This is a genomic window from Paenibacillus sp. J31R30, from assembly GCF_059692115.1.
The window spans coordinates 230,686-461,371 of the sequence record NZ_JCAUAV010000001.1 but is presented as its reverse complement, the minus strand read 5'-3'; the positions used below and the strand labels follow the sequence as shown (position 1 = coordinate 461,371).

Annotated in this window: 143 protein-coding genes and 1 pseudogene (2 of these 144 running past the window's edge); 23 read left to right on the top strand and 121 right to left on the bottom strand. The window is 45.3% G+C overall.

All coding sequences use genetic code 11. From position 1 onward, the window contains the following. From AC58QO_RS01510 to AC58QO_RS01360, 31 genes are all read right to left on the bottom strand, one after another. Positions 1 to 580, bottom strand: the 5' portion of a protein-coding gene (locus tag AC58QO_RS01510) for an ABC transporter permease (RefSeq protein WP_497263401.1). It extends 314 nt beyond the left edge of the window; 580 of the gene's 894 nt are visible here — the first part of the coding sequence; it begins with the start codon at positions 578 to 580; its stop codon lies beyond the left edge, outside the window. Positions 581 to 688: 108 nt separating this feature from the next. Then, positions 689 to 2,350, bottom strand: coding sequence for an extracellular solute-binding protein (locus AC58QO_RS01505; protein ID WP_497263399.1), 1,662 nt, complete (start codon positions 2,348 to 2,350; stop codon positions 689 to 691). Positions 2,351 to 2,457: 107 nt separating this feature from the next. Further along, positions 2,458 to 4,125 (bottom strand): response regulator transcription factor, encoded by a 1,668-nt coding sequence (locus AC58QO_RS01500; protein ID WP_497263397.1) that lies wholly within the window; start codon positions 4,123 to 4,125, stop codon positions 2,458 to 2,460. After that, positions 4,126 to 5,862, bottom strand: a complete 1,737-nt coding sequence (locus tag AC58QO_RS01495) for a sensor histidine kinase (protein ID WP_497263395.1) — start codon at positions 5,860 to 5,862, stop codon at positions 4,126 to 4,128. Positions 5,863 to 6,121: 259 nt separating this feature from the next. Continuing rightward, positions 6,122 to 7,528 carry an MATE family efflux transporter gene (locus AC58QO_RS01490; RefSeq protein WP_497263393.1) on the bottom strand — a complete coding sequence of 469 codons (1,407 nt, stop codon included), beginning with the start codon at positions 7,526 to 7,528 and terminating at the stop codon, positions 6,122 to 6,124. Between the two features lie 186 nt (positions 7,529 to 7,714). Next, entirely contained in the window at positions 7,715 to 9,001 is a 1,287-nt protein-coding gene (gene hisD / locus AC58QO_RS01485) for a histidinol dehydrogenase (protein WP_497263391.1), read from the bottom strand. A gap of 42 nt (positions 9,002 to 9,043) precedes the next feature. Continuing rightward, positions 9,044 to 9,961 carry an aldo/keto reductase gene (locus tag AC58QO_RS01480; RefSeq protein ID WP_497264358.1) on the bottom strand — a complete coding sequence of 306 codons (918 nt, stop codon included), beginning with the start codon at positions 9,959 to 9,961 and terminating at the stop codon, positions 9,044 to 9,046. Between the two features lie 67 nt (positions 9,962 to 10,028). Beyond that, the gene (locus AC58QO_RS01475) at positions 10,029 to 10,823 is read right to left on the bottom strand and encodes a phytanoyl-CoA dioxygenase family protein (protein ID WP_497263389.1); all 795 of its coding nucleotides are present in this window, start codon (positions 10,821 to 10,823) and stop codon (positions 10,029 to 10,031) included. Positions 10,824 to 10,880: 57 nt separating this feature from the next. Next, positions 10,881 to 11,900 (bottom strand): Gfo/Idh/MocA family protein, encoded by a 1,020-nt coding sequence (locus tag AC58QO_RS01470; RefSeq protein WP_497263387.1) that lies wholly within the window; start codon positions 11,898 to 11,900, stop codon positions 10,881 to 10,883. 16 nt (positions 11,901 to 11,916) lie between these two features. Beyond that, positions 11,917 to 12,921, bottom strand: coding sequence for a D-2-hydroxyacid dehydrogenase (locus AC58QO_RS01465; protein WP_497263385.1), 1,005 nt, complete (start codon positions 12,919 to 12,921; stop codon positions 11,917 to 11,919). Positions 12,922 to 12,928: 7 nt separating this feature from the next. Then, positions 12,929 to 14,146: a mandelate racemase/muconate lactonizing enzyme family protein gene (locus tag AC58QO_RS01460; RefSeq protein WP_497263383.1), complete on the bottom strand. Its 1,218-nt coding sequence runs from the start codon at positions 14,144 to 14,146 to the stop codon at positions 12,929 to 12,931. Positions 14,147 to 14,162: 16 nt separating this feature from the next. Beyond that, the gene (locus tag AC58QO_RS01455; protein WP_497263381.1) at positions 14,163 to 15,398 is read right to left on the bottom strand and encodes an iron-containing alcohol dehydrogenase; all 1,236 of its coding nucleotides are present in this window, start codon (positions 15,396 to 15,398) and stop codon (positions 14,163 to 14,165) included. Position 15,399: 1 nt separating this feature from the next. Then, positions 15,400 to 16,230, bottom strand: a complete 831-nt coding sequence (locus AC58QO_RS01450) for a carbohydrate ABC transporter permease (protein ID WP_497263379.1) — start codon at positions 16,228 to 16,230, stop codon at positions 15,400 to 15,402. Positions 16,231 to 16,247: 17 nt separating this feature from the next. Beyond that, positions 16,248 to 17,135, bottom strand: coding sequence for a carbohydrate ABC transporter permease (locus AC58QO_RS01445; RefSeq protein WP_497263377.1), 888 nt, complete (start codon positions 17,133 to 17,135; stop codon positions 16,248 to 16,250). Positions 17,136 to 17,214: 79 nt separating this feature from the next. Next, complete coding sequence (locus tag AC58QO_RS01440) at positions 17,215 to 18,648, bottom strand: extracellular solute-binding protein (protein ID WP_497263375.1); 1,434 nt, start codon at positions 18,646 to 18,648, stop codon at positions 17,215 to 17,217. Positions 18,649 to 18,826: 178 nt separating this feature from the next. Beyond that, on the bottom strand, positions 18,827 to 19,672 hold the full coding sequence (locus AC58QO_RS01435; protein ID WP_497263373.1) for a PIG-L deacetylase family protein: 846 nt from the start codon (positions 19,670 to 19,672) through the stop codon (positions 18,827 to 18,829). 229 nt (positions 19,673 to 19,901) lie between these two features. Then, positions 19,902 to 22,145, bottom strand: a complete 2,244-nt coding sequence (locus tag AC58QO_RS01430; protein ID WP_497263371.1) for a helix-turn-helix domain-containing protein — start codon at positions 22,143 to 22,145, stop codon at positions 19,902 to 19,904. Positions 22,146 to 22,317: 172 nt separating this feature from the next. Next, the gene (locus tag AC58QO_RS01425; RefSeq protein ID WP_497263369.1) at positions 22,318 to 23,106 is read right to left on the bottom strand and encodes an SDR family NAD(P)-dependent oxidoreductase; all 789 of its coding nucleotides are present in this window, start codon (positions 23,104 to 23,106) and stop codon (positions 22,318 to 22,320) included. A 37-nt stretch (positions 23,107 to 23,143) separates the two neighbouring features. Then, positions 23,144 to 23,935 carry an SDR family oxidoreductase gene (locus AC58QO_RS01420; RefSeq protein WP_497263367.1) on the bottom strand — a complete coding sequence of 264 codons (792 nt, stop codon included), beginning with the start codon at positions 23,933 to 23,935 and terminating at the stop codon, positions 23,144 to 23,146. A gap of 13 nt (positions 23,936 to 23,948) precedes the next feature. Further along, complete coding sequence (locus AC58QO_RS01415; RefSeq protein ID WP_497263365.1) at positions 23,949 to 24,776, bottom strand: HpcH/HpaI aldolase family protein; 828 nt, start codon at positions 24,774 to 24,776, stop codon at positions 23,949 to 23,951. Positions 24,777 to 24,871: 95 nt separating this feature from the next. Then, positions 24,872 to 25,813 (bottom strand): Gfo/Idh/MocA family oxidoreductase, encoded by a 942-nt coding sequence (locus AC58QO_RS01410; RefSeq protein ID WP_497263363.1) that lies wholly within the window; start codon positions 25,811 to 25,813, stop codon positions 24,872 to 24,874. A 13-nt stretch (positions 25,814 to 25,826) separates the two neighbouring features. Beyond that, positions 25,827 to 26,618, bottom strand: a complete 792-nt coding sequence (locus AC58QO_RS01405) for an IclR family transcriptional regulator (RefSeq protein WP_497263361.1) — start codon at positions 26,616 to 26,618, stop codon at positions 25,827 to 25,829. Between the two features lie 22 nt (positions 26,619 to 26,640). Next, positions 26,641 to 27,399, bottom strand: a complete 759-nt coding sequence (locus tag AC58QO_RS01400) for an SDR family NAD(P)-dependent oxidoreductase (RefSeq protein WP_497263359.1) — start codon at positions 27,397 to 27,399, stop codon at positions 26,641 to 26,643. A 12-nt stretch (positions 27,400 to 27,411) separates the two neighbouring features. Then, positions 27,412 to 28,731, bottom strand: a complete 1,320-nt coding sequence (locus AC58QO_RS01395; RefSeq protein ID WP_497263357.1) for an aspartate aminotransferase family protein — start codon at positions 28,729 to 28,731, stop codon at positions 27,412 to 27,414. Positions 28,732 to 28,785: 54 nt separating this feature from the next. Next, entirely contained in the window at positions 28,786 to 30,309 is a 1,524-nt protein-coding gene (locus tag AC58QO_RS01390; protein ID WP_497263355.1) for a M81 family metallopeptidase, read from the bottom strand. Next, positions 30,293 to 30,688 carry a RidA family protein gene (locus AC58QO_RS01385; protein ID WP_497263353.1) on the bottom strand — a complete coding sequence of 132 codons (396 nt, stop codon included), beginning with the start codon at positions 30,686 to 30,688 and terminating at the stop codon, positions 30,293 to 30,295. Before AC58QO_RS01385 ends, AC58QO_RS01390 begins: the two co-directional genes overlap by 17 nt. 40 nt (positions 30,689 to 30,728) lie before the next feature. Next, positions 30,729 to 31,838 carry an alanine racemase gene (locus AC58QO_RS01380; protein ID WP_497263351.1) on the bottom strand — a complete coding sequence of 370 codons (1,110 nt, stop codon included), beginning with the start codon at positions 31,836 to 31,838 and terminating at the stop codon, positions 30,729 to 30,731. 128 nt (positions 31,839 to 31,966) lie between these two features. Then, positions 31,967 to 33,121, bottom strand: coding sequence for an N-acetylglucosamine-6-phosphate deacetylase (locus AC58QO_RS01375; RefSeq protein ID WP_497263349.1), 1,155 nt, complete (start codon positions 33,119 to 33,121; stop codon positions 31,967 to 31,969). A gap of 324 nt (positions 33,122 to 33,445) precedes the next feature. Continuing rightward, entirely contained in the window at positions 33,446 to 35,275 is a 1,830-nt protein-coding gene (locus AC58QO_RS01370) for a cache domain-containing sensor histidine kinase (protein WP_497263347.1), read from the bottom strand. A gap of 60 nt (positions 35,276 to 35,335) precedes the next feature. Further along, complete coding sequence (locus AC58QO_RS01365; protein ID WP_497263345.1) at positions 35,336 to 36,841, bottom strand: extracellular solute-binding protein; 1,506 nt, start codon at positions 36,839 to 36,841, stop codon at positions 35,336 to 35,338. A 37-nt stretch (positions 36,842 to 36,878) separates the two neighbouring features. Further along, the gene (locus AC58QO_RS01360; protein WP_497263343.1) at positions 36,879 to 37,985 is read right to left on the bottom strand and encodes an SGNH/GDSL hydrolase family protein; all 1,107 of its coding nucleotides are present in this window, start codon (positions 37,983 to 37,985) and stop codon (positions 36,879 to 36,881) included. Positions 37,986 to 38,183: 198 nt separating this feature from the next. Between AC58QO_RS01360 and AC58QO_RS01355 the strand changes: the two genes are divergently transcribed. The 3 genes from AC58QO_RS01355 to AC58QO_RS01345 are packed head-to-tail and all read left to right on the top strand — an operon-like array spanning position 38,184 to position 44,045. Next, a complete protein-coding gene (locus tag AC58QO_RS01355) occupies positions 38,184 to 39,779 on the top strand; it encodes an FAD-dependent oxidoreductase (RefSeq protein ID WP_497263341.1) in 1,596 nt (531 codons plus the stop codon). Between the two features lie 32 nt (positions 39,780 to 39,811). After that, the gene (locus AC58QO_RS01350; protein ID WP_497263339.1) at positions 39,812 to 40,870 is read left to right on the top strand and encodes a Gfo/Idh/MocA family protein; all 1,059 of its coding nucleotides are present in this window, start codon (positions 39,812 to 39,814) and stop codon (positions 40,868 to 40,870) included. 19 nt (positions 40,871 to 40,889) lie between these two features. Then, positions 40,890 to 44,045: an Ig-like domain-containing protein gene (locus AC58QO_RS01345; protein ID WP_497263337.1), complete on the top strand. Its 3,156-nt coding sequence runs from the start codon at positions 40,890 to 40,892 to the stop codon at positions 44,043 to 44,045. A gap of 450 nt (positions 44,046 to 44,495) precedes the next feature. On the opposite strand, the gene AC58QO_RS01340 is transcribed toward AC58QO_RS01345, so the two are convergent. The 6 genes from AC58QO_RS01340 to AC58QO_RS01315 all read right to left on the bottom strand — a co-directional run bounded on the left by AC58QO_RS01340 (position 44,496) and on the right by AC58QO_RS01315 (position 52,408). Beyond that, positions 44,496 to 45,332 carry a Gfo/Idh/MocA family oxidoreductase gene (locus AC58QO_RS01340; RefSeq protein ID WP_497263335.1) on the bottom strand — a complete coding sequence of 279 codons (837 nt, stop codon included), beginning with the start codon at positions 45,330 to 45,332 and terminating at the stop codon, positions 44,496 to 44,498. Positions 45,333 to 45,394: 62 nt separating this feature from the next. Then, a complete protein-coding gene (locus tag AC58QO_RS01335) occupies positions 45,395 to 46,927 on the bottom strand; it encodes a type 2 periplasmic-binding domain-containing protein (RefSeq protein ID WP_497263333.1) in 1,533 nt (510 codons plus the stop codon). Positions 46,928 to 47,039: 112 nt separating this feature from the next. Further along, the gene (locus AC58QO_RS01330) at positions 47,040 to 47,960 is read right to left on the bottom strand and encodes a carbohydrate ABC transporter permease (protein WP_497263331.1); all 921 of its coding nucleotides are present in this window, start codon (positions 47,958 to 47,960) and stop codon (positions 47,040 to 47,042) included. A gap of 54 nt (positions 47,961 to 48,014) precedes the next feature. Then, positions 48,015 to 48,920: an ABC transporter permease gene (locus AC58QO_RS01325; RefSeq protein WP_497264357.1), complete on the bottom strand. Its 906-nt coding sequence runs from the start codon at positions 48,918 to 48,920 to the stop codon at positions 48,015 to 48,017. 234 nt (positions 48,921 to 49,154) lie between these two features. After that, complete coding sequence (locus AC58QO_RS01320; protein WP_497263329.1) at positions 49,155 to 50,753, bottom strand: response regulator; 1,599 nt, start codon at positions 50,751 to 50,753, stop codon at positions 49,155 to 49,157. A 26-nt stretch (positions 50,754 to 50,779) separates the two neighbouring features. After that, the gene (locus tag AC58QO_RS01315) at positions 50,780 to 52,408 is read right to left on the bottom strand and encodes a glycoside hydrolase family 10-like protein (protein WP_497263327.1); all 1,629 of its coding nucleotides are present in this window, start codon (positions 52,406 to 52,408) and stop codon (positions 50,780 to 50,782) included. A 227-nt stretch (positions 52,409 to 52,635) separates the two neighbouring features. Between AC58QO_RS01315 and AC58QO_RS01310 the strand changes: the two genes are divergently transcribed. Beyond that, positions 52,636 to 53,628 (top strand): aldo/keto reductase, encoded by a 993-nt coding sequence (locus tag AC58QO_RS01310; RefSeq protein WP_497263325.1) that lies wholly within the window; start codon positions 52,636 to 52,638, stop codon positions 53,626 to 53,628. Here AC58QO_RS01310 and AC58QO_RS01305 read toward each other — a convergent pair. Continuing rightward, positions 53,623 to 54,459, bottom strand: a complete 837-nt coding sequence (locus AC58QO_RS01305) for an AraC family transcriptional regulator (RefSeq protein WP_497263323.1) — start codon at positions 54,457 to 54,459, stop codon at positions 53,623 to 53,625. The genes AC58QO_RS01310 and AC58QO_RS01305 overlap by 6 nt on opposite strands. 51 nt (positions 54,460 to 54,510) lie before the next feature. After that, a pseudogene (locus AC58QO_RS01300) lies at positions 54,511 to 55,007 on the bottom strand (pentapeptide repeat-containing protein). Positions 55,008 to 55,215: 208 nt separating this feature from the next. On the opposite strand from AC58QO_RS01300, the gene AC58QO_RS01295 reads away from it, so the two are divergent. Continuing rightward, positions 55,216 to 55,683: a DUF2975 domain-containing protein gene (locus tag AC58QO_RS01295; RefSeq protein WP_497263321.1), complete on the top strand. Its 468-nt coding sequence runs from the start codon at positions 55,216 to 55,218 to the stop codon at positions 55,681 to 55,683. Positions 55,684 to 55,984: 301 nt separating this feature from the next. Here AC58QO_RS01295 and AC58QO_RS01290 read toward each other — a convergent pair whose 3' ends face one another. From AC58QO_RS01290 to AC58QO_RS01265, 6 genes are all read right to left on the bottom strand, one after another. Further along, positions 55,985 to 56,266, bottom strand: coding sequence for a discoidin domain-containing protein (locus tag AC58QO_RS01290; RefSeq protein ID WP_497264356.1), 282 nt, complete (start codon positions 56,264 to 56,266; stop codon positions 55,985 to 55,987). A 10-nt stretch (positions 56,267 to 56,276) separates the two neighbouring features. Beyond that, a complete protein-coding gene (locus tag AC58QO_RS01285) occupies positions 56,277 to 59,390 on the bottom strand; it encodes a glycosyl hydrolase family 95 catalytic domain-containing protein (RefSeq protein ID WP_497263319.1) in 3,114 nt (1,037 codons plus the stop codon). Between the two features lie 40 nt (positions 59,391 to 59,430). After that, positions 59,431 to 60,303 carry a carbohydrate ABC transporter permease gene (locus AC58QO_RS01280; RefSeq protein WP_497263318.1) on the bottom strand — a complete coding sequence of 291 codons (873 nt, stop codon included), beginning with the start codon at positions 60,301 to 60,303 and terminating at the stop codon, positions 59,431 to 59,433. Between the two features lie 12 nt (positions 60,304 to 60,315). Beyond that, entirely contained in the window at positions 60,316 to 61,293 is a 978-nt protein-coding gene (locus AC58QO_RS01275; RefSeq protein WP_497263316.1) for an ABC transporter permease, read from the bottom strand. Positions 61,294 to 61,375: 82 nt separating this feature from the next. Continuing rightward, complete coding sequence (locus tag AC58QO_RS01270; RefSeq protein WP_497263314.1) at positions 61,376 to 63,016, bottom strand: type 2 periplasmic-binding domain-containing protein; 1,641 nt, start codon at positions 63,014 to 63,016, stop codon at positions 61,376 to 61,378. Positions 63,017 to 63,250: 234 nt separating this feature from the next. Beyond that, positions 63,251 to 65,608, bottom strand: a complete 2,358-nt coding sequence (locus AC58QO_RS01265) for a helix-turn-helix domain-containing protein (protein ID WP_497264355.1) — start codon at positions 65,606 to 65,608, stop codon at positions 63,251 to 63,253. A 180-nt stretch (positions 65,609 to 65,788) separates the two neighbouring features. Between AC58QO_RS01265 and AC58QO_RS01260 the strand changes: the two genes are divergently transcribed. Further along, the gene (locus tag AC58QO_RS01260; RefSeq protein WP_497263312.1) at positions 65,789 to 67,369 is read left to right on the top strand and encodes a glycoside hydrolase family 26 protein; all 1,581 of its coding nucleotides are present in this window, start codon (positions 65,789 to 65,791) and stop codon (positions 67,367 to 67,369) included. Positions 67,370 to 67,660: 291 nt separating this feature from the next. Here the strand turns inward: AC58QO_RS01260 and AC58QO_RS01255 are convergent, their stop codons facing one another. The 6 genes from AC58QO_RS01255 to AC58QO_RS01230 all read right to left on the bottom strand — a co-directional run bounded on the left by AC58QO_RS01255 (position 67,661) and on the right by AC58QO_RS01230 (position 81,093). Further along, entirely contained in the window at positions 67,661 to 73,750 is a 6,090-nt protein-coding gene (locus tag AC58QO_RS01255) for a sugar-binding protein (RefSeq protein WP_497263310.1), read from the bottom strand. Positions 73,751 to 73,895: 145 nt separating this feature from the next. Next, positions 73,896 to 75,911 carry an MGH1-like glycoside hydrolase domain-containing protein gene (locus AC58QO_RS01250; protein ID WP_497263308.1) on the bottom strand — a complete coding sequence of 672 codons (2,016 nt, stop codon included), beginning with the start codon at positions 75,909 to 75,911 and terminating at the stop codon, positions 73,896 to 73,898. A 40-nt stretch (positions 75,912 to 75,951) separates the two neighbouring features. Beyond that, positions 75,952 to 76,917 (bottom strand): carbohydrate ABC transporter permease, encoded by a 966-nt coding sequence (locus tag AC58QO_RS01245; protein ID WP_497263306.1) that lies wholly within the window; start codon positions 76,915 to 76,917, stop codon positions 75,952 to 75,954. A gap of 12 nt (positions 76,918 to 76,929) precedes the next feature. After that, positions 76,930 to 77,853 carry an ABC transporter permease gene (locus tag AC58QO_RS01240; RefSeq protein WP_497263304.1) on the bottom strand — a complete coding sequence of 308 codons (924 nt, stop codon included), beginning with the start codon at positions 77,851 to 77,853 and terminating at the stop codon, positions 76,930 to 76,932. 168 nt (positions 77,854 to 78,021) lie between these two features. Next, positions 78,022 to 79,551: an ABC transporter substrate-binding protein gene (locus AC58QO_RS01235; protein WP_497263302.1), complete on the bottom strand. Its 1,530-nt coding sequence runs from the start codon at positions 79,549 to 79,551 to the stop codon at positions 78,022 to 78,024. A gap of 108 nt (positions 79,552 to 79,659) precedes the next feature. Beyond that, positions 79,660 to 81,093: an ABC transporter substrate-binding protein gene (locus AC58QO_RS01230; protein ID WP_497263300.1), complete on the bottom strand. Its 1,434-nt coding sequence runs from the start codon at positions 81,091 to 81,093 to the stop codon at positions 79,660 to 79,662. Positions 81,094 to 81,157: 64 nt separating this feature from the next. Here AC58QO_RS01230 and AC58QO_RS01225 point away from each other — a divergent pair, with 64 nt between their 5' ends. The 3 genes from AC58QO_RS01225 to AC58QO_RS01215 all read left to right on the top strand — a co-directional run bounded on the left by AC58QO_RS01225 (position 81,158) and on the right by AC58QO_RS01215 (position 87,163). Continuing rightward, positions 81,158 to 82,996 carry a cache domain-containing sensor histidine kinase gene (locus AC58QO_RS01225; protein ID WP_497263299.1) on the top strand — a complete coding sequence of 613 codons (1,839 nt, stop codon included), beginning with the start codon at positions 81,158 to 81,160 and terminating at the stop codon, positions 82,994 to 82,996. After that, positions 82,965 to 84,590 carry a response regulator gene (locus tag AC58QO_RS01220; RefSeq protein ID WP_497263297.1) on the top strand — a complete coding sequence of 542 codons (1,626 nt, stop codon included), beginning with the start codon at positions 82,965 to 82,967 and terminating at the stop codon, positions 84,588 to 84,590. The genes AC58QO_RS01225 and AC58QO_RS01220 overlap by 32 nt, the downstream gene beginning before the upstream one ends. Before the next feature lie 236 nt (positions 84,591 to 84,826). Next, positions 84,827 to 87,163, top strand: coding sequence for a SpoIID/LytB domain-containing protein (locus tag AC58QO_RS01215; protein ID WP_497263295.1), 2,337 nt, complete (start codon positions 84,827 to 84,829; stop codon positions 87,161 to 87,163). Positions 87,164 to 87,245: 82 nt separating this feature from the next. On the opposite strand, the gene AC58QO_RS01210 is transcribed toward AC58QO_RS01215, so the two are convergent. Beyond that, positions 87,246 to 88,157: a YVTN family beta-propeller repeat protein gene (locus AC58QO_RS01210; protein ID WP_497263293.1), complete on the bottom strand. Its 912-nt coding sequence runs from the start codon at positions 88,155 to 88,157 to the stop codon at positions 87,246 to 87,248. 194 nt (positions 88,158 to 88,351) lie between these two features. Between AC58QO_RS01210 and AC58QO_RS01205 the strand changes: the two genes are divergently transcribed. Next, positions 88,352 to 88,921, top strand: a complete 570-nt coding sequence (locus AC58QO_RS01205; protein WP_497263291.1) for a dihydrofolate reductase family protein — start codon at positions 88,352 to 88,354, stop codon at positions 88,919 to 88,921. A 61-nt stretch (positions 88,922 to 88,982) separates the two neighbouring features. Here AC58QO_RS01205 and AC58QO_RS01200 read toward each other — a convergent pair whose 3' ends face one another. The 3 genes from AC58QO_RS01200 to AC58QO_RS01190 are packed head-to-tail and all read right to left on the bottom strand — an operon-like array spanning position 88,983 to position 94,308. Then, a complete protein-coding gene (locus tag AC58QO_RS01200) occupies positions 88,983 to 90,776 on the bottom strand; it encodes a PAS domain S-box protein (RefSeq protein ID WP_497263289.1) in 1,794 nt (597 codons plus the stop codon). After that, positions 90,748 to 91,590 carry a CheR family methyltransferase gene (locus AC58QO_RS01195; protein WP_497263287.1) on the bottom strand — a complete coding sequence of 281 codons (843 nt, stop codon included), beginning with the start codon at positions 91,588 to 91,590 and terminating at the stop codon, positions 90,748 to 90,750. Before AC58QO_RS01195 ends, AC58QO_RS01200 begins: the two co-directional genes overlap by 29 nt. Before the next feature lie 12 nt (positions 91,591 to 91,602). Continuing rightward, entirely contained in the window at positions 91,603 to 94,308 is a 2,706-nt protein-coding gene (locus AC58QO_RS01190) for a response regulator (RefSeq protein WP_497263285.1), read from the bottom strand. Positions 94,309 to 94,587: 279 nt separating this feature from the next. Here AC58QO_RS01190 and AC58QO_RS01185 point away from each other — a divergent pair, with 279 nt between their 5' ends. After that, a complete protein-coding gene (locus AC58QO_RS01185) occupies positions 94,588 to 96,060 on the top strand; it encodes a circularly permuted type 2 ATP-grasp protein (protein ID WP_497263283.1) in 1,473 nt (490 codons plus the stop codon). Between the two features lie 195 nt (positions 96,061 to 96,255). Here the strand turns inward: AC58QO_RS01185 and AC58QO_RS01180 are convergent, their stop codons facing one another. The 6 genes from AC58QO_RS01180 to AC58QO_RS01155 form a co-directional block, all read right to left on the bottom strand. Next, a complete protein-coding gene (locus AC58QO_RS01180) occupies positions 96,256 to 97,668 on the bottom strand; it encodes a PAS domain S-box protein (protein WP_497263281.1) in 1,413 nt (470 codons plus the stop codon). Positions 97,669 to 97,832: 164 nt separating this feature from the next. Further along, positions 97,833 to 99,221, bottom strand: coding sequence for a sialate O-acetylesterase (locus tag AC58QO_RS01175; RefSeq protein ID WP_497263279.1), 1,389 nt, complete (start codon positions 99,219 to 99,221; stop codon positions 97,833 to 97,835). A gap of 68 nt (positions 99,222 to 99,289) precedes the next feature. After that, positions 99,290 to 100,849 (bottom strand): extracellular solute-binding protein, encoded by a 1,560-nt coding sequence (locus tag AC58QO_RS01170; RefSeq protein WP_497263277.1) that lies wholly within the window; start codon positions 100,847 to 100,849, stop codon positions 99,290 to 99,292. A gap of 59 nt (positions 100,850 to 100,908) precedes the next feature. Next, complete coding sequence (locus AC58QO_RS01165) at positions 100,909 to 101,781, bottom strand: carbohydrate ABC transporter permease (protein ID WP_497263275.1); 873 nt, start codon at positions 101,779 to 101,781, stop codon at positions 100,909 to 100,911. Between the two features lie 10 nt (positions 101,782 to 101,791). Beyond that, positions 101,792 to 102,751 carry an ABC transporter permease gene (locus AC58QO_RS01160; protein WP_497263273.1) on the bottom strand — a complete coding sequence of 320 codons (960 nt, stop codon included), beginning with the start codon at positions 102,749 to 102,751 and terminating at the stop codon, positions 101,792 to 101,794. Positions 102,752 to 102,948: 197 nt separating this feature from the next. Continuing rightward, complete coding sequence (locus AC58QO_RS01155; RefSeq protein WP_497263271.1) at positions 102,949 to 104,472, bottom strand: extracellular solute-binding protein; 1,524 nt, start codon at positions 104,470 to 104,472, stop codon at positions 102,949 to 102,951. A 263-nt stretch (positions 104,473 to 104,735) separates the two neighbouring features. On the opposite strand from AC58QO_RS01155, the gene AC58QO_RS01150 reads away from it, so the two are divergent. Both AC58QO_RS01150 and AC58QO_RS01145 read left to right on the top strand, forming a co-directional pair. Then, a complete protein-coding gene (locus AC58QO_RS01150) occupies positions 104,736 to 106,499 on the top strand; it encodes a sensor histidine kinase (RefSeq protein ID WP_497263269.1) in 1,764 nt (587 codons plus the stop codon). Next, positions 106,474 to 108,081, top strand: a complete 1,608-nt coding sequence (locus AC58QO_RS01145) for a response regulator (RefSeq protein ID WP_497263267.1) — start codon at positions 106,474 to 106,476, stop codon at positions 108,079 to 108,081. The genes AC58QO_RS01150 and AC58QO_RS01145 overlap by 26 nt, the downstream gene beginning before the upstream one ends. Positions 108,082 to 108,128: 47 nt before the next feature. Here the strand turns inward: AC58QO_RS01145 and AC58QO_RS01140 are convergent, their stop codons facing one another. The 8 genes from AC58QO_RS01140 to pbfA all read right to left on the bottom strand — a co-directional run bounded on the left by AC58QO_RS01140 (position 108,129) and on the right by pbfA (position 118,242). Beyond that, positions 108,129 to 109,751: a right-handed parallel beta-helix repeat-containing protein gene (locus tag AC58QO_RS01140; RefSeq protein WP_497263265.1), complete on the bottom strand. Its 1,623-nt coding sequence runs from the start codon at positions 109,749 to 109,751 to the stop codon at positions 108,129 to 108,131. Positions 109,752 to 109,965: 214 nt separating this feature from the next. Beyond that, positions 109,966 to 110,751 carry a DeoR/GlpR family DNA-binding transcription regulator gene (locus AC58QO_RS01135; RefSeq protein WP_497263263.1) on the bottom strand — a complete coding sequence of 262 codons (786 nt, stop codon included), beginning with the start codon at positions 110,749 to 110,751 and terminating at the stop codon, positions 109,966 to 109,968. Between the two features lie 50 nt (positions 110,752 to 110,801). Continuing rightward, positions 110,802 to 112,523, bottom strand: coding sequence for a putative 2-aminoethylphosphonate ABC transporter permease subunit (locus tag AC58QO_RS01130; RefSeq protein WP_497263261.1), 1,722 nt, complete (start codon positions 112,521 to 112,523; stop codon positions 110,802 to 110,804). Continuing rightward, the gene (locus AC58QO_RS01125; protein WP_497263260.1) at positions 112,523 to 113,545 is read right to left on the bottom strand and encodes an ABC transporter ATP-binding protein; all 1,023 of its coding nucleotides are present in this window, start codon (positions 113,543 to 113,545) and stop codon (positions 112,523 to 112,525) included. The genes AC58QO_RS01130 and AC58QO_RS01125 overlap by 1 nt, the downstream gene beginning before the upstream one ends. 121 nt (positions 113,546 to 113,666) lie before the next feature. After that, on the bottom strand, positions 113,667 to 114,779 hold the full coding sequence (locus AC58QO_RS01120) for a putative 2-aminoethylphosphonate ABC transporter substrate-binding protein (protein ID WP_497263258.1): 1,113 nt from the start codon (positions 114,777 to 114,779) through the stop codon (positions 113,667 to 113,669). 134 nt (positions 114,780 to 114,913) lie between these two features. Then, positions 114,914 to 116,053, bottom strand: a complete 1,140-nt coding sequence (gene phnW / locus AC58QO_RS01115; RefSeq protein ID WP_497263256.1) for a 2-aminoethylphosphonate--pyruvate transaminase — start codon at positions 116,051 to 116,053, stop codon at positions 114,914 to 114,916. Continuing rightward, the gene (phnX, locus tag AC58QO_RS01110) at positions 116,050 to 116,847 is read right to left on the bottom strand and encodes a phosphonoacetaldehyde hydrolase (RefSeq protein WP_497263254.1); all 798 of its coding nucleotides are present in this window, start codon (positions 116,845 to 116,847) and stop codon (positions 116,050 to 116,052) included. Before phnX ends, phnW begins: the two co-directional genes overlap by 4 nt. Before the next feature lie 15 nt (positions 116,848 to 116,862). Next, the gene (pbfA, locus tag AC58QO_RS01105) at positions 116,863 to 118,242 is read right to left on the bottom strand and encodes a (R)-1-hydroxy-2-aminoethylphosphonate ammonia-lyase (protein WP_497263252.1); all 1,380 of its coding nucleotides are present in this window, start codon (positions 118,240 to 118,242) and stop codon (positions 116,863 to 116,865) included. 428 nt (positions 118,243 to 118,670) lie between these two features. On the opposite strand from pbfA, the gene AC58QO_RS01100 reads away from it, so the two are divergent. Then, positions 118,671 to 119,489 carry an HAD family hydrolase gene (locus tag AC58QO_RS01100; RefSeq protein WP_497263250.1) on the top strand — a complete coding sequence of 273 codons (819 nt, stop codon included), beginning with the start codon at positions 118,671 to 118,673 and terminating at the stop codon, positions 119,487 to 119,489. Positions 119,490 to 119,601: 112 nt separating this feature from the next. On the opposite strand, the gene AC58QO_RS01095 is transcribed toward AC58QO_RS01100, so the two are convergent. After that, entirely contained in the window at positions 119,602 to 123,864 is a 4,263-nt protein-coding gene (locus AC58QO_RS01095) for a PKD domain-containing protein (protein WP_497263248.1), read from the bottom strand. A 625-nt stretch (positions 123,865 to 124,489) separates the two neighbouring features. Here AC58QO_RS01095 and katG point away from each other — a divergent pair. Next, positions 124,490 to 126,676: a catalase/peroxidase HPI gene (gene katG / locus AC58QO_RS01090; RefSeq protein WP_497263246.1), complete on the top strand. Its 2,187-nt coding sequence runs from the start codon at positions 124,490 to 124,492 to the stop codon at positions 126,674 to 126,676. Between the two features lie 135 nt (positions 126,677 to 126,811). On the opposite strand, the gene AC58QO_RS01085 is transcribed toward katG, so the two are convergent. The 15 genes from AC58QO_RS01085 to AC58QO_RS01015 form a co-directional block, all read right to left on the bottom strand. Beyond that, the gene (locus tag AC58QO_RS01085) at positions 126,812 to 128,608 is read right to left on the bottom strand and encodes a M56 family metallopeptidase (RefSeq protein ID WP_497264354.1); all 1,797 of its coding nucleotides are present in this window, start codon (positions 128,606 to 128,608) and stop codon (positions 126,812 to 126,814) included. A gap of 53 nt (positions 128,609 to 128,661) precedes the next feature. Continuing rightward, the gene (locus AC58QO_RS01080; protein ID WP_497263244.1) at positions 128,662 to 129,039 is read right to left on the bottom strand and encodes a BlaI/MecI/CopY family transcriptional regulator; all 378 of its coding nucleotides are present in this window, start codon (positions 129,037 to 129,039) and stop codon (positions 128,662 to 128,664) included. 316 nt (positions 129,040 to 129,355) lie between these two features. Next, a complete protein-coding gene (locus AC58QO_RS01075) occupies positions 129,356 to 130,150 on the bottom strand; it encodes a TatD family hydrolase (RefSeq protein WP_497263242.1) in 795 nt (264 codons plus the stop codon). A gap of 25 nt (positions 130,151 to 130,175) precedes the next feature. After that, positions 130,176 to 131,486, bottom strand: a complete 1,311-nt coding sequence (locus AC58QO_RS01070; RefSeq protein WP_497263240.1) for an AAA family ATPase — start codon at positions 131,484 to 131,486, stop codon at positions 130,176 to 130,178. Then, the gene (locus AC58QO_RS01065; protein WP_497263238.1) at positions 131,483 to 132,904 is read right to left on the bottom strand and encodes an RtcB family protein; all 1,422 of its coding nucleotides are present in this window, start codon (positions 132,902 to 132,904) and stop codon (positions 131,483 to 131,485) included. The genes AC58QO_RS01070 and AC58QO_RS01065 overlap by 4 nt, the downstream gene beginning before the upstream one ends. Before the next feature lie 379 nt (positions 132,905 to 133,283). Further along, entirely contained in the window at positions 133,284 to 134,393 is a 1,110-nt protein-coding gene (locus AC58QO_RS01060; RefSeq protein WP_497263236.1) for a slipin family protein, read from the bottom strand. Between the two features lie 451 nt (positions 134,394 to 134,844). Beyond that, positions 134,845 to 136,257 (bottom strand): RtcB family protein, encoded by a 1,413-nt coding sequence (locus AC58QO_RS01055; RefSeq protein WP_497264353.1) that lies wholly within the window; start codon positions 136,255 to 136,257, stop codon positions 134,845 to 134,847. Positions 136,258 to 136,410: 153 nt separating this feature from the next. After that, the gene (locus tag AC58QO_RS01050) at positions 136,411 to 137,784 is read right to left on the bottom strand and encodes an ABC transporter substrate-binding protein (protein WP_497263234.1); all 1,374 of its coding nucleotides are present in this window, start codon (positions 137,782 to 137,784) and stop codon (positions 136,411 to 136,413) included. 83 nt (positions 137,785 to 137,867) lie between these two features. Further along, positions 137,868 to 138,734, bottom strand: a complete 867-nt coding sequence (locus tag AC58QO_RS01045) for a carbohydrate ABC transporter permease (protein ID WP_497263232.1) — start codon at positions 138,732 to 138,734, stop codon at positions 137,868 to 137,870. Positions 138,735 to 138,736: 2 nt separating this feature from the next. Next, positions 138,737 to 139,672 carry a carbohydrate ABC transporter permease gene (locus AC58QO_RS01040; RefSeq protein ID WP_497263230.1) on the bottom strand — a complete coding sequence of 312 codons (936 nt, stop codon included), beginning with the start codon at positions 139,670 to 139,672 and terminating at the stop codon, positions 138,737 to 138,739. A 210-nt stretch (positions 139,673 to 139,882) separates the two neighbouring features. Continuing rightward, complete coding sequence (locus AC58QO_RS01035) at positions 139,883 to 144,481, bottom strand: S-layer homology domain-containing protein (RefSeq protein WP_497263228.1); 4,599 nt, start codon at positions 144,479 to 144,481, stop codon at positions 139,883 to 139,885. A 266-nt stretch (positions 144,482 to 144,747) separates the two neighbouring features. Then, a complete protein-coding gene (locus tag AC58QO_RS01030; RefSeq protein ID WP_497263226.1) occupies positions 144,748 to 149,427 on the bottom strand; it encodes an S-layer homology domain-containing protein in 4,680 nt (1,559 codons plus the stop codon). Positions 149,428 to 149,541: 114 nt separating this feature from the next. Further along, complete coding sequence (locus AC58QO_RS01025; RefSeq protein WP_497263225.1) at positions 149,542 to 151,143, bottom strand: response regulator; 1,602 nt, start codon at positions 151,141 to 151,143, stop codon at positions 149,542 to 149,544. Positions 151,144 to 151,146: 3 nt separating this feature from the next. Continuing rightward, a complete protein-coding gene (locus AC58QO_RS01020; RefSeq protein WP_497263223.1) occupies positions 151,147 to 152,928 on the bottom strand; it encodes a sensor histidine kinase in 1,782 nt (593 codons plus the stop codon). A gap of 74 nt (positions 152,929 to 153,002) precedes the next feature. After that, positions 153,003 to 154,370, bottom strand: coding sequence for an ABC transporter substrate-binding protein (locus AC58QO_RS01015; RefSeq protein ID WP_497263221.1), 1,368 nt, complete (start codon positions 154,368 to 154,370; stop codon positions 153,003 to 153,005). Between the two features lie 563 nt (positions 154,371 to 154,933). On the opposite strand from AC58QO_RS01015, the gene AC58QO_RS01010 reads away from it, so the two are divergent. Beyond that, the gene (locus AC58QO_RS01010) at positions 154,934 to 155,821 is read left to right on the top strand and encodes a LysR family transcriptional regulator (protein ID WP_497264352.1); all 888 of its coding nucleotides are present in this window, start codon (positions 154,934 to 154,936) and stop codon (positions 155,819 to 155,821) included. 348 nt (positions 155,822 to 156,169) lie between these two features. Here AC58QO_RS01010 and AC58QO_RS01005 read toward each other — a convergent pair whose 3' ends face one another. Next, a complete protein-coding gene (locus AC58QO_RS01005; protein WP_497264351.1) occupies positions 156,170 to 157,030 on the bottom strand; it encodes an AraC family transcriptional regulator in 861 nt (286 codons plus the stop codon). A 187-nt stretch (positions 157,031 to 157,217) separates the two neighbouring features. Between AC58QO_RS01005 and AC58QO_RS01000 the strand changes: the two genes are divergently transcribed. Continuing rightward, entirely contained in the window at positions 157,218 to 159,911 is a 2,694-nt protein-coding gene (locus tag AC58QO_RS01000; RefSeq protein WP_497263219.1) for an MGH1-like glycoside hydrolase domain-containing protein, read from the top strand. A gap of 129 nt (positions 159,912 to 160,040) precedes the next feature. Here AC58QO_RS01000 and AC58QO_RS00995 read toward each other — a convergent pair whose 3' ends face one another. Next, positions 160,041 to 160,895 carry a helix-turn-helix domain-containing protein gene (locus AC58QO_RS00995; protein WP_497263217.1) on the bottom strand — a complete coding sequence of 285 codons (855 nt, stop codon included), beginning with the start codon at positions 160,893 to 160,895 and terminating at the stop codon, positions 160,041 to 160,043. A gap of 126 nt (positions 160,896 to 161,021) precedes the next feature. On the opposite strand from AC58QO_RS00995, the gene AC58QO_RS00990 reads away from it, so the two are divergent. Continuing rightward, complete coding sequence (locus tag AC58QO_RS00990) at positions 161,022 to 162,395, top strand: DUF455 family protein (RefSeq protein ID WP_497263215.1); 1,374 nt, start codon at positions 161,022 to 161,024, stop codon at positions 162,393 to 162,395. Positions 162,396 to 162,420: 25 nt separating this feature from the next. Next, the gene (locus tag AC58QO_RS00985) at positions 162,421 to 162,636 is read left to right on the top strand and encodes a hypothetical protein (protein ID WP_497263213.1); all 216 of its coding nucleotides are present in this window, start codon (positions 162,421 to 162,423) and stop codon (positions 162,634 to 162,636) included. An 84-nt stretch (positions 162,637 to 162,720) separates the two neighbouring features. Here AC58QO_RS00985 and AC58QO_RS00980 read toward each other — a convergent pair whose 3' ends face one another. The 13 genes from AC58QO_RS00980 to AC58QO_RS00920 all read right to left on the bottom strand — a co-directional run bounded on the left by AC58QO_RS00980 (position 162,721) and on the right by AC58QO_RS00920 (position 186,148). Beyond that, positions 162,721 to 165,186 carry a hypothetical protein gene (locus tag AC58QO_RS00980; RefSeq protein WP_497263211.1) on the bottom strand — a complete coding sequence of 822 codons (2,466 nt, stop codon included), beginning with the start codon at positions 165,184 to 165,186 and terminating at the stop codon, positions 162,721 to 162,723. A gap of 13 nt (positions 165,187 to 165,199) precedes the next feature. Beyond that, positions 165,200 to 166,642, bottom strand: a complete 1,443-nt coding sequence (locus AC58QO_RS00975) for an L-arabinose isomerase family protein (RefSeq protein ID WP_497263209.1) — start codon at positions 166,640 to 166,642, stop codon at positions 165,200 to 165,202. Positions 166,643 to 166,666: 24 nt separating this feature from the next. Continuing rightward, on the bottom strand, positions 166,667 to 167,650 hold the full coding sequence (locus AC58QO_RS00970; protein ID WP_497263207.1) for an acetylxylan esterase: 984 nt from the start codon (positions 167,648 to 167,650) through the stop codon (positions 166,667 to 166,669). A gap of 19 nt (positions 167,651 to 167,669) precedes the next feature. Continuing rightward, the gene (locus AC58QO_RS00965) at positions 167,670 to 168,755 is read right to left on the bottom strand and encodes a Gfo/Idh/MocA family protein (RefSeq protein ID WP_497263205.1); all 1,086 of its coding nucleotides are present in this window, start codon (positions 168,753 to 168,755) and stop codon (positions 167,670 to 167,672) included. A gap of 161 nt (positions 168,756 to 168,916) precedes the next feature. Then, the gene (locus AC58QO_RS00960) at positions 168,917 to 169,918 is read right to left on the bottom strand and encodes an SGNH/GDSL hydrolase family protein (protein WP_497263203.1); all 1,002 of its coding nucleotides are present in this window, start codon (positions 169,916 to 169,918) and stop codon (positions 168,917 to 168,919) included. Between the two features lie 68 nt (positions 169,919 to 169,986). Then, on the bottom strand, positions 169,987 to 173,661 hold the full coding sequence (locus AC58QO_RS00955; protein WP_497263201.1) for a carbohydrate binding domain-containing protein: 3,675 nt from the start codon (positions 173,659 to 173,661) through the stop codon (positions 169,987 to 169,989). A gap of 94 nt (positions 173,662 to 173,755) precedes the next feature. After that, positions 173,756 to 174,856, bottom strand: a complete 1,101-nt coding sequence (locus AC58QO_RS00950) for a glycoside hydrolase family 172 protein (RefSeq protein ID WP_497263199.1) — start codon at positions 174,854 to 174,856, stop codon at positions 173,756 to 173,758. A gap of 26 nt (positions 174,857 to 174,882) precedes the next feature. Continuing rightward, a complete protein-coding gene (locus AC58QO_RS00945; protein ID WP_497263197.1) occupies positions 174,883 to 175,962 on the bottom strand; it encodes a Gfo/Idh/MocA family protein in 1,080 nt (359 codons plus the stop codon). A 22-nt stretch (positions 175,963 to 175,984) separates the two neighbouring features. Next, the gene (locus tag AC58QO_RS00940) at positions 175,985 to 179,209 is read right to left on the bottom strand and encodes a glycoside hydrolase family 99-like domain-containing protein (RefSeq protein WP_497263195.1); all 3,225 of its coding nucleotides are present in this window, start codon (positions 179,207 to 179,209) and stop codon (positions 175,985 to 175,987) included. Between the two features lie 96 nt (positions 179,210 to 179,305). Then, a complete protein-coding gene (locus AC58QO_RS00935; RefSeq protein ID WP_497264350.1) occupies positions 179,306 to 182,572 on the bottom strand; it encodes a glycoside hydrolase family 99-like domain-containing protein in 3,267 nt (1,088 codons plus the stop codon). A gap of 97 nt (positions 182,573 to 182,669) precedes the next feature. Continuing rightward, positions 182,670 to 184,235: a DUF3502 domain-containing protein gene (locus AC58QO_RS00930; RefSeq protein WP_497263193.1), complete on the bottom strand. Its 1,566-nt coding sequence runs from the start codon at positions 184,233 to 184,235 to the stop codon at positions 182,670 to 182,672. Positions 184,236 to 184,321: 86 nt separating this feature from the next. Beyond that, the gene (locus AC58QO_RS00925; protein ID WP_497263191.1) at positions 184,322 to 185,224 is read right to left on the bottom strand and encodes a carbohydrate ABC transporter permease; all 903 of its coding nucleotides are present in this window, start codon (positions 185,222 to 185,224) and stop codon (positions 184,322 to 184,324) included. Between the two features lie 12 nt (positions 185,225 to 185,236). Then, positions 185,237 to 186,148, bottom strand: a complete 912-nt coding sequence (locus AC58QO_RS00920; protein WP_497263189.1) for an ABC transporter permease — start codon at positions 186,146 to 186,148, stop codon at positions 185,237 to 185,239. A gap of 422 nt (positions 186,149 to 186,570) precedes the next feature. On the opposite strand from AC58QO_RS00920, the gene AC58QO_RS00915 reads away from it, so the two are divergent. Next, positions 186,571 to 186,852, top strand: a complete 282-nt coding sequence (locus tag AC58QO_RS00915) for a hypothetical protein (RefSeq protein WP_497263187.1) — start codon at positions 186,571 to 186,573, stop codon at positions 186,850 to 186,852. Beyond that, a complete protein-coding gene (locus AC58QO_RS00910) occupies positions 186,777 to 187,262 on the top strand; it encodes a putative endonuclease domain-containing protein (RefSeq protein WP_497264349.1) in 486 nt (161 codons plus the stop codon). Before AC58QO_RS00915 ends, AC58QO_RS00910 begins: the two co-directional genes overlap by 76 nt. A gap of 1,414 nt (positions 187,263 to 188,676) precedes the next feature. Here the strand turns inward: AC58QO_RS00910 and AC58QO_RS00905 are convergent. From AC58QO_RS00905 to AC58QO_RS00850, 12 genes are all read right to left on the bottom strand, one after another. Continuing rightward, entirely contained in the window at positions 188,677 to 191,040 is a 2,364-nt protein-coding gene (locus AC58QO_RS00905) for an AraC family transcriptional regulator (RefSeq protein WP_497264348.1), read from the bottom strand. A gap of 59 nt (positions 191,041 to 191,099) precedes the next feature. Continuing rightward, a complete protein-coding gene (locus tag AC58QO_RS00900) occupies positions 191,100 to 191,867 on the bottom strand; it encodes a sugar phosphate isomerase/epimerase family protein (RefSeq protein ID WP_497264347.1) in 768 nt (255 codons plus the stop codon). Between the two features lie 40 nt (positions 191,868 to 191,907). Further along, positions 191,908 to 194,964: a hypothetical protein gene (locus tag AC58QO_RS00895; protein ID WP_497263185.1), complete on the bottom strand. Its 3,057-nt coding sequence runs from the start codon at positions 194,962 to 194,964 to the stop codon at positions 191,908 to 191,910. 258 nt (positions 194,965 to 195,222) lie between these two features. After that, the gene (locus AC58QO_RS00890; protein ID WP_497263183.1) at positions 195,223 to 198,267 is read right to left on the bottom strand and encodes a glycoside hydrolase family 2 TIM barrel-domain containing protein; all 3,045 of its coding nucleotides are present in this window, start codon (positions 198,265 to 198,267) and stop codon (positions 195,223 to 195,225) included. Positions 198,268 to 198,360: 93 nt separating this feature from the next. Further along, the gene (locus AC58QO_RS00885; RefSeq protein ID WP_497263181.1) at positions 198,361 to 199,269 is read right to left on the bottom strand and encodes a phytanoyl-CoA dioxygenase family protein; all 909 of its coding nucleotides are present in this window, start codon (positions 199,267 to 199,269) and stop codon (positions 198,361 to 198,363) included. A gap of 36 nt (positions 199,270 to 199,305) precedes the next feature. After that, positions 199,306 to 200,856, bottom strand: a complete 1,551-nt coding sequence (locus AC58QO_RS00880) for an ABC transporter substrate-binding protein (RefSeq protein WP_497263179.1) — start codon at positions 200,854 to 200,856, stop codon at positions 199,306 to 199,308. Positions 200,857 to 200,909: 53 nt separating this feature from the next. Continuing rightward, entirely contained in the window at positions 200,910 to 201,872 is a 963-nt protein-coding gene (locus AC58QO_RS00875; protein WP_497263177.1) for a carbohydrate ABC transporter permease, read from the bottom strand. Between the two features lie 24 nt (positions 201,873 to 201,896). After that, complete coding sequence (locus tag AC58QO_RS00870) at positions 201,897 to 202,832, bottom strand: ABC transporter permease (protein ID WP_497263175.1); 936 nt, start codon at positions 202,830 to 202,832, stop codon at positions 201,897 to 201,899. A 191-nt stretch (positions 202,833 to 203,023) separates the two neighbouring features. After that, a complete protein-coding gene (locus AC58QO_RS00865; protein WP_497263173.1) occupies positions 203,024 to 204,640 on the bottom strand; it encodes a response regulator transcription factor in 1,617 nt (538 codons plus the stop codon). Further along, entirely contained in the window at positions 204,633 to 206,420 is a 1,788-nt protein-coding gene (locus tag AC58QO_RS00860) for a sensor histidine kinase (protein ID WP_497263171.1), read from the bottom strand. Before AC58QO_RS00860 ends, AC58QO_RS00865 begins: the two co-directional genes overlap by 8 nt. 226 nt (positions 206,421 to 206,646) lie before the next feature. Next, positions 206,647 to 207,969, bottom strand: coding sequence for a CBM96 family carbohydrate-binding protein (locus AC58QO_RS00855; protein WP_497263169.1), 1,323 nt, complete (start codon positions 207,967 to 207,969; stop codon positions 206,647 to 206,649). A 307-nt stretch (positions 207,970 to 208,276) separates the two neighbouring features. Further along, positions 208,277 to 210,859, bottom strand: coding sequence for a GH116 family glycosyl-hydrolase (locus tag AC58QO_RS00850; protein ID WP_497263166.1), 2,583 nt, complete (start codon positions 210,857 to 210,859; stop codon positions 208,277 to 208,279). Between the two features lie 147 nt (positions 210,860 to 211,006). On the opposite strand from AC58QO_RS00850, the gene AC58QO_RS00845 reads away from it, so the two are divergent. Next, complete coding sequence (locus AC58QO_RS00845) at positions 211,007 to 211,861, top strand: helix-turn-helix domain-containing protein (RefSeq protein WP_497263164.1); 855 nt, start codon at positions 211,007 to 211,009, stop codon at positions 211,859 to 211,861. Between the two features lie 48 nt (positions 211,862 to 211,909). Here the strand turns inward: AC58QO_RS00845 and AC58QO_RS00840 are convergent, their stop codons facing one another. Continuing rightward, positions 211,910 to 212,707, bottom strand: coding sequence for a sugar phosphate isomerase/epimerase family protein (locus AC58QO_RS00840; protein WP_497263162.1), 798 nt, complete (start codon positions 212,705 to 212,707; stop codon positions 211,910 to 211,912). Positions 212,708 to 212,720: 13 nt separating this feature from the next. Continuing rightward, positions 212,721 to 213,551, bottom strand: coding sequence for a phytanoyl-CoA dioxygenase family protein (locus tag AC58QO_RS00835; protein ID WP_497263160.1), 831 nt, complete (start codon positions 213,549 to 213,551; stop codon positions 212,721 to 212,723). A 134-nt stretch (positions 213,552 to 213,685) separates the two neighbouring features. Between AC58QO_RS00835 and AC58QO_RS00830 the strand changes: the two genes are divergently transcribed. Continuing rightward, positions 213,686 to 214,510 carry an AraC family transcriptional regulator gene (locus tag AC58QO_RS00830; RefSeq protein WP_497263158.1) on the top strand — a complete coding sequence of 275 codons (825 nt, stop codon included), beginning with the start codon at positions 213,686 to 213,688 and terminating at the stop codon, positions 214,508 to 214,510. Here the strand turns inward: AC58QO_RS00830 and AC58QO_RS00825 are convergent. The 7 genes from AC58QO_RS00825 to AC58QO_RS00795 all read right to left on the bottom strand — a co-directional run. Then, positions 214,507 to 220,743, bottom strand: a complete 6,237-nt coding sequence (locus AC58QO_RS00825; RefSeq protein ID WP_497263156.1) for an endo-alpha-N-acetylgalactosaminidase family protein — start codon at positions 220,741 to 220,743, stop codon at positions 214,507 to 214,509. The two genes, AC58QO_RS00830 and AC58QO_RS00825, sit on opposite strands and share 4 nt — an antisense overlap. A gap of 88 nt (positions 220,744 to 220,831) precedes the next feature. After that, positions 220,832 to 225,373 carry a glycosyl hydrolase family 95 catalytic domain-containing protein gene (locus AC58QO_RS00820; RefSeq protein ID WP_497263154.1) on the bottom strand — a complete coding sequence of 1,514 codons (4,542 nt, stop codon included), beginning with the start codon at positions 225,371 to 225,373 and terminating at the stop codon, positions 220,832 to 220,834. 137 nt (positions 225,374 to 225,510) lie between these two features. Next, positions 225,511 to 227,181, bottom strand: a complete 1,671-nt coding sequence (locus AC58QO_RS00815; protein WP_497263152.1) for a helix-turn-helix domain-containing protein — start codon at positions 227,179 to 227,181, stop codon at positions 225,511 to 225,513. A 39-nt stretch (positions 227,182 to 227,220) separates the two neighbouring features. Further along, positions 227,221 to 228,117 (bottom strand): carbohydrate ABC transporter permease, encoded by an 897-nt coding sequence (locus AC58QO_RS00810; RefSeq protein ID WP_497263150.1) that lies wholly within the window; start codon positions 228,115 to 228,117, stop codon positions 227,221 to 227,223. Between the two features lies 1 nt (position 228,118). After that, on the bottom strand, positions 228,119 to 229,000 hold the full coding sequence (locus AC58QO_RS00805) for a carbohydrate ABC transporter permease (protein WP_497249411.1): 882 nt from the start codon (positions 228,998 to 229,000) through the stop codon (positions 228,119 to 228,121). Positions 229,001 to 229,068: 68 nt separating this feature from the next. Beyond that, positions 229,069 to 230,385, bottom strand: a complete 1,317-nt coding sequence (locus tag AC58QO_RS00800) for an ABC transporter substrate-binding protein (protein WP_497263148.1) — start codon at positions 230,383 to 230,385, stop codon at positions 229,069 to 229,071. Positions 230,386 to 230,512: 127 nt separating this feature from the next. After that, positions 230,513 to 230,686, bottom strand: the 3' portion of a protein-coding gene (locus AC58QO_RS00795; protein ID WP_497263146.1) for a sensor histidine kinase. It continues 1,620 nt past the right edge of the window; only the last 174 of its 1,794 coding nucleotides appear in the window; its start codon lies off the right edge, out of view; it ends in the stop codon at positions 230,513 to 230,515.

Below are 230,686 nucleotides of genomic sequence, written 5' to 3'. Positions count from 1 at the left end.
CAACCGCAGCTTCATACAAAGACTGATCTATTGCCGTTAGGGCGGCTAAATAAACGATCGTGCTATATCCGAATTCCTTCCAAGTGTCAGATGCGACAAGTGTAAAAGGAAACCAGTTTTCGTTGCCAAGAAAAAAAATAGGTTTGATGCCAAGTAGACCAAGCATCTGATTCACAATCCCGCCTGAAGGCGAGAGAATATCAATTAGAATACCTCCCAGGATTACCCAGGACAGAAAATAAGGAAAATAGATAATGGTTTGTACGGTCCGTTTGAAGGCTGTGCTTATGACCTCATTTAAAAGCAGGGCAAAAATGACTGGCACTATTAAGTGTACGATGATCTTCATAACTGCAATGAAAACAGTATTCCATACAACACTACTAAAATTGGGCATCTCCAGCATATAGCGGAAATTATCGAGCCCGATCCATTTGGAATGAAAGATACCTTTGGAGGGAACAAATTTTTGAAAAGCAATGACGATCCCTGCGATAGGGACATAGCTGAAGATAATCGTAAGAATGACACCAGGTAACAGCATGAGATGCAAAGGAATTTCCTGCAGTTTTTTATTCATCTCCGTTTTTACTCCTCTCCGTTTGCATATAAGAACCAATAAGGAAGGGGAAAGCAGTTTACGACCGCTTCCCCCTAAGCTCTAATCTCGTTTTAAGCCGTCAACTTCTTATTTACTTTTTGCGTACCAATCGTTGACTTCTTTCGTGATTTGTTCGCCACCAAGCTTCTTCCAGTCTTCAACGAATTTGTCAAACGTATCGATGGATTGGCCCATAATAATTTTCGTAAATACTTCCTCTTCCAACTTCTGAAGAGATGCATTTTTCTCAACCATAGTAGGTGTCGCTGCACCGTAGAAAGCATCTAGCAAATAGTTATCTTCTTTCACATACTGACTGATTACATCGAAGCTGCTTGGCGTACCGAATACGCGCTCTGTTCCCCAATTCGCTTTGTTTCCTTTACGGAAGTCCACGATTTTGTCGAAGTAACCCTTCTCTTCCGTTGTCAGCTTGGAAGGATCGTTAGCAGCAATCGCACTCAACGCATTATTATGTGCGTTCAAGTTTTTATTCGCAGGCTCTGGGTTCATTACGCTATAGAGATAGACTGGGACATTCGTAGGGCTGAAGCTCATCTCTGGTTTCGGCTTCTTGCTCTCGTCATAACCATCCATTGCAAAGTTGAGCAATTTGATAATCGCTTCTGGATTCTTGCTCTTCTTACTAACAGCATAATAACGTTGAATTGGCATGTTGCCGATTGGCGTAGCCTTCTTCTCGTCTACAGACACCAGCGGGATCGCTTTCCAATCTGCCTTCGGATCGTTGTCGATGTTCTTCTGGATAATCGACAGCGGTGCGGACATACTGCCGTAGAAGATACCCACCTTGCCGCCGACAACAGATTCTGTTACCTTCGCCCGGTCTTTTACGCCGAACTCCTTATCCAGCAAGCCTTGCGCGTACATATCCTGCATCTGTTTCAAAGCTGTCTTCACTTCTGGTTGGATACTTCCATACACAAGCTTACCAGATGTGTCCTTCACCCATTTGCGTGCATAGGCATGGAATCCTGAGAAGAAGCCCGTTGTTCCGAAGTGGGTATCCGCTAGGAACGATTTGGTAAACGCCATCCCGAAGGTATCATCTTTGCCGTTTCCGTCCGGATCCTTCTTCGTGAACGCCTCAGCAACTGCCAGAACCTCTTTCATGGACTTCGGTTCGGAGAGCCCAAGCTTAGCCAGCCAATCCGCCCGAACATACAAGAGCGGCAGACCATCGATCGCCGATGAAGTCTGAGGAATCGCCATTAGCTTGCCGCCGATCTTAGCTGTATTGAAAGCCTTCTGATCCTGCTGCAGGATGCTCTTCGCCATCGGTGACGCATACTTCTCATACAACTCTGTCAAGTCATAGAGCATATCGTTATCAGCCAAATCAGTGAGCTGTTTGTTCTTCAGCCACATGATATCTGGCAAATCTCCGGCAGCAATAGCCACATTCAGCTTTTGATCGAATTGCTCAACGGGTACTGTCCATTGATATTTCAAGTTGATGCCTAGGTCATTTTGATAAGCTTTCGTGTAAATATTGTTCTCAATCGTGTCGCCATTCTCGTACTTGTATGTCGCTTCCGTGTAGCGCCAAGCTGTGATATCGATCGGTTTCTCATATTTCGCCATCAAGTTCGCTGCTGGCGCAGAAGTACCCGCAGGTGTCGCCGTTGAATTACTATCCTTCGATCCCTCTGAACTACAAGCTGAGAGTACCAATAATCCTGCTGCCGAGAGGATAACTGCTGATTTTGCTTTATCTCTTTTTCTCATGTGAACCTCCCCGAAAGATCTGAATGTATTAGAGTTTTGCTATCTCTAATGGTACTGCTCAGCCATTCGGCATTCAATATTCATGTCTTTACATTTGAATCACTTGTTTACTTGTTATTGAATATCGATGTCCGATACTCCAGTGGAGTCATGTGGGCTACCTTGCGAAAATATCGCGTAAAGTTCGTTGCTGTGCCATAACCGACAAGCTCGGCGACCTCTTGTATTTTAATATTCGGATTTTCCAGGAGACTCTTCGCTTTCGTCATGCGAGTCGAGGAAATGTAATCGGATAAATTCGTTCCAGTCACCTGTTTAAATAATCGCGACAAATAGGACGGATTGAAATAAACCAATTCCGCTAATTTCACCAACGAAACCTCGTCCGGATTATCCAGATGATCCTTAATATGCTTCTGAATCAATGAAATGATGGCATTTGCCCTTCTCTCTTCCTCTTGGTTCTGAAGGTTGAATAGTATTTCTTCAACACGCGCGAGATACTCAAAAGCCATAGGCCAAGATTCATGCTCCCCTGGCTGCATAAGCTTATGCAGGCCGATTTTGGTCGCAACCGTCTCGACCAAATTCCAGCGGTTCATATAGGATAAGAAGACCAATCCGATGGAATAATAAAGCTCTTGCGCAGGTACATCATGCATACTGTCGATATCTTTCAGCGATTCGGCACAGGCATGCAGCGTATTATTGAATTCCACGCGCTGCCCATGCTCCAATTGATCAGCAAGCTGGTCTAGCTTGGCTTGCCGAATCTGTGACTTCTCACGGTGGCTCCCGTCCGACTGCTGGAGCTCCTGCTCCACCATTTGTTTATCGAGAAGCAGCATGCCGCTGCCTTGACCGATCCGATAATTCATCAGCATCGTTAATGTCGCGAACCGTTCTGCAGCATCCGACCATGCCACCGTACTGTCATCTAGTACGAAGGACAACAACTCACCAACAGACTCGCGACAGGCAGCCTGCACCAACTCCAAATTCCCTTTCACGAACGTCAGTGTTCTATCCCAACCCTCAGTTTCGAGGTTCCCTTGAAGCGGCTGAATCAGCCAAATAAGGTCCATATGCTCATTAATCGCAGCAACGAAAGAAACGTGCGAGGACATATACTGTTCTGCGATGTGCTTGATCCTGTACAACTGCCGAGACTTCTCCGAATACGTTGTCTTGTTCGACAAGCTGTTAATTCTTCCAAGCATGATCAGCACTGGGCGATCCGCTTTCAATGGTATAGCCAGCTCGTCGAATTGCTCTTGATTAATCTCTCGTACATCGAGCTGCTCATTCAATATCCGCTTCACATAATCGTTCTGCAGCATCCCTCTCATGTCATCCAGCTGTTCCTGAGCTATCTTCAGCAAAGACTGCGCCTTTAACTCCGATTCAATCTCATTCACTGTATGCTCCACCATCTGAATGACCTTCTCGTATCCTTCGGTCTTCAGTAAATAGCTGACCCTTTCATACTGGATAGCCGAGTAAATATAGGAGAATTCATTGTATCCCGTCAGGAAAATGACTCTGCATTGGGGCCATCTCTCCCGAATCTTCTCTAGCAGCTGCAAGCCGTCGAGACCTGGCATTCGAATATCTGTAAGCACGATATCGAACCGAGTGCGATCGAATTGCTTGACCGCCTCAATACCGGAATAGGCTTTATACACATCCAACTCCAGCTGAGGTATGTTCTGAAGCACCTCATATAACCCGTCTGCAATAATCATCTCATCGTCTACGACCAGAACCCTGTACATTTATACGCCTCCATTCGATAAATCAATATGAATGGTTGCCTTCAAGCCGCCCCATTCACTTCGCTCCACGTCTAACCCGCTGGTCTGTCCAAACTTCAACCGAATTCGTTGGTGGATATTCAAAATGCCGGTCGTCTCCAACCCTTCTTGATCAGATAACGCGTTTTGGAGCATCTCGATGCGCTCGCCATCCAGCTCCTCACCGTTATCTTCAACGATCATCTGAATCTCATTCGCAATCTTGCGAAGCCGAACACGCAGGATGCCTTTTGCAGGCTTTCGCTCCAGACCATGCTCGAAAGCATTCTCGATGATCGGTTGTAATATCAACCTCGGCACCATGATGTGCCCGACATTGTCCGGCAGCTCATCGAATTCGACCTTCAGACGATTCGAAAAGCGCATGGCTTGAATCTCAGCATACACTTTGGCATGATTCACTTCTTTCCATAGCGGCACCTCATCCGAGCTGTTTCGCGTGACGAACTGGAAATATTCTCCCAATTGATTCGTAAATTGCTCGAGATTCTCGTAATCGCCAAGGCGAGCCATCGTGCTAAGAATAAAGAGATTATTGTATAGAAAATGCGGATTAATCTGGGATTGAAGCTGCTTCAATTCCGCCTTCTGCGTTAAAATTTGTTGTTTATACACCTGGTCAATCAAGGATTTTAAATTTCCTAGCATTACATTGAACCGCTTATAAATATACTGAAATTCATCGTTTACCGTATGTTCGATCTGAACCTCGAAATCGCCATATTCGATTTTGCGGAAAGCTTTAACCAGCTTATCCAGCGGTTTGTGAATGTATTTATAGACATATAAAGAGTAAATAACAATAATGATGAGGGCTACGGCTGCTAGCAAGACGAACCAACTTCTGTACTTTTGCAGCGGTTGAAAAACAGCGTTTTCTGGCACATATTTGCTTAGCACTGCTCCAAAGAATTTCGAAGACGTATAAACGGCAAGATAGTGTTTGTCGTTGATGACAAGTTTCTGAGCGTTTCCAATATTTGCATGATTAGCCATATGGGTCGAGATCTCTTGATCGAAAGCAGCATCGCGACCTGTCGTGATTACAAACTGCGAGCTATTAAAAATCAATCCCTCATCCGAGGAATTAACCATCAATTTCAAATGTTCCTCTAGCTTTTCCTTAGATAGTTCGATCGCCACAATAAATAAAGGGCCTCTTTTGCTGCTTGGCGTAGAGAAGGGGTACACCGCGCTTAAATACATTCTGCCGTCCACATTCATGACTTGCGAATCCAGTGTCAACGGAATGTTCCTCAGTTTTTCAAATTCTTGCTGATTAAAAGAGGATATCGTTAAAGCCGACACATTTTTCTGGATCGCAGGTATGTAAGCATACACATCCTTAATATATGTGGAGCTGTTTCGTATAGCATTAAGTCGCTGCTGGAGTCTTAGGATGCTTTGCATTTTCTCGATATCATTCAATGAATCCGGTATGGCTCCTAATGCATTTAAATTGTCATCGCTTAAGACATCGTACTGCAAGGTTTGAATTCGTCTGAACTCCTCTTCCAACCCGGTCAAATACCCAGATACTTGCGAGATCATGGATTTGGATATTTCGTCTTGTAAGGTTCGAATCCCCCAATTGTAAATAATCATGCTGAGAATATAGAGCGGTAGAAGAATGCAAATAAACGAGAGAATCAATCTTCTTAGCGCATTTTTTTTCCACGGATGTCTCGTTAGATTCATAGTAGTCTCCCTCCTGTGGAAATTTTATCCACTTCAATGATTCTTCGGATCATTCAACAAGAAATCCCTAAAGTTAGTTTAGTAACAATACTAACATGAACAGAACGAACATAGAAGTGAACTTAGCCATTTCCCCGAAAATTCGGGTACTTTAGCATCTATAACCATTATTTACAAAAAAATAGAGCTAAGCGCAAACTCGCCACTTAGCTCCATTTCCATTTCAATATTAACTTTTCCAGAGGGACCACTCTCTTCGTTAAGTAGTCTTCGCAGCTGGCTCGATCAATCGATGACGATACCATCTGTCCCCCTTGAAGCGCATTAGGAAGATAATTCCACGAACGCCCCATTCAATATTCATCGCTAACCATACACCAATAATGCCCATGTGAAACAAGATGCCAAGCACATAGCCCAGAACGACCCGGAACAACCACATGGACAGCATCGATGTCACGGATGTGAATTTGGAATCGCCCGCAGCTCGAAGCGCTGCTGGCAAGAGGAAGCTGATTGGCCAGAGGGGGACTTGTGCAATCGCATTGATCAACACGATGATGAAAAGCTCCCTAATGATATCATCCGGCGGGTGAAATAAGCTGATCAGCGGCTTGAACAACGGAAGGAGAATCAATGCCATCAGGAAGAGAGTAAATGAGGCAAGCCAGAGAAACGATTTGGCAAATTTACGGGCGTCTTTCACATTTTGCCCCCCCATGCATTGTCCAATCACAGTTACCGTTGTTAGAGATAACGCGGCAGCCGGAATCTGTAACACACCTGCCAGGGTGCCGCCAATCGCATTCGTCGCCATGGCATGCGTGCCAAGACTAACGATAAATACTTGCGTTACAATTTTCCCGCCATTAAAGAACATCTGCTCCGCCGCAAAGGGAAGCCCGATAAATAAAATTTTCTTCATCATCGCCATATTTACATGTAGTAAATCGTACAATCGCATTTTAAAATTCGTATCTAATTTCACTACATACAATACGGCTACGAATGCCGCCAGAAATCTAGATACATTCACAGCGATGATCAACCCCTGTACCCCCATATGTAAGAAATGGATACATATCACATTTAAAAGTACATACGATAGATTCATGATTAAAGAGAGTTTCAAGGAAGTTCGGGACTTTCCGATCCCTCTCAGTGCACCGCAAACAGCCTCTACAATGGCAATCCCCACATAAGATACACTGCTCCCTATCAGATAGGTCTTGGCATAAGCGAACACCTCTGGAGAGGCCGTCCCAAATAGCAGCGATAAGACGGGACCATGAAACACAATCATTAACAAGCTAATGCCAAGCGCAAATGCCGAAACCAAGGAAACGGAGCTAGCTGCAGCTTTGGCTACCATCCCGTCATTTCCACTTCCTTTATACTGGGCGACCACAACTGTTCCACCTGTCGAGACGGCTACGAATACGCTTATCAGAAATATATGGAGCGAATCAATCATACTTACTGCGCTAACTGCGGCAACACCAGACGAACTAATCATGGCAATGTTCACCAAGTTAAGTCCGACAAGGAAAGTCTGATCAATCAGAATCGGTATATACAAGCCAATAATTTGTTGATAATCCATCACCTTACCGGAGAAATACTTATGCATAAAAGCTTTTCGTCTCAAGCTAAATGCAGTTCCCATCACATCATCTTCTTTTTCGTTATATTTATTTGATAGGTAATCAATCTTCGACCTCGCTTGTACAATTCCTTTTTTTTACTGATGACTTCCTTTGATCAGTTTGATCATTTGATGTAGGTGAACAGGGAAAAAGCAAGTCCCAACCATCATGAATGGAAGAGCTTGCTTTTCTTGCGGAGCATTTTATCAATCGGATGCCTTGCTTCCATACCTACGCACTCGCAGATCGGCTTGTTCCTTATGACCCATGAAATTCTCAATTTCACATAGTCGTGAAACATACTCGCCAACCAATGTACTAGCTTCCTTTGTACATCGCTGGTAGGTGCATGTTTTCAAAAATTTCCCTGCCCAGAGTCCGCCCGTGTATCTTGCAGCACCTTTGGTCGGAAGGGTGTGATTCGTGCCAATTGCTTTATCCCCGTACGCTACATTCGTTTCAGGACCGAGAAATAATGCACCGTAGTTCGACATGTTCACCAGGAAGTAATTCGGATCCTGCGTCAATACTTCCACATGCTCGTAGGCGAGTCTATCTGCTTCCACGACCGCTTCCTCCAAGCTATCCACCACCATTACGGCGCCATAATCACGCCAAGCGACACCAGCTATGTCAGCAGTCGGAAGAACCTTCAGTTGTTTCTCAATTTCAACGAGTGTCTCCCTTGCCAATGCTTCAGAGGTTGTAATCAATACTGCAGGAGACGTAGGGCCATGCTCGGCCTGACCTAACAAGTCAACGGCCACCATTTCGGCATCTGCCGTATGATCGGCGATTACCAGAACTTCCGTCGGGCCTGCAATCAGGTCGATACCCACCTTTCCGAAAAGCTGCCGCTTGGCTTCCGCCACATAGGCGTTACCTGGCCCTACTAGCATATCGACGGATTCGATCGTCTCTGTCCCAATCGCCATGGCTGCCATGGCCTGAATACCGCCTAACACATAAATCTCGTCAGCGCCAGCAAACACCATTGCACAAATCGTCGCTGCCGGGATTTCCCCTTTGATTGGCGGTGTGCAAGCAATGACTCTTTTAACCCCAGCCACTTTGGCCGTCAAGATACTCATGTGTGCCGAAGCTACCATGGGATATCGTCCACCAGGAATATAACAGCCAACACTACTCACAGGAATATGTTTATGTCCCAGAAATACACCAGGCAGCGTTTCAACCTCGAGGTCACGGACTGTTTCCAATTGTTTCTCCGCAAAATTCCGAACTTGTCGCTGTGCGAATCGAATGTCTTCCTTCACACGCTCTGGCACCCGAGCTACAATTTCTTGAATGTGAGATTCACTCAATCGGAAGCTTTCAGGCGACCAGTTATCGAATTTGTGGGAAAGCTGACGAACGGCTTCATCTCCACGGATTTCAACTTCTTGAATGACTTCCTTAACGGTTTGATAGATGGCCTCTTCACTTGCAGAAGATGATGATCGCGCATTGCCTTTTTTAAGATTTGTGACCATGATGATCTCCTCATTTATCCATGTATTTGGCCTGCTTTGTACTCATTTGCCTTCCCACATTGAAGGTGTAATTACTTGCTCAGGCACTTCTGCGAAAGCTGCCGCCAATTCATGCAATGTCTTATCACTTATCGCAGGCGTTCCTAAAAGCGCAATATTTCCTTTCACTTGCTCCGCCGTTTCAGCACCGAAAACAATGCTTGCGATACCAGGCATATGGTGAATATAAGAAAAAGCTAATTCAGGTACAGACATTCCTTCTTTCTCCGCATAGGTGTGCAGCATTTTAAGCCAAGACTCCGCCTCCTTTAGTTTCCCCTTTAATTCGGTTAGCTGAAGGAAGAACAATCCTTGCAGATAGATGCTTCTTGCGAACAGCTTCTTATTTGCGTTCCTGAGCATATCGAAGGTCCCGTTCGCAAACATCCGACGATCCAGGATATTGATGGGCAACTGTACGATTTCGTAAAAGTCATCCTGGAGCTCCTTCCAATTATCTGCAAATTCTACCGCTTCGTAAGAAAGGAGTGAAGCCCCCATCGTTCCGATATTCCCCCGCTTCACTTGCTTGCGCAGCAATTCGGTCACTTTCTCACCAAATCTCCCTAACACATTCGGTCGATGCAGCAATACGGCGGGAATACAAGAGGTCTGCAATCGTTCCATTGATCTACTAATACTTGCTTCAATCTGTTCTTCCAAATTGGCAAGTGTTGTTTCTTGATCTATGTTCAGGTGGAGTTTGGTTATGATGTGGGCTGATCGTCTTTGTTGCCCAAAATATGTACCTAGAACCTGCTCGGAGCTACCGTAAGCACTTGCCGTATCGAGACAGGTAATACCACCCTCTAAGGCAGCATCGAGAATATGCCTCGCCACTTTTTCATCAGGTTGACCTAGTTGATTCGCAATCCCATAAGGCATCCCCAGCTGCACAGTGCCGAGTGTTAACGATGAGATCGTCGATGTCCACTGCTTGTCGTAGCTTAAAATAAAGATTCATCTCACTTTCTTTGGCAAGATGCCATTATTCCCTTTTACGAATACGCTTCGTATAAGGAGGACGACCAAAAGGCTCTACGGGCACATCCCCCTGGGGATGATAACCAAAATCATCTTGCCCTCTCATCATGTAGAGTTGGAAATTGGGGTAAGCTTGCGGATCCCATCTCACCATCGTCTTGGAATAGCGGATAACAAATCCGTTGCGCCAGCGGTCTGAGGTATTGGGACCCGAGCCGTGAATGAGAGAATCTACGTGCATGGAAATGCCGCCTGCAGGGATGATCATGGAAACCGCATCCTTCTCGCTGAATGTTCCATGCTCCAGTTCGAAGGACAGAATGGCATCATCGCCAGCAATTTTATGCTGAATAATACCGGCTTTATGTGTGCCTGGAATAACCTTCATGGCACCATTGGCTTCGTCCACATCCGTGATCGCTAGCCACACCGTAACAGTGTTGTTGAGCGCAGTAGACCAATAATAAGAGTCCTGATGCCAAGGCACAGTTTTATCTGAATGAGGCGATTTGGTAATAAACTCGCTTGCTGCTAAGTAAAAATCCTTGCCCAGTACGCCTTCGACGTAATTCAAAATTTGTGGATGGGCGCAAATATCATACAGCCACCGACTTGTTTTATGCCATCCCATGATGTCAGAGGGATTCTCGTCATCTTGTAATAATGAGATGATTTGCTCATACCCCGCCTGTAACTGCTTTACCCCATCTCCAGTAAAAATGGCAGAAAGCCCCAATATATAGCCCTGATCTTCATAAAATTGCTGCTGCTCAGGGGTTAGTTTTCTCAGCTCCATCATGAAAACTCCTTTATTCATACGCATGAATAAATGCGTATGACGATTTGGGATTACAACTTAATGATCGCGCACCCTCTCGGAAGTCCCGCCATTGGCATACGACTGGTTCAATGCTTCCGCAACATAGATTGGGGAAATGCCCTCTTCCAACGTGCACATCGGCTCAACTCCAAATTGAAGAATATCCACAAGGTGACTCATGGCATTCTCCATGTTACTCGATTTACCGAGAACACCTTTCTCTGTATGTTCGAGCACGAGACTCTTCATGCCGGCTTGCAAAGGATGCGACTCGGTAAGATAAGACCGGATCTCATCCCCGCCATTCACCATTTCAATCGCACCACCATCAAAGTACAATACGATTTCAAAAAGGTTATAATGACGGTCATCAAACGCTTCCGCATAACCCGAAATGCTGCTGTTCGCAGCTGTGAACAAGAAGGAGTAAGTCCAATCCTCCAAGCTATCTAGATTAGTGGGGACTCGTTCCACCACTCTCACTTGCTCGATGGGCCCAGCCATATAACGAACCATATCGAACAAATGGGAGCCCGTGTTATAAATGCCACGGCTGTAACGCAAGTGAATTTTCTTCAGCTTGCCATACGTCTCATTCCTGACTGCCGTTCGGATCTGTCTAGCACCTTCGCTCCATCTTCTAGATAAATTGACGATGACAGTTCGTTCGGGATACTGCTTAAGCAAAGAGTGAATTTGCTCCGCTTCCTCGATACTGTTCGCGACGGGCTTTTCCAGAAAGATGAGCCTTGCGCTAGAGTTTTCCAACACGGTTTGGAGCAGTTCATATCGTACAGTTGGCGGCGTGCAAATGCTAATGATATCAAGCTCATGATTCCTCAGCATAGATGACAAGGCCCCCTCCGGATAGTACATCGTCTCCGGTGCGATCTTCGCCAGAAGATCCGCCTGCTCCTGACGTCTACCGACCGCTGCAACCACTTCCACCTCCGGGTGCTGATGATACGCCATGACATGACTGCTAGCTCTCCCTTTAAAGGGGATATCGAAGGTCAAGCCAATCTTGCCGAGACCGATTACAGCAGCATGATACATCGAAGTCCCTCTTTCCTTAATCGAGTTCAAATGCGGGTATCTCATTGAGCAAGGGCATTCCCGTGCTCCAACGCTCCACATTGCTGACGAACAAATCCCATACTCTGGGAAGAAAATAGGGATTGCCGGTGGATCCAGAAATATGCGGTGTCATGATGACATTAGAAAATGACCATAGCGGGTGATCGGACGGCATCGGATAGATATAGTGGGTGTCCAAAGCTGCTCCGGCAATCCAGCCTTCACGCAAGGCACGCAGCAGTGCAGCTTCGTCGATAAGCGGCCCACGCGCAGGATTGAGCAGATAGGCATGAGACCGCAGCATTCGAAGCTCATCTTCTCCTACAATTCCCCGAGTCTGATCCGTCAGTGGGATCGCCATAATAAGAAAGTCGAGGCCGCCAAGAAACGCAGCTTCCTGTCCTTTTACAAAAACCTGGTCTGGCCATATGCCTTCGGGATCGCCGACGTTTGGAAGTACATAATTGAGGCTTCTCCGTTTTAATCCCTCTCTAACCATTACATGCACCGTTACGCCAAGTGCCTTCAGCAACCGAGTTGTTTCTCTGCCAATCCCGCCGTAACCCCAAATACCAACTACAGAACCGCGCAGCTCCCGTTGGAATCTTGGCGACCGATCCCAGTTTCCTACCTCTTGATGGCGAATCATACCTCGCAGATCGCGCAGCAAGTTGATCATCATCGCCACATTCCATTCTGCGATCGCGGTATCAAATACGCCGCTCGCATTGCATACGCGTATGCCTTTCGCAGCGAGACCTAAACCAATGGCTTGCGAATAGCCAGAGGAAGCAAGCTGAATCCACTCGAGCTTAGGCATATCCCCTATATTGCGAGGCGGAAGGTGGCAGAATAACACTTGCTTATTACCTAGCAGTTCAATCGCCTGCGAATGAGGGGCGGTGTTCTCCGGTATCACTTCCACCGATAGCCCTGCCATGCTTTTAAGCTTCTCTAATCTCGACGGCTCTACCTCAACATCAATTAATATTGGATTCATCGTTCACCTAACCCATCAGGATTTTACCAGGTACGCTGTTAAATTCACCGCTGCCTGGTACGAACGGATATTTATTTCGGATCGCTTCCGTCAACGTAATGCCAAAACCAGGCGTTTCCGGAGGCAGCACGTAGCCGTCCTTCATGACGAAAGATTCTCCTAGTAAATCACTGTGCAATCCCGCATATGCTGGCGGAATTTCTAGGATTTCCGTATTGGCGCAAGCGAATCCGCAATGCACATTTTGCATCAGACTGCCTGCCGATCCCCACGCATGTGTGGCGATCTTACGACCTCTAGCCTCCAGCATGGAAGCCACCTCCATAAAGGTGCTGATCCCTCCGCTAAAAGAGGCATCAGGCTGCCCGATATCAAAGGCGTCTCGCTCAATGAACGTCCTCCATTCGAACGCTCCAGTCAAGCATTCCCCGCCAGCAATCGGAATGGTTGTACTTTGACAAAGCTCTTGGTAGCCCCAGGGGTCTGTATAATGCAGCGGCTCTTCGAAAAAGAACAAATCATAGGGCTCAAGCGCTTTCATAACAAGCTTAGCAGTTCGTAAATCCCATCTGCCTATTGTGCTATTGCCCATGTGGCCGTCCATCATAATACGCGTATCCTTCGAAATGATGGTACGCACAAAGCGCATCTTTTCGGCTTCGAATTCAGCAATTGCTTCCGGTGATTCCGGCATCTTCCAGCCGCCTTGCCCCTCCCAAAAGCAGCCCGCACCGATTTTCATACCCTTAAATCCAAGAGAAGCATAGAATTCGAGCTTGCGAGCGAGTTTTTCCTGCGGATAGTTGGAAGGTCCTCCCGTTGCGTAACAAGACAGCTTATCGTGCTTAGCGCCGCCGAGCAGCTTATACACAGGAACGCCGTGCTGCTTACCTTTCAAATCCCATAACGCGGCTTCGATTCCACCCAGTACCGATAAGCCAAGCCCAACACGGCACCAAAAATTACCGCAATGATACATGCGATCCCAGAGAATACCGATGTCATCAACCGTTTGACCGAGGAGGATCTCTCTAAAAAAGTCAACAATACTCGGGACACTTTCTGGTAAAAAGTAGCCTGCATAGGTCTCCCCAATCCCTGTTAATCCCTCGTCGGTCAATACCTCAATGAAGGCAGCACTTCGTCTTGTGCGGGCTTCAGACAAAAAGGGATCATTCGTACAAGGACCTGTCAGCAGTATGGTACGTACATCTATGATTTTCATCGACTTAGCTCCTCTGCTAGTTGAGATTGGTGCCCGATTTCGATCTTCCCTTCAAAGCATCCCTATAAATTTGTTCAATCTCCTTCAAGGTTAAACGACGAGGATTGTTGATCAGCAGCCTCTCGATTTTGCTTGCTTCTTCCGCGAGCAAAGGGATGTCCGAGGCTTGAACCCCGACAGCTTGTAAGTTAGGAGGAATCCCAATGTCCTCTGCCAACCGTGCCATGGAGGCTACTGCGCAATCCGCAGCTTCCCTCAAACTCATCCTACTCACGTTCTCCCCAAGTGCTTTGGCCACCTCAGTGAATTTCTCCAGATTCGCTATGACATTATATTTCATTACAAAAGGCAGAAGGAGTGAATTCGCGACGCCATGTGGAACCTTAAAGCGTCCTCCTAACGGATAAGCAAGTGCATGGACAGCGCCAACTCCAGCACTGCCAAAGGAGATTCCTGCCAACAAGCTACCCATGGACATCTCCTCGCGCGCTTTCAATAGGTTACCGTTGCATACAGCCTGTCGCAATGAACGAGAAATAAGTCTAATAGCATGCAATGCGATGCCATCGGTTAACTCGTTCGCTCTAACGGACGTATACGACTCAATCGCATGCACGAGCGCATCCATGCCCGTCGCAGCGGTGACGAAGGGGGGCACCGTCACTGTTAAAACGGGATCAACAATAGAGACGGCTGATAATAAATGCCTACTAACGATCCCCTTCTTTACATCATCGCGAGAATCGGTGAAGATCGCGATGTTCGTCACTTCAGAACCAGTTCCCGCTGTCGTCGGGATAAGAATGACAGGGAGACCTGGCTTTTCAATCTTTTCGGTTCCGATCATGTCATAGACTGGACCTGGGTTCGTCTGCATGACGGCCAATACTTTGGTAAGGTCCAGAACGCTGCCTCCACCGATCCCAACAAACAGATCGTATCCTTTTCCCTTGATCCCTGAAGATATCACTTCCAATAATTCAAATGGAGGCTCAGGGACAATATTGTCGATCAGTTCACATTCGATTCCATCTGCTTGTATCCGTTGTACAAGGTCATCAATCAGCCCGGTATTCCGTATGGCCGGGTCAACCAGTACAAGCGTCCGGGTCGCACCCAGCATCCGAGCTTCCGTACTCACTTGGCTCACTGAGCCTATCCCCGTAATTAATCGACCGGGAAGTTGTAAATAAGACATCTCGTTGACCCAGTCACCATCGGTTTTCTTCGTCTGCCAACCTCCGAATTTCACATCAACCCTTCAATGCGCCTCCAGTAATGCCTTCGGTAAAATATTTCTGGAAGTACAGAAATATGAGCAGCACGGGAAGCGTGGCTAACATGGCCCCAGCCATGGCAACACCATAGTTCGTTTCCAACTCTGATATTTTTTGGGCAACTTTAATACCCACCGGCAATGTGAACATCTTTTCTCCGTTCAGCACGATCACTTGCCAAACATAGTCATTCCAAGTGTTGACGAACGTGAAAATAGCTAATACGCCAATTCCTGGCTTAGCTAGCGGCAGCATGACACGTAGGAATGTTTGCATTTCCCCGCAGCCATCGATTTTCGCTGCTTCCACCAATTCAGTTGGCAGTGAGGACATGAACTGCTTCAATAGGAATACCCCGAATGGCCAGCCTACGACGGGAAGCAGTACTCCCCATTTTGTATTAATGAGACCTAAATCATTTAAAAATTGGAAAAGCGGTATAAATAGGACTGTATGCGGGATTGTCATGGCAGCAATCATTACAGTGAACAGCAGTTTGGAGCCCTTGAATGGAATTTTGGCTAATGCATAGGCAGACAACGAGCTGACCACGGTGACGAGCACCGTGGCAACCAAGGAGATAAACATACTGTTATAAAACCAAGTGAACACCGGATTATTCGTGACCAAAGACGTATAGTTATGAAATGTCGGGTGAACTGGCACCCATTCCGGTGGTATTTGCAAAGCAACCTTTAGATTCTTGAGTGATCCGCTAACCATCCAATAGAAGGGCCATAGGAAGAACAAGGTTAACACCCAAAGAAACACATGTCCCCCCCAAAGCGGTGACTTTTTATTCGGCATCCTCGTCCCCTCCCCCCTTAATATTCGATATCCGATTTAAGAAATTTGAATTGCACAAAAGCGATCAGACTGATGATGACACATAAGACAATCCCCATTGCATTTGCGACACCAAAGTTCATATTCACGAACGCCTGCTGATAGATTAACATCATAATTGTCGTTGTCCGATAAGCAGGACCGCCACCTGTCATGATTAAAATAATGGCAAACACTTGAAAGGCACCGATTGTGCCCGTAACGACGACATATAGCATCGTCGGCTTTAACATGGGAAGCGTGATTCGGTGGAACATCTTCCAAGGCTTCGCTCCGTCTAATGACGCGGATTCGTAGAAATCCTTAGGAATTCCCCCGAGTGCCGCTGAAAATACAACAACTGCTGAACCTACGGAAATCGTAAGGACAATTAAGGACAAAGCGATTGTTGCCGAATTTACGCCCAGCCAATTGACCGAATTCAGCCCAAATCGGCCGAGAATGTAATTTCCTAAACCGAATTGCCCGTTATAGATGTATTGCCATACTAAGGTTAACGAGACAATCGACGTCACACCCGGAATATAAAAAGCTGCTTTAAAAAAGGATTGCATCTTTTTCGGATACGTATGAATTGTAACCGCAATCATCAAGGCAATAATGGTGATCGAAGGCACCAAATATAAGACAAACTCCAACGTATTGCGGATCGACTTCCAGAACAATTCATCTGATAAAATAGTGCGATAATTGTCCAGCCCCGACCAATAATACTTCGTATAATCAAAGCCATAAAAGCTGCTCTTAATTGCTTTAAGAATGGGATATACAACAAACAACAAGAAAAACAACAGCATGGGAAGTACGAAAAGCCAACCACTAATTTCTCTGCGCAAGCGTATGCTGCTGATTTTACTCTGTTTCATGGTTCACCTTCCCTTCTTTCACTGAGCTGTAAACGACTTTACGGCAGGAGACCACAGTCATCCTGCCGTATTTGGAAAACTACTTATTGTATTTGGCTATCGTATCGTTAAATTTCTTGGAAATTGTATCGATCGTTTGCTTAGGAGTGGACATGCCGATAAACAATTTTTGGATTTCAGGGAACATGGCAGCTCTCATCTCAGGATAACCCTTGATACCCCAACCTGGATCAATAACCGGCCATTCCTTCGTTTTAGTTGCTAACTTAGCTAAGAACTGAAGCTCCGGATCGGTTTCCGTCCATGCTGGTGCTTTGCCAAGCGGATCGAACGATTTCATTGCCGTTTGGAAAATGACATTATCTTTCACGGACCAGTAAAGGAACTTCTTAGCCCATTCTTCTTTGACAGCATCCGAGTTCTTGAAAACAACACCAAATCCGATTTCCGACTTTAACGCAGCTTGCCCAGGCGTCGTAGACGGGAAGTTGACATACATGTACTCATTTGGTCCACTAACACTTCCGTCTTTCAAACCGTTTTTAATAATATCGGAGTGCGCCGCAGACGCCACAGCCATACCGTTCTTGCGCTGCTTCCAATAATCAAGCGCATTGGTAGACGTCAATGTTTCTGGATGTGGTGTAACTAGGCCTTCATCCACTAGCGATTTGAAGAAAGCCAACGCCTTTTCCGTTTCAGGGCTGTCTCCTGCCGTATATTTCGTGTAATCAGCGTTGAACAATTTGGCTCCATAACCAGAAATGATATTGTTATAAATTTGATCCCCTTGTTCGTTTAATGCGAAAAGCGTCAGTCCATAAACGCCTTTATCTTTATTAGCCACAGCCTTCAGGGCTGCTTTGAATTGGTCTGGCGTCCATGTGCGGAATTCATCCTGCGGAAGCAATTTTTCAGCTCCTGCTTCTTTCCATAGGGACTTGTTCAGAATCAAGCCAAGCTGAGTAGAATAATATGGTAGCGTCACAACGTTGCCGCCAACGGATACCATTTTCATCATATCCGCACTCTTCTTTACTTGAGCAAGATCAGCTGGTGGAATGATACTCTCGAGGGAAGCGAGTGCTCCCATCTGCCCATAAGCCAATGTCCGCCCTGGGTAATCCAAAAAGACGTTAGGTGCTGACTTGGAGGCAATCGCTGTCGTAACCTTCTCATTGATCCCGTCAAAAGGAATCAGCTCGATGTTGACCTTGACATTCGGGTGGAGCTTATTCCATTCAGGCAGCAAATCTTCTTTGAACCAGTCGCCAGCCTTTTGACCAGGTTTATACGTACCGTTCGGAGCCGCCCACACCGTAAGCTCGATCTTCGGATCTTCTTTCGGTGCTGTTGTAGCAGCCGCGCTCGTACTGGCCGCTGGAGCAACGCTAGCCGACGGCTTAGCGGAGGTGCTGGAACCTTCATTTGAACTGCATCCTAACGTAGAACCCATCAGTAGCGATACGCCTGCTGCGACAAACAGTGATTTATATGTCATTTTACGGATCATATTCCACGTCCTCCATTTTCCTATTTCATAATGAATTAGATTTGGCGTGTATCTTTGACAGGTTGGAATCTCAATAAAATTAACATTGTGAAATTAGCTTGTAACTGGAGAAGGGTAGGTAAAATAAGTAAAGTGAAGTGAAACTTACAGTGTTTGTTTGGGGAGGTTATCTTACCCGTTATTCAGGTAAGGGAAACATCTCTCTGATACTCATGGTCGAGTAGGAGAGGTGTCTCATTAGCAAATCGCTTTCTTGCGCAGCTGCCGTCAGCGGCAGATATGGGTGCGTTTCGTTGTACACTCTGTAAAATCCTTCGGCAAAATTGACGCCGGCTGCCCTGCCATACTCTCCGTTATAGGATTCAAGCAGCTTACGGGCGAATAAGCCGCTATAGCCTTGGCTTTTAAATTCGTCCATCGCTTTGATCTTTTCCCCCACAACAGAACTGATATCAATAAAGACATCATTACGCATACCGTAGAGGCTTAGTCCATCTATCGGACTGACTGGAAGAGAAGTTAAGAAAATTTGTTTCACTTGATACTCTGGCTGACCATCGAGATTTTTCAAAAATAGCGAAACTTTGCTCAGCCCGGCAAACGCCATCTGCGTCGCAATCGTATGGGGATTGTGAAAGGCCGTATTCATTGGATAGTCACAAATGACGATATCTGGCCGCTCCTTGGATACCTCTTCCGCAATCCGGTTCACGATCTCTTCATTCACAACCGAGTAGTTGTCGTCATAATCAAGCATAATCAGCTTGGTGATTCCGATCGTCTCGGCTGCCCGCTCTAATTCACGCTTTTTGTTCAGCGCAATTTCTCCCAAACCCGCCTGAAGGAGACTCGTATCTGGGTTTTCTTTACGCCATTCTTCGGCGTACTTGTTCGGATGAAGTCGTCCACCGTGTGTCAAAATGAGAGCGACGACTTCATCCCCTCGCTTGGCATGAAGCGCGAGCGTCCCGCCGCAATTCGTAATCGTATCCGCGGGATGCGCGTAAATCGTCATAACTTTCATAGAATCCTCCTTCTTATCTCCGATTGTTTGCAACCCTTCATTTCTTCTTTGTGAACCCACCTGAAACTAAACTGCTGTGAAAGAAATCGTTAGCGTAACCTACCACCAAATTAGCATGCCTTACCTGCATCTGAGTAGGTGAAAATAGTTAGAAAGACGTGGAATTCGTTAGTCTTATACACAAATATAAAGAAAATGACCTATTTCTATAAAAAACCAAGTTCTAAATTCATCCAATCTGCCCTAAAAGCTGCTTGCGAAATTGCGACGGAGACAGTCCAGTGTTCTCTTTGAACCAGATACTGAAATAATGCGGGTCGGTAAAACCGACCTGTACAGCCACATTCTTAATTTTATTTCCCGGCTCCATCAACAGTCGCTTGGCATGTTCCATACGTACTTTCCCCACATAGTCTGTAAAACCGACGCCGACTTCTTTCTTGAACAATTGGCTAAAATAATTCGCATTCAGCCCGACCTGCTCGACGACCGAATCGATGCCAAGCCCGACATCACTGTATTGTTCGTGAATGATCTGCAAGGATTTGATAATGTTCCTGCTTTGTTTCTTCTCTTGTTGTTCATTCATACCTAAATGATCTCTAAGTAGCGCGATAAATTGCCGACCGTTCTTTTCTAAGGGTTGTGATAACAGCTTCTCTTGCACATCGCCGAACCAATTTTTGTCCAGCACGGCGGAATGCCCTGACTTGATCAATAACTTATACAAGTGATTGTATAGGGCTGCCATTAACGCATAGAGAACATGCGGAACGAGCTGACTGGCTCTAGCGTAAACAATCAGTTCCTCCATCACAGCGGCACAGTTGTCGATATCCCGTTCCTCCATATAATAGAGGAGCTTATTTTCAAAAGCTTCTGGATATTGCGATTTCCAAGAATCGCCAACGAAATAAATGCTGGTCTGTTCGTCCATTCGCTCCCCAACCAAGTAATTTAGCAATGTCTTGGCTTCTTCAAACGAGGTCTTAATGAGGTTAAACTGCTCGTATTCGTTGCCTACAAAAGCATACATTTGCAGATCAAGCCGTTCTTTTAGCACGGCAATCAACTCATTGATTTTATGTAAGGATTCATTCATTACACCATTGAAAATCAAGCAATACTGATCATCGGATAAATAGATACTGATCATCTCATGCCCATCTTCAAATTCATGAATAATCGATTCGAGCTTATCTAATTCTCCCTTCTCATACCGGCGATGTAAATGCAGAAGCACCACTCGAAAGGAGGCGCTGTTGAGTCGGAAACCGAGTCGCTCTTCGAAACGCAGAACTTCGGGTTCCGTCAAACTTCCTTCTAGCAAGGAACGGACCAACTTCTCCCGCATGACCGGCTCGCCCTCTCGGACCTTGTCGATCATGTGATTGAATGCCCTCCCCAAGTCCCCAAGCTCATCTTTATATAGAGGATGAAATTTCATATTCAGATTGCCTTGCTCGACATTTCGCAGCATTCGAATCATTTTACGCAGCGGCATGGAGATCGTCCTTGAAATAAAAACCGATACGACAACCATCAGCGCGAGGGAACCTCCCAGAAATGCTATCCATAAATTGTTAATATTCTTAAGATCCTTGAGCAATAAGTTCTGAGGGATCGAATGTACAAATGTCCAATTGGTCAAAGCGTGCTTCGAATAGGCCACGACATAGTTGCTTGGCTCTTGGGTGTAATGCCCTTTCGTTCCAGTTAGATTAGAAACGTCAATGGGAGGGACACTTTCTCCGGTCCCTGCGGAAAAGATATAACCGTTAGAATCGATGATGCTGTTCGTACCTTCGTCCAGATTCGATGAGGCCAAGTAATTGTCGAGAATGGTTGGGGAAATCGAAATAATAAGATAACCGAGGATTTGTAAATTATTTTTATCGTAAATTGTCTTGAACATCACGATGGACGTTTGCTTATCACGCCACTTGATGAATGACCAAAGCGAATTACTGCTCTTATTATCTGCCATTTTGTCATACCAGCCTTGGCCTACGAACTCATCGCTGACCAAATAACTGGGAGTAAAATTCATCCCAACGCCGCTGTCGTACACATTCTGATACTTATCCACGAGATATATCGCTTCAATGCCATAAAACCGGTCGGATAGCTGCCTTAATTGATCATAAATATAATTGTAAGCCTGAATACGAGGAATACCGTTCAAATTCGCCGCATTGTCACTTAAAGGGTCTTGAATATTCTCATTGTAGACTAGCAGCTGTGATGACTTCTCTATACTTTGAAAATAACTGTTCATGCTGCCCGTAAAATACTCGATTTTTTGCAGCATCGCATTGCCTTCCCGATCAGTCATGAAACGTTTGATATACGTCGATGACAACATCGCAAAGATGCTGAGCGCGATAAGTGTCACAAGGGAAAACGATAACCAAAGCTTCTTCGCCAGTTTTAAATCGTGAAATATCATAAAACCATTCGAAAACCTTCTCATAACCAGCATCCCCCCATCTATCATCTCTTTTTTCTATTATACAAAATAAATAAGAGGCAATAACACACAATTTCTTTTGAAAATATAGTGCGATGAGTGCGATGAGGTAGAAATCTCAACCGCGAAAACATGAAAACGGCACCCGATATCGATGCCGTTCGTTTCCTTACGCTTACTTTGCTGTATAGCCTCCGTCCACCGGAATGTTAGTACCTGTAACGTAGAGTGAAGCATCTGAAGCAAGGAACACAATGGGTCCCCAAATGTCATCCGACTTGGCCATTCGACCCAGCATCGTTCTATCGTTGTACCGTTCAACAAATTCTGGTAGATTCTTCTCTGTTTGGAAGCCTCCTGGTGAAATGCAATTGCACCTGACCTGGCGCGGACCATAATAACTGGCGATAAACTTGGTGAAATTGACCATGCCGCCCTTGTGGAAGAAATAGTCGGGGATAAACCCGTTTAGTGGTAGTCCTTCATAAAGGGTGTGATCCGGTCCAACCATTCCTTGTATCGAACCTATGTTCAGGATCGAGCCTCTCTCTTTCTCTGCCATCCAATCGCCGATTACACGGGTAATTTCAAACAATCCTGTTGCGTTTACAGCCATGCTTTTGGCGAACCTTTCAAGCGGATCGTTATAATGTGACATTGTACGGGCGACTGCATTGTTGATAAGCACATCACACTTACCTTCTCGTTCTTCCAGTTTCTCACGAATGGTAGCAATCGACGTCAAATCTTCCTGATCAAATTGTAAGGCATGCACCTTGTAGCCGTCTCTCTTGAAACTCTCTTCAATTGCTTCGAGTCGCGATTCGTCACGAGAGGTTACGTAGACATTGCCCCCTGCTTGCGCGCAGGCAATCGCAATTTGCGTACCGTAAAGTCCTGCTCCACCTGTAATTAACACCGTCTTGCCAGCAAGTGAGAAACTAGTCATCACATTCGTATTCACATGGATTTCCTCCTGTCAGTTCGCGCTACAATGAACGTTACCAAGCCGTCCATCCTCCGTCTACCATGAGATTCGTACCGGTCATATAGCTGGAAGCGTTAGATGCGAGCAAGACGACCGCACCTACCATCTCCTCAGGTTTTCCCACGCGGCCGAGCATGGTTTTGGCATTCAAGTTCGCAAGGAATGGTTCATTTTGACCAATAATCATGTTTGGAAAAGGGCCCGGCGAAACGCTGTTGCAGCGAATGCCATACTTAGCTAGATGAGCGGCACAGTACCGGGTAAGTTGGACGACGCCAGCCTTCCCCGCACCATAATTCGGCGGATTGTTCGCACCGCTATCTCCATAAATGGAAGGATCAGGAGACACGACTCCGTACATTGAAGCAAAGTTGATGATCGATCCGCCGCCGCTTTCTCGTATGTATGGGATCGCTTCTCTAATACAGCGGAACGTCGTTCCGGACGCCCCATCCACACCTTTGTGCCAGACTTCGTCCGTCATGAATTCAAGGTCTGCCTCTTTGCCATAGCCCGCCCCATAATTGGCACAATTGACCAATACATCCAGTCTGCCGCTGGCTTCGTGATGACACTCAAACATATTCTTGATCGACTCGGTCTTAGCGACATCACACACTACATTTCGTAACCGTCCTTCTTGGATAGCAGCGTCCAGTTCCGGACTCTTGCGAAAGGTCAGATCTGCCAGCGTCACATTAGCGCCAAATGCTAACAGCGCCTCCGTCAATGCGGAGCCTAGATAGCCTGAACCCCCTGTTATAATGACGCTTTTATTCTGTAAAGAGAACAACTCCGTATACATGGGTCTGCCTCCCTCAATTTTTGGTCGAGCCGTAAACGGAGTCCGTTCCAGCTCCTGTGCTGCGATTAAGACTCGATGCAATACCACTTAAATATTGACCAAAGCCGACAACATCGGCCCCCACGCTAACAAAGTTATAGCCCATCGCCGTCAAATCTGCCAGATTGCTTGTGCTGCCAACGGTACCTGCAAATTTCCCGTGCTTCTGCGCTAGTCGGGCCACGGATTTACGTGTTTCTACAAGAAGCGGATGATCCCACTTGCCGGGCGCACCAATTCCTTGGCTGAAATCTCCCGGACCGAAGAAGATCATATCCAAGCCAGGCAAAGCAATGATTTCCTCCAGACCAGCAAGCGGCTCTGGATCTTCGATTTGCAGTACGTTGAAGCGTTGATCATTCGCCTGAGCCATGTAGGCGTCCAGCTCCAAATTGCAAAAGGCGCCATCTGCATTTCCGCCATCAAGCGGACGACGGCCGATCGGGTAAAACTTCGTTTTATGGATAATCTGCTTGGCATCCGCCAAATTCATCACATGAGGAATCATGATCCCCGCTGCATCCATCTCAAGCGGACGAATCAGATCACTATAACTACCTCTAGCCACGCGTACAAGAACATCCACATCATAAGCTTTCGCAGCCCAAATTTGCCTTTCAATGACAGAGAAATCATTCGGAACATGCTCCATGTCCGTCCATAGGCAGTCCACCCCAGAGATTCTAGCAGCCATTTCCGAAATGCGCGGATCGGCAAGATTCAGCTTCAGCGCAATTGCTGTTTCCCCGGCGCGAAGCTTGCGTAAGACACGGCTCGGGCGCATATTAAAATTCGTAGACATTCTTTCGTCCTCCTTAACGTTGTATGCGAGAAGTGACTATGTATACTTTGTGCGGCAATCTCTATGATGTGTGTCTTATGATGTGATCTTCTTCATCATTCTGCAGCAATTTCCTCTAGCAATACAACTCTCCCGCTCTCTTCTCGGCTTCGAATGCCGGCAATGACCATACGCATCAACTCTTCGGTTTCACTAAAAGGGAAGGGTCTTTCCCCTGTGCGAAGGTAGGAGACAAACGCTTCGAGCTGTGACTTGAAGGAGTAGAATGTATCTTGAAAATTAACCGTTGCGCTTGCACTCGTGCCGCAGAGCTGAAGCATGCCATGTGATCCGTACATATCATCGATCGCAATGACGGCCACATCACCATGAATGCGATGCTTGAATAGAACAATGTTCCGCTCCTTAGTGCCTGTGTTCTGAGCGGAAATAAAGCCTGGTCCGAGAATCGGGTAAATAGATTCCAAGGCATGGATGCCATACCGCTCCCAGCTTTTGCAAGTGGTGATGCTTGAAAAGCGGAGCTGTCCTAACGAATGAATTGAAGCGCGATAAGGCATGAATTCTTTGCAGTACCGCATACAGCTGGAAGACATGATACGGGTGCCGTCTCGCACCCAACGCTGGAATTGCTTAAGATCTGGCTCATTATCGACCAGCGGCTTATCGACAAATATTGGTAGTCCTGCTTCGACGAATGGGCGGCAGCGTTCCACATGCTCATACCCTTTGTCTGTCGTAATCATAACGGCATCTACGTGCCCGATTACATCCTCGGATCGATTTACGACGTTCGGGATTCGTGATGCTTTCGCTACATGTATGGCATCTTGAGGATCATCCGTCCAAATATGTGTGACCAAAGCTCCGGGTATTTGCAGCTTATCTACGGGTTCTTTCGCTAAATAGTCCGGGATAGCAGGATACGGGCACTCGGCCATGGTTTCCTTGTCATAGTTGTTAAACATGGCGCTCCAGGAGTAAGGATGACCGTTTCCATCCACCATACCGAGCACAGCGATGCGCAATGGTTGCATGTGAATTCTCCTTTCAATGCACAGATGGATAGCCTAGCTTTCGAGAAATCCGATTCGCAGCAGCTTTAATACTTTCGGCCATTTCAGGAATGACCTCATCTGCAAACCGATGCATAGCACCTGACATGCTAACTGCTCCCTCTACGTTACCGTATATGTTAAATATAGGTGCGGCCAAGCAACGTGCGCCCTCTACAATTTCCTGGTCATCCAAGGCAAAGCCTTGCTCACGAACCCGCGTTAATTCCACTAGAAATTGCTCACCTGTAACAAGCGTATTTTTAGTTAAAGCAGGCAGCCCGTGAAGATCGATAAGTTCTTTCACTTTCTCCTCTTCTAAAAATGCGGTCATCGCTTTCCCCATTGCTGTCGCGTGGAAAGGTGATCTAGAGCCCACGGTATCGGTCATCCGAAGTGGCTGTGTGCTTTCCAGAATTTCGACATACAGCACTTCGCCATCAATGAGAACACCCAAATTAATCGTGTCGCCATACATCTCGGAAAGCTTTTTCATTTCGTGAAGCGCTGCTGATCGCAGTGTATTTCTTTCTAACATGCCTCGTGTCAGCATCAATTGTTTATAGCCAAGACAGTATTTCCCGTTCTCATCGTCTCTGCTGATGAATCCTCGATTTTCCAACGTTAACACGATCCGGTAGGTCGAAGATTTAGGCTGATCCAGCAAATCTGTTAGTTCCAATAAATTAAGGGAACCGTGTTCGGCCAATAGCTCAAGTAAATCCAACGCTTTGTCAATCGATTGAATCGTATAACGTTCTTGTTTCTCACCTGTATCCTTGCTCATAATTTCTATTTGATCTCCTTTGTCAAGATAGCTTGATAAGTTGACCGCCATCTACGACGAGGCAGTGGCCCGTCATATAACGCGAGTCACTCGTCGCCATAAATAGGGCAGCATCAGCGATTTCCTCCGGTATACCAACACGACCCATGGGAATCGTTCGTAAATAAGGCGCAAATGCAGTTGGATTGTCGATCAAAGGCTTCGTCAGCCGTGTCTCGATAAATCCTGGGCAAAGCGCGTTGACGCGAATACCAAGCGGTGCAAGCTCCAGCGCCATCGACATTGTGAGCAGGTTAATACCGCCTTTCGTTGCGTTATAATGGGCTTGATCACTTTCTGCAGCCAAGCCGTTCACACTGGACATATTAATAATGGAACCGCCTTTTCCCTGTGCAACCAGCACTTTGGCCACCGTTTGCCCAGCAAGAAAGGTCCCTCTCAAATTAATCGCCATGTGTCGGTCCCACTCCGATTCCTCAATGTCTAGGAAAGGAGCTGGGCTGCAAATACCAGCATTGTTAACCAGTACGTCAATGGTGCCCCATTCACTCAGTACGGTATCGACCATGCGATTGACGTCCGATTTCAACTGTACATCTCCGTCGATCCAAATGACCTCGCCGTTCTGGGCCGCAATTTCCTCAGCAGTCGCTTGCAACGCTGCTTTATCTCGGCCCGTAATAGCGACCTTGGCGCCTTCTGCGGCAAACCTAACAGCCGTCGCTTTGCCGATGCCTGTTGAACCGCCAGTAATGAGAGCAATCGTATCCTTCATCCTCATCCGATATTCCCCCTATAGGTTAGCCAGCGCCCGATCGACCGCCGCCAGTGTCTCCTCAATCTCTTGTTCCCCATGAACGGCGGATAGATACCAAAGTCCGTTCGATCGCACGAGCACGCCTTCCTCCAACATTTTACAAGAAAACTCCGAATACTTCGCAGCGTCCCGCTTCGTAAAGGAAGCGAAATCTTCGACCATAGGCTCCTGCGTAAACATCATATGAAAAACGGGACCAATTTGGTTGATGATGCCCGGGATGTTGTGTTTGACTAGCAAGCTGCGAATCCCTTCAACCAGATGCTCCGCGTTATTTTCCATTTTCGCATAAACCGCTCCCTCGTCTTTGGACAGCTCTGCAATGGTTGCCAATGCAGCCGAAGTTGCAACACTGTTTCCGTTCAGTGTGCCGAGGTGGCTGACTGTCCCGTTCTCAATAAGTGCCATGAGTTCTTGAGAGCCTGCTACCGCGCTTATAGCGATCCCTCCACCTAACGCTTTCCCAATCGTTACGAGATCAGGCTTCAAGCCGAACTTCCCATGCGCACCACTCAGGCCAAGCCTAAATCCTGTGATGACTTCATCGAGAATCATGACGATGCCTAATTCTTTGGTCAGATTGCGCATCTGTTCCAGATAGCCCGCTTTCGGAAGAACACAGCCTGAATTGCACATCACTGGCTCTGAAATAACAGCAGCGATGTCATCGCCATGCTCACGTAAAGTTGCCTCCAGCGCAGCGGGGTCGTTCCACGGAAGCAGAATAATATCTTCAAGCGCAAGCTCACTCTGTCCGCTCGTGCCAGGTAATATTTGTTTATCCACCGAGGCGTCAGCGGCACGAGCACTGGACTTACGCATATCCGAGCTTGGAAATGCGGTAAAGATCGCATCGGACCACCCGTGATAGTGACCATGAAAACGTACAATCTTGCGTTTGCCGGTATAAGCACGTGCTAAGCGAAGCGCCAGCATAACCGCTTCTGTTCCGGAGCCGCTTAAGGCCACTTTATCCGCACAGGGCAAAATCTCTGTTAGCTTACGTGCTACTTCAATTTCTCCTTCGTGCTGAAGTCCGTATGTAATTCCACGTTTCATCGCTTCATAGACGCTCTCGGTGGTAGCCTCGTGCGCATGACCCAAGATTAATGGGCCATAGCCAAGCAAATAATCGATATAAGCATTGCCATCTACATCCCAGATGCGCGGACCCGATCCTTTTGACGTAAACAAAGGGGTGGGCTTCATAGCACTTCTTAAGGAGCTCGCGACCCCACCAGCCAAGTAAGATTGTGATTCGGTGTATTTTTGCCTCGACTTCTCAACATTCTTCATAGGGTAACTCCTCCTCATTCTTATGTCTTCGGAGAGTGGTTTCGTCAAAAGAATCTAGGGTGTCATTGCGTACAATCCGAATCTCGGTTGTGGCTCCGCATCCAATGGATACATTGGCCGAATTATATGGTTATATTGAAAATGCATAAGATTGGCGTTGCAACAACCCGGTGAATCCACATTAATGACATGTTTCGCGAACGTCCCAAAAGCCGTCTGCCAGGCGAGCGCCGATTTGGCTACGATGATATGATAATCCCCCGGCCATAACCCGACCGAGCGAACATGACCCACATCCCAAGGGGCAACTCGCTTCTCAGTCAAAATAATCGTCAACTGTCCGCATTCGAGGACGGCCGTTTTACCCATTTCGGCTTGTTGGCCCGTCATATACGGACCCACATGTCGGTAATGTCCGTCAAACAGCAGCCTAACCCGTCCAGTTACCGCTACAGGCTTGCCATGCAAGGTATCGCTCTTACCCCCGATTATGCCTTCGAATGCCCCACTGACACCCATTCGCCATGCGACTTCCACCGCTTCCTTATCACGGATCACGATCAACGCTTTCTGTGGCACGGTTGTCAGTTCAGCAAGGAGATGGGTGGCATCTGCCGGGGCACCTCCCCCAACATTATCTGAGCCTTCCGATAGGATAACCGGTCCTTCTGGCTGCGCCAAAGCCTCCGTTACTGCCTCGCAAGGTGTGACATAGGCAACATTGAACGATGCCTTGTGCTCGATGGCCATCTTCACAAGCTCTGCCGCACATCGCTCGGCTAGCTCCGCATTATCGTTCGTCGTCACAATAAATGACATCCCCGCATCGGGCACATCACTGTACGGAAAGCCGCCAGCCACGGTCACGTTCAGCACGTCAGGCAGTAGCTCCATGCTAAACGCCCGCTCCATCAGTGCCTTCATGCTGCCTAGCTCTGTCATCATTCCCTGCGGAACAACAAGCATCCCCGTATGCGCGAATGCCCGAACCGGGCGAATTTCCCCACGGATTTTGCGGACAAGCAAATCGAAAGCCTCGATAGCCCGTTCATACATATCCACATGTGGGTACGTATCGTATCCGACAATCAGATCTGCCTGTCGAGCCATTTCTTGGCTAATATTGCCATGAAGATCGAGGGTCATTGCGATTGGGAAATCATCCCTCAACCTAGCACGTAAACGTCGGAGGCATTCGCCCTCATAGTCGGGGTACTGCTCCGACACCATGGCGCCGTGCATGATTAACACTAGCCCATCCGTATCGCTGTCGATGGATTCGACAAGTGCTTCGATCAACGCGTCGCCCGTCGCCGCCTCCACCATGCCGCTCGGTGTCGCTGCAACGTATAAGCCGGGAAACAAGGCGCTGCCCTGTAACTCGGCAGCAGCGATAACACCCCCCATTGACGTTCGTGTCCCTGCATACCGTGTGGTAAATGCCTCCCCTCCGACTGTCCATTGATCTCGGAAATGTCCGATATCGGTAAATCCGGGAGCAAATGTATTGGTTTCATGTAAAATACCAGCCACCGCAATCCGAAGTTGATGGCTGCCCATATTAGTTGCTTTCTCCACGAATGGAACCCGCGTAAGCAATCGCATCAATTTCCACTAAATAACTTCCAATGTTACATCCAATCGAGGTCCTTGTAGGGAAAGGCCGCTTCATGATACTTTCATAAGCTTTATTGTAGTTTGGAAAATCTTCTTGTCTGGACACGAAGGCATTGATTTTGACAATATGATCGAGAGAAAGTCCAGCCGCTGCGAGGATCGTTTCAATATTACGCAAGCATTGAACGGTTTGTTCTTCAATCGTTTCTCCGACGACTTCACGCGTTGCGGGATCCACCCCAACTTGACCCGAAACGTAGACAAAATCGCCCGCACGGAGCGCTTGGGAAAAAGGTAGAGGAAATTCAGGTGCTAGGTTTGTATGAATTTGTTGTGACATTCGAATCAATCTCCTTTATATGTAGGTGTAGATATCATAACTAAGTAACTTTGCCTCTTGCATCAACCGTAATGATGCGCTCAATCTGTCCATTCCTCATGCCAAACAGCCGATCATGCAGATTGGTTACGGCGCAGCAATGATTGGGGATGATCGCTACCTTATCGCCGATTTGCAGTGGTATGTCCTCCGGGACGGACAAAATGCCGTGCTCCTCACTAAGTCGCTCGACGTATATCTCCGAGAGCTCAGGGATGATGCCGAAGCCTTTGCGATGTGCGCTGGTGTCGTTCGATAGCGTCTTCGAACCGGAATCAATGATCGCAGTTCCCGGCCTCGGTGTACTGACAACTGTCGCATAGATGCGCATCGCACATTCCTCTTCCTCAATAAGGCCTGTATAGAGCTGAGAGCCATCTCCGAAAACATACGCCCCTGGGCGCATCTCGGTTACGCCTATACCAGCGAGTGCGCCGATAAACTTGGATGTCGGCGTCGAGCCGACGCTAATGTCCGGCACCTCCACGCCAAAGCGCCGCAGCTCTCGCTGCGATTCCAAGAGAGCTTCTGCCTCAGCCAGCGCAACCTCCAAGCAATCGTCGGCACGACTCTTGCTATACGATTGGCCCGCATGGGTCATCAAGGCGGCCAGCCGAATGCCCGGCAGCTTCGCAATCGCCAGCGCCAGCTCCGCCGTCTCTTCCCCTGGTTCCTTCCCACAGCGGTTCAAGCCGCTATTCACATCCACATAGAGCGGAACTCGCAGCTTCATGTGCTCACCAAGATCCGACAGCCCCTTGGCCACTTCATAACTGTCCACGCTAACAGACACTTGGATCCGCTGCAGCAGCCGCCCAAGCCGTTCGAGCTTCAATCTCCCGACGATCGGGTAAGCGATTAGAATATCATCCATGCCGCCATCAGCCATGACCTCGGCTTCTCCTAGCTTTGCAACAGTTATGCCGGAGGCCCCATGTCGAAGCTGCTCCTGGGCGATCCAAATGCTCTTATGCGTTTTCGTATGAGGCCTTAATCGCACGCCTGCTTTCGCAGCTAATTCAGCGGTCCGCTTCAAATTGGCATCCAGCAGATCCAGATCAATGACAATCGATGGTGTATCCAGGGTTTCCTGCCATGCATTCAATCTCACACTTTCACCGCCTTTAGGTTTCATCAAATAAAACTATGGTTTCATTTTAAGATTATATTGAATTTTGCACTTTTGTAGATCCATTATTAAAAAATATTTTTGAAAATGTACACATACCGACGATCTTCTTATAAGCTCACGAGTTGCCCCTGTAAAATCACCTGTTGAATGTTTATTTCTCCATCTATAAAGAGCAGGTTGGCCAGCTTACCTTTTTCGATACTCCCCATCTGATCATCCATATGAATGACCTTCGCTGGGTTGAGTGAGGCCATGCGGAAAGCATCCACAAGCCCTACCTCAGCATGTCTCATCATATTGCGAACAGCCATATCCATCGTTAAGCGACTACCCGCCAAATGACCGAGATGGTTCCAATTCAAGTCCGAACCATTTCCGTTTTTCACGCCAGCCTCAGGCATTGCGTCCGTAATAATGATCACACGGTCTGTCCCTTTGGTTTTGTGAATCAGTTTCAGCATCAAGGGGCGAACATGTACGCCTTCTGAATCAGGAATGACTTCGGCATAAATGTCGTCATGAACCAGAACAGCCTCGTCAACACCCACCTCGCGAGTCCCTCCATACCTTGTAGGCGAAGGCGTCGTACCCGATGCGTTCGTGCAGTGGCAGCCAATTCGCAGACCTTGGGGAACGAAGCGGAAGATCTGTTCCGCCGTCGCCTCTGAATGACCGACTGACAACGAGATCTGATATGTCTCTGCCGCGTTCACAAAGGCTTCCTGACCTTCCAGCTCCGGAGCAAGTGTCCATACCTTGATGCGATCGCCAGCTACTCGCATAATTTCCTCGTATTCGTTCTGATCAACTGGTCGGATTGGCGAGGTGATAGCCCCGTATTTTTTATTAATATACGGCCCTTCCATATGGATACCGACAATCGCGTGGGCGAAGGGCTCCCTTGAATCCATTGCCTCTATAATGGTTTGGAGCCCTTCTCGGACTTGTTCCCGACTTTCATTGTAAGTAAATGTCGGTAGGATGGCTGTCGTTCCATGCTTCAAATGTGCAAGCGCAAACGTATGGGGATGTTCCCATGACCACACCCCGCCGCCGCCATGGCAGTGAATATCGACAAAACCTGGGGCTATGTAAGCGCCTTTCGCATCCAACACAGGTAGACCAGCTGGCACTTGTACCTCTCCCGCTTCCCCGAAATCGGTAATTAAGCCCTGCTCAATAAGAACGACCCCACCTGGAATTAGCCTGTTAGCTGTAATTAGCGTACCGTTTTGAACAACTAAACTACCATTCACTTGCATCCATTCACCCTCCCTATAAAAATGAAACATTGGTTTCATTTTAAGTATATCACGCTAATAACCACGCTTGAAGTAGATTTTCTTCAATCCACTTTCCTCTCTGAACGGGTGCAACGATTCCTCCTTCAATACATTAATCGTTCTCCCCTTAATTATCCTTGTAGCATCTCACGTGGATTCCGTCTACCAAATACAAAGAAATCACACTATAATCCGAATATTTTAACCTTTTTCAGAGGCGGTTTTTCCGTGTTAAATGAGAAAGACCACCGGAGCTTGTAGGCTTCCGGAGGTCTTTTGGTATCATCCGCGGCTGCTTCATCGTTACCCCGCTTGCTCCTCTATGGTTGTTTCGCACATGGCCAACGGTAAGCGGAGCGTAATCTTGGTTCCCATGCCATAGCCGCTCTCGAAAAGAAACTGCGATTCATTACCGTAGTACATTTTCATCCGACCAACGACATTACGCAAGCCGAATAGGTCCTTCTCCCTTTTTATATCCGTAGAGATGCCCTCCGCAGCTAGCATGCTCGCCTCCTCCAATTTTCCGCAGATATAAGCGAGCCGCTCTTTACTGACGCCTACACCATTGTCACATACTTCAAGTACAAGCCAGCTTCCATCCACATAAGAGGAGATGGCGAGCTCCCCGCCGCTGCTCTGTTTCTCCAAGCCATGCAGCACCGCATTTTCCACCAAAGGCTGCAGGAGAAGCTTCAGAACATGGTAATGCGCACTTTCCTCCGCGATATCATAGCGAACGGTAAAGTGATCAAGGAATCGCAGCTGCTGCACTTTAATATAATATTTCAGATGCTCGATCGTTTCTTTCACTGTAAACGTCTCATTCCCCTTGTTCAGACTGAGTCGGAAAAACTTCGAGAGATTCAACACCATTTCGCTGATTTCATCGGCTTCATAGTTTTTGGCGGTCCAATAAATCGAATCCAATGTATTGTATAGGAAATGGGGATTAATTTGCGACTGCAGAAATTTCAGTTCCATTTTGGACAATAACAACTGTTTCTCGTAATGATCTCGGATCAATGTTTTCTGATTCTCGGCCATCCGATTGAAAGATTCAATCACGTAGCCTAGTTCATCTATACGCGTATCTTCCAGTTGGATGGTGAAATTCCCCGTACGAAGCTGCTTCATCCCATAAGCAAGCTTTCGCAATGGCGCTGAAATCCCTCGATAAATGATCCAAGACGCCCAAATAGCCAAAACCAAGCTCACCACGAGAATCCCATATGAAAATATTTTCAAAGAGTCGGTATGACTTCGAATTTCCCACAAAGGCTGCTCCATCATCAGCGACCATCCCGATAACTTCGATTTCACACTGATCGTGACCATCTCCGTACCGGTTTGCGGTGATTTACGAATCGTTCTTACCTTGTCCACTTTGTCCCAGACCCCGGGATTTACACTTCCACCTGTGCCCGTTATCGATCTTCCATCGTTATCAAACAGATAGATATTCGCATTCTTGGAAGGCAGAAGCGGCTTCGCAAGCTCAATTAGAGCACTCTTTTTCACGGAAAGAACGAGCAAGTTCGGATTTATCAGCGTGCGGTTATAGGGATCCATCGTCCGAATCAAATGCACGCTGTCTGCATCGAAGTAGGATTCACCTTCCTGAGGTGTGAAAAATATCGTTCCCCCATTCGCCTCCATTAAATGCTGATACCATTCCTGCTTCTCTGCGCCTCCCGGCAGCTTACCTCCACCGAATTTGGTGGAAATGACCGTGCGTGAAGGCATATGGATAATCGTGATCTGGTCGACAATGAGATTGACCGTCGTCATACTCGTGATCTGATCCATCACCTGGGCAAAGTGAACGAACGACTGCTTCTCCGGCTCCTGACCGACGGACTGCAGCGTAGCATTCACGTTCATATCGAAAGCGATTAAGGAGGAAAGCTGTTCAATATTCTGCAGCGTCAGGTCAATATAACCTGTCATTGTATGCAGGGCTCCCTGTGTTCTCTCCCCAGTTTGCACTTCAACAATCATTTGCGATTTGGCAATGGCAAACAGACTAAAACCAGCTAGTGGAAGTAGAATAAGTAAAAAATACCAGGTTAACCGAACTTGGATATAACCGGCTAGCAATTTGCGAATTTTAGAAAGAATCTCTTGGGTCATTTCGGTAGTCCCTCCATTCATGACCGACCACACGCCGACTGTTCATCGGATACTTGCCTCCTACTTGCTGCTTTCTCGCCACCACTCATTCACTTCCCCGGTTATTTCATCACCGCCGGCTTCCTTCCACTTTTTCACAAAAGCATCGAACTCCTCGATGGGACTGAGGCCCGCAATAATTCGCGTAAATGTTTCCTCCTGCAGCTTGGAAAGCTTCACTTGATGCTTGCCCATGGCTGGAGTTGGCGGCCCATTGAACTGATCTTGCATCAGATTATGCTCAATCCGCTGCAGGTTATCATAGAGACGGAACTGCTGGCCGAGTGCCTCCAGCCGATCTCGTGTCACATTCGGATCGACCATATCCGCCAAAGCGCCATAGATGCCCCGATAACCATGCTTCGAATGTTCATCAAAACGAATGTTCAATTTGCCATTCACCCGCGTCCAAATTTCGTTCTCAAAACCGAGCTTTAAGCTTGTCTGACCCGGTCCTGCGACGAAATCTAGAAACTTAACGACAGCCTCTGCCTTCTCACTCTTCATTGGCACAACGTTGTAGGATCGGACGATCGACGTACTATAAACCCCATGCTTGCCGCTAGGTCCGATCGGAAATTCAAGCGGGATCCACTCGGCTTTCGGGTCATTCTTACGGTTTGCTGCAATATGTGAACGCGTGTCGGACCATGCTGCTGAGAACAGACCTACTCGCCCGCTCACTATTTTTTCACCTAGTACATCTATTTTATTGAGCGGGAATTCGGGGTCGAGAATACCTTCGTCATACAGACCTCGAAGATAAAGAAGAGCATCTTTCATTTCTGGGAGAATGCCCGAATAAACCAGCTTGCCGTCCCGTTCATACCACGCTTTCATTTGAACCCCAAAGGCGCCGAGAAATGGCGAAGTTCTTCGCAATCGTTCCAGAATCGATAAGCCGTAGGTATCCTTTTTCCCATTCCCATCTGGATCTCGCTCAGCAAAAGCCCTCATCACCGCCGTGTATTCCGCGAGTGTCTTTGGAGGCTGCAGACCGAGCTTGTCCAGCCAGTCTTTCCTGGCATAGACGATTTCGGTTCCCTTCACTTCGTTCAAGCTGGGAATCGCATAGATATTGCCATTCACGGTGACATTATCCCAAGCCTCTTTGGGGATTTTGGCCTTCAGGTTGGCCCCATATTTCTCAATGTAGTCATTTAAAGGCGTTAGCGCTTTTTGATTAACAAAATGAATAAACCAAGAAGGATCACTTGTATTCAACAAATCCGGAGGCTCGCCGGAGGCCATGATGACGTTAAGCTTCTCATCATATCCATTCAAGGGTGGGAGCGTCACATTCACCTGAACGCCAATGTTCTTCTCTATATAACTAAGATAGGGATTATGATTCTCATCCATCCCCTCTGGAAAGTTCATACCTAGGCTGTTCACGACGATGCGTATCGCTGGTTCGTTTGCCGTATCCACCTTATTTCCTTCGTTCATAGCCAAATTCGGTATGCCGCAGCCAGTCGTTGTACAGCAAGCGAGAATGACCAGCATAGCCGTTTTCATTCTTTTCATCCAACCATCACCCCTTCAGACTTCACCAAACAAGCAATCAAGTACTTAGCATCTTTTTCAAAAATGGCGTTAACCCGTCTGCCATACGCATGAAGCCGAGATCCGTCGGATGGACTCCATCAACCGTACATTCGTGAGCATCCTCACCCAGCAAATTAGAGCCATCGAAGAAATAAATGTTGGCGTCGCCCTGATCTCGCAGCTGCTCGACAGTTCCAAGCTGAACCTGCTTGCGATTTGCTTTGTCCAGCAGCATTTGCGGTTGAAATTTTTCCCTCGCGTACGAAATGCGAGAAATCACTAGAATTGGTGTCAGCGCGTGTTTATTGCGGAAAATGCGAATGAACGCTGGCAGCGTCGTTTGCAGATTTTCTGTGGAAACGCAGTTTGCCTCATAGTCCAAGACGAGGCATGCTGGGTCTGGTATCTCCGCAAGTATATGCGCAAGCTCCGGCTCGCCCTTGCCGTTACCGGAGAAGCCTAAGTTTAGAAACTCTCTATTTATTCGTCTAGCTAAAATATTCGTATAAGCCATGCCAGGACGTGAGGCACACCCTCCTTGCGTGATGGAAGTCCCATAAAATATGATCCTTCCACTGCGATCGTAAGCTGGAGGAGGTGCGATGTAAGCTGATGGATCTACACCAATCCATACTTCCTCTACACCTTGGTAAAGCGGAAAATTCAAGGTAATGCTTCGATTCTCTTGCTCCAAATTCGTAAACAAAACACTTTCATATTCGGTTTGTTTGGCATCATAAATGGTTGTACCGTAATACAGCTGCTCCCCTGGATCTCCGATGTAGCAGTCAAAACCGCACTGTCCCGTTGCAGGCATATGATACATATTGGCAGCACCCGACAGCTTCACTCTAATAGAAAGCGAGGCAGCATTCGTTGTGAAACGAATTTGCCCGCCAGCTGTGCAGTTGGCCAGATTGTTTACCGCCTCTGGCAGTATCCAAGCAGGTTTAGCAGGCAGCCTGCGATAAAGCTTCTCTTCGTTCAGCCAGCCAAAGCCTGCCACATGAAACGGCTGCTCAAGCGGTGAATACCAACGGAAAGATTGGGTGGCGGATTGTGGAATCCGCATATTCGCATCCAAATTCAAGGCGTTGCTTGGTTGCTGCTGATTAGCCATCATGCATTCCTCCATTATACTTGCTCGTTATGAATCTTCGCCTTCTCCTAAGCAATCCCTTTTTTTTCGTGGCCAATGGGTTATTAAAGTACCAAAAGAAGTCATGGTCCTCCGCTGTGGCTCTTTAACAGCTGTAATACAATAAGGATAACCTGTGAATGCCTGCAGGCGAATTGGTAAAAGGAGGGACTATCTGCATTGGTGACCACGAACAGCAATCCCAATAGGCATGACTACCATGCTGATATTGTCGTGATCGGCGGTGGAACCGGCGGCTGCGCAGCTGCTCTTGCCGCTGCCAAATCCGGCAAAAGAGTGATCATGACCGAGGAAACCGACTGGATCGGCGGGCAATTAACGAGCCAAGCCGTTCCGCCAGATGAACATCCGTGGATCGAACAATTTGGCTGCACACGCAGTTATCGGCAGTTTCGAGATGGTGTGCGTGATTATTATCGCCGACATTTCCCGCTCACTTCGGAGGCGCGTTCACGAACGCTGCTTAATCCCGGTAATGGCGGCGTTTCACGATTATGCCATGAGCCGCGAGCTGCTTTGGCCGTCTTACAGGAAATGCTGGCTCCCTATGTCAACAGCGGGAGGCTGCAGATTCTTACCCGGCATCGCCTAGAATCGGTATCCGTGGACGGCGATGATGTCCGTTCCGTCTCGATTCGCAATCTGACGAACGGTGATCTGATGACGTTATCTGCCGCTTATTTCCTTGACGCTACCGAGTGTGGCGATGTGCTGCCGCTAGCTGGCGCGGAATATGTAACTGGCGCTGAGTCAAAAAGCGAAACGGGAGAGCCGCATGCTGTAGATGATGACGCGCTGCCTCAGGATATGCAGGGCTTTACCTACTGCTTCGCAATGGATTACATCGAAGGCGAAGATCACACCATCGCGCGTCCCGAGCGCTACGACTTCTGGAAGGAATATAAAGCTGAATTCTGGCCAGATAAGCTGCTCAGCTGGTCCGGTGTTCGCCCTCATACGCTAGAGACCGTTTCCTATGAGCTGTTCGAAGGGACGGAGAAGTACTCCTTGTTCTTCTACCGGCGTATCATCGACAGCAGGAACTTCGAGGAAGGCTTTTATCCTGGCGACATTACATTGGTCAATTGGCCGCAGAATGATTACTGGCTCGGTTCCATTATTGATGTCAGTGCTGAGGACAGAGAAAGAAGCCTCTGGGATGCTAAACAGCTCAGTCTTTCGCTGCTCTACTGGCTGCAAACAGAAGCGCCACGGCCTGATGGCGGCCAAGGCTACCCTGGACTTCGACTGCGCAAGGATATCGTAGGTACAGAGGACGGACTGGCTATGTATCCGTACATACGGGAGTCGCGCCGGATCAAAGCGGAGTTTACCGTCTTAGAGCAGCATGTGAGCACAGCCTGCCGACCTGACGGAAAAGCCGAGCAGTTCCCCGATTCTGTCGGCATCGGCTGTTACCGGATTGACCTGCATCCAAGTACGGGCAACCGTCATTATATAGATGTCTCTTCCCTGCCTTTCCAGATTCCACTCGGCAGCTTAATTCCGATCCGCATGAACAATCTGCTTCCAGCATGCAAAAATCTTGGCGTTACCCACATTACCAACGGCTGTTATCGGCTCCATCCCGTTGAATGGAACATTGGCGAAGCGGCTGGTTTTCTAGCTAGTCGATGCATCGATCGCGGAATTGTACCCCGAGAAGTACGCAACAAGGAATCTGAGCTTCGCGTTTTCCAGAATATGCTTGAAAGCTACGGGATCGAGCTGTCTTGGCCTACTATGCGTCCCGTATAACGTTAACTATACTAAAGATGAGGTGTATGTAGATGAGTAAAATACGTATTGGTGTTGTCGGTGCAGGTTCTATTTCCGAAATGCATTTAAAATCCTATCAAAACAATCCGGATGCTGAGCTATATGCGATCTGTGATTTGAACGAGGAACGCGCAAAAGCAAAAGCTGAGAAATACGGCATTCAGCATATCTACACAGACTATAAAGAACTGCTTGCTAATAAGGAAGTAGACGCCATTAGCATTTGTACGTGGAATAATAGCCATGCCCAAATATCGATTGCCGCTCTGGATGCTGGTAAAAACGTACTCACCGAAAAACCGCTTTGTACGACGGTCAAAGAGGCGCTGGAAGTAGAAGATGCCGTTCGTCGTACAGGCAAAACGCTTCAAGTCGGCTTCGTTCGCCGTTATGCTTCCAATACCCGCATCATCAAATCGTTCCTCGATAACAATGAGCTCGGCGAGATTTACTATGCGAAGGCATCTTGTATTCGTCGCTTAGGTAACCCTGGCGGCTGGTTTTCAGACACTGAGCGCTCTGGCGGCGGTCCGCTGATCGATGTTGGCGTGCACGTCATTGACCTCTGCTGGTATTTGATGGGTCGTCCTAAAGTGAAATCCATCTCAGGCAATACGTATAAAAAGCTTGGAAACCGTGCCAACGTGAAGAACCTTGCCTTTTACAAAGCAGCCGATTATGACCCTACTCACAATACGGTCGAGGATTTGGCGAATGCACTGATCCGCTTTGAGAACGGAGCCTCTATTCTGGTTGACGTCAGCTTTACGCTTCATGCCAAGGAAGATGAATTGACGGTGAAGCTGTATGGTGAAAAAGGCGGAGCCGAGCTGGAGCCGCAGCTATCCATCATTACCGAGAAGTACGATACAATCTTGAACCTCACCCCGCAGATCAATAACTTGAGCTTCGATTTTGTCGCTGGGTTCCAGGATGAAATCAACTACTTCATTGAAGTATGCCAAGGTAAAAAGGAAACCCTCTCACCGGTGCAGGACGGCGTTGAAATGATGAAAATTCTTTGCGGCGTCTATGAATCCAGCGAAAAAGGTGAAGAAATCCGTTTCTAGGGAAGGAATGTGAATCCAGTTGAATAAATCGAAATGGCTAATCATGACTTTATTGATTACATTACTCGCTTCCACTTGGTCCATAACCGCATCTGCGGCACCCAGTCCTACCGATTTTATAGAAGTAGAAGCGGCACCCTTCGATATCACCATCGATATTGAGGGTCCGCGCAAGCAAATTAATTACGTTGATTCCGATGTCAGTAGAATCACCGATTATGTCGCTTTGTTCACTCCAGAATTTGCTACACAGGTTACGGTTGGCACAACTTCTGTCGGTGTTGTCGTCGATGCGACGAATCACGTGACTCGGGTTGTCAATCCTTCCATAAATGGCGCAGTCCCTGTCTGGACAGGACCTACAATCTTGACGATCCCGCAAGGCGGTTACATCCTTGTGGCGAATGATGACAGTTGGGCGAATAAAACCTTTAAACAGTATCTGGCCAAAAATTTCAAGGTCGGTGACCTCATAAAGCTGCGTAAAAATGGCCAAGTCATCCCTGTCTCTGCACTCATGACGGGTCAAGGACTTCAAGCTCGTCTTAAACTGGACAATGACGATTGGTTTACGGTAACCGCGCCGAAGACTACGGTTTCCGGCAAATTGGAAAACCTGGAAGCAGGCGTCACGTATGCGATCCGTATTAACCAAACTTCGGTTGCTTTGCAAGCGAACGGCACTTTCCAGATTGAAATCGGACTTGCTGAAGGCGTAAATTACCTAGATGTCGTCGCCTCCAAGAATGGCGTAGAAAACGATCGCAAAACGCTTGTTGTGTTTTATAAGAAACAAACAAACGCTGCGAAAGAAGTCGTCCTCTGGGTCGACCAAGGCACGAACATTTTCAAGCTGCAAACACCGGCTAACATCCTCGATATGCTAACCAAAGCGAAGGATGCTGGCGTGACAGCTGTAGCACTTGATGTCAAAGGCGTCGAGGGCTTCGCCAACTACAAGAAAAACGACTTGACGGGTCGGCCGCATATCTCACAGATGACGGCTCCGACGCGTGCGGGGGCGAATCCGAATCTAGATATGCTGGAGGAGTTCATCAAATACGGGCATCAGCTTGGGATCAAAATCCACGCAGCATTCAACGTTTTTGCTGAAGGCTCGCCTGCTCACAACGAGTATGGGCTGCTGAACCAGCATCTAGATTGGGAAGAGCATGTGTACCGTCCTGAGGATAATGGTCAAATTCTAAGGCTCCGTGAAAGCAATTACTTTAAATCGGGCAAGTCCCTCGTTGCTTTCGTTAATCCAGCCAATGATGATGTAAGGGCCTTCGAGTTGAGAAACATGGAAGAGGTCATCAAGAATTACGATGTGGACGGCGTCGTGCTTGACCGTACTCGGTACGACAACGAAACGGCCGACTTCAGCCCGTTGACGCGCGCGAAGTTTGAGGCGTTTCTTGCCGCACGAGGGAAACAGTTGACGAATTGGCCAGCCGATGTGTTCAGTTACGTGAACAATGTTCGCCAAACTGGACCGCTCATCAATGACTGGTGGGAGTTCCGCTCGCAAACCATCAAAACGTTTACGGATGAGGTCCGTTTACTAACGGATCGTTACTCCGCATTGAAAGGCCATAAAGTTTATTCGTCCGCTTATGTGGGTTCTTGGTTTGAATCCTACTACTTGAACGGCGTTCACTGGGGCAGCCCGAATTTCAAATATGACAGCCGTTTGCAACTGCCGGATGATAGTCTATACACAGAGTCTTACGCCAAGACCGGTTACTCGGGTAACATTGATTTCCTCATGATCGGTACGTATCAAACGACACAAAAAGAAATCGAACATCACATTACCTTAGGCAACATTGTAACGAACGGTGAAGTCCCGATGTATGCAAGTATCGCGCTGGCGAACATCCAAGATCCTCCGCTGCAGCGTTCGGTGTTTCAGGCTGGCTTGTCGCAATCGAACGGCCTCATGCTCTTCGACCTTTCACAAGTCAACTGGTCTGTTGTGAAAGCATCCCTGCATAATGTGGAATACGTCAAGGATTACCAAATCGGCTCCAGCGTTCCTGGCAATCCAGCGTCATTCCTGGAAGCCGATCTCTACAATGTGAGCCGAAACGAGAACAATCTCAACATTTATTCCGATGCTTTTGGTCAGACAACCGCTACTAGTACATTTGGCGTGGAGGCCATCGTGAACAGCTCCGGCAAAGTCACAAAGGTCGTTAACCAACAGCAGGCGCTTAACTGGAACTGGACCAATATTTCGCCGAATAACAGTGTCATTCCACAAGGCGGCTTCGTCATCTCTGCGTTGGATGCTTCCGGCGTACGGACGAGAAGGCAGCTTGTGGCGAGAACCTACAAGGTCGGTGATGATGTGCGGTCGGCTGTGTTACGAGGTTACCTTGATTATGCGAACACGAGTACAGCACTCCGTAATCTGGAGATCAAGGGCGAGGTCGAAGTCATTGGACCGGGGACGGCACGTGTTCTACTAAATGGCGTTCCTGCTGAAGTATTAAGTAACGGACAATTTAAAGGCACTGTCCCGCTCGCAATCGGCGTGAATAGTTTGCAGATTTCTGTCTATGTAGACGATCGCAAAACGAATGAGAAAACCGTCAACATCACGCGTACTGCACCCGTCCTCACAGGTATCGAGCTTGATTCACCTGCCTATCGTCTTGTAGCAGGTGATCAGCATGCATCTGTAACGACCGCCGTTTACTCGGATGAGTCTCGAGCTGTTGTAGTCGGAGCTTCGTACACCTCTAGCAATTCAGCTGTAGCCACCGTTGCCGCAGATGGATCGGTTACCGCTCTGAAAGCTGGTACAGCTGAAATTACAGCTACCTTCCAGGGCAAGACCGCGAAGTCCATCGTAAGTGTCGTGGATGTGGCAAGTCTCAGCTTCGATGAGAGCAAGCATAGTCTAGTCAAAGGTGAAACTTACCAGGCACCGTTAAAAACCTCTTACACTGATGGTGTAGTCACCTATCTCGCCCAAGGCGTGACGTACAGCTCTTCGCACGATAAAGTCGCATCCATTGCGGCTGACGGCACGATCACAGCTGTGAAGCCAGGTTCGGCTACCATCTCAGCCTCCTATCGAGGCAAGCAGGCGGATATCAAGATAAAGGTATTCAATAGCCATAAGGACAAAAGTGAAGATATAGTGATTGTGGAAGTCATTGACTGAGCAAAAGCAACTTGCAGGTGAAGACTAACACTACACGCATCGCCACTTTCTCACTCGAGTTAGTCGATCTTATTGACGAACTCTACACACTTTGCCACTGTTTCACAGGAGATAGTCGGTTTAACCGACTATCTCCTTTCTATTTGCCACTTCCACACATATATTACTCTTCCCCGCCACCCATTAGTTCGAAATTCCCCAACTAATTTCACCGTCCACACTACCAATCCTCAATTAGTCCGAATTAGCCCAACTAAATCGCTCTAAACGACTACCACCCGCAAAAACTGGGCATTTAGTTCGGTAGAATCGGACTATTCGTGCTATTTCGCATGGAATCCCCGATTTAGTTCGGAAATATCGGACTAACGCCACTCCTGGCGCCTTACACGCCATCCCTGACCAAAAAAAAGATCCGGCTCCTCCCATGCGGAAGGAGCCGGATCTTTTTCATTTCAACTGCAGCCATTGATGAGGCGTCTTCGCCGCCCTCATACCCGCATCTAAAATCGTAGCTATTGCTATCGTTTCCGCTCGTACAACCGGCGGCATACCCGAGTCGAAGAACCCGACTAGATTCTCGATAAAAGCCCCGAAGAAATCCGACTGTATTTGGAGAAACTTCGACGTCCCCGCTTCATAACTGAGTGCCATACTGAACGGACATTCCCAGCCATAGAGGTTGATCATCGCTTGGCGACCATCCCCATACCCAATAAGTAGGGAGGGGGTCTTGTCTGTCCCTGTCCACATCACGCGTCTGACATCCGTCCCCATTAAAGAGACGATCGGCTCCACCTGATGGATGGCATAGTTGTCAAACTTCCCTGGCCCTAAGCAGTTAATAGATTCTATTCCCTGCTTCTCCACACTGCCATACTCTGCTGCAAATCTAAGCGCCGAAGTGGAATACATAGGAGTCTTGTGCTTATCAGCGAGCTCAAACATGCGTAATGCCGCAGCTCGATCAGGAGCAAACGTTTTATCAATATAAGTAGGTTTGCCCGATTGCAATGCTGCACTTGCTAGCTCCTCATGATACTCAGGATGATCCGGCGATAGAACGACCAAATAATCACTCTTCTCTACGACCTCCTCGATGGAGTCCAGCAGCTGGATACCCTTCTTCTGGCTCCATTCCGCATTGCTCAGCTTTCCATCTATGTTGGTCTTCCCATAAGCATAAGCAACCTGCATACGTCCATTCGTTGCCTTATCTATCCAGCCTGGGTATTTCTCCGCGTGCCATTCATCCAGAAAATAATCAATAAATCCGATCTTAGGCATCTATATCTCCGCTCCCTCTATGTATTAAAACCCCCACGGCATAACCGCAGGGGAATTCGATACTACTTCTTATTAGCAGCGTACCATTCATTGGCCGCTTTGGTCATTTCTTCTCCGCCATCTGCTTTCCATTGAGTGACGAATTTGTCATAGTTTTCGAGCGGTTCTGCACCCGTGATGTATTTCAAGAACGTATCTTCCATCAGCTTTTGCAGCTTCAAGTTGTATTTACCGATCGCTTCAAGTGGTGGTGCAAAAGCAAGTGGATCAAGCACAATGCTGCCTTTGGCCGCTTCTTGAATTTTATTAAAGGATTCCGTTAAGATCGGATCTTTGCGTACACGAGCCTGCCAGTAGATTGGGTAATTTTTCTCATCCACACCCGTTAAGAATGTTGAAGCATTGTTGTATTCATCATTGAATTTCGGCAGAATCGGGAAGTAATTGCCGTTTTCCATCTTATAGTGAACGCCTTCTTTACCAATCGCCGCTTCTTTGAAAATATCTTTATCCAGCTTCAGATCCAAATATTTAATAATATCTTCTTTGTTATCGGCCCATTTCGGTATACCCACATACCAGCTGATCCCAGCGCTGCCCATAACTTGGACTTTGCCATCATCCCCTTTGAGGTAAGGGAAGCTGCCAATTTTCGCATTTGGTGAATTTTTCAACAGTGCATTTTGTACAGTTGGCGCGTTAAAGTAAGCGTTTGAAATGATCGCCGCTTTACCGCTCGTAAAGTTCTCTATGACCTTATTCGCTTGATTTAACGACCATTCTTGATCGATCAATTTCTCGGTATACAGCTTTTTCATGAATTCCAAATATTTCTTCATATTCGGATTCTCAATCGAATTCACTAGCTTCCCATTGACATCCTGCCAGCCCGTTGTTGCGCTAGCTTGAACCATCGGAATGCCAAACGTCGGAAGTACCTCAGGAAGAAGTGGACTTTTCCCTCCAGATAGACCCATTACATTTTTCTTTTCTTTCAACGTTTTCAAAACGGTATACAATTCATCACGCGTCGTAGGCGCTTTTAATCCGAGTTCATCCATCCAATCCTGACGGACGATTAGCTGTGTATTAACAATTGTCCCGGATCCCGTTTGCGGAATACCGAAAATTTTACCATTCAGCTTCGCACCGTTCCAAGAAGTCTGTGTGATCACATTCTTCATATTCGTGCCGTATTTGTTGACTAGCTCATCAATCGGCTCAAGCGCGCCAGAGGCAGCAAGCTTAGAATATTGCGGACCGCTAAGCAGCATGTAGGCATATTTTTCTTTGTTCGCCATCAGTAAATTGAGCTTATCATCCGGATTTTCAACAGGCAGCATGTCGTAGGTCACTTTGTAGCCCGTCTTTTCGTTCAGGAACTTCGCCACGACTTCAGTATTCGGATCAAATCGCGCATATTGCAGCAGGGCTTTGAATTCCGGTTTTGGTTTATTGGCTTCTACGGTCGCAACAGGAGCGGTAGATGCAGCCGGCGTAGTGGAACTGCTAGTGGTTTGAGTACTTCCGCCACAAGCCGTAATCGCCGCTACCATCGTTGTGATGGACATGAGAACTAACATTTTTTTTACCATGTAAGAGCCTCCCTATTTTTTCCTTTGAGTATGGATACTGCCATATACCAACTATCATGGAACCATTGTAGAGCTGGCCCACCACCACCCTTCAAAATTTTGTTTGCTAGATCTAGCCCTTTACGGAGCCGACCAAAACACCTTTAACAAAATATTTTTGTAGAAATGGATACACACAAATAATCGGAAGTGTAGCTAGAATGATCGATGCCGCCTGAATCGATTGCGGTGACACGTTCAACGAGGCGTCGACATTTGTCCGCATGAACGTGTCCGTGGAGGAGACGAACAATTCTTTTAAATACAGCTGCAAAGGCTTCAAATCGGCCGAATTGATATAGATCAACGAAGTAAAGTAATCGTTCCAGAACGTTACGGCATAGAACAAAGCGATCGTCGCAAGGACGGGCATGGATAGCGGTAAAATAATGCGTACAAGAATTGTCATGTTGCTGGCGCCATCCATTTTCGCCGATTCCTCAAGGCTGTCAGGCAGACTCTCGAAATAGCTTTTGACAATGAGCATGTTGTACACGTTAATCATGAATGGCAGGAACAGCACAGGCAGCTTATCAATAAGATGAAGCTTATGCATGAGCAGGTATGTCGGGATCAATCCACCGCTGAACAGCATCGTAAACAAATACATAATGATAAAAAATTTACGCCACCGTAATCTCGGCTTAGAAAGCGGATAAGCAGCAAGTGTCGTCATGAACAGCGAAAGGAGTGATCCAACCAAGGTGACCGTAATGGAAATGATGAAGGCACTTAGAAACAAGGAGTTGCTAGCTACATAGGTATAGGTCCCTATTTGAAAATCGATGGGAATGAGATTAACCATCCCCGAAACGACTGCCGCCTCACTACTAAGCGATTTCGCGATGAGATTAATAAATGGAAAGACGGTCGATAAGCCCAATAGTATAAAAAACAGATGATTGATCACTGTAAAAATCTTCTCGCCAAGCGATGAAGGGATGCCCGAAGACTTTCGGGCGAACTTTGGTTGCAGCATGCTTTTGATATTCATAGAAGTTCCTCCTAAAAGCTTTGCTTTAGCAAAACTCGCATCGTAAGCCTAAGCTTACCAAATGCCTCGTCCAAAAAACTTTCGGGCCAAACCGTTGCCCGTTAGGATCAAAATAAACGCGACGACGGATTCGAATACCCCTACTGCGGTGGAGAAGCTATAATCCTGCTCGCCGAGCCCGATTCGATACACATAGGTGCCGATTACGTCTGCGACGTTGTAAACGCTAGGGTTGTACATGACGAGAATTTGTTCTGTTCCAGCCTCCAGCACGTAGCCAAGACGAAGAATAAACATCAGTAAAATAATCGGAATTAAGCCAGGCAATGTGATATGTATGATTTGTTTCCATTTGTTAGCGCCATCTATCTTAGCCGCTTCATACAAACCGGGATCAATACCTGCCAATGCAGCGAGATAGATGATCGTATTCCAGCCCGTTTCCTTCCAGCCTGCCGTCCCAATAAGCACAGAGCGGAATATCTGACTGTCTAGGAAAAAGCGGATGGGCTCACCGCCCATGGCGACAATGATTTTGTTCACGATACCGCCGTTCGTGGAGAGCAGATCAATGAATAATCCGCTGACAATAACCCAGGACAGAAAGTGCGGCAAGTAGACTACGGTTTGCACGCTTCGCTTGAACGCGATGTTTTTCAATTCATTGAGTAAAATAGCAATCACAATCGGGAGTGGGAAAAGAAACAAGATTTTGTAAATGGAAATAAACAACGTATTCTGAAATACCTGCAAGAAACTAGCAGACGAAATCAATTTATCGAAATGCTTCATTCCGACCCATGGACTTGCGGACATCCCATCGAAAATATTGAAATCCTTAAAGGCAATAATAATGCCGTACATCGGTGTGTACTTGAATAGGAGGAGAAACGCGATGCCAGGAAGGAGTGCCAGATATAAATCCCAGTCTTTCCTGACATCGATCAACAGTTGTCGCATATATCTCTTTTTAACATTTTTTTTCTTAGACAGGACAGTTTCCTTCGTAGTGATTGTTTCTCTCAAGGTGCCTCCCCCTTCATACTGTCTTTCTAAACTTAGTGTATCATCCTCCGTTTTAATGCGAATTAGAGGAATATTACTTGTTTTGGTACTTTCATAACTTCTCGATTGGTAAAATGAAAAAACCTCCCCGAGAATACTCGAGAAGGCTGTCGAACGACTCTTTCGTTATCAGTTACGTATTTCCCCAGGCGTGACACCCCAGTATTTACGGAATACTCTTGTAAAATAACTCACATCCCTGTACCCGACGCCAGATGCGGCATCGTACACGCGCGAGCCTTCCAGCAGGATGGCTTTGGCCCGCTCCATTTTCCGTTCCATCACATAGGTGGAAAAGGCTTTCCCTGTTTCCTGTTTGAAAAGACGGCTTAAATAAGATGAATTGACATACATTCTGTCTGCGACAGCGTGCAGCGTCATTTCCTGATCAATTTCATTTTCCACGAGGCTTAAAATGGTCTTAATCATGCCATGGCTCGTCGATTTCCGCCTCTGGCCTGCATAAGCTAAATAAGCTCTTATCATCCGCTGCAGCCAGTTAAAGATTTGTTCCTTCGAAGCCAGCTCCGAATGATTATGAAAATAAACGTAATCCTCCCCAGCTACTTCCCGCACCGGCCAGCCCTGCTTTTGGATCATACCGATAAATAAGCATGTGAAGTATAAGATATGCTCACGTATATCATCTACGGTTTCCGCTTTCGCCATCCCGCCATCCCAAAGAGCTGTTAATGCTTCAATAGCCTTCTCACTATCACTCGTTTCAAGGGCGATTTCCAGCGTTTTCTCCAGGTTAGGCTGGAAGGTGAGCTCCGGCTCTCTCCCTTGCTCCGCTCGATAAGGGATCGCCAGATCATGACCAAGCACGATTCGATCCTGTAGGGCGCGTACCGCTTGAACGTAGAGCTTGTTCATCTCCGTTAAGTCGCCCGTCATACCGCTGATCCCGGCGCTTGCACTAAGCTTCAGGCAGCTTTTTACCGTAAACAGCAGCTTTTCGGTTAATGCATTGATTTTTTGCAGCGCAATTCTCGGCTCGTCATCGCTGGCAAGCTGGAAAATAATGACCGTACAGCCTGCGAAATTGGTAGACACCCAACAGAGCGCCTGCGATAAGGCTTCCTTCACAATACTACTAAGCGAGAATTGGAGCAGCGACATATCTTTCCTGCTGAACCGGCTTTCAGTCTCCGGTATCGGATCCATATCGACAACGGTCACAGCGTACGCAGCATCTTTATGTAAATCCAATTGAAGATCCCGACATCGCTGATCAATCTCCCAGGGCTCATATTTCCCATTTAACAAGCCCTGAAAGAATTCATTGACCAAGTGAGGCAGGTGCTGCTTCCACTTCAGCTTCAACTCGTCCTCGTTATGGCGCTGCTCAAGCTCGCTTTTCAACTTCTCCGCTGCTTCGAGCACCGTCTCCAGAATTTCCTCGTCACCTGCGGGTTTCAACAAATATTTCATAACGCCGAGACCCAGCGCCTCTTGCGCGTAGGTGAAATCATCATGTCCGCTTAATACGATGATTTTCAGCAACGGATCTGCTTGGCGAAGGTGTCTAGCCAACGTAAGTCCATCCATTTCTGGCATTTGCAGATCCAACAGGATGATATCAGGCTTTTTGCGATCAATGATTCGAAGTGCTTCCGCTCCGTTACCTGCTTGACCTACGACCTCGATACCATGCTTATCCCAAGGGATATTGTTGGCTAACGCATTTCTGAGACGGATTTCATCTTCCACAATTAACAGATTCATAAAGGGGACCCCCGCTCGGTTTCACTTCAGTTGATTTGCTTAATCCGTATGTAGTGCAACAGCTCTTGCACCTCTGTTAACGTGTTCGTCAATTGCAGCACGACAGAGGGATGAATCGTCTCATCTGCTCTTGCTTTCAGTATAAATTGCTTGCATGCTGCGACCCTCTCGTCTAGTAGGGCATATAACGCTTCCCCTGCTTCTCTTTGCAAAAGGTCAAGGAACAAGCCCAACCTGTCTACGAGTTCAATCGCCGCTTTCTCCGTAACTGCATTGCGTGGCAAATATACTTGCTCTACATCTATTTTCGCTGCGATGAACAAGGCTTGTATTGCCCGCAGCGGATACATCCCTGTCGAGATCGCGTCGTTTCGCCACGGCCCCAAGCGCAGCGCACGAATCGTGTCATCCGTCGCTTGTCCGAAGGCAAATATGACAGTTCCTTTGTCAATATCACGCGCAGCAAGTACTTGATCTACCGTTTCCTGCGCACCCAACTGAATGTACATCGGATAGATTCCGCTGTAAACCAGATTGCCTGGGAGAAGCTCGTTTTTGTGTAATTGAACGGATGGTCGAACCTCCGAGGCACTAGCATAATAAGCCTGAGGGATAACAACATCAACATGCTGCGACCAGTTGCCAATTTTATCAGACTCTGCCCCCGGTTCAGGTGCAGTCGATACAATTACTTTCGGGCTGATCCGCTTAATCTCCTTGTACAACTCCCCTACAAATTCATCCTCTATTCGCTCAACCCACGCTGACCAAGTGTTCCAAAGCCCAATCTGCTGCTCGGCATGAATCTCGAACGGATCTATGCCATGTTCACTTGCAAATGCAGTGCGTGCATGTGCGCTGAAACAATAGGTATCCTGCCAGTCGTCATGCGTATGTGGAAACCTCATAAAATCCAGGTTGATACCAGCAACTCCGTAAATCGTAATCATCTCTTTTACGATATCTAGTAAATACTTGCGAACAGCTGGATTGGTTATATCGAGCCAAAAGTAACCAGTCCCCTGCTGGGGCATCGGCTTCACGGAATTAGATTGTCTTCGCGAAAGCGCCGACCATTCCGGATAAACTCGAAGTACGGGTCCACCCGTTTGGTCGATTCCGACCATGAACCCATCCAACCAAGCGTGTACAGCGATCCCCCGTTTCTCGCCCTCCTGAACGAAAGCCTCCAACGGATCCCACCCTCGAAAAGCAGGATGCTGCTCCTCTATATGTTTCGCTGCTGCCGTGCAGCTTGGATAAATCGTATATCCCCATAGCCAGGTCTCGAGATACAGCTCATTGAACCCGGCAGCCTTTATGCGATCCAAGGTACGGCTCACTCCCTCACGGCTACGCTCTGTTGGTCGATACCAGACGCCACGTGCTTCCGCTGATCTACTGGGCAGAGACCTAAGATATCCATCCATGGCTTCCCTAGCCGCAAGCAACACCTTGCTCTGGCTTCCCTCAGCGTCGGTCGTCTGCAGCATTTTCGCCTCTTCAAGAAGTTGATCTGCTCTAGCCAAATGTTGTTCTGCCAAGTCAAAAGGAGCGTTAACGAAACTCTCCCAATTCTCCTTCATGATCCTTTTCGAATTGGAAATTTGCTTTTCTATCTGTTCCAAACTATGGGCGATTTCCTGCTCAGTCATAGGTAACACCCCTTCATGTGTTTGGTATAGAAAATATCACATCCAAGCTGCGCTTCATAGGGGACTGTGATTACTTTGTTTGGTAGATTGATGTGGAAAAAGATATGGCAGGTTCGCTTGCCGCTCCTAAACGGACATTAGGACATAAAGTACATCCTTATGAACATTGTCTAATGGATCGAATCTATCTAAAATGTTACTTATTCACATCCATAGGAGGGTTCCAAATGAGTTTTTCAGCTAGTTCATCCAGATATGAGGCTATGACCTATAACCGTAGTGGCCGAAGCGGCCTGAAGCTGCCGGCTATTTCGTTAGGGCTATGGCATAATTTTGGCGGAATTGATACGTTCGAGAATGGCAGAGCGATGCTCAAGAGAGCATTTGATTTAGGGATTACGCATTTTGATTTAGCGAACAATTATGGGCCGCCGCCTGGTTCAGCAGAAGGAATGTTCGGGAAGATGCTCAGAGGAGATTTCGCTGCGTATCGAGATGAAATGATCATTTCGACCAAAGCAGGTTACTATATGTGGCCGGGGCCTTACGGGGAATGGGGTTCCAAGAAGAATCTAATTGCCAGTCTAGATCAAAGCTTGAAACGCATGCAAGTGGATTATGTCGACATCTTTTATCATCACCGACCTGATCCCAATACGCCGCTTGAAGAAACAATGGCTGCCTTGCATCAAATCGTTCAACAAGGCAAAGCGCTTTATGTGGGTATTTCTAACTACAAGCCCGAAGAGACGAAAGAAGCTTCCCGTATTTTGAAACGACTAGGAACGCCTTGTGTTATTCATCAGCCGAGCTATTCGATGATGAACCGTTGGATTGAAGAGGGTCTTCAAGATGTATTGGAAGAAGAAGGCATCGGCTCGATTGCTTTTTCACCCTTATTTAAAGGCATTCTCACTGACCGTTATCTGAACGGTATTGCCCCGGATTCAAGAGCTGCAAGCTCGAGTGTTTTCCTTAAAGAATCAGATATTAATGAAGAAAGAATTGCAAAGGTCAGACAATTAAACGCACTTGCAGCTGAACGTGGTCAAAAAATGTCTCAAATGGCACTAGCCTGGGTGCTGCGTGGTGGTCGTGTGACTTCAGCGTTAATCGGCGCGAGTAAAGTCAGCCAAATTGAAGATGCCGTGGAAGCGTTGAAGGCTCCTGCATTTACGCAAGAAGAGTTAGACAGAATTGATGGGATTCTGAATTCATAGAAGTGCCGGCTTATTCCGAAAATGTTTGGGGGACACGCCCTTTACTCTTTTGAACATTTTGGAGAAGATGAGTTGATCTTGGTATCCAACTGAATTCGCAATTTCTCCGATGGCATAGTTGCTCTTCTCCAGCAATTCACTTGCTTTATTCATCCGATATTGCAAGAGATATTGTTGGGGAGGCAGCCCTGTTGCTTCTTTGAAAATGGCCGAAAAATACTTGCGATCCAGCTTGAGTAGAGAAGCCAGCCCCTCGATCGAAATAGGCTCAGAATAATGAGCATGAATAAACTCCATACTTTGGATCAGATAACTATCCCATTTATTTGGAAGGACATCGCCACTCGAAGAGGCGGGAGCCGCTTCAACGAGGGCAGTCATAAACGCATACAAAATCACTTTGAGCTGTAGATCAGCACTGGTTGCATGGTCATTAGCCTCTGTTAATTGTTCATACATCGTCGGCATGACTTTCCGATCCATCGGAAAAACGGCGTGTTCTGGCGATAATCGTGTTCGAGATAAGATCGATTCCACCTGTGCCCCTTGAAAGCCAATCCACGAATACGTCCACGGCTCTGTCTGATCCGCTTCATAATAGCTAATCACATGCGGGTAGATGAGAAATCCTTGCCCCGGATTCAGCTGATGTGTCTCATTTCCGATACGAACAAGTCCCTTTCCTCTATGAACAAAATGAATCTTGTACATTTCACGGACTCCAGGCCCTACAGCATGGCCGGGCTTACAATCCTCTTTGCCCCAATACAGCAAATGAAGATCCGGATCCTTCCGATATAATTGTTCCTGATTATACTGAAAGACCTTCATGAGTATCCGCCGCCTCCTCTTTACCACTGACATTATACCATAAACGGATGATCAATCTACCTTCGCACCATGGGACAGCGCAAATAAGACGGACTGCTCTCGATCTATTCGCATACCTGTCAGGGTAAATGTTTTGAAATCTACGCCTGCCATTTTCGCCCCTCTTATATCCGTACCCTGAAGCTTAGCTTTTGCTAGTATCGCCATCGACAGATCACAATCTCTTAAATCGGCTTTCTCCAAATTGGCTCCTGAAAAGTCTGCTTCATGAAATTTGACCCCGCGTAAGTCCTGTCTAACTAATCTAAGATGTCTTAAATTTGTGTATGACCAGTCTCCTCGGATAATCGTTATTCCATCCAAATTGGCACTAGCAATGCTCCGCGAAAATCACACGCAATGAATCTACAGTTACTTGTCGTAATCTCCTCTAGTGATCCGTTAGCAAACGAACAATTATTAAATGTACAGCTTATGAGCTCGCCATATCTTAAATCTTGTGTTCCAAAGTTTACGCCGGAATAAGTTTGATTGATTTGTTGAAACATGAGATGCCTCCAAGCCTAGATGTGGTTATTATAATATAGCACACGGCTGTCAAGTACCTGCATAAAGCCGATTGAGAATCAAGATCTATTTTTGTTATGGGATATTTCAATAACAACAATAATATAATAAATAACAACGAAAATTTATTGAATAACGATAAATGATATGCTAGAATCATGATGTAATTAAATAAGTGAGGTGTATGAAATGAATGTTAAACGAGGTTCAACCACTTTCTTAAAGGTAATTATTTTTCTAGCTGGAATTGCAGTGCTTGCTTTGTGTATCTGGTTGCCTGTGATAACCGTTAGAGATGCAAGGGTACATCCAGATACGGCTTACTTCCTAATCCCCTTTTTAGTATGTGCATATGGATTCTGTATTGCGTTTGCTATTGCGTTGTATCAAGCCTATAAACTATTAACCTACATCGAAAAGAACAATGCTTTCTCTGAATTATCCCTTAAGTCTTTGCAGATAATAAAGAAATGTGCTTTTGCAGTCATTTTCCTCCTAATATTAGGAATAGTAACCTTAAGGGTGCTTGCTAGTGTTACAGCTAGTGATGATGCAGCGGGTCCTACATCATTATGTCTAATGGCTATTTTAGCAACTAGTATCTTCGCAGCCGTTGTCGACGTACTTCAAAAGCCATTGAAAAATGCCCTGATATAAAATCGAAAAATGAATGATTAACGGATATGTAAGTCTTAGGATTGTAAGCCAAGCCAAAAATGCAAAAGTGCAACCTTTTCTACCTCACTAATCTTTATATCTAAAATGCGTGCAAAAGTGCAACCATTTCTGCCATTACTCATCATTTTGGCACCTTTTCGGAGCAAAGGTTGCACTTTCTCACTAATTTATCTACTTTTATCCATTTCACCTGAAAATATGTGTATTTTTGCATTTTTGACCATTCAATTCGCACAAACAAAGGAGCTAAGGCGCAAACACGCCTCTAGCTCCCTTTCCATTAATTATATACCTTGAACTCATACGCCGAGGCGCTTCCACCACTATAACTGGAGCCCGCTACGGTAACTCTGACATACCTGTAGGTGCTAGTGAAGGTGTCTGTAGTTAAGCCTTGCGTTGTATTACTCGATCGATCAAGGATGGTCATGTAGGTTACATCGTCATTGCTGCCTTCAATTTTGTAGGCGTATGTCCTTGGGTAGGTCGTGCTGTTATACCAGTAGCTTTCGAGCTTCGTCATCGACATGCTGCTGCCTAGATCAACTTTCCATCCTCTCAGAAAATGCTTTTCATAAATACGTGTAATTTTTATTGATAATCAACGCATTTACTCGCCATTGCAAGCCTTTACAGGTGCGAAATCTAATTCTTACATAACCGTCCTTTCTCTGTGTGATGGGCAGGATCTCGGTAGCATATTCGCCAACCCGAAGTTTTCTCTCCGGACTCCACGTGCTTTGCCCTACGACTTCAACCTCCGTGTAGGACGGCTCCCCTTCGTCGCCTGTTACAAAGAGCACATCATAGCGCCCCTTAGGAAGCTCCACGATAAACGTGGCTTCACACGTTCCGCCGATGGAATCCCTGCGCAGCTCGTCGGGCTCTCCGCGATCCAGCGCAATGAGATCTCTGCTCTCCCATCCGATCCCTGTGTAAGGAGTATACACTGTCGCTGGGGTTATTTTACGAAACGTTTGCCCGAGAACCCCTTCCATATGAACCTGTCTTGGCAGCACACGATGATAATCTTTCTTCAGCAAATGAGAAGCTACCCCAAAATCAAGCCGGTACGCAGCCAGCCTGGATTCCCGGTAATTGCCCGAGTAATAGTCAAAAGTAAAATGGTCCAGCGCTCTATAGTGCTGCGTGTTTTGGTTTTTGCCGAGAAACACTCTCCGGTGGGTGTGGGCTTCATGTACCAAAGGAGTGCTCTTCTTACCCGTTTGACCATCGGAATCTGCGGCATACAGCTCAGGTAAGTAAGATTCCGTGTGCGGATACATGGCGTACTCCACTCCCGGCTCCGTCACAAATGAAAGTTGGTCATTGTCCTGCACAAATTCCACTGCATGCCACGATGAACCCACTTTGCTGGAAACTAGTACTTGTTTGCTCGCATGAAAGGGGTTGCGGATCACAACCTTGTTCCCTGCCTTACTTCGAATCGTAACCCAAGTCGTACGCCCCGCTTTCCGCTCAGCGCTCACTTCAAAAGCGCCTACGGCCAGCAATCCCTGAAAGGAGCAATCGCTCCATTTCTCATATTGCTTTACTCTTGATTCCACCGCATGATCATACAAACCAATCGCCAGTTCCGATTTAGGCTCGCCTGAAGGCAGCGCTGGGAACACCTCGATCACACCGTCATAGCTTTGCAGCAGCATTTCGTTCACCGCTGCCACCATTTCACCCGAAGCCTCCATCATGTGTGGATGGTATAACGGTTCGTTTGTAATGTTGCAGTAGTTCATCCAACGTTCTGTCTCTTCCGCAAACAAGCCGTTGCTCCTGAGCGACAAGTCGATGCCTTGCTCATACAGCAGCCTAAGCGCCGTACTGCCTTTGCCCAATCTTGAGGCGGCACAGGAAAGCCACCCGAACTGAAACATGCCGTATTCCGTGTGGTTTTCCGCATAGCGAAGTGTATTCTCTGCCCTTTTCCTCAACGTTGGCTCACTTTTTTTGTTGATTTCTCCAATCGGATAAATCGGCATAAGCAGCGAAGGATGCCGCAAATGCAAGTCCACAGGTGCCCATTCGGAATCCAGCAGGACATCCCCATAGCCTTTGGAGTTCGCCGTTGGATACGACGCCAAATTGTCTACAAGCTGCTTCCACTTCAGCCGATCCGCCTCATCTTCACCAAGCAACGCATTCGCCTCAATCGCGATTTTCAAAACATATTTAACCGCAGACAGGCTGCAAGTTGAGTTTCGAGTCAAAGGACCCTGCTCCGGCGAAATATCCGGAAAGATCTCATAGCGTCCTGATTCCCCATTCACCTGCAAATAGCCTTCGAAAAAACGAGCAATCTGCTTAAACAGCGGGTACGCCTTTCCGCGCAAAAAATCATGGTCCATACTGTAGCGATAATAGTCCCACACAAATTGCGCACACCAAGGCCAAATGCTCACATACAGCGCATGCGGGTAATCTCCAGCAATGCCTTCCAGACCGTGAAACTGCTTCGACATCTGCGTCGCTAGCTCCACGTAGGATAACAGACCGTCATTGAACGCTTCCGCAACTTCAAGATGATTAGCCGTATAAAGCGGCCAGAACGCCGCTTGAATATTCACGTCCCAATACCACATGCTGCCCCACTTGGTCGGCTGCTTAATATCCCACAACCCGTTCAAGCCGCATGCTTGCTCGCGCATTCTACCGCCTTTTCCGCTGGAGCAAGCGATTGCGTATAAATTGATATACCAGAGTTCTTCAATCATTTTATCTGGCAAGGTGATGGAGGAACGTGACCAGAAGCTGCCCCAATGTGCTTGATGATGGTCTATCTTGAGCTGCACTTGTGACGATGCGTCATCCAGTCTTTTCAGAGCAGTAGGAAGCAGTTCCTTCGTTTCCTCCTCTGTGACCACCGTTGTAAGCAGTGTTATGTTTTTCTCCGTATCCTGGAGGGCAATGTGAAGATGCTCATTGGAAGAACTAGCGACAACGCTCCCTTTCGACCCAATGATCCTCATCATCACAATGAAGGAGAATGAATCATACTGCACCATGTCTTCACCGTCCGGATAAAAGGAACCCAGGTAGTAGAACGAATTCTCACTCCATTGATGATAGGAAACCTGCATATCGACATATCTTCTAACCGGTACAGACATCGCGATCGCTGTCAACAAGGACGTCTTCGACTGATGAATAGAGGTGATGACATAATCGCCATCTTGGGAAATTAACGTACTCACATCAAGCTTCTTCTGATCCTTTTCCACACGCAACTGAACGACAGCCTTCTCCACATCTAGCCCAAGTGAATAATAGTCAGGATCTGTGAGTTCTTTAGAAGGAAAGAGTTCAACTTCACCTGTTGGGTAATGAGAGGTTCCACCGGATGGCTTGCCATATTTTCTATACATACTGTTCGCATTTAACGCATCGCCATATAGCACAACTGGCTCCTGTTCCGGATCTCGATACCTGTCTGCAGCCAACGTGCGCAACTCATCGAATGTCCGTTCATATTGGCGCGTAAAATCCTGGCCTTCCCCATTCCGGTATTTTTTACTGTACCGATGGAGCTTCTGATAATAAACCTCGTAATGATTAAGGGCTAGCGTCAGCTTGTTATCTTCGAAATACGCCATGCCCCCAAAATGACCGTTGCCGATCGGTAAAGCCTCATTCCAGCTGCTCGGAGCATTCTCGAATGTAACGCCTCTCACTCGTATCTCTCCTTCTTATCGTGGTGAACTTGCGCAATTCTTACTCCTTAATCGCACCAATCAACACACCTTGAACAAAATACTTTTGAAGAAACGGATACAAACAAATGATGGGAAGTGTCGATACGATAATCGCCGCATATTTAATCGTTTCTCCGATGGCATACTTGTCATCGCCTCCACCTGCCATCATCGAATCCGTATTGTTAGAGATCAAAATTTCCCGGAGCACGAGCTGGAGAGGGTAGGCTTCCCTATTCCGCAGATAGACCAGCGCGCTAAAGTAGGAATTCCAATGCCCAACCGCATACCACAAAATCATGACAGCAATGACCGGCATCGAAAGCGGAATGACGATTCGAAACAAAATTTTCCAGTCGCCTGCGCCATCCATTCTAGCGGATTCCTCCAGACTGACAGGGATACCTTGAAAAGAAGTACGCATGATAATCATATTGAACGTGTTGATCGCACCAGGAATGAGGATCGCCCACATCGTATTCATCATCCCGAGATCGTTCACGAGCAGGTAGCTCGGGATAAGTCCCCCATGGAACACCATCGTCACGACGATGAAAAACATGATGATATTTTTAAAATACAGATTCGGCCTCGACAATACATAGGCTCCTATCGCTGTCATGAACAGGTTGATCGTTGTACCGAGTACGACATATAGCAGCGTATTCTGATACCCTTTCACGATCATCGGGTTCGCGAAAACCGCTTTGTAGGCGCCTAAATCAAAGCCTGCCGGTTTAAGCATGATACCGCGATGCTGCAGCAAGGATGTCGCATCGCTAACCGAGGCGAATGCCACGTATAAGAACGGATATAGGGTGACCGCGCAAAGCACGAGCATCAACAGAATATTGAAGTAGCCAAATGTTCGTTCCCCACTGGTTAATTTCATGTGCAAATCTCCTTACCACAGTTTGTTCTCGCTGATTCGCTTAACGAAGCTATTGGCGGCAACGATTAGAATAAAGCTGATAACCGAGTTGAACAGCCCGACAGCAGCCGTAAAGCTATAACTTGCTTCTAATACCCCTTTGCGGTACACATAGGTTGAAATGACATCAGCCGTTCCATAGGTCAGTGGATTGTAGAGCAAGAGTACCTTTTCACTGCCGACCGTCAGCATATTGCCCATTTGTAAAATAAACAGAATCACGATCGTCGGCATGATGCCTGGAATTGTGATATGCAGCGTCTGCTTCCAGCGGTTCGCGCCATCCATTTTAGCTGCCTCATACAGCGTCGGATCAATGGTGGCCATTGCCGCCAAATACACGATGGAGCCCCAACCGATCCCTTGCCAGATGCCAGAGGAAACGAATAGGAAACGGAACCAACCTTCCTTTTGCAAGAAATCAATCGGTTCAATGCCAAAGCTGCCGATAATTTGATTAATAAGACCATTGCGGCTTAGAAAGTCAATCATCATCCCCGCCACAACAACGATCGAGATAAAATGCGGCAAATAGGAGATCGACTGCACAACTCTTTTAAACACGCTATGACGGATTTCGTTTAATAATAAAGCCAGAATGATGGCTGCCGGGAAACCGAACAGCAAATCGTAAAGGTTAATTAAGATCGTATTTTTGATCAAACGCCAGAAGTAAATCCCATTAAAGAAACTTTCAAAATGTTTAAATCCAACCCATGAACTTCCCAGAATCCCTTTCGCCGGAGAGAAGTCTTTAAAAGCAATTTGCAATCCGTACATCGGTCCGTAATGAAAAATTAAGTAATATGCGATAACGGGAAGGGCCATCACATAAATCGACCAATGCCGTTTTAAATCCCCACGTATGGTTTCCAGCACAGTCGGATTGCGATAGGGTTTCTTTATATTTACGGCCTGCACGGCCTCAACTGGTGTTTGGCTTTGCCTCATCGTCTCCCTACCCTTTCTTTCCAAGTTTCTATTTAGAAAAGGGGGATAAACCGTATCCGCTGTTCATCCCCCAACTATTTCCTTAGCGTTTATTGAAACGCTCCAAAGCCCCTTGCTGGATTTTGATCGCATCATCAATCCCCATGTTCTTAATCTTTTTCACGTAGGAATCAAAGTTATCAATCGGTTCTACGCTCATGATGAATTTCAAGAGCATTTCATCTTGATACGTTTGGATATCCGTCACGATGGAAGCGAATTTGCTGCTTTCATCCTGCGTCGGAGAAACGAGTGGTATTTTGCGTTCAGCCGTTGGCTTCGACCAGATTTCCAAAGCTTTCTTCTGCTGCGGCAGAGCCAAATATTGCAGTTGGAAATTATCGCTAAGCACGAATGGCGCACTCCATGTAGCCCGATTATATTTGGCAATCGATTGCTGAATGCTCGTTCCCGCTGGCGGGTTCAAAATCTCCGGTAAGAAGGTTGCTTTGCCGTTCTCCATCTTGTAGCTCGTGCCTTCTACACCGTAGTTGAACAGCAGGTCGCCTTTCTCCCCATACGCGTAATCGAGCCATTTCACCGTTTCGATTGGGTTCTTGTTGACTGCCGATATTGCTGCCCCAACACCGTTATAGGCAAAATCCTTTTGTCCCCAAATCGCTTTGTCGCCAGCTTTCAATACCGGATAAGGAGCCGCTTCCAAATCGAATTTAGGATCTTTATCCTTCATGAGACCCGCATATTTCCCAATGCCTCCGCCATTAAAAGACGCCGTTGCACCCAAGAGGTTGGTTGTCATTTTGTTATCGAATAATTTATCGTTCGGTGCTGCGAAATCCTTATCCAGCAAGCCTTCCTTGTACCATTTGTTCATAGTTGCCAGGAATTCTTTATATTCAGGCTGAATCGGGCCGTATTTTACAGTGCCGCCATCTTGATAGAAGCTGTAGTTAATGCCCCATGCGCCAAGGAAAGGAGCGTCGGTCGAGAATAAATTTTTATCCAGATAAATTGGAATCTCGTCCGCTTTACCATTGCCATTTGGATCTTTTTCTTTAAAAGCTTTCAGCACGGTATACCATTCATCGATGGTCGTCGGCATCTTCAAGCCCAGCTTATCCAGCCAATCTTGACGGATCGATGGCCCGAAGAACACTCTGACTTTATCATCACCACGTAAGAACGGGAACGCATAGATGCTTCCTTCATCCGTGGAAATCTGTTTTTTCCAATCGGGATGAGCGGCAAGCAGCTTCTTTAGGTTCGGGGCATATTTATCGATAAGATCGTTCAGCTTAATGATTTTCTTATCTAAAATCGCTTTTTCCGGCCCGCCAGGATAACGAATTACGGCACCGCTTGTTGCTCCCCAACTCGCTTCAATGACATCCGGCAGCTCGTTTGTCGCAATCATTAAGTTGAATTGCTCTTGCGCTTGCGGAACCTCGAGCGGTGGATGCTGGAAGTCTACCTTTACCCCAGTAGCTTTTTCAAGTTCCTTATACATACCCATTTCAGCGTACGTTTTCATTTGACCAGAGGCTGCAGAGTGATTAGCTACCCAATACGATAGTTTGGTGAGCTTCGGCGGCTGAGCTTCGCTACTCGCCTGCGGCGCTGCCGATGAGCTCGTACTATTCGTATCATCACCACATGCGCTTACCGAGATGACTAGTGCAGAAAGCAATACAACGGACCCTACTTGTTTAAATGTTTTCTTCATTTTTCAAGCCTCCCTTTATAATGAGTAACGCTTCGCTTGTTTGGCACGGTGATCGTCGTCGTCATCAGTACCTGTTCCCAAGTATGCTTCTCCAGCCAGGAACTGAATACTGCCTAGTTGTCGTTTTCGTTGTATTTTCCTAAGAAATACGGGGCTTGTGAGAAATGATCAGTCCGTATTAGAAATCGGCAGTAGCTAATTTTAATAAAATAAGCAGCCCCAAGAGGCTGCTCTTTATGTGTCTGAGCCGGTACTCTCCGGTAAGCTCGTCTCACGGTATTTGCCTGGCGTTACACCCTCTAGCTTCTTGAAAGCTCGGATGAAAACGACATCATTATTGTAACCAATCTTCTGTGCGATCTGGACAATCGTCAGTTCTTTGTTCTCCATTAACTGCTTGGCGTGTTGAATCCGTTTTGTCGTAATGTAATCGAGTAGATTCTGCCCTTGATGTTTTTTGAAAAAAGTAGACAGGTACTGCGGTGTCATCTGGATACGTTCCGCGATTTGGGCAACACCAAGACTCGAATCTCCTAGATTCTCATGCACAATACGGACGATTTCCTGCATTCTAAGCTGGCTGTGATCGGAGCGCTCGAGATTAAACGAACGGGTCAGCGTCTCGAACAGCTCCTTCGTTTTCGTATACATGCCTTGCGCCGTTGGATAACTGAAAACCTCTTTGATCGGATCGAAGTCTACGCCAAGTACTTCCTCCTGATTCGCATTCGTGGAGTTCACAATTTTTAAGAGCGTACTCGTTACGTTAAAAAACAAACATTTGCCCAATTCAGGCGTGATATGACTGGCATCGAAATTCATCGAATATATTTTATCGAGTAATTTTTCAACATTTTCGGCATCGCCACTGCGTACAAAATTAATTAACTGAATCTCAATCTCCAGCGGGTAATAATAATGCTGCTTCACATCGACGATATCCTGGAAATAAATAATAGTATGCTTCCCCTGAATAAGGCGATATTCAAGCGCCGCCAGTGCTTCTGGGTAAGAGTCGCGAATCGCTTTCTGTCCATCATGAATCCCGCCAACCGCAATCGATAGGCCGATTTGGAAACGTTGCGACGTGATGGTAAAGAGCGATTCCGCGATTTCCCGAATATCCGCTTTGGCGATTTCTTCCGAATTTGCTGTAAGGTTAATGAGAAGTGCTATACGATCGCGGTCGAGCTCCAGCGAAAACCCTCGATGATTCACTGCGATGAGATCCGCGCCAATATTCGCTACAATAAATCTGGCATGTGCCCACTGCTGTTCATCTTCTTCTCCCTGAAAATGAATATCTTCAATCTTCACAATCACGACTGCAAAACAGTCGCTGACAAATTTCAGATCCATAAACTGAAGCGAATCGCCGTTAGCTGCCGAAATATCCACATCCATATGACCATTCAGCAGACGGGACAAGTAATTGGCTCGGATGAAAGGCGTTTGCTGTGCCAAGGTACTTCGCAAATGCTTCTCTTCATGGATCGAACCTTCAACCGTTAGCCTGATAAACTCATATTCATTCGATAAAGGCCGCTGAAGCAAATCTTTGCCGGACATAATCGCTTTCACCGTTTTTTGGAGAGGCTTGTACGTACGATAAACCCCGATGCTGACGGCAATGAGACCGGATATCAAGCATAAAATGAATAAACCGATGGACCAGCTCTTGATTTGATTGACCTGCTGCATGAAAACGTCGTTCGGCATAATGGAGACGTATTTCCAACCTGCTTTTTGCGAGGAGGTCACCGACACCACTTGATCGACATTCGCCAGTCGGTAATCAAACGGCACTGTGCTTCCATGAATACGCGCCTGTAAGTCCGACGGAAAAGGTGTCTCACTGTTACTCATAATCGTTTTTCCTGCATCATCGATGATGTAGACTAAGCTATGGCTGGCCGACTCCATCTGCGCAAACAATTGCTTAACCTGATCGACGTCAATCAATACGATAAAGCTTCCGAGATTTTGAGATTGCGAATGAATGGGTAGGGATTGGATATAGGTAATAACATCTTTGCGTGTTTGATCGAATCCATTGGATACCGAAGCGAGCGGCAAGTAAGCCATATTGTGCTCCTGATCCAAAAGCTTACGCCAGCCATCATATGTCATGTTCTTATAGGAGTAGTAGAGCGAATAAAAGGTGCGTGAGTTCGTTACCAAATCCGATTTGACAATCGAATCACTGCTTGCAAAGTATACGTAGTAATCTAAAATGAAACTGCTGGTCATGCTGTGATATTTACTCATTTTATCCCGCATGAATTGAATAAACTCGTATTTGTCTGCATCCGTCGAGTTCGCTGGGATTTTAAGCATATAGTCCAGCTTCGGATCAAACACAACCTGACGCATGAGCGTATCCACTTCCGATAATTTGTTATCGAGTGATAGCTTCAACTGTTCGAGCATGGCGACATTGGATCGAGTCGTGCTCCGCTCCATGCTTTCTTCTACCTTTGCATACAAAAAAAGGCCCATTGCAAGCGGTATCAACAGGATAAATAAATTGGAGGCGATGATCGTCGAAAGTGCACTTTTGCGGCTATTGAAAAGACGTGAAATGAAAGGCATTTTCAAAACAAGCTCACCATCCAGTCCGACAACGAATTTATTAAAAATTGTAGCTTCTCTTCCTCAAAGTTGCAATACAACTTTTTCGCGCGCGATTCCTCCATTGACCGTCTCGCAAGTTTGGGCATACAATTAATGTACTGCCTTTCGTGTGAATCCCTTGTGAGAGGAACCTGCACCGTGCAAAAAAAAATCGTCTGGACATTCGGATCCCTTCTCGGTTTGGCGGGTTTCGTGGCCATTACATTATTAACTATAGATGTTAATGTAGTAGAGTTCGAGCGAAAGCAAACTGATTCTGCTACTTTGCTGCCTCAACCCACGGTTATTCCCTCTCCTGCAAAGCCTAAACAGCCGGATATTGCTACTTTTTGGAGCAATCAAGAGAAAAAAGCCATGCAAGCGGGACAACCTGAAGCGGCAGCTGCCTATCGGGATCGAATCGCTGTCTATTCAGCTGGGCTGCCTTCGGTTACCGCTAGTTTGCCTAGCGTTTCAACTCCTTCAGCGAAGATAGAGCTCTATATTCGTTCGCCTTTAAAGGCAGAGCAAGTTACAACACCTGTACCAGTTGCCTTAGCCAAACATGAGCCTGCATCTGGTGTTTATATCGGTATGCTGGGCGCAGATCGCAGAGTCGGCTACGATGTTACGAAGATCGAAGAGGTTTACGGCCGCAAACATGCGCTTTACTTGTCTTATGTCGGTTGGCGGAAAGTGCAGACCGACACCAATACGTATTTCCCCGCACGGACTGCGGAAAGAGTCAAGGAGCTTGGCGGTGCGCTCCAGATCGGTTGGGAGCCGCGCTTTGGCTTAGACGACGTTCAGGATGATGAATATGTCCGCCGTTTTGCAAGAGAGGCCAAGGCCTCTGGCATTCCTATCTTCCTGCGCTATGCGTCGGAGATGAACGGTGAATGGGTGCCGTGGCACGGTGAACCTCAGAAATATATAGAGAAATTCCGCCTGATTCACGACATCATGGCCGAAGAAGCGCCTAACGTCGCGATGGTGTGGTCGCCTAATTTTTGGCCGCCCGATACCATTGATACTTACTATCCAGGGGATGCCTACGTAGATTGGGTTGGTTTCTCCTTATACAGCACTCCCTACTCGTCTGGAAAAGAGCAACTCAAGAGCACCGTGATCGATACCTTCGCTCCCCTTTACAGTCGCTATAGCCATAAGCCTATTATGATTTCAGAGGGAGCTGTCGCTCACACCTACTTGCCTACGAACCAAGCTTACTGGGGCTGGGCAGAAGACCAGATGGGGTACATGTACGGCCTGCTGCCGCGCCTATTTCCCCAAGTAAAAGCGATCACCTACTTTAACTTCAGCCGAGCTCAGGCCGTTCGAACAAACGGAACCTATGTGTACGATATCGGCGAAAATCCTTTCATGGACGGGTACTATCAGCGATTGATTGCATCCGATTGGTTTTTGAGCAAGGTCGAGCCGGGTGTGGATCCCATACAATACCGCTATACGCCTGTCTTAGGACCATCCCTCCCAACTGGGAAACAAACCGTTCTCGTTTACCCTAAACTTGAAAATGATCAGGGTGAACCCCCGTTTGCCATCGCGATTTACCAAGGCAATCAGCTGCTTGGCGTCAGTTATGAGGCGCCATGGGAAATTGACATTCAGGTAAATGCGGAGTCCGCTGGTGAGCCTTGGTACGCAATTGCTTACAATGACAAATTGGAAGTGACGGCTGTAAGCAAAGGCGTTGAATCGACCAATCGTGCAAAATGATTGCACCAAGGAAATCAAAAAAAAGAGGAGTCCTAAGCCATGTAAGTGGCGGGACCCTCTGAATGTCATTATGAAAGATGCCAAAGTGCATCTTTTTTTATTCAATTAACTTCGCTATTTAAAATGCTTGCGAATGTGCAACTATTTCTGCTGCTACTTCTCATTTTGCCACCATACGGCCCAAAAGGTTGCACTTTCGCACCAATTCATCTAAATTTAGCCATTCCCCCAAAAATAAGTGTTTTTTAGCATTTTTGACCATGATGCAAATAAATTAAAGGAGATAAGCACTTACTGAGTTCCTCCCGACCACTGCGCAATCAACGCATTGGCATCCGCGAGTAGTATGGCTTTCGCTCTAGCACTCAAATTAGCTCCAATGGCCTCCTTGTTAAGATGCTTTACGAAGTCCTGCATATGTTTGGCGGCTTTATCTGAGCTTCCTTTATCTAACTGATGCTGCGACTGATCAAGGGCGTTGGTTAATTGCTTAACCACCGACCCTCCCAGCTCACCCGCTTGCTTATAACGGTCGATAAAATTCGCCATGACTGGAATACTTGTAGTCACCGAGAACAAGAACGTTTTCTCCAGCTTGTTGCCGGCCGTATCCTCCGCGATAATTGTAGTTGTATGATTCCCAACTTTGCCCGCCATGTCAATGACCAAACTTGACTGTGCGTGGAGGTCCAGCGCAAGAACCGACCCATCGATTGTTATCTGGGCTGTAGTTAAACCAGATAAGCTATCCCAAGCCTTGAAGGTAAGAGGCTGGCTATCATCAAAGGTGCCTCCCTCATTCAAGGCGCCTCCACTTACCATGAGTTGATACAATGGCAGCGATTTATCAATTTGTACAGCAAGCTGCTTGATATCCTCGATATGCCCTGCCTTATCAGTAGAACGGTACTGAATCGTAGTGACCCCTTCAACAGTCAAGGAAAATGGCGACAAATAAGGAATCCAACCGCCGCTTTCTCCGATCCTGTATTCCGTTTTTTCAATACCCGCGAGGGTATCGGTGGCACTAATCGATAACATAACATCGGAATTGTACCAACCGTTACTTGAGATTGGTTCCACTTCAGCCGAGGTTACAGGTGCCGTGTTGTCCACTGTGATTTGAACCGTGTCCTCTTTCGTTGCTCCCCGTAAGGATACCGATGCTTTTACCGCAGCCACGCCTTCCCCAACCGCGTTCAATCTACCATTTTCATCCACATTTACCACTAGTTCATTCTCGCTTGTGAATACGATTTGTGCCTCGCTTAAATCAGCTTGTGAGCCGTCGTCCATGAGGCCGCTGACCGTTAAAACAGCCGTTTCTTCGGGTTTCAACAATGTTTTGTCCGCTGTCACATGTACAACATCAAGTTCAGGAAGTACCTGCTCCGTAACACCATACACGAAAGAAACTTTATTGATGCTGCTGGTCCAGTTATCGTCATTTACCGTACCGTATGGGAATTCAACCTTCAAATACCTGTACCCTCTTGGCATGCTATCTGCTTTGACATTAAGTGTATTAAAACCCGACGCTGAGCTGATCATCGTTGAACTAGCAGGTATTTTGGTAAAACTAATGCCATTCGTTGAACCGTACACCGCAAATTGGCTTGTTGCCGGCAAATTGTAAAACGCACTCACCAAGATGTCGAACGAATAGATATCGCCATCAGGTGACTTGTAAATGATATATTCCGGATTAATGGCATCGTCATTCGTGTGAATGAGCCGGGTGCTATCGTTACCGTATTTCTCCGGCTGACTGCTGGCAGTCCCAATATGTCCAGATTTGGCATACAGCTTAGATACATTGGCAGCCTCGTCCGTGAATGTGGCTTTAATCGCATCTTCAGGTGGGCCCTCTGGCTCCCCCGCATACTTAAAGCTGACATTCAATAACTGCTCTTTCCAATTTTCCTTGCCAGGGAACTCAATCTTGAGATATTTGACTCCCGTACCGAGCTTATTGGACGTATTGCTGAACACGGAGTAGCCGTTCGCCCCGCCTGTCAATGTTGATTTCGGGGTGACCTTCGTAAAGGTAACGCCATCTGCGGAACCGTAAATTGAGAATGCCGGTGTCCCATTGAACAAACCCGTCGCGATGTCAAAGGAATAGATATCGCCATACGGTGACTTATACACGACGTATTCTGGACTCGTGGGATTGTCGATATTGTGGGCAAACCGATCGGCATCTCCCGAGAAATTTTCCGGATGTCCACTTGATAATACAATCTTAGGTGTTTTCGCAAATACCTTTGTCAAGTCTGCGTTATTGTCTGTAAATTCTTCCAGTCCCTCCGGTTCTGGTTCAGTCGTTTGCGGCAGTGGAAGGCTCAAGTTGTGCAAGAGGAGGTGTCCGAAAGCTGACGTATTCCGCCAGTTATCTCCCGTTCCATTCCACATGAGCTGGCTTTCGCGATTTCCTCCGTTTTGCCCGTCATCGTCATTGTTTCCAACATCGAACCCTAACGAAATATCGCGAGCAGGCGTGACGTTCAGCCCCGACCATGGAATTGCCAACTCCACCGTGTAGCCTCCGGCAGTATCCTTTTGTGCAAATTGAATGCCCGGAATATCGCCTATGATCGAAAGCTGATTATCATGCCAGCCCAATGTAATTTGATGATCCTTCCCATCATAAGATGTGCTTTGATTATGGTCCGCATCGATATAAATTTCAACGGAATCATCCTGATACGCTTGCGCTGAATCATTTTTCAAGCTTGGATCCAGCACCTCAACGCCTACATACAGGTTTTGCGTATCCCCTAATGCACCGAATCTAACGCTATTATTTGATGATCCTGTGATGGCTTTCACCGCATTACTTCTCAGCGCCCAATAAGGTTCATCAAGGCTTCCGTCTATGGTCAAAGCACCAGAAGGATCAAGCGCAACCGTGACATTCTTCGTGTCATTTAAATAAAGGCTGCCGAATGCGGCTGTGCTCTGCCAGTTATTCCCGTTTCCTCGCCACATGGTTTGGCTTTCTCGGGATCCGGCATTGTGGCCGTCATCATCGTTATATCCCACATCGAAGCCAATGACAGAGCCTACCTTCGGTGGTGTAATGCCGACCCCGGTCCACGGAATTGCCATTTCTACAGTGAAGCCGCCATCGATATCTTTTTGTGCAAAAGTTACCCCAGGAATCCCCGCGCCAGCCGAGAGAAATTGATCATGCCAACCGAGCGTGAATTGATGATCGTCTATCCCGTATTGCGTGCTTCGGCTGTTGTCGCCGTCGATATAAATTTCGACCGAATCATCCTGATACGTTTTCGCTGCCTCAGAATCATTGATTAAGTTGGCATCGAGTACCTTGACCCCAACATAGAAGTTGGTTTCATCCCACATCGTTCCAAATGTAAGATTGTTATCCGATGTGCCGGTAATCATTTTGCTCACGTTATTGTTAATGATCCAGCCTGCTTCTGTTAAATCTCCATCAATTGCAGGAACGCCTGATGCGCGATTAGCAGTAGTAACCCCAGGCGTTAATGAACCATCTACGACAGGATTGCAATCCACATTGACAATGGCTTGTGATTGATTTCCAGCAGGATCCACAGCAATTACGGTAATGGCATTCAATCCTTTGCTTACAGGGACCACGGCAGTAAACGTGTTATCAGCCGCCAAATTCGTCAATACCCCGTTAATTTTCAGCGTAGCTGCTTCACTGATACTCCCTTTTAAAACGAAGCTAGTATTGGTAGTCGAACCTGCCGTTGGTACCGTAATGACAGGTGCAATGGAATCGTACATGACACGAATTGTTGTCGGCACAGCTTGCTGTCCTAAGTCATTGTAGGCTGAAGCTGTAACAGTGTTTTCCCCTTCCCTTAAGTTCAATACCGTATTGAAATATGGCAAGCCTGAGGAGGAGGAAGGTACACTCGTATACACAATGCGAATATCATCCACGTAAGGATCGTAATACCCGCTTGCGATTGTCGAGCTGGAAAAGCCAACACCTTTCACCTTATTCCATAGGAAAGGCACCGTCGTTGGTTGCCCCGTGGCAGCGTCATAATAGACACCACTTGTCGTGAAGTCGCTAAATGGAACCGTGACCTTCACCCATTTGTTGCCATAATCAGCAGTAGTTAAATAGTTGGACAGTGGAAGTCGCGCTTCAACCCCTATTCCATTATTATCCGAGTCCAGCACAACAGAGAAGCTATCTACTTGCTTCTTGGTGTATACCCAGAATTGCAGTCCAGCGGTACTTTGCAAGCCTGAGAAATCCCTCAACTCTGATTTGGAAGAAGCATTGAGGAAGTTAATGCCAAGCCGCGCGAGATCTACGCCACCCGTCAGCTTTAATCTCATCGATTTCGTTCCTTCGGCAGGCAGCAAAATGGTGCTAGGATCAATCACTTGCTGCGCGTTAATCGTAAAGCCGCCTTGGGTGCTTCCCAGAACGCCTGCTGAGACAAAACTATCATTAAAGACGGCTTTAATCGTATCTCCTATTTGATGATTGTTCGGTTCCACGACAACGCTGTATGTACCTTCACTGACCGTTGTGCCTTGATGCTGTTGGTTGATTTTCACTGTGGCATTGCCGTTCGTTGTCCCCGAAACGGTGTAGCCGCTTTGATTCACATACTGCAAAGCGCTCTGATCTACCGTTAATCCTAAATAAGACGGATCATGCCGAATGAGCAATTGTGCAGGATTGCCTGCATTACCCAAAGTATCTGTGGCAATGGCGGAAATAGTATTATTGCCCGGTTGCAAATTGATCAGCTTGCTGAAGCTCAAATCACTTCCAACCGTGACCGCTTCCCCATTGATCTGCAGGGTACCCGCTTCGTCCAAATGACCGGAAACCGTAAATTGCGGATTTCTGACGGCATAAGCCGCATTCGGTGTGGAAGAACTATTCGACTGGTCAAATGTCACCTGAGGCGGCGCTGTATCGGAATCCGAAGTGATAATGACGGAAATGCTCTTCGCTGGCAGGCCGATCGTAGATGCCGTTCCACCATGGATGTTCCGCAAGCCCGCAAGCAGCATATCCTGACCTAACCCTACACTAGACGTTAACTGGTAGATGCTTGCAGTTGATCCGGTCAACCCTTTGACATTCACCGTCTTCGGTTTGTCTGTTGAATTCACGACTAGAGCTACCGTTTTGTTGCCATTTACGAATGCGACGGAATCCATCCAGAGCGAGTCGGAGGTCGTGATTCCCGAAGCGGCGTCACCAGTCATGTGTCTCACTTTAGAACCAACAGGTACGTTATTGAAAATTTTGCTTAACATATAGAAGGTCTTCGATTTCGTTACGGTATATCCATCTCCGTCAAGCAGTACTTCTCCGACATCTGAAGGATGTCTGCCATTTGCCCAACCCAACCACCAAAACCAGTAGTTATTTTGGATAAACGCCATATCGCTGGCCAAACGCTGTGATGCATTGATCGCCATATCCATATCGGAAACGCCAGCTATGAGTGTACTGTACTCGGTTTGCCATCTGTCTTTTTCAGGAAAGTTATCCAGCGCATCCTTATACTTTTGATACACATCCGTCGTGTCATACCCTTTGGAGAAATAACTATGTGAAGTCAGTCCGCCAATCGCATGATTCAATGCCGGATCCGTTTGTAAAGCGGAAAGTCCCTGCCCCAGCAGAAGCTCATTTTCATGATAGGTGGCACCTTCCGGCGCTAAAATTTGAATGCCAGTGTAACCAGCCGTATCTAATTTGGCACGCAGCAACTTAGTCACACGTTGATACTGCTGCCCATTGTCTCCTCCCCAATAACACCACTCGCTGATAATTTGCGAAAGTGGTTCATTTTGAAAGCTTAAAGCTTTCGGGACACTCGCTCCTTTCGCCACAAGCCATTGAATGGCGCTGACCAAGTAACTCGTATACGCTTCTTCTTTGTCAGGTCGCAGCCTTACATGCTCTGAACCTGTCCATCCGTTCACGGTTGGCAGCGTTTTCATTCCTACGGGAGGCGACCAAACAGAGATGATGTACTCATGAACGCCTTTACTTTCGGATACTTGGACCAGATCGGAGATTTCTTGCATTTTAGCATCAATCAGATTGCCATCCGCATCCCCTGCAAGAGGTGGGATCATTATGCGGAACATGCTTACGCCTAAATCCTGCAGCAAAGCATTCTGTGCGGCAGTTCGGTCCATGAAATTACGATTCCAATCTGCACGGTTCCAGGACGGAAATACGCCCCAGCCTTTAACCGTTTGCTGATCCGTGTTCGAGATCGTGAGATCATAGACCTCAGGCGCAGCCTCAGCTCGTGCTGGCAGTACTGGAAAGCAAGATAACAGAATGAGCATGGAAAGCATGAAATACCATGTGTTTCGCAACATCTTTCGACTCATAAGACGTATCCTCCCTATTCTTTTTTTCCAATCTAATAACCCGTTACTTCCCCCCTTCCCTTTTAATTTTAGCGATTACGGCTTTAAACGGAATGAAATTATCTATGACAACTTTCGAAAATCTATCGATTATAGGGATGTGTACTTACACTATTCTTTGTAGCGATGGGACTCCGCTATAAATGTCAATGCCATCGCATAGGATGCGGCAATAACCAGGTTCCACGTGCACATCGATGCATTTCCCACGATGCTGGTATCCGGTTACGGATACACGTCCTTCAGCCGGAGGCTGCGGATGTACCAGTAGACTGCCATCCAACTGCGGACGGATACCCGCTAAGCCCATGATGAGCGCCTGTGCCCCAGCCATGCCCGCAATGTTATTCGCCCGCTTATGCGCCGGCGTCTGCGGACGATCGCAATAATGCTCCTGCGGAAAATACGGCAAATGCTTGCCCATCCAGATATGACGCTTCATCACATCCCACGCCAGCTCCGGCTGCCCGATTTCCCACAGCGTTTGTGCCAGAATAGGACCTTCTCCGGCAAAGCTGCCGCCACCCGACCAATCTGGATCGTTCAACTCGTAGTGTAGTTGATCTTCTGCGGATATGCTGGATACCCCATATTCCCCTAGGAACGCGCCATCGCGCAAATGAGACAGCAGCGCTTTCTCCATCTCTGGCGTGCAGGCGCCCATGCGAAGGGAGTCATAGTACTGAATCGAATAAATATACTCCTTATGCCCATCGGGATATAGGCTGGCGAACCATTCAGCCGACGGATCCCACAGCTGCTCTTGAATCGCCTTCCGGATACTTGCCGCCTTCTCCCTCCATTCAGAGGCTCCATCGATTCCGAAATGATTCGCCAGCTCAGCCATGCGATCATAGCACCAAGCCCGTTCTGCATTCGGACTGGCAACCGCATGCTCGAAACCGCTGCTGCGCATTTCCAGCAGGTGATGATGATTGCCATAATCGAGCAATTCTCCCTGATGCATCAGCCGTTCTTCATCTACTTCCAGAATGCGCTCCAGCATCGGATATATCTCTTTCACAGCGCCATGCTGGCAGAACGTCGACCATGCAAAATGGAAAAATGACCATAAGCTATAGGAATAAGGGAAAGGCTGATCCCCCGTTCCATCGGGGAAGAAACAGATATGCCGATCGATGCCGCCTTCGAACATGAATGTCAAAAAGTCAGCTGACTTCTCAGGACCGAGCAGCATCGTGAGCGTCTGCCCAACATAGCCTGCCGTATCCCATGGGTAGCAGCTGATACCGCCGCCATCGATCCCCGAGACAGCCAGAAACGGTTGAATCTTAAAGTCGGGATGCTCCCACATGCAGATAAGACCGCTGATCAGCGACCGCCGATAATAAGCTTCAAGACCAGGGATGTCGCTCTGCAGCTGCGGGACAGCTGCTTCCGCATGCGCAAGGCGCTTCGTCCAGCTATCCGTTGTTTCATTCTCCCAATCGGCTAGACTCGCCGGCATCGCAACACCGCTTCCAGCTGGCGTAAATACAACGGCTAGGCGGAAAACTGCTTCCTCCCCTTGCTCCAAATCGGCTGAAAGCTGTTCATGAAGCATCGTTACACGAACGGCATCCGTTTCCCATATATGGTAATCCATGCTAGTCGCAGTCACGCCGCCTCGAGGTGGACAAAACCCCCACTCACTAAGCGGCACATGATTCACAAGCCCAGGGTTCAACTGTGGAACAATCGAAAGTGGAATTCCCCTTCCACTTCGGTTCGTCACCCGAACTGTGAGGACAAAGCCAGCTCGCCCCGTCAACGGCACGAGGTCACTGCTCACATTCAGGGAGTACATCTTCCCTGCTTTTAACCAATGATACGTTCCACGACGACGTATACGATCTGGCTGCCATACCGCTCCGGCAAAGAGCAAGCCACAGTCCTCCTTGCCCAAGTTGCCCGTATCCTCGACGGGCATGCCGTCAGCCAAAAACTGCAGCTGCAAGAGCAGCTCACTCGCCGCATATGGCGGGGAAAAGAATCCTTTGACACCTGTAACTGTGCCATACTGCGGAGCCGTTACACTATATAAACTGGTGATCCCGATATGATTAGGAGGAGCCACACTTTTGCGAAGATCGAAGGCATATTTCTCTACTAAACCCGTCATACTCGTTCACCATCCTGAATTTTTTACTTACCTAGTTGTCCTATCCTTTCACTGCACCTACGGTCAAGCCTTTTACGAAATATTTCTGCAGGAACGGATACACGAAAATGATAGGTCCCACCCCAACAATCGCCATCGCCATCCGTACCGTTTCCGTCGGGATCGATGCAGCCGCATTCCCTGCTACCGTTGCATCGACCAAACCTGAATTCAAATACTGGATATTGTAAATGACCTTATACATCAAGTACTGCAAACTTACGAGATTGTTGTTGCTGATGAATACCGAGCTCGTGAACCAATCATTCCAATAACTCAATGTCTGGAACAGTCCGATCGTCGCCATGACAGGCAGCGAAAGCGGGAAAACGATCCGAGCGAAAATCCGCAACTCGCCGGCGCCATCAATTTTTGCCGATTCGATCAAGGAGACTGGAATCGTATTCGCGAAGAAGGTTCGCATAATGATGACATTAAACGGAGCAACCAAATGCGGAATAATCAGTGCCCACAGGGTGTTCTTCATCCCAGCCATGGAATAGGTCAAATACCAGGGAACAAGTCCCCCACTGAAGAGCATCGTGAAGAAGACAGCAAAGGCTAGAAAGTTTCGATAAGGCATATCTTGGCGGGAAATGGGAAACGCAATCAATGCCGTCAAGAGTATACTGCCAATAGTCCCAACTACGGTGACTGCTATTGTGACACCGTAACCCCGCCATATTTTATCCGCATCCTGGAATAAATACCGATACGAATCTAAGGAAAACACCTTCGGAAATATATTGTATCCGTGCGTTAAGATCGTTTGCTCGTCCGTAAACGAAACCGAAATGACCAGCAGCAGCGGATATAAGCAGGCAATACTGAGCAGTGTGAACATGATAACCAGCAGCGCATTGGCTTGCAGCGAAATACGATTGCTGTAGCTGTGCGTGTCCACCTTCGCATGCTGCATTACCTCGTGTTTTTGCGTTTCTATACGTGTATCCATGTGTGTCTCCATGTCTGTTTCCTCCTAGAACAAAGCATTTTCCTTGCTTACTTTACGCACGACAAAGTTCGTCAGGAGCACAAGGACAATCCCTACCACCGCCTGATACAACCCAGCAGCTGCCGACATGCCCACATTTCCGCTGACGAGCAAGGAACGGTAGACAAACGTATCAATGACATTCGTTGTATCGTATAATGCGCCTGTATTCAGTGGCACTTGATAAAATAAGCCAAAGTCTGCATTGAAGATTCTTCCGATCTGCAGGATGACCAGGACAATGATGACTGGGGACATCAAGGGGATCGTAATCTTCCGGATTTGCTGCCACTTGGATGCTCCGTCAATGACGGCCGCTTCATAATATTCCTGGTCGATCCCGACGATGGCCGCCAAATAAACCACCATGCTGTACCCGATATTTTTCCAAAGATTGACCAATGGCAGGATGACGGTCCAATACTTCGACTCTGTATACCAAGAAATTTCTGAATAACCGAGCGGTTCAAGGATCGCTTTATTGATATACCCATACCCGCCTAGAAAGGCGTAAGCCAGATAACTGACTACGACAAAAGATAAAAAGTACGGAAACAGCAAGCTGCTTTGAAAGAATTTGGTCAGTTTTCTACTTCTCAACTCATTCAGCGCAATCGCCAGGAAAATCGCAACTACCGTATTCAGAACAATAAACAACGCATTGTAAAGCACCGTGTTTCGCGTTGCCACCCAAGCGTCCTCCGTCTGGAATAAATACTTGAAATTGCCAAACCCCTCCCAAGGGCTTCGCATGATACCATCAACGAAGTTATAGTTTTTGAAAGCGACGATCACGCCAAACATGGGAATGTAATTATTGAAAACTAGAACCAATAGCGGTAACAGCAGCATCAGGAACAAAGCTCGGTGTTTGACAATGTTGTAAGGAAATCCTGTGCGTCGAATCATGGGGTCCACTCCTCTTTTTCTAAGTTTCTTCTATTGTAAAAGAGCACCTGAATTTGCTGAATAAAATTATCTCAGGTAACATTAAAATTTCTATTCACTTGTAGAAATGCCGGCCAACGCAAAAAAACGCCAGCAATCGTAGCGATCGCCAGCGTTTCCTTCAATTCTTTATTTTTTTGTACTCAAAAATTCATCAAGTTGCTTCTGTTTCTCTGCAATAATTTTGTCCAGACCTGCCTTCTTCATTTTATCAATAAATACAGGAAGCTCCTTCTCATAATCTAAAACGCCCGTACTTAAACCGTCGATGTACGCATTGTAAATGTTAACGATGGCCGCTTCTTCATTTTTCACTGGCTCTGCGTTGTAACTGAAACCTACGATTTTGGAAGGCTTTGCCGACTCATTGAATTTCTTATACTTCTCCCACTTTTGCGGATCTTCATTATCCCACAGATAGTTGATGAATTGCTTGCCAAACATGTAGTTATTGCCTGGGGAGTAACCCGTCTGACCCGCTTTCATGCCCTCAGGTACGGAAATGATATTCCCACTCTTCTTCACAAAGTGTTTGCCCTCTACACCAAATACAAGCGTATTGAGAATCTTCTCATCCGTATGCATCAAATTAATCAGCATCATCGCGCGATCCGCATTTTTGGATGTGCGGGAGATCGCTGTCATCGCACCGCTCAGATCGCCACTGGAGGTGTAAGGCTGCGTTAGCTCCACTTGCACCATCGGATGGCCCCATTGTTGGCTGAGTACAGCATCCTTACCTGGTGTCAGCTGTTGCCACTGAGCAAAAGTCGTACCTGCCTTGTTCGATGGTCCTGCGTCTTTCTGTGTAGCAGGATCCTTCTGGAAGTATCCTTTTTGACTCCATTCTTTCATCAATTTCAACGTTTGCTGCATTTCAGGAGTTTCCCACTGGTTAACAACTTTCGTGGTTCCATCCATTTTGATCGCACCTGGTACTGACCCGTTACCGATTTGTTCGAACGGAATTAAGGATACGTTGTTTTTGCCGCCCCAGAAAGGCGTAACGTTCGGCTCTTTTTCCTTAATCGTTTTCAGCATCGGATCCAAATCTGCATACGATTTAATTGTGCTAATATCGAACTTATATTTATCTACCAACTCTTTATTCAACACAATACCGAACTCACTTGCCATCTCTTTCTCTACTGGAATCGCATAAAGCTTCCCACCCACTGCTGTTCCTGACAAAAGAAGCGGATTCATCTGGCTTTTGGTCTCTTTCGCAAATTTATCGAGCAACGGACTCAGCTCAAGAAATGCTCCCTTTGCGACGTTACCACTGAAGTTGTCCCAACCTGCTGTGAATAGGAGATCGAAAGGCTCCCCTGAAGCTGACATCAGATTGATTTTCTGGGCCCAATTCCCCCAGTCAACCGCATTGATCTTGACAGTCGCATTGATCTTGTCTTTGAGAAGTTTGTTTAATTCCGCTTCCACCGCTGCCTTATCCTTCTGCTCCGTTCCCGGGTAATAAATGGATAATTCAACGGGTTCCAATGCCGGTTGGCTGCTTGCTACTGGTGATGACGATGCCTGAGCATTCTGTGATGGACTCGTACTTGCAGGCTCGGTTTTGCCGCATCCCACAAGTGCCATGGATAAAACCGTTAATGAAGCGAGAAGCGTTGTCCCGATTTTCTTTGTTCTGACTTGCATGTAAAACCCTCCTTAGTGGTTGAGCGATAGAATAATTGCTTTCTGTCCCCATTGTAGACGCTTCGATTGCGGAACTGAATAAAATAATCTATGACAACCTTCAAAAATCTATTGCTTTTCCTTTAATGGATTTCGAGGGTCAAACTGTGGTTTCACATAATCATTGTAGTTGATGAGATTTCTGAGAACGGCATCGTCGAGCGAGCTGTTATACTGCATGGTCAGGTTATTGAGTATGTCAGCGGGTGTCTGAAGCCCCTGCATAATATCTCGATAAGCCTTCATGCGCGACGTGTCTCCTACATTTTTCGGTGAAAACGGGGTCTGAATATTTTGCAAAATAAATTTGGGTTCTTTCGGATAAGGTGATTCTTTCTCATTGGGAAGAAAGGTATCAAACTGCGACTGCAACGGTCGATATTGCGGATCATTCGTAATCCCTTCTAGGGTTGGTATCGCGCCCCCCTGCTTGTACAATGCTCCTAAATATTCAGCGGAATGTAGAAATTTCCACAGCTCCACCGCCTCTTGTTTATGCTTGGTATAGGCATTAATGGCGAACGGCGATTCGGGATAAATCATCAAAGCGCCCTTGCCCGAATCAGCAGGTGCACGCAGTGGCGGCATAGCAAGTCCCCAAGCAAAGGGCAACGACTTCATGCGGCTCAGCGTGACAAAATCACGGTTGGTGACATACATCATTCCGATATTGCCTTCTGCGAATTGTGTTAAAGCAGTATCGCTCTTGAGCGACGTTTCCCCTGGAAATAAGCCGCCTTGCTGCTTCATATCCAACATCGTTTGGAACCACGTCTTATACACCGAGAAGTCGTATTTCCCCTTAGCAAAATCATAATAATTAATGCCACTATAGGTGTTGGCTATTTCTAGAGCCTGTTGGAACCCTGCCCAATCCTCACCCGCAGGGAGCGCGAAGCCGTATTTTTGGTAGCCGGTACCTGCTTGGGAGATCTTATTCGCATAAGCTTTCAACTCCTCCAGAGTTGTTGGGGGATTCTCTGGTTTATAGCCGGCTCTCGTCAACAACTCTTTATTATAAATAAGCCGTAAAGTCGTCATACCCGATGGAATCGCATAGAAGTGATCGTTTTGCTTCGTAAAATCCAAAGCCCATGCTGGAAATGCCTGCAGATCCTGCTTGGAGACATATTCTGATAAATCCAACAACCAGTTCTTATAGATATATGGCGTTAACCATCCCGTTCCGATTTGAAAGACATCAGGACCTTCATCCGAAGTCATTCGCATATTCAGCATTTGGTCATATCGATCACGGGGAAGATTGATCACTTCCACATAGTAACCTGTATGAGTTGCATTGAATTGTGCAATTAAACTTTCAATCGTCTTCATTTCCTCAGAAGATTGCACAGCCATGGTAATTTTGGTTTTCATTTCAGTAGCAGCTTCTGTATCTTCGGTTGTATCTTTGAAACTGCATCCCATCATTGCGAATAGGACAATCGTGACAATTCCGACTAGCAGCCGTTTCATCAGCCCCAAACTAAAGCTTTTCTTCATAAATAAATCCCCTTATAATGTTGGTTAAAGCAGGTCAGTTCCGGCCCTAAAGGAGGCGAATGCCGTGCTCCGGAAAGTTACCGCTTATCTTTCACTAACCCGGACAAGCTTGAAGTACCGACTATTGCTCTACTTCTTAATTTTGGTTATTCTGCCAACATCGATTATTTCGGTAACCATTTATAATGAGTCCTACCAAACCATTACAGAAAACATGAATGTTTCCGTACAAAAGAACCTCAAAATGGTAGAAACGATTTTGCTGAAGAAATTTGAAGAAATGGACGGGGTAGCAGAATCGATCTATTTGAACCCCGACATGATTGAGATTTTATCGGCTGAGCATCCTACCGATCAAGTCTCTACCGTTAACGAGCTTGCGAATTTAAATAAAATCATTGACGGTTACCATGTAACAGGCGGACCGCAAAGCCAATTCGTACCGAAACTGTATATGCTAGACAGGCCAGAATACCTGCAGTACAACTTTTCCAGAAATGTGTCGACCATCAGTGAAATTGAGCAGGAAGCATGGTACACCAATCTGCCTCCGAAAGCACAATATGCAATCGCAGGGTTGTATGCGCATTCATCTGCTAATGGAACCGCTTATACGATCAAGTTAGCGAAACGACTTTTCGGCTTGAATAATGTTATCATTCCGTATGTTGGGCTGCTGACCATTGATGCGGATATTAACGATTTTAACGACATACTCGCCCAGCTTAAGCCTTCCAAGAATAGCTCCATTCTCATCATGGACAGCAAAGCTAACGTCATTGTGAGCCCTGATTTATCTTTACTTGACCAAAGTCTCAGTACAGCTCCCTATATTCAGAGCATTATGAACAAGCGCGACCGAACCGGCTCATTCGGGGAGAAGATTCAAGGAGAGTCCATGCTTGTCTCTTACAGTCAAATCGGCACGTTAGGTTGGACTGTCGTGTCCGTCTCTCCGATTACCGATCTGAACGGCAAGCTCATCTCTTTCAGGAAAGTGATGTACGCGGTGTTGGCGCTATGTATGGTTCTCGCTTTTGTCATCGCCTTGCTCTTATCAGGAAATATAACGAACCCGATTCGCAAATTTATTAAATCGATGTCTTATGCGCAGGAAGGCAACTTCGATATTCAAATTCAATATAAGCGCAAAGATGAGTTTACTTACCTGTTCAGCGAATATAACAAAATGATACTTCAGATCAAAGAATTGATCAATAAATTGTACGTTAGTGAGATCAAGAAGAAAGAAGCGGAATTAAAAGCGCTGCAGGCGCAAATTAATCCCCATTTCTTATACAATACCTTGGATTCCATCAACTGGATCGCCTTGCGCAACAATGTACCCGATATCAGCCATATGGTGACCTCTTTATCAGACTTTTTCCGCTACAGCTTAAGTAAAGGGCGAAGCATCATCCCCATTGAAGATGAGTTGAGGCAGGTTGAGAGCTACTTGTCGATCCAGCAGGTTCGCTTTAAAGAACGGCTGGCCTACTCCATTCAGGTAGAGCCTGAGGTGTACGGGCATTATACAGTGAAGCTCATTCTTCAGCCATTAGTAGAGAATTCACTGCTGCACGGTATTGAAAAGAGGCGCGGCAAAGGCAGCATTGCCATCAGAGCCTACAAACAAGAAGATCAGATTGTCATCGAAATCAGCGACAACGGCATTGGTGCGAATGTGTCTGAACTCAACGCGATGCTGCAAAGCGACATAGGTTCAGGCAAATCGTTCGGCATGATCAATGTGGATCAACGGATTGTACAAGTTTTCGGAGAGGGCTGGGGCATTCGTTACAGCGAACAAGAGGGTCCCGGACTAACGGTCACCGTGACTTTCCCGGCAGTTTCAACACTGGAAGGGTTGGATGAAAATGCTCAAGATGATCATAGCGGATGATGAATACAATGTCAGAGAAGGATTGAAGGAAGTCGTCCAGTGGGAGGAACTAGGCATCGAAATCGTGGCTGATGCTGCCGACGGACAAGAAGCATTCGAGCTTTGCCGGCAATTAAAACCGGACATTTTGCTCACAGATATTCGCATGCCCATGATGGATGGCCTTGAAGCGGCCATGAAATTGAAGGAGCTCGAAGACCCTGTCCGAATCATCATCATCAGCGGAGCACAGGATTTCAATTATGCGAAAACGGCATTAAGCTTGAACGCTGACGGCTATATTCTGAAACCTATCAAAATTCCCGAACTGCAGGACACCGTAAGAAAAGTCGTCTCCTCCATTTCCATGGAACGCAACCGCGAGGAAAAAAGCCAGCAATTGCAGCAACAACTGCACGAAAACATGCCCGTTCTGCGCGAGAAGTTTCTAGCTAACTTGACGCAAGGTATTTACAAAAGCGAACAAGATGCTCGGAACAAAATGGACTTTTTTGAGATTCCCTTGGACATGAACAGTCATCTTGTTGTGGCCGTGGTTCAGCTTGACGATTATGACAAAGCGATCGAGAGGTACACAGAAGAACATAAACAGCTTTTAAATTTCTCTGTGGGCAACATTTTGGAAGAAATCGTTGATCGCAATCAGGCTGGCATAGCCTTTTACATGAACGAGAATGAATATGTCATTATTTTCAATCAAGCTGCCCAGCGTGACAATCGTCATCTAGCCATTTGCCAAGAAATGATTGACTGTATTAACACGTTTCTGAAAATGTCCATTTCGGTAGGTGTCGGCAATCCAATCCAGAAAGTGTACGACCTGCACTACTCCTATCAGGAAGCACAACTCGCCATCGCGTACAAATTCTATACCGGCAAAGATTCCATTCTGCAGATCAGCGATTTCCAAACGAATAAAAACAACATCGAATACCCTAAGCTCTACGAAATTGAAACCAAATTGATCAACTTCATGAAGTTAGGCAACAAAGATGAAGTGTCTAGTATGGTTGAGAACATTTTCGAGACCCTTTGTGCCAATCACAATTTGCCAGTCGATTATGTGCAAAGTATTTGTATCGAGCTGATCCATATGGCCTCAAGAACGCTCTACGAGTTTGGGGAAAATATCCATCTCATCATTCCTGAGTATGCTGCCTTGTTCAGTGACGTTTACAACAAACGTGAAGCTTCCGAGCTTCGCGACACTATGCTCTCCCTTTTCGATCAACTGACGCATTACTTCGCTCAAAAGCAAACCAACAAAAACAGCCGGACCATCCAAAAAATAAAAGACATTATATCTAAAAGCTATATGGAAAACCTCACCGTTGCCAGGCTGTCCGAAGAAGTCTACTTGTCACCGAACTATATCAGTCTCATTTTCAAACAGGAAACGGGCGAAAGCGTTACAGAATACGTGACTAAAGTGCGCATGGAAGCCGCCAAAGAGCTGTTAAAAGATCCCGATCTGAAAATATTAGACGTCTCCGATATGGTCGGCTATGAGAATTCCACGTATTTCAGCACCGTATTTAAAAAATACACAGGGGTGCATCCACAGAAATATCGCGCACTTTTTCAGATATCCTAGCATGCGTACAGCAAGCCTTGCCCAAGGAAAGCTTTGGGTTTAGGCTTCTTTTTTCGTTACATCCGACCTATTTCGCTATTTTTGTCGAATCTTTTCTAGGATTTAGGACATATGGGCATGTGAAACATTCCCAGTTATACTAGGGTTTGAAATAAAATTCCAAAACTTTAGATTATTTAATATCATAGTGAAATTTTATTTCAAAATTTTGCAACACAAAGGAGAGAACCAAAGAAATGAAATCATTTATTTTCCGCCCTTTTATTTTCATATTTTGTATGTTTTTGGCGTTCGGATCTGTAAGCGCTTTATCAACTGCTTATGGTGAGACGATTGAACTGTCCCCGCTGAAGGAAAAGATCCTATCCAAAAATTTAACCAATCATACGTTGGAGTTAGAACTCGCTGGCACTCTTCCCTTAGCTGATCATACAGATGTCTTTCAAAATGTGAGCGGACAATGGTTTACCAAAAGCTTAAGCGATGTCATGGTCGGAGCGAAAAATGCGGAAGTTTATAAAAATACAGCTGGGCAAATTGCCCGGATTGTCCTTCAAGGCGAAACTCCGATGAACGTGATGCGTGTCGGGATTCGTGTTGATATTTCCAACATTGCGGATATGACTCAACTGAACCACGCCAAAGTAGATCTCAAATCGGCGCAAGGATTTCAGCTGACGGATAAAATAGCTGGTCAAAGTATTGAAGTTGCAGCTGGAAGCCTGCTTTCCGTTGCTCCTGACAATGGGAAAATGAAAGTAACTGTGAATGGTGCAGAACTATACAATACCTCGAATAGACTCTATGCAGTACCTTCCAATCCTGCGCAGAAGTTAGAAATATCCTCTATTAAAAGAGCACCAAGCACACCTCCACAATACCGAGGCGTCATGGAATTATTCTTGAACCCTGACCATGATAAGCTGCGCGTAGTAAATGAACTAGGCATGGAAGAATACTTATATCAAGTCGTTCCAAGTGAAATGCCTGCTAGTTTTGGATTGGAGGCACTGAAGGCGCAAGCAGTGGCAGCAAGAACGTATGCGCTGACTGATTATTCTTCCAACCGTTTCGCCGAACAAGGTTTCCATATTGATGACAGCACGCTAAGCCAAGTGTATAACAATTCAGCAGAGAATACATTAACTACGCAAGCTATCAACGAGACAGCTGGTCAAATCATGATGAGCGGACAAGATTTGGTTGACGCCCGCTTCTATTCAACTTCAGGCGGGTTCGGCGCTTCCAAACATGAAGTTTGGTCAGACATTATTACGAATAAGTTCCCTGGAACTCCACTTCCGTATCTAACAGCAGGCAGCTACACCTTCGATTTGACTGACAGCAGCAAGCTCTTCCAGATGAATACCCAAGATGAAGCGGCCGTTGGGGCCTTTTACAAAAATCTGGCTTACAAAGGCTACGACTCCGATTCCTTGTATTTCCGTTGGAAGGTGGGGATGACCAATCTGGAACTAGAAAAAACAATCAATGCCAACTTGGGTCTGAGGTATACGGCTGACCCTAACTTCATACTTACCCGTGTTGCAGACGGTTCTTTCCAAAGCCTGCCGATCCCAACCGAAGGAATTGGAGCTTTCAAAACGATGTACGTTGCCAAACGAGGTGCAGGCGGTAATATTACAGAACTTGTCGTGGAAGGCAGTACAGGGACATACAAGATCGTCAAAGAGTTCAATATTCGATTTACAATTCGACCAAACAAATTGTATACCGGAGGACCTGACATTTTAGCTTATCGAGCTAAAGGTGGCGCTACGGATTATGACCCGAGTGCAACACTTAAAAATCCGAGCATCCTCTACTCCGCTTTCTTTACTTTTGACATAACAAGAGATGCTAACGGTGCTGCGACAGGCGTAACCTTCTTTGGAGGGGGCAATGGTCATGGCGTAGGGATGAGCCAATTCGGTGCCTCGATGCTGGGTGGAATGGGCTGGACGTATGATCGGATTTTGAATGCTTATTACCCTAACATGCAATTCCATAATTACAACACTAGCAACCTCATCTTAACCCGTATTGAAGCCAATGGACCTAGTGTACTTAAAGTTGGAGCATCTGCCCTGCTGCAAGTGAGCGGCCTGTACACCAATGGATCCCGTGCTGACATTATTTCTGGCGTGAACTTCACTTCAAGTGCACCCGAGGTTGCTGCTGTCGACACCACCGGTAACTTAACTGCGGTTAAAGCAGGTAGTACTATGGTGACAGCTTCTTACAACGGCAAACTCGCTCAGCTCGAAGTTAAGGTCGTACCTGCCAAGCCTGTAAGCATACAAATTACTGGATTGCCAGAGAAGCTGAAAACCGGTGAAACGGCTAAGCTTAAAGCAATCGGAACTTATGCAGATGGCAGCACGGCTGACTTAACGGCATTCAGTGCTTTCACATCAAGCGACGCACAGTTAGCTACGATTAGTTCCAGCTATGAGTTGCTTACAATAGCTAAGGGAGATGTGACCGTCAACGCATCCTATGAAGGCGTAACGAGTCCTACCGTCTCTGTTAAAATACACGGTAACTTTAATGATAAAGATAAAGATAAATAACAAGAAATCATAGCCTGCCAGACCATTGACAAAAGATCGCCAACCACCTGTTTATATCGGTGATTGGCGATCTTTTGTGATGCTATAAAGGGATAATAGCGAGCCCCGAAGCTGCGTTTCCTACTGTTATCGTGTCTTTAACCTTATTATCCTTGATTCTGATAACAGAAACTGTATTTTCTCCAAAATTGGCAACATAGGCAAATTTACTATCTTCTGTAATGGCTACAATACCAGGTTTAATCCCCACCGGTATGGTAGCTATTACCTTGTTAGTTGAAAGCTTGATGACGGAAACGGTGTTATCCCCTTCATTACCAACGTAAGCAAATTTGTTGTTAGGGGTTATGGCGACACCGATCGGTTTCGTGCCTACTTTAATTTTTTTAAGAATCTTTCGGCTTCGAACCCCAATAACCAAAACTTCTTCATTCGTGGTGACATAGGCTAATTTGCCGTTCGTCGTGAAAGCAATTTGATCGGGACCAACACCAGCTTTGATCGTGTCAATCACCTTATTATTTTTCACATTGAAAATTGAGATCGAATTCCCGTCGTGATTGCTTACAAATCCTAGCGTTCTCGTGCCCTTCTTCCGAGGCGTAATGGTTACTCCTATCGGATTTTTCCCGACCTTTAACGTTTCAATAACGCGTTGTTTCTTTATACTAATGACTGAAACCGTATGATCAGCCGAATTCGTCACATAGACAAACTTTCGTGATGTACCTACATCCGATGGAGCTTCTCCGACCTGAATGGTTCGGATAACGGTATTTGTTTTTCTATCGATGACTTGCGCGGTGTTATCACGTTTATTGACAACGTAAGCATACTTCCCATTGGGCGTAACGGCAATCTCAAAAGGCCCACTACCTGTCTTAATGGTAGCCTTGACCTTTCTTGTTCGGGTATCAATTACTGACACGGTATCATCGTTGAAATTCGTGACATAAGCGAAATGAAATGATGGCGAAGGTTTACACGTAGTCACAAGGAATGCCCCTCCTTAAAATGCTATCTTATTCTATTCTATTAATTCGCTTAGAGGAGTGGCACGGCCATTTGTAGATATTTTGTCCTATGCTTGAGGTCTGGCCTATTTGATAACTCCCCGAATAATTAGTATAATCCGAGTAAGAACATATATTCCCGTATATATGTAATCCTTATTCAGGAGGCAGAGTTATGTCCAATAACGTCCAACAGAGAAGAATCATTTTAGATTTAGCAGTGACTTTAGATGGTTTTATTGAAGGGAAAAATGGCGAAATAGATTGGTGCATCATGGACCCGGAGATGGGGTTCACTCACTTTTTGAATCGAATTGATACGATTTTCTATGGTAGAAAAAGCTACGATTTATGGGGACAATATAAGCCAAATCCGAATGACTCGGATACCGACAAAGAATTGTGGGAATTGGTTCATAGTAAAGAGAAATATGTGTTTTCCAGAATACACAAAGAGACTGATCATCAAGCCATCTTTATCAATGAAAATATACTTGAAGAAGTATATACATTGAAGAATAAGCCTGGCAAAGACATTTGGCTATATGGCGGAGCAAGTCTGATTACTACTTTTGTCAATTTAGGGCTTGTTGATGAATTTAGACTATCTGTTCACCCTGTTATTTTGGGAGAAGGAAAACCGATGTTTATAGATATCAATCAGAGGTTGAATTTAAAATGGGTTAACACAAGAACGTTCTCTTCTGGTGTTGTGCAGCTCATTTATCATTGCGAAGGTAATTGAATTTGTACCGAAACTTTCCTCAAGAACTCTCCCCCTCTAGAACGGGCTGAGTTCTTGAGGATTATTTCATAGATTGTAAACTAAAATTCACAAAAAATGTCGTGCCTTTTTCACAGGATTGTACCTTGATCACTGCATCATGCCGGGCAGCAATGCCGTAGCAGACGGATAAACCAAGCCCCGTACCACCCAATTTTGTGCTAAAGAACGGTGTTCCCAGCTTTTCGAGGAATTCTTCCTTGATACCGCTGCCCTGATCTTTTATTTCTAACACAACGTGTTCGTCGTCCGCATAAGTTTTGATCGTTATGATACCACCGTTCGGCATAGCGTCCAGTCCATTAAGCACTAAATTCAGTATGAGCTGACGCAGCTCCTTCTCGTCCAATTGAAGAGATGGGCAGTCGCCTAACTCCATCGCAATATCTTGATTCACTGACATGGCCTTAGATTGAATTAATGGGTACAGTGTTTCTATAACCGTATTGATTTGCTTTAATTTGCGATTCGTTGGGGCGCTAGCCCCCACGGAAAGAAACTCTGAAACGATATTGTGCGCCCGATCCAGTTCTTCGATCATAATGTCCGTATATTCTTTTGTCGGATGGCTCTTAGACATCTGTAAAAAACCTCGAATCGTCGTTAACGGATTCCTTATTTCATGCACGATGCCTGCTGCCATTTCCCCCGTTAAATTTAACCGATCAAGGCGAACGATCTCCTTCTCCAGAAACACCCGCTCCGAAATATCGGTTACTACACTGAGTAAACATGGCTCACCATGAATCTCTATTACTTCGCTGGACATCAACCCTTCGCACAAATCACCCGACTTGGTCATATAACGAATTCGGAGATTTCGGGATGGCTTCCAAGGATCATATCTCCCCGAAGCCCCTTCACTTCTATCATTCGAGTCAACCATGTATTGCAACAGGTCAAAATTGTGATTGATTACTTCGTGTTTTTCGAATCCGGTAGCGCTTAACAGGCTTTCATTTACGTTAATATAACGTTTATCTTTCATCGATCTCAAGGCGATCAAGCAGGGTGTCGTGTCAAATATTTTACGGAAACGCTCTTCTTCCATCATTTTGCGCTCGGTGATATCGCGGATCGAAAACACATAGATCTGTTGTCCAACGATACTCGCTTTCCCGATTTGAATTTCAACAGGGAACTGCACAGCATCCTTGTGAATGGCCTTTGTTTCAATGTGCTGCGATTCACGACTCACCTCGCCATACGGGAAGGAGAACAGCTCTGGAACAAGGCTATTAATCGGCTGACCAATCAATCTATCAGGCGAATAGCCGAACATTTTGGCCGTGGCTGAATTCAGCGTTTGTATAATGCCTAATTCATCAACAGTTACGATCGTGTCAATGGATGTTTCACCGATGACCCTCAATAATTCATGCTGCAGCTTGATTTGCTCCTGATAGTGATACATCTGAACGAAAGCTTCAATTTTCATTTTTAACGTATCGGAATGGTAGGGTTTGAAAATATAATCGATAGCGCCCACAGAATATCCGTGCTTTACATGCTCTTCCGCCTGGCTTATGGCCGTTACGAAAATGATTGGAATATGTTTGGTGCGCTCTCTCATTTTAATAAGCCTCGCCGTTTCAAATCCGGTCATTCCTGGCATTTGCACATCCAACAAGATGACGGCAAAGTCTGTAGTCAACACATGACGCAGTGCCTCTTCGCCAGAGTTTGCGCGGTACAACTGATAATTCGGTGAGGTCAGAATCGCTTCAATTGCAATAAGATTTTCCGGACGATCGTCCACGATCAAAATATTAACAATTGACACCTTGCTATTTAATTTTTCGATAAAGTTTCGCATTAAGCTCAATCTCCTTATAACAGTCTGCGAAGCTCGTAAACGTGATACTTTCTTTGTGACCCAGACCGAGAAATCCAGAGGGAGTCAAGCTTTCATAGAACAATTCATGTACCCGGTTCTGCAGCGAAGAATTAAAGTAGATCATGACATTACGACAAATAATAAGGTGAAACTCATTAAATGACTCATCGACTGCCAAATTGTGCTGGGCAAATATGATTCCTTCTCCTAGAAAGGATTGGAATTCCGCGCGGCCGTTCGTGATGGTTACGTAGTCATCGATGGATTTCTTACCACCTGACAGCATGTAATTTTGTGTATATTTGGCGATGCGTTCGAGTGGAAACGATTCAAGTTTGGCTTCTTCAATACACGCTTCACTCATATCGGTGGCATACATTCTCGTTTTATGAAGCAAGCCTTCCTCATGCAGTAAAATGGCCATTGAATATGCTTCTTCGCCCGTTGAGCAGCCTGCATGCCAAATACGAATACTGGGATAATCCTTCAATAGTGGAACGACTGTCTGCCGGATTACCTTGAAAAAGCTTGGATCACGGAACAATTCCGTCACATTAATGGAGAAGTCATCTGTCAGTTTCTTAAATGTTTGGCGATCATGCAGCACTTTTTCCTGTAGGCCTGAAACCGTTTGAAGTCGCTCAGCATAGATGCGATGCCATATTCTACGGCGTATCGTCGAGAATACATAGTTACGATAATCAACGCCATAATGTCTATAAAGCGCTTCAAGCAAAAGCTGAATTTCAATTTTCTCCAATTCATCGACTGGCTCTATCTCCATCGTGCTCATGGCCACATCCACCTATCTATTAAGCCAAGTATGTATAAGGGCAAATAACTGTTCAAGCTTCACGGGTTTACTGATGTAATCAGATGCGCCCGCCTGGAAGCATTTCTCTCTGTCGTCCTTCATTGCTTTGGCTGTTAAGGCAATGATTGGCAGCGATTCGAAGCCTTGCATTTGCCGTACGGCACGCATCGTCTCATAGCCATCCATTTCAGGCAGCATAATATCCATGAGAACGAGATCCACGTCAGGGTGCTCTTTCAGTACTTGCAGGCATGCAAGGCCGTTCTCAGCGAAAAGCACGTGTGCCTTTCTGCCTTCCAAGGCAATTGTCGTTGCATATATATTACGCATATCATCGTCAACAATTAATATTTTTTTGCCTGCCCAACCAACATGATCCTCTTCAACATCCCTATCTTTGGTCTCGACGATAACAGGCTCTGAAATGGTTGCCGCTGACTCTGCGTGCAGAATAAAGGGAATATCGGTCGCATGCTTGACATCGCTAGGAAGCACAAGGGTGAAGACACTTCCTTTTCCGACTTCACTATTCACCATGATGTCTCCATTTAATAGATGAGCCATATTCATACTGATGGATAGGCCCAATCCAGTGCCGCCGTATTTGCGGTTGGTTGTACCGTCCGCTTGCTGGAATGCTTGGAATACAAGATTCTGCTTGTTCTTGGCAATTCCGATGCCGGTATCACTAATCGAAAACGCAATTCCAGCCTGTATGTCAACCTCATTCTCAAGCTCTGACAACTTGCTTGTGTGCGCTCGATGAATATGCAGCTTAACTTCGCCGCGCTCAGTGAATTTAAAGGCGTTGGAGAGTAGATTTTTAATGATTTGCATTAAGCGCTGCTCATCTGTGAATAAGGTTGGCGGTAGATCAGGATCCAGTATCGTTGTAAACTTAAGTCCTTTCTGACGCGCTACGGGTAGGAACTGATTTTGTGCAAATAGGGCTACACTCTGCAGGCTGACCATCCCCTGGACAAGATCAATTTTGCCTGATTCGACCTTCGATAAATCCAGGATATCGTTAATTAATTGAAGCAGGTCATTACCTGATTGATGAATCGTTTGAGCGTATTTCACCTTGTGTTCATCCAAATTACCGTCCTGATTCTCTGCGAGAATGCTAGATAAAATAAGCAAGCTATTCAGTGGAGTTCGCAGCTCATGTGACATATTCGCCAAAAACTCAGATTTATATTGTGAGCTTTGTGCTAGCTGCCTAGCTTTCTCCTCTAGCTGATTCTTCGCCTTTTCCAATTCCTTCGTATTCAGCTCAGAGTTCTTGTATTGCTCCTCCAACTTTTCATTAATGCCCCTCAGCTCTTCTTGCTGCATCTGCAGCTCCTCAGACTGGGCTTGTAATTCTTCGGTTAACGCCTGTGATTCTACCAGCAGCTGTTCCACCTGCATGCGTCCAGTAATGCTATTTATAACGTTCCCAAGATGAGTTGATGTTTGCTGCAGTAATGTTTGTTGTATCGGGCTGAATGTGACGAATGAAGCTAATTCAATGACCGCTACGACCTCATCTTCAAATTGAACAGGCATAATCAGCAAGCTTGCAGGGGCTGCCTTCCCTAATCCAGAGGTAATCTGAATATAATTTCCCGGGACTTGATCTAACAAAATCATACGATTTTCCAAAGCTGCTTGTCCGACGAGTCCCTCTCCAAACTTAAAGGACTCCACACCGATGCCCGACTGATGATTGGCATAGGCTGCCAACTTACTCAACTGCTGGCGCCTGCCAGTACCTTGCTTTAAATAAAATACGCCATAGGTTGCACCAACAAGTGGGGTAATGGTTGTAATAAACAGCTGTGCCAATGCTTCTAACTGATGGACGCCTTGAAACTTCGTAGCCATTTCGGCAACGTTTGTCTCCAGCCAGCGTTTCTCTTGTTCAAGAATCGAATAAGTTTCCAAGGTTTTGGCCATTTCATTAAAGGAATGTGCGATATCACCAATTTCATCCTGTGTTCTCACTTCAATATAAGGAAGTTTGGTCGTTATTTGGGAATCGTGGGTAAAGCCTGAAATCACACTTGTAATTTTAAAAAGATTTCCAGTTATGCGTTGAGATAGTAGAAGTCCAATCAGCAAGGTTAAAAAGAAAGTGATCACAGTTAACATCGCCGTCATTCTGTTGACGAAATCTACCCTTGATTTGCTTGCTTCTTTTCCTTCATTTAACAATTCCTGTTGATCATCAGCTATTGTTTTAGAAAGCGGTACCAACTTTTGTCCTAATGGCAGCACGACTTCTTTAAAATAGGCCAGCGCAGCCACCTGATCATTACTTTTTTCTAGATTAGTTAGTAATTGCTCATAGCTTCTCATGAAAGCTTGATTGTTGTCGTCCAGCTTCCGAAAAGATTCCCTCACCTCTGGCTGAGTTGCCATGTAGCTAGCTTGTTGAATAAGCAAATTTAACTGTTCATTCGATGTTTGTAATTCTCGTTTGAAATCCGGATCTTGGGTTAAGAGATAGCCTCTTAAGCTGTTGGTTTGCTGCACGGACCAATATTGAATATCTTTAGCCTTACTTAGTACTTCTACCCGTTGATCGATTAAATCATAAAACAAGTTATTTAACTTATCGTTGTTGTAGTACGCGATGATGTTTACAGCTGTAACAAAGAAAGAAACCGATAAAAAAGCAATTAGCAGCTTACTTCGAATCGTGAATCTCATGCAGGCATCTCCTCATTCATCTATACAAAGCAACAAGTAGGTGAAAATACACTAATTCCGTGTGGTTTACTAGACATATAACTAAGAGTAACATAACCGCTAACATTTGTAAGGAGGTATTTTCTCATCCGTCACAAAATTGACATATTTAACCTTGGTATTTCGACACACTCCAATTGATCGCTTCCTCTATACTTAACTTGTTGTCAGTATGTTATAAAAATTCACATGCAAGGAAATGTAGAATCAGATAAGGAACATTATTGGAGGGATTCCGTTATGGCCATGCTGATGATGAAGAGTAATGCGAAACACTTATTTGCTGATTATGAACAATTGGCTTTCTACGATGAAATGTTTGAAAAAAGAGGCAAAGTAAGAGCTCGTTATGGCAAAATGTTTAAGCGATTGTCAAACATCGGGATTGAGGAGTTAAAGCAGCGTGATGCCATTATGCAATCGGAGATGGTTACGCAAGGAATTACCTTTACCCTATACAGTAATAATCCAGAGGAGTCCTCGCAAGAGCGGACAATTCCATTTGACTTATTGCCACGGATGATTACTTCAGAGGAATGGCTTCAACTGGACTTGGGCTTGCAGCAGCGTGTTAAAGCGCTGAATCTTTTCATATGGGATATCTATCATGCTCAGAATATATTGAAGGATGGGCTAATTCCATCCGATTTGGTTTTGAATAATCCTTACTATGTACCGATGATGGCCGGCCTGGATGTGCCAAACGGAAACTATATTCCATTATCGGGTATTGATATCATACGCGATCATGCTGGGGAATTTTATGTGCTTGAAGATAACTTAAGAACACCTTCCGGCTTGTCCTATACGTATAAGAACAGAGACTTAATGACGAACTTATTTCCTGAGTTGTTGTCCGACTATAGGGTTCGCGATCTCGATCAAGGTCTACAGGCTTTATTAAGCAGTCTGCAAAGTCTGGCTCCAGCTTCGAAACCCGACCCGCTTATCGTATTGCTTACTCCTGGGATGTATAACTCCGCCTATTATGAGCATACCTTCCTAGCACAAGAAATGGGAATCGAGCTTGTCGAAGGGAGTGACCTTACAGTCATTGATCGATGTGTTTATTTTAAAAGTGAACAAGGACTGCGACAAGTAGATGTGATTTATCGAAGAATTGATGATGCTTATCTGGACCCGCACGTGTTCAACAAAGATTCTCTGCTTGGCGTGCCTGGTCTGATGGATGCGTACCTTGCTGGAAATGTCGCGTTAGCGAATGCGCCTGGAACCGGTGTTGCCGATGATAAAGCAGTGTATGCTTACGTGCCGGATATGATTCGCTATTATTTAAATGAAGAACCGCTACTGAACAATGTGCCTACTTACATTTTATCAAGACCGCATGAAAGAGAGTATGTGCTGTCCCATTTGTCCGATATGGTCGTCAAAGAAAGGTCGTTGTCAGGCGGCTATGGCATGCTGATCGGTCCTTCCGCAACAGAGGAAGAAATTAAAGCGTTTGGTGAAAACATCGTCCGGCATCCAGAGCGTTATATTGCTCAGCCTACCATTAAGTTGTCTTGCAGTCCTTCACTTGCTGGAGACCGAATATCTCCCCGTCATATCGATTTACGCGCCTTTACTTTTTTGGGGCCGGAAACTTACGTCGTGCCAGGCGGATTAACCCGTGTGGCGCTGAAACAAGGATCACTTGTAGTAAATTCTTCGCAGGGCGGCGGTACGAAGGATACGTGGGTTTTAGCTTAACTAGTCGTTTGGCGTGACCCTATCATCGGATATGCTCCTCTAGTTAGTGCCCACAGTCTAGACACTTTGAAAAAGTGTTCAGACTGTGGGTATCTTTTTTAATCGATATCAATGGGGATTAAAAAAGATGACCCCTGTGCCATACAGGAATCATCTTCGGTTACCGCAATTCACTAAGTGTTCCATCGAGATAAGTTAATTTTTAAAAGGCAGTACTATCTCAACAGTCGTTCCCTGATTAATTTTGCTGCGAATTGACAATGTACCTGAATGTCCTTCGACAATACGTTTGCAAACCATTAGTCCTAATCCAGTTCCATTCGTCTTTGTAGTGAAGAACGGCTCCCCTAACTGGGCTAACTTATCTTCAGAAATGCCTACGCCTTGATCTTTGACGCAGATAATCAAGTCTTGATTCAATCGATTTCTGCATGAGATATGTATGAATCCCCCGCTATCCATAGACTCGATCGCATTCTTCAACACATTAATTAACACTTGCTTGATTTGGTCTGGTATACAATAAATGACGGGTAGTTCTTGATCCATGTCCAATTGTATTTGAACGTTATACAGAAGAGCATGCGGTTGTAAAAAACCGATTACACTTTGAATAAGCTCTATCGCCTTACTCTCTGTGTAGTAATTCAGATGTGGTTTGGCAAGTGTCATAAATTCATTGACTACATAATTGATATGTTCAAGTTCTTCCATCATCACATCAACATAGTCTGTATTTTTGGATTTTAGTAATTGTACAAACCCCTTCAAGGAAGTCAATGGATTACGTATATCGTGTGCGATCCCCGCTGCTAATTGACCGATGAGCGCCAATTTTTCGGATCTAATAATCGCTTCTTCCGACTTTTTACGCTCTGTGAGATCACGAATCACACTCTGTACGACAGGTTGCCCCAAATTTTTATGAACATAAATGGAAGATATTTCTACATCGAAAAAAGTGCCGTCCAGCTTTCGCATCTTTCTCTCAATAAATTCACTGTAGCTATCCATATCCGTCTGCATGACCTGCTCAAGTCGCGCTATGATAACATTCTTATCATCTGAATAGAAAAATTCAAAGATTGATCTTCCTACGAAATCGGATGAAGCACCGCCAAAAAGCTTACAAGCCGCATCGTTCACAAACTGGATGATCCCATCCTTATGCAGCGCAATGGGTTCAGGATTTAGTTTAATCAACCTGCTAAACTGTCTTTCTCTTTCTAATAGCTTTTCTTCTTCTTTTTTCTTTTCACTAATATCCCTTTCCACACCGACAAATCCAATGACCAATCCTTCTGAGTCTTTCACAGGTGAGGCTGTTTCATTCACAAAAAAGGTAGATCCGTCTTTTCTAAGTTTTAACGCTTCGTAATTCTTGATTTGTTCTCCGTTTATTAAAGATGCAAATAGTCGAAGCGCAGCTTCTTTATCATGATCAGGAGTCATTGGTAATACTTGCCCGATTATCTCTTCTCTCGTCCACCCATGCAGCTCTTCAAATTTCTTATTAACCTCTAGCACAGTTCCGTTAACATCAACGATTACTATACCATCGGAGGTTAAATTCATTAATGAATCGATTAAATAATCTTTCAGTTTCATGAGTAAACGTCCCCTACTACAAACAAGTGATTTAGGTTTTATTCGTCTCCCATAGGCAAAACCCTTTATTCATCGTCCAGTAATTTGTAAAAAATTTGAATAGGCATCCACCGTAGCCCAATCATTGTTCTATGGAACTATGCGCTTTAGATCGTTACAGTGAATTAAGGAACATGAACCAGACCAAATAATGGCAGGGGTATCCCCAACTCATCTCTTAAATTAAGTGCCGGATAGTACCCTGCGCCATACTTCAGCTTAGCTATATAAGAAATATTTTGCTCGAAACGTAGTATAACGGACAGCCGACTTTCTGAAAGAATAGATTCGGCGGGCATGACTAGCTGGTCATCCCATTCAATCTGGAAGCCGAAAACTCTATCAACTTGTTGGAATGAGCCGTTCATACCGGTAAAATGGACCGTCAATTCCGTACGATTGGCGTTCCATGTGAAGGCGCTTGGACGCGGGCCAGTTGGACAGCTTTCGCCATATGCGAGCCTTAACGCTTGCCAAGCAAATCGTTTGCCGATTTTCTTCAAAGAGGCGGCATCCAGATGAATAGGATCGGAAAGTGTAGCATCAGCCGTTGATATAAGCGCACATGGCATCAAGACCTGCTCTAGACGTAATTGCTCGTTTTGAATAAAGTCCCACCAGCTTTCATGCTGCTTATCCCACGAATGAAAGTGTGCCAATTGTGCATAAATAAAAGGCAGCTGAAGCTCCTGCAAATCTTCTCTCAGGCATTGGACGAACGCCTCCATTCGCTGCGCATACATCGCAGCATGCTCTGAGTTGGCATCGCTCTCTCCCTGATACCATAAGCACCCCGCCACTTTGCCACCGGTTGCCTTAACACGGCGGAGCATGGAACCATATAAGGAATGCCCTCCCTGCGCTCGAAGCGTTGGGTCCCATTGCGTCATCCTTGTTCCCCCGTGCGCACAAACGATGAGTCCGACGGGGACACCGGTATTTCCCAGCAATTCTTTGCCGAACGAAATGCCCAGACTTGCCCCGCGCGACCTCGTCTGCCGATCCTTGATCCGCGCCTCCGAGAGATTCTCCTCTGGAACGCTCCAATGTACAGGATCAACAGCTTCGAAATACCAACACATAGGATCCTCCGCTATGCCCCAACGGTCATCGAGGTAGAAGCAGCTCACACCCTCTTGTGGCTCTTCAACTTCGAGAAGTGTGCCGCAGCCTTGCATATTGGATTGTCCGGCAAGTATCCAGAGATCTCCAACGCGTACAGGCTCGACCTGTGTCTCAGCAATCAGCACTTGCGTTAAGCCATCACGAATTCGAAATTGCAGACAATGACATCCTGTCGACAGTCCAGTAAGAACGCCATCGAAAGAATCATGATCTCGGATCCATCCTGCCACTACCCAGTCACTGTCCATCGCGGATCGTACTTCAACTTTTCCATTAGCCGGCAATGAAAGCTTTAATGTATACGTCACTTGGGCTACACCCATCGCATCACGCTGATACACCCTTTGCGGACTTGGTCCTTCCACTTGTATGCCAATAGGTTCATTCATTACTCTTCTCTCCCTATAAAATAAGGAAAGCAGCCGTCGTGCACTGCTTCCCCCATGTCATCATTTTACTATTTACCTGTTTCCATTTTCTTAATATATTCGTTCATTTGCTTCACATAATCGGTACCGCCGTTTTTGTACCAGCCTGCTAACAACGCATCGAACTCGCTAGCTGGCAATTCTCCAATCAGAATTTTCATCGTCGTTGTATCCCATACCTTCTGGTAATCCATGTAGTTTGGCTTCTTCGCAGCCTCCGGCTGGAAGCCGAGATCCTTACCAGGGACTACGGTGTCTACTGACTTTTTCAGCCATGGCTTCACTAGATCCACAATATCCTTAGGGGTTCCTGTTGTGATGAAGAATTCGGTATCATTGGCTCTACGCATGGAGTTACGGCGGATATAGAATTTCGGCGGCGGCGTAATCGCCTTCTTTTCTGTCCCCGTTAATGTGTAATCCGAACCTTCATAACCATCAACAACTACAGGCCACATTTCATCGGAAAGCCAAGAATTGAACAAATCAACGACCTTCTGCGGATTTTTCGCATTTTTTGTTACTGCCCAGAAGCCCCATAGACCGGTTGGACTTGTCGCCAGATTACCACCCTTGACCTCGCCTTTTTCGTTCTTCACATGAACAAAAGTCAATTCCGCATTCGGCTGCAGCTTTTTCATCTCCGGAAGATGCCATGTGTAGTGTCCAGCGAAGCCGGGATAAACCCCAGTCAATCCGCGCCAGAAGCGTTCGCGCTGCTTCGTCCCGTCATTCGTTGCAGAATCCGGATCAAAGACGCCTTCTTTATAGAGTCTCCCGGAGAATGCGAGGGCCTTCTTAAAAGCTTCCCCCTTCTGATCATACATCGGGTTCATATACTCATACTCGCCACCAGTTGCTTTTTGCCAGCCTAAGATGTCAAAAGGCCCTGTTAGAATCGGATCTAACACCTTGCGTGCGTTATACGCCCCGGCGTAGCCGTAGGTATCGTTTTTCCCGTTTTTATCCGGATCGTTGAACGTGAATTTTTTTAATATGTCCTCAAACTGCTCAATGGTAATTTCCCCGTTAGCCGGTGCCTGTAAGCCTACATTCGTGAGCCAATCTTTCCTTACCCAATAACCGTCGTTGCGTACGACAGAAGTCCGCGGAATACCGTAAATCTTGCCGTCTTGATTCACCTTCAACTGATCCCAGGAGGCTTGGTACGTATATTTGTTGAGGTTGGCAGCCGATTTCAGATAATCGTTGACTGGAACAACAATGCCGTCGCGAACAGCATTTTGAAAAGCCTGATCGGTCGTATTTTCGAAGAAAACAATGTCTGGATATTCGCCAGAAGCGAGCATAAGTTGAAGTCTCTCCTTATACCCTGTGACCGGAGGAATATCGAACGTTAACTTCACGTTGTTCTTCTTTTCCAACTCCTCAATAAACTTGGCATCTGTGACCGATATTTCGGGTTGATCATGCATCGCCATGATTTTTAATGCGACTGGACTTGCTGCCGGTTGTGTGCTTGCTGCTGCTGTTGAACCTGGATCTGCATCTGTTGAATTGGACGCACAAGCTGTTAACAGCATCATACCTGCAAGTGCAACTACCATTCCTTTACGTTTCCTACTCATACCTTATACCCTCCTCATGTAAATAAAGCTGAACTATATAGTGCGGGTTTCCCCGATGACTATCCTTTAACGGAGCCTAACATGATCCCTTTAACAAAATACTTTTGTAGAAAAGGGTACACACTTAAAATTGGAATCATGACGATCATTAACGTGGCGTACTTTAAGGTTTCACTCGTCACCTGCTGAGAGCCCGTCTCTGCGGCATTCGATTGCTGAGCCATCATACTAGCCGCTTCAATCACCTCACGCAGGTAGAGCATGAGCGGCCAATTCGTAACACTGCGAATGTAAATAATCGCATTAAAAAAGTTGTTCCAATAGCCTACTGCAGCGAACAAACACAAGGTCGCAATAATCGGTTTCGATAAAGGCACGATAATACGAAATAAAATATAAGGATCCGATGCGCCATCCATTCGAGCTGCTTCTTCCAGCTCCTCGGGCAGCGATTCAAAGAAATTCTTCATCAGAATGAGACTGAAGCCTGAAAACAATGCCGGCAAAATTAATGCCGCAAGGGTATCTAGCAGCCCTAATGAGCGCATCAAGTAATAATTGGGAATCAATCCCCCATTGAATAGCATCGTGAAGACGATGAGCACCATGAAGAACTTTCGACCTTTGAGCACACTTTTGGATAAGGGATATGCCGTGATGATATATAAGAAAATACCAATGCTTACTCCGCAGATCGTAACAATCAGCGTATTCATGTAGCTTCTCCATAGCAATGCGCGCGACATGATCTCTTGGTATGCAGCTAAGTTGAATTCATGCGGCCAAATCATCATTGGATTATTGACGTAGGCCGTGTAGGAACTCAGGGACACTGAGGCTACATTGATAAACGGATACAGCATCACCACACAGATGAGCGTGAGCAGCGTATAGTTGATGGCATCGAATAACTCTAGTTTCTTAATGCTCATGTACTCTCACCTACCAAATTTGTTTTCCGAACAATCTTGCAATCCGATTCGCCAATAGAATGAGAACGAAACCAATCACAGCTTTAAACAGTCCGACAGCTGCTGCGAATGACAGCCTACCGTCGATTAAACCAATTCGATACGTGTACGTCTCGAAGACATCGGCCACTTCATACGTCATGGGATTATACAAAAGGAACACCTGCTCGAAGCCATTGTCGAGAATGTTGCCGAGCTGCAGAATGAGCAGGACAACAACCGTTGTCGTAATGCCCGGCAATGTGATATAGCGGATTTGCTGTATTCTGGAAGCTCCATCCATTTTGGCCGATTCATACAAGGAGGGATCGATACCAGTCATTGCTGCGAGATAGATAATCGTTCCCCACCCAACTCCCTTCCAAACTTCAGCCGATACGAGAATCGTCCTGAAATACTCTGGTTTTAGCAAAAAAGAAATCGGTTCATAGTCCAAGGATTTAATCAGAAAATTGACCGGGCCTGTTGATGGCGATAGAAAATTAATGATCATCCCAGCGAGCACGACCCATGAAATAAAGTGAGGCAAATACAGGATCGTCTGAGATAATCGTTTGAACATCAGATTCCTGACTTCATTGAGCATGACTGCCAGTAAGATCGGAGCCGGAAATCCGAACAAGATCTGATAGAAACTAATGATTAACGAGTTGCCCATTACTTTGTAAAAGTCACGTGATTGGAATAAATAGGTGAAATTCTCAAAGCCTATCCATTTGCTTGCCCATATCCCCCTTACTAAGCTGAAGTCTTTGAAGGCGATCACGATTCCTAGCATAGGAATGTATTTGAACACGAGCAAATAAAGCAGCCCAGGTATCAAAAAGATATACAGCCATTTATGCAGCTTGAAGTGCTTCAAGGTTGCGCTTTTACGTTCTATTGGCCTTGAGGCGATATGTTTTTCCACAGTTACTTCCAAACGCTTCACTTCCTTTCTTCGAAGATACTCATTCTGGTTGTATACGGGTCGATTCGATATGGCCACCAAATTACGAAAGCGGTTACAATTAAGGCGAGCACCCTCCGCATGATGAACGTACACCCCGATGGGTACAAGCCGGAACGTACATTCATCAATTACGAAGTTTTGTTATAGAAACCCTCATGACCTTCCTAGCGTACAAATTACTGTTTTAGCAGTTCTTGCTCGATGAGCTGTTTTCTAGCCGCTTCCATGTAAAGATCGTAATGGTAGGTCTTCTCCAGCGTGTGGACGAAATCGTCATACTCGGATAACGGACGTTTATCGTAAATGAATTTGAACGTCTCCTCCATGATATATCGATTCGCGTCTGCCGCATTATAGCCTGATGGCAGCTCGATAAATGCGTCGTAGACCTTTAATCTGGGCTGCTCAATGGCAAATCGATAATAGGGTTCGGCATCTGGAAATTTCGTTCGTAAATAGGTCATTTCGTCACGGCCAATCAATTGATACAAGTGTGAATATACGACATCATTAATTTTTTCGGTTGGTAGAATTGTCTCACCTTCCAATTTAAAGTGAATCCCAGGGAGTCCATATTGTACAAGCCGAGAGCCCTCCGTAGAGGATAAATAATTCAGCAGCGCAATGACCTTCTGCAATTTCTCGGAATTATTCTGCAGCGAAGCAGGCATGACCACAATACTACGCGCGCCCACATCGTCAAAACCGTTATAAGCGCCGCCTGGCCCAATTGGCGATGGTATTTGGACCCAGTTGGCCTGCGGCTGCAAGGTCTTGATTTGTTTGGCTGCATCGCTATTCACGACGACCGGCCAATTGAAGTTCAGCAATCCTACCTGTCCTTGATAGGCCTTATCCTTATGCTGTATCTTTGTATTTGCCAGAAAATCAGGATCGACAACACCTTGCTTCACCATGCTATTCACGAAACCAAGCGCTTGTTTGAGTTGCGGATCGTAAATTGAATTTACAAGCTTACCTTCCTTCAAATAAAACTTACCAGGATACGTCGTACCGTACGCCCCGAATATTTGATCCAGTGCGTTAAATTGCGGATTGCCCGTAAAACCGTACGTATCATTCTTACCATTTTGATCCGGATCTTGCTCAGTAAAAGCCTTCATAACCTGCAACAGCTCGTCGATTGTTACTGGTACCTGCTTATCCACCTGATCTAGCCAATCTTGACGAAGCCATAAAGTGAACTGTGGAGCAGGCGAAACCTTCGGAATGCCAAATACCCTGCCTTTGACTGTCCCTGTCTTCATCGCTTCTTCTCCTCCGACAAATTGCTTTGTCGCTTGGAGCTTATCTATATAAGGAGATAAATCCAATAAACTGCCTTGCTGCGAGAGTTCGATCATATCCCTGCGGTCCACATAGAACAGATCTGCAGAGGTGTTGCCCGCTAAGCGGAGATTACGCTGATTTTTATAATCCTCCTCTCCTACTACTGCTGTAATTTTCAAATCAATACCCAGTTTTGTATCCAATTCCTTCTTAATCATATCCATAGCCGGATCTGTAGGGAGGTTGTTCAGCGCGCTGACCAGCACCTCGATCTTCACCCTTGTACCAGCTTGATTATTTGAAGCAGATGAATTCGGGCTCGCAGCCTGCTTGTTGCAACCTGCTAAGCTTAAGCTCAACATTACGCATGTCACCAAAGCGGGAACAGATTGCCTTCGTCTAAGGTTCATTCGTCTCTCTCCCTCATTGCAATGAAAGTGATGCTGTACACTTATTGTACAGCCTGCGAGCCCTTATTGCCTTTCAACATTTCGTAAAAAACTTCATTATTTCATTACGCCATACAACAACATCCTCATTATCACTTCATTTATCGCTCAGCTGCATTCAAAATTTATTAAAATGATTCAATAATCAACGAAGTATCAGATAACACTAACTTTCGCTCGGAAAGCCATTATAATAAGAGGTAAGATCATTGAGGAGGACTTATATGAAGCGTCGTATTGCAGTCCAAGTGTTCGTTATCTCCTTCTTGCTGGTGGAATCGATTATCGTTTTGTTAGGGTACTGGTATTATCGGCATTCTTCCGATTCCTTGCTGGAGGCGCAGTATGAATACGCCGATCAGATTGCCAACAAATCCAACGATTATTTAAATGTTACATTGGAAAATATCCGAAATTTATTCATTACCGTGGGTACTGACAGTCGTTTCCAGCAAGGCTCAAGCGATGAAATCATTCGCTGGTTTAACAACAGTCTGCTGCCTTATATGCCCAATGTGTACAATATTCATTTGCTTGAACAAGGTAAGATGGCTGCCAGCACTTCCTATGTGCAATGGGCACTTTTAGATACACCTACACTCTCCAAGGAACTAGCGCAAATTAAGCTAAGTGGTATCGTCTATTGGGTCGGCCCTTACTTTTCACTGCCTTCCAACTATACGGTGACGGCTGCCATGAAGCTTCCTTCTACGGACGGTGACAAAATCATACTGCTCGATCTCTATTTGGCTAAGCTATATGAATCCCTGCAGTCACAATCCGCTAATCGAATCACAGGGGAAATCCTGCTGCTTGACCGATTGCACCGCCCTGTATTCGGGCGCCCGCCTTACTCACAATACAATGTTTTCAATAAATCGTACCAGCTAATCGGGCTCAAAGATGAGTGGTTCGAAGGCGGTTGGAAACAATCCGAACAGCAAACCGCTGATGGTCAAAGTCTTGTCCTTACAAGAGTGACCAATCCTGCACTCGGTTGGGACGTCGTTTGGATACTAGATAAAACAGCGCTGCTGAAACCTTTGCAAAAAACGCTCTCCTTTACCTGGGCGCTCGGCTTAGTCTCGTTGCTATTATCTATTGGGATGGCTTATACGATATCCATTCTGATCAGTAGACCTATTCGTAAGATTGCCGACTCCATGAATGCTGTCAGTGAAGGGCTCTTGGACACCTCCATTCAGCTAAACCGTCAGGATGAACTCGGCCTTCTTGCCAAGCATTTCAACCGAATGACGGCTCATATCCGCGAGCTCATTGCTAATCTGAAGCAGTCTGAGAAGCAGAAGCAGATATCTGACTTTCTTGCACTTCAAGCGCAGATCAAGCCGCATTTTCTATTTAATACATTGAATTCAATTAGCATGGCTGCCCGTACAGGCGAATATAACAAGGTTGATCAACTCGTATCTTCCCTGACGACACAACTGGATTACACATTAAAGACAAGCCCAGGACCTGTGACATTGCGAGAGGAAATAACAGCATTAGAGAGTTACGTTGATTTGATGCATATCCGGTATCCAGGTAAATTCTCCTTTCATATGGATCTTGATCCACTCACCCTGGAGCGGAAGCTGCCGAAGTTCGTGTTGCAACCTTTGGTGGAAAACAGTATCTTTCATGGTCTGGTGCCGGATCATAAAGATGGCGTATTGTTCATAGGCACGACTGCCGGGACAGATGACTGGGACATCATGATCGAAGATAACGGCAAGGGAATGTCCGCTGAGAAAATAGCGAAGCTAATGGATCGACTGAATAGCCATTCTACTAACGGCAACGAGATTACAGCTGAGGAAAATAAGAACGGACATAGTATTGGTCTTGTCAATGTTCACCGTAGACTACAAATGATGTACGGAGACCGATATCGTATTCATTTAGAGAGCACGCCAGAAGAAGGCACCAAGCTATTAATCAGATTGGGGGCAGAACCGAATGAAGAGCATCTTGATCGTGGATGACGAGCCGATGGCAAGGCAGTATATACGCAGCCAGTTTCCTTGGGAGCATTGGGGTTATGTCATCGTTGGCGAGGCAGAAAATGGTATCGAAGCTTTGGAGAGGTGTCGTTCCATGCAACCGGACATCGTGCTTCTTGATATTACAATGCCGCTGATGGACGGATTGGAACTGCTGCATCATTTGAAAAAGGATTCCCCCCTTGTACGCTGCATTATGCTAACCGCTCACCGAGACTTCACTTTCGCTCAAGAAGCGATTCGTAATGGTGCCGACGGCTATATTTTAAAATCCCCAATTGAAGCTGAAGAACTAAAAGCAGCCTTAGCGAAAGCCTGTGAGGAGCTTGAGAAAACGAATCGTTTAGCTACAAGCGAACACAGCTATAAAGTGTTGGTACAAAATTATCAGTACCCCCTTCGTCAAAAGTTTTATGAGGATATCCTTTCTTCCTTGCTTGCCAAGCCAGAGGAAATCGTGACCCACGGGGAGAAGCTCGGCATCGACCTCGTTAAGCCCTCCTACGTATTAATGGAATGCTGCGTCGATGAGCTTACCAATTTTGAGCAGCGTTATCCGATCAAAGACCGATCTTTGATTGAATTCAGTATGCTGGAAATCGTTCGAGAATGTGCACAAGTCGATTTCCCTTGTCGATTCGAGCTGTTCCCTGTTAGCTTCGGACGGTTCATTCTGCTTTTGACAGGCCAACAATCACCTAGTAGCAATATACTTAAGGAAAGCATTATCTTATTCATTCGCAAGCTGTCAAACCCGCTCAAGCAATATTTAAAGCTACGGCTCTTAGTAACCATTAGTCGTCCTTTTACGACGATTTCTTCCCTTCGTTCCGTTTACATGGATACATTGACATATCGCTTACATCACTTTTATTCAGACGCAGCTGAGCCTATCTTCGTTGATCAAACGCTGCCTTTCCATGCAATACCGGATAAGACACTAAGTAAATTGCGTACACGACTAGAGGATTTGATTAAACATCAAGAAGAACCTGTATATCAGGAATGGGCTATGATGGTGCGGAACGAGTTTCTCATGTATAAGCCCGATCCTTCCACAGCGAAAAGTTGGCTTAAGTCACTCGAACAGCTTCTAGCTGTTGAGGGACATGAGATGAATTCCCTAGATCCGCTTAGCTTGAATGCTGAGACCTCTTTCCATCGCGCACTCGAAACGGTTATCGGGCGGTTCATCGAAATTAGGAAGCGAAGCACGCAATCCCTTCAGTTGCGGCATGAGCTGTCCTCCGCGATTCAGTACATCAAATCTCATTTGAGCGAAGATCTCAATGTGGAGTCAATCGCACTCAAAGTAAAGCTGAGCCCATCTTACTTAGGGCATTTGTTTAAGAAAGAAGTCGGCGTTTCCATTGTAGACTACATTCTAGAGCAGCGTATGGAAGCAGCCAAGATCTACCTGCAGACTGGACAATACAGGAATTATGAGCTGGCTTCCAAAGTCGGCTTTCGCAGCTACTCGTATTTCTGTACCTTATTCAAGAAATACTCGGGCTTAACGCCCAATGAATTCAAGCATGCCCATCAGCCGGTTGTGCTTCCTTGATACATGTGAAAAGGACCTGAAGATTAGCTTCAGGTCCTTTAAGCATGTTATTCAAATTCAATTGTACCTGTTATGCCTGGACTGACAACCAGGGGCTTATCTACGTGAATGAAGCGATTATTCTTGACCACGACCTCATCTGCGTCAATGGCATGAACACCAATTGTTGAATTCTTGAAGAGATTCCCCGTTATCGTAATCTGTCGATTATACTTGCCTTCGAAGCCAGCGGATTTAATACCAATGCATCCCTCAGCGCCATATCGCGGATAAAATCCACAATGATCGAACTCGCAATCCTCAATTCGAATGTTCGTAGCATGTCCTCCCTCCGCATGCGTCGGCAGCTCCGCACCAAGCAGTATCCCCGGATTCATCGTGTTTCGATAGGTACAATTGGAAATCAGGACATGATCATTTCTGACAAGATGTCCAGCGCCCGCGATGTTGATAAACGTTGAATGTGAGCACGTATAGCTGTCAGCTTCCCAATAATCGGCTGCACACAGAGATCCCTCTGCGGCATAGTCAGGAATATCTTGCGTAAATTGAATGCGATAGAGATGACCGTCTTCTCTCTTCCCTTCGTGCGACCAATGGGCAATCTCCCTTTTCTCCATATGTTCGCCATTGTAGAATTCAATGTGGCTGCCTGGCAGCAAAGCCGCGAACGTATACTTCCCGAAGAACAGTGCTTCGCGAGTTGAGAGCCTGCTGCCAAAGAGTAACCAGTTGCTTTGGATATTTTGCCCATCCATTCTAACTCCTTCTACATACATCCCGCTGATTTCGATTTGTCCACCACACTTAAACAGCTTCCATGCATCTCGTGGTGCAGTGAACAATCTGTTCCCATCTGGTTTGAAAACGACGCGATCCGCTGTAATATGGCGGCAGCTTTCTGCTAGCATGGCAAAACCATTGGCATTCAACACACGCAGATTGTTCAGCACGAGATGATCACATCTTCCAAAGTAAGTTTGGAAATCCGTTTGCGCTCCTTGATGCCAGGAAAGATGCTCGCCAAGATGAACCTTGGCAGCAACGCTCACACTGTTCAGGGTCAGCGTCCGTTCACCGCTCTGTATCCAACCCGCATCAGCACCCCCACCATAAGTAACACTTTCCCCAATCAGTGCCCCTGTTACGGGGTCCAATCGATTCATACAGAATGTACCCATTCCCTCCTTGCAAGGATTGCCCTCAAACACCTCAACCGTAATCGAATGATCCGTGCGATCAATAACGACTCCGGCGGAGGCGAAAGCAGGCTCTCTCGTAAAAGCTAGATTATGTAATGACAAATGCTCATTATTCTCACACCAAAGAATAGATGGCAAAAAACCATGAATAGCCTCGTCATTAAAGCCGACCAGTTCGGTTGCAGGTTCACCATCTTCCCCTACTGCACCTTGCAGTGTTAAACCATTAGTGTCCTTAATTGTAAGATGACATTCTTTCGATTGATGATTGCCGCTTCCAGCATCATGTACCATTCCCTCGGTCTGCACCAACTGAATGGAAACCAATCGATATCTCCCAGGTTCAAACACGACCCTCTCCGCTCCTACGGCAATCGCCTTATCAATCGCTTCACGAATGCCTGCTGCGCTGTCCTCATTGGAAGGACGGGTATAATCTTTGACATAGATACTTTTACCAGAAAACATTAGAAATTCCTCCTTCAATCTGCTTTAGGCTCTCAACTTGTCATCATTATAAAGCCTCCTTAGACCACCGAATATGAAGGATTTCACGAAAATGTTTAAAATATAACTAATATAGGTTAACTGCACTATTTTGACCTTCGCACTTCCCACACACAACAAATCCCCCTCGATATAGCTTCATCGAGGGGGATTTGATTACACAGCTAAACATCCATTACGTAGCCGCGACCCATGTCACGTCTTTTTTCAACAAGTACTCTTCCCATTCCTTCGGTGCTGGGACATCACTGACGATAATATCAACCTCTTTCAAATCGGCCATTTTATAAAATTGCACAAGTCCGAATTTGGAGTGGTCGGTAACAATGACACTATGTTTGGCGTGTTCCATAAGCTTTCTCGCCAGTTGACCACGCTCTTCATCGAAGCTTGTAATGCCTTTGTCAACCATAATGCCATCTATGGAGATAAAAGCTTTATCCGCGTAGAAATTCTCTAACATTTTCTCGGCCAATGAGCCTGTAACACGGGATTGCATAGAGCTCACTTTACCGCCGATAAAGAAAATATCGCCTGAGAATAGCTCTTTATTTTTATAATCGATCAGTAGATAAAGGGCAGGGACGGAATTCGTCAAAACGGTAATATTTTTTTTGTTCAACAGATAATCGATCATATGAAGCGTCGTCGTGCCATCATCGATGAAAATCACATCATTATCCTCGACTAATGTGGCCGCTGCTCTGCCGATTCTCCGTTTCTCCTCGGCATACAGCACTTCGCGCTTCAATTGAGAAGGTTCTTCACGGGAAAGGTTGATTTTCACGGCACCGCCATAAACGCGCTTTAGCTTATTCTCTTCTTCCAACTCCTCCAAATATCGACGAATCGACTCCGAGGACACACCGAGGCTCTCTACCAAATCATTTGTCTTTACTTTGCCTTCCAGGTTCAGTTGGTTGAGGATATAGTCCTTACGCTCTTCACCAATCAATGACATGTCATGCAACCCCCAATTTGATTACTGTGTTTTAGTGTAATTATATGGTTTTACTTGTGAGTTTGCCAAGCTGCCGTTCGCTTCTTCACTTTGCTAAGGATAAGCTCGTACACAATTCGAATCAGAATATTCGTCAGAACGATTAGCATCGACATCGCAGCTGCAGCCGCAACATCACCGGCATCTTCCATGCTCACCAGCGCTACCGCAGCTAAGTTCATATCAGCCGAACGCAGGAACACAACAGCTGAAACGGTTACCATCGAGTTCACGAAGAAGAACATCGCAATCTCCACAATGGCTGGCAAACACATAGGTACTGTTACTTTCAGGAACGTTTTGTAAAAGGGAACCCGCATCGATTCGGAAACGAGCTCGAATTCCTTATCCAGCTTCTTGAGTGCTGTCGTCGCTGTGATGAACGGTACGGCATAGAAATGGGTGATATTCGCAAGCACAATAATCGCGATCGTCCCATAAATCCAATTCAGCGGATTCGCTGGATCATTGAAAAAGAATATATAAGCTAAACCAATAACCATACCTGGAAGTGCAAGCGGCAGCACAGATAAGAAATAGCCAACTTGACGCAACCCTTTCAAATACCTTGTTTTCTCGATCAGATAGGCAAAAACGAACGTAACAATCGTACCCACAAAGGCAGTAAGGACCGATACCTTCAAGCTATTCCAGAAAGGATCAAGACCAGAGCCCGCAACGTTTGAAAAATTATAATGCTTGAGACTAAAGCTGAGATTGTAAGGCCACACCTTGATCAGTGAAGCAAATAAAATCGTGCATAGCGGGATGAGGATTGCAATGGTCATCATCCAGCAAAACACGCGATATATCCCGTCGCGCAATCTACTTTCTGGAATTTGGTATGGCGTTGATTTGGAGGATGACATTGAACGCTGCTTCCGATCCACGAACCTATCCACAGCAAATGCGATGAATGCCGGAATCGTCAATAAAATGCCTACCGTTGCCCCCATTGACATGTTCTGCTGACCAATAACCTGTTTATAAATATCGGTAGCCAGCACGTTGAATTTGCCGCCAATCGCTTGCGGTGCGCCGAAATCAGTGAAGCTAGCCGTAAAACAAACGAAAATAGCACTGATCAAACCATATTTGACGGATGGCAAGGTGACCGTAATAAAGGATTTGAACTTACTTGCACCAAGTGACTCCGCAGCCTCATAAAGCCGCTGATCCGTAATTGATAACGCTGTGATAAAAATGAGAAATGCCTGCGGGAATAAGTAGATCACTTCCGATATGACAATTCCGATTGGCCCGTATATCGGTATTCGCATTTCAGGCAGTAAACCAAAGAAACCTGTGCTGACAAGTCCTTGGTTACCGAAGAGGTACGTCAAGGCAATCCCATGCATCATGGTCGGCTCAAACAGCGGCAACAATGCGATGTAATGAAGAAAGCTTTTGCCACGAATCATAGTCCGGCTGATGCCATACGCATAGAGGAACGCGAGCACGACAGCGATGGATGTGGATAGGACCGAGATCCATATCGTATTCGTCAACGACTGTGCTAAGGCAGGTGTAGAGAAATAGTTAATGAAGTTTGTAAAACCAATGAATTCTGCCTCTTTATTGAGAAATGCTTTGCTAAACAAAATGAGAAGAGGGATTAACGTGCTCACGGAAAGAGTAATGACAAGTACGACGATCAGCAGGTTTTGTAAGGAAAAAAGCTCGCTCCAATTGCGACGATTGTTGGGATACAGGGGGGCCGCTTGCTTCTCCATTAAAGGTTCACCACAGCTTCCATACCAAAAGTAATAAGTTTATCCTGAGGAAACGCTATCGTTACCTCTGCATGCTTGGCTAGCTTAAGCTGCTGTGAAACATGAGCGGAAACGTCAACTGTCAGCAGCTGCCCATCCTTTGTGCCCTTGTAGCCACCGACTGGTTGTAAGAGCAATCGATAGAAAGCTCCTCTGAATTCAATATGCTTCACGACGGCTGGAATTCCATGCATAGAACCACGTGCGGAGATACGAATATGTTCCGGTCTTACAGCGAGATTCGTCTGGTCTTCGCCGAGAAAGTTAATCGAGCCGATAAAATCCGCCACAAACGGCGAGTTCGGTTCGTCATAGACTTGCTCAGGCGACCCGATCTGCATCACTTCCGCATTCTTCATCACCACGATGCGATCCGCCATAGTGAGTGCTTCCTCCTGATCGTGGGTCACCATAACCGTGGTAATGCCAAGTTTATCTTGCAGCTCGCATATTTGCTCACGCAGCTTCACACGCACCTTGGCATCCAATGCAGACAATGGCTCGTCCAGAAGCAGGAAGTCTGGCGATAGCACAATCGCACGAGCGAGGGCAATCCGCTGTTGCTGGCCCCCTGACAGCTGAGACGGGTAACGATCGTGAATGTGAGCCAAATCTACGAGAGACAGCACTTCTCTAACCTTCTCGTCAATTTCTTTCTTCGAGAAATGCCTTCCTTGCAGCCCATAGGCTACATTCTGATAAGCCGTCAGATTCGGAAACAGCGCATACGATTGAAACACCATGCCGAAGTTTCTTTTGGCGGGAGGAAGTGTCGTAATATCCTTGCCGCCAACCGTAATACGGCCATGTGTTGGTTTCTCGAGACCTGCGATAATTCGCAGTAGTGTTGTCTTCCCGCAGCCGCTCGGGCCGAGCAGGCAAATGAATTCATTCTTTTGAATATCAATATGAATCTCCTTCAACGCCGTGAAAGAGCCGAATGTTTTATGAACACCTTGTATGGACAGGTAAGCTTGTGTCATAATAGCCTCCTTATTTTCTGTAGATCTTCATTATAATTCGCTAGTGTTAACGCGATGTTTGCGACATGAAAATAAAACAGCTGGCTGCAAAGCTTGATCCGCAGCCAGCCATTTTATTCATTTATTTTTTTGGTTCGCTTTTAGCATTAAATCGCTTATCCCACTCAGCCAGAACACTGTCACGGTTTTTCGCCGCATCATTTAAGTCGTTTTTGATCAATTGCTTCACAGGATCAACAGAATAGCCATCAGGAATTTTGGAAGAATCGGTTTTGATCGCCAAGATCGCGTAGTTCTTGTTATATTCTTTCATCACATCATCCGTGATTGCCCAGTCAAGGAAGTCTTTGGCTACTTGCTTCACGGTTTTCTTTTTCATAAGGGCATTGGCTTCTACATCCCAGCCAGAGCCTTCCTTAGGGAAAACGACTTCAACGGGAGATCCGTTTTTCTTCTCTTGAATACCGCGGTACCCGAACGATATACCAATTGGGTATTCGCCTGTACCCGCTGATTTAGCTGGTTTGGAACCAGATAGTGAGTACATAGCAATATTATCGTGCAGCTTGTTCAAGTAATCCCACGCTTGATCTTTGCCTTTCAGTTGAAGCAAGCCTGATACCGTCAAGAAGCCTGTACCCGAAGCAGAAGGATTCGGCATTGTGATGAGGCCTTTGTATTCAGGTTTAATTAGATCTTCATACGATTGTGGAATCGGCAGCTTGCGTTTCTCCATTTCCACCTTATTCACGATAAATGCCGTTTCCCAGGCATCAATACCAACCCAATGCGTTACTTCATTTTTATCTTTGAAATCGGGAAGAATACGTTCCACACCCTTTGGTGAGTAAGGCTCTAGCATTTTGTTTTGGTCGAGAACCAACAGGCTTGTCGCTGCAAGGCCCCATACGACGTCTGCTTGCGGACTATCTTTCTCAGCTAGCAATTTGGCTGTAACGATACCCGTAGAATCGCGAACGATGTTGACTTTTACATCCGGATACTTCGCTTTAAAGGTTGTGAGATAGGTTTTGATTTGATCATCTTCTAGCGCTGTATACACCGTTAAATCTTTGCTCGTTGTGTCAACATTTGCGGATGAGCTTGCGCTTGACGCCGGGCTTGCCGAAGCCCCCGTATTTGCTGTATTTGTACTTGTCGCTTTACCGCCACATGCCGTTAATAGGAATACAACGCTCATAACTGCTGCTGCACTTACTATAGATTTTTTCATCGTTTCCAATTCCTCTCCCTTTGACTTTCTATTAGCCGGATGCATTCATCCTGATACCTTTACTATAAAGTAGTTTTGTAAAAACAGTGTTAAATACAAGTTAAGATATTGTTTTTAATTTTATTTAGTTGGTTTTATGTTGTTTTCCAAAATAATTGATTTTCAACACCTTGAAGCAGACGATGGATGTCTTCCAAATGAACGTCCCCGATATTGCCAATTCGGAACGTAGGAGCAGCTGTTATTTTGCCTGGATAAATAACGAACCCCTCTTGCTTCATACGCGAATAGAATTCATCAAAGGAAAACACAGGAGAATCCGGGAATAAGAACGATGTGATGATCGGCGATTGGAGATCTTCTGGCAGCAAGGTTTGGAAGCCGAGCTTCTGCATGCCGTCAACCAGCGTTTGCTGATTCCGTGTGAATCGTTCGAATCTGACCGTGACTCCGCCTTCTTCCTCTAGTTCCTGCAGCGCTTGATCAAAAGCCCGCACCACATGCGTTGGTGAGGTATAGCGCCATTTGCCATTGCCGAGCTCCATGGTTTCCCATTGGTCGTACAGATCCAGAGATAACGACCGCGCAAGTCCTTTGCAAGTGGCGAGCGCTTCTTTCTTTGCAATAATAAAACCAAACCCTGGCACCCCTTGGATGCATTTGTTGGCACTGCTAATTAGAAAATCGATGTCAAGCTCAGCTACGTCAATCGGCACGCCACCGAAGCTGCTCATCGCATCAACGATAACGGTTTTCCCGTATTTCTTGGAAACTTTAGCTACATCCGCAATCGGGTTGATCATACCTGTCGTCGTTTCTACATGAACTACCGCTACATGTGTAATGGAAGCATCTACCTTCAGAATCTCTTCCAGCTGCTTCACATTGACAGGCTTCGTTTCTCCCGCATCCAAAACAGTCTTATAAATACCGAGTACTTCGGCCATTTGCGCAATTCTTTTACCGTAGGCGCCATTGCTAAGTACGAGCAGTTTGCCCTTAGGCGGAATCACAGATCCGATGACGGACTCCACACAGAAGGTACCGCTGCCCTGCATGAGGACGGTTGTATATGCCGCCGGATTGCTTGTAGCCATGTGCACAAGTCGGCCACGAATCGATTGGACCAGTTCGTTATAGTCTTGATCCCAGGTGCACCAGTCGCGGAGCATCGCCGCCTTCACTTTTTTGCTCGTAGATAGCGGGCCTGGTGTTAAGAGTAAGTATGGATTATCTGGAAGTTGATTCACGTTGACATTAAGTTTCAAATTCATGGACGTTCTCCTCTTTCTATGCGTTGATTGATTTGATCAATGACCCCGTCTAATTCCCCGATGGAATCGATGATATAATGAGCGCCATTCGCTAAGAATGTGGATCTCACTTGCGCCATTCGCTGCCGAAGCATGTCTGGTGCACTGGCAGCCACTTCCGCCTCACTCATACCTAACTCACTGCTGCCTTTCACGACTCCGACAGTCCATACTCCTGCGTTTACACCTTCCTGAACATCGCTCGTGGTGTCCCCGACTTTGACCAGGTTGTACATGGGATACACATTCAAAGCGATCGCGTTCTGGTAGATCATCCACGGATAAGGGCGTCCAGCAGGTACGTCGTTCGGTGTCACCAAATGATCCGGTGCGTATCCGCGCTTCTCCGCTTCCGCCGTCACAATCGCCATCATCTCGGCCGTGTAGCCTGTTGTGGAGCCAAGTCGAATGCCACGCTCGCGCAGTCGCTTGGTGAGATCGACAGCGCCTGGAATCGGCTCCGCATACTGATGAACAATCGCGAGAAGCATCGGTTCGAAATCGGCATAGAGCTCGTCGATGTCATCTTCCAGCGGAAGCCTTCCGTAGCGCTCCTGCCATAAGCCGATGACGCGCTCTGTTTGCAAGATCGCGCGAATATGATCCCGTTTCAGCAGCCCCATAGGCGCTCTAGCCTCTTCAATCGTAATCGCGATTTCTCTTCTGCGGAAAACCTCCATAAAGACATTCAGCGGTGCGAAGCATCCGTAATCGACCATCGTCCCAGCCCAATCAAAAATAACAGCTTGTATCATTCGTATTTCCTCCATTTAGTTCGATTTGGTGTGTGCCACTTTTGCAATGCTGCCTTCCAAAATATCTAATGCTTCATGTAACTGCTCCTCGGTAATAATCAACGGTGGCGAGAGCGTAAGCACATTGCCCTTGGATACTTTGAAGTTGAGTCCTTGCTCCAAGCAATCATACATGACTCGCTCGGCTTGACTGACGGCAGGCTCCTTGGTCTCGCGATCAAGTACAAGCTCCACTGCAATTAGTAAGCCGATTTGCCGTAAGTCGCCAATAATCGAATAGTTCTCCATCATCTCTTGCAGCCGCTTCTTAGCGATATCGGCCATCGCATTCGCATGTGCCAATAAGCGATCTTCTTCGATCACTCGGATGGCTGCTAAACCCGCGGCTGCCCCAACCGGCGACTTTTCGTGCGTATAATGTCCAATTGACATCTCCTGCGCTTTGTTCAATTCTTCCTTCACAAGCAAGGCTGCCATCGGGAATACGCCGCCCCCTAATCCTTTGCCGAGAACCATCATATCGGGTTCAATGCCATAATGCTGGTAAGCAAACATTTTGCCAGTTCGCCCGAGCCCTGTTGCTGTTTCATCTACAATGAGTAAGGCACCATACTTATCGCAGAGTTCTCTAAGCCTGCGATAATAGGAGATCGGCGGAATCTGTACATCCGTATTACGAATCGTCTCAACAACGACGGCTCCGATCTCGCCATCCTGTTCCAGTACATATTCAATCGGTTTCAAGCATTGGGAATGCCCCTCATCTTGACACCCAAATACACAGCGATAGGAGTTAAACGGAATCACATGCTCCGCTCCAGGCAGCAAAGGCCCAAGCCCTCTGCGAAAAGCGCCTTCACCGCCAACGGATATCGCATCCAAGGAAGCGCCGTGAAAGGCCCCCCACATGGAAAGCGTCTTATACTTGCCGGTGACAGCCCGCGCCAGTTTCAACGCCATGCCGATTGCTGAAGTCGCGCCTGGTGCGAAAAGTACACGGCTCATCGCCCCGTTCGTTAATTCAACTAATTTGTTCGCCAGTTCAATTGCGGGAACATTCGTATATCTTCTTGTGCAGAATGATAATTGATCCAATTGCTGCTTTACGGCTTCAATAACCGCTGGGTGACCGAAGCCAAGCTGATGCACATTGTTACCATGGAAATCCATGATTTTTCTTCCTTGAGCATCCTCTACATAAATGCCTTCACAGGCAGTTAAGACGTTAAGACAAGGTGATGATAATGTTTGGTGAAGGAATACATCCTCATCCGCTTGTAGAATCAATCGCGATGAATCGTCCACTTGATGGGCCAACCATGCTTGGCGGGCGTCCGTCAAATTAATATCGCCTTCGGTCTTCATATAAGCCTTGTGCTCGTTAATCGTAATCACCTCAGGTTGGTTTTGGTTTGTTCTTGATTCTTATCATACAGGCCATTTGTAATCTAACGGTTAAATACATGTTAATTTTATGTATTTGTGTTGTTTTATTTTGTTTTAGTTGTTTTTTTGCATTTAAATCGCATATCTCAAGGAAATCTGCATCATCCCCTATCTGCCGTCCCCTGAAAAGATTACACGCCAAAGATACGGAACGTGATTCCGCTATTTGGTCGACTCCTGCCCTAAATACCCTAATACCAAGCGATTAACGGAACCACGTTCCGTTAGCTACTCAGATTTCCTATTTATTGATATTAATTTTCGTTAAATGTTGTTGATTAATGTTGTTTGTTACTTGAAATTACGTTATCATCAAGTTAAATATCACACGAAACAACATGTCCACGCAGTTGGCAAACAAGGAGGATTTTATATCAATGCCTACGAAAAAGGCTCTTATTTTCGACTTAGATAACACCTTATTATGGGATGAACGGAGTATCAGTGAGTCGTTTCAAGCGACTTGTCAACACGCAGCGAATCAATTCGTACTAGATCCAATGGAACTTGAACAAGCAGTCCGCGAAGCGGCAAGTCATCTTTTTACATCATTAGACTTATATGACTGGCTGCACATGATTGACGTGACGGATCTGGAGGCATTATGGGGAAGTTTCGATCAAGTTACGCACCCTAACTTTCGCATCATGCAGAAGTTGGCGCCTCTCTATAGAAGGGATGTGTGGAGTCAAGGTCTGCAAGCAGTAGGTATTAACAATCCCACATTAGCTGTCCAATTGGCTGAACAATTTATGGAGGAAAGAAGAAATCGTCCATACGTCTACGACGATACCTTCCAAGTACTTGAGGAATTACACAAGGGATATGATCTGATATTGATGACCAATGGCGCACCTGATATTCAACAAGAAAAAATAGATAGTATGCCAGGTCTTGCCGATTATTTTGATCATATTCTCATCTCGGGGACTTTCGGCGCTGGCAAGCCAGATCCAGCCATTTTTCATCATGCGCTGGACCTGATCCACCTCTCTCCGAATGAAGCGGTCATGATCGGGGATACTTTGGCGACCGATATACAAGGGGCCCATCACGCAGGGATCACCAACATTTGGATTAACCGCCATCCTATTCACACTGCATTTAACATTCGACCAACGTATGAGGTACGCAGCCTATCCGAAATTCCACAGCTCTTGCATGCCATTCAACAATCACAACAGCATATTGTTTAATTGGATAAGCCGCTACATGGATTTTGATTCAACAGCTATTTACATGCACAAGAAAGAGCCTTTCGGATTGATTCCGAAAGGCTCTTTCTGTTTCTATTATAAATCCAGTTCCTTATAGTGATTTAGCGGAATCCAGCATTCGCTTGATCATCGTTGCGGCTTGAGCCCTCGTTAGGTTCCCAAGCGGAACAAGCTCTTTCGTACGAATACCATTCAGTAATCCGATTTTTAACGCTGCAGCAACATCTGGTTTAAGCGAGCTGCTAATCATGTTTTTATCTTCGAACGCGGAGAGCAGGGTCGTCACTTCCGCGTCAGAAAAGGCGACGGATTTACCGAGATGCTTCAACGCGTGCATGATGAAAGTACTGGCTTCCTCACGGGTCACCATACGGTTAGGCGCAAAGCCGTTTTCCACAGCGGTTACAATCCCCGCCTTCATTGCAGCGCCAAGATCACCTGCATAGCTAGCCGTCAGGGGAACATCTTTCACCTTTGAAGCCGCAGCTGCATCGGCTTTAAGCCCAATGGCATTCACGAGCATCGAGGTGAACTCTGCTCTCGTCATTTCTTGATCAGGCTTAAACGTCTTGTCTTCGACACCGCTAATCAGCTTCTTGAGGCCGAGATCCTCAATGTCCGTTCTCGCCCAATGACCGACCAAATCTGCATACAAATTGACCGGATAATTCTGTTTAATCTTTGGAATAATGCTGCTTTGAACCTTCGTATGTGTCGTACCATCGGTCATAATGAGAATACGATCGATGTCTGCGCCGCCTTTTCGGGACCAAACCTTAAGGACGTGAATGCCTTCATCCAACGCGAATTGATAATTGTCGAATGCGCGCTTCCAATCTCCATCTTTCAGCGTAATACGTTTCAGCTCCGAATCGTCCCACTGGATAAAAACAGAACCATTGGACGCAGATTCACCGGTTGAGTAAATGTGCGCTTGGAACGCCCCCGGGTCGGTCACCTTCAACTCATACTGAACATACTTCATATCCGGCAAAATTTTGTCAGCCGGCATCGTATCTTTATAAGCAGGATCCAGGACATCCTTACTCGTCACATCCGGCAGATTTTTGCCGAATTTCACATACTTCCCGCCAGAGGCATTGTTCGATGTAACGAGAGAGATTTGATCGTTCTTACTGCTTGAGTTTGCTGTAAAATCTTCCGCTTCAAACAGGACATACGTATTTTCATCATCCGGATCCGGTTTCTTCACTTCCAAGTATCCAAGTGGACTGCCTATGCTAATCGGAAGTGTGATAGAAGACGTTCCACCTAGCATATCTGTGACGGTCAACGTCACTTTCATAGCGCCTACTTTGTTAAAGAGATGGCTAATCTTGCTTAAGTTTGCATCCGCTTGAATAGGTGTTCCATCGCCAAAATCCCATTCGAATTTCGCAATTTTGTCTCCCAAAGCAGTATCCGGGTCGTTAGATGCTGAGGCATCGAATGTGATTGTCGTTCCCGGTCTTCCAGATGCTTGGTCGGAATTCAGCTTAACCACAGGCACCTTGTTCGGGTCTTTGTTATCAACCAGAATCGTGATCGTGTCCGTGTTGCCCGCAGCGTCAGTCACTTTCAGATTAGCCAAGTACATCCCAAATGCTTGATATTCCTTCGTTGGCGAAGCTTGGTCAGATGTCGTGCCATCGCCGAAGTTCCACGCGAATGTCAGACCCGCTCCCAGACTTCCCGACGATGAGAATTGGATAGTGCGTGTGCCTTTCCCACGTTCACCGAACGCAATAGCTTTGTCTGCCGTAGCTTTCGCTAGAGGCAGATTACTAACGAGCGCTGGCGACTTATCGAACTCAATGGCATAATCGGACGATTGCGTAAAGCTTAAGCTGAGTACGCCACCTACCACCTTTGAGTCCACCTTGCTGCCGTTTACTGTGATCGATTTCGCAGTTACACCAACAGGCATCGTCAAATTCACTTTCGCAGCTTGCTTCAGATCAGAAATCTTTCCGCTCCAACCCTTGGTGTCCATATGCTGAACCAAAGTAACTGGCACATCACTGGCAATGACTTGGGATCCATTTACTTGCGCTTTTGTCCCCTCGCGAAGCATCAAGTCACTTGCGTTAGAACCTGCTTCACGCAGCCAAGCAAAGTTAGCATCCGACGTCAAATGTCCAGCTACTGCTTGTACGCCGCTGTTTGCTTGCAGCAGATAGGTATCCGCTGTGCTGCCTTTCACTACGCGCGCACCTGTCATTGTACTCGTACTCAAATCTTGCACGTCTGGCGCTTGCTCATTCAGCTCTTGCGGCACCAGAATAGTCAGATATTGAGCGTTATCCTTCTTTTGCTCCGCACTGACATAAGTCTCTTTAATATCTTCTTTGAAAAGACTCGTCACCGACTCATTCGCTTGGAAATTAGCCGTTTGCGGGAAAATATATGTTTCCATCTTTGCTTCACCTAAGTCGTAGTAAGGGATTACAGCACTTTGCGAAGCTTCCGGTTTAACGATCAATTCCGGCGTTTTCTCTTTGGAGATCGTCCACTCTGCCTGATTGCCAGTCAAATTCAAAGCACCCAGACTATGCAAATACAGATCAAAGTCAGCCTTGCCGCTCTTCGAAGTAACTCGGTCAGCTACGACAAAATATTCTTGTCCGGGAAAAGCAATCCCGCGATTGTGAGTACCAATAACTTCTGCTTGATCCGAGTAGTAGTCGCCTTCCTTTTGAGCAAAATCAAAGTCATTCGTATCGATCTCGTAGCTGCTTCTAACGCTAGTCAATGGATCGGTTTCATTCTTTACGCCTCGGCCGTTCATTGTAATGACATTATGCGCCTGCGGCTTTTTCAAAAATGAGGCAAATGCGCTGTATTGCCCATAGCCAGTGTCATTAGCGAGAAGCGCATTTTTTCCGTAAATGTTAAAATGCAACTGGTCTTGATGCTGATGGTTGTCCGATTCCGGATGGCCATTAAACATTAACCACGACGTGTTCTTACCGTTCGGCTCGAACTTGGAATCCCATTGATTCCCCAAGATGGCAATCCCGCCAAATGGCTCCTTCGTCTTCGGATTGATGCCACCGTTCATAAATGTCGTACGAGACACTGTAGGACGCTTGGGCGCAATGGATGAATCGTAGGTTAAGTACTCATCAATGGCAAGCTGGTACTGTGAAGTGGCACCTGTATAATCGTCTAAGTATATCTGGGAATTGGCATAATTCCATTGGAATACTTCGCCTAGCTTTAGCCCGCTGCCAAACTGAGGCGCACTGACATTTTTGTATAAATTGGCGACCATATGCGTTGGATAAGGCTTAACGTAGCTATCTTCCGTGCTGGACAACCAGCCATTGCCCATTCTACCGCGAACAGCATACTCGAACATCGGCTCTGTAGACTGAATAAGAGCCGCAGGTGAAATCTGACTTGGCGCTTGCTCGCCAACTACGTTCTTATATTGATACAGGAATGGAACTAGATTAACGAAGGTAAAAACTCCATAGTGAGCGCCTTCCCTGGAAATTCCATCGCTGCTAAACTGGTAGTCAAACGTGTTATGCGTTCGTTCGATCGCCAGATTCATCCAATATTGCGCCTCCGGCTCATCAGCCAGGGTGAGCGCAACCGTCCCTAATCCAAGCGCTGGCTTGGAGCGGTGATTATGCGGACGAGGCGGCTGAGGGAGCATGAGCCAATCGGCGATAAAAGCCGCTTCTTTCTTAAGCCGTGCTCGTGCTTCTTTCGTTTGTTCCTCTGTTAAAAAAGGCGCTAACCAGTCATAAGCCGATGCATAGTCTTGCAAATACGTTGCCCAATAAATATCTCCGTCATCTTTGGTACGGTTGGCAACAGTACCGGTATACATGGTCACAGTGGCTGTGATTGCTTTGCTTTTCACATTATTGATTTCGGCCGCTGTATAATTCTTATCATCTTTAATCATTAAATAATAGAACGCTAACAATTTCGCGCCACGGGAACGATCATTCTCGTGTAAATTGACATTGCTGTAATCGTACTGCAGATAGACTGAATCGACATCTGTTTTGATCTTTGCCCATAATTTTTCGTAATAGGAGCCTTTTATATTTTTTCTTGCTTGGTAAGCGGCTATCTCATCTGTCTTAAACCAAAGACTTGGGTGAATCTCTTTTTCTGGCAGCGCACCTAAAATTGTTTTGGGATCTGCCAGCTTCTGTTTCAATTCCGTCGTACTCTTTTTCTCGTCAGAAGTTTTGGATTCCAGCGGGATCAAGTCTGGGTCTGTAAACTGAACTCCCTTAAAGGACGCATAATCGTAAGCGCTTACTAAACTAGGCAGCGTTACTAACATACTTGCAATGACACCCGCGGATATCAAACTCTTCAATTGTTTCAATGCGTCAACCTCCTGTCAGTAAATGGCTCAAATCCCTCTTATTATACATTTACTTGAAACGTTTCAATTGGATTTTTATGGGTTTTTGTTGTGTTTTCTTTTGATTATAAAATAAAACAAGACCACATCCCCGCGAGCAGGTTTGTGATCTTAACGTCTAGCTTTTCCATTTAGTGCAGCGGCACCGTTTAATGAAACGACGGAAGTTGCGTTTGATAATTCGCAAATTGCGTTTTCGTTTGCTGTATATGAGGCGTCCAAAGAAACGACATCATCTTCAGATCATTCGGATACATGACTGCAACTTCACATTGATGCGCCCCTGTCTGTGCGTATACAGGTAGTGTACCATGCAAGAAATAGCTTACCCAGACTAGTTGTACGCAGCTAGTAAGAGCTTGATTTTACGAATAAAGAATAAGGAATTCATTTTCAAGTCAAGCCATATAATTAGGAAAGACAACCCATTATTCATAATGAAGCGGCTTTGGTTAAGCCGGATTATTAAACGAACACCTCGTTCAAACCGAACAAAAAATCGTTGATTTTTGTCCCATTTTTATTATATATTTAATTATAATAATTATTATTTAAAAATTAATTTAATTTGAATGGAGATGTAAAAATGAGCTCTATGGATGCTGCTAACTCAGGAAAATGCCCGTTCTCGCATGGAAGCGCTACAAGTCACAAATCTAGTGGTACGACAAATAGGAACTGGTGGCCCAATCAGTTGAATTTGAACATTCTTCATCAACATGACCGTAAATCGAACCCTCTTGGCGACGATTTTGATTATGCCGAGGAATTCGGCAAATTAGACTACCAAGCGCTTAAACAGGATCTTCGTGAGCTCATGACGAACAGTCAAGATTGGTGGCCAGCTGACTATGGACATTATGGTCCCTTCTTTATTCGAATGGCTTGGCACTCCGCAGGGACTTATCGTACAGGTGACGGGCGCGGAGGGGCTGGAACCGGCACACAACGTTTTGCTCCACTTAACAGCTGGCCTGATAACGGCAACCTAGATAAAGCTCGTCGACTCCTGTGGCCGATTAAGCAAAAGTATGGCAACAAAATTTCTTGGGCAGATTTGTTCATTCTAACCGGTAATGTCGCTATTGAATCGATGGGCGGCAAAACATTTGGCTTCGGCGGCGGCCGTGCGGATGTATGGCACCCTGAAGAAGACATCTACTGGGGTGTAGAAACTGAGTGGCTGGGGGATAAGCGTTATACAGGTGATCGCGAGCTTGAGAATCCGCTTGCCGCTGTTCAAATGGGACTCATCTATGTGAATCCAGAAGGTCCGAACGGCACACCAGATCCGCTTGCAAGTGCGCGCGACATCCGCGATACATTTAAACGAATGGGTATGAACAATGAAGAGACAGTTGCTCTCGTGGCCGGTGGACATACATTCGGCAAGGCACATGGTGCAGGTGATGCTGCGCATGTAGGTGCAGAGCCGGAAGCAGCTGCTATCGAAACACTAGGCTTAGGTTGGCTCAGCACGCACGGCTCAGGCAAAGGCCGTGACACCATCACCAGCGGTATTGAAGGGGCTTGGACGGCGAATCCAACACAGTGGGATAATGGTTTCTTTGAACTCCTTTTCGGATACGAGTGGACACTGACGAAGAGCCCTGCGGGCGCACATCAGTGGACGCCAGTCAATCCTGCTGCAGAGCATCTCGCACCAGACGCAGAAGATGCATCCATTCGCGTTGCGACAATCATGACTACCGCTGATATGGCATTGCGTGTGGATCCAGCGTACGAGCAAATTTCTCGTCGTTACTATGAGAATCCTGAAGAATTTGCAGATGCGTTTGCTCGTGCATGGTTTAAGCTTACGCACCGGGACATGGGACCTCTTCCAAGATATCTGGGGCCGGAAGTTCCTGAAGAAGTTCTGATCTGGCAAGACGTTGTGCCAGCTGTTACATACACGTTAACAGACGCAGAAGTTGAAGATCTTAAATCAAAAATTCTAGATTCTGGCCTTACAGTCAGTGAACTCGTTACAACGGCTTGGGCTTCGGCCAGCACCTTCCGTGGTACTGACATGCGTGGCGGCGCCAACGGTGCTCGCATTCGGCTTGCTCCACAGAATGAGTGGGAAGTGAATCAACCCGCACAACTTACCCGAGTGCTTACCATCCTAGAAGGCATTCAAGAAGACATAGATGTCGATGTGAGCCTAGCTGATTTGATCGTACTTGGTGGGAGCGCTGCTGTGGAAAAAGCTGCACGTGATGCAGGCTTCCAAGTTACAGTTCCATTTACGCCTGGTCGCGGTGATGCAACAGAAGAACAAACCGATGCGGAAAGCTTCGCAGTACTAGAGCCTATCGCTGATGGTTTCCGCAATTATCAGAAGAAACAATATCGTGTAAGCTCAGCAGAGCTTCTGGTAGATAAGGCACACCTGCTCAACCTGACTGCACCCGAAATGACAGCTCTTGTAGGCGGCATGCGTGTTCTGGGTACGAACTTCGGAGGCACCAAACACGGTGTATTCACAGACCGAGTAGGCACACTCACGAACGATTTCTTTGTTAACTTACTCGATATGGGCGTACAGTGGAACCCTATTGGCGGAGATGTATTTGAAGGTCGCGATCGCAAGACAGGTAAGGTCGTTCGGTCAGCAACTACAGTTGACCTCGTCTTCGGTTCAAACTCTGTTCTGCGCGCCATTGCTGAAGTTTATGCGCAAGACGATAATAAAGAAAAGTTCGTTCGCGACTTTATAGCTAGCTGGGTCAAGGTCATGAATGCAGATCGATTCGACCTGAAGTCATAACGACATCCATATACAGCAAAGAGCAGTATTTCTCGTTACATACTGCTCTTTGCTTTCTTGTTATTAAATTTATTATCGAAAAGCATGAAGAACCTTACGATGTATCGTAAGGTTCTTCATCATTTACATGTTCTACTATTTATCAAATGCAGCTGCTTTAGGTGAATAGACCGAGATGGAGCTCACTTTGGCCTTCTGATCTCCAGCAAGATCTGGAAGTACTACTCTCAGCTCATAATTCCCTGTTTCATAAATGAGAAGCTGCTGCTTACCTTGGGTAAGCTTTTGAGCCGGCTTGCCAAGTACTTGGAGGACATCCCCATACGTAACCATATTGCCATCTTTAACAGCATCCAACGCGCTGCCACTTACACGAATTTCATACACGACATCACCATGTCCTGCGGCAAATTCAATCGTACCTTTGCTCATGCCAGGCGCGTATGCCTCATAAGGGTTACCCGCTGAGGAAGCTTTATCAGGTGTTCCCCATGATGTATGAACATCATCAATCAAGGTCTTACCGACGGTAAAGCCAGCAGCTCCCTTGGCTTCACCTTTTGACGCTAGATCCTTCATTTGCTTTAAAAGTATAGCTGAGCCGCTAGTTGTTGCGGTTGCAGTTGCGGCGGTTGGAGTTGCAGTTGCAGTTGCGGTTGCGGTTGCGGTTGCGGTTGCGGTTGCGGTTGCGGTTGCGGTTGTTGCCGTTACAGTCAACGGTTCTTTGACCGCAGGTTGATTATTACCCGCCATAAGATCTACCGCATCTTGCTTGCTGGAATTAGTATCCGGTGAAGCAGTAGCACTCGGTGAAACCGTACTTATTGGGGCAGCCAATGATGTCTGAGCATGCGTGTTACGTGCTGTTGTCAACGCGATGCCACCAATAACCACAATGGTTGCAAGACCAAGTAACGACCAACGATACGAGCCTTTTTTGAATGATTTTATCATATGAATTCTCCTCTTCAGTTGAGCCTTATTACCTGTGAAAGATGCTGATCCCGGCGTTCGTAACGTATGCGAAAGTTTCTCCATTAACGTAATAATCGTTCGCCCATATTCCAATGATCGCTGGGGCTCAATATACGTTAAAACAAGCGCATCACAGGCTAACTCTTGATCCTCTCTCATGCGAGAGTAGGCGTACCAGAGAAATGGATTAAACCAATGAATAAGAAGCAGCATGTAAAATAACCAATTCACCGCAATATCCTTGCGTTTCAGATGTGCTAACTCATGCATGAAAATATGCTGCAGCTGCTCATCACTCATAGCCTCGATCTCGTTAACAGGTAAGAGCAATTTCGGTTTCAACATGCCGTACAACGAGGGGCTCCTTACATCCGTTGATTGCACCAATGTAACGTTCTGTTTGACCGACATTAACTTCTTGGAACGCGCTAGAATTTCCAACATTCTCGTATCGTTCCGATCTATTTTCCCTTGCATAATCCGGTTGTGTTGACGTCGGTTCATGCCAATGGTGTATATCATCAGCACTACAATACCTAAGAGCCAGAGGAAAAGACTGATGCTCATCAAGCTGAATGGAAAACTTGGCGTTCTTTCGCTAACTTGTGTTTGGGATTGCGATAAGTTGTTGCTTAATTGCCCCTGCAGTGAATCCTGACCTGGCTCTCCGTCTGTTATATTTTGAAGCTCAGTTACAAATCTCTGGCTATGATCCATTGTGTCTGATTTAAAGGCAATCACATGGTCAATAGGAGGTAGATTGTAAATGCTTAATATATACGGAGGATCCCAGGGTACAGCCAGCTTAATCATCACTAACATCCACAAGGCGTACTGCCATCTTGGTTTAAGCCTATCTCGCAATAGCCATTTGGCCAAAAGAATCAACGTAACGATAACGCCAGCCATCACAGATGTGGTTAGCACCCATTGAAATCCTATTTGAAAGTCGTGCATCACCAAAGTCAAACGCCTCCTCTTTGCACTTGGTGCTTGTGGGATCAGATAAGTTACATTGGTTTCTTCTCATCCAAAATTTTCTTCAACTCTTCAATGTCTTCTGTCGTCAATTTCTCATCTCTTAAAAAATGAACAAGCCACGGAGAACGTCCCATACCGACGATTCGTTTCATAAAGGACTGCGTCTCCTGCATCACACAATCTTCCTGACTAACAAGCGGGTAATATTCATAATTGCGATTATGTTGTTGATAGGCAATAACTTGCTTCTGGGCTAACCGATTTAGCAGCGTCCGTATCGTCTTGGGGCTCCAATCCGTTGACTCTTCAAGTGCTTCAATAACTTCATTGGCCGTGCTGGAAGCTCTGGACCAAAGTACTCGCATGACCTGCCATTCGGCTTCCGAAATCTTAGGTGTATCTTTCATTGACATACCACCTTTATGTAAAAAGATTATGGATTACGCTTGTAATCTACATATTTATATATTACAAGTGTAATCCAATGTTGTCAACTTCCTTTCGATACATTTAAAATCCAATGAGAAAAACTTTTATCGAAGTACTTCGAGGATGAGCGCCCGCTTTTTAAAGGTAGTTTTTATCGCCAATAAGAATTTGTACTTCCGAGTACCAGAAACTTTTTAATTCTTATGTAGTTAAAAAGGCCTTACGATTTCTCGTAAGGACTAATCCAGATCGTATATTCATTATGAATGACTTTAAGGATCCTCACCTTTTCAATCAAATCAATCCAAAAAAATCCTTTGTTGTTTGTTCAGTTGAATGGGTAACTTCCCCGACCGAAATACCAAGGCATACAGCAACTGTCGCTGCGATGTGCGGAAGAAAAGCAGGCTCATTTCGGCCATCCTGCGGCTTTACGGGCAAATCGCGCGGTGTAAGAAATGGGGCGTCTGTTTCTAGCATTAAACGATCTAGCGGTATTTTCTTCACAAGTTCACGCAAGTGCTTACCTCTACGTTCATCGCAGATCCAGCCTGTGATGCCGATATAAAATCCGAGCTGCAGATAAACCTGCAACTCTTGCAGAGATCCCGTAAAGCAATGGACTACCGCCTTATTGATTGAACCCACATACGGCTTCATGATACGAACGAGGTCGTAATGAGCTTCTCGCTCATGCAGGAAAAGCGGTAACTGCAGCTCGCAGGCCAGCTTAATCTGTTCCTCAAACCATTTCCGCTGTACATCGCGAGGTGAAAAATCACGGTTAAAGTCCAGTCCACATTCACCAATGGCAACCACTTGAGGCAGCTTCGCCAATTGACGCAGCTTATCCATCGTATGTGGCTTGCAATTGCGCGTGTCGTGCGGATGTATCCCTGCCGTTGCAAATAATTTCCTAGGAAATTTTTCTGCATATCGCGACGCTTCATCGCTGCTTCTTAGGCTTGTGCCCGTCAAGATGAGCGGGGTCACTCCCGCCGCAAGCGCCCTCGCAACCACATCGTCGCGGTCTTGATCAAAGGAGCGATGCATTAAATTAACGCCAATGTCGATGAGTTGATTACTCATTGTGTTGCACATCCTATCACATTTTTTAACTTACCAAAAAACCAACCCTCACATCCGAATCCTCTTTCATCCATGACATCGTCTGCCCTTTATGCACATCTGACTTCATTGATTTCACCAGCTTCTCGATATCCACGCTTTGCTCATAATGCCACTGAAGTGCAGCGGATACATACAATTCATTTAACTGGCCAAAAGTAAACCCTTCTGTTTGCTTCGCCGTTACGCGAATCAACGCTTCATTCAAAAGCTTCCCTATCCCCTTTTGCTCCAAATAAATCTGTCTAAGGTCTAGGTCTGGAAGCTTGATTTCATAAGCACGGTCGAATCTTCCTGCCCGGTTCATAAGTGCCGGATCAATTTGCTCCGGATAATTCGTTGTCCCAATGAGGAATATCCCTTCTTTGGAAGTCGCACCATCCAAAATGTTTAAAAAGTACGACCTTGCCCGCTGGGGCATCGCATCGATATCTTCAATCACAAGAATCATTGGCGCCATTTTTGCCGCAGCTTGAAACGCTTCTTGAATAGAATCGCTACCGGTGTTCTCGGTTATTTGCCAATAAGCAACAGGAGCTTTGACGCTGCCGGCAATCGATTTGACGAGCGTTGTTTTTCCATTTCCAGGCTTTCCATAAAGCAGGATACCTCTTTTGTAAGGAAGGTCATACTCTTTGAAAAAGGTATGATCCTCAGCAAAAAACTGATCGATAGCGCGATAAATATCTGTCTTCACTTCATCCTTCATGATGACTTTTGAACGGTCAACCATGCGTGTGATAGGAGCTAGTTCTTTTTCCATGCCATGCGGTCCATCCGTGAAAACAGTCACTTGTCGACGGTCCAAATCCCTGCGACGCTGACGAGCGTGCTCTAGAAAACGCAGCAAACTCGCATCATCCACAGCAAAAACAAAATCCTCTTCTCCGACGCCATTCATGCGAAAGATGGGTACTCTAGCTAAAGCGATTCCCCAGGACGGGTAAGCAAAAACGTTATTGCGCAGTGTAGGAAATGTTCGGTATGCCCCATCATTACTTGCCCCATCGATTCCGAATGCACGTGACTCCATATGGTCGTAGATTCTAGTGACCAACTGCACATCACTTGACCCTGACTTCACATCTTGTTCGAGCAGGTCCCAATACTCTTCTTTCCCGTCATCACTTAAATAGGGTTCGAAGTCGTGACCATATTTCTCACCCAGCAAACTTTGAATCCGTTCTAACACAAAGACGTAGTCCCCATAGGCTTTAAGTGAGTTACCTTCCGACCTAATCGGAGCTGTTACAGCCGCTGATTCTTCATTCATTTTTATACTTTGTACATATCTCATTTAGCACCTTTTACTGCCGCCATAGGCTTACATTTAGCAACAACTTCAGCCAAGCCCGCTCCGACGACACTCTCAATAATTTGATCTACATCTTTATAAGCTTGCGGCGATTCATCTAGAATCGACTCTAACGATCTTTGGTTTACGACGATTTCCTCATCCGTACCCAATCGCATGGAAGTGGCAAATTCATTCAGCGTTATCAATCTTTTCGTCGCGCTGCGTGAGCGAATTCGCCCTGCACCATGACAAATGGAGTGAAAGTTGGCTTTGCCACCCGGGGCTCCGACCATAATATAGGAGGCCGTCCCCATTGAACCTGGAATCAGCGCTGGGTGACCTGTATGCTCATAAGGCTGCGGATTGCTTGGATGGCCTGCCGGAAGCGCCCTTGTCGCCCCTTTGCGATGAACAAAATAGGACTGCCCTTCATGCTTTTCCTCCCACGCATAGTTATGCATAAGATCGTACAACGTAGTCATTTCAAACTTCGAGCCAAACACATCTTTACCAGCCTCCCGAATGGCATAGGCAATCAGATGGCGATTGACAACCGCATAATTGAGCGCTGAATACATCAGATTGACATAGGTCTGGGCTGCCCAATGTTCTAAAGGTGCAAATAACAGCTTAGGATCGGCGGTTCCTAATCCATTCATCCGCATCGCCTTCAACATGTCACTGCTGCAAGTTTGATTTACAGAACCACCCCATGCACGCGAGCCCGAGTGAATCATAATGACCACTTGACCATCGAAAAGTCCCCAGGCTTCAGCTACCTCACGGTTCTCTTCTGCAATTTCTATCGACTGAATCTCCGCAAAATGGTTACCATTTCCAAGCGTTCCCAACTGACGATGTGACCGATGCCACACATGGCTCGGAAATCGATTCAATACATTTTCATCCAATGTAAATTTACTGCTCTCTACATGCGTAAGCGACGTCGTCTTTCGAGGCGTATAGCCGTCGGGGATATACTTCTTTGGAAGCCCATGCAGTCCTTTAGTGACGATGTGTTCCAATCGAATGTCCGAGAAATGTCCCCGCGCGTGATCTTCAACAGGTAAATATTTCTCGATCGTCTTCACCAGCTTGCGGCGGAGCTTCACATCCTTCAGTTCTTCCTTATGCAAATTCGTCATATGCACGCGCATGCCGCAGCCAATATCGCTGCCGACTATAGAGGGTGATACATACCCGTTATGCGTGTGCCATACCGCTGTCGTGCCTATACAAGTACCAACACCAACGTGTACGTCAGGTGTATAGCTCATATACGCTAGATTTGGAATCTGCAAATTGTTATTGGCCATCTGAAATATTTGATAATCTAACTCTTTAAACAACTCAGGTCCCGCGTATACGTGGACGACTCCCGCTGGGAGCTGGATTTGCCTCATATAATTTTCTTTCATTTGTTTTGTTCCTCTTTTCTTGTTCAATTCGTTTAAGCTCACGATCTATTTTTCCTATATCAAATGTCATGGGACTCACCCTTTCTTCTTATTTTGTGGACGCAAAAAAGCCATAGACCAACATCGTCTACGGCTTTTTCATGTCAAATTTAACTAGGCTAACTCATAGAGTAGCTACGTATTCGTCACAAGTCCGGTTGAGACCGATGGTATGAAGTGCTTTTCAATTGTCGGGATATTGATAGAAATTTGATTGCGAATCATATCGTCGGCCTCCTTTCCATTCATTTACAAGTATAATACGAGTCAAAGCTAGGAGCTGTCAATCGTTGGCAGCGGAAAGATTAATTATAATGATCATGCCTATTAATAAAATTTATCAACTTTTGTTTTTATCTCCAACAAATGAATTCAACTGCTCTAATAAGTTGCCTCCACCATTAAAAGAAATCGTTCCGATTTTCTCACAAATCTTCTCTAAGAATTCAAGCTCCTTCAGCCTAAACAGGGTTTGGTTCTCATCCATAAGCTTGGCTGTATTCAACAGGCTTCTCGTAGAAGCAGTCTCCTCGCGTCTTGTAATGAGATTGGCTTGCGCTTTTTTCTCAGCCAACAAAACCGTATTCAGGATATCCTTAATCTCACCCGGCAAAATAATATCTTTCACACCTGCAGACAAGAACTGTACGCCATAATCTAGACTTTTCTCATTCAAGCGTGACAACACGTAGGTAGCGATTTCCTGTTTCATTTTCAACAGATCATCTAATCTCAACGTACCCACATACTCACGCAATACAAGCTGCAGCCCAATGTACATTTGATCTTCAAACGACTTGATTTCAAGCGCACGAAGTGGATTCAAAATCCGATATTGACACACAAAGTTAAGTCGCAGTGTGACCTTATCCTCCGTCATCATTTCTTGCCCAGTCAGATCCATTTGCTGTTGACGCAGGTCGACCGTTTTCACAGAAACACCTATAGGTCCCTTCCAAAAATAATATTTGCCGGGAGCAAGCTCCTTTTGCATGACATGGTTATAAAACAAAGCTCCACTTTCGTGACTAGCCACATCCAATGTTTGATAGTAACCAATTAGCTTAGGAATGATAGCTGAATCAATTTCCTTGGGTAATTCAGGATTACGTATATCTGCACGAAGATAGGTGTGCTCTTTCAAAACATTCCAAAAGGCATAGCTTCCAGCTGTCAACAATCCAACGAATTTGGCATCTTCATAATGCAGCACATATTCATTGTCTTGAACCTGCATAATATCCAGCTCTTTTATGAGTATTTCGTCATGAATAAACAACTGAAGTTCTTTCCCTTTTACATGAAAAGGTTGCATGATATTTAAAATCTCGACATGATCATCCGAAAATGGTGACAGCCGATACGTGCCAGGTTGTAAGCTTTTATAATAGCTGCCTTTACGAAAAAGCAGTCCTCGTTCGTCATTGTGTATCGTCACTTTTTTAAACATGGTAAACCTCCTTGAGTTTTAGATCACATAGTTGGAGTCCTCCTGCGATGAAGGCGGAATTCTGCTTAAGAATACAAGTCATGCGTAGCGCCATTTGAAAATAGTTGGAGATGTTGGGTTTCACTAGCAAACCGTCTACCCTCCCGTTATTAACAAACGGTTATAAGCATTCTTGTAATCGGTATCTGCAGATTGCATAGCCATAGCGCAGTGTGCATTTTGTTAGCCACAGAAGACTCCAGTATACGATCTTTTTAGGAATATCTTAATGGGGAGTCGAACCCCTGCACCAAAGGAGTGTACGCCGACATGAACATTACAGTATACAAACACATAGAGATGTGAGCGCACTGCCGGACTATTTGAAATCCTGGCCTAGGTAATGTCATTCGTACATACATCCAAATTTATGAAAATACGTCTAATTGACGTCTATCATCACTACAGTTTTTTAAACACCTTTAATCGCAACCATCGGCTTACAAGTCGCCACCACATCAGCTAGCGATGCACCCACAACACTATCAATAATCTGATCCACATCTTTATAGGCTTGCGGGCATTCATCAAGGATGGTTTGCAAGGAGCGGTGATTAACCAGAATCTCATCATCCGTCCCAACTTTCATGGATTGCGCGAATTGGTCGACGGTGACAAGCTCTTTGGTTGCTTTGCGTGATCTTGCTCTGCCGGCACCGTGACAAATGGAGTAGAAGTTTTTCAATCCTTCATCTCTCCCCACCATAATGTAGGAGGAGGTTCCCATGGAACCTGGGATTAATGCCGGATGACCCGTTTCTTTATAGGCAGCTGTATTCAGAAAATGACCTGGCGGCAGCGCTCTTGTCGCTCCCTTCCTATGTACGAGCATCGGTTGATTGCGGTGAAATTCCTTTAGCGCATAGTTATGCATGAGGTCATACAATACAGGCATCTCCAGCCCCTCGCCGAATACTTCTCGGAACGCTTCTTGAACACCGAAAGCAATCATATGTCGATTACTTACTGCAAAGTTTAGAGCGGAGTACATGAGATTTAAATATGTTTGCCCTTCTTGACTTGCAATAGGCGCATATAAGAGATTCCGATCCGGATTAACGACACCCCAACTGTTCATAACTTCTCTGAAAACCTTGGCGAATTCTTGACCCAACATAGCTCCCCATGCACGAGAACCGGAGTGAATCATGACGACAACCTGACCGTCGAACAAGCCCCATTTTGCCGCCAAATCCTTATGAGCCTCTGCCACTTCTAGATACTGAATCTCTATAAAATGGTTCCCGCCACCAAGCGTCCCAAGCTGCCCGTGGGCATATTTACGGATTTTTGCTGGCAGATTCTCAAGGTAGCTATGGTCAAACTTGAACGTAGACTCTTCTACATGGGTCAACCACTGTTCGCTTGGTATATATTTCTCTGGAAGTCCTTTTAATCCGTGTTGAACAACATCCATGATATCGATATCTGAATAATTCGTATTTGTACGCTCATTGGTTGGCACATATCGCTCAATCGCTTTGATTAATGCTCTACGCACACCCTTATCTTGAATATCACGTTTATGCAGTGAAGTCGTATGCACACGCATGCCACAGCCGATGTCCACACCGACTATGGAAGGGGAAACGAACCCATCCTTCATGGTCCAAACTGCCGTTGTCCCAATGCAAGTACCAATACCCACATGGGCGTCAGGGGTGTAGCTCATATGGACATTACGCGGAATCCGCAGGTTATTATCTGCCATTTCGAATACTTTGTTTTCAAAGGATTGGAACACATCCGGGTTAGCAAATACATGAAGATTGCCATTCACTAGATCCATTTCGTAATGATTACCACCGTGTGTGATTGTTTTCATCTCCATTGGGTTAACCTCCGTTTTTCTTCTAAAGCTATCTTCGCTTATTTCCATACGAACGAACATGGTGAAAGTATGGCGACAGGTAAAATCAAAGCAAATAAAACAGACCGGAACCCCTTGTTTGGAGTTCCGGTCTTATTCACATCATTTCTATTTTTTCATAGCAGCGTCATAATCAGCTTTCGCTTTTTCCATCGACGTAGCCCAACCATTTACGAATTCGGCAACGGTCATTTTAGCAGTCAATACTTTCTGGAAATCCGCCTCAAGTTGTTGTGTCGTAATTTTTGTGTAATCAGGCAGATAAGTAGGAAGCTTCAAAGCAACGGTCTCTTTATCAGCAAGCACTTCAGCACCTTGTTGAATATGCTGTGTGTTTTTAACATAATCGCTCTTCAACGAATCCGTGTTGGTAGGCATTTGACCGATACTTTGATTCCAATACGTTTGGCTTTCTGCGTTCATTAAGAAGCTAATGAATTTCCACGATTCCTGCGGATACTTAGAGTTTTTAAACATGACTAATCCGTTTGCAACAGGAACGACAACTCTTTTGCCGTTATCGGATTTCGGTGGAATGACACCCGCGAATTTGGCGTTAGTCAGATTGGTTACGTGATCATTGTAAGAACCAAAGTTATGCTGAATCATAGCTGAAGTCCCTGTATCAAATGTGGCATTCATCTCTTTATTACTGTTCGTAATGTCACTCACAGGCGTATTCTTTTTATACAAAGCGGCATATTTGGTCAAAAATTCTGAGATTTTCGGATCTCTAACTGTCGCTTTGCCATCTGGTGTAAAGTATTCTGTGATTCCAGAATAGGCATAGATCATGGAAGTCAGTTGATTAATGCTTCCTGCACCTCCGCGAATACTGAAGCCATAACGGTTATTTTTGACGTCGGTCAACTTATCTACATTTGTAAAGAAATCATTCCATGTTGTAGGCGCTTTTAGTCCAGCATCCTTTACCATATCTGTGCGATACCAAAGGATATCTAGAAACATCGTATGCGGAAGATAATAAAGTTTTTTGTCTGCAGTTAAACCACGATCGAACTCCACCATATTGGCCGCAATTTTATCTTTATCGCTCCAGTCCTTGAAGTACGGGTCGAGCTCTTGTACCGCTCCTTTTGCAACGAAATCGGACAACCATACCATATTGATACCAGCTACATCGGGAGTATCTTTTGCTGCTATAGAAACGTCATACTTTTGTTTTGCGCCGCTTGCAGGAATTCCTACATATTCAACTTTGATATTCGGATTTTTAGCTTCGAAACGCTTAATAAGCTCTTCATAAAAAGGAGTTCGGGTCGGCCCAGGGTTTTCGTCCCAAAATGTAAGCTTCACTTTCTCTGCCGGATTTGAAGCTGGTGCTGCTGCTGCTGCTGTTGCTGCTGCGCTTGGGCTCGGTGCTGTAGTGGATGATGAACTTCCACCATTGCCGCATCCTGTTAGCGTCAACGATAAAGCTGAACCAATAACCATAAACGTTTTAAGACCCTTTGTGTACATATCAACATCTCCCTTGGCTCGTATAAATTATCCTAAAACTCTTTTCGAGGAATGACCTCAAAGAGTGGTTTAGTTTGGTAAGATCAACCTTTTACTGCGCCTGCACTTATGCCTTGCACTAAAAACTTTTGAACATAGGCGAACAAGATGGCAGCTGGCAACAAAGCGATTACGCTTCCTGCAGCCAATGCCCCGTATTGAATGTCATATTCACCCTGCATATAGCGAAGTCCAACCGGTAGGGTGAACAGCGCTTTTTTACTAATCAACATGAGTGCGAATAAGAATTCGTTCCATGATCCGATGAATGTGTAAACCATTGTTGCCACGATACCAGGAACTAGAATCGGGAAAATAACTAGAAAGACCGATTTTAACCGACTGCATCCATCGACCATTGCTGCTTCCTCAAGCTGTTCAGGTATATTCGTGATAAAACCACTCATCAGAATCGCATTAAAAGGCAGCTGAAACGTAGCGTTGATAATAACTAAAGCCAATAAATTGCTAGTCAGATGCAAAGATCTGAAAATCTCGAACATGGGAATAAGAAGCATGGCTCCTGGAATAAACTGTGTGCATAATAGCAACAACATGAAGAGTTTCTTTCCTTTGAATCTAAATCTGCTGATTGCATATCCTACCAGGATTGAGCACACCAGTACGATGAGTACAGTCAAAGCAGCTACGATTAGGCTGTTCACAAAGTATTTGGAGAAGCCCACGTTATTCCAAGCGATCAAGAAATTTTTGAAAGTAGCCGGCGCAGGCAAGTACTTGATCGGCAGTTTGGTGATGTCACTTTCTCGCTTAATTGCCGTAATTAACGCCCAAAATAAAGGGAATAACGTGAATACCATCGCTAGAAGCATAGGTAGGTATAATAGGAATACTTTATCCAATATCTTAGGTAGAATGGGCACCTTTCTCATAACTTGTGCGTTTCTCATGCTTATTCTTCCTTTCCATATCCGCTTAATTTCAAGTAGAACACTGCAAACAGCAGCAGAATGGTAAATCCAATTACCGTTAGCGCTGAGCCATAACCGAAGTCCTGTGCGACAATCGCTTGTTTCACGATGTACATTGGCAGTGTAGTTGTTAAATCAATCGGTCCGCCTGTCCCATTGGTCATAACGAAGATTAAGTCGACGTTATTAAATTCCCAAACGGCCCTCAGCAGCGTAGTAAGGATGATCGTTGTTTTCAAATACGGCAGTGTGATATGGATAAATGATTTCCATCTCCCCGCACCATCCACCACAGCTGATTCATACAAATCACCTGGAATCGTTTGTATGCCAGCTAGCAGTGCAATCGTAAAGAATGGAATCCCTCTCCATAATTCAGCTGTTACAATCGCAGGAAATGCGGTCGTTATTTCAGAAAGCCAGGCAATTTTATGATCAATTAGGCCTAACCTCATCAAAATATCGTTGAGCGGTCCGATTTGTTCATTAAAGATGATTTGCCATAAAGTTGAAGTTACAACCCCTGAGATCGCCCAAGGTAAAATGGCTGCAGATCGGAATATTCCGCGAAATTTAAATGCTTGATTCAACATGAGTGCAATTCCTAATCCGAATATGAGTTGGAGCGTAACCTCAGTGAACACCCATTTCGCTGAAACCCCTAATGTTGAGAAAAATAGTTTATCAGTGGTGAAAATCATTTTAAAATTGTCGAGACCAACAAATCCATTTTCATAGGCTTTCGTGGGATTAAACTTCTGTAAGCTGAAATAAAACACATTCCCGACAGGATAGAATAAAAAGACGATAATCAGGACAATCGCAGGCGCGATCAAGAGGTAAGGCAACCATTGAATGCGTTGTTTCCGTTTTCTTACGCTCGCCTTATTTACAACGGTTGATTGATTTGTACTCACTAGGTTTCCTCCATTTCTAGTCTTCTCGGTTCATTTGAAACCGTTTCTATATTTCTATTGTAAGACAGAGGACCTTTAGGGAGAATCAAATATCATTATCAGAATGTTTAAGATCATTAACAGATTTGCACACCTATCTTATGCAAAAAACTGCACTCTCCATTGTTAGACGTGTCTAACAACTGGGGTGCAGTTCAAACTACTTCAGTACTATGGGAGGGTTACCGTTACTGCTGTTGAGGTGCTAATTAATGGTCCTTTCGTCATTACCTTGTCATCGCCGGTAATTTCCACTTTAATATACTTGCCTACATCTGCGCTCTTCACTGTATAGGTCATATCTGGTGTATACAGTGGATCAGCCATTCCTGGGATATTATCAAAGATCGGTATCCAAGTGACTTGATCTGAAGAAGAGTACCATTTAATTGTGTTCACACCAGCAGGAATCACCGCACTGCTCACATTCAAAGGCTCTGCTGTCAGTGTTTGGCCAACTGCTGGAATTCCGACGATCCTCACAGACGTCATAGTCTGCTTTGCTTTCGTAAAACTTACGTTGTAAACCATCGAAGTCCCTCTGCCAGGTTCCGATACCATTAGCTTGAAGCTTCCAAACGTTGCTGTCAACGCGGATGAATCAATGGCAACGTAGACGGCTGTGTTGACTGAAACGCCTGGATCAGCTGCACCTACGCCTGGAGTTACGATTAAGCCGTAGGTCGCACCAGTAACAGTAATCGTTTGGCCTGCAAATTTCGTGAAGTTGAACTTTGTGGAAGCCGAAGCTTGGATGTTAACAATTTTATCAGGTGCTGATTTTATGTTTGAAAAGATCCCACCGGATGATACACCAAGACCCGTCAAATCATAGGGAATGGGTGTCAATGCCAGCGTTTTCCCTGCTGGAATTCCGGTAACATTGGTTGTCATTGCACCGATTGCCCAAGGTTGAGCAACAACAGTGCCGTCGCCATATTTAACGCTATCGCCGTTAATAATGTTGTTCTTAGCCGTTAACGTGACGTTTTCAAACGCAATATTTTCCGCAAAATCAATGACAGCTGGTGCGGCAAATGGCGCATAACCGTTCAAAAAAGCACCTCGGGTATTACTGTTATACGCATACATACCACTTTCCAGTGTACTGTTTCTGAAGATCATATTCTTCACTGGAGAAACTGGCGTACCTGGTACGTTCATACCAACGATTTCGATCACTGGCCCGTAGGTAATATTTTCACTAACGATGTTTTCAAATGTCAGTTTTTGAACCGTTGGCAAAGAAGGAGCAGCGTCACCATCGCTATTACCGGCATAATTGCTCACTCGGATCAAGGCATCTACCGTTACGCAATCTTTCGTGTACAAGTCGCGAGATACAATGTTCTCTATCGCTCCGCCACGGCTTGGTGCAAATTTGATATATACTGTTTCCCATTGCAGCCCAACTACATCAATGTCTTGGAAGAGTACGTTACGTACGCTACCTGACATTTCGCTGCCTATAACGAATGCACCACGGCCATTGTCAACCGTACTGTTGGTAACTCTGATGTTCTCAGATGGTTTGTTTCTCTTGAAGCCTTCCATATTTTTACCGGATTTAACGGCAACTGCATCATCATACGTTCTGAAATAGATATTGAATACGTTCATATTCGTTGATGAATCAGGGTCGATACCGTCACCATTACTTACACCAGCCCATACGCCAGGCGTAGTTTCGTACATGGAGGTGATGTTGGCATGGTTAAAGGTTACATGATCGCTAAATACGATGTGATTTGTCCAAGAAGCCCCGGATTCTAGTGTCACGTCTTTGATGTAGAGATTCTGAACATTGAATGTAATCATCAACTTGCCTCTTGAACGGTTGTCTTGACCGGAATTGATTGGCAGAGGCGCAAGAGATGGTTTGGCAATGATTTTCTTCGCCAACTCTCTCTCAACTTGGCCTAACATTTTAGCAGTATTGCCAATGATTGCAGTAGCGTTTCCATCAATGCGGCCGGAACCACTGATGGTAATATCTTTGAGGGATTGCGTACCATAGGAATCTCTCTCACCGATGTTAATTAATGAAGCAAAGCAGTTCAGCTCCCAACCCTCAAACATACTTGGAACAATTGGATAATGTTTGATAAATTCAGTGACTTCTTCATCTGAATAAGCGCTAGTGACGTTAGGCACATAAGCTTCCAGAGCACCATCTACTTTTAAAGTGATGCCACTATTTCGGATAAACAAAGCACCGGTTAAGAATGACCCTTGTGGCACATACACCACACCGTTAACAGGGGCATCATTAAGGGCTTTTTGAATTGCCTGCGTATTGAGCGTGGTACCGTCGCCAACCGCATTATAAGGAGCTTTGGTAATATCCAAAATAACGGAAGGAGCTGGTTTGGTGGTGACTGTTATCGGCGTACTCTTAGGGCCTAAACTGCCACTTTTGGAGATAGCCGCTACCTCAAAGGAATAGGTAGTATTGGCACTCAGACCTTCAACGGTATAACCCATTTTGTCCGTACGTGCTACTTCCACACCATTTTTGTAAACAACATATTTATCTAATTGCGTGGTATATACGTCAGATGATTTATCCCATAAAACCAAAGCAGACGTGTCTGTCTTTGCTTCTACTGGGGAGAAGATTACTTTTGGTGAAAGCTCTGTGGATACATAGACAGTAGCCGATCTGGAAGCACCGCCAGCTGCTGTTACCGAAATGGTAGCTGCACCGTTTGCTACCCCCGTAATTAGACCTGTTGCTGAATCTACTGTAGCAACACCGGTAGCACTAGAGCTCCAAGTCAATGCTGTGTTATCAGCAAATTTGGGCAGAGCCTTAGCACCTAAATAATATTTCTCATTAGGGAAAAGGGTAATGATTTCTTTATCAAGAGCTACACTGCTTACCGCTACAGGAGCATTAGTAACGGTAACAACGCAAGTTGCTTGTTGACCTTCTGCCGTGGTAACCTTAACGGTCGCCGTCCCTACTTTTGCAGCGGTAACTTGGTTGTTCACCAGGTCGATTACGGTGTTATCAGTCGTTGACCATTTAACCGCTTTGTTCGTTCCAATAGCGGGTGCTACTGTTGCATTTAATGCAACGGTTTGACCTCTGGCAATAGTCAAGCTCGTATTGCTTATGGTTACACCTGTAATCGCAACGGGAGCACCTAGCTGCACATCATACGTTTTTGCTGAGCTACCATCTTCTGTGGTAACTACCAAAGTAGTCCCGGCTGGAATCATGCCAGTGGTGAGCTCAACGCCTCTTGACATGAGTTTGTAACTTTGAATAGATGCATCTGTCGGTTTAATCTGACTTAACAATTCCTGCTGCAAGGTACCGTAGTGGACACTCACAGCCGTTTCGCTAACGGCCACTACATGAGGTGCCGTAGATTTGGCAGCGATGCCGGTGTTTGTTGAACCAATTGGCGTCGGTGTTGGTGTTGGCGTTGGTGTTGGTGTTGGTGTTGGTGTCGGTGTTGGTGTTGATGTAGAACTACCGCCAGTGGATACAGTCGGAGTTACTCCACTGATTGTTTCTATCGTACCGCTGTCAGAAACACCAACCACTTGGTTTTTCTCAATCTTTTGGTCATTGACCATAATAGTGCCTGCTGTGTTGATTTTCTTAATGACGGCACCAGATATCGTTTTAATTTTGATGTTAAAATTTTCGAGTGTGTCCACGTTTCCTATGGAGCCCGATACCAGTTGTAGATTGGCATTAGCGGAGATGGTAACCTTAGGAAAATTACCGCTTAAGCTCGTTTCTATGCTCGTAGCTGTGGAATTGTTTATCTCTACCTGTTCTACCCCCTTAGCACCTACAGCCAATTCAATAGCTTCTAATTTTGTAGAGGATCCTAGTTTCGCATTCGCTACACTGCTGTTGCCTTCCAATACCGCCCTAACGGGGTTTAGGTTCTTTTTATCTGTAACCATTGTTTCCAGCTTAGAGTTAACAATATGGATACTGTTAGCGCCACCGCCAGCTATATAAGTAGTGCCTTTGACAACTACGCCTTCTAAGATAATATTCCCCTCGCCAACACCCGGAGTAATATATAAGTTGCCTTCCATAGTCATGTTTTTAAGGGTAATTCCTGGCTTAGTAATCAATACATTTCCATATGTATGCCCCTTTTCACCTGTGTAAGTTGTATCGGGTTTGGAAAAGATAGCATTCGCGAACCTGGAAATCATTGTAGCTGCTTCGCCACGAGTGATGGAATTGGCTGGCCCAAATGTACCATTGGGATAACCATTGATCACTCCGTCACCTACCAATGATGCCACTGCATCTTTGGCATAGCTTTGAATAGCGCCAATATCTTTAAATTGACCTAGTTTATCCGAGCTTCCTTTCCCTAGTTTAGAAACTCTCCAGATGGTGGTAGCGGCTTCTTCGCGAGTTATTGGCATATCTGGTCTGACAGAGCCATCTTCGTATCCAGTTATGTAACCCTCATAGACTGCTTTTTGAATCTCGTTCGAAAACCAATCTTCGGATTTTACATCTGTAAACATCTTATTGCCTTGCTCAACATAACCAAATGCCTTGTTTATCAAGGTGACAAATTCCGCTCTTGTTATCTTCTTGTCAGGTTGCATAGTGCCATCTTCATACCCACTCAGCACATTTTCACTGACGAGCCGTGACATGTACTTTTCTGCCCAATGCGCGTTCAAATCGGATGTCGGTAGTGCGCTAACCGGCAGGGAGCCAAAAAGTAGACTGGATAGTGCTATTCCCGCAATCAATTTCCTTACTGGCTTTCTTTTCAATTTTCTACCTCCTTTATTGTCTTTAAAACTTCAAAACAACTCAAAAATCGCCGAGAAATTTTCTCAGTTTCATTTTGTAATCGCTTTATATTTCAATTGTAGGACAGATGGACTATAGGGTGAATCAAATATCATTATCGGAATGTTTAAGATCATTAACAGATATGTATAAAAAAATGCACCCTTATTTGTTAGAAATGTCTAACAAATGGGGTGCAGTTCATACTCAGAACTTTAATTATTAGCTGTCGCTCGAAGAGCGATCGTCATCCTGCAAACGCCAGCATTGGGGCAATGGCTTGAATTAAGATCGTAGAAATTGTGCCGTCAGTACCTACGACTTTCAGGCTGTAGCCTGTTAGAATAGGTGCGTTTAGAGCTTGAGCAGTACCCGCAGAGTTTACAACCGAAACTTCTTTGAGAGGCTTCAGTGAGATAATGCCATTCAATAGATCCTTCACTGAAGCAGAAGCAGGAACAATTAACTGACCACCTATTACAGCAACTACTGTATTTGTATAAGCAAGATCTAATGCCGCTGCAGGAAGAGCTGCTGCACTAGTAATACTAGAAGGAAGCGAGCTTGGGAACATATGCGATTGATACATATTTGCCTGAACAGAACTATCAAAGTTTGTAGCACCCAAGTAAGTAGCACCCGTTACCGTATTCATGAGCACTGGAGCTTGAGTGGCATAATTTTTGTTGTAAAGTCTAGTTTGAATGCCATCCAACTGATAGCTGGATTTACCCCTTACCTGGATAGCACTTCCAGACAGGCCGCCCATCAAAATATCCAGATTTCTCAATTTGACATTGGTACCATTGTCAACCACGATCGCAGAGCGATCATATTTAACAGCGGTATCAAAATTGATCTTGCTGTCCTGAATGGTAACATTATCAACATACTTCATAAGAATCCCATAAGCTGGGAATGCATTGGCGCCAGAATAGGTGGAAGTCCGATAGTTACCGCCAACACTTGCTTCATTGATTACTTTGTAGACAGCTGAAAAATCAGTCACTGGAGATTTATTATTAACAAAAGAACCCGTTAATTGAAGATTTTTCAGCGTAATATTGGTGACCGGATAAACTTCTCCGTAGGTAATGGTTCCGACAGAATTATAATCCGTGTCTTTACCTGGACCAGGTGTAGTCCCTCCAACTCTCTTATATCCCTGAATAACAATTGGATACCCACCGTCTCCGCCGGCATTCTTAGACAATAACGCACCATCTACAGTCACGTCAGAGATCGAACCAGGTCTTCTGATTTCATTCGGAAGTCTAGCTGACATTCCCTTCTCTTGACCTTCATAACGAGGTGACACACCAAAGGCAATACCGCCTGATGTATTAGCCAAGTTTATCTTGGAGATGGACACATTACGGACGTTGGCACCATCATTGACCCAAATGGCAACGCCTGTTTTGTTAGCATTCGTTGTCAGAGTCAAATCGGTTGCAACAATGTTTTCCATATCGCCAACGGTTTCAGAGCCATACACGAATACGCTGCCGCCTCCAATATCTCCAGCAACCATCTTCTCAATGTGAATGTTGGAAACATGTCTTACAAATCCGAGGGAGAAGTCGCTTCCAAGCTTTGCTACGTCATTACTGGATTTCAGAGTAGTTACATTATATGCGGTCGCATTGTTGTTTTGCATAAAGTTGAACGTATCTCTTTGACGACCGGAAGTAGAATTCGGCATCAGCATATTTTGAACCACAATGTCATCACAGCCTGTTGTTAAGACGGAGAACCAACCACCCTGTTCAAAGGTTAACAAGTGATTCTCATCGGTACCGCCAATGACGATGTTTTTAGACAATTTGAATGAAATGGACTTTGTTCCAATACCGGCATTGTTAGGCAGTCCGGTATTTAGATTCATGTTGCCGTAAATCTTAGCAGAGTTACCAAGAATTTTGATATTTTCTACACGGATCCCCCACATAAGAGAATCTTGCCAATAACTGTGTCCATCGTCTTGTCCATTTTTGAATGGTAGATTCAATGGACTTTCAATTGGATCAATCTTGGGCAATACAATCAATTGCGTGTTTTCATCCATATACAGATGTACGTTACTTCTCAAATGGAGTGTACCGGTCGCAAAATTGGCGTTGCCCTTGAAGTAAACGGTACCACCGCCATTTCGGCTGGCTGCGACAATAGCTGCATTGATAGCAAGTGTATTATCTGTTCCACTGTAGATGTTTTGCGGTGTTGTAGTTGTGATGACGGCATCAGCAACAGCCCCAAATTTTGTTACATCGTACTGACCGGTATAGTAGCTTACCGCATTGGAGGATAATGTACCCGTCTTCAGCTTAAAGAAATAGGTTCTGTTCGGCAAAAGATTGGTCAAGGTCGCTTTATGAGCAGATGTGGTTACACCTGTATGAACCCAAGACAGACCGTTATCCAAGCTCGCATATACTACTGAGCCATCTGGTGAGGAAGGAGACTCCAAAACAGCAGTTGTAGGCGTAGTATAAGATACTTCCTCAGCTTTTCTTACCAAATCGCTTGCTGCTGCAGATACATTGAACTTGGTAGTTCCTGTTTCTGTGTAATTCTCTACCGCTGTTGCTGCAGTTGTCGGATAGCCAGAACCCGTAAAGGTTGCTGTGATGGCACCACCTGTAGTTGGAATCGTCTTGTTTTTCAATACAAGGGTAAGATCAACCCCATTATAGTTGCTAAAGTCAGTGTCCTTGATGGCAACGGTTTTCCCGCCATTGGTAATTTCCACCTTAGTCCGCAAATCAGCATTATTCCCTACATTTGTAAGCCAGTTTCTTCCAGACTGATTATAGTTTTTGGCGGCATTGATGGCGACATTATTCAAGCCCACAAAGCCACGTCCGATTAGATCGAAACTATCTGTTGGGGAAGCGGTTAAGCCATCAGGCAAATTAAAAACCAAAGTTCCTTGCAGGAATTGTCTGTTTGGATTGGCTTTATTGATGGAATACTCAAGAACAATATCCTGAGCTTGTCCAGCGGTATACTGTGCCAGATTAGTTTTCAAAGTGGATATTTGGAGAGCATACTCTTTAGCCGTTCCATTTTCAGCTGTGACAATTAGCTTATCTCCCTGGGCGATGTCATTAGATAGCGTTTTGGGAGTTCCTGTACTGTTCACAACCGCATAGGTTTGCTTTGAACTGTCGGTTGAGCCGATTTCTGCCAATAAATGCTCAACTTTGTACATTGGCACCATGGAAATTGAATGGGCTTCAGTATCAATACTGGAAATATGAATCCCGTTGTTTAAGACTTTAATGTCGGTATTGGAAGAACTCATCGGTTTAAAAGATTGCGCCGTTACTTTAATATTCGCAACATTTTTAATGGACAGTGTATAGGATTTGCTGCTGTCAAGAGTCGGCAAGTTGGTAATGACATAGGTTACTGCATCCGTACCATCCAACACGCTCATTTTTGCAGCGGACAAATCAATATCGGCTGTGCCATCGTTAATAGTAATAAAAGCTGGAACTCCTTCCCCATCTGTGCTGAACACAGGGGTAGCAGAATTTAATTTAAAGGAAAATGTGTCTGACGCCCTCACGTTGGAAGAGAACCCGCTAGGATCGACAGTAACCGTCGTGACCACACTGGATGAACTGCCGCCACCACCGCCGCCAACAGGGACAACCGGAGTTCCACCATTGATCACGGCAATCTTACTTTGGTCTGAAACAGAGATCTCTTTGTTTGCGTCAATTTTCTGATCATTGATAACAATAGGGCCATCTGTTTTGATTTTTTTAATAGAGGCACCAACTTTTGTTTCGATTTTGATGTTAAAGCTTTCAGCTGTCTCCATGTTTTCAATGGAACCAGAGAGAAGCTTTACATCTGCATCATCAGACAAGGAAACTTTCGGGAAATTTCCGTTAAGAATAATTTGTACGTTATTAGTTAGGGTATTGATAACTTCTACCCATTTAATACCCTTAGCATTGGAACCCAATTTAGTGGTTTCTAATTGGGAATTGGAACCTAGTTCGGCACGCTCTATGCTACTGTCACCTTGCAATTCTACCCTGACAGGATTTTCGTTCTTTTTCTCCGTGACCATCGAAGAAAGCGTAGAGTTAACAATATGTACGCTGTTGGAACCACCGCCGGCCACATAGGTAGTGCCTTTAACATGAACGCCTTCTAAGGTAATGTCACCCTCGCCAACACCCGGAGTAATATATAAATTACCTTCGATATTCATGTCCTTCAGTGTAATTCCTGGCTTGTTTACCAATACATTTCCATAAGTCCTGCCTTTTTCACCTATGTAGGTTGTATCAGCTTTGGAAAAAATAGAGTCTACAAACCTAGAAATCATTGCAGCTGCTTCGCCACGAGTGATAGAACCGGATGGCTCGAATTTACCATTGGGATAGCCTTCGATCACATCGCCACCTACCAATGATGCCACTGCCTCTTTGGCATAGCCTTGGATAGATCCTCCATCTTTAAACTCTCCTAATACGCCTGGACTTCCCTTTTCAAGTTTGGAGACTCTCCAGATGGTAGTGGCAGCTTCCTCCCGCGTTATAGACTTACCTGGTTTGACTGAACCATCTTCATACCCAGTTATGTAGCCCTCTTTGACCGCTTTTTGGATCTCGCTTGAGAACCAATCTGCGGATTTTACATCCGTAAACATCTTATTGTCTTGTTCAACATAACCAAAAGCCTTGTTGATCATGGTGACAAACTCTGCTCTGGTTATCTCTTTCTCGGGGAGCATAGAGCCATCTTCGTATCCACTTAGCACATTTTCACTGACTAACTTTGTCATGTACTTCTCTGACCAATGTCCGGTCAGGTCTGATGCCGCCAATGCGTTGAATGGTAATGTGCCCATGAGCAGACTGAATACCGCTAAACCCGCAATGGATTTCCTTATTGGCTTTCTTTTCATTTTACTACCTCCCTTAGATTGAAACCGCTTTATATTACAATTGTAGGACAGAGGGACTTAAGTGAGAATCAAATATCATTATCAGAATGTTTAAGATCATTAACAGATCTTCCCTTAATGACCACTATTCTTATAATCGGTTGGAGAGAAACCCGTATATTTTTTAAAGCATTGACTGAAATATTGCGGATTACTATAGCCAACTTTCTCTGCTACTTCATAAGACTTCAATCCACTCATGCGAAGCAATTCTATTGACGACTTCATACGCGTTTGCAGCAAAAAATCACTAAAAGTGATGGATTTTTCCTTTTTGAAAAGTATACTTAAGTAAGTTGGACTGATATGGACATAACGGGCAACCTCTTGCAGGGATAACCCTTCTGTAGCATAGTTACTCTCGATATATGAAATTGCTTTATTTACCATACTTTGCGTTTGAATCTCACGTTGTTGATTGGCAATATTAAGAAAACGGTCCGTCAGATGTCGAATGGAACAAAAAATATCCTGAACGGTTTGGTACCGTTCCATTTCATTATAGTAAGTGTACACACTCTCGAGGCTATCCTTCATCTTTACATTTCGTTTCGCAATCTCTTCCAACTCTTTAAACAACAAGAGACTGATCTCAATGCCAATTAAGCGCACTTGCGTTAAAGATATAAATTTAATCTCGAGCAGCCTTTTCTCAATATCGTTTAATATGACATGTGCTTCTTTTTCCAATCCTAATTTTACTTTCATAACAAATTCATTCTCTAATTCATTTAACATAATTTCCGTGGAGCTTGTGGGCGGAAGTCCGGTGTCCTGGGCGGTCAGCACCCTATTCGTTCCAATCATATGACGAAACTCAATAGCTGCTTTCGCATCGCGATAGGACCTGGAAATATCACTTGAATTATGATAAGTAAAACCGATACCTACGGTAACCGTTGTTTTTAAATATTTCTCTACGTTGACTCGAATTGTCTCAGCAATTTGTAATGTCATTTGCTCTACAAGATCCTGCTCCCCATCCGCATGATAGATGATAACAATCTCATCATTTTCTGATTCAAATACAATTCCAGCATTATCACTACACATCGTTTCCTCGGCAACATTTAAGATACAATATTTCAGTAACTCTTTACCGAAGCGATTCTGATAATCAGGATAGCTATAATCATCTGCTGTCAATAAAATGACAACATAGTTGGAGCTTGACATCTTAAAGTTAAGAAACTCACTATGGGAATGAATTTCATCTTCGGATAAATTTTCTTTAATTAATTTCCCCAAAAACCTTTGCCTCAGTAGAGGAATGCCTTCCATAACCTTCCGCTTCATTTCGGTCTCATATTCAAGCTCAACCATTGCCCTTTTAGCTGTATCCAGAAGAAGCTGCGAATCGACTGGCTTCAATAAATAATCAAATACCTTTAGTTTCAGTGCTTTATGTGCAAGTTCAAACTCATCAAAACTGGTCAGCATAATAATTTTTATTTCCGGATATTTCTCTTTCACAACTTCCGTTAATTGGAAGCCATCCATAAATGGCATTCGAATATCCGTTAATAAGAGATTGGGCCGCTCCTCTGCAATCAGGCTTAAAGCTTCTTCACCATCTCTAGCTAAACCTGCGAGTGTAAACCCATTTTGTTCCCAGGGGATCGTGCGCGATAATCCTTTACGAATAATGCTGTCATCATCCACAATTAATACCTTCATCACCTAAGCCTCCTGCTCATTTATCCATAAATATGGGATCCTTATCATCACGATAACACCGCCACTAGATCTATTCTGGTACAACAGTCCATAGGATGGCCCATAATTAAGCTGCAGTCGCTTATTTACATTACCGATACCAAAACCCAATGTAGTTCCCTTACCTACTTCATCCCTCAAGCTTTGATTTATCGCTATTACATCTTCTTCCGACATCCCCTTGCCGTTATCTTCCACATATAACCGTATCTCTTGACTGACTAATTGCCCCCAAATGCGAATTAATCCTTGTCCGCGTTTTTGCTTCATACCATGATAGATCGCATTTTCTATGAGAGGCTGCAGTGTTAGCTTTACGATATTGCAATTCATAATAGCTGGATCCATATCAATTTCAAAAATAAAATCTTCACCATACCGCATTTGTTGAATGTGCAAATAATTTCGAATATGTTCGATTTCTAGGGAAATTGGTATGATTTCGTTCCCTTTATTAATACTAATGCGATAAAAGTTAGATAATGCGGTGACCATATTAGCAGCATCTTTATTTTCCTCCATATCACAAAGCTGTTTAATAGAAAATAACGTATTATACAGAAAATGCGGTTTAATCTGTGACTGTAGCACGGCCAACTCTGCTGACCTCTTTTTCTCTTGTTCTTCCTTTACTTGAATTAGCAAATTTTTAATTCTTAGCATCATATCCTTAATACCTCTGCTTAGAACACCTATTTCATTGGAAGGAGCAGTATAATTACCGATATCTAATTTGCCATCTTCAATGCGATTCACGGTATGCGTTAATTTTATAAGAGGCTTCGTAATGATATGAGCAATGATATTAGAAAGAACAACAGCAGAAACAATGGCGAGAAGCATCACTATAATGATCACCCACCCGATGAAATTCACTTTATTAAAGAGTTCACGTTCTGGGACAATCGCTGCTACCTTCCATTTGTTAAGGCTTAACGTATCGTAAACTATCAGCATTTTCTCGCCATGTTTATTTTTCATATTGAATTGTCCCGACGAGTCCTTGACTGCCAATAATTCATTTTGAAGTTTGGCTTGATCCATTTGATATCGCTCTTCAACATTTTTAAAGCTCATAACCCCATCATCGCTAACAATACATAAATACCCGTTTTTGCTAATCTTGGCATTATTCAATAAATCATTGAAAAATCGGCTTTTCAAATTCATCATGAAAATCCCTTTGGTACGCGACTTATCTTTCCCAAACATACGATAAACACTGATCACTTGAGGTGCGGCTAATTTGGGTTCATCATGAATATTCAGCCATTTAATGACGGATAGAAGCTCACTATCTAATTGACGACTATACTCATTTAAAGAGATACTTACCGTTGTAATTAATGAGTTATTTTGCTTATACTGAGAGACTCGTCCTTCATTGTAATAAAACAAAACAGAGTCCAGCATCGCGTAACGATCTAAATAAGAGTCCAATGCTTTATTCATAAAAATATAATCTTCTGGTTCTAAAACTACTCCTGGATCATCTGTCTTATTCATAATTGAAATCCATTCGGATTTATTTTCTAGCCCGATTAATTCCGAAATAAACGCAGTTAATTTATCCGTTAATAAACTTTTTGTTTGGGCAATCGTATCATTTAAGTTGGTGAATGCGTTCTCTTTTAACTGTTGTGAAGCTAAGATAAATGAGAGCGTACCTGTAACCAATACAAATACAATGATGATGGGGATAAATAACCAAATAATCGTTGATTTTAATGATCGAAATACCGGCACATAGATCCCCCTAAATAACAAAATACAGGGAGAGCGAATGAACGCTCACCCCAAATCCTACGATTGAATCCATTCTATTTCTTCATAGCAGCATCATAATCTGCTTTCGCTTTTTCCATCGATGTAGCCCAACCATTAACAAAATCGGCAACAGTCATTTTACCAGTCAGTACTTTTTGGAAATCAGGCTCAAGCTGTTGTGTCGTAATCTTCGTATAATCCGGCAGATAGGTAGGAAGTTTTAATGCAACGCTCTCCTTATCAGCCAGCACATCCGCTCCCTGTTGAATATGCTGTGTGTTTTTTACATAATCGCTCTTCAATGAATCGGTGTTGGTAGGCATTTGGCCGATATTTTGATTCCAGTAAGTTTGGCTATCTGCACTCATCAAAAAGCTAATAAATTTCCACGATTCCTGAGGATGTTTCGTATTTTTTAACATGACTAATCCGTTTGCAACAGGAACGACAACTCTTTTGCCGTTATCCGATTTCGGTGGAATGACACCTGCGAATTTGGAGGTAGTCAGGTTAGTTACATGGTCATTATAAGAACCAAAGTTATGTTGAATCATAGCTGAAGTCCCTGTATCGAACGTTGCATTCATCTCTTTATTACTGTTCGTAATGTCACTTACTGGCGTATTCTTTTTATATAAAGCTGCATATTTGTTCAAAAACTCCGAGATTTTCGGATCTCTAACTGTTGCTTTCCCATCCGGTGTAAAGTATTCCGTGATACCTGAATAAGCATAGATCATTGAAGTCAACTGATTGATGCTTCCTGCACCTCCGCGAATACTGAAGCCATAACGGTTGTTTTTGATATCGGTCAATTTATCTACATTAGTGAAAAAATCATTCCATGTTGTAGGCGCTTTCAATCCAGCGTCTTTCACCCAGTCCGTTCGATACCAAAGTATATCTAAAAACATTGTATGTGGCAGATAATAAAGTTTTTTGTCGGCTGTTAAACCACGATCGAACTCCACCATATTGGCCGCAATTTTATCTTTATCGCTCCAATCCTTGAAATACGGGTCAAGCTCTTGTACTGCTCCTTTTGCCACGAAATCGGACAGCCACACCATATTGATGCCAGCTACATCGGGTGTATCTTTGGCAGCAATGGAAACGTCGTACTTTTGTTTTGCGCCACTTGCAGGAATTCCCACATATTCAACTTCGATATTCGGATTTTTGGATTGGAACCGCTTGATTAGCTCTTCATAAAAAGGAGTTCGGGTCGGCCCAGGGTTCTCGTCCCAAAATGTAATCTTCACTTTCTCTGCCGGAGTTGAAGCTTGTGGAGTTGCTGCTGCGGTTGGGGTCGGTACAGTCGTCGCCGTGGACGATGCCCCCCCTCCGTTGCCACATCCTGTTAAAGTTAATGATAAAGCCGACCCAAGAACCATAAATGTTTTAAGACCCTTTGTGTACATATCAACATCTCCCTTGGTCTATTCAGTTTCATTTGTAATCGCTTAAATACTTCAATTGTAGAACAAAAGGATTTTAGGGAGAATCAAATATCATTATCAATATGTTTAAGATCATTAACAGATATTTACGTAAGCTTCTTCAAACTTCTCCCACCTTGTCTTCAGTTAAGCGCTTAACTTGCAAGACACACATCTTGTTTTTCTTGTAACCGCAGTTATTCTACTTTGGAAATACTAGATTATTGCGATTATATATATGTTCTGATGTCTAGTAAATGGGGGGAATTAGCTGTTAGATTGTCTCAAAATCGACCTATTCGTCTCATGGCAAGCAACCCCTTCGCAGCGTCAAAACCCATTCATGTAAAACAATCCCGATAGCCTACGATAATTGTAATTATTTCAGGTTATTCCTACCTAATTCCTTCAACGCTTTACTTCAATAAAGTAATTATTTCCTATTGAGTTTAGAGTTTAATATTAACAGTGGTAGTTAATACTGTAAAATATATAATAATATATAATATATAGATCACGGTCTATATATCAGGAGGTAAAACACTCTGGAGCTACTTCAATTGCAATACTTTCATACGACTGCAAAACTAGAACAAATTACGAAAGCTGCGAAGATATTAAACATCGCCCAGCCTTCGCTTAGCAAAACAATTTCCAGACTGGAAGATCAAATTGGTGTTCCGCTATTTGACCGATTTGGACGCAATATTCGACTGAACTCATTTGGCAAAGTGCTTCTTAAGCGGGTAGAAAATGTCTTTCAAGAACTAGAAGAAGCGCAACGGGAAATCAGAGATATGGCGGGACTGGACCGTGGAGGCATAACGCTCGCAGTCTCGCTTACAAACATATTACCTGAAATACTTGGAGATTTTTTGGAGCATTATCCAAATGTGCATTTTCGTCAAGTGGTTGAACCAACATCTGTTATGAAGCAATTGCTTCAAAACGGGGACATCGATATGTGTATTACTTATGCACAATTAGAAGGTCCTGATATCGAGTGGAGGCCGTTACGAACAGAAAAGATCCATTTACTCGTACCAGATCAACATCCTTTAGCCATACGTAAATGTGTCTCCTTAAATGAGTTAAAAGATGAATCATTCATTGGATTGCCATCAGGTTTTTGGTTCCGGAAATTGACGGATAGAATGTGTATGAAAGCCGCAGGATTTACACCCCATATAAAAGTTGAAGTGGATGAGGTGGATGCGGTTCTATTGCTGTTAAAAAAAGGGCACGGCATTACATTTGCACCAGATTTGGCTTGGAGGTCTAGAATGAATTTAAAACATAACAAACTCATAATAACCGATCTCGACGACAACATGACGTTAGGCCTAGCCTGGTCCAAGAAGCACTATTTGTCGTCTGCAGCTCAGAAGTTTCAAGAGTTTGTTCTCGACTACTTCGATAAATTTCGGGGGTAAGCAGTTTAACGATCCATTTACAGGCACAGAGACCTCCAAAATAACATAATACAGGGTGAGTACATATAAAGTCTCCTTATTCAATTGTAGGACAGAAGAATTTTAGGGAGAATAAAACATCATTCTCAAAATGTTTAGTTGTAAGATGAAGTTGACATAAGTTCGTTCAGTAAATTAAATTTTACTTATCTGGGAGCAATTTGAATAGGGTGACATTATAAAGAAATAGGCATTAAAATTGCTTTCTGTTAGAAAAAAAACTAAAGTTTACCAGTTCACTATCACTGTAATAAAAACGCCAGCTCCTCTTATTGCGGAGCTGGCGTTTTTATTGCAGTTTCTTTGTACTTAATCCCCTACAACAAGACCACGCCTTGACATATATTTTTTCGGAGAACAACCATAGTGCCTTCTGAATAATTGATAAAATTGAGCCGGACTGACGAAGCCAACCTTTCCGCTAATTTCAGTAATGGAATATGACTCTGTTAGCAGAAGCTGCTCCGCCCGTTTCATTCTGCGAAGTTGAACATACTCCGTGAAAGTAATCCCCATCGCCTTCTTAAACATCTTGGCAAAATAACTGCTGTTGTAATTCAACTTGCCGCTAACATCCTCAAGCTGACATTTATCCTCCAACGATTGCTCAATATAGTCGAGTGCTGGACTAAGTTTTAAGGCAAGCTGCGGATCCATAGGGACGATAACGCGCTCATCATCATATTTAACTAGCAAATACAGAAGGCGTTTCAAATTAGCATTGACAGACAGCTCATATCCGCGTTGCTTGGTTGTCATATCTTGCAGCAAATCTTTCAACAATAGACTTATTTCAATCCTGCATTGCGGGTACTTGGCGAAGAGTCTGTTTAGTCGCGTCAGGTTGGCAGATCGTCCCGTCCAAGCTGCAAAATATGGCATTAAAGTCTGATCCATGAACGCCGCCATATCGACATGACAAACCAAGTAGGTTAATTCCTGTTCTAAATTTTTGTGCGAGCGATGGATTTCATTGGCGCCAAACAAAGCAACATCTCCCGCTTCAAGCTTGTACGTTCCTTGTGATGTTTCCATGGTCATCGACCCCTGAAGAATTACAATCCATTCAACTTCCTCATGATAATGCCAAGGACCATATAACTCTGAATGTATAGCTGGGTGGTGGATCTCCCAAATTTTCAAGCGCAAATTCGGATTTGAATAATCCACTCTTTCTTTATCGTAAGCTTCCAAATCAATGTGCAATTCGCACCAACCTCGCTTTAATCTCAATTCTTTACAGTGTACCACGAATATCCGATTTCAAGATAAAAATGCCTGAATATAAGACGTATTTTACCACCCAATAATCTAAAATGAAGATAAAATACCATTCCATCATAAGGAGCAATCATCGATGAAAGAACTCCAGAACACCCATGATTTGCGGCTGCCTGATTGGGGGCCTTACACGAAGCAATATATCGGAATTTCTCACATTAGTGACCAAGCGCGCGGTTTACGGTTTGATCTTAGCCTAATGCCTGGTTTTTACCGAAGAAAAATGGATATTCCCAGTGTCCTTTGGGAGTCTGGCTATCATCCGTGGGAAGCTACGTCTGATTATAGTTACTTTTCCCATCGACATGAGCTGGAATGGAAAGATCAAGTCTATACGGATATTTCATTCAGCAAAGTGGATGACGACAGCCGTTTAGTCCGCGCTTCACTTGTCAATCAAACGGAACATCCGCAAAATCTCGTACTGCACTGGATGGCTTCGCTGCATCCACCGCGTCTTCCAGGACATGGCGAGACGCATATATATGCCGAGACTCAGCTTCCCGAAGGGGCCGTTTGGATCGATGCTCTGGAATATAAAGAACTGACTTTCGCGCGACCTCGCCCTGCAGACAGACTCGCTTATGACGGATTTTTGCGAGGTGAAGTTCGCGGACAACACTGGACCAGCGGCTCTGCGATTGGACAAGGCTTCGGGGCAGACCGTGGTGACACACTTGTGTACGAATGGACTTCCTCTCGTGATTTGCGTGAGGGTGTACTCATGGCGAGATACAAAGCGGATCAAGATGCCGAACTATTCATTAAGATGCAGAATCGCGAGTATCACTTGCCGTTGAAGAAAACAAATGAGGCAATTACCGCTCAAGTAAGCATTGGGCATTTGCCGACAGGTGAATATGTGATTGAACTGTATTCCACAGGTGCAGGAGCGATAGAATTCGATGGATTCACCATTATTGAAGAACAAGAACGAAGTGCTGTTACATTTCCAGATATTCCGTGGTGTATAGAGCCTGAACTGCTTGAAGGTCCTGTCCCTGGGAGCTTAATTTTACGCTATCCGGATAGTCCAAATCTCTACGGGTTGATGTGGAATTACGCCGACGTAGAAATTCGCGCGTTTAAAAATGACGAGTTAGACCGCTTTGCGCGCCATACCGTTCATAATCATGTAAACGACGTTCTGCTAGGCAATAATAAGGGGCATTTTACCAATATTTTTATGAGACCAATTCATGTATTGCCTCTATCCTCTACGATACTACATGGCATGGTTTGCTCTGGGTCCTATGAAGCCGTTACACAGAAGCTGCGGAACTTTCAGCTTACCTCTGCGCATTGCGAGTCTATTTATCAATCAGCCAGACAGGGTCTTGAACGACCTGCCACATATGCGACAGGTGATCATTATGCCTTTAGTCAACAGTTAATGCGAGCCACCTTGTTGACCAATACAGTCTTCCCTGTGTATACCAAACGAAGCTATATTCGCCACAGTACACCCGGCCGATGGTGGGATTCGTTATATACGTGGGACTCTGGCTTTATCGGGCTCGGCTTCTCTGAATTGGATGTTCAGCGCGCAGTCGATTGTCTGAACGCTTATATGACGGAGCCAGGCGATACGCAGGCAGCGTTCATTCACCACGGAAGCCCTGTGCCCGTACAGCATTATTTGTTTCTCGAGCTATGGAATCGTACACGTTCTCCAGCATTTTTGGATCATTTTTACTCACGCTTGAAGCAATATTACGAATTCCTTTCTGGTAAAACCCATGGTTCCACAACGAGCTCCATGCGCTCAGGTTTGCTGAAAACATGGGATTATTTCTACAATTCCGGCGGTTGGGACGATTATCCGCCTCAGCTACACGTATATACCAAAGGGCTGAAAGCAACTGTATCCCCCATCATAAATACGAGTCAGGCCATCCGTACAGCTAAAATCTTAAAAATGGCTGCCACAATGCGAAGTGAATGGCATCCGGATATTACGGAATACGAAGCGGATATCCATAGATGGAGCGAAGCGCTTGAACGTTACGCATGGGACGAAGATGCCGGCTATTACGGGTACGTCGTACATGACGATCAAGGAGTGCCTCTTCACATTCTTCAACACGAATCAGGAGCCAACTATAACATGGGCATGGATGGGCTATATCCACTGGTCGCTGGCGTATGCTCAAGAGAACGTGCCGAAAGATTGATAGCCGCTCTATTTGATGAAAAACGATGCTGGACATCCATTGGTCTATCTACCGTGGACCAAAGCGCGCCTTACTATCGCGCAGACGGATATTGGAATGGCGCTGTTTGGATGCCGCATCAATGGTTTTTCTGGAAAACGATGTTGGATCTGGGCTATGCCGATCTCGCTCATCGGATCTCCAAAACAGCGCTTGATCTTTGGCAACGCGAAACCGAGCTTACCTATAACTGCTATGAGCATTTCATCGTTCAAACAGGACGCGGAGCTGGATGGCACCATTTTGGCGGCTTGTCTGCACCGGTATTGAATTGGTTTGCGGCTTATTATGAACTAGGCAAAGTATCGACCGGCTTCAATGTATGGATGATTTCGCAGCAATTCAATGCGGACTGCACAGAATTTCAAGCGGAATTCCGTTACGGCTCAGGCTCACAGCAACCATTCAACATGCTGGTCAATATGTCCCTCGACCATCATTACACGGTCGGCGGCATTGGCTGTACTATTCAATCTGTCGTTCGTGAAAGCGGCGGGCTCGAATTGCGAATTGAAGATTGTCAGCCTCAGGCATCGATCTGGATTAGCGTCACTTAGCTTTGAAGAGCCTGGGTCAATGATGACCACAGGCTCTTCTATTATTATCTCTCCATGTCAGGTTAATGGTGCCCGTTGCTCCTGCTGTACAACTTAATCCTGTAGGCGCTCCAGGCAACCCTCCATGCCCTATTTTTCATGCGTGCGATATTGATAGGGTGTGATACCCATGTGCTTCTTAAAGGTGTAGATAAAATGGGAGGACGTTGCGAACCCTACCTGCGAGGCGATCATCTCTACCGATCGATCCGTACTTTGCAGGATGAGACAGGCTTCTCTCAACCGTTTGACCGTCACATACTCCGACAAGGTACTTCCCGTATCTTTTTTAAACAAATGTGATAAATAGTAAGGTGAAATGTGCAGCTCAGAGGCTAGTTCATCCAAACGAAAGTTCTCACGGTAGTTCGTATCCAACCAATCCATCGCCTGTTCAACTAACGCTATTTTGCGTGAAGTCCCGCGCACAAGAGCAGAATCCTTCCCCTCCATAACTTCGCGAAGTTTACGCAAAATAGCAATAAACGTAAGCGCAACAGCTTCCAATTGATTTATAGGATCTTGTTTTTCCAGTTCGTGCTGTAGAAGGGCAAATATTGAACCAGCTTCTCTAATTTCGAATGATTGTGTCGGTAACATTTCTTTCCAAACTCTTTGACAAAAAGCTGACAGCTCTGGAAATACAGCTAAGTACGGCAGCACAGCTAACGGTTCAATCACCAAGATACTTCGAATATAAGGTTGATCGCTGCTCACTTTCACGTTAATTTTATGCAATTGATAAGGTTGGAAGCAATATAAAGTTTGCGGGCATATGGGAATAAGCTTGTTATCCATAATAATATGCCCGTCTCCCTGCTCCACATAAAGAAATTCCAGTCCCTGATGAGCATGAAAAATGGCATACCCATTCTCATCTGTCGTGACATTCCGAACTGAAAATAAAAAAGGATGCTTGCCAAGTACATTGTCTATGAACTTCATTCAGCGCCATCCTCCGAAAAAAAATATAGCAATTTAACGATATTTTATCATACATGCAAGAAACTTTTCTTGCTTCCTTTTTATTAAACTAAACATATAGCTTTACATACAAGGGAGGCAACGAACATGAATGAACATCGTGATGTCAATGTGATGGATAATGAAGTCGCACCTAAATTGAATTCCCACCAGGACGGAAGATTCTACCGCCCGAAAGATACGGCCAATGCACTAGTTGCACTGTTCTGGCTAGAATTCGAGCTGTCTCGCGCAGTCTTTGGATGGGTTCCAGCCGTTAAAGAATTTGAAACCAAAGCTCAATTAGGTCGATTTGCTTATTTGCATAACCAACATGCCAAATACCTATATCAGCGTGTTTCTGAATTACCGGGTCCATCTTTGGAAAAGCAGAACACACCAGCCGTCGTTCGCGAGACTTTCGAGAGAATTTCGCTCGCTCCTTCTGAGTATTCCTTTTTTGCCGGGTATCTCCATGTACTTCAACATGTATACGCTGAATATGAGAAATTGCAATATCGCCTAGATCCTATCCTTGATGTACCTACCTTAGATGCATTGCGAGTTATTATGCTAGATCGTCAAGATTTAATCAAATGGGTTAATGAGCAAACATACTTTGCCGGGAGTGATCATCAGGAGCTTTCTCAGCAAATAATGGAATGGCGAAATTATGTTCAAGGTGTATGGCTGACCTATGCAGCAGCGCCGCTGAGCGAGCTGGTTGCTTCCCTATACTGGCCTCTCCCTCCTGCCTATGAAGCCGTAGGGCCTGTACCTTCAGATTCTGCCTGGAATGTAGAAAGATTTCCGATTCATGTTCCTGACAGCAAATATAAAACAACTTATGCAGATCCTGGCATGTCGCCACTTCATGACAGTATTAAACAAATGCATTTCATCAACGCCACAGAAATGGGTGCGGCAGAGTCACTCTGTTATTTGTACTACGGGGTACAGCAAATGCCAAAACCATTCTTTTTTGACTTAGCTAGACATCTGTGGGATGAGATTCGCCATTGCCAAATGGGCGTTCGTCGCTTGGAGCAAATGGGCTACCAAACATCACAATTTAAGTATTTCAAAGGTTCACCTGGGAAGGGACTTACTGAACTAGCTGCGGAATGGTTCCCCGATATGTATGCCGGTTTGACGATGGTTGCCGAGCCCTGCTCCTTTATCAAGAAACGCAAGAGCGCAGAGCAATTCTGGAAATTTGGGGATGCCTTATCAGCCATTCAGTGTGAATTCGATATGGCGGATGAGCGCATGCATGTAGATTTCGGGAAGATTTGGGGACCTGAATTGTATAAACAAATCAACGATTTAATTACAGCCGCTGAAATGTCCGAACGCTCACGTTTGCGCCGTATTGAACAGCTTGGTGCAGCTGCTACCCCCGAAGAAGCGAAGAAAATTGCCAAGAACTTTCCTGGTTTCTGCGGGCTTTCTACGGTTGAGTTGAACTACACATCTTATTAATTACATCTTAAGTTAAAAAGGGGGATTGCACATATTTCATGCATTATGGGGAATGACTGGGACGCTTAGAGAGCAATTCACTCGTGCCCATCTTCACGGTTATGCAGGTATTGAGGCTGGTTTGCCGAGTACAAGTGAGCGTAATGAGTTTATTGAACTACTCGATGAATTCCAATTCAAGTACATCCCTCAACTGTTTCATTGGATCGCGGAGCGGATGAGAGTGAAGTACGGAAGTTAGGTACAAATAACCAGTGAACCCATCTCTGTGATCATCGAGTGGGTTCACTGGTTAAAAGCGAGTTTGCTTTGAAGTTTGAATGGCTTACCAAGAGATTTCGATCATACCCGTTATCTCCGTTATCTGAATTGTATTTCCAACCCGCGTACCGTTCAAATCCATATAGGTAAGCCCATTGAGCTTCACCTCAACGCGATTCCCTTCCAACGCATCCACTGGAGGGTAAATGGTCACCGAAGCCATCTTCAAACCAGAAACAGCAATCTCTCGTACTGCTTGCTTCGTTCGTGTTGGCGAAGGCGCGTGCTCCCTGCAGGAAACGCGCGAACGCGTTTCCTGCCTAACGAATACTCGGCACTCCTCATGGAAGGTGCGATTAAGCGAGTATAAGGCAGCCTGCTCATCGCCGCCAACAATCGTGGACTCACCAATAAGAATAGGTGAGCCATCGGGAAACTGCAGGCGAAGCTGCACAGAGGTATCCTGTTTGCAGCCATTAAACAGATACCCGTTCTGATGACGGGTCACGAAGAATAAAGCGGAAGGCGAATCGGATGCTCTTTTTTCCTGAAGAATCGTATAGCCGAAGTCCTGTTGTAGATACCGCAGAAAAATCGCAGCATCCCCCCACTCTTCCCCCTGCCGTACAGGTAGATGAGTAATGTCTTGCCCCAGGAATGGTAATGAGCCGCGTACCCAACCCACTTTCCCGCCATGCCAATCCGGCTTCGATCGTGTTAAGGCAAAGGCGCGCTCTTCCACGCCTTGTTTAGCAACCGCACAAAGGCGAGTATGACCGTCCTCTCCCCGTACTTTCTCTGCTAGCCCCCCTCCGGCGATCATACCATGATGACGCAAAGCACGAATCCCCATTGCCCCCTCAACGCGGTCCTCTTCAAATAAAGCTGACAGCTCCACATCACCTTCTATGCCATCCGCTTCAGTCAGATGCAAGAGTTCCTGTAGAACCGGGTCTTTCACTGCGCCATAAAGAATGACTTTTCCGCCACCTTGCACATAATTAGCAATCCGAAGCGCCTTGTCCCCTGATAACCACGATGTCGCCACGAGCAACACGGTTTCATCCAGCGTATTCAACGCCATATCCGTCATAGCAAAAAATTGATCCGTGCTAATTACGGTATTCACCGGAAGCCCCTGATTAATCGCATTGCGAATAAACCAGTCGTGGAAAAACACATCGCCAGACGCCTCATTCGAAGTCTCGACAGCTTTATGCAATTCACGAAATGGATACAACCAAGTTAGCAAACCAGGTTGATCAGGTGCATCCTGAAGCGCCTTTCGTAAATGCGGGATAACTTCCGCTGGACAATCCGCGTTCAACTCGCCTTTTTCCGTATCAATGGTCAATATCTCAATAATACCTGGCGACTCGAGCTCGCCAAGCTTATTCATACGCGCCACGGACAACGGGACATAAATGTCGTGTGGCTCTCGATCATAGAGATCCCACCAAGGATTTTGCCAGAACCACGGATCATTCGCATAAAATCGGAACGGATACACTTCGCCAGGGAGCTCTGCAATGCGTGTTAAATACCCAGTAATTTCCAGTCCAAAATCATAATTCAGCGCGCCCCAAGGCGAATTCGGCGGTGGGAATTCGATATACTTCTTGTCGTACAACTGCTGCATAGGGATATAATCCTTCGCCAAATCCATGCCTGTTCCAAAGTTTGTGCCGCGTATTTCGGTGCGAACATCGGGGCATTCCTTTTTGAACAGATCCCAGAAAGACATCACCTTCTCCGTGACCTCATGATAATCGGCGATTGGCATCTCTTTTCCGTTGAAATTAGCGCCTAAATACGTCCAAGGGAAATACGATACCGCAAACCCATTCGAGAACCAGATATAATCGAAGCCCAGCGCTGGCAGAAAGCTTGCGCATTGTTTGCCGAGAAACTCACCGAAGGGTGTCTCATCAGGAATACCATCTGGATAACTTGCGTAAGCAACAGAGTCCCCTTTTAGCTTAGACCACGTACAAATGACCGTATAATCTGCTTTCAAGGACACGAATTTGCCGCCGATATCTGCTTTATTAATCTCAGGATGCAGCTTATATTTGAAATCCGAATAGGCAAACTCAGGACCCGCGTCGAACGTAGCGCCAACCTCCATGGAAACGCCGAACGTATCAGCCGCAACTCTTTTAAAAGAAACAACAATTCGTTGCAAATCTCCATATGTCATGCGAACAGGGTCTTCGATATAGGGACGTGCGATGCGAGGATCGGACTTACCCTGCACATAGCTGAAGCATTCCTCATTCGCGAACCCAATGTAACGCCCCCACTCGATCTCCGCCTTCTCGTCAGCGTTCCACGTCAGGATTTCACTGCCATCGGAAACCCATAATAGGACGGAGGCCGTTTCCCCCATCTCTATCAATGGCAACCATTGCCGGATGGCTTCCGTACAAACATGATCTATAGCCTCTTGCTCCAAACTTTTGAAAGGCTTCAAACTCATTTCAAGCGTTGACCGCCGCAGCGGTTTTCCGCTCGTTCTCACGTTTTTCATCCTTCATGCCTCCTCAGACAATTTCCAATTCAATCCCCATCATTTGTGCAACTCGACGAATTTGACCACTGACATGCCCAACGCCAAGGGCAAAATGATGCGTAGGACCGGCCGAGCACCATCGCTCAACGAATTCAGCAATGGTATAGGGGAACTTGCAGCGCGTATTCGTATTACCGGTCTGCGGGATTGCTCCTTTAATCGATTCACCTTCGGTGGCAATCATTTTGAAGCGGCCGTCAGCGGTTTGCGAGATCCCCAATAGCGTAACCGGACCTGATTGAATGCTGAACTCAACGCCAATGCCTGAGCCGCTCTTGCCATGAAACAGATCCAATCCGCGAATAATCGGGCGGCTGTCGCTGATCTTAATATTGTGCGGGCCATCATGTCCGACAAGGACAATGTCATCGTCAAAGTCGCATGGATGCAGCTCCGCGAAAGATCCGCCAGCATCGAGGCGATCCATGATGAGCATGGCGGCGCACGTTTTGAGATCGGCTTCGCCTGCAAGGGGGATGCCTTTCCCTGTGAGCAGCGAATTCCCCAACACCATGTTAGAGCCGATTCGCTCATACTCATTATTGTCGAGTCCGCGATAATAATAGGCCAGTCCCGTTAAGCCGAAATCCGCAACGAGCCGATCCAGCCCGACAGCTACTTTTGCCGACCAGGTAAGGTCTTCTGGTTTTATCGGACGTGTGATCGGGTCGATAAAAGGATCGGACAGCGAAAACACGCTATGTATTTCCTCGAGTTTGTTCGCGATTTCACCTTCTGTAGCGGCATTCACGCGTTTGGCCAGATCACACATTTCGAGCATCTGAACGTGACTGCCGAAGGATGCCGTAAACGCTGTTGGATCGGAGTTCATATCATACATACCCTCATAGGTATGCCCCAGGTACCCGATTTTGGCATATTTAAACGCTCTGCATGCATTCGCAGCTTGACACCATCCTCTTAATTCCCGAACAGCTCGTTCATCGTCGTAAAGCTTACCCACGATCATGCCAGCAGCAGGTTTACCCGCGCGAACGAGAACACCGCCAATTTCCGGTAAGGAGCAAATGTTGTCGTTGGCGAGCTGCATATACGTTGTCGTATTGCGATAGTCGAGCCTGCTGCGTGGTTGAAGCGCTACCAATACTGTTGGCACTGCTAAATTGAGAATCGGTGTCGCTGCTGTTGCCGAAGTCACATACGTACTTAAGAAGCTGAAGAGGAAGTCAACGCCTTGACGCTTCAAATACTCTGTTGCTGCAAATGCCTTATCCACATTATCGACGAATCCAGCCGATATAACGTCCACATCATTGCTTCGCAGCATCGCCTCGAATTCACGTCCATACCCTTCCAATTCTTCCTTCAATCCCGGGAATTGCGCCCAATATGGCTCATGGCCTACCGTCATAACGCCGACACGCGCTTTTTTACGCATAAATGGATCACTCATTTTCCTTACCACCCTTTGGTTAAATTACAGATCTCGATGATTCTCTGCATGCCCGAAGCATTCATGTATGAATAACATAACTCTGCGATGGTGCTCTTCCCCCGTCTCATGACCAGAAAAAGGATAATCGTAGATGCGTTTGGTGCAGGACAGCTGGTTATAAGCTGCATAAACGGTATCCGGCATGCAAATCGTATCCTTCCAACCAACAGACATCAGGACAGGAGCCTGAATGCGGTGAGCCAGATTTACAATGTCAAAATAGGATAGCGTCTCGAGCACCCCTTCAAGTTTTTCAGGATGACGTTTAACAAAATTGGCGATTTCCGATAAGGAACCGGTGGAGTTCAAGACTCCGTATTCCAAGTGGCACATATTCGGGATACTGGCAACGACTGCATTTACTTTCGGGCTGAGCGCACCAGCAAGAAGAGCCATCCCGCCTCCTTGACTCGTGCCGACAGCAGCGATCCGATTCGTATCAATTTCAGGTTGCAGATAGGCAACTTCAACCGCTCTGACAACATCCGTAGCTAGCCCCATGTAATAGCTATTCTCTTTGTCCAACACGTTCCTCGAAACCCAGCCGTGAGCAGAACCGCATTGATCCTGCATATGGTTGCCCGTCTCTCCGGTCTGTCCTCTAGCATCAATCGCTAGTACGGCATAACCAAGCAGGAGCCAAGTGGCGTGGCGCTCTGGCAAACCTTTATCCCCGCCATAACCGGGGAAAATAATGACGCAAGGCAATTTCTCCGAGGCATGCCTGCTCGACTCAGGTAGGAGAAACCAAGCATGAATTGGCGTCCCGTCATAAGCCGTATACGTAAGTTTATCGACCTTTACTGCCGGAAATAACGAAGCTTGATGCTCTCTGCGAATGCCGAGTGGAAGCTTTCCGATTTGTTCCAACTTAATGTCCCAGTACACATCGATCGATTCCGCATCCAACGTCGGTAGGGCTCGATAGTTCTCTAACTCTTTTTTTCGCTTCGCGATGACCGTCATTTGTCTACTGATCCTCCCTCTATTGCGCCTTATAGGTGATCAGCATTTGATCAACCATCATTTTAAAAATCGTCAAATCCTGCTTGTAGTCTTCCGGTGTCGTCTTTAAATTCTTATTTTGCGTGATGACCTCATGGAACAATTCCAATTCAATCGTATACGGATCTTTAAAAGTCGGACGATGAACCCGCTCCTCGTAGGCTTCTCCTACCGTTTCACCTACATGTAAGGTCGTCGGCAAATGCCGGATATAAGGCGTATTGTACTGAACTTTCAACTGTTTCGTAGCTCCAAACACCTCGATATGCGCATCGAAGCGTCGATTCTGATCAAGACCTGTTTCATAGGTGGCGTAGAAACCATCGTATTCAAAAGTAGCGGCCATACACGAACCGTTTTGCCATTGCACAGCTGAAACGACGCGATTCGGAACGCCGATGAGCTCTCGCATAGCCGAAATATCATGCGAACCTAAACCAAGGAGCAACGAATAGGCATGATAGATTTCCTGCGGAACCTCACCAACTGCTTGCTTCAGCAATCGTTGTTGAATCGTCCTGCGTTCTACCGCTGCTTCCGCGGGGATGTCTGTAAAACGATGTACTTTGCTAGTTTGATTAGTGAAAAAATGGTTCATACCAATAATGCCGCGAATTACTGCGTATTGAATCTGTCCCATCTCTCTGACATCGCTGACTGCCTGCGTAAATGCGGGGGCATACCGGCGCATGTAGCCGACCATCACTTTCACACCCTGTTCATCCCGCGCTTGAATGATGGCGTCTGCCTCTTGCTGGGTCATGGTCATCGGTTTTTCAATAAATACATGCTTCTTTTGATTAATCGCAGCAATCGCACATGCTGTATGGTACTCATTGCTATTCAGGATAAAAACAACATCAAGATCGCTCTGTTTAACGAGCTCCAACGCATCCGTATACTGGTGGTGAACACCATACCGAGTTCCTGCCCACTGCACTAAGCTAGGAGATATATCACATACCGCAGCTATTTCATAGCATTCGCTTAGTGACTCTAGAATGGGTAAATGAATAATTTGAGCAACCTCACCTAGCCCGATGACACCCACTTTTAGTTTCCTCATGTTTGCAATCTACCTCCAACAATTTATATCTGAACAGTACGATAATCGCGAATCGATGTATATTTCAATTTACGTCGTTTACTGCAAATCCATGTGAAACTCGGTAATTACGAACACTGCAAAATGAGCCGAAATCTTTAAAATCATGCGCTGGCATTCGCTTATTTCACCAACATCGTTAATGCTCGCGCATAGAGCTTGTGCCCATACGCATTGGGATGATTGATATGATTAATCAGCAAGCTGCCATGGCTTTTACCTGCTGCAAGCTCGGCCATCCATCGTCGCTGCACATCAGCTAAGCAGACGTTTCGCACCATCGCTAAGCGACGAATCGCTTCGCCATACGCGGTGACATTAGGGCTTGCATACCGCCATGCCGGATTCGGCACACATGGCGTAAGCAGCACAATGTCGGCCGCTTGATGCGCCTGCACAAGATCGATCATTCGTGTGATATTTTGCTCAAAATGATGGATCGAAACCGCGTTACTCCCATCACTATGAAGATTCTGATCATTCATGCCATAGCCAATGGAGATTAGATTAAACGACTCTTGTCTAACGAAGTCTGACAATCGTGTTAATCCGCTTGTGCTTGTTTCCCCGCCAATCGCCCGCATAGATACTTCAATACGGGCTTGTGGATACCGTCCCCTTACCCCATCAATAAATTGCGCATAGAAAGGTTGACTCGCGTCTTCCGTCTCGGCTCCCATAGAGATGCTATCGCCTAACACGCAATAGACGATTGGCTCTCCGAGCTCTAGCTTATGAAGAAGTCTTTTGCTGAATGATTGTGTGGTTCGATCATACTTATCTCCGACTTCCACGTCTGGTTCAGCAGCGAGCGTGTAGTCCGCATACACGGTAAAGGGGGCATTGGAAATAACCCCGTATTCCCGGTGATCGAAGCTCATCTTTCCAAATAGCACATGCTGGCGCCAATCGGAAATCGCGCTCGTCTCGGTCCTGACTAACACGCCTTGCTTGTAGTCAACGATGAAATCGATACCCTCCACAAACCAACGATTATCGGAATGTGTTGGGCTATAATGACTCCGTACCCGCACACTGCCATGTTGCTGTGGTTTGTAGCGAAGCGGTTGGGGCTCCGTGCCCACGAAAAGTAAAGCTTCACCTTTTGGATTCCTATCAGACAATCGATTCATCCCCCTTGAAATAGGACAGACCACCCCGTTCTCGGCGTGGTCCATCCCATCCTTCATTTTTACTGTACGCTTCGTACATTCACATCATCTAAATAGAACGAATCTGTTGCCGCTGGATTATCCGTGTAAACCAAAAGGACGACATCGGTCACAATACCCGTTTCACTAATGGTGTAATTCCCTTGCACCTGTGTCCAAGCTGACGTGCTCAAACCAGCACTTGTCAGCATGGTCACTTGCTTCTGCACCCCATTCAAGTTATATTGGATGCCCAATCGCAAGTATTCTCCGGGGGTTGACCCCGTTGCCAATTTAGCCCAAGCTGAATAGTTATACGCCGCGCCTTTGACCACAGGTAATGTGACTTGCAGGCTGCCATAGCCATACGACTTCGTAATTTTGACCGATTGTGAACCGGTATGATGCTCCGCAGTCGATAGCAATTGGCTAATTTGCCAACCTGCGTAATGGGTTATTGCGTCCTCGAATCCAGGATCTGTAACGAGATCCGGCCGTACTTCCACATCATCCAGATAAAAGGCTTCAGATAGCGCTGGATTATCCGTGTAAATAAGCAACTTCACATCACTAACTAACCCGGTTTCATTAATTGTATACGTGCTGGTCGCTTGTGCCCAGGCCGAAGTCGTCAATGCCGTACTTGATGTGAGAATGATTTGTTTCTGCACCCCGTTCAGATTGTATTGCAACCCAAGCTTCAACACCTGCCCTGCCGTAGAACCTGTTGCTAGCTTACCCCAAGCGGAATAATAAAATGGTTTGCCATTTACCACATTGACTGGCATGTTCAGACTACCGTAGTTATTCGTCTTTGTAAGCTTGAGCGAATGCGTGCCTGTATGCATCTGCGCATTGCTCAGCTGAGGCGTTACTTCCCAGCCTGAATAGTGCATGTACGAGTCTTCAAAGCTGGGATCGACAATTTGATTCGCGCCAACCGCGATACCTGAGCTATCGACAGCTCGAATGCTATCAATGCTGAAAGTTCCCGTTGTTGTCATCATATCGAAACGAATTTGACGAATCGTCCCTGTCCAGGCTTCATTTTCAAACATGGGCACATGATAGAGTGTCTGATTTCCGCTATTTGGCCCAATATAGAATTGAACGGATTTCGCTTCATCCCAGTTCGTATCACTATTGGTGATAAAATAGATGACTCCCGCTCCTTCTGCACTGCTGGTGGTTCGAATATCCAGATACGAGGCATCAATAGCAGCGAGGCCTAATAAATCTCCTGAAACGATCCCTGGATCAGTCCCCGTTGAGGTTCCACTATACAAGCCGCCTGAAACCGTTAGGCCACTAATCTGCTTAACCGCTGTCCACCCTTCACTGTCTCCCGCCGTGTTAAACTCCCATGACTTCGAGTATGTTCCCGTGAGTGGCGGTTTTGGCCATACGATATCAACAACCCGATCCGTTGGATAGAGCACATTGATCCGATTCTTCTGCGTTAACGTAGGCACAGTGTCCGTATGTGCGCCTCCCGTCGTAAAGGTGCTTCGAATGGTGTCGATATAATCAAAACCATGCAAGCCCGTCGGCATCATGAAATGTCCTTCGCCAAATTCATTCCAATTGTCGAGCATAATGATGCTTTTACCGATCGAGCCTGCTGGCAAAGACGGAATGAACGTATTCTTAGCCCAGTTCGCTAACGTGTTAAACTCGGTCACCGTCGTCCAATACCCGCTCTTACCGAGCCATGGGAAATCGTCGCGCCCCATACTGAGTGTCGGAATTACATCGATAATACCTGTGTTCTTCTGGTCATTCATGACTTTCTCTTGCAGATTGATATGTGAGTTCACACCTCCGAAGTTGTATGCATAGACGGAGTCAAACCCTGCTGTATTCAAATTGTTCAATGACGCAGAGTCCGTAGCGCTCGTCGGTGTAATGAGAATTAAATCCGTAAACCCAGCAGCTTGCACCGCTGTACGTAAGAAAGAGATCTCATTTGCAGCGGCAGTTAGACTGCCAAAATCACGAATCAAACCATCCAGCTTATAAATGGAGAGCACGGGTTTATTGCCGATTTTCAAATAGCGAGGATCCTTGAAATAATATTCAATCCAATAAGGCACGATATTGTTCTCAAAATCAGCCGCTCCGGACGAGAAAGAACTCGTATTCTCCCACATAATTGTAAAGTTCATTTGATTGCTGTATTGGGCATTAAAGAATCCATCGTGAAGCGCACTCCCTAAGTATGGATCCTTAATCGGCAAGCCTTCATTGCCCCGTGGACGGAACCAGCAATAATTCTCAAAATTGACGCCATGCTCCACCTTCCACTTGATCTCCCAATCGGCAGTCTCAGGACTTCCTTCATCATAGAAACCGAGCAGCGGCGTGCGCTCCGGATAGGGATTTATCGCGTCCCAACCTAGATGAGTGCCTTCTCGCCACATGGAGCAAGATTGCACCCCGATTTGATACGTAGGTGACGAAACTTTCACGGGAGTAGGCACATAATCTCCTGGGAGTGGATAATCCTTGTATAGCCCAATGTCATCCACCCACATCAATTTGTTTGAACCGTTAGGCGCATAGAACCGAATGGTATCGATGCTCGTAATCGCTGTCGTGAACGCGGCATTCGAAACGAGCAGCTTTCCATTGAGATAGATGTCGGCTTTATCCGTTGAGGGATGCACCTTCACCTTAAAGGCATACCAGACATTAGCTTTGTAATTGTAAAAGGGGACCGAAGTACCTGAGCCGTTGACATAATTGAACTGTCCACTCGCCGTTGTCAACTTGACAGCGCTCGAACTGCCGCTTTTTAATTCGAAGACCATGCCGTCTGCTTTCGTTGGAATTAAGACTTTGAATTGCAAAATCTCATCATCACTGAGCGCTGAGACGGTTTTGGATAAACTTACACCACTCGTGGATCCCGAACCATCCAGTTTCAAACTGTACACATCGGGGCTTGTGGCGCTCTTGTTTTGCTCGACAGCTACAACACCGCCTGAATTGGTTACTGTCCAATCTGCGGGTACATTCGTCATGGTGGAAATGAATTTCTCATTCACCGAATAACCTTTGTAAACCTGAATCGGCGTGATATATACGTCACCTGTGGACGCTGTGCCTGTTTGCATATACATGCCGTTCAGTTGACTAACGCTTTGACTGAAATTCGCAGCGCTCGCCTTTAGTACACCGTTCACATAGACATCACTTTTGTCGGTGTCGATGTTCGCGACCACCTTAAAACCGTATTCCGTGTTAGCGGAGTAGGTTTGTAAGTTTTGCGTGCCTGAAGAGGTATTCAGTACGAACTGATTGGAGCTCGTGGAAATGCTGATCGCTGCGGTTGCATCATTGCGGAGCTGCCACTGAAGACCATCGATAATTGCGCCTGGCTTGAAACGAAATTCCCAGACGACGATCCCAGACGTTTGCGTAACGAATTTATGATACATTGTCACAGGAAGCGTGGAGCTGGTATCGCTGAGCTTCATGTAGTTGTTGTAGGAGTACGTCATACTTCCGCCACTTTGGTTCACATCCCAACCGGTCGCCGTGTATGTGGCATCTGGTTTCTCTTGCAGGAAGGAGAAATTCTCATCCAGCAAATAACCGACCTGAACAGGTCCACCTTCTGCTTGCGCCGTTGCTGAAAGTAACGAAGTAACAAAGAATACACTCATAATGACCGAGCAGGCGAGAACTACTCTTGCCAAAATTGATTTTATCAACATCATAATCTCCTCTCGTAATGAAAATAACTCCTTCACTTACATGTTCCGATCGAGTCGATGCCATCGTAGGTGAAGGAGTCTTAGGTGGGTTTTATCTAGGCCATCTATGTGAAGATGGCGGTAATACAGGGAATGATGCATGTGGCTCTATTTGATACCAATAAGCCACTGACGAAATATCATCCGATCGTTCGAAAAGCCGCTTGCTATCATGACCGATCACTTGGATCGTCACTTTGAGATCGCTTTGGAAGCGAATCGGATCAGGCAAATGCCACCGATACAACCCGTGCATGGGAACCTTGCTCCCATATTCACGATCTATTTTGGCAGAATCCTTGTAGTATTTGTATCCAAGAAAAGGCGTCGAGTACGACTCAGGCTCAGAATCGCCTGCAAAGCACCAAGCACCGCCAACGTAATCCTCGGTGCCAGTTCCACAAATGGTCGGCCAATCGGTGTCCCCATCTAGGAAGAACTTAATCTCGCCTTCTCCCCACCAATTCCGCTCGAGCGCTGCCCAAGCCAGATAGGTGCCAATGTACTGGCCGGCTCCTTCCACTCCATCCAGAATCGTATAGTCCTGCCCTAGTTCCGTTTGGCGCATCCTTCGCCATTGTGCATGGAAATACGCTGCATTCGAAGGGAGCTCATCGACCAGTGAGTAGTTAAATGTATAGAAGAATCCATGAATGTCTTCGGTATGCTGATTTTCGATCGTGATCTTAGCTGATTTTCGAAAAGGCATTGCGAAGTAGCAATTCATACCGCCTGTTGGATTCACAGAGATCGGCAATGAGTTGACATTCGTACGAATCCCAAAGCCATTACAGAAAAAATCACCCAGCGGTGTTTCCACGGAAGGCGCTTCTTCCTCATCCCAGTACATGCGGAGCACCAAGTCACGCAGCACATAGCTGCCTTCCTGCGCGCGATTGTGCAGTTTATCCGTGACAGTTATCCAGAAGTGCTGTAGAACACCAGGCCCTTGGATGTTGGCTATTGTGACCGTTTCTCCTGCCTTAACTGCCATACATGGACGTCCTTTTCGGCCGATGCCTAGATGATTCGCTGCTTGCCCGCCTCGCCCTTTCTCACCGTTCGGATTCTCAGGAGAGATAGAGCGAGTGCGAGCTGTCGTGACTAGTGCAGCGGATGAATAATCAAACCCAATGCCGGATTGCAAATTCATAGATTACACCTCTGTTATCCTGTAGTTTACATAAAAGCAGTGCCTTTCTTTACTTCGTCAATGATCCGAACAACCTCAAGCGCTTCCTCCATTCGAATTTGAAAAGGGTGATTTCGTCGATAGGAAGCAAACAACTCATCCCAAATATTGAAGGTTTGTGTCGGCTTTACTGGGATTCGCTTTTCAATCCAAACCAACTGTTCCCCGGATTCATAAGTACCCGTCTTACCGAATGCTTCACCAGGTGTTCCAGGATTAGCTTCCAATTCAGCAAGAGGCACATCAGGATCCAAATACCGAAGATGAATGTCGTTGTCGGTCAGCGAAAGGGCTCCCTTGGTTCCATACACCATATAAGTAGGGGAGTTGATCGCGATGCCACCGCTTATTTCCAAATCAACAATACGGCCGTTTTCTCCCGTTAAAATAATTTTTAAGTGATCTTCCGCATCTCCCGCGGCCACGACATGCTTCAGATCGCTCCACACCTGCTTCACAGGGCTTTGCAGTAGTTGAAGCCCGTGATCAATGATGTGCGGTCCCCAATTTAACAGCTGCCCGCCGCCATAAGCTTTAATCGTCTGCCAGTCCGCACGGCGCTGAAAGTTATGCCGCGTGAGACGGATTTGATAGACGTCGCCTAGAATGCCGCTTGCGATAATTTCGCTTACATGCAGGAAATCGGGATCAAACCTGCGGTTATGACGGATGAAAATACGTCTGCCGCCTGCTTCCGCAGCCTTGCAAAGCTCGAGCGCTTCTTCATAGGTTTGTGCAAACGGTTTTTCGATCTGAATATCCTTGCCTGCGGCTAACGCGAGCATCCCATGGGCGTAATGGTCACTGGAGCGAGTCGCGATATCCACTAACTCGATTTCCGGATCTTGCACCATCTCTTCAATCGTCTCATAGGTGCGGATCCCGTTTTCTTCCGCAATTTGCCGGCGTAAGGCAATCGGATCCGTTGCTGCCGTCACGATAAACTGTTCGGGCTTATGTCTCAATTCCCCGTAGTGGGCGTTCCATCCGGCACGCCCAAGTCCTGCCAAACCAATACGAATCGGCTTAATGCCTGTTTGTACAGTAGATTTCTCTTCTTGTTTCATCTCTTGTCCTCCTGAATATGGTTTAGTTCACTTTACTAACCATGACATCATCTAGGAAATAAGAGTCGGTTTGCGCCGGTAAATCGGTATAGATCAGCACAACCACATTAGTCACGGTTCCTGTCTCATTAATGGTGTAATTCCCGGTCACTTGCTTCCAACTCGTTGTATCCAAGCCTGGACTAGACATCATAATGACCTGTTTCTGCACGCCATTCAGATTGTATTGGAGCCCAAGTCGTAACACTTCGCCCGTTGTTGCCCCCGTATTCAACTTCGCCCATGCAGAGTAGGTATAGGCTTCGCCTTTGACGATATTGAGCGGAATCTGAAGACTGCCGTACGCGCTTGTCTTCGTAATTTGAAGTGCTTTCGCTCCGCTATGATGCTGGGCAGTTGTCAATACTTGCGTGATACTCGATCCGGGATATTGCGTCGTGCTGCCCTCAAAGCCAGGATCGACAACCATGTTGGATGAATCCATCGTGCGGATATAATCAATGCTGAATGATCCCACAGACTGCATCATATCCACTCGGATTTGTCGGATCGTTCCCTGCCAGTTTGCATTCTGATACATAGGCACGTTATACACTGTTTGATTCCCGCTATTATGCGCGACATAGAATTTAACCAATTTATTCTCGTCCAAGGTGGTATCTGTATTCGTCGTGAAATAAATTTGACCGACAGCTTCAACGCTGCTGCTTATTCGGATTTGAAGATACGAGGCCTGATCGGCAGCGATCCCTAAATTAGTTGCCGATATGATGCCTGGATCGACTCCTGTTGTGGTGCCCGAGTACAGGCCACCTGAAACCGTGAGCCCGCTAATTTGCCCAGTGGCGCTCCAACCTTCACTGTTGCCGTTCGTATTAAACTCCCATTGCTTCGAATAGTTACTCGTAATCGGTGGCGCTGGCGGAAGCGGCGGCCAGACAGAGGTGACTGTGCGGTCTGTTGGGTACAGCACATTAATTCTGTTCTTTTGCGCGAGTGTAGGTTGGACATCGGTATGGGATCCCGCAGTGGTAAAGATGGTACGAAGTCCATCCAAATAACCGAATCCGTGGAGTCCTGCCGGCATCAAGAAATGCCCCTCCCCGTACTCGTTCCAGTTATCGAGCATGATCATTTTCCGCCCTATGCTGGTGGATGGAAGTGATGGAATAAACGTATCTCGTGCCCATCCAGCAAGTGACTGAAATTCACTTGTTGATGTCCAATAACCAGGCTTCCCGCTCCAGGCCATATCATCACGGCCCATGCTTAACGACGGAATGACATCGATAATACCTAGATTTTTCTGGTTCACCATATTTTGTTCTTGCAGCTCTGCGTGCGATTCAATCGTACCGTACGTATACGTGTAGACCCCATCGAAGCCTGCGGTATCCAAATCGGTTAATTTCTGCGTATCCGTGCTGCTGCTTACTGTAACAATGTAAATGCCGCTGAATCCAGCATTCTGCACAGCTGTTCTTAGATAATTGATTTCCGTTTGGGCGTTAGCCAAGCTTCCGAAATCACGGATGAGCCCACTGAGCTGGTACAGCGAAATAACAGGCTTATTGTCAATTTTCAAATAGCGCGAATCCTTGAAGTAATACTCGATCCAATACGGAATGACATTATTACGGAAATCTGCACTGTCACTCGCATAGGAGCTTGCGTTCTCCCAAGTAATCATGAATTTCATTTGATCACTGTACTTGGCATTGAAATATCCGTCATGCAGCGCATAACCGAGGTACGGATCTTTGATCGGCAGCCCTTCGTTGCCTCGTGGTCGGAACCAGCAATAATTCTCGAAATTAATGCCGTGCTCGACCATAAACTTAATTTCCCAATCTGCCGTTTCCGGATTTCCTTCATCGTAGAAGCCGAGGTACGGCTTACGATCGGGATCTGGATTAACGGTGTCCCATCCAAGATGATTCCCCTCTCTCCACATCGTGCAGGATTGGGCACCAATTTGGTAAGTCGGAGACGAAACCACCGTTGGGGCCGGCACGTAATCTGAGGGAAGCGGATAATCCTTATACAGCATGACATCATCAACCCACATCAGCTTGTTCGCGCCTCCCGGGGTGTAGAAGTGAACCGTATCCACACTGGCAACCGTATGGTAGAGTGCGACATTCTGCACCATGAGCTTTCCGTTCAAATAAATATCCGACTTGCCTGTAGCTCGATGATATTTGACTTTGAACGCATACCATATGTTAGCTTTGTAATTTGTATAAAAAGAAACCTCTTGACCGGATGCATTGACATAATTAAAATTGCCGCTCCCCGTGGTCAGTTGCAGCGATTCTGTACTTCCACTGTCCAAGGAGAAATGCAAGCCATCCGCTTTCGTTGGAATTAACGTCTTAAATTCAAAAACAAGCTCATCCGTTTGAGCGGGTATGAATTTGTCCATCGCGGTAGCACCGTTCGTACCATCCATCTTCAGACTGTAAACATCTGGTTTGGTTGCGCTATCATTTTCGACGACAGAGATGATACCGCCATTGTTTGAAGCGACCCAATCTGCTGGCATATCACCAGGACGAAGCGAAGTGAATTTTTCGTTAACAAAATAGCCCTTATAGATTTTTACCGGAGCAAATAGAAAATCGCCTGTAGACGTGTTAGCTGTTTGTACCCAGAATCCATTCAACTGAGTCGCCGCATTCGTGAAATTAGCATTACTAGCCTTTAATACCCCATTAATATAGATGTCCAGTTTATCTGTATCGATGTTGGCAATGACTTTAACTCCGTATTCCGTATTGGCAGCATAGGATTGCAGGACTGTGGAACCTGCCGATGTTTCCAAGACGAGATTGCTATTGCTCGTGGCAATACTCACCGCCGCCGTGCTTCCATTGCGCAACTGCCATTTCAAACCGTCGATCACCATCGAAGGCTTAAAGCGATACTCTAGCGTCACAGATCCTGCCGTTTGTGTCACAATTTTGTGATACATCGAGACATTCTGCGATGTGCTGGTATCCGTGATCTTCATCCAGTTGTTGTAACCGTAAGTCACTGTGCCCCCGCTTCGATTAATATCCCAACCGGAAGCGAGTGGCAGATTGTCGGGACCTTTGAATAGGAATGAAAAGTTCTCATCCAGCAAATAGCCGACATTGACCGGCCCGCCTTCTGCTTCGGCTTTATTGGTGGTAACCATACACAAGCATAGAAAAGTTAATAGTGGGAGAATCAATAAAAGACCCAATTTCTTAGGAATTCTCATATTACTTGCCTCCTCAACAATCTGATGTTGATTCGACCGATGCTTTTTCAATGGAAGATTGAAGCCGCATCGGTCACTTTGAACTAAGAAACCAAACTAAGAAACCTTTCTTACTTCAACATCATCAAGATAATACGTATCCAGCTGTGCAGGTGCATCTGTGTAAATAAACAGGGCAATATCGGTCACTGTTCCGGTTTCATTAATCGTATAATTGCCTGTCACTTGCTTCCAACTGATTGAATCTAAGCCGGGACTGGTCAACATAATGAGTTGCTTCAACACACCATCCAGCTTATACTGGATGCCCAATCGCAGAATCTTGCCTGATGCTGTATTGGGATTAAGTTTGGCCCAAGCTGAATAATGATACGTATCACCTTTGGCAATAGGGAGCGGAATTTGGAAGCTGCCATAGTTATTCGTTTTCGTAATTTGCAGGGCTTGAGCTCCGCTATGATGCTCTGTCGTCTTCAGTAATTGCTGAATGGCGTAACCGGAATAATGTGTAGTGCTGTCTTCAAAACTTGAATCAACGACTAAATTCGGTCCATATGTCGGTTCAGGATTTGGATTCGGTGGAGGTGTAAGTCCCTCAACAGGGTCCACAGTTCGGATATAATCGATGCTGAACGAACCGAGATCATTCAGCATATCGATCCGAATTTGCCGAATTGTCCCTTGCCATCCCGTAACTTGATACATCGGTATGTTATACACAATCTGATTCTCACCGCTATTCTCCACATAGAATCGAGTTACTTTATTCTCGCTCCAGACACCATCTACTTCGGTTATAAAATAAATCTGTGCTGACGCTCCTAAGCTTGTGCTCATCCCAATTTGAAGATAAGCGGCATCCGCTGCAGCTATTCCCAAATGATCCCCAGAAACGATGCCTGGATCGGTTCCTGTCGTTATCCCCGAATATTTCCCTCCGGACACGGTCAGATCACTTATTTGCTTCGTCGCACTCCAACCTTGACTATTTCCGTCCGTATTGAATTCCCATTGACCAGAATAGAAGGTTGTGATGGGAAGAGCTGGCGGTAGAGGCGGCCATACGACAGGTAACTGCCGATCTGTCGGAAATAACACATTGATTCTATTCGTCTGTGCGAGCGTAGGCTGACTATCGGTATGATTCCCTCCAGTCGTAAAGGTGCTTCGCAGCGCATCCAAATACGCGAACCCATGCAAGCCCGATGGCATCAGAAAATGGCCTTCCCCGTACTCATTCCAATTGTCCAGCATAACGACCTTCTTACCTAAACTAGTAGCAGGCAAGGAAGGAATGAACGTATTTTTCGCCCATGATGCAAGCGATTGAAACTCGCTTGGCGTCGTCCAATAGCCTGGCTTATTACTCCATGCTGTATCATCACGACCCATGCTGAGCGTAGGTACAATATCGATTATGCCGAGATTGTTCTGCTTCACCATATTTTGTTTTTGAAGTTCTGCATGCGACTCCAGTGAGCCAAACGAGTACGTATAAGCCGCATCGAATCCTGCTGAAGTCAAATCGGTTAACTTCTGAACTTCCGTGCTGCTGCTAACGGTGATGGCAATCACGTCACTGAAACCAGCCGCTTGCACTGCGGATCGCAAATAATTGATTTCGGCTTGGGCATTGGCCACATTGCCGAAATCCCTTATCATCCCACTCAGCTGATAAATGGAAATGACCGGTTTGTTGTCAATTTTCAGATACCGTGGATCCTTGAAATAGTACTCAATCCAGTAAGGCACGATATTCGTACGGAAATCTTCACTGTTCTTCGAATAGGAGCTAGAATTCTCCCAAGTAATGATGAATTTCATTTTATCGCTGTATTTCGCATTCAAATAGCCGTCATGCAGGGCATAACCTAAATACGGATCTTTAATTGGCAAGCCTTCGTTGCCTCTTGGTCGGAACCAGCAATAGTTCTCGAAGGTGATGCCATGTTCGACCATCCATTTAATTTCCCAATCGGCCGTTTCCGGATTTCCTTCATCATAATAGCCAAGATATGGCTTCCGATCTGGGTATGGCGTAATGGAATCCCAACCCAAATGGCTGCCTTCTCTCCACATCGAGCAGGATTGCGCGCCGACTTCATAACCTACGGATTGTGGAATAACTGGTGCTGGCACATAATCACTCGGAAGCGGTCTATCTTCGTATAGCTTCACATCATCCAGCCACATCAGCTTGCCGCTGCCTGGCGGTGAGTAGAATCGCAGCTGCGAGATACCACTAACTTTGGATGTAGTCGGAACTTTATCCACAAACAGTTTACCGTTCAAGTAGATGTACGCCTTATCCTTTTCTGTGATCTTAACTTTAATGGCGTACCATACGTTTGCTTCGTAATCATAGAATGCAACTGGTTTTCCGCCACGGTTGATATAGTTCAACTTTCCATTAGCGGTGACAAGCTTCAGCGCGCTTTTGCCATCACCTTGCAATTCGAAGGTTAAACCATCTGCTTTGGAAGGAATGAGCATCTTGAATTCAAATACCTGATCCTCGGTTTGTGTGGGAATCGATGTAGAGATGCTAACGCCGTTAGCTGAACCTGAACCGTCTAGTTTCAAGCTGTAAATATCGGGGCGTGTCGCGCTTTTATTTTCTGCAACTTCAATTAAGCCGCCCGTATTCACAGTCTGCCAGTCCGTTGGCACGTTCGTCATCGTGGAAATGAACGTTTCATTAACGCTATACCCTTTATATATTTTGACGGGTGTCACAATGACTTCTCCAGTAGAAACCGCACCCGTTTGCATCCAGAATCCGTTGATCTGGTTGGTCGCTTGGGTAAAATCTGCTTGACTGGCCTTCAACGCGCCATTGACGTAAATATCTGCTTTACTCGTAGAGATGTTGGCAATGACCTTCACACCGTATTCGGTATTAGGTGCATAGGTCTGTAGAACTTGCATTCCTGAAGGCGTTTCCAACACAAGATTATTATTGTAAGTCGCTATACTCACGGACGTTGTGTTGTCATTTCGTAGCTGCCATTTCATGCCATCCAAGATGGTCGTCGGTTTGAAGCGAAATTCTAACGTAACTGTGCCTGCCGATTGCGTAAGTATTTTATGGAAAAATGTTACAGGAAGCGTAGCGTTGTTGTCAGTGATTTTCATATAGTTGTTGTAACTATACGTAACATTGCCGCCATTTCGCTGGATATCCCACCCAGAAGGTTGGTAGACGTTGTTGGGAGCCGTAAATAGGAATGAAAAGTTCTCATCCAACAAATAGCCAACATTGACCGGCCCGCCTTCTGCTTCGGCTTTATTGACGACAATTGTCAAACCGAATAAACAGATTACCAACGGAACAACGAGCTGAATAACCCATTTTATAGGCATTCTCACAAATATTGCCTCCTCTGTATATGTTCATAGATTCGGCCGATGCGCGCTTCATATTGAAACCCACACCGGCCGTTGTTATGCTCTTCTTCACCTACTTTTTGTTGATAGTTTTCCATTCATCCAACTGTTTTTGCATTTCCTGCATGATTTTGTCGAATCCAGCGTCGACATATTTTTTCTTCGCTTGTGCAAGGAAGGCATCGAAATCATTCATTGAACCAGTGATGAGTACGGGATTTACCTCTTTAGCTACAGCGCTCACTTGTGCCATTTCAGCTTTAACCGGATCTGGATTAAACGTGAATCCAACAATTTTGGAAGCAACCGCATTTTGGTTGTTATCTTGCATAACCTTCAGAGCGGCTGTGGAGTTCCAGTTGGAATCCCATTGGTCCCAAAGTGGTCCAAGCCAGTTGTGCCATACCGCCCACGTTTGCTCAGCGCCGGATTTGGCCGTAACGGAAACTTGAGGTGTTCCTGCACCAGACTTTACAGTGTAGTTTTTACCTTCGACCCCATAAGCCAATGTGTTGGACAGGGTCGGATTTTTCCAAATTTCATTGAGCAGCATAATGGCACGATCTGGATGCTCAGACGTTTTACTAATAACCGCCATGGCACTCGTAATAGCACTTGTTGTAATCAAGGTTTGACCGTACTTCGTTTCAAGTGTCGGGTAACCGAACAGCGCTGTCGATTTGGAGCCATCAGCTGTATAACCGCCTGAATCCTCTAGAACCGCATATTTACCTGATTTAGCCTCAGCAATGAAATCTGTTTTGATTGCTGCATCCTTCGCCACATAACCTTTTTTATAGAAATCGTTCATCGTTCTATAAACGTCTACGTTGTCTTCCGCTTCGAGTGGATTGACCAGTTTCCCTGATCGCTCGTCATAGAAGACGTTACCTCCTAGATTGGAGTAGTGATACAAATTCGTTCCGATTGCTGCCACATTTCCTGTGACGAGCAATGGCGTCATGCTCGGCTCATTCTTTTTAATAATCTCTAAGTATGGCTCAATACTTTTCAAATTTGTAATTTTAGTCGTGTCAAATTTGTATTTCTCCGCAATATCCTTTTTGAATACCCAACTATGTGCATCCGAATAAGGCGTTTGGCCTGGGATGGCATAAATTTTCCCATCAAAGGTTACTGCTGCCCATGCACGTGGATCAACTTTCTTCTTTATGTCGGGTCCGTATTTATTCAACAGATCATCCAATGGAAGGATAGAACCCATTTTCACATTGTTCATAAATTTATTCGATCCAGATGTTGAGAAAGCAATATCATATTTCGTGCCCGTGGAGTTCATTAAACTCATCTTCTGTTCCCAGCTCGCATTATCAACGAAATTAAAATGCAAGCTGGCGTTAATGCTTTCTTTCAACATTTTATTTGCTACCGCTTCAACCGCCTCTTGGTCTGTTTCGCTATTGATTGGACTCCGCATATACCAAGTAAGGTTAACAAATTCCTTTGTAGGTTCCGCTGCTTTCGCTGTTGCCTGAGCAGATGTTGCAGGCGCCGTTGTACTGTTAGGACTAGGAGTGGAAGTGGAGTTGCTGCAAGCGCTTAACACTACAGGTATCGTCAAAACAAGGGGTAAGGTCGTTCCTAACACTTTGAATTTTCTGGATTTTAGTTGACTCATTTTTAAGTCCCTCCCGTATCATCTTCCATCTACTCTTATCATGCTATATTAAACAGTTACTGCGCAAGAGCACAGTAGCTGGGATACTACCCTTTCACCGAACCAACGGTCAAACCGCGGACGAAGAATCTTTGGAAAAAGGGAAATACCACGAGCATTGGTCCTGCAGCGAGCACACACATCGCCATTCGAGCGCTGAGCGACGGGATTTCCATGCCAGGCTTCACGAGTCCATATTGGATGGCTTCTGCACTATTTAAAAACTCCATATTCTTCAAAACACGGATAAGCAGATATTGAAGCTTTAACATATCCTTGCTGTCGACATACAGCAAAGTCAGCCACCAATCGTTCCAATACTGTAGAACGAAGAACAGTCCTACCGTTGCAAGTGCAGGTAACGATAAAGGCAGTACGAGTTGAATGAAAATTCGCGTCTCACCGGCTCCATCCATTTTGGCTGACTCAAAGAGCGCATTCGGTAGCGCTTGCAAGAAGCCTTTCATGAGCAGAACAAACCATCCGCTGATTAAGTAAGGCACAATCAGTGCCAACATATTGTTCTGCAAACCTAGCCATTTGGAAATTAGGATGTAGGAAGGAACGAGCCCTCCTTTGAAGAGCATGGTGAAGAAAATGAGAAAGGCTAGAATACTTCGGTACGCATAGTCATGGCGGGAAATGGCAAACGCATAGGAAGTGGTCACCCATAGACCGACTATCGTGCCAATCAAGGTGGTTATTATAGTAACTGCATAAGAATTAAACAATTGCTTGGGCTGGACCAGAATCACCCGATAGGCGTCCAGATTCATTTCTTTGGGAATGATCGAGTAGCCGTCCTGAACAATACTGTTCTCGGATTGAAACGATGTCGCCACAATAACGAGGAAAGGATAGAGACATGCCACACAGACCGCGATAAAAATCGCATGAATCCATATTTGTGTGACTGCATTCGTATTTCGTAAAGCCATAGGTTTGCTCATTGTTCATGCTCCTTAGAATAGCGCATTTTCCGAATTGACTCGGCGAACGATGAAGTTCGTCATTAGAACCAATACGAAGCCGACAATGGATTGGAAGAACCCCGCAGCGGAAGACATGCCGATATCCCCCATATCAATCAATGAGCGGTACACGAATGTATCGATCACGTCCGTCGTCGGATAAAGTAAAGTCGAGTTTAACGTGACATTGTAGAACAATCCAAAATCACTGTAGAACATACTCCCGATGTGTAGAATGGTTAACATAATAATCATCGGCTTCAGCATCGGTATCGATATGGAGATCACCTGACGCAATCGGCTTGCGCCATCGATCTTAGCCGCTTCAAAATATTCGGCATCAATTCCCATCAGCGCTGCATAGTAAATGACTGATCCGTACCCCAACCCCTTCCACACTGCCGCAGCAACTAGGAGCACAGGCCAGTACTTGGGTTCGTTGTACCACATAATTGGATCCTTGCCCAAGGCCGTTAGTACCTGGTTGAAAACACCATAATCCATATCCAGCAACGCTTTAAAAGCAAACCCAGCCACTACCCAGGATATAAAATAAGGTACAAACATAATGGTCTGATAGACTTTGACAAATTTACGATTCAACTCAAATAGCAACAGTGCAAAGCTAACTGAGAAAAATGTGCCAAGGACAATGAATACCAAATTGTAAAGAATCGTATTTCGTAACACACGAATTAACACGTTACCGTTAAATAGGAAATCAAAGTTCCTCATTCCAACCCAAGGGCTGTTCCAAATCCCTAGATCAAAGTGATACTCTTTAAAAGGCATTAACAACCCGTACAAAGGCACATAATCTAAAATGATGATAAGAATGAGCCCTGGCAAAGCCAGTAAGGATAACCCGCTATTTTTTCTAAAAATCTTGATTGCTCTTTCCATTCGATTTCACCTCCTACTTGGTTGCCGTGTCGTGATTCACACCCAAATCGTAGTTAAAAATGGGGAGATTGTATATTGCAACATAGGAAAAACTCTTCAAAATCATGCACAAACAACTGAATTTGCAGACTGTGATTGAAGTAAAAGTCTTATTTTTGGAACAGCCAACCTTATTTACTAGGCTTCCTGGGGATATGCGCTTGCGGGCGCTTTAAACGTGCGCGAAGCAGGGGGAGATACTTCCTTTTTCTCAACAGCGTGGAAAATGACTGTAGTTGTAACCAGTAGATTATTTTAGTGAATTATGGTATATTTACTCCCGTTACAAAACTTACATATGGTTGTGAAGCACACGCCGCTTTTCCAAGTTCAGCTCATGCTGGCTCGGGAGGCGGCTTATTTATTTCCAGGGGGCATCGTTCATGAAAATACCGTTTATCAGCTTATATGATACCTATGTAGAAAAACATCGTAAGTTACGCACTGGTGAACGACATCGTCGACTCCTAGATGGGCTTGGGCACGCAGAGAAACTATTTCTTGAGAAAGTTTGGTTTCCTGCATTTGGCCATTTTGAGTTTCTTCATCCTGAGTTTGAAGTTAAGGATTTCCGTGATGCACACGTTTCATCGACTTCGCATTCATACGGCAATCCCTCAAACTCGCCATTGAAATTGATGGCTTTACAACACATGTACAATTAAGCCGTTCTCAATTTGCTGACCAGCTAATCCGCCAGAACCATCTCATCCTAGACGGTTGGAAAATACTACGGTTTACCTATGACGATATCAAAGATCGCCCACGTATGTGCATACAAATTCTCCAACAATTCATGGGCCGATTTCTTGGAATTGTTGATGCAGCACCTATTCCGATGAATGCTCTTGAGAAAGAAATCGTTCGATTAGCTCTTTCTAATGATTCACCGATCAAACCATTACACGTTAGTAATCTGCTCAAAATCAGTATCCGGAAGTCATGTCTCTTGCTCAAAAGCATGTGCAAAAAGTCCCTACTCCAGCCTGCAGGAAAAGGAACGTCTTGTGTACGAAGTTACAAATTACATGATTATGCGTTAGCTATTTGGGAAGCTAATAATCATGTGATTTGAAGTCACGAGTTGCAATTTACTTTCGAGCGTGCATTTTTCGGCGGCTCAGAGTGAACTTGAGGATGATGTGCTTTTGAGACTGCTATTTTCGACAGCTCTCGTTGGCGTTTCGACTCTTTGACTAGTTTGATTAGCTGAGCGTGCATTTTTCGGCGGCTCAGAGTGAATTTGGGGATGATGCGCTTTCTGAGACTGCTATTTTCGACCGCTCACGTGGCGTTTCGTCTCTTTGACTAGTTTGATTAGCTGAGCGTGCATTTTTCGGCGGCTCAGAGTGAATTTGGGGATGATGCGCTTTCTGAGACTGCTATTTTCGACCGCTCACGTTGGCGTTTCGTCTCTTTGACTAGTTTGATTTGCTGAGCGTGCATTTTTCGGCGGCTCAGAGTGAATTTGAGGATGATGCGCTTCTGAGACTGCTATTTTCGACCGCTCACGTTGGCGTTTCGACTCTTTGACTAGTTTGATTAGCTGAGCGTGCATTTTTCGGCGGCTCGGAGTGAATATGAGGATGATGCGCTTCTGAGATTGCTCTTTTCGACCGCTCACGTTGGCGTTTCGATTCTTTGACTAGTTTGATTTGCTGAGCGTGCATTTTTCGGCGGCTCAGAGTGAACTTGAGGATGATGCGCTTCTGAGACTGCTATTTTCGACCGCTCACGTTGGCGTTTCGTCTCTTTGACTAGTTTGATTTGCTGAGCGTGCATTTTTCGGCGGCTCGGAGTGAATTTGAGGATGATGCGCTTCTGAGACTGCTATTTTTGACCGCTCACGTTGGCGTTTCGTCTCTTTGACTAGTTTGATTTGCTGAGCGTGCATTTTTCGGCGGCTCAGAGTAAATTTGGGGATGATGCGCTTCTGAGACTGCTCTTTTCGACCGCTCACGTTGGCGTTTCGACTCTTTGACTAGTTTGATTAGCTGAGCGTGCATTTTTCGGCGGCTCAGAGTGAACTTGAGGATGATGCGCTTCTGAAACTGCTATTTTTGACCGCTCACGTTGGCGTTTCTTCTCTTTGACTAGTTTAATTAACTGAGCGTGCATTTTTCGGCGGCTCAGAGTGAACGTGAGGATGACGCGTTTCTGAGATTGCTATTTTTGACCGCTCACGTTGACGTTTCATCTCTTTGACTAGTTTGATTAGCTGAGCGTGCATTTTCCGGCGGCTCAGAGTAAACGTGAGGATGGTGCACTTCTGAGACTGCTATATTCGACCGCTCACGTTGGCGTTCGTCTCATAAGGAGTTGAATACGGGACAGTGGCGGGGAGCGAGTTGGGTTGAAGTGCCAAGCCTATTCAGCCGCTGCATTCACATAGGGCAAGCCCCCCCCCCCCCGGAAAAGTTATGCACAAAAAGACAGGGCGCTAGCCCTGCCTTTTTCAAATGTTTATTTCACTTTTGCCTATCTCAACGTCAATCCCCTTGATACAGTTTAACTGTCTTCTTCTGCAAGGCGTATTCCCGAGGCGTAACATGGAACCTCTTTTTAAATAAGCTAAAGAAATAACTTTCATTCACAAACCCAACCTGCTCCACGATTTCACGAACGCTAATTTGTTGATCGACCAACAGTTCAGCAGCCTTCTCCATCCTCCATTTATTAATATAGTCTGGAATAGAGATATCCATCGATTCCCTGAAAATTTTGCTAAGCTGTCTTGAGGATATTTTCATCGTGGCAGCAATGGAAGGCAGGTTGAGCGATAGATCGCGATAATTCAGATGGATATACTCTTTTACCGCATCGACAATGTAATAATTGTGTTCATTATGCTTGTCAGTGCTGTCGTTCACCATCGCATCCTGGAGGGCAGCCTGCAGCAGATCACGGATCTCGATGATCGTTTCCTTCTCGAGCAGACTACGACTTATCGCTGAGATCGACGAGGACAGATTCGAGGAAGCTGCAAACTTCGTTTCCGAAAGCGCATCTTTGATGGCGTCCACGAATCGAATGACCGATACTAAAGCATTATTATAGTTCAAAGCCCCAATCTCATTGAATATTTGTTGCAAATGTTCACTTGTTAGCGAGGCATTCCCTGCTTTCAAAGCTTGTAGGAATGTCTCTTCCAAGTTCCGATCATAGCTCATTTGCTTATTCTCACTATTTCGTTTGATCATCTCAGACGTGATAATGGTTGAATGACCAAAAATAAAGCGGTACATCGCTTGATTCAGAGATTGATTATACAAGTTAGCCAATTCGTTCAACGCATGAACCGGGTCGCTCACCATGCAGGACAGGGTGATTTTAAAATAGCGAAAGACATTGTTTTGAACTTCCTGCATGAGAGAATGAATGTTTTTTGTGTAAGCCGACTCCTCTTCCGGAATACGAACGATTAACACGACTTGATCATCCAACATATCTAACCCCTCGTTTGGATATTCCCTTCCTACGATTTCAGAGGCGATGTTACTGATGGCATATCGGATCGTTTCTTGATCTTTCGCCTGTATGTTTTGTTTGAAATCCTTGTATTTGTCAATCTTCATAATAATCAATGCATACGGGCCTTGAAGCGGAAGCGAGATACGCATTTCTGCAAAAATGGGCTTAAGCTCGGAACTTCTTAGTGTCAAACCTTCACTTACAATCCGGTTCAGCCAATAGTTCTTCATCACATTTTGATAGCGAAATTTCTCTTGATTAAAATGTTCAAGCTTTACCATCGATTGTTTATAAACGGTTCCTAAATAATTGATTTCATCGATCATGTCGACTTCTTCCAATTGGGAATGACGTACTCGGTCCGACATAATCGTATGAACCAATTTATCGAATGGTTTGTAGATTCTATGAGAAATGCTGAATGACAGGACCAAAGCCAGTACAATAAAGATCAGTGTAATGAGTACGATGGTTGTTTTCAGCCGCTCAATGGATTGAAACACCTGATTAACCGGCTGCGTCTTGATCAGCGTTAAGCCTGTTTCTTTCTCGATCGCATACGTGACATAAAGCTTAGCACCCTCATACTTGCTCTGGAAAAATCCATTCTTTTGAGCATCGTCATGCGATGCGGCGTAATTCCTATATTCATTTTTCAGCCACATTTTGTATTCGACTTGTTCCGTATTACCTTCAAGGAACTCGCCAGCATCATCCAGCACATACACTCGATCGCCCTTCTTGGGATCAATGGAATTGATCTTTACGATATTGTTGATGAGCCACTCTGGTTTGACATTGACGACAACGACACCATCTGGTTTCGTGTTCGAAATCGATGAACTGTAGATAAAATATGAGAATACCCGCTCGGGCACCGTTTTCCCGTTCACCAGATTTTGAATATTACGAATGACGGGTTTCAAAACAGGCAGCATCTGATTCGCATTATAAAAACCATCGACAAATGGATCCTTGAAAAAAATGGAGCTCCCTACATTATAAAATTGATCTAAATTTCGATTATAGATACTGACCGAATGAATATACGGATTCGCTGTCACCAAGGAAGTTACAATCGTATTCAATCGAGTGGCGACGTCAGCCATATTTTCGGTTTTTGCATACATAATCGAAGCCACATCACCATTTACGAATAGAAATTTGCTAAGGTTTTGGATCGATTCATCCATCACGTCCATATTGTATTCGATCTGATACAAGATTTTCTGGTTGGACGTAGACTCATTCCGAAGCAACAGCTTCTGCGTACTTATATATTCAACGAGAGAAAGAACAAGGACTAGCAGCAGCACAGCCGCGCTAATCCATAATACCATTCTTGCAAAATACGTTTTGGTTCCAAACCATTTTCGCTTCATCAAAATGGCCTTAACCTCCTCGTGTATCCAATAGGTTGATCTAGCTTTGAATGGGTGAGCTACACGTCAATACCGAGCCTTTTCAATCTCTCTAAACTAATTGTCATACTATCAAATGGATTCCGATCCCAGCAGAAATCCTGCTCAACCGCTCCCCACTCCACACCGATTTCTCGGCATACCGCTAAAATCCCGGCAAAATTCATATTCCCCTCACCGATTTCAGCAACACGCTGCTCACGGGCATGGGTCACTAACATATCCTTCAAATGAACAACTTTCATCCGGCCATTGAATTTGCGAATCCATTCAATCGGGTCCGCTCCGCCGGCCTGTGCCCAATACACATCCAGCTCAAAGTGGAAGGCTTGACGATCTGAATTGTTCATTAAGATATCCATGCCAGTTTGACCCTCAAATTTAGCGAATTCAAAATCATGATTATGATAAATAAACGTCAATCCTGCTTCTTGCAGCTTCTTCCCAATCTCTGAAGCCTCTCTGGCAAATGCAGCGTAACCTTCCCCGCTACCTTTATATTCGTCCGGTAATCCCCCAATTCCTACATACTTACAGTCCCAAATGTGATGTTTTTCAATAACGCTATCTATGCGATTGACTAAGTCTGCGTAGCTGATATGGGTAGCACATATTTGAAGACCTTCGGCATCGGTCATTTCCTTCAATTCCTTGTTCCCGATCGGCCCCATTCCCGAAACCTGGACGGCGTTGTACCCGATTTTCTTCACCTTTTTGAGTGTAGTAGCAATATCCGTTGGTGTCTTGAGATAATCACGAAGGGTATATAATTGTGCTGCGACTTTCATATCTTTCACCGCTCTCTCATTTATTTGCTTATAAATTGTTTCATTCTTCTATCCAAATTATCGGTTGATCGGTCAATCCAAAGGGGACAATTGCGTAGTCATCACGCCATAGATTCGCTTGGCCGTTCAGCCTGCAATCGTACCAATCAACTTCGCCGATTCCTGGATACGTCCAGCTAGTCTGACCTGTGAAGCTTTCGGGACTGACCTTCGTAAGTTCACCCCCGATATGGTGATGAGGGCCAAGCATATTTCGTAGTGAGTTAGCTATCGTGAGCTGCAAGTGATTTTCGCCTGCGAGCAAAGCTTCCGTTACTTCAAACCTCCACGGACGGCTGGCGATGGTTCCCAGCATTTGCCCGTTCAATTGACATGTAAGCGTTATCACATTGATGCCAGGGAAGGAAACAAAATATCGCTTATTATCCATTTTCATCGGCATGGAGAAGCTGCAAGAGAGTGTATATTCACCAGCGTAAAAAGGATATCCCTCGACAGCTAAGTCACCATCAACCTTCTCTCTTTCAGCCGCCATCACAAAAGTAGAAAGTCTGTGGGCGCCTTCCGCTTCTTGCGGCGTTGCTTCAGAACTTACCGCCTTGATTCCAAAGTCACCCGCGATATAAATGCTCTCGATTTCCGTCCCGTATCTTGGAACCGAATGACTGCTATCCAAAATAGGAGCTATGTAGGTGAGATGTAGCGTGATGTAATTAGTGCCTATTTGCAGTCCGTCTGTGATGTCTATTTTACGAAAGGAAGCGTCTCGATAAGTATCACATCTTGAAACATCAACAGATACACCGTTCACACTGATGTTCTCATACATCTCTGGCTGCTCGACAACAAGATATGCCTGGATAGGTTGGATTTCCGCTTCAAAATGATACGTCAGATTTAGCGAGCCGTTGTACCCATTTGCGGTAAAACGTTCATGAATACCAATAACGGGCTCCGCATCGCTGTAGGTTACTCCCCCGTCAGTCGAGTAGCTAGCAAAATCGAGCGTCAGTACATTCGGATCTTGACGTATACCTTTCCACGGCCCTTCCAATGTCATGACAGGCTGGAGCTTGCCCGGGAGATCATAATCGCCTGAGATTATGGCCTCTTGCGAAGCATCACCCGTCGTCACGATGAAGGAATGCGCGGGCTCTAATTTCAAATGGAACATCCCGTCTTGGTCTGGTTTGAGATTGTAGGCGTGCCCCGTTTCAGGATCCCAAAGTACCGTACTTTCCACTACTTCCTGCAACTTGAACGCACATGCCAGTTCCTGTGATCGGGATAAGTTAGTGAAGTAAATGAGACTGCCACCCTGTAAATTTCTATGTTGTGTCCACATGGATGAGACCTCTTGGCCAAACAATTGAATTGCTGGTGCAGACGCTTGTGCTAGGGTTGATTCCAGTTGGTCTTCTAGAATGGGAATGGCATAATCTCTCAGCTTAGCAAGGGCAGCATTGTCCTCTTCCCCATCCACATAGATGGGAAATCCGCCAATGGCAAGAACTTTTCCGCCGTTCTGTGAAAAAGATTCAAGCAACCTAAGCGTTGATGGTCGAATAGTGCTCATGTAAGGCAGCAGGACAACCTTGTAACGCATGTGTCCAACCTGCAGCTGATTCCCTTCGATCTTGCCAATGTCTTGAAGAATTTGCTCATCGCCGAGATCATAATCCCGATGAATCCCCATTAACTTCTCCAAAAGCGTAATAAATTTTGTGTCGCGTTCATTAATGCTAGTTGTTTTAACGGCATTAATGGAAACAACATCCGCCCCTGTTAATTCCATGACACAGCTTTCCAGCGGATGTAAGACCAACAGATCCGGCGCAAACACCCCTTGAGCCATGGAATAGCAGATCCTCGCCATGTAATCTTCGACCAGCTTGTTGCTTTTCCAATAGGGTTGCTGTGGTGATATCGTCGGCGGATAATCACGCTTTCTGCAGCCCTTCATGCTATATAAAGCAAGATGCGGGCAAAAGTGATTGATGCCAAGCACAGCGTGCCAACCGGCGATCCATTTACGATCTTCAAAGCTCATATTTTGACCGCTGATTCCAAATAATTCAGAGAGCCTTCGCTCCATGCCATACTGGTTGGCTACGCTTGTTAAGCTTTTGGCTGCAATGAGCCCGCCATCAATTCGTAAGCCCAAGTGATCAATGCCGGGCTGCTGCATATGACGATACTGGATCATCATATTTCCTACATTTAGAATAATGGAACCAAACGAGTTCTCCCCATTAAAGTGACCTGTCCATGTCAATCCCGTTTCAGCGCAATATTCGCCAATCTGGCGGCTAAAGCTGCTTTCCAACAGAGAAGCAAGACTCCGGTAATAATCCAGTCTAACCTTTCTATAATCACCCGTATTTTCAAAAAGTGCTTGAACGCGATCCATTATGTCATAACCATGCTGGCGTTGAAAAAATTCTCTCAACCAAGGCGAGTAGCTGATCGTCCCCTGATGGGGGAAGCTAACTTGTCTAGGACTGATCTGGGGTTCATCCGTAAAAATCCCTTTTGCCGTATGACCAAGAAAGGACTTGTATTTCTCTACATAAGGCGCGTAAGAACAATCGATAAATGACTTCACCATCTCCGGATTCATCAAATCCACCCAACAGGTGCCGTTGTACCACGCATTGCCTAGCGCATCTTTGCAGCTTACATAGATGAAGTGATCATCTTCTTGAAGCCATTCACAGTTAGGCGGAAGGTCTGAGCCTTTATCCAACCTAATCAGTGATCTTGCATGATAATCTGAACTTAAATTAGGCACAATCCCGCCTGCGAAACCGGAGGGCCATTTCTCTTCGTCATAAAACCACGCCTCAATACCCAGCTTCTCACACTGTTCACAAGCAGCTTGGATCGCCGCCCACCATTCTTCTCCTAAATATTCCGTCATTAACCCAGTTCGGCTGTGGAGGTATGCGCCCCCAAATCCGCCTTCAGCGAAATGCTTCAGTTGTTTTTTTATTTCAGCAGGTTCCAATCGGTCGTTTAAGGACCAGAAAGGAATTGAGCGAAATTGTACGGGAGGATCCTTAAACGCTTCAAACTGAATGCTCATCGAGTCTGACATTGCAATACCTCCTGGGTAGAACCTAGCTTGGTAAGGTGAGCCTTCAACTCACCTCTACAGTCATTCTAGGAGTCGCAATTCACAAAGTAAATTGCAAAATGGGTAATTCTCTTGGATTTCCGTCATGTTGACTGCAAAGTTTCGGGATGCACCTGTTCGAGGTGTAAACGCATTTCGATTCAAATAACATGATCTTATACAAATAATAAATAAGAGCAGTAAGCCATAATCGCTTTCCGCTCTTGCGAACATTAAAACCTATTCATCCTCTTTAAAAACAGGAATAATATCTACTTTAAACTCAAACTCATTTTCATTTAACTGATACTGTTCCAACAACTGCGGTCCACATGAACCAGAGCCCACTCCACTCATTCGGTAATCTAGATGGATAATCGTCTCTTTACGTTTGATTAGCTTATAATTGTGTGAAGTCTTCGTCAAATCATTCGGAGTGAAGTGAGAAGCGTTGAAAGAGAATGGACGCTCAGCCTCAAATCGCAGTCCCATTCCAAGTAGGTTCGTGACAGATGACCATTCTGTTCCATATCGGGAACCATTCTCCTGAGGCTTAATATAATCCTCAAACATCCCATTAACAGAGGTTCTATACTTGCCCTTCCTCACGCTTTGCCGCTTATCCTGATAGCTTTCATGCGGGCCGAATCCAACATATTCAACTTCTTCTGCGCCTTCCGGCATCGTAATCTGCAGTCCGAAACGAGGCAGAAACGGAAGCCCTTCGCGCATACGAATATCTGCCGCAAGCGATATTTTACCTGAGCCAGAAATTGTCCATACCGCACGTCCATGCAAAATAGGATATCGAATGTATCCACCTAAGGAGAAATTTACGCAAATTTCGATCTTCGCGCCCGTGCGTCTTTGCCATTCACAGTCATAAACCTTCATCGTCGTTCGATCGAAGCCATCCTCCATCCACGATTTTTTCACATACATATCGTTGTCTGTCGGTGCGCGCCAAACGGTGAAGACAGCAGGACTACTCAGTAGCTCAACCCCATTCATGGACAATCCGATGAAGGTTCCTGCCTCCATGTCAAAGGTATGAATAAATTCCAAGCCTTCTATTCGCAGTCTAGATCCATTCTCACTAACATGAACTTCTTCATTGTCATTGCGATGTTCATGTGCAGATACTTCTGTTTGTACGGGTAAAATGAACTGCTCGAAGCTGATCTCATGCCCTAGCTCAGCCCAACCTGTTTCATACTTTTGACGGAATGATAACGTTAAGACGATCTCGTGCTGCGAAGAAGGTGGAAGTTGATAAGGAATGTGCAACTCAGATTTACCTTTTGCAGGTACATGAAGATCCATTTCCATGCCTTGTTCAAGAATTTCACCGTGGCTCTCCGTTTTCCAATGCAGTGATACATGCGACAAATCGATGAAGTCATAGTGATTGAAGATACTAAACATCCCTATTGTCAAATTGATCTCTTTCGCTCTAACAGGCGCTATGACTTGTTTAAGTTCGAGCAATCCGGTATGGGGCTGCCGATCTGGACTAACAAGACCATCCAAGCAGAAGTTGCCATCATTCGGCAGATCGCCGAAATCTCCACCGTAAGCATAATGAGGAATTCCATCTATGGAGGTTGTTGCAATGCCATGATCGCACCATTCCCAGACACACCCTCCCATTAAATTGGGATAGTGGTTAATTGCTTCCCAATAATCATGTAAATCGCCCGAACTATTTCCCATAGCATGGCTATATTCGCATAAAAATAATGGCTTCTCATTCGAGTGGTTCCTGCCATACTCCTTAAGATAATTTACCGACGTATACATACGACTTTCTATATCTAAGCATTCGATATGCTTACTGCCTTTATTATCAGGGGCAGCTCCTTCATAATGAACCAGTCTGTATGGATCGCGCCCTTTCGTCCATTCGGCCATTGCGATATGATTGCAGCCATAGCCTGACTCATTTCCCATAGACCAAATAATAACAGAGGGATGATTCTTATCCCGTTCCACCATTCGTATGGCGCGTTCCACGAAAGCATCTCTCCACGTTACATTCTCAGATAGCTTATGAATAGCGCCGTTCTCCCAATTACCAGCCATTCCAATGCCATGGCATTCCAGGTCGGCTTCATCTATGACATAAAATCCAAGCTCATCACACAGATCCAAAAACCTTGGGTCATTTGGATAATGAGCGGTACGAACCGTATTTATATGATGCTTTTTCATTAGCAGTAAATCTTGTTTCATATGTTCGAATGGGATGGTTTGTCCAAGCTTGGGATGCGAATCATGCCGATTAACGCCTTTCAGCTTCACAGCAACCCCGTTTATCTGGAAAACATCATCGTTAATAGCAATGCTCCGAATGCCAACTTGGAATCGTAAAATTTCATTCCCAGCTTTCAGAATGAGTTGATAGAGGTGAGGTTGTTCCGCATTCCAAAGATAAGGATTTTCAACTCGGAGTTGAAAGGTTCCCTGATAGATTCCCTGGCTCGATCCGATCCTATATTCTGAGGAATTAACCACTTGATTGTATCTGTCTCGCAACTCAGCCTTTACCTCAAGTTCGCCCGTTGACGCCAACGTAACGTTCAAATCCGCAAATTTATATGCCGAGTCAAGTTCCTGCTGAATATATACATCTCGAAGGTGAGTCTGATTTCTTGCTAGTAAATAAACATCTCGGAAAATCCCTGAATATCTCCACGAATCCTGATCCTCCAAGTAAGTACCGTCACACCATTTTAAAACCATAACCGCAATCCGATTCCCGCCTTGCTTCATATACGGTGTAATGTGAAATTCTGCAGGCATACGACTCCCCTGACTGTAGCCAACATATTCACCATTTACCCATAAATAAAAGCACGAATTGACGCCTTCAAAAACAATATACTTCTCTTTCTCTGACCATCGATCTGATAGTTTAAAATCCCTGATATATAGACCTGCAGGATTCGTATCAGGCACGTAAGGAGGATCACATGGAATGGGATAGTTGACGTTGGTATAATGCATGTGATCGTAGCCATTTGTTTGCCAGCAGGAAGGTACTAGCAAGCTATCCCAAGACTGTGTGTCAACATCAGGTTGATAAAATTCGTCGATGACTTGATTCACACTTTCCTTATACTGAAATTTCCACAGGCCGTTCAATGTCTGATAGTAAGATGAGCTGCCTCTACGGGTAAGCTGATCTCCGTTGCGTTCATCATATGGAATATAAGAGGCCCTTGCAGGCTCCCGATTTTCTTCTAACACCTTTGGATCTTCCCAAAATTTATGTACTGGAATCATTCGCATATCTCCTTCTTTGCAATTGGGTTAACCGATATAAATAAACAGACTGCCGATGACCACAGCAGCCTGTTATTCACCTACCTATTGGATTCAAAGACCCAATGAATTCCGAATACTCATTTCTAAAGGCGAATAATCGACTTCCTGACTTCGATTCAGATTCATACGCTCTTTCAACGGTGTTGTCTTATTGCACATGAAGCGGGGTATTCCACTGTGGTTCTGAGATGCTGTGTGGTAAAGAAAGGGGTGACAAAGAATGATATCCCCTGTGGATGCTGTAGTCTCAACAACCCGCAATTCTATACCATCAGCATCCGTATGCCACGTGTTCATAAATTTTTCAATTCTGTTCCCCGTGCTTTCATCCTGTGATTTCGTTAGCCCTGTCAGCTCCGACAAGTACGGGTGTTGCCTATTTAAGCTATCAATCGCTGCTTGCGATTCCATCCCCTCTGGATGCCCAGATAGAAACCGAGCTACTAGCTTATGTGAGCCTTCCAGCACTAACGTGCCGCCGCCACGAGGACCTATTTCGGAAAAAATACATAGACATAGGAGTCCTTGCTCGGGGCTATCGACATAATGCCGGAAATGAATGCCATCCCAATGCCAGCCATCTGTAGGAACATCCCACTCTCTGTCAGCCCCAAGTGCAAAATTGACCGGCCACCAGCCCCACGTCGATTGAACCTCATCCATACCATACACACCGCGATCTTGCCAACGACCAGGTCCGATCAAGTCCTCAATCGCATCCGCCATTCGTTGCGTATTACACTGGTCAAACTCAGGACTTCGATACGCTTCCTGGATATAAATAATGGGTTTATCCCAAGTTGAAGGATCCTCTTGATAAACCCCTCTCTCGCGAAGCTTTTCCCATAGGAACTGCTGACATGCAAGCGCAGTTTCTCGTGGGAAGGCTCCACTTACCTTCACCCATCCAAGCTCCTTAAATTGTTCGATTTGATCGGAACTTAATATTTTCTCAAACATACGAGCTCACCTCGAACTATACGACTTGATTAGGTCTTACTTCTTTGTTTTAACCCACTCGTCCAGTTGCTTTTGTTTTTCGGCGATAATTTTATCGACACCAATCGCTTTCAATTTACTGATATATTTAGGCAAATATTCTTTGGGATCAACGGTACCTGAGAATAAACCAGGTTCAAACTCTTTTTTCGCATTATTAAAGGCGGCAATCTCATTCTTCACAGGTTCTGGGTTAAAAATAAATCCGAGTACACTCGCTGTTTCAGCAGATGCATTGAACTTTTGGAAATTTTCCCACTTTTTCGGGTTTTCATTTGCCCACAGATAATCATTAAATTGGTTACCGAACATCCAAGCGCCATTCAAAACATAACCTGACGTTGTACCGTCTAAGCCAGCAGGGAAGTCAATAATATTGTCGCTCTTTTTAACAAAGTGCTTTCCTTCGATTCCGAAAGCGAGCAAATTAACTAAATATTTGTCTGTATAAAGTAAATTCAGGAACATCATCGCGCGATCTGGATCCTTCGAAGTTCTGGAGATCGATGTCATGGATCCCGTCGTATCGGAAGTTCTAACGATCGGCTTGGTTAATTCTACCTGTACCCATTGAACACCGGAAGCCAAACTATCCTCAGCATCTTTACCAGGCTTAAGTTGTTGGACATACGAGAATGCCTTTCCAGCCTTTAAAGCCCCTGTCGTATCCCCAATTGTTGCAGCATCTTTATTAACGTAACCTGCCAAATACCACTTGCGTGCTAAATCCATTTGATCTTTTGCTTTTTGGGTTTCAAATGCATTAACAACTTTGTAATCTTTGGCTCCTCTCACAACCGAACCAGGACTGCTGTCGCCTAAATCCTCGTAATTCAACGGATTCAGTACCCAATCGATACTCGTATCTTTATTCAAATATAAGGGAGTCACACCAGGCTCTTTATCTTTAATCATCTGATAAATCGGCTCTAGGTCTTCCACTTTTTTGATTTTTGTAATGTCAATTTGGTATTTATCAATCAAATCTTTGCGCAGCATAACCCCTGCTTGACTTGCTATCTCTTTATTAATGGGTAAACCATACTGTTTGCCATTCACCTTAGATCCATCTAACAAGACTGGATTAATTACTTTTTTGAGATCCGGTGCATTTTTGTCAATGAGTGCCGTCAAATCAATAATATTACCTTGCTGAATTTTCGTGCCAAAGTTATCCCAGTTCATGGTTTGTAATAAGTCAAATGGCTCACTTGATGCAAACTTTAAGTTAACCTTATCCTGCCAGCTTCCCCAATCGATCACGGATAATTCAAAGGATGCATTAATCTTATCCTTCAAGTATTTACTAACTTCTTGATTCACCAGCGCTAGATCTTTAGGTGCACCTGATCCAGGTACGACCATCTTGATCGTATACGGAGCCAGCTCAGGCTTCTTGGACGGGGTGACCGTCTCTACTTTCGTACTAGCGACGGGTGTTGCACTTGCGATCACCTCTTCCTTTTTGGTACTGCAGCCCGTCATTACAACGGATAAGGAAAGAAAGGTTACCATGGATAATTGAACTGTTTTTCTAGTGTTTTTCATACTTGACCTCCTAAGTATATTTCTACTATATACTAACCAGCGTAGAACTGGAATTAGCCTTTTACAGCACCAACGGTCAATCCTTTTACAAAATACTTTTGAAAGAATGGGTAAGCGAATATCATCGGGCCCGTTCCAATAATACACATGGCCATTCGAACCGTTTCATTCGGTACCTTGGCGATTTCGGATGAACTGATACCAGAGGCGACCTGCGCATTCGATATTAAAAACTGTAGATTGATTAAGACCTTATACATCATGTACTGGAGATTGATGATTTTGTCATTGTTAATAAAGATTAGGCTGTTGTACCAACCGTTCCAATAACCAAGGGAGTAGAACAATCCAATCGTCGCAAGAACAGGAAGAGATAACGGCAACACAATTTGCGCAAAAATTCTGCCTTCACTTGCCCCGTCTATACTTGCCGATTCAATAATCGAAGGATGAATCGTCGTTTGGAAAAATGTTCTCATCACGATGACGAAGAAGGCATTCATCAATAATCCTGGGATAATCAAAGCAAATATCGTATCTTTCATATGAAGAATATTGGCAAACACCAAATACCAGGGAACAAGACCGCCATCGAAAATCATGGTAAAGAAAATGATGAAGGAGAACAATCCACGATAACGGAAGTCATTTCTTGATAATGGATAAGCAAAGAGTGCCGTAATTAATAAACCAGTAATTGTACCTACAACGGTTACGAGAATGGAGATTCCATAAGCTGTTATTATATTCTGTATATCAAACCAGAGATATTGATAAGCAGCTAAACTGAACTTGTGAGGAATTAACTTGTAACCTTCCAGCGCTACCCATTTTTCATCCGAGAACGAAACAGATACAACGAGTAACACCGGCATGAGACTTAAGCAACTGTAGAACAGGAAAAAGAAGTTGAGCATGATGTTTGTTTTGTTAGTAATCGCAAGCGGATCTTTATACTTCCTTTTTATGCTAGCTGCATCATGTAAACGCTTTTCCGTAGCCATAGATGTATCCAAGCTCATAATCTCCTTTCCCCTTTACTAAAAGAGTGCGTTTTGTTTATCTATTTTACGAACCAGATAATTCACACTTAAAACTAGTACAAAACCGACTACAGCTTGGTATAATCCTGCAGCTGATGACATCCCTGTATCCCCTAAGCGGAGCAATGCGCGATACACGTAGGTGTCAATGACATTTGTCGTCGAGTATAAGGCCCCTGCATCCAAAGGCAATTGATAAAATAATCCGAAATCGGCATTTAAGATGTGACCGATCGCTAGCAGGGTTAGAATGATCATCATCGGCTTGATAGCAGGTAGTGTGATGTTCTTCGTTAGCTGCCATTTCGTAGCGCCATCCGTAATTGCAGCCTCATAATACTCTTTATCAATACCTGCGATTGCCGCAAGATAGATAACGGTTGAGTAACCAATGTTTTTCCAAATATGGACAATGGGTAAAATATAGGGCCAATATTTAGGCTCACTGTACCAGGAAATCGGGGCAATACCCAAAGGAGCTAAAATATTCCTATTTAGAAATCCAAACTCCTCACTCAGAAATGAGAAACCCAAGTAACCAACAATGACAGCCGATAAAAAATACGGGAGAAACATCACACTTTGGTACAAATTAGCAAAGTAGCGATTTTTTAATTCATTCAATAAAATTGCGAAGGTAACGGAAAACACTAAGGTTGATGCAATAAATACAAGATTGTATAAGATTGTGTTTCGGGTGATCACCCATGCATCACTTGAATTAAACAAAAATTTAAAATTGTCGAAACCTACCCATGGACTTTTCCAAAAACCCAACGCATAATTAATGCTTTTGAACGCAACAACCGTTCCGAACATTGGAATGTAATTGTTGAAAATTAAGTAGATGGTCCCCGGTAACAACATGAGAAGCAGGTACCGTTCTTTAAATATATTTCTCAACAATGATCCTTTTCTCGATTTTTGAATCATCGTAATCACCTCCCTCCATAGTCGAACATCTCTGATACCCTTATTATAAAGGTGTGAAATCAAGGTTCCTACGAAGTAAAATGACCTCCCTGACGGTTTTATGACAATCAACATCTATAAGCAATCATCATGTAAACATAGATAAACCCTTGGATGAATTAAGACATTCATTCAAGGGTTTATCTACGGAGTCAACCTATATTTTGGTAATGTTTGCGAAATTCTTGTGGGCTAATACCTACTTGTTTCTTGAACATTTTGGCAAAATGAGAGAAGTTATCATAACCCATAGCTTCGCAGATTTCACTTATCTTGAGATTCGATTCAGTCAGCATGGTTTTGACTTTCGTCATTTTGGCATAGATGATAAAATCCATTAAAGTTTGCCCTGTTTCTTTTTTGAACAGCCGTGATAAATAGGCAGAATTCAAGTAAACATAGGAAGCAATGCTTTCTCTGGTCGCATCCTTTAAGTTGGCATGCACATATTGTTTGATTTTTTCGATTAATGAGGAATTATCCAGCTCTTGGCAATGAATATAGTCGACTCCAGCTGTGATAATACGTGATGCCCACAATTTAAATTGAACGATTGAACGTGTAGCTGATGCTTCCCCAACCCACTTTTTCGAACCGATGAACTCCTTTACGGACCAACCTCTTTTATGCGATACCTGATAAACCATTTGCAGCACCGAATGATACAAAACGTCTATCGTTTCGGAAGTGATCGTCTGATCTTGAAGCCCTGTCAAGACGGCTTCCATTCTGTTCAAGAGCTCTTCTTTTTTACCAAGTTCAAATAATACCGCCCAGTCAACCCAATCAATCACAACAGATGATTTTTTCTGATCCGATGGATTCGCTGGCTGGCCTTGTTGAAATTGAACAACCTTCATATTGGTAATATTGCATGCTTCCAAATCAAGTAATGCATGATAATTCTCACTTAACTCCTTGATATGAACTGGCCTTCCCACGTAACAAGACAAGCTGCAATAAAATAATTGTGCGCATGCTTCAATATACTTATAACAAATCGCGTGTAATTCGTTCATTTGCAGGTCTGTATGCGCTGTCAAATGGATCAAAATGAGATGAATGCCGTTTCGATCTTGAATAACATCCCCTGGCATGGATTGGAAGAACATTTCCGCCGCGGCATTGCGAAGCGCATACTCCATAATTTCTTCATCACGCAAGCTAAACTCTTTATTCCAAAGTTCTACACTAAGTAGAATTGGCAAAATCAGCGTATTGGGGTCAAATGAGAGATTATAGGATGGCAGCAATTCTTTCAAGTTCTCTGCATTCGGAATGACACGCTGTGATAGAATGTCTTGCCAAAACCGCTCCGTCAGCAGCGGCTTCTGCTTTTCCCACAGCTTGACATACGTTTGGTAGGTTTCATCAAATTGATCAACCTTCTTCACTTCCTTAAGCCTGTCTAGCGCTTTAAGCATCACTCGCTGCAATTGAACCATATCAATGGGCTTCAGTAAATATTCGAAACTTCCTAAACGAACAGCCTGCTGTGCATAAGAGAAATCCGCATGTCCGGTCAAGAAGACAGTCACGATTAGCGGGTAGTTTTCTTTCACCCAATCAACCAATTCAAGTCCGTTACTCCCGGGCATCTCAATATCGCTAAGCATAATATCTATGTTAACCGTACGCATAATTTCCATAGCCTCATCGGCATCGTACGCACAATAAATGCCACTATACCCCAGCTCAGACCAATGAATCCCTTTCAAAAGTGCCTCTACGGCATACACTTCATCATCGACAATAAGCAAATTATACATCCAAACTGCCTCCTTGATCTGCTGCGACCAGTTGAATAGGAATGATTAAGCGGATGATAGTTCCCTTCTCAACACCATTATCGAACAAAATTTTCACTTGTGAGCCATACTTTATTCGTAGACGATGGTGAACGTTCCAAATGCCAAGATGGTTATGGCCTGATCCAGATCCCTCCGTATATTGACCTGTTTGAAACATTTGCAACTTATCCGCTGGAATTCCCTTTCCGTTATCGATAATGAGTACCTCATAACAGTCTGGTGAGCCTACCGATGGCTGTACCTTTATTTCAATATGAAAGATGGCCTTTCCTTTATCCATCCCGTGAATAATCGCATTCTCCACAAAAGGTTGAATCATTAAGGGAAGAACGCTATTCTGCGAATACGCCTCTGGCATGGATATATCAAACAACAATTTATTCGGAAAACGCAGTTTTTGAATTTCTAAATAATGCTCGATATGTCCAAGCTCTTCGGAAAGTAAAATCGTATCCCGATGAGCCCGAGTAATAAAGCGAAAATAATTAGCCAAATGTTTGGTCATTTCTTGAACTAAGTTATTTTTTTCTAGCAAGGATAAGCTGAAAATGATATTTAAGGAATTCAAATAAAAATGCGGGTTAATTTGGGTCTGTAGATGATTGAATTCAGCTTTTTGCGCTTTAAGCATTTCTTCGTATACATTAATTTTCAACGTATGAATTTGGGAGGACATTTTGTTGAATGTTTCGATTAAGAAGGAAAATTCTGTGGTCGAATTATCTTCTAGTCTAACATCCAGATCCCCACGGGTAATTCGACGCATCCCTTTAATAAGTATATTCATTGGCAGCAAAACAACTTGCTTTACAAATAATAGATAAAAAATGAGTACAATGAGCAATCCTAAGGGAATCAAAAAGAGCAGACGTTGAAAATAAAGCAGCTTCTGAAGCAAAACTTTTTCAGGAATGATGACCGAGAGACTCATTGTCGCGTACTGAAAAGGGAACCCAACAAGCAAATACTTGGTCCCACTGGCTGCATTTGAAAACGAGACATATTTGGAGTCGGAATGGTTCCATTTTTTGAGAATCTCATTTACATTATCCATAGATAATGTAGTTGGTAGCAGCGGCGTGCCGTCATTGGACATAAGCAGGAGCTCTTTCCAACTGCGTCCACGGTTAGGCAGCTGCAGAGGACGCAAAAAACTTTCGATATCAATCACTGCACCAACATAAAGCTCTCGATTAATTTCCTTTGGACTAATTTCGATAACTCGCACCAAATAGTTTTTATGTTCCCAAGACATGATCTGCCAGTTGAGAAAATCAATATGCTTATTGTCTTGAAAAAACGAATGTAAAACGCCCTCGAATTTTTGAACATCTTCATAGGTATTCTGTTGGGTGATCATATCATTATTTTTCTTCGAATAGACAAAGAACGTATCGATCCCTTTATAAATACTAAGATCATCCTTAAATTTTCGTAAAAACCATTGTTTGGCCATGAAATATTCGCCGCTATCCATGGGGTACAATGTAAGCGGAATCAAATTGGTATAGGAAAAATCACTTGTACCTAGACGTAAAATATAATTGCTCGTATCTTCCAACGTTTGATCCAGCAAGGTAACTTTGGATTCTAGAAGATCATAGTAAGACTGCGACACTTCATTTCGAACGACATTCATCGAATAAAAATTATTGTAAAACAGAAAAAAGATCAATGGAGCCGTTACGATAAAAAAACCAAGAATGAATTTGAATTGCAATGTTTTTTTACGAAGCATTCCGCTAACCTCTTTTTCACTTCATTTTATTGGAAAAACATGTCATAGGAAAGGTTTAATTTACGATTCCTCCTATCGGGTTATCCACTCTCAATTATATAGGTAAATTGCAATTTCCAACATATCGGAAAATGACTATACTGACGGTTTTGTGATCCTTTTATTAAGAGTTCAAAGATAAACCCTCCATCAGTTTGAACAGAAGGAGGGTTTACTTACTGTCTATTTAATTATTTTTCACATATACGCGGAAGTAATCTAAGGAGAACGCTGCTGGGAACGAAGAGGCAACTGGATTATTATTCGTGTTTCCACCCATGGCAAGGTTAATGAGAACCTGCGGTGCTGGGCCATCCCATCTGAATAGCGTTCCTTTAACTAAGGTTCCATCTACCCACTTCTGAAGATTGCCTTCCTTCCAAATAAGCGTATATAGATGATAGTCATCTGAAAAATCCGTTCCAGGATGCCAGACCCATTGATTCGTCATGATACTGTAATAATCAGAAAATACACCATCACCATGATCAAATCCCGTCCAGTCATACGTATTCTGTGTTGGTGTATCAAAGAATTCAACGATATCTATTTCAGAAGTCGTAGATCCAGCACCACCAGGAGAATACAGCCAGAAGGCAGGCCAGGCTCCCACTTTTTTAGGTATTTTGGCTCTTAGCTGAAAAATATAGGTTTTCCCATCGTAAGGATAGAAGGTTTCCTTCGTCGTGATTTGGCCGCTGCTTATTCCTCCATCATAGACGCCGCCTAAGTTTGGTGTTGCTGTTAACTCCAAAGTTGTAGATGTTAAATTATGATTTGTGCTATTAATAGGTTGATAACGCTGCCATTCATTATTGATGACCGTTGTTCCTGCTACACCATAAGCGTTAAATGAATTGGAAAGAGATGTAATACTGTTGACGTTGCGTGATGTTCCAAACGAGTAGTCTCTAAATAACGTATAACCCGTAAGGTCTGGTCCACTTGGGGGTGGAGTTGTAGTCGTAGTCGTAACGATGTTGGGTGTGGTTGTTCCTTCTTTCGTGGAAAAAGTAACTTCATTTCCGGAGATACCCTTTAAGATGATGGAATACGTTCCATTGCCATTCACAAGGGGTTTAACATCAAAGGAATAGGTCGTTCCTGCCACAAAAGTCATATTTTTCGATGATAACAAGGCACCTAGAGCAGGCTGGAAATTCCAAGCAAGTGTTGTTTGATTCCAAGTATCATTACCTGTTCCAGCATATGCGCCTATATTCGCTACTCCACCAACGATACACTTCACATTAAGAACAGCAGTTGTAATGGTTCCCGAGTTACTGACATTGAATTTCATATACGATCTTTTGTCTTGCGAAAAATTCACTGCCATCGTTGTTGCTGTAGGTCCAATTAAACTTGTTCCCCACATGGTTGCATCATCCGAAGCATTGCTGGTTACAGTTGCAGCATTCGCTTGTTGGTTATCAACAAAAAATAAAGTAGATAGAACCATTATCATAACCAAGAATGATGATATGAACGAACTTTTACTCTTCATTGTCATAATTTCAGCCTCCAGTTTTTCCATACTTTTATTGAAAGCGGCATCAAATTTCACCATATCTTTCCATGCTAATGTTCGGAGCTCCCCCCTTCCTATGTAAGGCTCATGTTAAAGAAGAAACCCTTGCAAATTCATGTTAAAGCATAAGTAATCATAGTATGAATAGCTAAGTCCCACAACGAACTAATGTGATCTATTTGACGCTTTTATGACAAGAATTAGGTTTCGGAACAAATTTTGGTCTTCAACAAATAGCCTGAGGCTTTATCCCTCAGGCTACCATGTATCGTGGAAAATAGAGCATAGTTTATGAGCGGAGCTTGATGACAAGCGGATGCGCTACATCCAACTTATGCCCGCCAGTAAGATGAATTTCATTCCCAACGATGCTGTACGCCAAGTTATCGCCATTCCATTCCATGTGTTCAATAGCCATGAGTTGCTCCACGGGAAGTTTAATTATCTTTAAGTCGAGCTGGCCACCTAAAATTTGAAGGAGCATTTGCTCCGGACGCTGCTCGAAGATCCCCCAGCCTGCATCGAGTGACCAGAAGGTACGGAATATCCCTTCTTCGGAATACACAGGGTTAAATCCGATCATCCCTGTAACCATATTGTATTCAAATCCGCTGAAAGCCTGCAGCAAGGAGTAGCTCGCCATCGATCTGGCGTAATTGCTGCCGCACTCGATCTCGTTCCACGGATTACGCTTTTCCCCGTCGTAACGAGCACGAATCGAATGAACGATGGACAGTCCTTCTTCGACGAATCCTTCTTGGATCATGTGCGAAGCTGCCTGATACTCAAAGCCCGTCATCGTTTCCGTGTTGTAAGTCAAAGGAATCGCTGGCTTGCTCGTTCCTTCGGGCCATGTGCAGATCACAATGCCCCCCTCGTCATTTAGCGAGTACAATCTCCAAGTATTGGACTCGTGTCTCATGCTGGCTTTAAAATTATTTCGATAAAGAGACTGTAGTGCAGTGCGTGTTTGACCTCTATCAAAAATATCTCCAAGCCCGCATAAATTAGCATGCCACTGCGCAATGACCTGATCGATGACACAGCCTTCAGCAACCTGATATTTAATTTCTCCCAATTCCTCGTTCCAGTATTGACGAACCGTTTTTTCATCAAATTGATCGAGCAACGATTTATCCGATAAATCGACTTGCTGTACGTAATACTTACCATTAAAAAGATGCTCATCTACCCATCGTTTGCCGTTTTGAAACAATGAGCTGAACTCATCTGCTGTCGCTTGATCGCCTAGGCATGCAGCCATTTCGGCACCCGCTTTGAGAGCAGCCAAATAAAATCCGCTTAGCCAGGAATTGGGACCATAAAGCTCCATATCCAACGTATGATGCTGTCTGCCTACAAGAACTCCCTGCTTGCCAGGATCCCACTTGTCCTCGTTGCTGTCTGCCCAAGCGTACATTATGGATTCTTTGATAGCAGGCCAAACAGATCGCAGCCAATCCGTGTCACCTGATATTTTCCAATCGCGATAGGCTTTAATGACGCCGCCAAATTGTCCGTCAGCACAGGCGCGGAAGTCCATCCTTTCTCGTCCTAGCGGCAGCATTAAGCGGAAGGACATTCTACCGTCCTCGCGTTTGTTGTACTTAAAATCAAGATCCCTCATACTTCGTTCCAGCGCTGGGAACAAAAATGGCAGCGCATAGGCATAGTTCCACACATGCGTGCAGGAGCCTTCGCAACACCCGGTATCCTCGATGCAGCCCTCAAATCCATAAAAAGAACCATCGGTCAGACGTAAGCTCGTCGGCGATTTGATGACCGATAAGTTCGCAGAAACCGCGTCTTTGACAACGTCAGGCACCGTGGAAGAAAACAACGCTTCTTTTAAAGCAAGCGTATCTCCGAGTAACCGATCCCAGTGCTCGAGAGCATACTTCGCGCTCGCCCGAGAATTTTCAAATAGGGTTGCATAGTAATTTCGCCATACGTTAGGGCCCTCTGGATTCGGATTCCAAAAATTGTTCACATTCGGGAAGTGCCAGCTGATGGTGAATCTAATCTTTTTCTTCTCGCCAGGCAGCAGCTCCATATGCGCAGCAAGTGATGTCGTATCTTTCCTGTACATGGGAGGCTCATCCTCACGATACTGCCTGTTGCGCAAGTGTCCAGGTTGCGTAAAGTCATGCCAGAACATCTCCAGATTATCGCACCATCCGCCCCGGTACCAAAATTCTTGATAGCTAACATCTGCCGCATCTGTGGCAATCGTTATATCTCCAAAGTTGGGATCTTCGCGGTCAAACTGATGCGATCCTAACTGGATTGAATGGACACCTCCAGTTTCACTGTACTGATGAACAACTTTCTCTGTTGGAATCGGGTTGCCGGCAGACAGACATAGTGTGTAGGTAATCGACTCATCTGTCGTATTTTCCAGTTCCCACTCAAAAAAGGCTGCAGGTATACTTGAATCATCCGCTTGAAGGGGAATAAACGGGTTAAAGGCCAGTAATTCCATACGTCCTGGAAAATTCGTATCCTTAAATGACATTTCAGCCAGTGGAAATTCTCCTCTGAACTCTACTTCTTCAAAATGCGGCATGCCTGCCATCGTCTGACTCTCTGGACCGAAGCCATACCCGCTATGTAGAGGCGCACCACGAAGGTGTTCACCGATGTAAGAACCTTGCAAATCCCCATTCAACACCCGTGCATCCAACACTTTTCCATCTCGTTCTGCCTTTACAGCAAAGTGGCTAAAACCGTTGAAGCTCTTCTTGTTCGGACGATTGAAAATTTCCCAGTCCACCAATCTTCCATTCCCTGCAAGTCCGATACTTCCACTTCCGATTCCACCTAATGGAAAACTGATTTCCCGCGTTTTGGCGCCTTTATATACGTTTTTCATGGATGTATCCTCCCTATGCTACATGATATACTTTAGTAACCTACTCCCTTTATCATAATGGAAACATAGACTGAATTCTTTGTGGATTAACCGCTTTTTTTATGTAAAAAACAACTGCGATCGCATCCTGAAAGAGGTGTCACACTTGTGATTTTAGAAAATTATGCAGTAGCTCCTTTCATTCGTATCGCGGGCTATGCAATTCGACAACCGTTTGTATTAGGGGAACGCAACTTGCTGGATTACATCCTCTTTTATGTGCAAGAGGGTCAGTTCGAGATTCAGCTGAACGGTGACATCCATAGGTTGAAGGAAGGCGACCTTTGCCTGTTTCAGCCTGGGGACGTGCATACGATTAAGGGGATAACCAATACAATTAATCCCTATATTCACCTTGATTTCTTCTATAATCCATTGAGGGAAAGCAGCTTTGTCACCTTGCCTGGGCAATTGGACATGACGCCATATACCTCTTATATGCAACCCAGGATGCACGATTGCGAGGAGCTCCGAATTCCTTTTAAACTGGATACGGCCCATTCGTATAAAATGAGAGATCTGGTACTGAAAATGATCGAATGCTGGCAGCAGCAAACGTATATAGGCGTCATGGAAGCCAATCAGCTAGCTCATGAATTTCTGACTGCTTTATTCAAAAACTACATGCAGCCCCAGCCGGGATCGCTATCTCACCAGCCTTTTTTAAATTGGATCACATCTTACTTTGCGTTCCACATTTCCGAACCAATCAACGTCATCGATATGGCAAGAAGAGCCGGGCTTTCGCCATCTCGATTTAATGTCCTTTTCAAACAGCATTTTGGCACGACACCGTACCAATATTTGTTGCATTTACGCATCCAGCATGCCCAGGAGCTATTGAAGGAGGGGTTATCCATTCAGAAAGTGAGCGAATACTGCGGATTTACAGATGTTCATCACTTTTCCAAAACGTTTAAATCGATAACGGGTATTAGCCCTGGTCAGCATAGAAAAATTTGAACGAAAAAAAAGAATGGTCTGCCTCTTATCAGCAGCCATTCTTCTAATTCAATCCCTACACGTTTCACGCAGACGATTAGCCATCCAAAGACACGTCTCCCATAAATCACTAACTGGCTCATTTGTGAAAGGGATTGTTGGCATATAGCCCGGTGGACCGAACTCCGATGTGATCGTCGTATAGGCAAATCCTTTCCTTGTACGTGTTTCTAAAATTTGCTTCCACCACGACTCATGTACTTGCAATTCTCGGGCATACTCAGGTGCTCCAGGATGTGGGACCTGAGGGCCTTGGGCATAGCCGACACGGGCATGGATGTGAATCGTTCTCTCCATAGCCAGCTGCAGATGCTCGGTTTGATCTTCAAGCAGTGATTCACACACACAGCACCAGTGACTAAAGTCGGCTGTGAGTTTCAAATCTGGGAGGGCTGTCAACAATTTCGCGGTCGTCCACGGCGTAAACATCGCACGATGCCGATGCGTCTCATGACCGACAGGAATTCCGTAAGTATTTTCAACGGCAATTGCATGTTTAAAAAATTTCAATTGTCTTTGGTCATCCATGCAATCCCGCGCACTGTGTGAAATAATTAACTCCGGTCGCAGCGCAGCCGCAGCTTTCACGCCAGCAGTAAAAGCTTCTTCATGCTCACCAGATGTCGAAATGAGTGCGATATACGATAGGTTGTGCGCTTGCAAAAGCGCCGTGAATTCCTCGCAATGCTCCGCAGATGGAACGGGGCCTTCCACACCGTCATATCCGGCAGCAGCAATTGCGGCTAAAGCTTCTTTGTAGGTAGAAGATTCCATTCCCCACAACGATTTGATTAATCGAATCTCCATTGCTGCATTCCCCTTATTTAGAATGGCCCCTCGGCTTTTTCCCGCTCCATCTTTCATCTACCTTCTCATTCGCAGACTGATACCTCGCATCTACACTAATCCGGTACTGGTTTGTCGTATTTTCAAGGGAACAATGCATCAAGAACATGCCAAAGATAAGCACATCTCCTGCTTGAAATTCGGTTGTTGCCCATTTGCCGCCAAACTTCTCCGTAATGAACAGCGGATCATCTGTATAGTGATTAACTCCATCACGATCAGAATCCTTGGAGCCATAGGAAGCCTTCAATTTCTCAAAACGGTGTGAGCCAAGGCAAATGGCTAGACCTCCCATCTCATAAGAGACATCGCCCAATGGAGACCATACCGTATACACGTTATGAGTGCCTCGCCCCATGTAAACGATATCATAGTGTGCCCCAGTGAAATCGCCTTTCCCAACGGCTCTCAGCCATTTGTAATGGTACGTTAACGATTGGTCACCAAGAAATTCATCAAAGAAGCGCATAATATGATCGCCATTCAAGACATTTAAGAGGGCAGGCAAATCTTCATTCGTTCCCCCAAAGAAAATAGTTTTGCTGCCATCAGCCATCACACCATCCTCAAGCTGCGTGTCGCGATTTAGCTTGCCCATCTGCGCCATTTTTTCCAAGATACTTGTACGAGCCGTAAGCACCTTGTCCCGATCATGAAATCCACGAATGAGCAAGTAGCCATCCTCTTCCATTCGCTCACACAATGCTGCAATATCATGAAAAATATCATTAGAGCTTCTCAGTTCCTCTAAATGCTCTCCATGCATCTCTAATTCACGGTTGCCTACTTTCAACATCGTCGTCATCGTCATCCACACTCCTAAGTGTTTTCTTGCTTATAGTCTAAGTATAGGGTGTGGTGACGATTTCAACCATGGATTAGCGTTGCCATTTCATGTATAATCGTACAATAATGACGCTCGAAGCGGAGGAGTCCCCCATGACCTTTATCGACATTCCTTATAAATTAGAAAAACAGGACGTTCCCACCCCCGTATTTCGCTCCATCTGGAAGGTTCATGCCGATAATCGCTATGAAGTAACGAAACGGAATGGCTTTGACATGCCAGGTCTATTCATTACCTATGAAGGAAAAGGCAGCATTACAGTGGCCGATCATACTTACCAAATAGAGAAAAACACCTTTTTCTTCGTAGAAGAAGGCATTCCTTCCATGTACAAATGTCTGAACAACGATTGGAAGTTTTATTTTCTGGAATTCAGCCAGCTGGACATGGCCCGCAATCTTCGGCTTCCAATAGGGGAAGTAATCTCGACAGGCAAAATGGCAGAAGCCATACAATTGTGCGAACGGATGATTGACGGCTTAATTGCTCAACCCCTCGGCTACGAATATGCATCCAACATCTTGCTGCAAGAACTTTTACTCCTATGGGCAAAAGAACATTCGTTGGTTGCCCTTTCTCATCACACTGAGCTCAACCAAATCCTCATCTATATCCATCGAAATTTGGACAAACAAATTCGCATTGAAGACCTGCTCCAGCTAAGCGGCTGGTCGCGTACGACCTTTTTCACCCGGTTCCGTGCACTCACAGGCTTGTCTCCAACCGATTATCTACTAAAACTAAAGCTAGCGGCTGCGAGAGTTGCTCTCGAAACCACTAGCTTATCGTTGAAAGAAATAGCAGCTAAACTGCATTTTTATGATGAATTTCATTTTTCCAAGCTATTCAAGAAAGCATTCGATCAATCGCCCAGCACGTACCGCAAGTTGAAATTAATGGGATCTGGGAAAATCTAGTTCAAAATCTTGTTAGCAATCCAAGCAAGATCCGCAATATCGATTACACCGTCTTTATTAACGTCAGCAAATTTAATGGAATTCCAGTTCGCATCAGCCGAAGTAGCGCCATAGTGCTTCGCAACAATAGCCAAGTCACCGATACTTACTTTCGTATCGTTGTTTAGATCACCTGGTGTTCCCGTAATTATGGAAGCTCTAAAGGTTGCAAGTGCAGCACTCAATGCGCTCGCAGCTTGTGCAACATCATCTTGGCTTGCAGACGCATCATTAATGACCGCAATCGCCGTGCTAATAGCTGCAAGGAGTGCCACTTTAGAACCAACTGGATATTGGCCGACGAGTGTACCTTCCACTGCTGCATCATGCAATTGCTGAGCCTCCGATATAAGGGCTTGCAGCGACGCTTTATCCACATATGCAATGGCTATGCCATGAGACGTAATGGCGAGACTTGTTTCCTCTCCAGTGGCATTCGCGATCAACAGCTTCGAAATCGTAATCGTAGTACTCGACGATTCACTGAGTGATTTGGATTTCCAATGCAACTGCAATAGATGGTCGTTAGCAGTTGTTTGCGAATCTCCTCCGATTTTGACCGCAAGAATTCGGACCTGGCCTTCTGTCAGCTTCTTACTCACAATGGTTAAACGATCACTGACAGATTCCACACCAACAAATTCTACTTTTGCTGGATCGTAAGTGAACGTCAAATCCTGAGCTAAGATGTTCTCCTCTGTATTGGCCAATCCGTAGGTCAAATCAAACGTGCCTCCAGTCATGACCGTGTTCACACCATCGAGTAGAACCTTATTGGGTTGTTGCGACTGGGCCGATACGACAACGGGTAAGCTAATAGTCAGCGCTTTGCTACCATCTGACGTCCGCGTCACTTCCAAAACGAGATTTACCGTGGTCTCCACATTGGAAGGTACAATGGTTCCATCCAGTTGAATAACCGAAGGTTGATCTGTACTTTTAATTGCAAGGCTATAGCCAGTTGGCACATTTGGCAGTGTCAAACTGCCGGCATCCTGTGCAGGAGCTGCGATACTGGTAATGCCAGCAGCAACCTCTGCGGCTGTCAACGCTTGCGGATGGGTTAAATCATCGACAACCAAATCATCGACAATCAAAACGACATCAATGGCTGATAATGACGGCTGTGCCGTTTGTTTAACCGATTCGATTGCAATATAATAATCGTCCTTACTGCCCGTTTCAAAATCTAATACCGCATTCGCTGTACCGGTAGATTTAATGATCGGCAGCGTAAATCCTGGTAGTAAGGATTTGCCTGTACCTGTTGCAGAGGACAATGGCACGCTATAGGTCTGACCATTCGATCTTGATTTGGCAGAGAGCTGATACAACCCTGCTTTATTCGCCTCATAACTCATGCTGATTTTATAATGTGTACTCGGCAATAGCTTGAGCGTTGATGGCACAGTTGCCAAGAGCTCAGCAACAAGCGGTGTACTTGCATTTGAAATGAAATCTTGCTCATTCGTCTTCAAAGAGAAATTACCGTTAATAACATAGGTCATTGGCTGCGTAATATAAGGATCGGCAGCTTTCAGTTCATCACTCACCTTTTCGGCCAGATGCGTTTGACCTCCGCTCGAAGCTGCTTGGAACATAAATGGACCATAGCCTTCTGAGACATTTTCGAAGTCTTCATAGAAGTAATGAGTGCCATAATCGGTTTTACCTGGATTCTCCCACAGCTTCACATCATCAAACCACACATTGGAATTCGCAACGGTCGTAGCATCAGCTTTCAGGTAAATCGTTGCTTTTCCTGTGGCATCCGCCGTAAAATCGACCTTCATTCGTTGATAGTACGTATTTTTGAATTTACTAGGCTCTTCTAAGTTTTTTATTTTCGATGAAGTGATAAAATTCGTTACTTCTGGACCGCCGTAGTTTTTCACACCAATCGTAACTGTCCTGTCCGAGGAACTGCGCGATTTGTTTTCGTTACCATTCGATGTAGACGCATTATTAATGTCTACCCAGACGGAAGCCGTGTACGTTTTCCCTGCTTCAAGTCCATAGACGTTCTGTGTAATTGTAGCATCGTCTTTCCCGGCTACTTTCAGGAAGTTGTTCTTCAAGGAATCATGCTCAACAGTTACATGCCCAGCTGTCGCATTCGTTGTAGAAGTTTTCTCCCATGATGCAAAAGCACCGCTATCGAAACCTGGATCCTTTACAGGTCCGCCGAATCCGAAATCGCCAGCTTGCTGCGTATCTGCATTTTGTTCATCCGCTTTGGATTTGTAGATCACATACGGAACACCGATTGTTGTGTTGTTGATCGTGACTGAACCATTCGCAACTGGCAGCGTACGCTCCCAGACACGCCCTGTATCCGTAAGCTTATACATTTCAATGGAAGACAAGCCGCTCCAGCTGTTAGGCAATTCCCACGTTGTCGAACCACCTTTTGGATTCCAGTAGTAAATCTTGGATTCATTTTGTGGATCCCACGGCAGGAATAACTGGCTCTTCTGATTACTCACATCTAATTGACCTACGCCGGTATCTCCCCAGTTTTTATGATTCAACACATCATATTTCGCAATCGTTTTGCCGTCCTTCTTGAGCGAAGCCGTACCAATAATATAATTCGAATCTGCGCTATCTGCATGGTATTCATCCAAGGAAGCGACGACTCCGTCTCCAAAAACAACCGTTTTATCCATACCAGAAGCATCATGCGTCGTATTGAGAATTGGGAAGTGCTGCATATATTTCGTTAACAAGTTGTTATTATAAAATAAATCAATCCCGTTCTGCATATCCGTTCTGCCTTGCCAAGTCCCAACCCCTGCCTGCAGCATACCTCTCAATAAAACGCTGGTATACGGGCTTGGTGCCTGGAACGTGTCTTGATACTGGTTTTTAATAAAACGGATAATCTGACTACCCGGTGTTTTACTTGGGTAATAAGGATCGGTTCCCCAGTGGGTCCAAATCACATTTTCCTCCAGCGGTCCAGAGAACTCTGTGGCAAACCAGAAGCCAAGTTTGTTCTGAATAATGTTAGAAAATTGATTCGCGTGCCAACCAGCTCCGCTATACACATCATCATAAATCATGGCAAGATTCGGCACTTCTTGTTTAAGCTGGGTATACCTTTTCTCCAAATCTCCGCCTGTTAAATCTTTGGCACGATTCGACGGATACGTAGGGTCAACCCAGTCATAGTTCGAACTTGTGCTGCCCCAATTTTCCGGTTTGGCATAATAAGCATCGGGATCTTGACCATCAATATTCGTATGAACGCCTACTTTCACATTGTACTTTAACCCTTCATCGACAAGCGTGTTAAAATCTTTCAGACCACCCTCACGAATGCCGAAGTGGCCCGCAAGGTCTGGATGACTATCGTCATGCCCCTCTGCCTGATATCCTTTTTCCAGAATAAGCTGCCCGAAGCCATCGTACAAATTGTAAAGCTTCTTGGCGTTATCCAATGTACGTAAGAATGGGTTTTGCGCTAAGCTGTTGAAGTTCATCGCAATATACGAGACATATTTATTAATTTCGCTTGCGCCTGGAAGGAGATTCTCCGACCATACATTGCGGAAATCAATCGCTGCATCTTTCCAATCCGCTGTGCCATCATCGTTCCGATCAGGTGCAATAATAATTTTTGAAGAGAAATCAAATTTGGGCGGGAATTTACTGTCATCGATAATATCTCCTCTGGCCGTCCACACGCCGTTCCACATCGAAAGCTGCTTGTTGACGCCATCTGAATCCGCTTGAATATTCATCACAATTTTGCCTGGAGTCTCTACCACATCATTCATAATCGATGCCGCTAACTTGCCATCACTCACAAAACCGTACGATCTTAGCTTACTATCTACAGCTTGATCTTTTAGTTTCGTTCCGTAGATCGCGTCATTGGTATAGAATTCATCACTCATCTTATTCCATTCCCCAGTTACCCATGAGGAAGCCCCTTGCGCATCGGGATTGCTGCTCGACACCGTGACTAACTTATGGTTAGGGAATTCCACCGTACGCACTTTATAACCTGAAGGTTCACTATTGATACGCGTTGCCATGTTCACGATATTGCCCGTGACTTTATAAGTAACAGTCATATTCACAGTGCCTGCTGCCTCTTCTGAGTTATCATCCACTACGGGAACGTCAAGTTGATAAACGACCGTATCTCCTGCCGTTTTCGTTGCACTTCGTACAGTTGCGAAGCCGTCATTGCCGTTAATTTTTACATTGTATAGAAAATCGCTTTGACCCTGCAGGGTTGCATTCGGAGCCTCGCTGCTAAGCCACGTATAACTGCGTACTGTCGGGAATCGGTTATCCATACTCACACTCAATTGTTCTGATGAAATCGTAATCGGCTGTAACGCTGTCGGTTGTGGCGGTGTTGGCGGGATATACGCTTCCTGTGAGATTTGGCTGATTGTAATATTTTTGGATGTGAACCAGCTTCTTAGGCCTACCTTGCCTTCAGCGACTGGGAAATCCGCGCTTCCGCTGCAAACCAACGTGTCATTTAACCAGACCTTAATGCTCTTGCCGATATATTTAATTTTGAGCGTGTAATCGGTATTCGCCGTAATATTAGGCCCGCTGGTTGTCAGATCGCCGTAATGTGAAGCATCGGTTTGCCAGCCCCAATTTCCATTCGTATTATAGTAAATCATCGCGTAGGGCTGTGAAGGTGAGATGTATCTAAAAATAAAACCGATACGTCCCGTATCAATATTCGTTCTGAACTTAATGGTGTACGTACCATCTTGGATCGGCAGTGAATCGTTATCATAGATTTCCCCAAACAGATTGGTAATGTTCAGCTTATTATTCGCGATAGCTGGTATCGGTGAGTAGGCCGTTCCATCTATTTTATTCCAAGTGCCTGTTAGGCCATCGTTATAGTTTCGAATGTACGTAGTAGGTTTCGGCGGTGTATAGACGTCACCTTCCTTATACGTAACTTGCATATCATCCATGTAAGTTGTTAATGTTCCTGTGGAGCTTGCTGTGTAACCCTGGCTGCCATTCATAACGGACATGCCCACTTGTGTACCCGTATAGATCTCAGTGCCATCCACTGTAAGGGTATAGGTGTCCCCTTCATACCCTACACTCACATTGTGTACTGCAGCTGAACTTAAGGGTTGAGGCGTGCTCGTTAAGTTATACGAAACATCTGCACCCTCTTTTTTACCTGTTAACGTCCAGTTACCAGCACTATCGGTTCTAACGGAACTCCAGTTACTCTCATCGACATATCGGAACAGCAGTCCTGCCGAGCTATAAGTGCCGCCCAGCTGCAGTTTGGCACTGTAGGTTCCATTAATGGCTAATGGCGATTTGCTGTCAACCACTTGGCTTGCGCCATTTGTTGTCGTAATTTGTGCAGCCTTTCCATTAAAGCCTTGTAAAGGCGTTTTGAACGAATACGTAGGAACAACGGCTGTCGCAGCCCCCATTTGTAAGCCCGGCGTTGCGTCATCTGTAAAATTTCTCGTATAGACGACCGCATTCCCTTTATCGCTATCCGTTACTTTCACATCATCGATATTTAATGTCTTTGCAGCGTAGTAAGATCGAAAGCCTACCTTACCTCCCGCAAGCGGTAGCGCACCACCAGAGTTTGATGTGTAAACAAGTGCTCCGTCGAGATATACTTCGTACGTATCCCCGCTGAATGTCATTTTGAATGTATATGTTTTGCCAGGATCCAGTTTGATTGTCTTGTTCAGATAAGACCCCCAAACCTCACTTCCCCCATTAAACCCATCCCATATCCAACCATTCCCGTCACGGGAAACCATCGCATAATGTGTTGGATCCTTATACCTTGCAATGAATCCAAACTGTTCAGAAGCCCCTCCATCAATGTTTATTTTAGCTTCGAATGTCCCATTAGCCACATCGGGCATATCGTTAAAATAAAAGATTTCATTGCCGCCATTCGGGTTCTTCGCAGCCAAAAATTGACCATTCATTCCAGAGTAGGTAGCTCTTGCGCTTACCGCTGTGTCGGACGTTACTGCCCCTTTATCAGAGAGGTTTACTTCTGTTCCCGTTTCGAAATTGTTCGTGTAGGTCACACTTTGACCACTCGCTGCCAATGCTGTAGAACTGCCAAACATCTGTAACGCACCTGGTAACGGTAGTACACTTGTAGCTAAGAGTGTAGTTGAAAGAATAACGCTCAATTTACGTTGGAATGCCCTCATCTCATAACCTCCTGCTTATTTTCTGAATAGACCCGAAAGTTGACTATCATTCGCGTAGCTTTCGGGTCATCGTTTGAGGAATTACGCCCTATTCCAAAATCTTGGATGCTACCCATGCAAGGTCATCAATGTCTACATCGTTGTCATAGTCGATATCGGCCAGCTTGTATTGATTCCAATCTGCGTCTGCTGACGTTTTGCCATATGCGGAAGCCACAATCGCTAAGTCACCAATGGAGAATTTGCCATCTACATTCAAATCGCCTGAAATAGATCTGATTTGCACGCTGAGCGAGTTTCCAATCACGTGTGATTCAACCCCGCTGCCATTCGCTACCTTTACGTTAGCTAGTGTGAGCGCTGCGGATTGTGTGATGGTTTTGGCCTGCCAATGTAAAGTTAGCAAACCGCCATTCACATTCGCAGCATCTGCATTCGTGCTTGCTAACAAAAGTCTAACCTGGCCCGGTTGTTCTGATTTATTCACGATAATCAGATTAGGATAAAGGGACTGCACCGAAAGGAAGGCCAATTGATCAGGGTTATACGTAATGGTTAGATCCTGTGCATACACATTCTGCATAGGCGTCAACGCATATTGCACGGTAAATTGAGCACCAGTCGTGATGAATGCCGGTCCAGTTAAGGACGCTGTCGGTTCACTTGTAATTACAGCTGATACAATCACATCTTGCGTAGCCTGCTTTCCTCCCCATGCCGCAGTAATGGTTGCTTGCCCTGCGCTTAAAGCATGGATGATGCCCATGCTGTCGATGGAAGCAACCAACGGATTACTGCTTTCATACGTTATGCCCTCGGTAACAAGTGAGCTATCGTTCTCACCGTATGTTGCATAGACGACCGAACTGACCGTATCTCCCACTTTCATCGCTGCCGGAATATTCGTTAACGTAATCGATTGGAGCGGATTCGTTGCCGGCGTATATACAAAAGCATCGATAGCCCCGATTGTATTACTGGAGGCAGCATTTTTCGTTCCTTTCACGACGACCTTAATTGTATGTGTTCCAGCAACTAACCCGCTTCGACTAAACAGGACAACTTGTTTAGTCGTCGAGGTTGCATAGCCATCGATATCTGCCTGTGCTAACTCGCCATCTAGATACACATCGATTTTCCCCAGATTTGTTTGCTTCATACTGATGAAATCAATTGAGGTACCGACAAAGGTAAACTGTGCCGATGCACCTGCCGTACCACTGTACTTCTCCGTACCGCTATAATCCCCGCTATCGTTATACGTGCTCCATGTCCCCGTGTACACAATGGCAGGATCACGGTCATCAACCTTGATTTTCTGTACGGGTTGAACAGCAATCGGTCTTGTATTGATATAATTCACATCGTCGATATACAAGACTTTGCTATCAAACCATGTTCTCAGCCCTATTTTCCCAGGCGTATTTAAAAAATCAGCTACGGTTGTAGAGCCAACCTGTTGACCGTCGATCCATAGTTTAATACTGGAATCAACAAAACTCGCTTTCACGTCATACGTTTGGCCATTCGTAAGCGTTATTGGAGCTAGTTCACCATAGTGTTCTACTCCGTCTTTCACGTAATACCATAGCCATTTGCCATCATATAGCACACCGGCATAATTGTTAACGTCCGTATAGCGGAAGAGCAGTCCGACTCTCCCCATTCCTGTTTGAACCTTCAGCTTCATGGCCAAGTCAGCATCTTTGTACAACGGTGAATTATCGTCGACCATGATCGCTACTGGATTAGCAACCACTTTCAATGCGTTGCTTTCCACGCTGAATGTGGCGCTTCCCGTCGTAGATGTCTTCTTCCAGCCGCCAACTACACTATTGTCGAAATTTTGCTGATAAGCATCCCCTACAAAGGTAAATGCAGTCGTTTCATTACTAGTCGTAGAAAGTGTGCCTTCGGCATCTTTGGACCAAACCACGAAGCGGTATAGCTGCTTCTCGTTTAACCCTGTTACCTGCAGGCTTGTGCTTGCAGCTGGCACATTGATACTTCGCGTTTTCGTCGAACCTTGGTAAACGTCCACCACATAGCCCGCAACCGTTGCTCCGCTAGTAGGTGCCGTCCACTGCAAATCCACCGTTGTCGTCGTATGTGCCGGTGATTGCACTTGCGTTGGTGGAAGTGGAGGCGGTGTGACACTAGATGTAATCGTATAGGATTGGCCCGCTTCGGTAGCAAAAGCGATTGTATCACCACTACGCGTGTAGCTCACCGGAGTAGCGTCAGCCGCTTTCAACACTTGAAATTGCCCCGTATGCGTGAACGTTTTCTCCTTTACATGTGCCACATTGCCCTCTAAGGAAGTGATTTTCGCACTCGTCAGTATTGTCCCGTTCCAGCTCATATCCACTTCAAAATCGCCTCTTGCCTTCAATCCCTTCACGTCACCCTTTGGCCAAGCAGAAGGAAGTGCAGGTAACAAGTCAATACTTCCTGTATGACTTTGTAATAACATTTCAGCGATCCCGGATGTTCCTCCGAAGTTCCCGTCAATCTGAAATGGTGGACCTATATTGAATAAATTCGAATAAGTACTCACGTCAAGCTGTCCTTGGAGAATTTTCTCGGCATGGTCGCCATCGAGCATGCGAGCCCACATGTTCAGTTTGTTCGCTCTACTCCACCCCTCTGCTTCATCGCCACGCTGTGTAAGGGTTACTCTCGCCGCATTGAACAGGTCGGGCGTTGTTACTTTATTGATTAAGTTGCCAGGATATAAACCAACTAAATGAGAAATGTGGCGATGTTGATCATTGGGATCATCTACATCCTGTTTCCACTCCTGTACTTGCCCGTATTTCCCAATTTTCGGCATAGAGAGCTTGCTGCGTTTATCTAGGAGTTCGTTGCGGAATTGAGCATCGATACCGAGCACTTGACTTGCTTCAATGCAATTGGTGAATAATTGCCAAACTAACTCTTGGTCATAGGAGTCACCGATACTTAAGGAGCCATGTTCAGGCGAGACACCCGGCGTCGAGACTAAAGTCCCGTCTGTATCCGTGACAAGCGTTTTTGTCCAAAACTCAGCCGCTTCTTTCATAATGGGATACAACTTATTTCTTAAATAGTCCGTATCGCCAGTGAACAAATATTTCTCCCATAACTGCTGCGAGAGGAAAGCTCCTGCCGCTGGCTGCCAACCCCAATTGCTGATATCCCAGCCCGGTGCGGTGTAGCCAAAAATACTGGTAAACGTATGGATCGTCCAACCAGAACCCGTTACACCATGATGTTTCTGCGCTGTGACTCTGCCTGGAGCTCGTAAAGAATCAATAAAATCAACATACGGAATTGCTGTTTCACTCAAATTCGTTACTTCAGATGGCCAATAATTCATCTCAAGATTAATGTTCGTATGGTAATCCGCGCCCCAAGGCGGTGTCTTCGAGTTATTCCAAACCCCTTGTAGATTAGCTGGAAGCGAACCTTCACGCGAAGAAGCAATGAGCAAGTAGCGGCCGTATTGGAAAAAGAGGGACTCTAAAGCACTGTTGCGCGTACTTTTATAACTTGTCAGGAGTTGGTCTGTAGGTATTGTAGCAACCTGATCATTCAGATTCAGGGATACGCGCTTGAAAAGGTTTTGATAATCGGACAGATGCCGTGATCTCAATGTCTCATAGCTCTTGGCAGAAGCTGCTACCAGTCTGTCATTCACAGTTACATGTGGATCCGTTCCCACATAGTCCGGATAATGATTGGCGTAATCGGTGGCAGCCGACATGAGAATCGTCACAGAGCTAGCACTAGCTACCGTCAGCTTCCCACTGCCAGCAGTCACCGTCCCCTCATCGGTTTGGACACGGAACTGTGACTCGTACGCCATCTCATTGTCAGCCAGCTTGCCGCTCAAGGTCAGTGTACTGCCATTAGCCACGATAGAAGGCGTCGTTTGCGGACTTGTCACCCTAATATCCAAATTCATTTGATTCGGTTGACTGCTAGTAACCCGCATAACCATCACGTTATCTGGATAGCTCATGAAATATTCGCGTGTATACGTGATACCATTCTGTTTGTAGGTCACTCGCGCAATACCTTCCTCCAGATCAAGCTCGCGCCGATAGTCGGTAACATTCACTGAAGCTGGAAGTGCGAAATCGAAGTAAATATCGCCGAAATTTTGATAATTCCCAAACTCCGGATAATCATTTAATGTTCCTGTCAAGTATTGCTCCGCAATGGCACTTGCACCGGCTACATCGCCACTGGCCAGCTTCTGACGTACATCCGCTAAATGGTCCGCAGCCCCATCTCTGTTGCCGTCTCTTCCCCCTCCCGCTTTTGACCTTGGGCCACCCGTCCAGAGTGTCTTCTCGTTAAACTGAATATGCTCTTGATCAACACCGCCAAACACCATGCCGCCCATGAATCCATTACCAATCGGCAGCGCTTGTGTTTGCCAATCCGTTGCTGGTTGTCGATACCAAAGTGCAAGGTTATGCGCTGGAGGCCCCGCAGAGCCTGTGTAAGTAACGGTAGATGCCGCATGTGCGGTTTCAATCGGCAAAACAGTAGATATGCCAGTCCATCCAGTCGTTATACTTGCGGCCATCAGGAGACTTACAATCGTTTTCTTCTTCATGGTTAATCTCAGCAGCTTGCGCAAAACAATCACCCTTTCTGGTTATCAAAAAGCGGTCTTGCATATTGCGACGAAACTCGACATGATACGACATGTATCATTGAAGACATAACGAATCAAGCGTATCTTCAGCGAAAATACACTTTCATCATCAAATACCGCTACCCGTTCATCAAACTCTCCCGATACAGCTTTGGGCTGTATCCCGTCGTTTTCTTGAACATTCTGCTGAAATGCTCCACATTCAAATACCCGACCGTTTCAGCAATATCCGTAATTTTATTGCCCTTCTTTTTCATTAACCGTTTCGATTCCTCGATGCGTAAATTCGTTAAATATTGAATGAAATTACAACCGACTTCTTTGGTAAATTGCTTACTTAAATAGCCTTCGCTTACGCCAACCATTTCGCTAATCAACGTGAGGTTGACGTCCTCCGTATAATGGAGATCAAGAAATTGCTTGGCTAGTGTGACAACACCGCTATAGTTAACCTCTGTTGTCTTTCCGTGAATCTGTTGAAATAACTGACTGCACATCCGATGCAGCCAGACTTTCGTTTCGTCCAATGTCTCCAAACTTTTCATGTATTCAAAAGGATGCTGGAGTTCTTCGTCGAGGTCATCCCAACGAATACCTTTTCGATAAAGCAGTCCTCCAAGCTCCCAAAGCAAATCCTCAAACGCGGTGTGGACATCTTGGGGTCTCCAGCCCCATGTTTGCCCTAGCAGCAGCTCCATCTGCTCAAACTCCTTGGACCATAACTGGGCGTTACTTTGTTCTAGCAGCTGCGCGATACCTGCTCCCGTTGCTTTCAGCGTAACCTGCAGCTTACGGGCATGCTCAACTCCGCTTTCCGCACCGTATTTTCCAAGCTCCATACAGCTCTCAGGATAGAACACCTTATTAAATCCGGCAAAATAACTCATGGCGGCCAAATGGGCGGCTTGCTGATACAACCGGTACCAATGCTTCATACCGCTAGCTAGATCACTAATCCCAATCGATATGGACACATTAACATACTGATTTAGTCGGGTTTGAATCATAGAGAAGGCAGCCTGTACTTTTTCTCGAATCATACTTTCACTGCGAAATTCTGCGAACGAACAGAATAGCACATATTCGGACTGGCTCTTCGCATATAAGAGATGCTTCATTGACATGGCGTCCAGAACAGTTTGCACGGACTGCATTATAAACCGCTGCGTCTGACCATCTTTTAAGCTCCTCCCCGTCCTTGATACCTCAGATGAGCCTTGCGAAATGGCAATCACGGCAACCAACTGATTCAATTCTTCAAGCCACTCCGAGATGCCAGCCCCAATAGCTGCATAGGCCGATTCTTCCTGTAGGGGATTGATAGAAATGAGCTGTCGAAGGGTTTCACTTTTCCTATCGATCTCTTCATTCGTATATGCTACAACAGGCGTTGGCGTCTCCCGTGTTCGAAGTTCATTGACTGCCTTCAAAACAACGGGAACCAGATGTTCCTCATCCATATCCGACTTCACTATGAAATCAATCGCGCCTAGCACAAAAGCTTCTCTCACATAGCTATACTCGCTATAGGCGCTAAGCATGATGGCGACAGGTCTTCGCTTCTGTGCAATTGCTGGATGCGCTCGCAGCAGCTCGATACCGCCAAGTCTGGGCATCTCAATATCAAGCAGCATCAGATCGATATCGCCTTGCTGCTCCAGAATAGCAAGAGCTTCCATGCCATCGCCAGCTTCAACAACCGCCTGGATGCCCATACTCTCCCAATCGATCATATGTTGAAGAGCTAGACGAACAAGCGGTTCATCGTCGACAATCATCAGCTTAAACAACCTGTTCATCCCCCATCCGTGAAGTTAATTCCTTTGTACTTATCCTTTCACCGCTCCATCCATAAGTCCTTTAAAAATATACCGCTGAAAAACGATATAGAAGATGGCACTCGGCAATAAAACGATAATAATACCTGCACAAAGCATAGACAAGTCTGAACTGCGCGTACTTACGAATGAAGTCAATGAAGTAGCGAGCGTCGCCAACTTTTTGCTAGGCATATATAACTGCTGAACGAAGATATCATTCATGATCGTCACACTTTTTAAGATTGCCAGTGTTGCCGTAGCAGGCAGCAGCAGCGGGAAAATGATCGAACGGAAGATTCGAACATACGACGCTCCATCCAGCATAGCACTCTCGTCAAGCTGTACCGAAATCTTTTCGAGAAATTGCATGTAAATGTAAATCTGCATAATATCCGTGCCAATATAAATAAGAAGCGGTGCCCCGAGCGTATTATAAACGCCCAGTGTATGTAGGAGCTGAAAGCGAGCAATTTCTGTCGTATATGCCGGAATGATCATCGACATCATAAACAGGAGGAGAATCCACTTTTTCATACGGAACTGAAACCGATTGAGCACAAATGCAGTCATCGTCCCAAGCAGCATATTTCCTAGCATACTCAATACCACAAGCAGAATCGAGTTCCCAAGCCCGCGAATCATATTGCCTTCTTTCAAAGCACTCACGTAATTATCGATATGAAGAAAGCTCTTCGGAAGCGAAAACGGCGACGTTTCGGCTAGCTCCAAATTCGTTTTAAACGAACCAAATAGAACTAGTAAAATCGGTACGAAAATCAGGATAGCCATGAGCGTAAAAAGTATATAGTACACGATATTAGCAGCTACACGCTGTTTGCTCATCGATCGCGTACGGCTTGGCAACGGCTGCTTTCTCGTCTGTTCAAGCGTTAGTGTTCGTTCCATGCTAAGCTCCACTCCTGTCTCTCACGATCCACGCTTGCAACGATGAAAAAATAATAATCAGTAATAAAAGAATAACTGCCATCGCTGAAGCCAGACCGTAATTGTTGTAAGTAAATGCGGTTTGGAGTGAAAAGAGTCCAAATGTGCTGCTTGCGCTGCCTGGACCTCCGTTCGTCATAACAAGCGGAATATCATACTGCAGTAGGGCTCCAGATACATTCATGAACAAAATAATTTCGATCACGCGTCGGATGCCTGGGAGCGTTACATACCTTTGCTGCTGCCAAAAGTTCGCCCCATCAATTTCTGCCGCTTCATACAGGTCTTTCGGAATCGATTGCAGTCCTGCTAGAAACAACACGATATGCACGCCGCTGTAACGCCATAATGAAACAACGACCAAGGAATAATTCACAATCTTCGCATCGCTCAACCAGCTTTGAATCCATGATTCGAGCCCCATCGCTTTCAAAAGCTCATTCAACGGACCATTGATCGGATTATAAATGTAGCTGAACATATACGCCACCGCGATACCATTGATAATGTAAGGCATCAACACCGAGAAGCGGAAGAACGCACTCCCTCGCAGTGCTCTTGTTAAGAGAACGGCCATAATGATTTCAAGCGGGATGGCAATGGCATGTAAAATAAAATAGGTGACGTTGTTCCTTATGGCATGCCAAGCTTCAGGGAAATCAAACAGCATTTGCTTATAATTGTTAAAACCAATGTACTTAAAACTTGGGCTATACCCATCCCAACTCGTAAAGCTGTAGCGAAACAACTGCAAAGTCGGATAGATCAAAAACAAAAGTAAGAGCGCAACAGGTACGAATAGAAACGAAACGATGACGACTTTCTGCTGCATGCGATAATTCATGTAATCACTCCTGTATACAAGAGAGGGCACTATTCCAATCGCTCAGAAAGTACCCTCTATTTAATTACCTATTTGTTCGATTCAACCGCTTTCTTCCACTTGTTGTTCAATTCTTTCTCCAAGGTGTCGATCGGTTTACCGGAGTAGATTTCCTGTGCAGCTTTTTTGAAATCAAATTGTGCCGCACCGCTCACTTTGGCAAAGCCTTCATCCGTTGCTGAGTAGATAAATGGTTTAAACGGATACTTTTCTGTCCATTTGTTAAAGAAAGGAAGATCCGTGCTCACACCATTGATCGTGGAGAACTGTTGCGCCATATTAATGAAGGATTGGTATACATCTTTACTGAACATCCAATCGAAGAATGCTTTCGCCTCTTCTACATTTTTACTGTTTTTGTTAATCCCGATATTCATATCGGATACGGTCATGGATATCAGTGACTCGCTTTCTGTCGTGCGGAAAGGAAGAGGGAATACGCCAAGATCTTCATCTGTTTTCACTCTGTTAGCATAGTCTCCATAGTACCATTGACCTGCTGCGATCATCGCCGCTTTTTTGGATTCAAATAATTGTGTCGATTGATCGAAGGATATGGATAGAGCATCAGGTCCTGCCAGTTTCTTCGTTGACATTTCTTTAATGATTTTCCCAGCTTTATCAAATGTACTGCCCTCTCCGAAAGGCTCCGGCGTCTTCGCCAAATTCGCTAAGTAGTTCTCATCCCCTGAGAGAATGTGAGGGCCGAATTCCATAAATGGATAGAACGTCCAGTCTTCCTTGCCGCCGATGGCGATTGGCGTATATTTCCCATTCGTTTTAATTTTATCCATCGTGGATAAGAACTCAGGCATCGTTTTCGGCACTTCCAAGTTCAACTCTTTGAAGATACTTGGGTGGAAGTAGACGAATTCCGAGAAAGAAACGAGCGGTGCGCCTAATATTTTTCCATCAATTTTCGCAGGGAACTTGTTATTCTTAGCCCCTGCTAAGTCATCGAGTGGAAGGAGAGATTGTTTGTAAATTTGCATATGCGCAGGCTTGAGGTAGAACAGATCCGGCAAATCATTGGCAGCTAATCGTACCTTTAAGTATTGACCGCCGTTATCCGGTACCATCTCAATATCTACGGTCACGTTCGGCTTCAGCTTCGTGTATTCCTTCACTTTGTCTGTCCAGAATTTAAGATCCCCTTTGGCATCCCACATCGCAAGTTTTAACTTAACGGGATCCGCTGGTTTTGGCGTCGCTGCTGCCGCTTTACTTTCGGCTGGTTTGACTGAAGCTGCTGCTGGTGTTGCCGTATCCTTGGCGCAGCCTGTCAATGCACTCAGCATAACAAGTCCGCCTACTAATGCTGTGCTTATCAATTTTGTTTTTCCCATTCTTGAAACCCCTCCAATGAATGTTTCTTTGATTCGGTTGATTGTTTAACCTGTCTTTATCATACACGGGATGAAAACGCATCCAAATGATCTTTTCGGCTATGAACTTGATCTTTTATGAACTGCTTTAAGCCTCCAACTGAAGTGGTCGCTCCTCTTCCTGATCACGATGAATAATCGGGATTTTCATCGACACTTTCGTTCCTTTGGGCTCATTCACTGTCAAAATAATGCCATAATCCTCGCCATGGTGCAGCTGGATCCGGTGATGGACATTGGCAACGCCCATGCCTGTAAACGT

What these genes read in the sequence shown, in the direction of transcription:
- AC58QO_RS01505 (WP_497263399.1), bottom strand. Translation starts at nt 2,350, where the DNA reads ATGAGAAAAAGAGATAAAGCAAAATCAGCAGTTATCCTCTCGGCAGCA.
- AC58QO_RS01500 (WP_497263397.1), bottom strand. Translation starts at nt 4,125, where the DNA reads ATGTACAGGGTTCTGGTCGTAGACGATGAGATGATTATTGCAGACGGG.
- AC58QO_RS01495 (WP_497263395.1), bottom strand. Translation starts at nt 5,862, where the DNA reads ATGAATCTAACGAGACATCCGTGGAAAAAAAATGCGCTAAGAAGATTG.
- AC58QO_RS01490 (WP_497263393.1), bottom strand. Translation starts at nt 7,528, where the DNA reads ATGGGAACTGCATTTAGCTTGAGACGAAAAGCTTTTATGCATAAGTAT.
- hisD (WP_497263391.1), bottom strand. Translation starts at nt 9,001, where the DNA reads ATGGTCACAAATCTTAAAAAAGGCAATGCGCGATCATCATCTTCTGCA.
- AC58QO_RS01475 (WP_497263389.1), bottom strand. Translation starts at nt 10,823, where the DNA reads ATGATGGAGCTGAGAAAACTAACCCCTGAGCAGCAGCAATTTTATGAA.
- AC58QO_RS01470 (WP_497263387.1), bottom strand. Translation starts at nt 11,900, where the DNA reads ATGTATCATGCTGCTGTAATCGGTCTCGGCAAGATTGGCTTGACCTTC.
- AC58QO_RS01465 (WP_497263385.1), bottom strand. Translation starts at nt 12,921, where the DNA reads ATGAATCCAATATTAATTGATGTTGAGGTAGAGCCGTCGAGATTAGAG.
- AC58QO_RS01460 (WP_497263383.1), bottom strand. Translation starts at nt 14,146, where the DNA reads ATGAAAATCATAGATGTACGTACCATACTGCTGACAGGTCCTTGTACG.
- AC58QO_RS01450 (WP_497263379.1), bottom strand. Translation starts at nt 16,230, where the DNA reads ATGCCGAATAAAAAGTCACCGCTTTGGGGGGGACATGTGTTTCTTTGG.
- AC58QO_RS01445 (WP_497263377.1), bottom strand. Translation starts at nt 17,135, where the DNA reads ATGAAACAGAGTAAAATCAGCAGCATACGCTTGCGCAGAGAAATTAGT.
- AC58QO_RS01440 (WP_497263375.1), bottom strand. Translation starts at nt 18,648, where the DNA reads ATGATCCGTAAAATGACATATAAATCACTGTTTGTCGCAGCAGGCGTA.
- AC58QO_RS01435 (WP_497263373.1), bottom strand. Translation starts at nt 19,672, where the DNA reads ATGAAAGTTATGACGATTTACGCGCATCCCGCGGATACGATTACGAAT.
- AC58QO_RS01430 (WP_497263371.1), bottom strand. Translation starts at nt 22,145, where the DNA reads ATGAGAAGGTTTTCGAATGGTTTTATGATATTTCACGATTTAAAACTG.
- AC58QO_RS01420 (WP_497263367.1), bottom strand. Translation starts at nt 23,935, where the DNA reads ATGTATACGGAGTTGTTCTCTTTACAGAATAAAAGCGTCATTATAACA.
- AC58QO_RS01415 (WP_497263365.1), bottom strand. Translation starts at nt 24,776, where the DNA reads ATGTCTACGAATTTTAATATGCGCCCGAGCCGTGTCTTACGCAAGCTT.
- AC58QO_RS01410 (WP_497263363.1), bottom strand. Translation starts at nt 25,813, where the DNA reads ATGCAACCATTGCGCATCGCTGTGCTCGGTATGGTGGATGGAAACGGT.
- AC58QO_RS01405 (WP_497263361.1), bottom strand. Translation starts at nt 26,618, where the DNA reads ATGAGCAAGGATACAGGTGAGAAACAAGAACGTTATACGATTCAATCG.
- AC58QO_RS01400 (WP_497263359.1), bottom strand. Translation starts at nt 27,399, where the DNA reads ATGAGGATGAAGGATACGATTGCTCTCATTACTGGCGGTTCAACAGGC.
- AC58QO_RS01395 (WP_497263357.1), bottom strand. Translation starts at nt 28,731, where the DNA reads ATGAAGAATGTTGAGAAGTCGAGGCAAAAATACACCGAATCACAATCT.
- AC58QO_RS01385 (WP_497263353.1), bottom strand. Translation starts at nt 30,688, where the DNA reads ATGTCACAACAAATTCATACAAACCTAGCACCTGAATTTCCTCTACCT.
- AC58QO_RS01375 (WP_497263349.1), bottom strand. Translation starts at nt 33,121, where the DNA reads ATGCAAGTGAATGGTAGTTTAGTTGTTCAAAACGGTACGCTAATTACA.
- AC58QO_RS01370 (WP_497263347.1), bottom strand. Translation starts at nt 35,275, where the DNA reads ATGACCCAAGAGATTCTTTCTAAAATTCGCAAATTGCTAGCCGGTTAT.
- AC58QO_RS01365 (WP_497263345.1), bottom strand. Translation starts at nt 36,841, where the DNA reads ATGAAAAGAATGAAAACGGCTATGCTGGTCATTCTCGCTTGCTGTACA.
- AC58QO_RS01360 (WP_497263343.1), bottom strand. Translation starts at nt 37,985, where the DNA reads ATGATGGCTAATCAGCAGCAACCAAGCAACGCCTTGAATTTGGATGCG.
- AC58QO_RS01350 (WP_497263339.1), top strand. Translation starts at nt 39,812, where the DNA reads ATGAGTAAAATACGTATTGGTGTTGTCGGTGCAGGTTCTATTTCCGAA.
- AC58QO_RS01340 (WP_497263335.1), bottom strand. Translation starts at nt 45,332, where the DNA reads ATGCCTAAGATCGGATTTATTGATTATTTTCTGGATGAATGGCACGCG.
- AC58QO_RS01335 (WP_497263333.1), bottom strand. Translation starts at nt 46,927, where the DNA reads ATGGTAAAAAAAATGTTAGTTCTCATGTCCATCACAACGATGGTAGCG.
- AC58QO_RS01330 (WP_497263331.1), bottom strand. Translation starts at nt 47,960, where the DNA reads ATGAATATCAAAAGCATGCTGCAACCAAAGTTCGCCCGAAAGTCTTCG.
- AC58QO_RS01325 (WP_497264357.1), bottom strand. Translation starts at nt 48,920, where the DNA reads ATGCGACAACTGTTGATCGATGTCAGGAAAGACTGGGATTTATATCTG.
- AC58QO_RS01320 (WP_497263329.1), bottom strand. Translation starts at nt 50,753, where the DNA reads ATGAATCTGTTAATTGTGGAAGATGAAATCCGTCTCAGAAATGCGTTA.
- AC58QO_RS01315 (WP_497263327.1), bottom strand. Translation starts at nt 52,408, where the DNA reads ATGACTGAGCAGGAAATCGCCCATAGTTTGGAACAGATAGAAAAGCAA.
- AC58QO_RS01310 (WP_497263325.1), top strand. Translation starts at nt 52,636, where the DNA reads ATGAGTTTTTCAGCTAGTTCATCCAGATATGAGGCTATGACCTATAAC.
- AC58QO_RS01305 (WP_497263323.1), bottom strand. Translation starts at nt 54,459, where the DNA reads ATGAAGGTCTTTCAGTATAATCAGGAACAATTATATCGGAAGGATCCG.
- AC58QO_RS01295 (WP_497263321.1), top strand. Translation starts at nt 55,216, where the DNA reads ATGAATGTTAAACGAGGTTCAACCACTTTCTTAAAGGTAATTATTTTT.
- AC58QO_RS01280 (WP_497263318.1), bottom strand. Translation starts at nt 60,303, where the DNA reads ATGAAATTAACCAGTGGGGAACGAACATTTGGCTACTTCAATATTCTG.
- AC58QO_RS01275 (WP_497263316.1), bottom strand. Translation starts at nt 61,293, where the DNA reads ATGAGGCAAAGCCAAACACCAGTTGAGGCCGTGCAGGCCGTAAATATA.
- AC58QO_RS01270 (WP_497263314.1), bottom strand. Translation starts at nt 63,016, where the DNA reads ATGAAGAAAACATTTAAACAAGTAGGGTCCGTTGTATTGCTTTCTGCA.
- AC58QO_RS01265 (WP_497264355.1), bottom strand. Translation starts at nt 65,608, where the DNA reads ATGCCTTTCATTTCACGTCTTTTCAATAGCCGCAAAAGTGCACTTTCG.
- AC58QO_RS01255 (WP_497263310.1), bottom strand. Translation starts at nt 73,750, where the DNA reads ATGAGTCGAAAGATGTTGCGAAACACATGGTATTTCATGCTTTCCATG.
- AC58QO_RS01250 (WP_497263308.1), bottom strand. Translation starts at nt 75,911, where the DNA reads ATGACGGGTTTAGTAGAGAAATATGCCTTCGATCTTCGCAAAAGTGTG.
- AC58QO_RS01245 (WP_497263306.1), bottom strand. Translation starts at nt 76,917, where the DNA reads ATGGAGACACACATGGATACACGTATAGAAACGCAAAAACACGAGGTA.
- AC58QO_RS01240 (WP_497263304.1), bottom strand. Translation starts at nt 77,853, where the DNA reads ATGATTCGACGCACAGGATTTCCTTACAACATTGTCAAACACCGAGCT.
- AC58QO_RS01235 (WP_497263302.1), bottom strand. Translation starts at nt 79,551, where the DNA reads ATGCAAGTCAGAACAAAGAAAATCGGGACAACGCTTCTCGCTTCATTA.
- AC58QO_RS01230 (WP_497263300.1), bottom strand. Translation starts at nt 81,093, where the DNA reads ATGAAGAAAAGCTTTAGTTTGGGGCTGATGAAACGGCTGCTAGTCGGA.
- AC58QO_RS01220 (WP_497263297.1), top strand. Translation starts at nt 82,965, where the DNA reads ATGAAAATGCTCAAGATGATCATAGCGGATGATGAATACAATGTCAGA.
- AC58QO_RS01215 (WP_497263295.1), top strand. Translation starts at nt 84,827, where the DNA reads ATGAAATCATTTATTTTCCGCCCTTTTATTTTCATATTTTGTATGTTT.
- AC58QO_RS01205 (WP_497263291.1), top strand. Translation starts at nt 88,352, where the DNA reads ATGTCCAATAACGTCCAACAGAGAAGAATCATTTTAGATTTAGCAGTG.
- AC58QO_RS01200 (WP_497263289.1), bottom strand. Translation starts at nt 90,776, where the DNA reads ATGCGAAACTTTATCGAAAAATTAAATAGCAAGGTGTCAATTGTTAAT.
- AC58QO_RS01195 (WP_497263287.1), bottom strand. Translation starts at nt 91,590, where the DNA reads ATGAGCACGATGGAGATAGAGCCAGTCGATGAATTGGAGAAAATTGAA.
- AC58QO_RS01190 (WP_497263285.1), bottom strand. Translation starts at nt 94,308, where the DNA reads ATGAGATTCACGATTCGAAGTAAGCTGCTAATTGCTTTTTTATCGGTT.
- AC58QO_RS01185 (WP_497263283.1), top strand. Translation starts at nt 94,588, where the DNA reads ATGGCCATGCTGATGATGAAGAGTAATGCGAAACACTTATTTGCTGAT.
- AC58QO_RS01180 (WP_497263281.1), bottom strand. Translation starts at nt 97,668, where the DNA reads ATGAAACTGAAAGATTATTTAATCGATTCATTAATGAATTTAACCTCC.
- AC58QO_RS01175 (WP_497263279.1), bottom strand. Translation starts at nt 99,221, where the DNA reads ATGAATGAACCTATTGGCATACAAGTGGAAGGACCAAGTCCGCAAAGG.
- AC58QO_RS01170 (WP_497263277.1), bottom strand. Translation starts at nt 100,849, where the DNA reads ATGAGTAGGAAACGTAAAGGAATGGTAGTTGCACTTGCAGGTATGATG.
- AC58QO_RS01165 (WP_497263275.1), bottom strand. Translation starts at nt 101,781, where the DNA reads ATGAGCATTAAGAAACTAGAGTTATTCGATGCCATCAACTATACGCTG.
- AC58QO_RS01155 (WP_497263271.1), bottom strand. Translation starts at nt 104,472, where the DNA reads ATGAACCTTAGACGAAGGCAATCTGTTCCCGCTTTGGTGACATGCGTA.
- AC58QO_RS01150 (WP_497263269.1), top strand. Translation starts at nt 104,736, where the DNA reads ATGAAGCGTCGTATTGCAGTCCAAGTGTTCGTTATCTCCTTCTTGCTG.
- AC58QO_RS01145 (WP_497263267.1), top strand. Translation starts at nt 106,474, where the DNA reads ATGAAGAGCATCTTGATCGTGGATGACGAGCCGATGGCAAGGCAGTAT.
- AC58QO_RS01140 (WP_497263265.1), bottom strand. Translation starts at nt 109,751, where the DNA reads ATGTTTTCTGGTAAAAGTATCTATGTCAAAGATTATACCCGTCCTTCC.
- AC58QO_RS01135 (WP_497263263.1), bottom strand. Translation starts at nt 110,751, where the DNA reads ATGTCATTGATTGGTGAAGAGCGTAAGGACTATATCCTCAACCAACTG.
- AC58QO_RS01130 (WP_497263261.1), bottom strand. Translation starts at nt 112,523, where the DNA reads ATGGAGAAGCAAGCGGCCCCCCTGTATCCCAACAATCGTCGCAATTGG.
- AC58QO_RS01125 (WP_497263260.1), bottom strand. Translation starts at nt 113,545, where the DNA reads ATGACACAAGCTTACCTGTCCATACAAGGTGTTCATAAAACATTCGGC.
- AC58QO_RS01120 (WP_497263258.1), bottom strand. Translation starts at nt 114,779, where the DNA reads ATGAAAAAATCTATAGTAAGTGCAGCAGCAGTTATGAGCGTTGTATTC.
- phnW (WP_497263256.1), bottom strand. Translation starts at nt 116,053, where the DNA reads ATGAATTTGAAACTTAATGTCAACGTGAATCAACTTCCAGATAATCCA.
- phnX (WP_497263254.1), bottom strand. Translation starts at nt 116,847, where the DNA reads ATGATACAAGCTGTTATTTTTGATTGGGCTGGGACGATGGTCGATTAC.
- AC58QO_RS01100 (WP_497263250.1), top strand. Translation starts at nt 118,671, where the DNA reads ATGCCTACGAAAAAGGCTCTTATTTTCGACTTAGATAACACCTTATTA.
- katG (WP_497263246.1), top strand. Translation starts at nt 124,490, where the DNA reads ATGAGCTCTATGGATGCTGCTAACTCAGGAAAATGCCCGTTCTCGCAT.
- AC58QO_RS01085 (WP_497264354.1), bottom strand. Translation starts at nt 128,608, where the DNA reads ATGCACGACTTTCAAATAGGATTTCAATGGGTGCTAACCACATCTGTG.
- AC58QO_RS01080 (WP_497263244.1), bottom strand. Translation starts at nt 129,039, where the DNA reads ATGAAAGATACACCTAAGATTTCGGAAGCCGAATGGCAGGTCATGCGA.
- AC58QO_RS01075 (WP_497263242.1), bottom strand. Translation starts at nt 130,150, where the DNA reads ATGAGTAATCAACTCATCGACATTGGCGTTAATTTAATGCATCGCTCC.
- AC58QO_RS01070 (WP_497263240.1), bottom strand. Translation starts at nt 131,486, where the DNA reads ATGAGATATGTACAAAGTATAAAAATGAATGAAGAATCAGCGGCTGTA.
- AC58QO_RS01065 (WP_497263238.1), bottom strand. Translation starts at nt 132,904, where the DNA reads ATGAAAGAAAATTATATGAGGCAAATCCAGCTCCCAGCGGGAGTCGTC.
- AC58QO_RS01060 (WP_497263236.1), bottom strand. Translation starts at nt 134,393, where the DNA reads ATGTTTAAAAAAGTGACGATACACAATGACGAACGAGGACTGCTTTTT.
- AC58QO_RS01055 (WP_497264353.1), bottom strand. Translation starts at nt 136,257, where the DNA reads ATGAAAACAATCACACACGGTGGTAATCATTACGAAATGGATCTAGTG.
- AC58QO_RS01050 (WP_497263234.1), bottom strand. Translation starts at nt 137,784, where the DNA reads ATGTACACAAAGGGTCTTAAAACGTTTATGGTTATTGGTTCAGCTTTA.
- AC58QO_RS01045 (WP_497263232.1), bottom strand. Translation starts at nt 138,734, where the DNA reads ATGAGAAACGCACAAGTTATGAGAAAGGTGCCCATTCTACCTAAGATA.
- AC58QO_RS01030 (WP_497263226.1), bottom strand. Translation starts at nt 149,427, where the DNA reads ATGAAAAGAAAGCCAATAAGGAAATCCATTGCGGGTTTAGCGGTATTC.
- AC58QO_RS01025 (WP_497263225.1), bottom strand. Translation starts at nt 151,143, where the DNA reads ATGAAGGTATTAATTGTGGATGATGACAGCATTATTCGTAAAGGATTA.
- AC58QO_RS01015 (WP_497263221.1), bottom strand. Translation starts at nt 154,370, where the DNA reads ATGTACACAAAGGGTCTTAAAACATTTATGGTTCTTGGGTCGGCTTTA.
- AC58QO_RS01000 (WP_497263219.1), top strand. Translation starts at nt 157,218, where the DNA reads ATGAAAGAACTCCAGAACACCCATGATTTGCGGCTGCCTGATTGGGGG.
- AC58QO_RS00995 (WP_497263217.1), bottom strand. Translation starts at nt 160,895, where the DNA reads ATGAAGTTCATAGACAATGTACTTGGCAAGCATCCTTTTTTATTTTCA.
- AC58QO_RS00990 (WP_497263215.1), top strand. Translation starts at nt 161,022, where the DNA reads ATGAATGAACATCGTGATGTCAATGTGATGGATAATGAAGTCGCACCT.
- AC58QO_RS00980 (WP_497263211.1), bottom strand. Translation starts at nt 165,186, where the DNA reads ATGAAAAACGTGAGAACGAGCGGAAAACCGCTGCGGCGGTCAACGCTT.
- AC58QO_RS00975 (WP_497263209.1), bottom strand. Translation starts at nt 166,642, where the DNA reads ATGAGTGATCCATTTATGCGTAAAAAAGCGCGTGTCGGCGTTATGACG.
- AC58QO_RS00970 (WP_497263207.1), bottom strand. Translation starts at nt 167,650, where the DNA reads ATGACGGTCATCGCGAAGCGAAAAAAAGAGTTAGAGAACTATCGAGCC.
- AC58QO_RS00965 (WP_497263205.1), bottom strand. Translation starts at nt 168,755, where the DNA reads ATGAGGAAACTAAAAGTGGGTGTCATCGGGCTAGGTGAGGTTGCTCAA.
- AC58QO_RS00950 (WP_497263199.1), bottom strand. Translation starts at nt 174,856, where the DNA reads ATGAATTTGCAATCCGGCATTGGGTTTGATTATTCATCCGCTGCACTA.
- AC58QO_RS00945 (WP_497263197.1), bottom strand. Translation starts at nt 175,962, where the DNA reads ATGAAACAAGAAGAGAAATCTACTGTACAAACAGGCATTAAGCCGATT.
- AC58QO_RS00940 (WP_497263195.1), bottom strand. Translation starts at nt 179,209, where the DNA reads ATGAGAATTCCTAAGAAATTGGGTCTTTTATTGATTCTCCCACTATTA.
- AC58QO_RS00935 (WP_497264350.1), bottom strand. Translation starts at nt 182,572, where the DNA reads ATGCCTATAAAATGGGTTATTCAGCTCGTTGTTCCGTTGGTAATCTGT.
- AC58QO_RS00930 (WP_497263193.1), bottom strand. Translation starts at nt 184,235, where the DNA reads ATGAGTCAACTAAAATCCAGAAAATTCAAAGTGTTAGGAACGACCTTA.
- AC58QO_RS00925 (WP_497263191.1), bottom strand. Translation starts at nt 185,224, where the DNA reads ATGAGCAAACCTATGGCTTTACGAAATACGAATGCAGTCACACAAATA.
- AC58QO_RS00920 (WP_497263189.1), bottom strand. Translation starts at nt 186,148, where the DNA reads ATGGAAAGAGCAATCAAGATTTTTAGAAAAAATAGCGGGTTATCCTTA.
- AC58QO_RS00915 (WP_497263187.1), top strand. Translation starts at nt 186,571, where the DNA reads ATGAAAATACCGTTTATCAGCTTATATGATACCTATGTAGAAAAACAT.
- AC58QO_RS00905 (WP_497264348.1), bottom strand. Translation starts at nt 191,040, where the DNA reads ATGAAGCGAAAATGGTTTGGAACCAAAACGTATTTTGCAAGAATGGTA.
- AC58QO_RS00900 (WP_497264347.1), bottom strand. Translation starts at nt 191,867, where the DNA reads ATGAAAGTCGCAGCACAATTATATACCCTTCGTGATTATCTCAAGACA.
- AC58QO_RS00895 (WP_497263185.1), bottom strand. Translation starts at nt 194,964, where the DNA reads ATGTCAGACTCGATGAGCATTCAGTTTGAAGCGTTTAAGGATCCTCCC.
- AC58QO_RS00890 (WP_497263183.1), bottom strand. Translation starts at nt 198,267, where the DNA reads ATGATTCCAGTACATAAATTTTGGGAAGATCCAAAGGTGTTAGAAGAA.
- AC58QO_RS00885 (WP_497263181.1), bottom strand. Translation starts at nt 199,269, where the DNA reads ATGTTTGAGAAAATATTAAGTTCCGATCAAATCGAACAATTTAAGGAG.
- AC58QO_RS00880 (WP_497263179.1), bottom strand. Translation starts at nt 200,856, where the DNA reads ATGAAAAACACTAGAAAAACAGTTCAATTATCCATGGTAACCTTTCTT.
- AC58QO_RS00870 (WP_497263175.1), bottom strand. Translation starts at nt 202,832, where the DNA reads ATGATTCAAAAATCGAGAAAAGGATCATTGTTGAGAAATATATTTAAA.
- AC58QO_RS00865 (WP_497263173.1), bottom strand. Translation starts at nt 204,640, where the DNA reads ATGTATAATTTGCTTATTGTCGATGATGAAGTGTATGCCGTAGAGGCA.
- AC58QO_RS00860 (WP_497263171.1), bottom strand. Translation starts at nt 206,420, where the DNA reads ATGCTTCGTAAAAAAACATTGCAATTCAAATTCATTCTTGGTTTTTTT.
- AC58QO_RS00855 (WP_497263169.1), bottom strand. Translation starts at nt 207,969, where the DNA reads ATGACAATGAAGAGTAAAAGTTCGTTCATATCATCATTCTTGGTTATG.
- AC58QO_RS00850 (WP_497263166.1), bottom strand. Translation starts at nt 210,859, where the DNA reads ATGAAAAACGTATATAAAGGCGCCAAAACGCGGGAAATCAGTTTTCCA.
- AC58QO_RS00840 (WP_497263162.1), bottom strand. Translation starts at nt 212,707, where the DNA reads ATGGAGATTCGATTAATCAAATCGTTGTGGGGAATGGAATCTTCTACC.
- AC58QO_RS00835 (WP_497263160.1), bottom strand. Translation starts at nt 213,551, where the DNA reads ATGACGACGATGTTGAAAGTAGGCAACCGTGAATTAGAGATGCATGGA.
- AC58QO_RS00830 (WP_497263158.1), top strand. Translation starts at nt 213,686, where the DNA reads ATGACCTTTATCGACATTCCTTATAAATTAGAAAAACAGGACGTTCCC.
- AC58QO_RS00825 (WP_497263156.1), bottom strand. Translation starts at nt 220,743, where the DNA reads ATGAGGGCATTCCAACGTAAATTGAGCGTTATTCTTTCAACTACACTC.
- AC58QO_RS00810 (WP_497263150.1), bottom strand. Translation starts at nt 228,117, where the DNA reads ATGGAACGAACACTAACGCTTGAACAGACGAGAAAGCAGCCGTTGCCA.
- AC58QO_RS00805 (WP_497249411.1), bottom strand. Translation starts at nt 229,000, where the DNA reads ATGAATTATCGCATGCAGCAGAAAGTCGTCATCGTTTCGTTTCTATTC.
- AC58QO_RS00800 (WP_497263148.1), bottom strand. Translation starts at nt 230,385, where the DNA reads ATGGGAAAAACAAAATTGATAAGCACAGCATTAGTAGGCGGACTTGTT.